Genomic DNA, 164,873 nt, shown 5'->3' on the forward strand with positions numbered 1-164,873 from the left:
CCTTTCCCTTTACGTACAGATTCCATTATCTTAAAGGCAAGTGATGCTTCCAACCCTTTATGCATTAAATACACCATAATATCATCACGACATCCAATAACCTCTGGTAATCGACATATACCATCGTTTATTAATTCTTGGGCATTCCCCAACCATACATCCGTACCGTGCGATAGTCCGGAAATAATAACTAATTCAGCGAAGGTTTTTGGTTTTGTATCTTCTAACATCTGACGAACAAACTTTGTCCCAAATTCTGGCACACCTAATGTACCTGTCTTACTATTAATTTGTTCTGGCTTAACACCTAACGATTCCGTACTTGAAAATATTTTCATGACCTCTTTGTCATCCGTTGGAATCGTTTTAGGATCTATTCCACTTAAATCCTGAAGCATACGAATGACGGTCGGATCATCGTGTCCTAGTATATCAAGCTTCAACAAATTATCGTGAATCGAATGGAAGTCAAAGTGTGTGGTTTTCCATTCACTCTTCCGATCATCTGCTGGGAATTGAATCGGTGTAAAATCATAGATTTCCATATAGTCAGGCACTACAATGATACCACCAGGATGCTGACCAGTGGTACGTTTCACCCCAGTACAGCCTTTCACTAGCCGATCAACTTCTGCATTTTTAAAGACTAGGCTCTTATCCGTTGCATAGCCTTTTACATAACCATACGCAGTCTTTTCCGCGATTGTACCAATCGTACCCGCACGATACACATAATCCTCCCCAAATAATACCTTAGTATAATTATGGGCTTGTGGTTGGTATTCACCAGAGAAGTTTAAATCAATATCGGGTACTTTATCTCCTTTAAAGCCTAGGAATGTTTCAAATGGTATATCCTGTCCATCCTTATTAAGTGATGTTCCACAATTTGGACAAGCTTTATCTGGTAAATCAAATCCACTAGCATACGAACCATCCGTAATAAATTCATTATAATGGCAATCTGGACATACATAATGAGGTGGTAAAGGATTAACCTCTGTAATTTCGGTCATCGTCGCTACAAAAGATGACCCAACAGATCCCCTTGAACCGACCAGATATCCATCATCTAGCGATTTTTTTACTAGTTTATGAGAAATTAAATAAATAACAGCGAACCCATTGCTAATGATACTATCTAACTCTTTCTCTAAACGATCTGTTACGATTTTCGGTATGTCATCACCATAAATAAACTTTGCTCGTGAATAGCATAAGTTTCTAATTTCTTCATCGGCACCTTCTATTTTCGGTGTATATAAGTCATCCTTAACCGGGGAAATCTCTTCTATTTCATCTGCAAGTGCTTGTGTATTTCCAACGACAATTTCTTCTGCCTTCTCTTTTCCTAAGAAGCTAAAACAATCCATCATCTCATTAGTTGTTCGAAACGGCGTATCAGGTAATGTAACACGATTTAAAGGATTACCCGCTTGTGATGCAATTAAAATTTGCCGATACATTTTCTCGTGATCGTCAACATAATGAACATTACCACTAGCGATTACTTTTTTATTCATTCGCTCCCCTAGCGCCACTAGCTTGTTAATGATATCCAAAATTTGCGCTTCATTTTGAACAAGTTCTTTCTCTAAAAGATGGGTATAGTTACTTGGTGGCTGTACTTCAATATAATCATAAAATTCAGCGACCTTTTCTGCTTCTTCGGCTGATGTTTGCATCATCGTTTCAAACACTTCACCTTTATCACAAGCAGTACCAACTAAGATTCCCTCACGATGCTTTTGTAAAACAGATCGTGGAATACGTGGTACCCGGTAGAAATAATCAATATGAGCATACGATACTAATTTATATAAATTCTTTAATCCTTCTTGTGTTTTGGCAATTAACGTACAGTGGAAAGGTCTTGAGCGTTGGTACGCATTCCCCTCACCCATATGATCATTCAGTTGATTATGGTTCGTAATCTCTTTGTTTAGAACAGCTTGAACCAACTTCCATAGTAAATAACCCGTAGCTTCCGCATCATAAATAGCGCGGTGATGCTGTGTTAATTCAATGTCTAAATGCTTACATAGCGTATTTAATCGGTGGTTCTTTAATTCCGGAAATAGGAAACGAGCTAACTCTAGCGTATCAATTACTGGATTAGTTACTTTCTCATAACCAATTTTATTATATCCTTGATTTAAAAATCCGATATCAAAGCTTGCATTATGGGCTACAAATACTGCGTCACCACTCCAGTTATAAAAATCTCTTAAAACGTCATTTACCTCTGGCGCATCCTTAACCATATCATCGGTAATTCCCGTCAAATCTATTGTTGTCTGAGATAGCGGGTGATGTGGATTAGCAAACGATTCAAAGCGATCAACTATTTCTCCTTGATGAATTTTTACTGCTGCAAGTTCAATTATCGTATCATATACAGCCGAAAGTCCGGTTGTCTCCACGTCAAAAACAACATAGGTTGCGTTAAATAAATCGACATCACTTTCGTTATAAGCAATCGGAACACCATCATCAACCAAATTTGCCTCTACCCCGTATAGCACTTTAACTCCGTGCTTCTTACCAGCACTATGCGCCTCGGGAAAGCCTTGTACTCCTCCATGGTCAGTAATCGCTATCGCCTTATGCCCCCATTTAGCCGCTTGTTCTACAAGTCTAGCCGGTGAAACGACCGCATCTAGTTGACTCATTGTGGTATGAGCATGAAATTCAACTCGCTTTTGGCCCTCCTCAGCGGTATCCTGGCGTGAAGCAACTTGTACTTCATGCATATCATTAGCCATCATGGCTAATTCGTTAGAGTACATATCTGTTTGAATACTTCCCCTTGCTTTAATCCACATTCCTTTTTTAAGCTGCTCGAACTTCGCTGCATCTTCGTCGTTTCTTGAGAACATTTTAATTTGTAAGGAATCCGTATAATCGGTAGCCTTAGCAATCAATAGGCTTCTTCCAGATCGTAATTTGCGGATTTCAACATCAAATACATAGCCCTGTATAGTAATCCGTTTTTCTTCCTCTTGGATTTCTTGCATCTCTACTACATCATCTTGGATTTTATACCCTATGCCAAATGGCTGATTTTCTTCCACATTTCGATCTTTATCTCGTTTTTCTTTTTCTTGTATCGTTTTTAGAATGAGTTTTTGGTCTTCAAGAGACTTTTGCTCACGAAACTTCTGAATCTCTTCCATTTCCGTTTTGACATCCACTGTTAATGGGTAATAGGAGATTCCAATTTTTTGACAGAAAGCTTTGAAATTCTCATCTAAACGTTTCTTTAAAGCAGTCGCCTCTGCCTCATTTCTAGCAGTTAACATAATCTTATTACCGTTAACTCTTGGTTTTTGATTAAAAACTAAATCTCTGTATGCTGGAGATATATCTGGTGTTAACTGTAAAAATAATTGCCAATAATCACATAGCAATTCTTCACTACAGTGATTATCTCCTGGATAGAGGGTTAATTCTATTGCGGCAAGCTGCTGGAATGCATGCTTTAGTCTTGTTAACAGCTCTTGATAGATCTTGGAAGGGAGAACCTTTTCAATTTCAATATGAAAATGCCATATTTTTTTTATCTTAAAGATTTCTAGTTTGGCTAATGAACTGTCTTGAAAATACTGTTGAACATGCTCCCCAGGCATTTCAATTTGCTGGAGCAATAATTTCATTTTCTCTTTTTTTGATATGTCCATTCTTATATTCCTCCTGCCTCTTAAGCAAATCAGGATATTATGAAACGATGGAAACCCTTGTCATTAAAATGAAGACAAGGGTCCCAGTTACGCTACCTATTCTATTTCTATACTACCTTCTTTAATCAATAGATACAACCATTTAGTAATGGTAATATTTTTTAATTTACTATACCTTTCAAGTTAACGGCAAGTGGTTAAATGTATCAACTACTTACAAGAACAATCGTTGTATATCATTCCAGGTTACAATAATCATCAGTAGCATTAGTAGCGCAAAGCCAACAAAGTGGAATATCCCTTCTTTTTCTGGTGCCATTGGCTTTCCGCGTACTAGTTCAATTCCAACGAATAACAGCCTTCCACCATCAAGTGCTGGTAACGGAACAAGGTTAACAACCCCTAAGTTAATACTTAAAATCGCTGTCAACATTAAGAAATTCATAAAACCAGTTTGTACCACTTGATCTGTTGCATCATATATACCAACTGGTCCAGACAGTACATCAATACCTAGCTGACCTGTTATTAGCATCATGAGGTTCGTTAAGATCATAGAAGTTGTTTCATAGGTTCTTTCTGCACCATACTTAAAGGAACCCCAGAACGTTTTTTCCATTGCCTGGGTAACACCAATCTGGCCAATTGGTTCTCCTTCTCCCTCTATTGGAGCTACTTCTTTCGGAACTACCATTAAGTTAAGTGTCTCACCATCACGTAATACCGTCATTTCGAGTTCTTCACTAGGATTTTCCCGTACAATGGTAGTAAATTCTTCCCAAGTGGATATCGATTGCTCATCTATTTGAATAATCTCGTCATTTGCTTGGAATCCCGCTTCTTCAGCAGGACTACCGGATTGTATTTGGCTTATTCTTGCCTCATCTACCGGAACACCTTGAACAACACCAAGTATAATAAAGATAACGATTGCTAAAAGAAAATTCATCATTGGACCAGCAAACAATTGCATTGCTCGTTGGCCAGGTGTCTTCGATGCAAATTGTCGATCATATGGCGCAATTAACGTTTCTTTTTCGTCCATTACAAATAATGCCTTACGATCTACATCGAAATGTAAAAGCTCATCTTCTTCATCAATTTCATAGCCTTGAATGATTAATTCATGGTCTAAATCCACTTTTTCTACTTCAATTACTCTGGCATTGGGGTGCTTCGATTTGTTGTTTACAATTATCTTATTTACTTTACCTTCATCATCAAATTCCAAACCGATATGATGACCTGGCTTTAATTCGATAATTTCTGGATCTTCTCCTGCAACCCGCACATACCCACCAATTGGAAGTAATCGAATTGTGTATAAGGTATCATTTTTCATAAAGGCAAATATTTTCGGTCCAAATCCAATTGCAAACTCACGTGCTAACATACCAGCACGCTTTGCAAAGATCAAATGTCCCAATTCATGGACGAATACTAAAAGCCCAAACATAAATATAAACGCAATTACTGTTGTCAAGCCTAACACCTTCCTTTATTGAAGTAGAAAAAAGTATCTAAACCTCACTTAGTTTCCAGCCATTAATTGTAGGATTAAATGGAGAACAGGAAATACAAATATAGCACTATCAAACCTATCCAATATCCCACCGTGTCCTGGCAAAATTTTCCCTGAATCTTTAATGTCGTAATGACGTTTAAATGCTGACTCAACTAAATCTCCAATTTGACCAAAAACGGAAACCAATATCGAAATAATAATTATCGCCGTTATGCTATATGGAAAGCTATAAATCAGATGAAAGATTACCCCAACTACTACCGCAAGGATAATGCCACCTACAGCTCCTTCGATTGTTTTGTTTGGGCTTATCTCTGGCCATAATTTATGCTTTCCTAACGCCCGTCCTGCAAAATATGCCCCCGTATCCGTAGACCATATTAATAAGAAGGCAAAAAAGATATAGGCTAGTCCATCACTACCATTTCTTGTTTGGAGTAAATAGAAAAACCCCATTCCAACATAAAATACAGCTAATAAGACAAAGCCGACATCATCAAACGTAAATTTGTTTTTTAGTAATACTGTATAAGCAAGTAATACAAAAACAAATACTACGATTATTTGTGCAGTGTTATTAAGGAAAGAAATGGAAAAGTCTACATCCGCTGCCGGGAATAATAGTAACCACAATAATAAAATAGCTAGTATACCCGGAGGCGAAAACCAATTTATTTTATGCATTTTAAGGAGTTCGTACAATCCTACCGTTGCTAATAAATATACGACAATCGTAAATGGCTCATTACCAATTATTAAAAGTGGTATAAATAAGATTAGTGCGATAACTCCTGTCAGAATTCGTTGCTTCATATATGATACATCACCTTAAATACCTCCAAATCGCCTAGACCTATTCTGATAGTCCATAAGTGCTTCGACAAATATTTCTTCATTAAAGTCAGGCCATAATACATCCGTAAACCAAAACTCTGTATAGGCTAATTGCCAAAGGAGGAAGTTACTAAGTCTTTGTTCTCCGCTCGTACGAATTAATAAATCCGGATCTGATAAATGATTAGTATATAAATATTGCGATAATCGTTCCTCGTCTAATTGTTCAAGGGAAAATTTTTCTTCATCAAAATCCTTCATGATTAATTTAATGGCGCTTAATATTTCATCTCTACTTCCATAATTCAATGCAAAGTTTAGTAATAATCCATCATTATTCTTCGTTTTTTCCTTCGCATACCTTACCGCTTCTTTCGTATAATCTGGTAAGGAATCAAAATCACCTATCGTCTCAATACGTACATTATTTTTCATTAGATCAGGTAAGTAAATATGTAAAAATTCCTTAGGTAATCGTAATAAGTATTCTACTTCCTGTTTTGGCCTTCTCCAATTTTCAGTTGAAAAGGCAAATAAAGTTAGAACCTTGATGTTGTATTTAACGGCCGTTTCAACCGTTTTTTTCACGACATCCATCCCTGCTTTATGACCTGCAATTCTTGGTAGGCCCTTTCGTTTTGCCCAGCGCCCGTTTCCGTCCATAATAATCGCTACATGTTCTGGTACGTTGGTTAACTCTTCAGTTTGTATAAATCTTTCTTCATTCTTCGATTTAAAAAAAGGAAGTTTCATTGGCATAGTTCCTCCGAACACTGGTGTTAATGCATTTAGAAATTCTATAATATGTATGTATCATACCTAACAGATATGACTGGACATATTATTACTATATTTTAACATAAAATCGTTCACTCTTTACTATTAAACATCATCAAATGTATAAATCTCATTATACCGTTAATGAAAAGAGAATACAAAAGTGGCTGGGACAAAAGATTTACCTTAAAGGAAAAACCGAATGATGAGCAAGGACCACGCTCCGGAAATATACTTGCGGTTGCTTCCAGCACAGGGGCGACATCTGCTCGATAAAACCATCGCAGTGTCTACTTTGCACTTTATCACAGCATAAGTGCGACATCTGCTCGAAAAAACCATCGCAGTGTCTACTTTACCGCCGGGCGGCTGCCTTAGCCTCCTCGTGCTACTTCTTTAGGGGTCTCAGGCAGTGCCCTTTCCCCGCAGGAGTCTACGTATATTTCCGGAGCTAGTATCGTGTATCTTTCGGTTTTACTTTTAATTCTCTTGGTTATGTCCCAACCTCTTGTTATACGTTGGTAAGCTATATACTTTTAGCAATTTAGACTCTTGACATAGCATAATTTATTGTACCAACTATTATTATACTAAAGTTCGCTTATATAGTAGAACGTTACAAGCTTACACTTCCATAATTTCTTGTTCTTTTTGCTTCGCTAACTGATCAATTTCAGCTATATGCTTATTGGTTTGTTCTTGAACATCGTCCTGAGAAGTTCTCAGTTCATCCTCTGTAAGTTCGCCATTTTTTTCTGCTTTTTTCAAAGCATCATTTGTATCACGGCGAATATTCCTTACTTGAACACGATATTCTTCGGCATATTTTCCAACTACTTTCACAAGATCTTTTCTACGTTCCTCTGTAAGTGGTGGAATGTTAATACGGATTACATTTCCATCGTTGGATGGGGAAAGACCTAAGTCAGCCTTTTGAATAGCTTTTTCGATATCCCCCATTGCTGTTTTATCATAAGGAGTGATAACAAGTAAGCGAGCTTCAGGAGCAGATATAGTTGCTAACTGATTAAGTGGTGTGTTAGCACCATAATATTCTACAAATACACTGTCTAGAATAGCAGGATTCGCTCTACCAGCTCTTACCGTTGCAAGATTTCTAGAAAATGCTTGTACAGCCTGCTTCATCTTATCTTGGCATTCATTCATAATTTGATCTGTCATGATTATTTCCCCCTTATTATCGTTCCGATTGTCTCACCTTGAACAACCTTTTTAATATTTCCTTCTTCTGTAATAGAGAATACAATTAGTGGAATATCATTTTCCATACATAATGTTGAAGCAGTGGAGTCCATGACCCCAAGGCCTTCATTTAACATTTCCATATACGAAATGTTCTCGTATTTTTTGGCATCTTTATTTAAGCGAGGATCATCTGAGTAAACACCGTCTACATTATTCTTAGCCATTAAGATTACTTCTGCTTCTATTTCAGCTGCTCTTAATGCTGCTGTGGTGTCTGTTGAAAAGTAAGGATTACCAGTACCAGCAGCGAAAATGACAACACGCTTTTTCTCTAGGTGGCGAATTGCTTTCCTCCGAATATAAGGTTCTGCTACCTGGCGCATTTCAATGGATGTTTGTACACGTGACGGTATATCGATTGTTTCTAGTGCATCTTGTAATGCAAGTGAATTCATCACGGTTGGAAGCATTCCCATATAATCAGCGGTTGCTCGATCCATTCCCATTTCACTACCAACTTTACCACGCCAGATGTTGCCACCACCGACAACAATAGCAACCTCTACACCAAGATTAACAACGTCTTTTACTTGTTCTGCAATAGACTGAATAATTTTAGGTTCAATGCCATATCCTTGGGTTCCACTTAACGCTTCACCACTTAATTTAAGTACAATTCTACGGTAACGAGCTGTTGTCATAATAACCTCCACTTGAAATAGATTTAAACATAGTACCATAATCTATGTGCTCATGGTGAAATAGGGAACATTAGATGTCCCCTATTGTTTTTCATCATTATTTTTTAACTTGGCTCATTACTTCTTCTGCGAAGTTTTCAGAACGTTTTTCCATTCCTTCTCCAACTTCATAACGAACAAACGTTTTAACTGAAGCACCTTTTGCTTCTACATATTTTTTAACTTTTTGATCTGGATCTTTAACGAAGCTTTGTTCAAGTAAGCAAATTTCTTCGAAGAATTTACCTAAGCGGCCTTCAACCATTTTTTCAACGATTTTTTCTGGTTTACCTTCGTTTAAAGCTTGTTGTTTTAATACTTCACGCTCATGGTTAATCACATCTTCAGATACTTCTTCGCGAGAAACATACTTAGGATTTACTGCTGCAACATGCATTGCCACGTCTTTAGCAACCGCTGAGTCAGTAGTTCCTTCTAATAGAGTTAGAACACCAATGCGTCCTCCCATATGAAGGTATTCACCAAATGCATCATTATCCGTTTTTGTTACAAGTTCAAAACGACGTAGAGAGATTTTTTCTCCGATTTTTGCAACAGCAGAGTTGATGTAAGTTTCTACTGTTTCGCCTTCGCCATTTAGCTTTTGTTGTAATGCTTCTTCAACAGTTGCTGGCTTTTGCGATAGTAAATGACTTCCTAGATCTACTAGTAGTTGCTGGAATTGTTCATTTTTTGTAACGAAGTCTGTTTCACAGTTCACTTCTAAAAGTACTGCTGTATTGCCTTCAGATGCAATGTATGTAGAACCTTCTGCTGCAATACGGTCAGCTTTTTTAGCTGCTTTAGCAATTCCTTTTTCACGTAGATAGTCAATTGCTTTCTCAATATCACCATTTGTTTCTGTTAGTGCTTTCTTACAATCCATCATTCCAGCACCTGTTTTTTCACGTAATTCTTTTACTAATTGTGCAGTTATAGCCATTGTGAATCCTCCTTATAATTGTCTCTATTAACATTATCTTTGTTATTGTTAATATGCTTTCGGTTTAGAAATTTACTTCTTTAAAAAAGGTGATAAAAGGCTTATCCTCTTATCACCTGACCTTTTCAGAAATTAAGCTTCTTCCGTTGCAACAGCTGTTTCTTCTTCTGGTTGAGCTTCTTCAGCTACTTCTAGTTCTTCACCTTGTTTTACTTCAAGGATAGCATCTGCGATTTTACCAGTTAGAAGTTTTACAGCGCGGATAGCATCATCATTTGCTGGGATCACATAATCAATTTCGTCTGGATCACAGTTCGTATCAACGATTCCGATAATTGGAATGTTTAATTTATGTGCTTCAGCAATTGCAATACGCTCTTTACGAGGGTCAATTACAAATAAAGCATCTGGAAGTTTTTTCATGTCTTTAATTCCACCAAGGAATTTAACAAGACGTTCTTTTTCTTTTAATAAACCGACAACTTCTTTTTTAGGAAGTACTTCAAACGTTCCATCTTCTTCCATTTTTTCAATTTCTACTAAACGGTTAATACGTTTACGAATTGTTTGGAAGTTTGTTAATGTACCACCTAACCAACGTTGGTTAACATAGTACATTCCAGAACGGATTGCTTCCTCTTTAACAGAATCTTGTGCTTGTTTTTTAGTACCTACGAAAAGAACAGTACCACCATTTGCAGCAAGTTCCTTCACATAGTTATAAGCTTCTTCAACCTTCTTAACTGTTTTTTGAAGATCGATGATATAAATGCCGTTACGCTCAGTGAAGATATATTTCTTCATTTTTGGGTTCCAACGGCGAGTCTGATGTCCAAAATGTACACCAGCTTCTAGTAATTGCTTCATAGAAATTACTGACATTATTTTTTCCTCCTTGGTTTTTTCCTCCGTTTGCATCATTTCTGTATAAAGACCTATTCGGCACCATTTTATACAAATCAACAAACGTGTGTGGTTATAAATAATTAGTTTGTATTTACACCAGAAATAAATATATCATACTGAATTATTGATATCAAGCTATATATTACTTTTTTCTTGAAACTTTATAATTAATTCTACTTCTGTTTTCCCACAGCCCAATTTTCGCGCTATTTCTTCGGCGTTTAACCCTTCTTTATATAGCTGTAGAATTCTGGAATGCTGGGATACTTCGACCTCATCTTTTACGGTATCGCTTCCTGGTACACTGATTGGTATTTCTTCATGTTCTTCTACTATTAAAGAAGGTTCATCCTCTACATTTATAGGGGGATCTACATTCTTGGCAGTGGGCTGGATATTGGCTAATTCCTTCTGCAAGCGTCTATTTTCTTCCTTGATTTCTTCTAGATAGTTTTCCATGAGACTTATAAATTCCGAGCTATCATTCGACTTATTCATGGATAGTTGTTTACTTAATGCATAGATAGCTACAATAGAAATAATATGTAATAAAAAGCTCACAATAAATAAAAATGATGTCATAAATTAATTAGCTCCTAATATCGAAGTTATTCCCAAGGTAAGGGTGTTTGAATGTAGGGTCTTGCTCTGTGTTATCCTCTTGATTATGTTGCTTCTTATCCCCTGGTATAGGACTACCCTTCTGGCCATCTTTTTGGAATTGGATATCATCAAACTCTTGTACTTTTTTTCGTTTTTGATTGTCTTGTTTTACTTGACTCTGGGCCAATGCTTCCTGAAAATGCTGATTTGATTTAAGCATTTGTTCTTGTAGTTTACCTGCATCTTGTGTTCTTGGAAGCGCAACCTGCATTTCAACAGATTTCCAACTCATCCTATATCACTTCCTTCACTATACAAACAAGCTATCAGTAAATGTTGGAACATTTGTTAAATAGAACGCATATAGATTTCATTTCGAAGAAGCTCAAATTCCACTTGTGCATGTTCCGTATTCATTACTCTAGTATATTTACCAAATGTAATGGTGGTATTACCATATAAATTTCCAGTGACAGTTAATTTAGCCTGATTCAAATCGGAGTTGCTAGCCATAGAACGTAGCTGTTCGTTTACTGAGTTTAACTGTGCTTGATTTTTATCATAGGATGCTTTTTGTCTTTTTAACGTCGCAACCAATTGGGGATTGGATTCAAGATTAGGAGTTTGGCTCAATTTATCACCAATTATAGATAATTTCTCCAGCGTATCTTCCAATTCCTTCTTTTCAGCCTCTAGTTTCTCTAACTTTTCTAATTCTTTATGACTTCTTCCAAGGACGAGAACTGTTTTGGTATTCATTTGATTTCCAACATGTTTCACTTGAATCGATTCCCCTGCTGATATTTGCCCACCGATAATACTACCTCGTTCACAAACTAATTCACGGCCAACCACACAATCACTATGAAGAATAGAGTTTTCAACATATAAATTTCCAGCCGTCTGAACCATTCCTTGGTTAATATAGCCAATATGAATATTCTCGCCGGCTTTCATAAATCCCTTATGGAGACCTGAAAATCCTTCTGAGATATAAACCGATCCGTTAGCTAAAATAGTAGCAGCTTCAACCATGCCATATATTTTTACGTCTCCCCCGGCATGTACCCTAAAACCTGAAGGGACATTTCCTCGAATGACAATGGTTCCAGGAAAGTCCAGGTTACCTTCTTTCATCGATAGCGTATCTGTTACTTCATATACAGGGTGAACCTGAATAAGGTTCCCATGCATACTTGCCTGACCAACTTCTTCAGCAAAGAAGGATTGACTTTCCTCCTCATATCGAACATTTTTACCGGGTTTCAGATTTATTGGTTTTCCGGGTCTGCTAGAAACTACCTTCCCATACACATCTATTCCCTCAACACCATTAGTCGGCATTGAAATTTCTACAAGCTTGTCTCCTTTTTCTACGGAAGGGATTTGCATAACATCCCGAAAGTTCCAATTATCCGTTTTCTCAATCTCAGGATGAAAATTAATCTTAAAATCTACTTTGCCATCTATTCCGTGAATCGGTTCTTTTCCTTTTGCAATCATTAACGGAAAATCATCAAGTGTAATATCGGAAAGCAATCGGTCTAAATTCGATTGTTGAATACCATATTTGATATTATATTCTGCTAGTAGTTTCATAACAGACTCAGCTGTAACTTCCAATTCTTGATTTGCTAGATACTCCTCAGTATATACGAGTTCGGCCATCATACGATCTGCTGAGATGTTTATATTGAAAAAATCACGAAGATCAATCATTACGTTATTGCTCCTTTAAATAGACATCAACCTTATAAAGCTTCTTGAAGCTTGTTTCTTAATTTAAAGATTGCCTTCTTATGAATTTGCGAGATTCTAGAAGTTGTTAAGCCAAGAACCTGTCCTATCTCGGTAAAGGTTAATCCATCTTGATAAAAAAGACTAATAATCATTTGTTCATTCTCTTTTAAACCTTTTATACCATCAGCTAAATCTTTGTATTGTTCATTCTTCACAACATGTTCATCAGGTTGAACCGATTTATTATCTGGAATGGCATAGCCGATCCCTTCTTTATGTTCGGATTTACCATCCTTTGGCTTATCCTCGATAGAAAGCATATTAGCAAAAAGCGAATCCCTTACGTACGTTTCAACTTCTTGAACAGACATATCTAGAGCATTGGCTAATTCCATTGAAGTTGGTTCTCGTTGATATAGCTGCTCAAGTTTTTGAGTAGCTTGTTCAATTTTTTTCGTTTTTTCCCGAATAGAACGTGGCAACCAATCTTCTTTTCTTAATCCATCTATAATGGCTCCTCGAATTCGAAAGGATGCATACGTATCAAATTTTAAATCCCTATCAAGATCAAACTTTTTTAATGCATCATATAATCCAAATAATGCTAAACTTTTTATATCATCTTTCATGACACTATTTGGCAAATGACTCATCGTTCTTTCTACATGGTAATGAACCAAATACATATACTGTTGGATTAGCTGATTTGCTGCATCGTCATCTTGATTATATTTCCATTTATTCCATAAATCTTGTTCTAGAGGAGAGATTTTTGTACCCAAAGGAAATGCTCCTCCCTGTCCTAGTTTTTGTCATCCGATCTTGTACGATTAAATAACGTGTTCACCTTTGGTAATCGTCCGTATTTTTAAAAGGCCCGTCTGTGGGTCAAACTCAATTGTACGACCAAAATTCCCGCCTACATCAGAGGAAATAACAGGAATTTTATGTTCTGCTAATTTATTCAAAACCGCCTCTACATTGCGTTTACCAATTCGCATCATGTCATTCCCTGTATTAATTTGGAACATCTGTGCACCACCAGCAATTTTCGCTTGTAATTGTGGCTTACGAACACCTCTACTCATTAGTTCTTCAACTAAGATATCAATAGCGGTATCTGCATATTTATATCGATTTATTGTCGCTTGTTTACCGAGATTAGAATCTGGTAGCATGACATGTGCCATGCCTGCTATTTGTTTATTTTTATTAAAAATGACTACTCCTACACAGGATCCTAATCCTGACGTTCTAATAACATCAGGCGCTGTTACAATATTTAAATCCGCTATTCCTACTTTTACGACAGACTGTTTGCTCATAATCCTTGAATTCCCAAAGCTTGAAAAATTTTGTTGAATGATTCCGGCGATGGAAGTAACAGCAACTGTCCATTTATACCTTTTTGTTCTTTCTCCGTATCATTCATTTTCGTGTTGATGATAATAGCATAATCATACACCTCGGATACCTGTAATAAGCCAACAGTCAAAATTGCACCAGCCATGTCTACACTAAAATGCGGCACAGATGGTTGCATATTAATATTAGTAAAGTCAGAAAGCGCGGATAAATAAGATCCAGCTATCATATTTCCTGCTTCTTGAAGAGCAGAGACAGCTAATTCATCTTGCTCACCTTCAGAAAATAACGTAAACTCACTATTGTTTGTCATTTCCTGTACAAGCGTCTCTGCTTCCTCCATAGAGAACAATAAATAAACCATTCCTGGTGCCTCGCCCAGTATTTGAAATAAAATACCTACGATGATTTTTTCGGCACCACCAACCATTTCCATCACTTCATCAAATGCGACAATATCAATACTTGGTACTTCCATGTCAACCTTTTTTTGTATCAGCTTTGACATGGAAGTTGCGGCATTACCTGCACCAATATTTCCAATTTCCTTTAATGCGTCTAGCTGTATATGGGAAAGCTGTTGATAATTCATATGATTTAACCTTCTACATTTTTCAACTCGTTAATTTCCTCGTTCGTTAGAACCTTTCTAAGGTCTAGCAAAATTAATAATCGGTTTTCTAGCTTAGCTACACCTTCGATATAATCTGCATTAACAGCACCAATTACTTCTGGTGCAGGTTCAATTGTTTCGGTTGAAATATCAATTACATCATTAGCTGCGTCTACAATCAATCCTACTTCCATATCTTCTAAATTAACGATGATAATACGAGTGGATTCCGTATATTCTGCCTCTTCTATTCCTAAACGAGAACGAAGATCAATGATTGGTGTCACAACACCTCTTAAGTTAATGACCCCTTTTACGAAGTGTGCCGTATTGGGCACGCGTGTAATGGTTTGGATACGCTCAATTGACCCAATTTGTTGTACAGATACTGCAAATTCTTCATCCTTTAATTGAAATACGATCACTTTCTTTTCCGTTACTGTTTCATTACTCATTTCTTTTCCCCCTCAATTTTAAATTCCTTATTTAATAATTGCGTTACTATCAATAATTAATGCCACTTCTCCATCTCCTAAAATAGTAGCTCCAGAGATGGCAAACGTATTGCTTAATAATGATCCTAGTGATTTTAAGACGATTTCTTGCTGTCCAATGAATGAGTCAACGACTAGCGCTGCGATCTTTTCACCTTTTTTCACGAACACAATCGATGTATATTCATCTGGGGCTGCTTCTTGTTCCACACCAAAGATACCTTTTAAATCTACTAACGGAACTACTTTTCCTCTAAAATCAATAACTTTCTTATGATGTGCTGATAAAATCTGTTCTTTTGAGATAATTGCCGTTTCAATAATAGAAGACAACGGAATGGCATACTTTTCTTTATTTAATTCAACTAACAATGCCGAGATAATCGTTAGGGTAAGTGGTAATTGAATCGAGAACACCGAACCGTTATTATATTCTGAGTCAATGGAAATACGTCCACCTAGTGACTCAATTGTATTTTTCACAACATCAAGTCCGACACCACGACCCGAAATATCAGAGATTTTATCGGCAGTTGAAAATCCACTTTCTAGGATTAATTCATAAATTTGTTGTTCGGATAACCCTTCTGCAGCGGATTCTGTCAAAATGCCATTGTTAATCGCTTTTTGTAAGACCTTATCCTTATTTATTCCGGCACCATCATCGGAGATTTCGATGAAAACATGATTTCCGCTATGATATGCTTTTAATTCAATCGTACCTTTCTCAGGCTTCCCTTTACGAATTCTTTCCTCCGGAGATTCTACCCCATGGTCAATAGCGTTTCTTAGCAAGTGAACAATTGGATCACCGATTTCATCTATTACCGTTCGATCTAACTCTGTATCTGCACCGATAATTTCGATATCAATTTGTTTGTTTAAGTCTCTAGCTAGTTTACGAACCATTCTAGGGAATCTACTAAATACGGTATCAATTGGTACCATACGCATTGTAAGAATAATGTTTTGTAAATCACTTGATATTCTCGCCATGCGTTCCACTGTTTCTTTCAGATCAGCATTTTGTAAATCTACTGAAATTTGTTCTAATCTTCCACGGTCAATGATAAGCTCTTCAAATAAATTCATTAGTACATCTAATTTATCAATATTAACGCGAATCGTTTTATTATTGTGGGATGCTTTTTTCGTTTCTTGCTCCTTATCTTTCTTTTCAACCTTATTTTCCGTTACAGAAGTATTTTCCTCTTCTGTTGGTGTTGGTATTACTTCACTCTCATTTGTTTCTCGATAATCGCTAACAGAAAAATCAGATATCGAAACTTCCTCTATTTCGGATACTTTTTTTATCTTTTTCACGATTTCGTCTGCATCTTGATTACTTACTAAAATGACAGAAAATGTGTCATCAAAGTTCTCCTCTTCTAAATCATTAACAGAAGGCTCAGACTTGATTACTTCCCCTAGTTGCTCAAGGACTTCAAAAACCATGAAGACTCGTGCACCTTTTAATAAACAATCCTCGCGTAATCGAACTGTGATCTCGTAATTTTGGAATCCGCGTTCTTTTGACTCATTTAAAATAGATAACTCAAACGCATCTAAGTTTGTAAAAACATTGGATATTGCCGGAGATTCAACCTCCACCTTAATCTCTTTATTCGGTTCTGAAATAGGCGTACCTTTTTCAATCATTTCTAGTTTGCTAGCAATTTCCTTTACATCTAGTGAACCAGTTCCACCACTTGCAATATCTTCTACCATCGTATTTAAGTGATCTACCGTATCAACCAATAAATCAATCATATCAGACTGTACTTGAACACGGTCATAGCGTATTGCATCAAATGCATTTTCGAGTGTATGGGTCAACGTTGCTAAGTCATTATAACCCATTGTTGCGGACATACCTTTAAGCGTATGTGCGGCTCTGAAAATCTCTTCTATGATAGCTTTCTCGTTAGGGTCCTTCTCTAATTCTAATAACTTCTTATAGAGCACTTCTATATGCTCATTGCTTTCATCGATAAAAACATCTAAATATTGTGTAGTATCCATTTTACATCCCCCCAGATCTATTGGTTAACTTGTAAATCATTTCTCCCATTTGATGTAAGTGAACTATATAATTAACAGCATTTGTTTTAATTGCTGCTTTTGGCATTCCATAAATAATTGCTGATTCCTCGGATTCAGCTAATACAATGGCATCAGGATCATGATTTTTTAATCGTTCAATCCCTAATGAACCATCACTCCCCATTCCGGTCAGCACGACTGCAATTTTATTCATACGAGCTATTTCAGCCGCAGATTCAAAAAGCACATCAACTGCTGGGCGGTGCCCTGCTCTCTCCTTTTCTTGTGTCAGTTCAATAGCATGGGAAGTGCCTACTCTTCTAATTTTCATATGGTAATCGCCTGGTGCTATATAAACTGTTCTTTCTTTTATGATTTCTCCATGTGTTGCTTCCTTTATATGTAATGCGGAGAGATTATTTAATCGTTCAGCTAATGACTTCGTAAATCCAGCTGGCATATGTTGTACGATAAGTACTGGACTAGAAAAATCATTAGGTAGGTCCATTATTAGCCGCTGCAGTGCCCGTGGACCACCGGTCGATGCACCTATTAATACTAGTGTCTTGGCATATAACTGTTTTGTAGCAACTAGTGTAGGTGTTTCTGTAGTCTCACGTTTTTTGGTTACATCAACCTGTGAGGCAGCAATTACTTTTGAAATAATTTCTTGCTTAATCGTAGCGATATCTAAGGATATCGAACCTGATGGCTTCGTGATGAAATCTACAGCACCACTCGTAATCGCTTGTAATGTACTATTTGTTGCATCCTTTGTTAAACTAGATAGCATAACTACCGGTAATGGATTGGAATCCATGATTTGTGTCAGAGCAGTGATGCCATCCATGACTGGCATTTCAACATCTAGTGTTACGACATCTGGTGTTAACTCCTGTATTTTCTTCAGTCCGTCTTCCCCATTCCTAGCTGTTGCAATTACCTGTATACGACTATCACTTTCTAGTATATCGGTAATCATTTTCCTCATAAATGCCGAGTCATCGATCACGATTACGCGAATGGGAGTCACTATCCTCACCTTCCTTTTATAGTTAATAGACCCTTTAGTCTTTCAACAAAAGTAGAAGATTCCTTTATACTGGTTTCTACTTTTCTATTTAAATAGCTATCTACTAGCTGCTTAATAGATTTAGCAATAGATGATTTGTCATTGCTAATGGAAAAAGGAGTCTGCTGAATAACAGAAGCTGTCACTGTTTTGTCCTCGGGTAATATGCCAAGTACTTTTACATCTATTTCAAGAAACTGCTCTATTAATTTCTGAAATCGAGTTACCGTTGTTTTGCCCTTCTTAAGATTATCTGAACGGTTTAGAACTACTTGTATTGGCAATGTTCTATTGTAACTTGCAATATATTTAATCATGCTATATGCATCTGTTATGGAAGTTGGTTCTGGCGTCGTAATGACAATACATTCATCTGATGCTAAAACAAAATCCATACTAGATTGAGTGGCACCCGCTCCCATATCAAATATAATATAATCAAATGATGCTAGAACATGGTTATATTGCGCTAGAAAGTAGTTCATCTTATCCTGATCCACAGAAAAAATATCAGTCAGCCCTGCTCCTCCGGCAATAAACTTTAGATTATTTGGTCCTAGTTCCATAATATCATAAATAGGTAATTGGTCCTGAAGTAAATTGACAATGGTTCTCTTTGCTTGAAGACCAAGTAGTATCTCTACATTACCCATCCCGATATCTAAATCGATTAATAGGACCTTTTTCCCCTGTTTACAAAGCTCTAAAGAGAAATTTACAGAAATATTGGTTTTGCCAACGCCACCCTTTCCACTTACAAAAGAAATTGTTTTCGCTTGTATTGGTTTATTTGATGCTTCCTCTAGTTTTCGTCTTAAGCCCTCTGCTTGATCACGAATCAAATAAATCACCTACTAATAAATCGCTAATGAATTCTCTTGTTGGATTCAAAATATTATCTGGTACCTCTTGACCATTTGTTAGATAAGCTATTCCGATTTTTTCTCCTAGAGGAATGTTGAGTAAGCTTCCATATTGTCTTGTTTCATCTATTTTTGTAAAAATTAGCCCTTCCATATTGATGTGACGGAAGTTGTAATAAATATCAGAAATATCTTTCGGTTTTGCCGTTAACGATAGTACTAAATAATGGGCGACGTTTTCTTGCTGCTTAAGGTTAGCGGACAATTCCTTCACATACTGTTCATCCCGATAGTTTCTTCCTGCAGTATCAACTAGAATTAAATCATAATTTTTTAACTTCTCCACTGCATTCTTATAATCTTCTACTGAGTAAGCCACTTCGACAGGTGTATTTAAGATTTTGGCATACGTCTTCAGTTGATCAATCGCTGCAATTCGGTATGTGTCCATGGTGATGAAAGCGACCTTCCTTTTGTCCTGTAAGATACTTTTGGCAGCTACTTTTGCTATCGTTGTCGTTTTTCCTACACCTGTTGGACCAACAAAGTGTACAATTTTCGCATTTTCAGAAATCCCCTCGAAGGAAAGACCAGCTAGTTGGTCCTCCATTTCCTTCTTAACATCATGTATAATCGTTAGAGAATCTGGTAATACTTTGTTTTCTCTATGACGTTCTACCACATTCATCACAATCGAGGTAGCTAAGTCTTCTTTTACTTCTTGATCAAGTAAATGCTGATATACTACTTGATATTCTAACGGGAATAATGAAGGATTTTGCTGACTTGATTGGTTCTCTAGCATACGACGCATGTTCTTCATTTCCGAGATAAGTTCTGTCTCAATGGAAGTCTTCAGCTTAGATGGACGAGTAGGGCGTACTCCTAATTTCTCATTTGTTCTAGACTTTGAGACGATAGGATTATGATCCAGTGCTGCAACTACTTCAATTTTCCTTTTCTTAAAGAATCCTAAAAATCCACCATCTTGGATTTCCTTCGAGCTTAAAATAACCGCATCGGCTCCTAGTTCCTTCCGAATTTGCTTCATTGCCTCAGGCATTGTTGGTGCTACATATTTTTTTACCTTCATGCTATATTCACCACTCCAACACTTTGAACTTGTACAGTAGGTTCAAGCTCGTTATAGGATAATACGACAACTTGAGGTAGAAATCGGTCTAGTAATTGCTTTAAATACATTCGAATTGCTGGCGAACACAATATAACTGGATTCTCTTCTTGAAGTGCTAAATTCTCTACCTGTTCACTAATTGCTTTTATAATAGACTGTTGTGAATCAGGGTCTAATGCTAAATAATTACCATGTTCTGTCGTTTGAATATTATCCGCCATTATTTTTTCAACCTTACCAGAGACGGTGATTACCTTTAATGAATTATCTTGATTAGCATATTGCTTAGTCAACTGTGCAGATAATGCTTGTCTGACATATTCTCCTAGTAGCTCTGGATCATTCGTTAGCTTACTAAAGTTTGCTAATGTTTCAAAAATGATAGGCAAATTTCGTATCGATACATTTTCTCTAAGTAGTTTAGCTAACACCTTTTGTATATCTCCAATCGATAACGGATCCGGTGTAGTCTCTTCTACTAGTATTGGATAACTTTCTTTTAAGTGATCGACCAATTCTTTTGTTTCTTGTCTACCCAATAATGTATGTGCTTGACGTTTTATCACTTCGGTAATATGGGTCGATACAACAGAAGGAGGGTCTACCACGGTATAGCCAGACAATTCCGCTTCATCTTTATTTTCTTCACTAATCCACTTAGCTGGTAATCCGAAAGCAGGTTCCTGTGTTTCAATACCATCAATGACATCATTATCCATATCAGGTGTCATAGCTAAATAATGATCGAGTAAAATTTCGCCCGAAGCCACTTCATTCCCTTTAATTTTCAATCGATACTCATTCGGATTCAGTTGAATATTATCTCGTATTCGTACAACTGGAATAACAATACCTAATTCAATTGCTAATTGTCTACGAATCATAATCACTCTATCTAATAGGTCCCCTCCCTGTTTCGCATCAACTAAAGGGATAAGGGCATAGCCAAATTCGAACTCAATTGGATCCATGTTAAGTAGATTAATAACATTTTCTTGCGTTTTCATCGCAGTTCCTTCAGCTTGATCTTCTTCCTCCTCATCTTTCACAACTGGTATTTTTTGCTTACGCATCATAAGGTAAGCACCTAATGCCAGAACAAGAGCTATAATCGTTGTTAAGAAAAAGTTGATTGGAGTAAGACCTAATAAGAATATAGTACCTGCAGCGATTAGTAATAACTTAGGATATTGCAATAATTGCTCTGCAACATCACTACCTAAATTATTACCGGATGCAGAACTACGAGTCACCACGATACCTGTAGCAGTAGAGATTAATAGGGCAGGTATTTGACTAACTAATCCATCCCCTACTGTTAATCGCATATACGTATCAATCGCCTCTTGAAACGTGTAACCTTTGTCCATCATTCCAATTGTAATTCCGAATAAAATATTGATGAGAACAATAATGATACCAGCAATGGCATCACCTTTTACGAACTTACTTGCACCATCCATAGAACCATGAAAATCCGCTTCATTTTCTACCTTTTTCCTTCTATCTTTTGCTTCTTGCTCTGAAATAAGTCCCGCATTTAAATCTGCGTCAATACTCATTTGTTTTCCTGGCATCGCATCCAGTGAGAATCGAGCTGCAACTTCTGATACACGTTCTGAGCCTTTCGTAATAACTAAAAAGTTAATAATGACAAGAATGACGAACACGACAAATCCAACTAGTGGACTGTTTCCAATAACAAACGTACCGAACGTATCCACAACACCACCAGCCTCAGCATTACTTAGAATGGATCGTGTTGTAGAGACATTCAGCGCTAATCTAAACAAAGTTAGTAATAGTAAAAGGGTTGGAAATACCGAAAACTGCAGTGGCTCTTGCGTGTTCATGGAAACTAATAGAACGATTAGTGCCAGAATAATATTAATTAAGATAAGTACACTGAGTAGCCATCCAGGTAGTGGGATGACTAACATGATAATGACTACTATTACAGCTATTAAAACGGAAAAATCACGGGCTTTCATGGAAGTCTCTCCTTAAGGTTTAAACTTTTTTCTCCATGCGGTATACATATGCTAATACTTCAGCAACCGCTTGATAAAATTCTTCTGGAACTACCTCACCAATCTCTACCGAGGCATAAAGTGACCTTGCTAAAGGTCTATTTTCTACAGTGATCACATTATTTGCATTGGCAATCTCACGGATTTTAAATGCAATATGATCTACACCCTTTGCTACAACATAAGGAGCACTTGCTTTTTCTTCATCATATTTAATGGCAATTGCATAATGCGTAGGGTTTGTAATTACTACATCGGCATTAGGAATTTCACTCATCATACGACGCATCGATATCTGTTTTTGTTTTTCTTTTATTTTCGATTTTATCAAAGGGTCACCTTCGATATTTTTATATTCATCCTTAATGTCTTGCTTCGACATTCGGATGTTCTTCTCAAAGTCGTATTTTTGATAAGTATAATCAAATACCGCTAAGAACAGTAAGGCTATCGTTGCTGCAATTCCCATGATTAAAGTTGTCCTTCCGAAAAAGGCAAGTGCGTTCTCCGCATTTTTAAACGCAATCATGAGCATGTCGTCCTTAAATAGCCAAATAACAAAGAATGTGATAAAGCCTATAACAACTATTTTTAAAAATGACTTCAATAATTCTACAAGTGCACGTAATGAAAAAATGCGTTTTGCACCTTGAATGGGATCAATTTTCTTTAAATCGAATTTCAATGGCTCTGTTGTAAATAAAAACCCAATTTGCATTAGATTAGACCCAACACCAGCTACCACCGCTATAATCATTACTGGTCCCACTATTTTAGCGAATTCCAACATAATTTCTTTAAACAGCTGAAAGACGTTTTTTTCGGTAAGTTCCCAATGAATAAACTCAGTAAATGTATGTTGGAAGAGGGCAAGCATATTATCCTTCATAAAACTTCCAAATACCGCCATCATGATTAAAACAAATAGTAGTAAAAAGGCTGTATTTACATCTTGACTTTTTGCTACTCTCCCTTTCTTTCTCTCATCGTTTCGTTTCTTTGGAGTTGCTTTTTCTGTTTTTTCTCCAGCAAAAAATTGGAGATCCAATCGTAATTGCATATTAAGCACCTCCAAATAACATCATTAACCCTTGAATAACTTCAAACATATAACGAAATAGATTTTTTACTAGAACGATATAGAGACTTAAGAAAACTAGAATTGCAACAAAGCTTACTAATATTTTTAATGGTAATCCCACTACAAATACATTTAGTTGGGGTACCGTTCTAGAAATAATTCCTAAGGCAACATCTACTAAGAACAGACAGCCAACAATAGGAACCGCTATTTGGAAAGCTATAAGAAACATACTATTAAATGCCCTTATGACAAACTCTGCAATACTCCCGTTTTCAAACGGAATAAATGCATCTATTGGGATAAACGAATAGCTATTAACAATCCCATCTATTAAAATATGGTGACCATCAACCGATAATAAGAATAATAATGCGATAATATAGAAATATTGTCCTGTTATCGGGCTTTGTGCACCTGTTTGTGGATCCATGACATTTGCAATAGCAAACCCCATTTGAAAATCTATTAATCCACCAGCAACTTGAACAGCTGAAATGATAATATAGCCAATTAGTCCTATTAGAACCCCAACAAGTACCTCTTTTATAATCAAAAATAAATATAATTCATCGAACATAATTCCAGATGGATCAACCGTATAAAAAATGATAAAAGCTAAAAACACACTAATACCAATTCTAAATTGTACTGGAATGGTTCGATAAGAAAATAAAGGCATTGTAACAAAGAACCCTAATACACGGACTAATATAAGTAAAAAGACTGGAAAACTATTTATATTAATTAGCTCTAACATTATTTACCCTACAAACCGATTTAAATTTTGAAATAAATCCGCCGTGAATTCTACCAAGGTGGACAGCATCCAAGGACCGAAAAATAACAATCCAACTAAAACAGCTACAATTTTAGGAATAAAAGCAAGGGTCTGTTCCTGAATTTGTGTAGTTGCTTGGAATATACTAACTAGTAAACCAACAGCAAGTGCCAATATTAATAATGGACCTGTTATGAGAAGTATCGTATAAATGCCTTTTTCTGCTAGAGATAATACAAATTCACTACTCAAATCCATAACCCCTCCTTTCCCCTATTTTAAAGACGTCAGAAACCTGACAATAAAGAGTGCGTAATTAAATACCAACCATCAACCATTACGAATAAAAGTATTTTAAATGGTAATGAAATCATTACAGGTGGTAGCATCATCATCCCCATTGACATAAGAATACTGGCAACCGCCATATCAATGATAAGAAATGGGATAAAAATCATAAAGCCCATTTGAAATGCTGTTTTCAATTCACTAATCGCAAAAGCTGGCACTAAAGCGGTTAGTGGAATATCTTGTATAGTTTCCGGCGCTTCAATTTCGGCATAACTCAAAAAGAGTGCTAAATCTTTCTGCCTTGTATGTTTAGCCATAAAGTTCTTAATGGGCTCACTAGCCCGGTCATATGCTTCATCCAGTGTAATTTCTTCATTAAATAATGGTTGTAACCCTTGTTGATAAACCTCACTAAAAGTAGGTGCCATAATAAAAAACGTTAAAAATAAAGCTAAACCAATTAACACTTGGTTCGGTGGCATTTGCTGTGTCGCCAGTGATGTTCTAACAAATGATAGAACAATAACAATTCTAGTAAAGCTGGTCATTAAGATTAAAATCCCCGGTGCTAAGGAAAATACCGTTAGCAACAGGATTAACCGTATCGATGTTGAAACATTTGTAGGGTCGGAACCAGAAAACATATCGATAAATTCATTCATGGATATCTTCCTTCTCGGTATGCTTATTCACTAATTTTTTTCTATTTTCCTTCAGTTTCTCTAACTCATTAGAGAATAAATTTTTAAAATTTGCGTTCGTATCATTCGTATTCTCATTTGTTTGCTTGTCTTTTCGTTGAAGAAGTGATAGCAAGTTTTCTGGTTTGAAATCAGATTGCTGGTTATAGCTACTTAGAATTTCTTCTTTCATTCCCTCATCTTCTATCTCTTCTAAAAGTTGAACATTCTCCCCTACACCCACAAGGTATACCTTACTTCCAACACGAATAATTTGGATTGATTTGCTAGGACCAACTGCTATTCCACCAAGATTTTCTAAAGCCTTCACCTGATTGAAAAGCTTATTACGTCTGTTTAAGAACTTTAAAACGAAATAAATTAATGCAAGAATGAGAAACAAAGCAAAAACCATTTTAACTAAATCAAAAACTAATGAACCATTATCAGAACTAATACTTTGGTTAGGACTTAAGTTAACGGGGGATTCTTCTTCTGACTCCTGTTTATTCTGATCCTGATTGTCATCATATTGATCAATAACCATATCACCATCAGCAAAAACAGTTAAAGGGGATACTATTAGGAATAGTAATAAACCAAGCAGAATCCCCGCACTACTTTTTATACCCAATTTCCTCACCGTTTCTTAATCCAATGCTTTCTGGATTGCTTCAATTACTCGATCAGCCTGGAATGGTTTCACAATAAAATCCTTTGCTCCGGCTTGGATTGCATCAATAACCATCGCTTGTTGTCCCATAGCAGAGCACATAATAATTTTGGCAGCTGGACTTTGTTCTTTAATTTTTTTCAAAGCCGTAATACCATCCATTTCCGGCATCGTAATATCCATCGTTACTAAATCTGGATTCAGTTCGTTAAAAAGCTCAACCGCTTGAACGCCATCTTGCGCTTCCCCAACTACTTCGAAACCGTTCTTTACTAAAATATCCTTTATCATCATTCGCATAAAAGCTGCGTCATCTACAATTAAAATGCGTTTACTCATGTCAAATTCCTCCTAGAATGATTATTTCAGCTTCATAAGTCGATCAGATTGACTTATGATATCCGTCACTCGAACACCAAAGTTCTCATCAATAACTACTACTTCCCCTTGAGCTATTAATTTTTCATTTACTAAAATATCTACTGGTTCCCCAGCTAATTTGTCTAATTCAATAATAGAACCTGCAGTTAAGTCAAGTATATCCTTTACCGTACGCCTAGTTCTTCCTAGCTCTACTGTTACTTTTAAAGGGATATCAAGTAACATATCTAAATTCCTAGGCTGACTTACCGTTTGGCTTTGCTGTTCAAAAGTCGAGAATTCAGCTTGTTGTACATTCGCCTGGTTTTGATTCATCGAATTACCGATTAATTGTGGCTCCGGTGGCACTTCTCTAGTAAAAGTCGCATTGTTAGCTTGTACTGGTGCTGTTTCCTGATAAATAACGGACTCCTCTATTGCCACAGCTGATTCCGATTGGCTTTCCTGACTATTATTCAATAATTCATCAACTAATTGTTTCGCGAAAGGAACTGGCATTAGCTGCATAATGTTAGAATCTATTAAGCTCCCAACTTGGAGTTGGAAAGAAACTTTTACATACACATCTGCTGTACTGTCATCTTCTGCACCTGGTAATTTTTCTTGCGATATGGACGGTGGTGAAATATCAACACGTTTAGCGAAAACAGTGGACATACTTGTTGCCGCCGCACCCATCATTTGATTCATCGCTTCTTGTACTGCGCTTAAATGAATCTCATTTAACTCTCCAAATGGGCCTAACCCATCTCCGCCAAGCATAATATCAGATATAATGGCAGCATCTTCTTTTTTAATAATTAGTACGTTCTTTCCAGTAAAACCTTCTACATAATTTACTTGAACACTTACATGTTCAAACTGAAATGCCTCTTCTACTTGAGATTTAGGAATTATCGATACCGTTGGTGTCGTAATTTCTACTTTTTGATTTAATAGGGTTGAAAGCGTAGTAGCAGAGCTTCCAAATGAAATGTTTCCAATTTCACCCAGTGTATCAATTTCTATAGATGAGAGATAATCACTCATATCGATCGAGCTTTCAGATGCATCATTTGTTTTTTCTTCGGAGTCATCATCCGCACCAACATTTAATAGAGCATCAATTTCATCCTGGGAAAGCATTCCATCATTCATTTCCTTCAACTCCTTCCTTTATTTCTTCCAACACCTGAACAGATAATTTGTTTTTGTATTTACCAGGCTGTACGTGGAATTTAGGTTCATCATTTATTTTTAGAATTAATGGTTGATCTATTGGTTGTTTTAACGCAATCACATCTTGTGAAGCTAAATCTAAAAATTGCTGGATACTCATCGTTGTCTCACCAAGAATTGCTTTCGCATCAACCGGAACCTTCTCAATATTCTTCGCCAGTTTATCACTAGCCTCTGGATCCCGTTTTTTCGTGGAGGTTTGCATCCAATATTGAACAGATAGCCTTGAGATAATAGGCTCTAAAACAATATGCGGGATACATATATTAATCATGCCACTTACTTCTCCAATAGCCGTATTTAAAGAGACAACGACTACTGTTTCATTGGGTGATACTAGCTGTAAAAACTGAGGATTAATCTCCATATCTTCTAGTTCTGGCTCTATATCAATTAAGGATGCCCATGCTTCCTTTAAACTGACTGTGGCCTTCTCAAATAACTGAGAGATTAATATCGTTTCTATTTCGGTTAGATTATCAATTTTATTGATTGAATCTCCTCTACCGCCTAGTAATCTATCTAACATCCCGTAAGCAATGTTCGGATTAACCTCCATAATAATGCGTCCATCCAATGGCGATACATTATAAAGATTTAATACCGTGACTTTAGGAATAGATCGGATAAATTCCTCATACGGAATTTGGTCAACTGATGCAACGGTAATATTCACGTAGCTCCTCAGTTGTGATGAAAATAAAGTCGTTAATAGCCTTGCGTAATTTTCATGAATTCTTCCGATACTACGAATTTGGTCTTTTGAAAATCGTAGCGCTCGCTTGAAATCATAGACACGAACCTTTTTTTCACTTTCTTCTTTTTTTAGTTCTTCTGCATCCATATCACCTGTTGTTAAAGCTGATAATAGTGCGTCGATTTCATTTTGCGAAAGAACTTCATCTGCCAAAGATACTCACCTCCATATAGGAGTATTTAGTCTACTGTAATATTTTATTGATTGTATAAACATCTTGTATGGTGCCCTCCGTCATGAGTTCATTTAGCTCCAGTTTAAGCGTATCCTCAACCTCGGAAAGGCCTGTTTTAAATTCTTCCTCATCCATTTTCGCTAATTCCTTAATCAGTATGTTTCTAACTTGGAATTCACGCTTGGAGAGCTCTTCTCTTGCATGCTTACCATCTGTTATGATTTGAAATTGAATACGAACAAAGCTACCATCACTAAGGTCAGTTGTAATTTCAGGTGTTTGATAAGAATATTCAACAATCTCATCGATACTTTGTTCTCCATCTTTATCTTTCTTGTCTAGTACATTGAGGACAATTACTGCTCCAACAACACCTACTAAAATAATAATTACTAATGAAATTAGCATCGTTTTAACAAGTTTACTCAATTGAATTTTTCACCTCACTTAGTGAATGTATAATACCAATCCGCTTATAGTAAGCTGTTATACGTTCTGTTACATCTTCTTCTGTCTCTTTTACCACTACTTTTTTTCCATTGATTAACGTAATCGTTGTATCTGGGTATGATTGAATTTGTTCAATCATAAAAGCATTCACTGTAAAAGATTCACCATTTAGTCGTTTCAGTTTTATCATAAATTGGAAGAAGATGTCTGTAGAGGGGAATCCCCCCCTAAGACATCATCCTACCTCCCTATTATCGTTTTAAATTAACGAGCTCTTGTAGGATTTCATCCGATGTTGTAATAATTCTAGTATTTGCTTGGAATCCACGCTGAGCTGTAATCATTTCCGTGAACTCTTCAGCAAGATCAACGTTAGACATTTCTAAAGCACCACTGATAATAGATGCACCGTCTGTCTCTGGAATAATTAGACCAGTATATCCAGCGTTTGTACTATTTAAAAAGAGATTGCTTCCTGCTTTTTCAAGCCCTGCAGGATTTGAGAAATTAGCAAGTACAATTTGACCTGCGACTTGGGGATTTCCATTTTCATCAACAAAGTTAACCGTTCCATCCTTCTGTACACTAAAGCTTTGTGCATTCTCCGGAAGACTAATTGGACCTGTAACATTATAATCAATTCCAGATACTTCAACTAGACTTCCTGTTACAGTTTGACCACCTATGGATTCTGGTAATTCCACTGTGATTTCACCATTGAGATCTGTGGTAACAATAACGTCTCCCCAATTTGTTGTGTACGTTTCAATTGTTTCTCCATCCTCGCCTAGCCCAACTTCAGGAGTAACATTATCAAATACATTCCCTTGAGAGTCTGAGTTCACGAGCGTTATAGAAGTTACTCCATTAATAGTAGAAATTTCAACATAGTTACCTTGCTCATCTTCTGCAGTAAGTCCTTCTCCCTCAATTCTTCCATATCCCATTAGATACATACCTTGTGGATTTACAATGTACCCATCTTGGTCAAGGTAGAAATTACCGGCTCTAGTATAATAAGTTGCAGCACCATCCTGTACAACAAACATTCCATCTCCTTCTAAAGCAAAATCTAGTGGATTATTTGTTGTTTGACGGAAACCTTGGGTATGAATATTATCGATAGAACCTAATTGCGCCCCCAAACCAACTTGTGCTGGGTTAATTCCACCTCGAGTAGCAGTTGGACCTTGTGCACCAGATGTCATCTGACTCATCATATCTTGAAAGGTTACACGACCTTTCTTAAAGCCTGATGTGTTAACATTGGCAATGTTATTCCCAATTACATCTAATTTTGTTTGAAAATTTTTCATTCCAGAAATACCAGCATACATTGAACGTAACATTTTCATACTCCCCTTTTTCGGTTTAATTGAAGCTGTATCAATCAGTCAACAGCTTTTGGCTTCCCATAAGGGTCCAGCCTAGTCGTTTATAAGAATGGTTCCATTAATATTAGTAAATATTCGATTAGAGGCTTCATCCAAATTCATTGCTGTCACTACTGTGTTGTTTTTCGCACTAACTAAGAGGGCTGTATTATTCATCACAACAAGGGAATCTGTAACTCCCTTTGCTCTTGCTTCGGTAACTTTTTCATTAATGATTTTCCATTGTGTATCATTTAAATGAATATTTCTTTCTTGCAATCTATCACTAGCATGCTTGCTGACTTTTAGCTCTTGTTGTTCTTTAAGAATCGACTTGAAAGACAGTCCTTGATCATTCGTTTTACTCTTTGCTATTGTCGGAAATTGTAACGCCTGTTGACTAGGAATTTGATGAATTCGGTGATCCATAATCTTCACTTCCTTTATTCAGACCCGACCTTATCCTTTTCATTATCTACTTGCTCATTAGTTGAGTCTTCATCGGTGTTCTGCTCTGTTTCTTTTATTCCTAAAATAAATTCTGCAAACACCTTGTCCCCGTTAGCTAATTGAAGAACTGCATAACCTTCTTCTAGACCGACTGCAACAACCTCACTAGATTGAAGTGGTAGCCATTTGTCTGCTTCTTGGTCATAATTCCGATAAGAGACTGTTTTCCCGATTAAATGACTATGCTGAACAATAGGGTTAAATTGTTGACTCTGAACTAATTGATTAATAGCAGTTGCCATATTCATGGTTTGTTCTAATGCTGAAAATTGAGCAAGTTGTGAAATAAACTCCCGGTCATCCATTGGATTCGTTGGGTCTTGATTTTGTAATTGTGCCATTAGTATTTTTAAAAAATCATCTTTTCCAAGATTATTATCTGGAGCCTCTCTTGTTGTCGATTGATTTTTTAAATATAGAGAAGGATCTATTGTTGGCATGCTATTCACCTACACTTCCATATTTCGAATCAATTCATCTAACCTTGCTTCAAAGTCATCTCCACTGTGATTACTTTCTTGCTGGTGATCCATATCATCTGATTGGTCTTGATGTTGACCTTGTAAAGATTGTTCATCTCCCTGCTTTGTTTGTGCTTGTCCTTGTCCAGCTCCTACATCCTGTCGTTCAATCACGACTTGCTGTGGGGAAAACATATGCTTCAATTGATTAATATTGGACTCGAGCATATCTTTAGCAGCCTGAGTACTTACTACAATCTTAACTGTCATTTCACCATTCATTTCAGTTAAACGAATCATCATTTCTCCAAGATTTTCAGGCCTTAGGGAAATGGAAAGTTGATTCATCCCATTTGGCATCGATAAGAATTTACTTGTTTTTAAAACCTGATGAAATTGCTCCATCAATTGTTGTTCTACTACTTGTCCACTCGCGTTTTGATTAACGAAAATGACATATTGTTCTAGCTTAGGTACATACGTATGACTTGAAAAGCTAGTGTTCTGACTTGGCATTACGTTTTCTGAGCCCTGTTGATTATGTAGTGCATTTTCTAGCCATCTCACAACATCTTTTGTCGTAACTTGTGCATCGTTTTGATATTGGAGTTTATTGGAAAACGTAGCACGGTTTTGATATGCCATAACTAATTCTTTCCATAATTGGTTTTCTTTCGTGCCAGTCAGTTCTATCGATTTCGCTTGTTTTTCAAGATTGCTTAAGTCTTTTTCTAGTGAAGTCCATTGCTTTAGCAAATCCAATAATTTTGGAGCTATCCTTTTAAACTCTTCCTCAGAAGAAGCATCTCGAACTAAGCTTTCAAACTTAGTAAATACTTCGACTAACTTTTGTTGTACAACAACCAGCGCCGACTCATCCAATTGTTCTATCTCATCGATTACTTGCTCATCCTTATTAACGGATTCTACTTCCATTGGAATTAGAATATTAGGATGATAGCCAATAAGACGAAGACGTAGCTGTTCCAAATCAAGTGGTTCCATTACGGTCCCCGTTGATACAGTAAGATCTTGTGTTGTTGTTATGTCACTTAACTCATTATCTTCTATATCCATTCCTTCTAGTAATGCTTCTAACGTTATTGTTTCTTTACCGGCCGATTTTGTCTCCAGAGATGAGTCATTCTTCATCATGTTTCCTTGTTGTTGTAATAACATAGTAAACAATGAAGATGTATTCGCCTGTTTGTCATGAGGAGTTGAATTGTCCAATACATGACGTAGTGTCTGTGATACCATGTTAATCGCATTCACATCTTTCACCCCCTTTCAAAACAAGTGCGCTTATTGATCAATAAAAAGTTTCGTAATAGCTGCAGCTGAGTCTGGATTCATATTTTCCAAAATAGCTCCACGATCTTTATTAGACATCTCACTTAATATAGTAAAAGCCGATTCCCGGTCTAGTTGTTCTAGTATGATTGCAGCTTGTTCACTTCTCATTTCTTTGAAAGAGCTCGACATTTGCTTAATAGATTTACTAGAATCCTCTTCTGTTGTCTGCTTAGCTGCATCCAAATCCCTCTGCAATTTAGTAATGGTAAGCTCTAATTGCTCTATGGAGCTTTCTAAAGTTGCTTTTTCCTGGTTCAATTGTTCAATTTCTTCATCTTTAGAAGCAATCGTTGCCTGATAGTTTTCTTCTTCCTTTTTTTCCGCAACTTTTTCATCTGTTGGAATCATGGACGATATTACAGGGATATTACTTCCTGTATTTTTCGCCCAATCTATTACGTTTACCCCAGCTAGCGATAATACAATTACTGTTAGCGTAATAGCGATAATAACAGGTATAACGATGGCAAATAGGAACCATAAGATAGGATTCATTTTTTCTTTTTCTTTAACTACTTTTTGCTCTACCATTTCTATCACCTATTTTTTGTGACTAAGATATTGTTGAATAGATATTTCATTCATAAACGATTCTTCCGCTTGTTTTAATTGTGTCAATGATTCGTTTCTGCGAAATTCAATAATCTTCTCAAATTTCTTCGTTTCTACATGGGCCTCAGATAGTAGTGCCTGCTTAGACTCCATGTTATGCCTTGCTCGCTGAACCTGAACTTGTAACGCTTGAATATTTTTTTCTAATCTAGCAATGTAAGCCAGTTGATCTTGAATGAAATCAATATGCATATTAGAGCTTAATGACTCTTCATAAACCGCCTCGGCTGCCTCTTTTTTTTGTAGTAGCTTAAATAGTTTCGTTCCTATTTCTTCGAAAGCATCAACAGACTTATGATAAGCAAGCTGGGCATCTTTCTTTTCCTTTTCGCGTATATCCAATATTTTGGATAAGACTTGCGTCCCTGCCATGATCAATTACCTCCATTAAGCACCATTCTCAAGTTTTCAATTGTTTCTTCTAACGACAATTTTTCATAGACACCTTGTTTTAAGAATGTCATGATCTTTGGATAATATAGAATCGCTCGATCGATTTCATGATCCGTGCCTCGTTTATAGGCACCAATCTGTATCAAATCTTTATTGTCTTCATACTTTGCTATTAGCGCCCGTGCCCTTTGTGCTAATTCTTGATGATCAGAGGAAACAATTTGATTCATAACCCTACTAATGGATTTTAATATGTTGATTGCAGGATACTGTCCTTGTTCTGCTAGCTTACGATCCATGACAAAGTGTCCATCTAAAATACCTCGAACTGTATCTGCAATTGGTTCATTCATATCATCACCATCTACTAGCACGGTATAAAAAGCAGTTATTGCGCCATTTTTATCAGTACCTGTTCGTTCTAATAGCTTTGGTAAAATAGAGAAAACCGATGGCGTATACCCTTTCGTTGTTGGCGGTTCTCCTGTAGCCAATCCAACTTCCCTTTGTGCCATAGCTACACGAGTTACAGAGTCCATCATAAGGTTTACGTTATAGCCTAATTCACGGAAATACTCTGCTATCGCGGTTGCAGTATATGCTCCTTTAATCCGCATTAAAGCAGGTTGATCGGATGTCGCTACAACAACAATCGATTTATGTAACCCTTCTTGACCAAGGTCTTTTTCAATAAATTCTCTTACCTCTCGCCCACGCTCCCCAATAAGTGCAATGACATTTATATCTGCTTTACTATTTCTAGCAATCATACCAAGTAGTGTACTTTTCCCTACACCACTACCAGCAAATAATCCTATTCGTTGACCTCTACCTACAGTTAGCATAGAATCAATCGCCTTCACACCAACCTGAATGGGTTCTTTTATTGTTGGTCGAGACATTGGATTTGGTGGTGCCTGTTCTGTTAAATAATTGGATAAACCTTTTGGCAGTTCTGAACCATCTAATGGTCTCCCTAATGAATCAATGACATTTCCTATTAAACTTCTGCCTATTTTTACAGTTAGTGGTTTTCCAGTAGACTCTACTAAACACCCTGGTCCAATCTCCGAAACTTCGTTGTAAGGCATAAGTATAATATTCTCATTATTAAATCCTACAACCTCCGCAAGTACTGGCTTTTTACCTTTGTTTAAACCCGGATGAATATAACATACTTCTCCTATATTCGCTGCAGGTCCCACAGATTCTATCATAATTCCTACTACTCGTTGGACCTTCCCGAAACGTTTATATACATCAGCTTCTGCAATCCTATTAAGGTAATTTTCTATATTCATGCTTTTTGCTCCAGTAGTACTTCCTGTAAAATTTCGTAAATTTTACTTAATTGTGTATGAATGCTCGCATCAATTTTCCCAAATGGATGTTCTATCATACAGCTCCCAACTTCTAATGCTTCGTTAATATAAATAGAAAGGACCGCTTTTGACTCTAATATTTTTTCTAACTCATTTTTTTGAGAAAGGATATACTCATAATTCTCTGGATGTAAATAGATGGTTACTTCACGCTGATCTTTAATCGTCGAAATAGCATCTTTTACAATCGGTAAAAACAACTCTGGTTCCTTGTCGATTTCTTGCTTGATTATCTTTTGGGCGACATGTACGGCAAGTGTTAGAATCGTTTCTTCACTTTTTTCCACGGTTGACTGATAATCCAGCTTGGAAGCTTCGATAATACCATTGGCTTGATCAATAAGGTGGTGATATTGCTCAAGGCTCTCCACCTTACCTTGTTCAAAGCCAGCTTGAAATCCTTCTTGTCTAGCTTGCTCCATTAATTCTAGTTTTTCCTGTTGCCAAGCTTCTTTTGCTGACTGAATTTCATGCTCTGTATTTGCAATTAAATCTTCTCGTTGTTTTTTTACTAATTCTAATTCATCTTGAGCCACTTTTAATTGATCTAGCTCGGATTGCAATTGCTCTTCAGAACTAATTACTATTTGTTCTGATAGCTTTTTTTGAATAGGAATAATTTGAATTGTTTTTTTGGAACTTGGTTGAGTATTAGACAATGATATCGTCTCCTCCACCGCGTGCTATAACAATCTCACCAATATCTTCTAGTCTTCTAATGATGGCAACTATACGTGTTTGCGCTTCTTCTACATCACGTAATCGAACAGGACCCATAAATTCCATTTCTTCTTTAAATGTCTCTGCCATACGTTGTGACATATTTTTAAAGACAATATCTTTCACTTCATCACTAGAAACTTTCAGTGCAAGGCGTAAATCTTCGTTTTCCACTTCTCTAATAACTCGCTGAATTGCACGGTTATCAAGGATAACAATATCTTCGAATACAAACATACGCTTCTTAATCTCATCAGCAAGTTCAGGGTCTTGAATTTCTAACGCATCCAAAATAGTTCTTTCTGTACTTCTATCTACTCCATTTAATACTTCCACCACAGACTGGATACCACCAGTTTGTGTATAATCCTCTGTAAACGAAGAAGAAATATTTCGTTCTAACACTTCTTCTACTTGACTAATTATATCTGGAGAAGTAGAATCCATTGTCGCTATACGTCGTGCAATATCTGCTTGCATTTCCTGTGGCAATGCAGATAGTATTTGTCCTGCTTGCTCCGGATCTAAATAAGATAACACTAATGCAATAGTTTGTGGGTGTTCATTTTGAATAAAATTCAATACTTGTTGTGGATCCGCTTTTCTCGCAAAATCAAATGGCCTTACTTGTAATGAAGAAGTTAATCGGTTGATTATATTGCTCGCCTCTTGCTCACCAAAGGCTTTCTCTAACACTGTTTTGGCATATCCGATACCGCCTTGTGAGATATAATCCTGTGCCAGTACTATTTGGTGAAATTGTTCAAGTACTTCCTCTTTCATGTTCGTATCAACTTTTTTCACAGATGATATTTCAAGACTTAGTCTCTCAATCTCTTCCTCTGTTAGATATTTATACACTTGGGCGGATACATCTGGTCCGAGAGAGATTAAGAGAATTGCTGCTTTTTGTTTTCCAGTTAGTGGCGATTGTTGTCTAGCCATCTTTCATACCTCCTAATCTTCTCCTATCCATCCACGTAATAGCTTCGCAAACTCTTCTGGTTTGTCTTTCGCCATTTTTTCTAATTGTTTTCTACGTTGAATTGTTTCTGTTGCTTCTTCCACTTCTAAATCTGGAACAGTATTAACAGACTCCACTGCAATTGCTTCCTCACGATTCTCCTCCGTTACTTCGTTGGACTTTCGCTTAAATAATAGAATAATTAAGATAATAATGATTATAAGCAATACTCCACCTACTACATACATCCAGACTGGAATCTTAAATCCAGGATCAATTGTTGGAGTATTCATGCCACTAAATTCTTGGAACACGATTGACGTTCTAGGATTATTGGGATTATCAGCTAGATCATCCGTTTGAAATCCTGGATCAATCGATGTTGCGATAATCGAATTTAAAATATCATTGATACTATTTCTAACTTCATCTTCTTGTGCTGCGTTTAATCTATTACCTTCATAATCTAGTCTGTCCACCGCAACTTGTATCCCTAAGTCACGGACCTTATAAGGACTTTCGATAATTTCTTTTTGAATTCGGTTGAATTCATTATTAACTGTTTCCTTAATATATTCATATTCTCCATCATCACCAGCATTAGCACCTTGATATCCTGGAATGTCTTCATCGCCAGTACCTTGAACTCCTCCAACTTGATTTGCTCCAGCACCAGAATACGTTTCACGAATCGTTTCGATACTAACTGGTAAACCTTCCATATTCTCAGGATCTGCTGGCTCCACAATCTCCTCCACTCGGTTTTCCTGTGTGAAATCAATATCTGCAGTTACAGAAACGATGACATTGTCCATTCCAACCATCGTGCCAAGCATTTGCTGTAATCTTCTTTGAATATCCCTTTCGATGTCACGCTTTACCGTTTGTTGATATGTATAGGCATCTTGGAATCCATTACTATTTTCGTTATTCATGTCGTAAAACTCGGAATATTGATTCATAATGCTGATATTTTCAGGTTGTAAATTCGGTACTGCTTTAGACACTAACTGATATAGTGCTTTGATCTGATTACCCTCAAACTGATACCCCGGTTCAGTTTCTATTATGATGGCAGCTTCTGTTGGTTGTGTCTGCTCACTAACAAAAATAGGTTCCTTAGGCATGGTAATCATTACAGTAGCATTATTGATCCCTTGAATTCTTGTAATCAAATTCGCTAACTCCGTTTGCATCGCATCTAAGTGCATCACATTAAATTCGTTATCTGTTATCCCCCATGAAGCATTTTCACTAAAGAAGGAGTAATCAATATTGCCACTATTAGGAATCCCTTGCCCCGCTAAGTCTACTAACAGACTATCGGCTTGCTCTTTTGGAACAGAAACAGTAGTACCGCCATCGGCTAATTCATACGGAACTCCTCTAGTATCTAATTCCGTTTTAATTTGCCCAACTTCTTGTAATGATAAGTTTTTATACAATGGCACGTAATCTGATTTCGTCGCAAATAATGAAATAACTGCTATTAAAGCAATCACAGCAAGCGAAGAACCAATTATTAAACTTTTTTGACCTTTTGACCGGCTTGACCAAAAAGTTGTTGCCGTTTCTTTTAATTTCATTATTTTATCGTTGTTCATGTACTCCCCCGCCAAATTCGAAAACAAATTAATAACCAAAACCTTCATAATAAGTCAAGTTATTAATTTTATATTTTTGTTAAAAGACCATTAAGTTAATCCGATATACATTAATAGAACACCTTTTATACTTGCATTCTCATTATCTCGGTGTATGCATCAATTGCCTTACGTTGAATTTCAACTGTAGCTTGCAGTGTTACACTCGCTTTTTGTGCAGTAATCATAACATCATGTAAATCATTGATTTGTCCCATAGCAAGTGCCTCTGTCTTTTTGTCAGATTCTACTTGTAATTCATTAACATTTTGAATCGAGTTCTTTAACAAGTTAGCGAAGTTCGCTTGTGCTTCACCAGGTGTCATAGATTGTTTACCATTCGCTATGTTCATTGTTGAATTATGTAATCCGTTAATCGATAAACTCATTATTATTCTCCTTATTTACCAATTTCTAAAGCTTTCATCAACATACTTTTACTAGCATTTAGTGCCGTTATATTGGCCTCATATGATCTTGTCGCACTCATTAAATCAACCATTTCTTTAAGTGGATCAACATTCGGCATTTGTACATAACCAGCTTCATTAGCATCTGGATGTGTTGGATTGTAAACTAATTTAAATGGCTCTTCATCCTCTACAATACCAGTGACTTTCACACCACTCGCAGGATTATTGGAGGTATTATTCGTTGCCTTATTTAAAAAAGTACGAAAATTACGGTCAGAAGGCTCTACCTCTACCATCTTTCTACGATATGGTTCTACCTCACCATTTTCATTTACTGTTGCTCTTGTCGTATTTGCATTTGCGATATTGGATGATATGACATCCATTCTTAAGCGTTGTGCTGTTAGTGCACTTGCACTAGCATTCATGGCGTTAAAGATAGACATGGATTACCTACCTCCCTTAATTACGGTTTGTAAACTATTAAACTTGCCGTTAATTCTGTCTACTAGACTTTGGTAATAAATTTGATTTTCTGCTAATTCAGCCATCTCTTTATCAATATCCACGTTATTTCCGTTATGGTTATAGAACGTGTTATTTCGTTGAACAATTTTATAAGACAAATGTTGTTCGTGTTCAAACGGTAAATGTTTGGGGTTTGTTCGCTTAGCTGTTAACGTATTGGAAAGTTCACCTTGAAGTACATCTTTAAAGACCACTTCCTTGGACTTATAGTTTGGAGTATCTACATTCGCAATATTGGAAGCTATTGTCTGATTTTTAATCGAAGCGTAGTTAAGTGATTGTTGTAACGTGTTAATTGTTCCACTAAACAAATCCATCATTGCAACCTCCTTATGTTTACTATTTTTTAAAGACCGACACAAATAATCGTTTCTCTACGAACATTGTAATTTATATGCGATACAAAGTCTATCAAAATTCGACAGTTTTCTGGTCTTATAAGCAAAACAGGAGTGTAATACTAGGTATATTTAACTATAAAATACGTTAATAATTATGGCACCGCTTTCCTAAATAGGGCAATTCTATTGTTGAAAAATGTAAAAATCTCACCCTAATTATACTAAAGACTTAGTACTTAATGTCTATGTGAATGTGAAATTATTGGTAAATATGTGGTGTTTAACCTTATTTTCATCGAAGGATTATTAGAAGATAAATGTATAACGACGCCAGGATAGAAGATGTATTTCCTTAATTGTCAACTGCTCAAGTTCTAAATAAAAAAAGAGCTACCTTAGTGGTCTATCCCAAAAGTTAGAGTAGAAAACTAACTTTTGGGGGTAACCACCCAGGAGCTCTTTTTAGTTATTTATCTAGAACGTAATTTTTCTAATTCAACTAGGAACTTATCATTTAGTACTTTAATATAAGTACCTTTCATACCTAATGAGCGTGATTCAATTACACCAGCACTTTCAAGCTTTCTTAATGCGTTAACAATAACAGATCTTGTAATTCCTACGCGATCAGCAATTTTACTTGCTACTAAAAGCCCTTCATTACCGTTAAGCTCTTCGAAGATATGATCAATAGCTTCTAGTTCACTATAAGAAAGTGAGCTTATTGCCATTTGTACCACTGCTTTACTTCTAGCTTCCATTTCAATTTCTTCTGTCTTCTCATGAAGAATTTCCATTCCAACAACAGTTGCACCATATTCAGCTAATAATAGGTCATCATTGTTAAATGATTCTTTTAATCTACCGATGACTAATGTTCCAAGACGTTCTCCACCACCAATAATCGGTACAATTGTCGTTAAGCCATCCTTGAATAAATCTCTGTTCTCAACTGGAAATACGGTGTACTGACTATTAATATCTAGGTTAGCAGTTGTTTCATGAATATGGAATAATCCTTCTGTATATTCTTCTGGGAATTGTCTTTCCTCAAGCATTTGTTTCATTCGCTCATTTTCAATTTCTTGATTGATGGCATATCCTAATAATTTCCCTCTTCTACTTAGGATGAACACATTCCCCTTAATTACCTCTGTTAGTGATACTGCCATGTCGTTAAAGTTTACTGATTTACCTGTTGCTTTTTGTAACATCGAGTTAATTTTTCTTGCGCGGTCTAATAGTTCCATGATAGTGATTCCTCCATTTTATTTATTATAGTATAAATTGACTTAAGTCTTTATTTTTAACAATTGTGCTCAGTTTTTTATCGACGTACTCTGGGGTTATTTCAACCGTGTCCATCGAAACGTCAGGTGCCTCAAAGGATAAATCCTCTAGTAGCTTCTCTAGTATGGTATGAAGTCTTCTAGCACCAATATTATCTGTATCTTGATTTACTTGATAGGCAATTTCTGCAATTCTATTTACAGCTTTGTCTGTAAATACTACATTTATACCTTCTGTTTTTAATAGAGCTTGATACTGTTTGAGTAAAGCATTCGAAGGTTCATTTAGTATTCGAACAAAGTCTTCTACAGAAAGCTTCTCTAATTCTACTCGAATCGGAAATCTACCTTGCAGTTCCGGAATCAAATCAGATGGTTTAGCCATGTGAAAAGCTCCAGCAGCTATAAATAGCATATGATCTGTTTTAACCGGGCCATGCTTCGTTACGACAGTAGAACCTTCGACTATCGGAAGGATGTCTCGCTGTACTCCCTCTCGTGATACATTCGGAGAGTTATCTAGTTTTCCAGCAACTTTATCAATCTCATCAATAAAAATAATGCCAGACTGTTCCGCCTTTTGTATCGCTTCTTGTGAAACTTCTTCCATATCAACAAGTTTTTGAGCTTCCTGTTGGATGAGAACTTTTCTTGCTTCCGAAACCGGAAGCTTTCGTTTTTTCTTCTTCTTTGGCATAAATTGCCCAAGCGCATCTTGCATGTTCATACCCATTTGTTCCATTCCTGAACCTTGTAATAGATCAAACATGGAAGGTGGAATTTCTTCCATTTCAATAGTAACAATATGGTCTTCTAGTTCCCCCATGGCAAGTTGATGTGCCACTCTACTGCGTTTATTCTTAATCTCTTCATCCTTATCACTCTCATCTGAATCCTCTTGAGTGCCTTGATTAGAAAATAGCATTTCAAATGGATTGGAGATAGTGGATTGTTTCTTAACTTGAGGCACTAATAATTTTACTAGTTTTTTATTTGCCTCTTCTTTTGCCTTATCCATGACTCCGTTCATCTTTTCTTCCTTTACCATTCGTAAAGACATTTCGACTAAATCTCGGACCATGGATTCAACATCTCTTCCTACATATCCAACTTCGGTAAACTTAGTTGCTTCAACTTTCACAAATGGGGCACCAACTAATTTCGCAAGACGTCTAGCAATTTCTGTCTTCCCAACCCCAGTAGGACCAATCATTAAAATGTTTTTAGGGACTATTTCTTCTTTGAGTTTTTCATCTAATAAGGTTCTGCGATATCGATTTCTTAGGGCAACTGCAACAGATTTCTTGGCACTTTGTTGTCCAATAATATAATTATCCAGTTGATTTACGATCTGTCTTGGAGTATAGTTCATCTCCATTATGCATGGCCTCCTCTTTAATCAAGTACTTCCAGCGTAATTTGATCGTTTGTAAACACACAAATCTCACCCGCGATTTTCATTGCAGATAATGCAATATCTGCTGCTGTAAGATGCTCTGCGTAGTTTACAAGTGCCCTACCAGCACTCAGTGCATAATTACCACCTGAACCAATTGCTAGAATACCATCGTCTGGTTCAATTACCTCACCAGTCCCTGAGATTAACAACATACTATCCTTATTCATGACAATCAACATTGCTTCTAACTTACGTAAAACTCTGTCACTGCGCCATTCTTGTGCTAATTCCACAGCAGCTCGAGTCAGATTACCATTAAAAGCCTGTAATTTCCCTTCAAATTTTTCAAAAAGGGTAAACGCATCTGCGACAGAACCTGCAAATCCCGCTAGTACTTGACCATTAAACAATCTACGAACCTTCTTAGCTTTATGTTTCATTACAACGGAATTTCCCAGTGTTACTTGACCATCACCACTCATTGCACATTGACCATTATGTCTCACTGCAAATATCGTGGTTGCATGAATTTCTTGTGCCAACAAAGATCACCTCTTCCGTCATCCTTACTTTTTTGCCCTTGGGTGACTATTTAAGTAAATATTACGCAAATGATCCTTCGTAACATGTGTATAAATTTGCGTAGATGATAAACTTTCATGCCCCAAGAGCTCCTGTACTGTTCGTAAATCAGCACCCTCATTTAACATATGTGTTGCAAAGGTATGTCTTAATTTATGTGGATGTACATTTATCGTAAGTGCCGCTTTTTCCATCATATTTTTCAACACTAATCGAATTCCTCTAGTTGTTATCGGATTACCTCTTGAGTTCAGGAAAACCACTTCGGAATTTGTACCTGATTTTTCGAGTAATTGTTTTCTGCCGTCATGTATGTACAATTGAAGTGCTTTTTCTGCATAGCTTCCAAAAGGAACATATCGTTCTTTCTTTCCTTTTCCTCTTACAAGCAATGTTCCAACAGAAAAGTCTATATCCTTCAATCGAAGACTTTGACACTCACTCACTCGAATCCCAGTTCCGTATAGTGCTTCTAATAATGCTTGATTTCGCTGGCCTAATGGATCATTAGCATCATTTATTTCAAATAGTTTTTCCATTTCCTCTTCATAGAGGAACCCCGGAATAGGCTTTGCAGCTTTCGGCAAACTTATTAGCATAAAAGCGTTTGAATCAATTACATTCTCTCTCTCCAAAAACTTAAAAAAAGTTCGTATACTTGATATCTTTCTTGATACAGATTTTCTTGAAAGCTTTCGATCATAAAGAGAAGTAAGAAAAACACGAACAGCACGCTGATCGATTTCTCGAAGGGACTCAAAGCCTTCGCGTTCTACAAAAGCGAAAAATTCTTCTAAGTCATGATTGTAATATTCTACAGTGTATGGCGAAGCATTTTTTTCAATTTGAAGGTACTCTGTAAATGCCTGTTTGTATTGTGCAAGATTATCCAAATACTCACCCCAAACTTGCTTAACAGCCACATAAAAATATACCACTATGTGATGAACTTTGCAATCAACTTAACAAAATTGTAACAAAATTCTGAAATAACCGCAATACTAATGAAAGCATTTATGCTAGTGCTGTCAAGTAGTTTGGCTTACCACTGGATAATTATAGCGACTTCACTATAATTAGTCAACTAATTTTTCGACATTTTCCGATACCTTCAAAAATGCAAAACAACCTATCCCTATTTTCACCAATTGTTTAAAAATTTATAATCAAAACACACATTATTATTTACCCTTTTCTAAAATGCCGAAACATTTAATACAAATTTGAACTTTTTCACTCTTCACAATTAGACATTTTACGCGAACTACAGAACGAAAGCAAAATAAAAGGCGCTCATAGGAGCGACTCTTTTATCCTTGCGTATTTTCTTGATAATCACAACTTGTGCAAACAATTTGGGTTTCCTTTTTCAACCTTTTCTCTACCAAGAGTGAATCACATTTAGGGCATGGTCTTGCTATCGGCTTATCCCAGGAAACAAAATCACATTCTGGAAAGCGATCACAACCATAGAATACACGTCGTTTCTTAGATTTACGTTCTACCACATTCCCCTTCTTACAAGTAGGACATGTTACGCCAATCTCTTTTAGTATCGGTTTTGTGTTTCGACATTCTGGGAAGTTCGAACAAGCTAAGAACTTGCCGTATCGCCCCATTTTATAAACCATCTCATGACCACAGTTTTCACATTCAATGCCAGCAGGCTCATCTTTAATTTCTATTTTTTCCATTTCCTCTTCCGCTTTTGTTAAGCGCTTCTGAAACCCATGATAGAAATCATCGATAATATTTACCCACTCCGCTTCTCCTTCTTCTATGGAGTCAAGGTCATGTTCCATTTTGGCTGTGAATTCCACATCAATAATTTCCGGGAAAAATTCCTTTAATAAATCCACAACGATAATTCCCAGTTCCGTTGGGACGAATCGTTTATTATCTAATGTCACATATCCTCGTCTTTGAATTGTATCAAGAGTAGGAGCGTAAGTTGAAGGTCTACCAATACCTAGCTCTTCCATTGTTTTAACTAATCTAGCTTCAGTATAGCGAGGTGGTGGTTGCGTGAAATGTTGGTTCGGATTGATTTCACTTGCCTCTACAATCATTCCTTCTTCCAGATTCGGTAAAAACTTATCCTCGTCTTTTTTATTATCATCTGTACCTTCCACATATACCTTCATAAAACCTTTAAATTTGACCTTCGAACCATTTGCACGAAATTCTACATTATTGTTAACTAATTGCACTGACATGGTGTCCAAGATAGCTGGTGCCATTTGACTAGCTAAAAAGCGTTCCCAAATTAGCTTGTACAGGCGTAATTGATCCCTTGATAAAACTGTCTTTAATGAGTTTGGCTCTCTCATCACAGATGTGGGACGTATTGCCTCATGGGCATCCTGGGCATTTTCACTTTTCTTTTCTTTTCTTTCAGTACCTAGATATTCACTCCCATATTTATTCTCAACGAATTCCTTTGCTTCACCTTTTGCTGTTTCAGAAATACGGGTTGAATCGGTACGCATATACGTAATGAGACCAGTAATACCACCTGCAGCCTTTCCAAGATCAATACCTTCATACAATTGCTGTGCGATCATCATCGTCTTTTTAGCTCGGAAGTTTAACTTTCTTGCTGCTTCCTGTTGTAAGGATGAAGTGGTAAAAGGTAAGGCAGGATTTCGCTTTCTTTCCTTTTTCGTAACCGTATTAATCGTAAACTGTTTATCTACTAGTTTATTTAGGACTTCTTTTACTTCTGCCTCTGATTTAAGCTCTAATTTTTTCCCATCGATTCCGTAAAAAGCTCCTTCAAATGAGTCCTTATCCTTTAAGAAGCTAGCTTCAATTGACCAATATTCTTCTGGTTTAAAGTCATTGATTTCATTTTCACGGTCAATAATCATCTTCAATGCTACGGATTGTACACGTCCAGCACTTAATCCCTTTTTAACTTTTTTCCATAGTAATGGGCTAATATTATAGCCGACCAATCGATCCAGCACTCTTCTAGCTTGCTGTGCATCTACTAAGTCCATATCAATAGAGCGAGGATTTTTAAAGGATTCCTTAATGGCATCTTTTGTTATTTCATTAAATACTACACGACATTTCGAAGTTTCATCGACATTCAAGGCATGTGCAAGATGCCAGGCAATTGCTTCTCCTTCGCGATCCGGGTCGGCTGCGAGATATATTTTTTTTGCCTTTTTAGCTGATTTTTTTAAATCTTTTAATACATCACCTTTACCACGTATCGTAATATATTTTAATTTATAACCTTCTTCTACATTGACACCCATTTGACTTTTCGGTAAGTCAATAACATGTCCCATAGAAGCTTTTACTTTGTATTTTTTGCCTAAGTATCGTTCAATTGTTTTCGCTTTCGCAGGTGATTCCACAATTACGAGATAATCTGCCATTCTCTTCCTCCTTAGCCTGAGGTAACGAAAAACCTAGTACCATTACTCCTAAATCATTCGTGTCCTAAAATTGCTATACATCTAAATGTAAGAATAGATGTAGTAAATGTCAACATTTTCAAATGAAACATAATTAAAATAAGTAAATTTACCAGTATATAATTGATTATCAAATCCTCACTAATAATAAATATATACGACATAATTGTCAAACATAGAATGAATTTCATTACGGATTAGTGCGGAAGAAAGACTTATTTCTCCAATCATTCATAATGTCTTCATAGGTAACTGCCATTGTTGCCCCTTCCTGAATTAGTTTCAGACATCCAATTGATTGAGGGATATGGGGTGAGCCTGGTACAGCAAAAACTTCCCTTCCCTGATCTAATGCCTGATCTACCGTTATCATGGTTCCACTTCTTTCTGTCGCCTCTATCACAACTGTAGCGAAGCTTAGTCCACTAATAATTCGGTTCCTTTCAGGAAAGTGGAATTTTCTTGGTGGTACTTTTGGTGGATACTCGGAGAGCGCTAAGCCATCTTTTACTAGCTGCTGAAAAAGGAATGTATTTTCACTTGGGTAGATATGCTTAAATCCACTACCTAATACTGCAATCGTTTTTCCACCTTCATGTAACGCCAGTCGATGTGCATAACTATCAATTCCTTTAGCCATCCCACTAACAATAACCCAGTTATCATTTATTAATGGACTTATAATATACTTTGTTTTGTTTTTTGCATCTAAAGAAGGATTTCTAGTTCCTATTACACTTATGGAAGGAGTTTTATAAAGTAATGAATCATCCCCGTAGCAATAAAGTGCGATTGGTGCATCTTTTATTGTTTTTAACATGGGAGGATAGGTTTCGTCCATTAACGTAATGATATGGTAGGCTTGTATATCCTGTAAAGTGTCATGAATCAATTGTGTGTTGTGTATATCCTGATATAGTATTTCAGCTTGATTTTTTCTAATGGATAGATAATGGCTTATTTCGCTTGAGGATATAAGGTAGATATGGGCTAAGGTGGGATCGATTCGCAGTAAACGTCGTAAAATTCTTCTCGACATATAACGACATCGGTGGAGATGAATTAATCGTTGCCTCGTATTTTGTAACAAATTGTCACTTCCCTTCTATATTATCTGTATAAAGGAAGAGGCCGGGACAAAGTAGATAATCACAGAAGTTCCCTCTTGTTAGTACACAATAGGCGTTTCTGATTATCCTCTGCTAGGCCCCTGCCCCTTACCTATACAAATTAATTTGTTTTACACTTTTCTGCTAATCCTTTTTCTTGTAGAACGCGAATCATTGTTTCTCCAATTACTGCAGGTGTTTCTGCAACTTCGATTCCACATTCATTCATCACTCTGATTTTTTCATCTGCTGTACCTTTACCACCAGAAATAATCGCACCAGCATGACCCATACGTTTTCCTGGAGGTGCTGTTGCTCCACCAATGAAACCAACTACTGGCTTCGTCATGTTCGCTTTTACCCATTCAGCAGCTTCTTCTTCAGCAGTACCACCGATTTCACCAATCATGACAACTGCATAAGTTTCAGGGTCTTCATTGAATTCTTTTAATACGTCAATAAAGTTTGTACCATTAACCGGGTCTCCACCAATACCGACAGCAGTTGTTTGACCATAACCTGCTTGTGATAATTGATGTACAGCTTCATATGTTAATGTTCCAGAACGGGAAACGACACCAATATGACCTTTCGTATGAATATAACCAGGCATAATACCAATTTTCGATTCATCTGCAGTAATTACCCCTGGGCAGTTTGGTCCAATTAAACGTGTTTTCTTGCCTTCCATATAACGTTTCACTTTAACCATATCAAGTACTGGAATATGTTCCGTGATACAAATAACTAGGTCTAGCTCAGCATCTACTGCTTCCATAATAGCATCCGCTGCAAATGGTGCAGGGACATAAACAACAGAAGCTGTAGCACCTGTTGCTTCAACTGCCTCTTGAACTGTATTGTATACAGGTACACCTTCTACTTCTGTTCCACCTTTTTTCGGTGTTACTCCACCAACAATCTTTGTACCATATTCAAGCATTTGTTTTGTATGGAATCTTGCAGTACCACCAGTTATACCCTGGACAATTACTTTCGTATCTTTATTTACATATACACTCATTATAGTCCGCCCTTTCCAAAATCTAGTCTATTAATATACAAGATTTTAAATCCATTAAGCTTCTTTAACTAAGGTTACTATTTTTTCTGCACCATCAGCCATCGAGTCTGCCGGAATAATGTTCAATCCTGATTCATTGAGAATCTTCTTCCCTAAATCAACATTCGTTCCTTCAAGACGAACAACTAATGGAAGATTTAATCCAACTTGTTTAGTCGCTTCCACTACACCTTCAGCAATTACATCACATTTCATGATTCCACCGAAGATATTAACGAAAATCCCTTTTACATTTTTGTCAGATAGAATAATCTTAAATGCTTCTGTAACCTTTTCTGCAGTAGCACCGCCCCCAACATCTAAGAAGTTAGCCGGTTCTCCGCCGTAATGCTTAATGATGTCCATCGTAGACATAGCTAGACCAGCACCATTAACCATACAACCAATGTTACCATCTAGTGCAACATAACTAAGGTCATATTTGGATGCTTCAATTTCTTTTTCATCTTCTTCATCTAAATCACGATATTCAAGCACATCTTTTTGACGGTATAATGCGTTATCATCAAAGTTCAATTTAGCATCAAGTGCTAACACCTCTCCATCCCCAGTAGTAACTAGTGGGTTAATTTCTGCAATGGAGCAATCTTTCTCAACAAATGCTTGGTATAGTCCAGTCATAAATTTAACTGCTTTCCCTAGCAATTCATCAGGAATATTCATATTAAATGCTAGTCTACGAGCTTGGTAAGGCATTAGCCCAACAACAGGATCTATCACTTCTTTAAAGATCTTTTCTGGAGTAGCAGCTGCCACTTCCTCAATCTCTGTACCACCTTCTTCAGATCCCATCATCACAACACGAGAAGTAGCACGGTCAAGAACAACACCGATGTAATATTCTTTCTTAATATCACATCCTTCTTCAATAAGTAAACGCTTAACTTCTTTTCCTTCTGGACCTGTTTGGTGAGTTACTAATGTTTTACCAAGAATTTCTTCAGCGTATGTACGTACTTCATCTAAATTCTTTGCAACCTTAACTCCACCAGCTTTTCCACGTCCACCAGCATGAATTTGTGCTTTTACTACAGTAACGGATGTACCTAATTTTTCAGCTGCCTCTACAGCCTCATCTACCGTATATGCAACATATCCATTAGGAACCTTTACACCAAAACTCTGTAAAACTTCTTTCCCTTGATACTCATGAATATTCATTCTTTGTCCTCCCATCAAAAGTCACTGCAGTTTTATTGTATTAAAAAACAGAAAATTGCACAAGAAAAGAGCCAACTTTTGTCGTAAAATATTTTTAATTATTTTCTTGCTCTAGCTTTTGGTCAGCCCTGTATATAAATGCAAACACTTCTGCTACTGCCTGATATAATTCCTCTGGTACTTTTTCATTAATATCTAGCTCCGACAGTAGTTCAACTAATGTCTTATCCTCCATAATGGGTATATGATTCTCATTCGCAATCTTAATAATGTTATCCGCAACTAATCCTTTTCCAGTGGCACTTACGCGTGGAGAGTGCGACTTTTCTTGCTCATAGCTTAAAGCTACAGCCTTTTTTCTTATCTGATTCATATACGAAAATCAACTCCTTGGTAGGAAGCTTGTTGTTTAGTTTGGTATGTTGGATTACTATTCTTCGCCATCTTCTCTTGATTCGTTAACGGCTTAACCGATACATTGGAAAGATAGTACTCGAGCTTCTCTAGTCCCTCCTTTAGTAACGGTTTTAGTGACTGCGTAATCCCTTCTATCGGTTGATCGTTTAATACCGTTATGGAGATTGACCGTTTTTGAATATTCATATCAATCACCGTTTGATCCAAGTTGGCTAGTTCCAAAAAGAACACAATTCGACAATAATCAGGATTAATCTCACCAGCTTCCGTTTTCTTCCCTTCAAAGTTTAGCGCAATATCACTATCTAAGCCGATTCTACCACCTGGTAATAAGAGATTAGCCTGTATCATTTTATCGGTTTCACTGTATGATTGTAGCTGTATACCATTTATCACATGTAATAGCTTAGTTCCTTGCTCCTGGATCGTACCATCACTTGATTGGATAAGCTGTAATAACATTCCTTTAAACGAATTGCTTGGATTCGTTTCATCCTTCAAAATAGCTTTTTCATATTGTATTCCCATATCCTCCAGGATCGTCTTTGTCTGTTGAACAAAAGATTCCTTTATGAAATGATGTAAAAATGAATCCAGTTTCGAATAATTTTCTTGGTTACTTAATGTTACTAAATGGTGGAGTAAAGCTCGCAATGATTGAGGGTGATTACGTAATTCCCCCTGCTTCGGTGGGAATGGAAGAGTACTTAGCTCCACTTCTCGCTTCAAGTTAACAATATTATCTTCAGAAATCGAAACATTGCTCGTTACACTTTGCTGAAGCAGGTTCTCCCATTTAGTTAATAGAGAAGAAGCTTGCTGTTGTATTACTTCCAGCTTGGATAAGCTAGTCTGTAATTCCTTTACTGTATTTGCAGTAAACAGTTGATTCAAATTTATCAATCCGTTATCAGCATTTTGTTTTACCCGATTATTCCATATGTGAAACGGAATATCTTGATCAATCATTCCGCTTGCTTTTAAAACATAGACTAATTCTGGACTGTTTAGTAAGGGAATAATTTGTTTAACCGGTATTTGGCTCGTATTTCCGTTTAATTGATTAATCTTGGAGACTAACCCGTTATTTATATTTGGCTGGGTAGCTAAATGTTGTCGTAACTCCGAGTCTAGTGATTCAAGTTGATCGGTAAAACTTCCAAACTTGCTTGCAAATAAGGCCTGAAAAACAGAATCATTTATTGGCATACGATTTACTATCATTTCTTTTAATAATGCCTGAGCCTGTTCTTTATTACTAGCAGTCTCTAATAGAACATTAGAATGTTGTAATTGTCCTTTCTCAAATGGAATCTTTTCCTGCAGAAGAACCTGTACAAATTCCTGCATTATTCTAGTAGGCTTTATTCCCAGTTGCTGTAGTAAATGGATAATAGGCATTTCTGACCTATTAGGATTAGTAGGCGATTCTGCTATTACTTTGAGTTGGGCTACTTGTCCTAATGCTTGTACTTGAAAGTGATAGTTATTTCCTATTTCTAATGGCGCCTCTAGCTGCGCAATTAACTGCATCACTCCAAGTTGAATATGGGCTTTATTATTTGGGTAAAGCTTCAAAATTCTGCCTTGAAGTATTTGACCTATGCGAAGTGTTTGAATGGGTTCCTTACGATTAGTTAACGATTTACCTAGAACTTCTTGGATGTTCACCTACATCACTCACTTTATATTCTCTTTAACTGGTGCAAATGATTTACGATGGTATGGCGATGGCCCATACTTTACTAAATTCTCCATATGTTCACGAGTTCCATATCCCATATTGGAGCGGAAATCATACATCGGAAACTCGTTATGTATTTCCTTCATCAGTCTATCACGGGTTACTTTCGCTAGCACACTAGCTGCGGCAATCGATATACTTTTTGCATCCCCCTTAATAATTGCTTCGGAGCTATAAGGTAAATCATCTAATTTAACCGCATCAATCAATACGTGATCTGGATTAGGATGCAACTGTGATAGTGCATTCTTCATCGCTAATTTAGTCGCTTCCAGAATATTAATTTGATCTATTGTTTGACTATCCATGATGGATATCCCATAGGAAATTGCTTTTTCTCGAATAACCTCATAGTATTCTTCTCGTTTAGCCTCATTCAATTGTTTTGAGTCATTGAGACCGAGTAATTTAAAACCCACGGGTAAAATAACGGCAGCGGCAACCACCGGACCTGCTAAAGGCCCCCTACCAGCTTCATCAATACCTGCTACTAATTCCTTACCAGCTTGATAGCATTTCCTTTCATATGTACACATTTCTTCATAGACCTGCTCTAGTGCTGCTTCTTTCCGTTTTCTTTTTTCATACGCTTTTATAAGTTGTTGTACACCTTTTCGTGTATCCGATTGAAGTAACATTATCTCAGCATCTGAAAGCTTGTCCTCTTGAAGCAATACTTTTATTTCATTTATCGATTGTTTCCCCATTGTAACACCTATCCTTCTTCCCTTTATATCGGCATGTACCGAAAAAAATAAAAGACATCCATCAACTTGATGTATGCCTTTATGCTTCCTCTGTTGGTCGTTCTAGTGTAATCATTCCAAGGCGACCCGTTCTTAAATCACGGATAACAATATCCGAAACCTTATCGAAATTGACATGACCACCACTTTCAAGAGCACCTCTTAGTTTACCAATTTTCATAAAAATTTCCAGCATGTCATCTTCCTTCTGCTCAATTTGATAACGCTCTTCTAATGAATTAGGGTAATATTCTTGTAAATAGTGGATAACGAAAGCCACAATATCCTGTAAAGAAAGTAATTGATCTTTTATCGTTCCAATTGCCGCTAATCGATATCCGACGGTTTGGTCTTCGAATTTAGGCCAAAGTATACCAGGCGTATCTAATAGTTCAAATTCCTTTTTCACTTTGATCCATAGCTGCTGTTTGGTTACGCCAGGTCGGTCACCTACTTTAGCAATTTTCTTATTGGCAAGTCGGTTTATTAAAGTCGATTTGCCAACATTCGGTATCCCTACTATCATCGCTCTAGCCGGCCGTGGTTTAATTCCCTTTTTCATTAATTTCTCAAGCTTTTTCTGTCCTAGTTCTTTTGCTAACTGAATAACTCGATTAATATCAGCTTTGTCATTAACATTAACTGCTAATGCTGGTATGTCACGTTCTTTAAAATAATCTATCCATTCATTCGTTACTTTCGAATCCGCTAAATCTCGTTTCATTAATAAAACCATTTTTTCTTTACTTTGTAATACTTGCTGCAGCATTGGATTTTGTGAAGAAAGTGGTGCACGGGCATCTACAAGCTCCATCACAAAATCAACGAGTTTAAGCTTTTCCTCTATTTCTCTTCTTGCTTTGGCCATATGGCCGGGAAACCATTGTATTGTCATAGCTAGTCTACTCTCCTATGAATTCAAATCTATCGAATGGCCAATAAATAACACTTGCTTTCCCAACTATTTGGTCCATTGGTATTGGACCAAGTATTCGACTATCTGTTGAGTTTGTACGGTTATCACCTAATACGAATACATATCCTTCTGGAACGGTATTATAATTACCTGTTAATTCCTCTAGCTCAAAGTCATATGTCCAGACATCCTTATCATGAAGGAAGTTTTCTTCAATAGGTTGACCATTTATATATAATATATTATCTTTATACGCTACATGCTCTCCAGGTAATGCAATAACACGTTTGATAAAATCCTTTTGGTCATTAGCATGAAATACGACAATATCAAATCGTTCTGGTTCGTTAAAGTTATACAAAAACTTATTTACAATCATTTGATCTCGATCATGTAATGTTGGCTGCATAGAAGGACCATCGACGATAATGGGTGTAAATAAAAAGGTTCTTACAAGAAAGGCTAAACCGAATGCAATCAATAGCGCTTTTAACCAATCCAGCCACTCACTTTTACCCTTTTTAGCCATAATTCAACCTCCGAAACCTACAATATTGTACTCGTTATTATCATGTAGCAGTTCTGTTTTTATTATATTATGTAAAAAGGAGCTTGAATAAAATACCAAGCTCCTTTCTAAATGCTTCTTTTGATTTCTAGTCTTATCGACGTTCTTTAATACGTGCTGCTTTTCCGCGTAGATTACGAAGATAGTAAAGTTTAGCACGACGTACGATACCGCGACGTGTAACTTCGATTTTATCAATACGAGGTGAATGTACTGGGAAAGTACGTTCTACACCTACACCATAAGAAATCTTTCTTACTGTAAATGTCTCGCTGATTCCACCGTTTTGACGTTTAATAACGACACCTTCGTATACCTGAATACGTTCACGGCTGCCTTCGACAACTTTAACGTGAACCTTCACAGTATCACCTGGGCGGAAATCAGGATGATCGTTACGAAGCTGATCTTTTGTGATTTCTTCGATTAATTTTTGCATCCTGTTCAACTCCTTCCAAACCAATGCTCTTATTTCCTATTGGTAACAGCGGAACATCGTTTATACGTACTTAATCGAACTTAAGCACAATAATTAATATATCATAATACGAGATAGACTTCAACTAGTTAATTATAAAAATAATCATGCTCCACTTACTGCCTCCAGAGTCTACTATAATAGTATATCTGGATGTTCTACTGTACGAGTAGCTTTTGGTTCATGGAAACATATTATTTACCTGTTACGAAGCGGATAGATTTTCCTTTTCCTGTATGCCTACATGAAATTTAGAGCATCGACGTCCTGTTACTTTTAGTCTTTAAATTTCTCTAGAATCTTCTTATCTTCTTCGGTTAGAGGATAATTTTCTAGTAAATCCTTTCGTCGCTCATAGGTTCTTTTCAGCGATTCAGCTTTTCGCCAGGCTTCTATTTTAGCATGGTCTCCTGAAGTAAGTACTTCTGGAACTTTCATACCTCTAAAATCAGCTGGTCTAGTATAATGTGGATGTTCGAGAAGTCCTGTCGAATAAGAATCCTGTGGTGCTGATTCTTGGTTGCCTAAGACATCTGGTAATAGTCGTACGACACTATCTACAACAACCATTGCCCCTAATTCTCCACCAGTTAAAATATAATCGCCTATCGATATCTCATCCGTAACAAGATGCTCTCGAATTCGCTCATCATACCCTTCATAATGGCCACAAATAATAACTAAATGCTCCTCTTTTGCGAATTCCTCGGCTTTTTTCTGTGTATATCGCTCACCTTGAGGACACATTAAAACAACGCGTGGTTTAGCTTCTTTATCCTTTGTGACCGCTTCTACCGCATCAAATATAGGTTGTGGAGATAATACCATACCAGCTCCGCCACCGTAAGGATAATCATCTACTTTATTATGTTTGTTTTCCGTATAATCACGGAAGTTTACGAGATTATAATGAAACTTTTCTTTTTCCTGTGCTTTTTTTAAGATAGACGTATTAAATACACTTTCAATCATTTCAGGAAATAAAGTTAGAATATCAATTTGCATTAATCAAGCAATCCTTCCATAGGTTCTATCACAATTCGTTTATGGTCTACATCAATTTCCTTTACCACTTCTTCTATATATGGAATTAAAATATCTTTTCCCTTTGGTTGCTTAACGACCCATACATCATTTGCACCTGGAGCTAGTATTTCTTTCACTTTCCCGATACTTTCTTCATCCGTAGTAAATACTTCACAGCCAATAATTTCATGATAATAATATTCATTTTCATCTAATTCAGTAAGCTGGGACTCCTTGATTTTTAAGGTTGAGCCTTTATAGTGCTCGACATCATTAATATTATTTAAGCCTTTAAAATGGATTAAATCAAAACCTTTATGAATTCGGTGTCCATCAATTTCTAATTCGCGGACAACTTTTTCATTCGTAACTAAATATAGCAAGTTCCCTACCTTAAATCGATCATCAAAATCACTTACCCGAAGGACTTTTAAATCTCCACGGATACCATGTGTATTTATTATTTTTCCAACTGTAAACATTTTTTCTTCCATATCTCTCACCTGCTGCTAGTTATCTATTCTGACGACAACGCCGTCTTTAATAATAATGGCTGTTTGTTCCATAATTTCATTCCAATGCGTGCCAACCTTCACCTCAACAAGAGCTTCAACTTCCCCTTCAACAATCTCGCTTCCAATTTCTAGCATTTCCAATTGTTCTATTTTAAACTCTACTAGCTTTATTTTTTCTTTTCTATTTTTTATCTCTTGTTGGAATCGATCTTGGAATTCCTGTTTAGACAAGCTTTTTTTATTTTGTAGTTTTCGTTGTTCGAATAACAATTGTTGACACTCTTGTTCAAGTCGCATTTTATGTTTCATAAATTTTTCTTTTAAAGCTGCTTTACTTTTATCCGTGATTACTTGTTTTATGACAACCTTTTTTATGATATTCACGTTATTTCTCGCCTCAACCTTCCCTTTTATTGGTGTCCATTTGTTTGTTATCCTCTTACCATATATACTCCTAGTATTTCCCTTCGAGTATCGGTGTAATGGAACTAATCCGTGCACCTTCAAAAAGTATTTATTATTCCTAAGGCTAAAATGATTAAAGAAGCTCGTTTCTTGTGAATGTATTAGAAAAACTGTCTTTGCTTATCCTTTAAGCAAATAATGCTTGTATCGATTAGGATACACTTTCTTCCCAATCTGCTAAAAAAGGGAAAGGTTTCCCTTTCCCTCACATGATATCTAAATAGATTCGTTTATTAGCATCTGACTTAGCTGCATAAACCACTGTACGAATCGCTTTTGCAATACGTCCATTCTTACCAATTACCTTGCCGACGTCATGCTGATTAACGGTAAGATGATAAACAACCTTGCTGTCCTCTTCTTTCTCCGTCACCTTAACATCTTCAGGGTAATCAACTAATGGTGTAACAATCGACTCTATTAGGGCTTTCATGATATCACACTACTTTACTTGTTAGTTTTTTGTTCGTGGAATTTCTTCATGATGCCTTCTTTTGAGAATAAGTTACGTACTGTATCGCTTGGCTTAGCGCCTTTTGCCATCCAGTCAAGTGCTTTTGCTTCATCTATTTTAACTTCAATTGGATCAACTACAGGATTATAAGTTCCAATTTGCTCAATAGAACGTCCGTCACGAGGAGAACGAGAATCTGCTACTACAATACGATAAAAAGGATTTCTTTTAGAACCCATACGTTTTAAACGAATTTTTACTGCCATTACTTGCACCTCCATTATTATGTTCTTCACAAGAATTGATTTTATCAAAAACTTGAAAGTCTGTAAAGTGTTTTTACATTACATCTATTATAATAGTTGAAAACTACTTATAAATCAAGGGTATTTCTAAAATTTAAAACGGATTGAAAGGAAGCTTAAATCCTTTTCCTTTCTTTCCTTTTTGCATATTCGTCATTTGTTTCATCATTTTTTTCATCTCGTCAAATTGCTTTAATAGCCTGTTTACTTGAGATACAGATGTCCCAGAGCCTTTGGCAATTCTTTTCTTACGGCTGGCATTCATTATACTTGGATCCTGACGTTCTTTCTTTGTCATGGACTTAATGATTGCCTCTACATGAACAAGTTGCTTATCATCGATTTGTACATTTTTAAGCCCCTTCATTTTATTAGCTCCAGGTATCATCGCTAATAAATCATCAAGTGGACCCATTTGCTTCACTTGGCCCATCTGCTCTAAAAAGTCATCAAATGTAAAGCTTGCATTTCTCATTTTTTCTTCTAACGCTTTTGCTTGCTTTTCATCTACAGATGCTTGTGCCTTCTCAATTAGTGTTAACACATCACCCATACCTAATATACGTGATGCCATACGTTCTGGATGAAATGGCTCTAATTGATCCAGCTTTTCACCCATACCGGCAAATTTAATTGCTTTACCTGTTACTGCTCTTATGGAAAGTGCAGCACCACCACGAGTATCACCATCTAGTTTCGTTAACACAACACCGGTAACATCTAATTGGTCGTTAAAGCTCTCTGCTACATTCACAGCGTCTTGACCAGTCATTGCGTCTACAACGAGGAAGATTTCATCTGGATTAACAGCGGCTTTAATTTCATCTAATTCACCCATTAAATCCGTATCCACATGAAGTCTACCAGCCGTGTCGATCAGCACATAATCACGGTGTTCCTCTTTAGCCTTTTCAATTGCCTTCTTAGCGATGTCAACAGGATTTGCTTCTGTCCCCATAGAGAAGACCGGCATATCAAGCTGACTGCCAAGTGTTTCCAATTGTTTAATGGCAGCAGGACGATACACATCACAGGCAACTAATAATGGCGAGCGATTATGTTTTTTTCTTAATAGGTTTGCTAGTTTTCCTGTTGTCGTTGTTTTACCAGCACCCTGTAATCCAACCATCATAATGACGGTTGGTGGACGGTCACTTACGGCAATTTTACTTTGCTCTCCTCCCATAAGCTCGGTTAATTCTTCTTTCACTACCTTAATAACCTGTTGGCCAGGTGTAAGGCTCTCCATTACCTCTTGGCCTACTGCACGTTCTTTAATACGTTTAATTAAATCCTTTACCACTTTAAAATTAACATCTGCTTCCAATAGTGCTAAGCGAATTTCACGGGTCATTTCTTTAACGTCTTGTTCAGAAACTTTCCCTTTTCCGGTAATTTTCTTTATCGTACTTTGCAGGCGCTCGGCTAATCCTTCGAATGCCATAGAAGGTGTCCCCCTAATCTAATTCTTTTAATTGTTTCATATAATGATGAAGCTTATCATCTTTTATATCCGATATATAGCTTTCCATTTGCTGGATAATTTTCATTCTTTCCTCAAACTTTTCATACAGATGTAATTTTTCTTCGTAGGACTCTAGCATTGCTTCTGTCCGCTTTATATTATCATATACTGCTTGCCTGGAAACATTTGCTTCTTCTGATATTTCCCCCAACGAATAGTCCTCAAGATAGTACATTTCCATATAGCTACGTTGCTTGGGTGTCAGTAATGCTTGGTAAAAATCTAATAAATAATTCATTCTCGTCGTTTTCTCGAGCATTTCATCACCCCTTGTTAAGTGAATTACCTTTACATTTTATCTTAACGAACAGATGAACCTTTTGCAAGTAGAAGACCAATTAATCATCGTTTGATTCATCTAACATATCAGCAAACAGCCCATATACAAATGCATTTGCATCAAACTTTTGTAGGTCTTCCGCTTTTTCTCCAAGTCCTACAAACTTAACTGGTATATGAAGTTCATGCCTAATCGCAAGAACAATACCACCTTTAGCAGTTCCATCTAGTTTTGTTAGCACAATTCCACTAACATCGGTAGCTTCTGAAAAAGTCTTTGCCTGACTTAGTGCATTTTGACCTGTTGTTGCGTCCAATACTAAAAGCACTTCATGGGGAGCTCCTGGGATTTCTCTTTCTATTACGCGTTTAACCTTCGATAATTCGTTCATCAGATTGACTTTATTTTGCAGTCTACCTGCTGTATCACATAATAACACATCAACATCTCTAGATTTAGCCGCTTTTATTGCATCGAAAATAACCGCTGCTGGGTCACTTCCGGCAGATTGCTTGATTACCTCAACACCTGCACGCTCTCCCCAGACCTCTAATTGTTCAATTGCCCCTGCTCGGAATGTATCTCCCGCCGCAAGCATGACGTTTTTTCCTTCTGCCTTCAATTTATGTGCTAATTTACCAATCGAGGTTGTTTTCCCTACTCCATTAACACCAACTACTAAAACGACAGAAAGTCCTTCTTTTTGTATATTAAATGTCTCAATTTCTTGATCATCATCGCCATAATAAATATCGACTAATTTCTCTGAGATAACTTCCTTTACTTCTTCTGTATCTTTAATATTACGACGTTGTACTTCAAATTTTAGCTCATCAATTAAATCCATAACGGTCATAACACCGACATCAGCAGTGATTAAAACTTCTTCTAATTCCTCAAAAAAATCTTCATCTACCTTACGATATCGTGCTATTAAATCATTGATTCTACCAGAGAATGACTTTCTCGTTTTCTCCATTCCTTCTTTATACTTTGTCGATACTTCTTCTTGGTTATCTTGTTTAAATTTATTTTTTAACTTTTGTAAAAAGCCCATGTATATGACACCCCTTTATGATTGAATAAGCTCTTTCGTTTCTTCTAGACGGACGGACACTAGTCGGGATACTCCAGATTCTTGCATCGTTACCCCATATAATACATCTGCCTGTTCCATCGTACCTTGTCGGTGTGTAATGACGATAAACTGTGTATTCTCGCTATATTGTTTAACATATTTAGCGAAACGGACAACATTTGCTTCATCAAGGGCAGCTTCCACTTCATCCAGAACACAAAACGGTACTGGACGGACCCTTAAGATAGCAAATAACAAGGCGATAGCGGTTAGTGCACGTTCTCCACCGGAGAGCAGTCCTAAATTTTGAAGCTTCTTACCAGGTGGTTGTGCAATAATGTCAACACCAGTATCTAATAAATTTTTCGGATCGGTAAGCTTTAACTCAGCATGACCACCACCGAAAAGTTCTTTAAATACGATGGCAAATTCGTCTTTTATTTGTCCGAAGGTTGTACTAAATAAGTGTTCCATCTCTTCGTCCATTTCTTTAATAACAGCAAATAAGGTTTGCTTTGCTTCAACTAAATCATTTCGTTGATCCGTTAGGAATGTATATCGCTCAGAAATACGATCATATTCATCGATTGCACCGATATTAACGTTACCTAAGCGCTCAAGTCTCGCTTTAATTTCACTTACATTATGCTTCGCTTCTTCGACATTCTCAACCTTCTCGAATTCTTTTTTCGCTCTTTCATATGTCATCATATACTCTGTTTGTAATAAGGATAAACGATTTTCAAGTTCCACATCAATACGATTTGCTTTTACTTCCTTTTGTTGAATTTGCTGTAAAATGCCATGATGTTTCTTGCTTTCTTCTTTTAATTCTCGTTCTTCATCCTGCATTCGCTGTGTACGAGCCATTCTATCTGAGCGCATCTCTTGAATCGATGACGTTATTGCTTCTTTTTCTTTGCTTTTCTCTATTAACTTTCCATTGATTTCCTCTTCTGTCTCATTCGATTGAGAAATACTGATAAGCTCTTCTAACTCTTCAGCAATTTTGGTAAAACGCTCTGTTTGTTCTGTTAATCGTTCTTTCAGAATATTGGTCTTCTCTTGTTGGTTTTTTACACGTTCTTCTTGTTCAGCAAGGAGAACTTGATAGTGATGATAATCTTGTTGTATCTGATCTTGATTTTCCTTCCATTCTAGTTCCTGCTTGGACAACCCATCAATTTGCGCTCGGAAGGATTGTAAGCTATCTTCAATCGTTGTAAGTTCTGAGCGCAACTCCTGATCACGGTTCTCCAATTCAGCTAAATCCCGGTCATACTGTTGTTTATCCTGATCATATACAGAAAGATTTTCTGAAAGAGATGCAAGCTTTAATTCTATTTCCTTGTGATTCGATTTTGCCTCTTGTAACACTTGTTGTTTTTCACTAAGGCTTTGTTCCCCTAGGTTTAGTTGTTGTTCTAGCTCTGCCAATAATTGCTTTTGCATCTTTACTTGTCGTTCAAAATCTTGTGCCTTAAGTTCATAATCCTGTAGCTTTTCCGTAAGCTCCTGGAGATCCTTTTCTCTAGTGAAAAGAGACGAATTTGTTTTCTTTTGTGCACCACCAGACATAGATCCACCAGGGTTTACAACATCCCCCTCAAGGGTAACAATTCGATACTTTCGCATAACCATACGGGCGATTTCGTTCGCATCTTTTAGCGTTTTTGCAATCACAACATGCCCCATTAAATGGTCTATTGCTTTTTGATAAGAGGGCTCCGTTGTTACCAATTGTCCTGCTATCCCAACAAATCCTGCATGTGTTCTAATCTGATTCAATATGTCTTGCGGTATAAATCTTGGTTGAATGGATTCTAATGGTAAAAACGTTGCTCGCCCACTATTTGTTTGCTTTAACCAAGCAATTGCCTGTCTTGCTGAAGCATCATTTTCCACAACAATATGCTGCGCTTGTCCACCAAGTACAGTTTCAATTGCGGTAATGTACGCCTTTGGAACATCCATGAGTTCAATGACAGCTCCATGAATTGCAGACAATTTCCCATCTTCTCTAGCCTTTAAAACTGCTTTAACACCTTGAAAGAAGCCTTGAAAATCCTCTTTCATATCTTCTAACATTTCTTTTTTCGATTTTAATTTTTCAATATATTGATAGCCTTGATATAGTTTTGTTTGTGATTCCTGGTACTTATCACGCTTGGTTTCAATTTCTTTCTTTATATTTCGTAATGACTCCTCTTCGTGACGATATTCGGCCTCTGAGGATTCTACCAATTGATGGAGTTTCGCTAATTGCTCCGAATAACTTTCTCTTAAATCAATTAAATCCTGGAACTTATCAGCTTGCTTATCTTTTTTGACATTAATTTGCTGTACTTGTTGTGCAATGGATTGCCTTTCATTTCTCTTTGCTGCCTGTTTATTCAGGAATTCGATATATTCCGATTTAAGCTCTTCGATTTGATCAACTAGACTATCCTTATCTGTTGTTAACCTTGTCTTTAACTCTTCAACAAGTTTTTTTGTTTTTTTCTTCTCTTCTTGAAGCGTGGCTAACTTCTCTGTTTCCTCTAATAGCTCAGACTCTAAATTGGTTATCAGTTCCTCTGCTTCACGCTTTTGCATTTCTAGCTTTTCTTTATTTTCGGCGAAATGCTTTGTACGCTCGTGGAATACTTGTTTCCTTCCCTCATATTGTTCCAGCTGCTGAGTCGTGGTCAGTAGGCGTTCTTGTAATTCATTAATCTGATTATCCATCCGCTCTACTTCTTCTCGGGCAGAAGCTAAGCTAGCTTCTTTCTTCTGAATTTGTGTTTTGAGGGCAATCTCATCCAACTTTTCAGCATCTATTACTTTTAAAAGCTCTTGCCATTCTTCATGCAATAGTTCGATTTCCGTGATTAATAACGATATTTCTTGAGTTTTTAGTAAATCCTTTTGCTTTAAGTATTCTTTTGCTGTTTCTGCTTGTCTCTGTAAAGGCTCTAGCTGACTCTCGATTTCATATATAATATCTTCGACGCGGTTTAAATTTTCTTGTGTTTCAGCAAGTTTATATTCTGCCTTCTTTTTCCGTTGTTTATATTTCAGTACACCAGCCGCTTCTTCAAAAATCGTCCGTCTTTCTTCTGCTTTAGAGCTTAAAATTTCCTCTACTTTCCCTTGACTTATAATAGAAAAAGCTTCTTTTCCTAAGCCAGAATCAAGAAATAAGTCTACGATATCCTTTAATCGACAAGATTGTTTATTAATATAAAATTCGCTTTCACCAGAACGATAGACCCGTCTTGTTACACTAACTTCTTCGTAATCAAGCGGTAGAGCTTGATCACTATTATCGAGTACTAGCGTTACTTCTGCTATATTTAACGGTTTTCTTGTGTCACTACCTTGGAAAATAATATCTTCCATTTTTGAACCACGTAGCGACTTCGCAGACTGCTCCCCTAATACCCAACGGATAGCATCTGTAATATTACTTTTACCACTTCCATTAGGGCCAACGACGGCGGTAACTCCTGGCACAAAGTCAACATTTATCCGTTCTGCAAAAGATTTAAATCCAACACTTTCTAAACGCTTCAAAAACATAAACATTCTCCTACTGGAAACGAATCTCCCCATATGTAAGCTCGATTCCATTTTCCCTTTTTCTCTTTATAACATGATATGTTAAACTATCGCTATAGTAGTTATCCGATGAACTGTGTCTAGTATACCTCAACTAATATAAGACATAACAATTGAGCATATAGGCAGTTAACACGTTAAGATTCCTTTAGCATATAGTATAATAAACCATATGGATTGGCTTTTTAATGCATTTATTTTATCATAAAGACGGAAACAAAAGAAGTGTACATAACATATCAACACATTATTATGAACCATAGAGGTGGAAAATGAATTTAGAAAACCCTACAATTGAAAATCTTACATACCTTTTAAACGAATTAGCAGATCACCTGTCCGTAGTGAATCGCTCTTTATTTGACCCTGAGGACTATGACCTTTCAAAATATGAGGATATTAAATTTATGTATGATATGGTTGTGAAGAAAGGGAATCTGTCGGCATCAGAAACGCAGGCCTTCATTGAGGAGCTTAGAAAAGTAAGACTATAAAATGGTCATAAAAAAGGGGTTGCCCTACATTGAAATGTAACCTTTATAACAGGACATTCTAAAGTAGGGCAACCTCTTTTTATACTCCAAGTTGATCTAGCGCATTTTTTGCTGCACGCTGTTCTGCTTCCTTTTTAGTACGGCCGATCCCCGAGCCAAGTACTTTATCATTAATACGCAGCTCTGCCACAAACTCTTTATTATGTGAAGGACCTTTTTCCTCTATAATTTGATATTCGATGGTTTGATTTTTGTCTTGCTGGACTATTTCCTGAAGCTTACTTTTATAATCCATCCCATGCGAAAAAGCACCAGTGTCAATTTTAGGAAATACGTGTTTTTCTAGAAAATGTAATGCTGTGTCAAATCCTTTATCTAAATATAAAGCCCCTAAAAAAGCTTCAAAAACATCTGCCAATAAAGCGGGACGGTTTCTTCCACCCGTCATCTCTTCTCCCTTACCTAAAAGGATATGATCACCAAAATTTAAACTACGTGCAAACGTTTCTAACGAAGGTTCACAAACAATAGCAGCACGTAATTTAGTCATTTCCCCTTCAGGCATTTGAGGATATTTTCGATATAAGTATTGTGAAACTCCAAGTTCTAATACTGCATCCCCCAAAAACTCTAAACGTTCATTATCAGAAGTGTTTATGTCACGATGCTCATTCACATAAGATGAATGGGTAAATGCTTGCCTGATTACATCAATATTTTGAAATTCTATTTGAAGCATCTGTTCTAACTTTTTTCGATCCATAGATACTTGCCACCTCTTGTTGATATATAGAAAAGTCTCGCATTAGCGAGACCTTAAACGTGTATTATATTAGCCCTGTAAATCCTTTATGTAATTTACAGCATCACCAACAGTGTTAATTTTTTCTGCTTCTTCATCAGCAATTTCCATATCGAATTCGTCTTCAAGCTCCATTACAAGCTCAACTACGTCTAATGAATCTGCTTCTAAATCATCTTTAAAAGATGCTTCCATTGTTACTTTTGACTCTTCTACATCAAGTTTATCAACAATAATTTCTTTTACTTTTTCAAATACGTCTGCCATTAACGTTCACCTCCCTTCAAAGTATTATACCGATTACATGACCATACCGCCATCGATATGAATGGTCTGTCCTGTAATATAGTTTGCATCATCAGATGCTAGAAAACGTACTACTTTAGCAACATCTTCTGGTTCGCCAAGTTTTGCGAGAGGAATCATACTTAGCATACCTTCCGTTTGTTCCTCTGTTAATGCATCTGTCATATCTGTTGATATAAAACCAGGAGCTACTGCATTTACTAATATATTACGGCTAGCTAGTTCCTTAGCCGTCGTTTTCGTTAGTCCAATGACACCAGCTTTAGCAGCTACATAATTTGCTTGGCCAGGATTACCACTGACACCTACAATAGATGCCACATTAATAATTCTACCAGAACGTTGCTTCATCATCTGACGTGTTACAGCCTTCGTGCAAACAAAGACACCTTTTAAATTTGTATTAATAACTTGGTCAAATTCAGACTCTTTCATTCTCATTAATAAATTGTCTTTTGTAATACCAGCATTATTTACAAGAATATCAACACTACCAAATGTTTCGAGGGTTAATTTTATCATATCTTTTACTTGTTCTTCATCTGCAACATCTGCTTGGAATTTTATTGCGTTAGCACCTAAAGCGATGACTTCCTCAACGACAGCCTGTGCCTTTGCCTCATTACCAGCATAGTTTACGACGACATTAGCACCTTTTTCCGCTAATTCTAATGCTATAGCTCTTCCGATTCCCCTTGAACCACCTGTGATGATTGCCGTTTTTCCTTGTAACATTACGCTTCACCTCGATACCATGTAATAAAATCATTTAAAGATGCTTGATCTTGAACAGTAAATATCGTAGCTTTTCGATCAATTTTCTTTACTAATCCACTAAGTACTTTTCCAGTTCCTACTTCCACAAATGCCTCAACATCGGTTTGCATCATATTTCGTATCGATTCCTCAAAGCGAACTGGTGAATATAGCTGTTTTAAAAGTAATTCCTTTATTTCATTTTGATCATTCACAGGATTTGCTGTAACATTTGCATAGACAGGAATCTCGGCATCCTTAATGTTCACTTGATTCAAGTATGTCGCAAAATCCTTATTTGCGGCTTCCATTAATCTGGAATGAAATGGACCACTGACATTTAGCGGGATTACCCGTTTAGCACCTTTTTCTTTTAGCTTGTTACTTGCTTCATCGATTCCTGCAACAGAACCAGAAATAACAATCTGTCCTGGACAATTGATGTTCGCAACGTCCACAATCTCTTCCGTAATCGAATCAACTACTTCTTGGATCGCCTCTACGGATAAACCTAACACAGCTGCCATGGTTCCTTGTCCTTTTGGAAATGCTTGTTCCATTAAGCGACCACGTGTGCTAACTAATGGCAGAGCTTCTTCCAGTGTCATTGCTTTAGCAGCTACTAAAGCACTATACTCTCCAAGACTGTGCCCTACTACCATAGATGGTTGAATTCCCTCTTGTTCTAGTAAATTCTGTAGTGCGATACTAGAAAGTAATAAAGCAGGTTGTGCATTTTCTGTTTCAGTCAAATTCTCTGATGGTCCTTCAAACATCAAAGAACGTATATCTTTTCCTAATACTTCATTAGCTTTCGTATATAAGTTTTGAACACTTTCATATGCATCATGAATTTCCTTCCCCATACCAACCGTTTGTGATCCTTGTCCTGGGAACATAAATGCTACTTTTTTCATTCTGTTTCCTCCTCATCCACTTGCATCGACTCCACTGTTTCTTTAATAGTCTCTATGACACGGTGGTCGACCATATGGCAGGTCTGCTTTATGGCACTATAGATTGCTCGGTGGTTGGAAGAACCATGCGCCTTTACAACAGGAGCTGCTAATCCAAATAATGCTGCCCCACCATACTCAGAATAATCTAGTTTATCTTTTAATCCTTTTAAGTCCTTTTTCACTAAGCCTGCCGCTAGCTTTGTTTTAAGTGAGGACATAAAGGTTTCTTTAATCATAGAAAATAGTGCAGAAGCTGTTCCTTCGATCGTCTTTAATGCAACATTTCCACTAAAGCCATCAGTAATGACAACATCTGCGACTCCGTTTAATAAGTCCCTTGCTTCCACATTACCAACAAAGTTAATCGGGGCTTTTTTCATTAATTCGAACGCTTTCTTCGTTAGCTCATTCCCTTTTCCATCTTCCGTACCGATGTTTAATAAGCCAACTCGTGGATTGTTTATCGAACGTACTTTTTCAGCGTAAACAGAACCCATAATCGCGTACTGCAGCAAATGGTTTGGCTTTGCATCCACATTTGCACCGACATCTAACATTAAGAAACCTTCTCCTTCTAATGTCGGCAGGGTCGGACTTAATGCTGGACGATCGATCCCAGGTATTCTTCCGATAACAAATAGACCTGCACTCATTAAGGCACCTGTATTACCGGCAGATATACATGCATCTGCTCGTCCCTCTTTCACTTCAGCCGCTGCCTTTACCATAGATGAATTTTTCTTCCTTCTTACCGCGCGAACAGGCTCATCATCTCCAGTAATAACTTCATCTGTATGTAAAATCTCAATTCGTTCTGAGTTCGTTAAGTACTGATTGATTTTTTCCTCATCACCAACCAATGTAATCTGTAAGTTCTTTATCTCTTGGACAGCATCCATTGCACCTAATACGATTTCTTTGGGTGCATGATCGCCACCCATAGCGTCAATTGCAATTCTCATAGGTTATTCTCCTTTTTATCGGTTGACCGATACATATGGAATTCGCCAGAAAAGACTTTTTCACTATCTACAAAACTATCAACCTGTACTAACGTTAGCCCCTTTTCATCTGTACCTTGTACAAAGGCTTTCGCGACGACTCTTTCCCCTTGTCGAACCTGTCTCTTAAAGTTAAGGACAGATTTTGCTGTTAGGGCAAGCTCATCATTCATAACTGCAACAGCCAATGAATTAGCCTGTGCAAACAAATGATGTCCTCTTGCAATATTATTTCTTGTAAAAACATGTTCTCGTCCTATATCTAAAATCGAGATTGCTCGATTATCTAACTCTAAGTCGATAATTTCCCCAATAACATCTTCTAGTGGCAAAGATTTGACGGTTTCATTCCACTGATGCTTTGCTACTGTTTTTATTCTTTCCCTTAACTCTGGAATGGATAATTCCATCCGGTCAAGACGGATAGTTTGAATACTTACATCAAATTTTTTTGCCAATTCTTCATCGGTTATAAATGGAGTCTCTTCAATTGTTTCTTTTAATTTTTCTTGTCTCTTTACTTTCGGTATCCTCATCAAAGCACCATCCACTTTTCTATATTTTAGGGTAATAATTGTTGCTATTATGACTTGGTACTAATAGTAATATATATTACATGATGAAATTATGCAAGTAAGAGTTAGTCAAGTACTGTATCAAATACGCCTTCATTATCTAGAAAATCCCTTAATTTAGCGTAGTTAGGGTCTTCCTCCAATAAGTTAAATTGGATAATTTCTGCAGCATCATTTCTCGCCGTTTCAAGTGCTCGATAATCATGAATCATATCTGCCACCTTAAAATCTGGTAATCCACTCTGCTTCGTTCCAAAGAAATCCCCTGGACCACGTAATTTTAAATCCTGCTCTGATAACTCGAAACCATTATTCGTTTCGGTCATAATCCGCATTCGCTCTTTACCTGTCTCACTTTTCGGGTCGGCAATTAGAATACAATAGCTTTGCTTATCTCCTCTACCAACTCTTCCTCGTAATTGATGTAATTGCGATAGTCCAAATCGTTCCGCGTCATAAATGACCATAATGGTCGCATTTGGCACATTAACACCTACTTCTACCACCGTGGTAGAAACGAGTACTTGAACTTCATTAGCTGCAAATTCTTTCATCACTTGATCCTTATCAGTTGGATGCAATCTCCCATGCATCAGTCCGACACGTATAGATGGTGGATAAAAATCAACTAATTGATTGTATAAATCAACAGCATCCTGAATATCTAGTTTGTCTGACTCTTCAATAAGCGGACAAATGATGTAGGCTTGTTCACCAGCTTTAATATGGTTTTCTATAAATCCTAGTACACGATCGAACGTATTTGCCTTCGTCCAATAGGTTTCTATTTCCTTTCGCCCAGCAGGCATTTCATCAATGACCGACACATCCATATCACCAAAAGCCGTAATAGCAAGTGTCCGTGGGATTGGAGTAGCAGTCATAAACAACACATCCGGATGTAATCCTTTACTAGAGAGTGCTCGTCTTTGCTCAACCCCAAATCGATGCTGTTCATCTACTACAACAAGACCTAAATCAGCAAAATGCACCTCATCCTGGATTAGTGCATGGGTACCTACTAGTATATCAACTTGGTGATTTTGTAGATCTGCTAAAATCTCTTTTCGCTTCTTCCCTTTTACAGATCCCGTAAGTAGCTCTACTCTTGCCAGCTCTCCAAACATTTCCTTTAGAGATTGGTAATGCTGTTCTGCTAATATTTCCGTCGGGACCATTAAGGCACCCTGCTTAGTTGCCGTAATAGTAGCATAGAGTCCAATAGCAGCTACAGCTGTTTTCCCTGATCCAACATCCCCTTGTAGTAATCGATTCATTCGATAGGGAGATTTCATATCCGATAAAATTTGATTTAATGATTTAGTTTGTGCATTAGTTAAAGAGAACGGGAATCCTTTAATGAAATTTGCCACTTTCGCCTCATCATAATGTTGTGCATTCCCCATGGAAGACTCTCTACGTCGTTTTCGTAATAGCTGTATTTTCAATTGAAACAATAGAAATTCTTCATACGTAAATCTTCTTCTTGCATGTTTTAAAGCGGTTCGGTTTTCGGGGAAGTGCATGGTTTTAATCGCATGGTTACGAGTCGGGATCTTATAGGCTGTTATCATATCAGGAGGTAAAATCTCTTCCACTTTGTCTCCGAAATCTTGGATAGCTTGTTGAATAGCCTTTTTCAGTCGAAAACTTGTTACATCGCCTCTAACAGAATAAATAGGTTGTATATCGGAGGATTTTTCCATGGAGCCTTTTTGATAGTTACTGACCGTTATTTGTAAACGATGGGCATCCCACTTACCGGTTAATGTAACGATATCCCCTACATTAAGTTGCTTCTTCGCGAACGCCCGGTTAAACATCACTACCTTAACGGCAATATTCTCTACTTCAACATTAAACGAAAGGCGAGATTTTTTTCTTCCAAAATAGGAAAGAGAAGGGGTGTTTAGTACCCTTCCCTCAATCGTTACTTTATCCTCATGAATTAATTCACTAAGCGGAAGAATTTCTAAAACATCATATCTTGAAGGAAAATACAGCAAAAGATCCTCCACTGTATGAATATTTAATGCCATTAAATCCTCTGCAAATTTCTCCCCTATTCCCTTTACTTCGGATACAGAATAATCTAGCATAATTTATCACTCTTTCTAAACAGACCTTCTAGAAAATCTTCTTCACATATTTCTAGAATTAAAAAATTATCTTACACAAAATGCTCATTATAGATCGATGTTCATTAACCAAAAATCTTTTCTTTTAAAAATCTACCTGTTGGTGTATCAGCTAAGCCACCCTCACCGGTTTCTCGTAAACTTACAGGCATTTGTCTTCCAATCCGGTACATCGCACCAATTACTTCATCACATGGGATACGGCTTGTCACTCCAGCTAAGGCCAAGTCAGCTGAGACAATGGCTAAAGAAGCACCACCCGCATTCCGCTTTACACATGGAACTTCAACAAGTCCAGCAACTGGATCACATACAAGTCCTAACATATTTTTTAATGTGATGGCAAATGCATCTGCCGATTGCTGTGGGGAGCCACCTGCCATTTCTACAATCGCAGCGGAAGCCATGGCACCAGCAGAACCTACTTCTGCTTGACATCCGCCTGCTGCGCCAGAAATAAATGCATTATTCGCAACAACTAATCCGAATGCCCCTGCCGTAAATAAATAGCGAATCATTTGCTCACGTGTTGGGTTCAGTTGTTCTTTAACAGCAAATAATGTCCCCGGAACACAACCTGCACTACCAGCAGTTGGCGTAGCACATATCACACCCATTGCAGCGTTCACTTCATTTGTTCCCATTGCTTTACTAACCGCATCTAGCATTAAATGTCCAGACAATGGTGTCTTCTCTCGCATATAGGTTTGAACTTTAACAGCGTCCCCACCGGTTAGACCAGTTACTGATTGAACCCCTTTTAAGCTATCTTCTATCGCTTTTTCCATCACTTGCAGGTTCTTTTCCATTTCTGCAAATACTTCTTCACGTGTTTTATTTTTAACATCCATCTCTTGACGGATCATCACTTCAGAAATTAACATATTTTCTTTCTCAGCAATTTCTACTAATTCCGCAACAGTTCGGAACATGGTACTTCTCCCCTTTAGCTAACGATTTTTGCAATTTGAATGATGTGGTCAGCCTTTTCTAATTCTAATAGAATTTCATCTTCAACATTTTGGTCAACCTCAATAACCATTAATGCTTCTTTGCCGACATCCTTACGATTAACTTCCATATGGCCAATGTTAATTTCATGCTTCGCTAATATTTTGGTTACCGATGCAATGGCTCCAAATCTATCATTATGCATAATAAGTACAGCTGGATGATTACCAGATAACCTTAATTCAAAGCCATTTAGTTCTGTAATTTCGACCTTTCCTCCACCAATGGATATCCCAACTATCTCTAATTGTTCTTCTTCATCTCCAATGACCATACGAACAGTATTAGGATGGTCTGTTTTCGCACTATCTTCAATAAACTCTATTTTAATTCCTTCGTCCTTCGCTATATTCAATGCATCTCTCATACGTATATCATCTGTCTCAAATCCCAATAATCCACCAGCTAAAGCAAAGTCAGTTCCATGCCCTTGATAGGTTTTGGCAAAAGAGCCATATAAGTATATTTTAGCCCATTTCGGTTGTTTTCCAAACAAATTACGGGCAGCCAACCCAATACGTGCAGCGCCTGCAGTATGCGAACTTGATGGCCCAACCATAACTGGACCAATAATATCAAAAACAGAATTGTATTTCATCTTGACACCGCCTTCATACTCTTATCAATTTAAACATCTATTGTAAATTATAACAAAAACTATTATAATATTCATTTGTGGATTATAGAATAACATAATTATTTTATAATCGGGTGGGAGAGGGATACGAAGAAATTAGGAATTTACATGCCTATATTTTCCAAGTATACAAAGAAAACATATCGGAATGAAATTATCGCTGGTATTATCGGTTATCTAACAACAGTGTATATTGTTGTTGTAAACGGATCTATTCTTAGTGAAGCCGGAATATCAGTAGAAGCTGGTATGATGGCTACGATTTTAGCAAGCTTTGTCGGCACCTTGATTATGGGGTTATATGGCAGATTACCACTAATTCTAATACCTGGTATGGGAATTAATGCTTTATTCGCCTATTCCATTATTCAAGGAAATGGACTAACCTTCCAAGAAGGGCTCGCTGTCGTATTAGTAGCATCCTTGCTTTTCTTAGTAACAGCATTTACCAAATTAGGACTGCTCCTAAAAGAAGCTATACCAGATTCGTTAAAACACGGTATAAGTGTTGGGTTAGGGCTATTCCTTATATTAATTGGACTTGAAAAAAGCGGTTTGATAACGAATGGTGAAAGTACCATTATATCAATCAGTGATTTTAGCTCACCAACTATTCTAGTTAGTATCCTTACATTATTTATTGCGATATTTTTATTTGTTAAAAATGTACCAGCTAACTTTCTGATTACGATGGTAATTGGTACGATATTAGCTTACTGTTTTGGCATTATAGAATCTGGTACGACGATGAATCATGTAAGTAGTAACCTAGTGTTTATGCCATCTTTTTCAGCCATAAATGAACTTTCATTTTGGCTAGCAGTATTTCCGCTAGCTATGATATTGATTTTCGAGAATATGGGACTACTGAATGGGCAGCTAGCGATGTTAAAGCGTGGAGAGATCGCGTATCAAAAAGGTTATAAAACGACTGCTATCTCATCAATAGCAAGTGCTTTCTTAGGGACATCGCCAACTGTTTCTGCAGCTGAAAATGCTGCCGTTATTGCTTCTAAAGGTAAAACAGGAATGACGGCGATAATTGCTAGCTTATTATTTCTAGCTACTATCTTCATAATACCTTGGATTACCATGATTCCCAATGTAGCAATTAGTCCTATCTTAATCATAGTAGGCTTTCTGATGGTACAAAATATTCGTCACATTCCTTTAGATAATATTTCAGAGGCTATTCCAGCATTCTTAATTATTGTCATGATTCCGTTTACGTATAGTATTGCTGACGGTATGGCATTTGGATTTATCGCCTATCCAATTGTTAAGCTTGCTTTAGGTAAACAAAAAGAATTATCTGCTGCTATTATGGTTATCTCTTTACTCTTCATTTGTGACTTCGCATTAAAAATAGCAGGTATATAAGGAAAAAGAAAACCGAACTATCTGTCAATCATAAAGATTGACAAATAAGTTCGGTTTTCCTTTTATTAAACTGTATTACTCAACAGAGAAAATATAAGAATAAATTGGTTGATTTCCATTGTGTACTTCTATCTCAACATCTTCATAATTCTCTTCTACATAACTTACTAATTCATTCACTTCATCTTCTGACACATCTTCACCAGATAAAATCGTAAGGATTTCATCGTCTTCGGTAATTAATTCTTGGAATAATTGTTTTACCGCTTCTAGACGGTCTTTATCGGTCGTTACAATTTTACCTTCAGCAATTCCCATGAAGTTACCATTTTCAATGGATATGCCATCAATTTGTGTATCTCTAACCGCATAGGTAATTTGTCCGGTTTTTACATGTGAACTAGCTTCCAGCATATTTGCTTTATTCGCATCAAGATTTTCTTCTGGATGGAATGCGAGCAATGCACTAATCCCCTGTGGAATCGTTTTAGTTGCAACTACCGCAGCATTAACTTCCGATAATTCAGCCGCTTGCTCTGCAGCCATCACGATATTTTTGTTATTTGGTAGTACAATTACATTCTTGGCATTAGCCTGATTGATTGCATCCGCAATGTCTTGTGTACTTGGATTCATCGTTTGGCCGCCTTCTATTACTACTGTTGCTCCCAGACTCTCAAACAATGCCTTTAAGCCAGAACCCATTGCAACCGTCACAATTCCGAACTCTGCTTTCTCTTTTGGTGTAGCCGGTTTAACAGGCTCACCGACAATAGCAGTATGCTGTTCACGCATATTTTCGATCTTCATATTGATTAAGCTACCATGGCGTTGACCAATCGTTAATACATTACCAGGATATTCTGTGTGAACATGCACTTTAACAATTTCCTCGTCAGAAACAACTAATAGCGAATCACCATGTTGACTTAATTCATTACGGAATTCAGACTCATCAAAAGGATTTTCCTGTAACTTGTCTTCTTCAAATTTCACCATAAACTCTGTACAATAACCAAATTCGATTTCAGAAGTATCCATAAAATCCTGTGCAGATTTATGATGTTCCGCATTTATCATATCATCCATCTCAACTACGTCATCTGGTAGTTCTTCACCTTTTAACGCTGATAAAAATCCTTCATAAACCGTTACAAGACCTTGTCCACCAGAATCAACTACACCAACCTCTTTAAGAACTGGTAATAAATCTGGTGTGCGCTTCAAGGAAGCTTTAGCTTCTTGTAGAACCTTTTCCATCATAACAATTACATCATCTTCTTGTTCACCTATTTCTACCGCTTTTTTCGCAGCATCTTTAGCTACTGTTAGAATGGTACCTTCTACTGGTTTCATTACAGCCTTATACGCTGTTTGCACACCAGAATCAAATGCAAGCGCTAAATCTTTAGTTGTTAAGGATGTCTTTTTATCCATCCCTTTTGCAAACCCTCTAAAGATCTGGGAAAGAATTACACCAGAATTCCCTCTTGCTCCCATTAACAATCCTTTAGAGAAAGCGTTTGCCACATCGGAAATACTTTCCGATTTATTTTTCCGTACTTCATTTGCACCAGAAGTCATCGATAAGTTCATATTCGTTCCAGTATCACCATCTGGTACCGGAAATACATTTAAAGCATCAATTTTCTTGGCATTATTGGTTAAATGGTGAGCTCCCGTGAGCACCATTTGTGAAAACATAATACCGTCAAGCTTTTGTACTGCCACAATAGTTCCTCCCTTAGCAGGGTAGCAAAATTAATCTTTTGCTACACGTACCCCTTGTATGTAAATATTTACGGAATCAATTTCAAGTCCTAATGTTTTACTCAAGGTGTATTTCACTTGAGATTGTACATTATGTGCAACTTCAGATATTTTAGTACCGTAACTAACAATAATATACATATCAATATGTAAGGAATTGTCTTCTTGTCTAACTACGATTCCTCGAGAATAATTTTCCTTACGAAGAATCTCTGCAATACCATCTCTGATTTGACTTTTAGATGCCATTCCAACAATACCGTAGCATTCAACAGCTGCACCACCAGCAATTGTTGCAATAACTTCATTCGTTATAGTTACATGACCATCTTTGGTATTCAATTCAATGGACATTATAATCCTCCTTAGACAACATTATCTTACCGATATTTTACTACAATTATTATGTTTTTGCACATCACGTCATTATTTCAATAGAAATTGATTTAAGGCAAAACAAGTATATAAATAGAATTTCAACACTTTTTGCCTCTTACTACAATGAACGATTACATTCATTCTGTCAAGTGAAAATTCTTTATATACGTATTGCAATCTTTTCGTAGTTATGGTAAATTGTATAAGTATTAACTTGACTTTTGTTTAGAGTAGGAGGGATTAACATGGCTAGAAAATGTGTTGTTACTGGACGTAAAACAACTAGTGGAAACCAACGCTCACACGCTATGAATTCCAACAGACGTAAATGGAAAGCTAATGTGCAAAAAGTTCGTATTATGGTAGATGGAAAACCAAAACGTGTTTATGTTTCTGCACGCGCACTTAAATCAGGTAAAGTGGAACGCGTATAATATATACCTAATTCATTTTACTGATACATTAGTTATTAGCTAAAAGCACCCAAACTAAACGGGTGCTTTTTTCTATAGTTTTATAGCTTTCTAGTCCATTTAACAGTACCCGAGGGAATTCACTTTATGTGTTGTTTATCAATGCTCGCACTGTTCTCGCTTGCATCTCACTAAGGTAAAGCACGATAGTTTAAATTCAGCTTTATTATAGTTGAACTAAATACGAGCCACAGGCTTGGCAATTCCTCCCGCATAATAAATTCCTCAAAAAAACTGCTTCTGCCAAGTATTGACAAAAGCAAAACAAAGCCTTACTTATCTTTCTTAAAAATACCAATTACAACACGTACAAATCCGCCAATTACTCTAGGGAGCTTAATCGTATAAAATTTCATAAGTTCGCCCTCCTCCATTTCCAAACACGCTTCATGAATCGCTTTTTTACCTAATCACGACTCCTTACAACTAATACTATGCCATCATCAAATGAAAAAGTACCATTATTTGAGATTAGCTTGTTTGAAATAGAAAGAGTGGATCCCATATGTATCGTTGCCTTCGATAGCGGATAATAAAATCCTTCGAGTGTAAGTCCACTGACTTCTTGTGTTAATGGAATAAACGATACAATCGGGTAATTCTCACATCTCTTAATCGTATAAGAACCCGCAAACTTCAGTTCAAGATGGTTCTTACTATCGATCACAGCTCCACCAATATTCTTTTTAACCAATTGTTGTAATAACTGGATATTGATTAATGTGTGGTCTAATCTGCCACCTGTTACACCAAAAAAGTAAATCATCGTTGGACGCAAGGAAATTGCAAGCCTTAAAGCAAGCTCCAAGTCGGTTTCATCTTTTTCCACGTTATGCTGTTCAAACCGCTTTGCTTGTATCTTTATTTGTTGGAGTTCTCCATCATTTACCGAATCGAAATCACCTATAGCATAATCTAATTCTATATTTTGTTGGATAATAGAAAGAGCCCCTCTATCGGCTCCAATCCAAATATCTATGTTATGTTGATAGTGAGATAAATTTGGAATTAGATGAGAAGGGCCATTTCCAATAATTGCTATATTTACCATTTCTTCTATCCTCTACATTTCACATGCTTTACGAATATCTAATATTGCTTTTGTCCGATCCTCTTGATTAAACACTGCACTACCTGCCACTAACACATCTGCTCCAGCATCAACACATTGTTTCGCTGTCGATACATTTACTCCACCATCAACCTCAATTTCAAACGTATAGCCATTTTCTTCACGCCATGTTGCTATTTGCTTAATCTTTTTTAACGTTGATTCAATAAACGACTGACCACCAAATCCAGGGTTCACAGTCATAATTAACACTAAGTCCACATCACCTAATACATCACGAATCATTTCTGCAGGTGTACCTGGATTAATGACAACCCCTGCCTTTACATTATTTGCTTTAATTAATTGGATTGTTCGATGTAAATGGACACTAGCCTCCTGATGAACCGTAATAATCGATGCTCCAGCCTTTACAAAAGCAGGAATATATTGATCTGGATTTTCTATCATGAGGTGAACATCTAACGGTAATTTCGTTGTTGGCTTAATAGCTTCCACAATCAATGGACCAATCGTTATATTGGGTACAAAGTGACCATCCATGACGTCAACATGAATATAGTCTGCATTCCCTTTTTCCACATCTTTTATTTCTTCCCCTAATTTTGCAAAGTCTGCTGATAATATAGATGGTGCTATTTTTACCATGTTAATACCTCGGCTTTCGTGTTTGTATTTCTTCCAAAAAACTGATGTAATGGTCATACCGATATTTTGGAAGTTCTCCGTTTTCTACTGCATCTTTTACTGCGCATTTTGGTTCTTTTGCGTGTAAACATCCCCTAAATTTACAGTATTCCTTCCTTTCACGCATTTCAGGGAAGCAATCCGACAACTCTTCTGCTTCAATCTCATCAAAATCCAACGCGCTAAATCCTGGGGTATCCGCAACTAACCCATAATTAATTTCAATTAATTCGACATGTCTAGTCGTATGTTTCCCTCGTCCGAGACTTTTGGAAATATCCGCTGTTTTTAATTGCGTGTCAGGACTTAATACATTAATTAAAGAAGATTTTCCTACTCCAGATTGTCCAGCAATTACAGTGACGTGGTCTTGTAAATAGCCTTGTATTCGCTCAGAATCCATCGTTTTCTTAGTAGAAAACAGCTCTGTCCTATACCCTATTGCTTCATAGTCTGCTTGATATTTTTGAATGACCTGTAATTGTTCTTCTGTAAGGAGGTCTATTTTCGTAATAAAGATAATGGGTTGAATACCCTTTGCCTCAATTAATACTAAGAACCGGTCCAGTAAGGTCGAACTAAATTCCGGCTCGATTGCGGAGCTGACTATAATGGCTTGGCTAATGTTCGCAATAGGAGGACGAATTAATTCATTCGTCCTTGGTTTTATTTCCGTAATATAGCCTTCTTTATCCTCACGAATATCAAAGGATACAAAGTCACCTACAAGTGGTGTAATATTCTTTTTACGGAATACTCCCCTACCTTTACATTGAAATATATCCTTAGTTGTTTGTACATAGTAGAAGCCACTCAAAGCTTTAATTATTCTGCCCTCTGGCATTTATTCACCCTCTTCATATGAAATCGTCTCATCATAAATTACTTCATTATCACGCATTACTCGATACCTCGCCTGACTTTTCTGTTCAATCATTAAGTCTATATTTATTTCGGTATCTTCCGTGATTGACATTTCTTCATTAGCAACCGTTATATCAGGATTGTTCATATCCTGTATATAAATGGTAATTACTTGTTGTATCGGTTCATTGTTTTCCTCTTCCTCCAACGTATATTCAATTGGAAGTGTCACGGAATAGGATCTTGGAGGTAATATTTCTGGACCGATAGAGAAATAGACATTTACTTTATCACCTTGATTTAATTCTGTTTTAGCTCTAGGGTCTTGTCTAATAACCTGACCTTCTGGTACGGTATCTGAGTACTCCTCATGAGGCTCCATTATTAACCCTTTTGCTTCAAGATATCCTCTCGCCTCTTCTCTAGTTAATCCAGTTAGATTATCCAGTTCGATAGGTTCTTTCCCTTTACTAACTTCAAAAATAACTGTCGTTTCTTCCGGAACTACCTCATCTCCAGGATCTGGCTGAGTTTGCTTGATAATGACACCAGCAGGTTCGTCCGAAAACACCTCATAAATTTGCGGTGGCTTATATCCTTTTTCTTCCAGTAATCGTTCGACATCTCCAATTTGTCTACCAACATAATCGCCAAACATATCTTTTGCTTTACCTTCACTAACATAAACGGTTATCGTTTGTCCTTCTTTAATCGTTCGACCTGGTCTTGGATTTGTTTTGACGACTTTTCCTTCCTCTATTTCATCATGAGGCATATCTTCCCTTTCGACAACTAAGTTAAGGGCTTCTAATTCATCTTCTACTTCACTAAATTCTTGACCGATTATATCCTCTGGTATCGTAACATCCTTCGGTTTCGTTAGTCCAGGAACGATAAACAGAAGGGTAGCCACGATTAACAAAAGCAAAAAGGATAGAATAGAAATAATAAGTATTTTTTTCTTATTGCGCTTTTTCTTTGTTTTTCCTTTTGCTGTAGAAGTGCTTTTGCCTTTTCCCTTTGACTTCTCTTTATCTTCTACCTTCTTTGTTTCAGCATTTGCCTGATGAACAATCGTATCATGATGGATATTTTCAAGTTGGTTCTCCGTAATAATTGGGATAGCTTTAGTTTCTTCTCCTATTTCTGTTGGTGGAGTGAATTTAGGTTCGTCCAACCTATCAGGAGAAAGTGCCAATTCCAAATTATCTTCCATATCATAAACGGTTTCAAATCGATGAAAAGGATCCTTCGCTGTCGCTTTAAGTACGATATTCTCGACACTTTGTGGAACCTCAGGGCTAAACCTACGAACGGATGGTGTTTCACTTTGTAAATGTTTCAGTGCAATGGAAACCGGGGATTGTCCAGAAAAAGGCAATCTACCGGTAAGCATTTCAAAAAATACGATACCTAATGAATAGATGTCTGATTTTTTCGTAGCCATTCCGCCTCTTGCCTGTTCAGGAGACAAATAGTGTACAGAACCTAATACAGAATTAGTTTGCGTTAATGATGTTGCACTTAACGCCATCGCAATACCAAAGTCTGTAACTTTAATATGACCATATGTATCAATTAAGATATTTTGCGGTTTTATGTCACGATGAACAATTCCATTCTCATGAGCGTGAGATATCGCTGCTGTGATTTGCTTCATAATTTCGATTGCTTCAGGTACATCGATCGGACCATACCGCTGAATAAATTCTTTTAATGTCATCCCATCCACATATTCCATCACCATATACAAAATTTGGTCCTCTTCACCAACATCATAAATGGTTACGACATTCGGATGTGACAGGCTCGTGGCAGACTGTGCTTCACGATCAAATCTAGCAATAAATTCTTCATCATTGGCATATTCCAATCGCAGCACTTTTATAGCTACTTTTCGATCTAATATAATGTCTTCGGCTAGGTAGACGTCTGCCATTCCGCCTCCGCCAATTTTTTCTTTTATTTGGTAACGCTCACTAAGCAAACGACCATTTAGCATGGTGGTTCACCTTCTTCCAACGATGCTTCATGCTGTATGATGATAAGAGAAACATTATCCTCCCCACCACGTTCATTTGCTAAATCAACTAATCGTTTGCCAACCTCTTCAATATCTTCAGTAGACTTTAAATAATCAGCAAGCTCTCCGTCATGTACTTTATCTGTTAAACCATCTGAGCACAATAATAGTCTGTCTCCAGCTTCCCAATTAATGGTTTGGATATCAGGTTCAACTAATTCATTCGTTCCTAAAGCTCTAAGGACAACATTTTTTCTCGGGTGGTACATCGCGTCATCCTTTGAAATTTGTCCCGATTGAACAAGTGCATTGACTAACGAGTGGTCTTCTGTAATTTGTTTAAATCTAAAATCGTTGAATAAGTAGCATCTACTATCACCAATATGAGCAACCGTAATAAATTCCCCTGTACAGACAGCAACAACAACAGTAGTGCCCATACCTTGGCATTCTTCCTTTTCTAGTGATAGTTGATATATAGACGTATTTGCATCCAGTAGAGATTGTTGTAACCATTCTTCTACTTCCTCTGGGGAATCAAAGCCTTTGATTTCTTTCCATTTCTTCTTCAAAATGGTCGTCGCCATATCACTAGCAACATCTCCTGCTTGATGGCCACCCATACCATCAGCAATAATTGCCAGATATTGTCCGTGACTGTTTGAGAATATTCCACCAGAGTCTTCATTATGTGCTCTCACTTGACCACGATCCGTCAAAAAATGTCCTTCCATTTCTACCACCCCTTTTCTTTAGCATCATTCTACTTTTGTACATAAGTATTACACACTTTTCAAATTAAGAATATCCTTTTCTAGTACTTTATACTGTCAGCATATCCATTCTAATTATTTTTTAAGATTTTTTAACCATTCTAGTTAAGAAAAAACCGTCTGTTTGATAGCTTTGTGGAAAAATCTGTAACCCATATTGTGTAATACCTGGTGAAGCGTTTAATTCAGTAGGCAAGTCCTCATAAAACCGCTCATCGATTTGGTAATTATTATTTTCTCTTAAAAAATCTTTCACTACTTCTTCATTTTCTCCAGGATCCACCGTACAAGTACTATATACTAATAGCCCGCCAGGCTTTAGCAATGGAGCAACGGTTGATAAAATATCCTTTTGAATGATAGCAAGTCTTTCAATGTCTTCTTCACTTTTATTATACTTTATATCTGGTTTGCCTCTCATAACACCTAAACCAGAGCACGGCGCATCTACTAATATACGATCGAAGGTTTCTGGTTTATATCGTTCTGCTAATTTCCGAGCATCTAGTTGTTCAGCTTTGATATTGGTCAGATTTAATACTTGTGCCTTCTCTTCTATAAGCTTTATTTTTTTCTTATGCAAGTCATGGGCATACACAACGCCATTATTCTGCATCTTTTCCGCTATATGAGTGGCCTTCCCACCAGGAGCACTACAGGCATCTAGTACGGTTTGACCTGGCATAGCCTGCATTATTTCACCAACTAGCATCGAACTTTGGTCTTGAATCGTAGCCATTCCTTCCATAAACAAGGAAGATTTTAAAACATTTCCTTTTTGTACGATAATTCCTTGTTCAGAAAACGGTGAAGTTGAAACAACATAGCCCTCATCCTCTAATTGTTTCATTGCTTCGACTCTTGAAATTTTCATTGGCTGAATCCGTATCGAAATAGGCTTATGTTGTAAATTCGCTTCACACATTTCTTTTGTCGTCTCATAGCCATAATGATCTATCCAGCGTTTGACCAACCATTCTGGATGACTTGTGGCAATACTTAAACGCTTTGTAGGATCCTCTATGGTTTCAATTTTTGGGACACCATCCCGTTGTATATTCCGAAGAACAGCATTGACTAAGGAGGCTATTCCTTTGTGGCCTCTTTGCTTGGCTATTTCAACCGCCTCATGAATAATGGCATGGTCTGGAACTTTATCTAAATACACCATTTGGTAAATAGACATCCTTAACAGCATACGAACCCATAGTGATAATTTCTTCTTTTTATCAATAAAAGAATCGATATAAAAGTCCAATGTCATTTTATATTGAATGGTTCCGTAAACAAGCTCTGTTAATAAACCCTCATCCTTTTGTGATATATGCTTAGCATTGATCTCATGACTTATTAATAGATGACTATAACCACTATCTTGTTCAATTCTCATTAATAATTCTATTGCTGTATTTCTAAGAAGATATTTTTCCATATTATTCACCCATTTTAATACCGATTTGGATTCGATCACTGGAGCCTTGTAAATAATCTTTTACAGTCATTCGTTTCTTCCCAGCTGGCTGTATTTCGGTAATTCGTATTCCTTTCTGATTTCCACACACAACAATAAAAGCTTCATCATTCTCTTTCGCCACAATCTCACCTGGCTCCCCATTCAGAACCTGCTCTACTGGTTCACCCCACCATATTTTCATGGTTTGATTAGCATAGGTCGTAAAGGCAACTGGCCATGGATGAAGACCACGTATTTGATTATAAATTTCGGTATGTGATTGATGCCAGTTAATCTTTTCTTGTTCACGTTTTATATTCGATGCAAAACTAGCCTTGGAGTCGTCTTGTTTAATTGGTTGAATTTGCCCTCTAAACAAGTTGAGCAATGTTTCCATTAATAATTGTGCACCAACGACAGAAAGCTTATCATGTAGTGAGCCTACATGGTCATCTGTTTCAATCGGAATACTTCTTTGGGTAAGGATATCGCCAGCATCTAATTTTTCAGCCATATACATAATGGTGATTCCTGTCTCCTTCTTGCCTTGCATAATAGCATAATGTATTGGTGCACCACCACGTAATTCAGGTAGTAAGGAGGCATGGACATTAATACAGCCATATTGTGGCCCTTCCAGAAGCTCATTCGGTAAAATTTGACCATATGCAGCAGTCACAATAATATCCGGATTTACTTCTAAGATTGGTTGATATTCATGGCGAATTTTCTCCGGTTGAAAAACAGGGATACCATGTGCTTCTGCTTCTACTTTTACAGGTGGAGGAGTTATAACCTTTTTTCTCCCTTTTGGTCGATCTGGTTGCGTTACGACAAGAACGACTTCATATTCCGATTGAACAAGTTCTCTTAATATAGGGACAGAAAAATCTGGTGTTCCCATAAAAACGATTCGTTTCATAACATTACCTCTTTCTACATCAGGTGATATGGTTGCATATCAATTGTAATTAATAAGTCCTCTTTGCGAGCTTCATCCGCAAATTGGTCGATTATCTTTTTTAAATACTTTCTTAAGTTAGGTTCATTTCTGTATTTTATCATGCATTGATAGCGATATCTATCTTTGATCCTAGTTATTGGTGATGCGGTCGGCCCGAGTACAACGGTTTCCTCATTTACAACTTTTAGAAGTAATTGAACAATTCGTTGTGTAATTTGTACCACCTTCACGTGATTGGGATGGGAAACAGTTACCAATGCTAGATATACATATGGAGGATAGCGAAATGTCTTTCTTATTTGCATTTCTCGTAAAAAGAATTGATTAAAATCATATTCACTTGCGAGTTGAATACTATAATGATCTGGTGTATAGGATTGTACGATTACTTGTCCAGGAAGCTCATGTCTACCAGCTCTACCACTAACCTGTGTTAATAGTTGAAATGTCTTTTCACTTGAACGAAAGTCGGGTAAATGCAGCATAGAATCTGCGGTTAACACACCTACCAACGTCACATTGGCAAAATCTAACCCTTTGGCAATCATTTGTGTGCCTAATAATATATCTGCTTCTTTATTGGCAAAGCTTTTAAGCAGTCTTTCATGCGCTCCTTTTTTTCTCGTAGTGTCCACATCCATCCGAATAACTCTAGCATGAGGCATTAACTCATGTAACGATTCCTCCACACGCTGTGTCCCGGTTCCGAAATATCGGATAGCATCACTAGTACATTCCGGGCATTGATTTGGCATTGGTTCCTCATATGAACAGTAGTGACATTTTAATTGATTTGATCGTTTATGATAGGTCAGTGCGATATCACAATGTGGACATTGCTTTACATGACCACAATCTCGGCACATCACAAAAGTAGAATACCCTCTTCGGTTCAGCAATAGAACAACTTGTTCCCCGCGATTGATTGCACTTTCCATGCTTTCTTTTAACCTAGTAGAAAACATAGTACGATTCCCATTATGCAATTCCTCTCGCATATCGACAATTTCGATATCTGGCATTTCCTGTTTGTTAGTACGTTCGCTAAGGGTAGCAAGTTGGTATACGCCCCTTTTTGCTCGGGCATAGGATTCTAATGTTGGTGTTGCACTACCTAGTACTACCGGACAATGATGATATTGTCCACGTTTTATGGCAACATCTCTTGCATGGTAGCGTGGTTGATCCTCTTGTTTATATGTCGTTTCATGCTCTTCATCGATAATAATAATTCCTAGATTTTCAAACGGTGCAAATATTGCTGACCTAGCACCTACTACGACCTTAACCTTTTTAGATTGGATTTTACGCCATTCATCATATTTTTCCCCGTTAGACAACGCACTGTGCATAACAGCGACTTTTTCCCCAAAGCGTCCTTTGAACCGACTAACCATTTGTGGGGTAAGGGAAATTTCCGGAACTAATACAATAGCTTCTTTACCCTGTTCTAAAACTTCTTGAATTGCTTGTAAGTAAATTTCTGTTTTTCCACTACCGGTCACCCCATGAACTAAAAATACATCATGTTCTTTTTGCTGTATTTTTCTATTGATAGGTTCTAGTGCTTTCTCCTGTTGTTCTGTTAACGTAAGTGGATACGTTTTTTGAAAGGAGGCCTCCTCATAAGGATTACGGTATACCTCTTTTTTATACTCTCTTAATAACTGTTTTTCGAGTAACGCCCTTATTACGGTTCGGTTTGTATTCGTTAATTTAAAGAGCTTACTTTGTTCTATTGGTTCAGGAAATTCTATAAAATACGAAAGAACTTGCTTTTGCTTTTTGGCATTATGTGATAGATCCATGAACGCCTCTTCTAATAAATAAGTCTCTTTATTCGGTTCAATATAGGTCACTTGCCTTTTCGTAACCTTTGACTTTACGACATAATTAATGGAAATCGTTGTATCCTGAATGGCTCGCTGTAATTTTGAGTATGGAATGCTAGAATGCTCAAATTCTTCAAAACCTATCACATCTCTGCCAGCAAAGAGGTCCTCCATTTCCGGAATGAGAGGTTCTTCTGTGTTTCGTATTAATTCTTTCTTATATTGTGCTTTTAAAACTTGTGGAAGCATGGCTTGATAAGCTGTAATATATAATGTTAACGTATCTTCCGCAACCCATTTTCCTAATTCTAGTAATTCTTTAGTAAGAACCGGCTGGATATCTAATACGTCAAGAATTGGTTTAAGCTTATTAAATTCGGATTCTTCCTTTATTGCTACAACAAATCCGGTTATCTTTCTAGGACCAAAAGGAACAATAACGCGCATTCCTTCTTTGATAATATCTTGAAACCGTTCAGGAACAAGGTAATCAAATGTCTGATTGATTGTTTTTGCCTGGACATCCACTATAACCTTCGCAATACTCACGCCTTCTCATCCTTCATATCACGTAATATATATTGCAATATTTGGATTGCTACTTCTTTCTTTGATGCTTTTGGAATTTTGTATTCCTCTAAGTTTTTATTTAAATACGTCACGATATTTGTATCACTACCAAACCCTGCTCCCTGTTGTGATACATTATTCAACACGATGGCATCTAAATTCTTTCGTTTCAACTTATCCTGTCCATATTCTTGTAACTTTTGTGTTTCGGCAGCAAAGCCTACCAGATATTGATTTGTCTTCATTTCTCCAAGTGCTTTTAAAATATCTTTCGTTCGCTCTAATTCTATATGTAGATTACCGTCTTGCTTTTTCATTTTTTCCTCATAAGTAACTTTGGGACGGTAATCCGCGACAGCGGCTGCTTTAATTACAATATCTTGCTCTCGAAAATTATCCATCATTGCTTGATACATATCTTCAGCAGTGGTGACATGAACCAATTTAATGGATCCTACTCCTGATTCTAATTGGATATGAACTGGTCCAGACACTAAGGTTACATCAGCTCCTAATTCATAGGCTGCTTCTGCTAATTTATACCCCATTTTCCCTGTAGATCGATTAGAAAAGAATCTAACTGGGTCTACCTTTTCCCTTGTTGGTCCAGCAGATATTAATACTTTTTTGCCAGCTAATAACCTAGTATCTTGTTGATGGGCTTTAATTACTTCAATGATTGTTTCTGGCTCCTCTAGTCTGCCTTTTCCAATCCAGCCACACGCAAGGTACCCTGCACCTGGCTCAATAAAATGATAACCATACTCTGTTAAGGTTTGCATATTTTTGATTACTGCAGGATGCTCGTACATATGGACATTCATTGCTGGTGCAATATAGACTTCCGCTTTGGTAGCAAGTATGGTAGTGGATAACATATCGTCCGCTATACCATTTGCTATCTTGCCAATTACATTTGCTGTGGCAGGTGCTAGGACGATAATATCAGCCCAATCTGCCAGTTCAATATGAGCAATTTTTTTAGGATCTTTTTCATCAAATGTATCCGTATATACTGGATTACGTGATAAAGCTTGGAACGTAAGTGGCGATACGAACTTAGTTGCCGATTCTGTCATCATCACTTTAACATTAGCACCTTGTTGTGTTAATTTACTCGTTAAGGCACATGCCTTATAAGCCGCAATCCCACCTGAGACGCCTAGCAATATATTTTTATTTCGCATAGTAACATACACCTTTCCAGTCATGAATAAATCTTCTAGTCTAGTTATACCATAATTTCGACATAAAAAATAATCCCTCGCATTTTACATGCAAGGGATTATCCGTTTTATTGTTCATCTTCTAATTTTAGTTCCTCTGCAGCAATCTCTTCTAGTGCCATACCAACAAATTTATGTGATTTTGGACTTTCAATTCGCAGGTTTTTTAATTCACGTAGCTGTCTAGCTCTTTTCGCAGATAATGTCACAAGGGAATATTTTGATTTTACCTTTTCTTGTAATTCATCAATAGACGGTTCTAACATCATGATAGTTCATCCTCCAATAACTTTTTATATTGTGCGGCAATGCGTTCTCTCTTACAATGTTCACTTTGAATAATGGATTGGATTTTATCGACTGCCTTGTCAACATCGTCATTCACCACAACATAATCATAGGCATCCATCATTTCAATTTCATTGCGCGCTTCCTTTAATCGATTAAGGATTACATCCTCTTCTTCTGTACCACGATTAGTTATTCTATTTTTTAATTCCTCTAAACTAGGAGGGAATAAGAAGATAAATACGCCTTCTGGGAAGTTCTGCTTTACTTGCATGGCACCTTGAACTTCAATTTCTAGAAACACATCATGCCCTTTATCCAATGTTTCCAATACATAGTCCTTAGGTGTACCATAATAATTATTGACAAATTTAGCATACTCTAACAGTTTTCCTTGTTCAATAAGTTTTTCAAACTCTTCATTTGTCTTATAAAAATAATCTACACCATCTACTTCACCAGGACGTTTTTCTCTAGTAGTCATAGATATCGAATAGCGTAATTCGGTTTTACGCTTAAAAACTTCTTTTCTAACAGTCCCTTTTCCTACACCAGATGGTCCTGAAAGAATAAATAAAATGCCTTTCTCTTCAATCAAGTTTTTTCCTCCTAATTACCCGTGTTTATTCATCAGCGATTTCTTCATGACTTAGTACTCGTTGGCCAACCGTTTCTGGTTGTACAGCAGAAAGCACTACATGATCACTGTCGGTAATAATAACCGCCCTTGTTCTTCTCCCATATGTAGCATCTACTAATTTATTGTTATCCCGTGCAACGGTGATAATTCTTTTTATTGGTGCTGATTCAGGTGATACAATCGATATTACTCTATTCGCTGAAACAACATTTCCAAAACCAATATTTATTAATTGTAAACCCAACTTGCCTTCCCCCTTAATCATTCTAAACTATTATATAGGCTTTTTTAGGAAAATAAAAGTGTCAGAAAAAGTTTTACTCCATGTTTTGAACTTGTTCTTTAATCTTTTCAATTTCGCTCTTTAAGCCTACGGTCCATTCTCCGATCTTGTGGTCATTTGATTTCGACCCAATCGTATTGGCCTCTCGATTCATTTCCTGTACGATGAAGTCGAGTTTTCTTCCTATTGGTTCATCGCTTTGACATAACTCTTTCATTTGGTCTAAATGACTATGTAGTCGTGTCAGCTCTTCGGTAATATCTCCCTTTTCTGCTAATAAGGCTATTTCCTGATGGATACGACCATCTTCTATTGAAATTTGGTTATTAACATATTCAGAAATACGTTTTTTTATACGTAAACGATATTCCTCGACAACCGCTTCTCTTCGTCCTTCTAACAATAGTACCATATCTCGAATAGTGGATACACGTTTCATAATATCATCGACTAAGTGCTTCCCTTCTTCTACACGCATTTCTACAACTTGCTGACAGGCCTGTTCTACATGAGTTAATAATTGTTCCTGAAGTTGACTTGGCTTTTCTTCATTTTCCTGAACTGTCATTAAGTCTGGGAGAACAGTCAACATAGAGAGGGGAATGTCACCAGGAAGCGAATAGCGATCCTTAGCGATTTGTAGTTGTTGCATATAGTGATCCATTAAATCCCAATCCGTAAGAATGGACTTATTAACAAAACCCTTTCCATCCATGTCGATATGTATTTCAATTCGGCCTCGATTAAAGTAAGAATTTATAATCCGTTTAATTTTATCTTCCAGGAATAAAAATGTTCTCGGATACTTTGGTACAATATCCAAAAATCGATGGTTTACCGATCTTATTTCTACTGTAATGGATGTATTCTCTAAATTGAATGTGCTTGTTCCATAACCAGTCATACTTTTCACCAAAAACATCACCTACTTCAATTAACTTATCATTAATTATAGCATATCTTGTTGTCATCCTACGATTATTGGACTTTGAATAGTGAATACAATTTGTGATGGAAGCAACTAATTCGAGGTTGAAATAGAACGGTAAAGTTACAGTACAAGCCAAATTATAAGCATTCTCTTTGCTCAAGAAATACAAAAAGAGGCCGGGGACAAAACGAAAACAAAGGTAATAAAAAACGAACCATCACCACATAGCCCCGGAAATATACGGAGACTCCTGTGTGAGGAAAGGCATCGGTGAGACCCTGGGGAGCTTTAGCTCTGAGGAGGCTCACCAGCCGCCCACGGAAGTAGTATATTTCCGGGGCGGATTTGATGCGCTAACTTTCATGTTCAGTTTATCCTCTGTTCGAATTCGTTTTGTCTAAAGCCTCTAAATATTAGACACTTTCCTTCTAGCTAAATTACTTCCTAGTAAAACCAAATAGGACAGTTGGTATTGCACCTAGACCTAAGATTAGCAACCAGTCACGAGATCCTAATGATACGGTATGGAATATCGGCTGTAATGGTGCCCAGTAGATAACGACTAATAATAGAAGGACTGAAGATAACACAGCTAGTACTAAATAGATATTCCCAAAAGGGTTTCGGTCAAAGACAGAAACTTCACTACGGCAGTCAAACACGTGAATTAACTGGGCCATAACTAGTGTTGTGAAAGCAACTGTTTGAGCATATACAAGGTTTTCAGGATTATTCTGGTACGTAACCATAAACGCAATTAGCGTAACGATACCAATTAAGATACCTCTTGTTATAATTTTATAACCTAAGCCCCTAGCAAAGACTCCTTCATTCGGACTTCTTGGCGTACGTTTCATCACATCATCTTCAGGCTTGTCTAAGCCAAGTGCCATCGCAGGTAATCCATCTGTTACAAGATTAACCCAAAGGATTTGTACTGGCACTAATGGTAGTGGCATACCTAATAACATAGCAAAGAGCATAACTAATATTTCTCCGACATTTGATGCCAATAAATAACGAATAAATTTTCGAATGTTCTCGTATATATTACGTCCCTCTTGAATAGCTGCTTTTATCGTAGCAAAGTTATCATCCATTAGAACGAGGGAAGAAGCTTCCTTCGTTACATCTGTACCACTAATTCCCATACTAATCCCAATATCACTAGCCTTAATGGCAGGTGCATCATTAACCCCATCCCCTGTCATCGCAACGATATGCCCTCGAGATTGAAACGCCTTTACAATTTTTAACTTATGCTCTGGGGTTACACGGGCGAATACATATACATCTTCAATTATATCTTCTAGTTCTTCCGTAGACATTTGATTTAGCTGACTGCCCTCTAATACCATTCCATCTTCCGGTAAAAGCTTAAGCTCTTTTGCAATTGCACGAGCTGTTTTTACATGATCCCCTGTAATCATAACCGTTTTAATACCAGCTTGGCGACATTCTTCTATTGCTGCTTTAACCTCTTTGCGAGGAGGATCTATCATGCCATACAAACCAATAAATGTTAAGTCTTTTTCAAGAAAAGCCGTTTCCAGTGACATTTCCTTAGATAAAGGCCTTATACTTATCGCAATGGTTCGTAATGCCTTGTTGGCCATTCCATCTATAGCACGTTCTATCTTGTCCTTATCCTGTTGCTTTAAAATTCTTCGATTGTCCTTGTCTAATACATAATTACAGCGTGGTAATAAAACATCTGGTGCACCCTTCGTAATTAGAAACCGCTGCCCATTATCATCATCAACCACTATACTCATTCGCTTGCGATCTGAATCAAAGGGGATTTCTTTCACAATATGAAAATTATCTCTACTTAAATGATTTAGACCAATTTTTCTAGCTGCAACTAATAATGCACCATCTGTTGGATCTCCATCAACCATGTATTTACCCTTTTTTACTTGTAGCTCCGCATTATTACATAACTGGCCGTATAGGAGCATCTTCTCTAAATTCGGATACTCATCCGTTAATTTCTTATTACCGAGTAAGAAGCTTCCTTCAATATCATACCCATCACCAGTAACGGTAATAGATTCGCCATTTACGTACATCTCCTTAACAGTCATTTGATTCTCTGTCATCGTTCCGGTTTTATCAGAACAAATAACCGAAGCACAGCCTAATGTTTCTACCGCGGATAATTTACGTACAATGGCTTTCTTGCGAATCATGCGTTGAACACCTAATGAAAGCGCAACGGTAACAATAGCAGGTAACCCTTCCGGAATTGCTGCAACCGCAAGCGATACCCCTGCAAGAAACATATTATAAACTGGATGACCTTGTATTACCCCAAGACCAACAACTAAGATAGTTAGTAATATAGCAACAACAATTAATATCTTTCCTAATTCTGCAAGCTTTCTCTCTAATGGGGTTGGAATTTTTTTCGTATTAGACATAAGAGAAGCAATTTGTCCCATTACCGTGTTCATACCAGTTCCTACAACTATTCCTATACCTGACCCACGGGTAACTAAGGTACCCATAAAACCCATATTTACTTGGTCTCCGGCATCAAGACCATCCCTAGTAATAGCAGTAGCATGTTTCATAACTGGTAAAGATTCTCCAGTTAATGCGGACTCCTCCGTTTCTAAGCTATTCGATTGCACGATGCGAATATCTGCCGGGATACGATCACCACTAGTCACTTTAACGACATCACCAACCACAAGCTCTCGTGATAAAACCCTTTCCCATTTTTGATCACGATAGACATGCGCTAATGGTGCAGACAATTCTTTAAGCTTTTCCAGTGACTTTTCTGCTTTTTGTTCTTGAAAAAATCCAATAACTCCATTGACTAATACAATGACCATAATCGCAATCGCATCAACAAATTCGCCTAACATACCTGCAATCAAAGTAGCAGCAAGTAAGATGAGTACCATAAAATCCTGAAATTGCTTTAAAAAAATTATCCACCTCGATTGCTTTTTGGCCGATTCCAAAACATTATAACCATACTGCTTATGCCGTTGATCCACTTGTTTTGAACTAAGCCCTCTATTGGTGGTTACTTGAAGCTTTTGTTCTACTTGTTCTACATCTAACTGATACCACTTTTTCATGACGCATTCCTCCACGCTTAACCTCTTTAGCATTTCAAAACGATAAATCTTATAGTGATATCTATGCAGACTTGTCCTATTTAATGCTATAATTTGGATTGTGAGGTGAGTCAAATGCCATTTGACGGAATAGTAACAAGAGCTGTGACAAAAGAATTGTCCGACACACTTGTCCCCGGAAAAATAACAAAAATATATCAACCTACGGATACGGAAATTATTATGACCATTCGTAGCCAAGGAAAAAATCATGTTTTATTATTATCGATTCATCCTACCTATTCACGAGTCCATCTTACAAAGGACTCTTTTCATAACCCTGCTGATGCACCAATGTTCTGTATGGTACTTAGAAAACACTTGTCTGGTGCTATCTTAGAAGCTATTGAACAGGATGGAATGGAAAGAATCGTAACATTCTCTATTAAAACGAGGAATGAAATCGGCGATATATCTTATAAAAAGCTGGTTATCGAATTAATGGGCAAACATAGTAATCTAATGCTTGTAGACAATGAAAAAGGACATATCATCGATAGCCTGAAGCATATTACAATAGCACAGAACCGACATCGAACCGTTCTACCTGGCTCTGTATATGTCCTACCACCACAGCAGGATAAGTTAAATCCATTAGAAGTAGATGGAGAGACATTTATTAGAAAACTTGACTTTAATGCTGGGAAACTAGATTCTCAAATCGTCCGATTATTTGTTGGATTTTCTCCATTTATAGCCAAGGAATTACTGAATCGTGTAAGCCTCGGTACTAATGAAAAATTCATGGAAGAATTTCTTAAACTTCAAGAGCAAATAGCTGATAACCGATATCAACCAGTGATTTACCGGGGAAGTAAAGAAGAATTCCACGTAATTGAAATGAACGATTTTCAAGGTGACAAAGAATATTTTTCAACAACGAACCAAATGCTTGATACATTTTATTCTGGAAAAGCAGAACGAGATCGAGTCAAACAACAAGCAAAAGACTTATATCGTTTCATTCAAAACGAACGGGATAAAAATGAACGGAAGCTAAAGAAACATGCTCGTACACTTAAAAAAGCAGAAAGTGCCGATAAATACCAAAAACTTGGGGAATTACTCACAGCGAATATGCATGTGGTAAAACAGGGAGATACTTCTGTAACCGTAATCGATTACTATGACCCGGAACAAGCCGAGGTTACAATTGATTTAAATCCGAACAAAACCCCAAGTGAGAATGCGCAAGGTTTCTTTAAAACCTATCAAAAATTGAAAACCTCTAAAGTGAAGGTAGAAGAGGAAATGGTCAAAACGAAGGAAGAAATCTCATACTTCGACCAGCTCTTGCAACAAATAGATGTTGCTGGAGTTGAGGATATAGAAGAAATCCGTGAAGAGCTTCGTGAAGAAGGCTATTTGAAAAAACAAAAAATCGGAAAGCGTAAGAATAAGCAATCGACACCTAAACCAGAAGAATATATCGCTTCCGATGGTACGACCATATTAGTTGGTAAAAATAATAAACAAAATGAATATTTAACAATGAAGCTTGCCCATAGGGATGAGATTTGGCTACACACGAAGGATATCCCAGGGTCCCATGTTGTGATTAGAGCAAAAGAACCAAGTGACGAAACCATAACAGAAGCAGCACAATTAGCGGCCTACTATAGCAAGTCGCAAAATTCTTCGTCTGTTCCGGTTGACTTTACAAAGGTTAGACATGTTAAAAAGCCAAACGGTTCTAAACCTGGCTTTGTTATTTATGATAATCAACGAACCATCTATGTTACACCAGATAAATCCGTAGTGGATAAATTAAAAAAATAATCTATCTTTTAGCATGTTAGCTAAAAAGAATGGATGAGAATATGTCAGAATTCTAGCAACCTGGTCGACCTGTTTCCTGATGGAGTCATTGAACCAGAAGTAGCTTCATACCGTTTCGTTCACTAAAATAACATAAAGGGAAAATGCGATGATTTATTCACATTTTCCCTTTACCTATTTATTGAAAGAACCTTCTATTAAAAATAATGATTATTCCTTAAGAAAAGCTTACAAGAATGTTTCTCTAGTTAGCATGTTAATAAATGCATTGACTTGCGGTAATTCTAGTATTCCTTCTTGATAAGACACCCAAGTATATCTCGTTACCGGCTCTCCATCCAGTTCTAACGCTACATTAGGGAACTCATCCATTAAGGAATCCGATACGCTTTTAGGAAGAACAGCCATACCAATCCCTTGTTTCATAAATTGCTTACATGTTTCTATTTGATCTACGGTCATAGTGCGTACAGGTTTAATTTGATGCTGATGATGATAAAGCCAATTATCCACTAATTCGTGCATACTATCATCACTTTTAAATGAAATCAACGGGCGTTCTTTTAAGGAATCCTTTGGAAATGGTTCTGTATCAAATATGTAAAGTGGATCATCGAACAAACGTATACTTGTGGATTCCTTCAGCTTTTCTCCACGTGTGATACATACATGATAATCCTTATGATTTCTTCGGATATCTTCACTAATCCCGGTTACGAGGTTAATGGTTACATTGGGATACAGATTGGTATATTCACCTAATATCTTTGGAAGGAACCGTTGACTGATGACAGATGAACAGGCAATGGATAAAGTACCATGTACTTCATTACTAGATTTCGACAGCCTATTCTTTAATAACTGCTCTTGTTTGATCACTTGTTTGGCATGATCTAAAATAATTTCCCCACTCGGTGTTAGCACAAGGCTTTTCGGTGTCCGAATGAAAATCATTTCCCCAAAATAATCCTCAATATACTTTAATCTCTGGGTAACAGCAGGCTGTGAGATAAGGATTGATTTTGCAGTACCCCTGATTGTTCCTATTTCATTTAGTTTTAAGAGTAATTCATAATCCTCAATTTTCATCGATAACAACCTCGAATTAGATAATTAATAGTTATGTAGTTTCATTATATAATAATTATCTAATAATGACACTGCTTTTACGATTCTAAAGCATTACGCCAATCCAACAAAATAGATTTTTCTTGATTGGTGAGTTTGCCATCTTCTACTAAAGCCTGAAGTAATGCATCATAATTTGTTAGACTTTGATAGGAGATATTCGCTTTTTCAAAATTATCATAGGATGATGATAATCCATATGAAAAAATTGACATCACTTCTAGAACTTCAGCACCAGCTTTACGAAGGGCTTCAACTGCTTCTAGAGAAGATCCACCAGTTGATATTAAATCTTCTATGACTACTACGTTCTTTCCTTGAACACTTCCCCCTTCAATTTGATTTCCTTTCCCATGGGCTTTCGGCTTAGAACGAACATAGACCATTGGAAGATTCAACCGGTCTGCTAGCCATGCAGCATGTGGGATACCAGCTGTGGCACAGCCGGCAATCACATCCAGCTTTATTGCCATTTGACTTACTCTTTCTTCAAATGCAGCTGCTATTTTTGTACGAACTTCAGGATAGGACATCGTAATCCGATTATCACAATAGATTGGTGATTGGATTCCAGAAGTCCACGTAAAATAATCAGTTGGATTAATCTGTACGGCTTTAATTTGTAACAATTCTCTAGCTAATTCACTACTTAATTGCATAACGCTTCCTCCCATTCCCTAACCGCTTGTTCATAGTTTTCTCTTGGATGATCAGACTTGGTTATACTTCTTCCTATCACTATATAATCTGCACCATGTTGACAAGCGAAACCTGGTGTTGCAATACGTTTTTGATCATCTGCTGTGGTATGACTAAGGCGTATTCCTGGTGTAACTGTAAGAAATTCTTCTCCGCAAGCTTTTTTAATGGCGCTTGCTTCATGTACGGAACATACGACACCATCAGCACCATTGGTATGCGCTAATTTTGAAAAGTGAACAGCTGCTTCTGTTACGTTATCCGTTAGCTTCAAATCCTGATGTAGCATTTGTTCGTCCATCGATGTTAAGATGGTGACCGCAATCAGCTTGGTATCATAGGTTGGATTACCATTTGTTAACCCTTCTTTAGCTCTTTGAATCATTTCACTTCCACCTAAGGCATGAATATTCACGATATCTACCTCTAATTTCGATAGGACATGCATTGCCTTCATTACGGTTGTAGGGATATCATGCAGCTTTAAATCCAAGAAGATACGATGATTATTCTTCTTTAATTTCTCAATGACTTTTAATCCTTCATTATAAAATAATTCCATCCCTACCTTCACAGGGACACCTTTTAAATCATTTCTTTCCAAGAAGGTGCTCGTCTCTTGCCAGTTCGGGAAGTCTAATGCTACATATATCGAATTTGTCATGCTATTATCCCCTTTCCAACTGCTTCTTGCACCGAAGAAAACCCATAGCTTTCTAATACAATCGGTAGACTATCAATAATTTCCGAGCAAATATATGGATTTTGAAAATTAGCTGTTCCGATAGCGACTGCACTAGCACCAGCTAATAGAAATTCAAGCACATCTTCCGCAGTTTGTATCCCGCCCATACCTATGATCGGAATATCCACCTGTTGGCTTACTTCGTAAATCATTCTTATCGCTATTGGTTTGATTGCAGGGCCTGATAATCCGCCAGTTTTATTAGCAATAAGTGGCCTTCTAGTTGGTAGATGTATTTGCATCCCTGTAATGGTATTGATCATTGATAAGCCATCTGCGCCAGCGGATTCAACAGACTTTGCCATCGCTACAATATCCGTCACATTAGGAGATAACTTCACATAGACTGGTAGATTGCTAGCTTTTTTCACAGCTTCTGTCACACGAGCGGCCATAATCGGATCGGTACCAAATTGAATTCCACCTTCTTTAACATTGGGACAAGATATATTTAATTCGAGTGCATGTACCTGATTGGTATTATTAAAAGTACTAGCTACTCTCACATACTCCTCTAATGAACTTCCTGCAATATTTGCGATAATACAAGTGTCAAATTCAGCTAAAAACGGTACCTCTGTTTCGATAATTTTAGTGACTCCTGGATTTTGCAAACCAATAGCATTTAGCATCCCACCCGTTGTTTCAGCAACCCTCGGTGTTGGATTACCAAATCGTGCATTTTCAGTTGCGGCTTTCATTGTTACCGCTCCGAGTTTACTTAAATCATAGAATTGACTAAATTCACGTCCAAATCCGAAACACCCTGATGCTGGGATAATTGGATTTTTCAATGCAAGACCTGGTAACTCTATTGCTAGATTTGTCATATTTGGACCTCCTCTGAGGCAAAAACTGGACCATCCTTACATATCTTCTTATAGCTATTGCCATCTTTTGTTGGTAAAACACAAGCAAAGCATGCTCCTATCCCACAGCCCATTCTCTCTTCTAAAGAAATATAGCCTTTCTTTCCTTCTAGCTTTGCGGTTAACGCTTTTAGCATTGGAAGCGGGCCACAGCTATAGTAGGAATCATATGTGCTAACCTTGCTTAACACATCGGTCACTACTCCTTTATGACCATAGGAACCATCATCGGTAACAATATACAATTCTCCTAGGTTTGAAAACTCCTGTTCATAGAATACTTGCTCCTTTTGCTGAAATCCTAGAATAGAAATAATCGTAGCGCCTTTTTCCTTCAATGTTTTACCTAAATAGTACAAAGGTGGTACACCAATACCTCCTCCTACTAATAAAATAGTAGAAGGTGTATCTGTATCAATTGGAAACCCATTCCCTAATGGTCCTAGTGTATCTACTAAATCCCCCGGTTCATAGGCAGCTAAGCGCTTCGTACCATCTCCATTTATTTTAAATAAAATAGTGATTGTTCCTGTATCCTGGTCACAGTTTGCAATAGAGATTGGTCTTCTCAACGTATGATTTTCAACTTGAATATGCAAGAACTGCCCAGGTATTGCATATTTACTAATAGATTCATTGTGAAAAACCATTTTTATCGTATCGAGCGCGATAACTGTTTTGGATAAGATCTGCATTTTTTCCCTTTTTATCATAAAAGAACTACCTCTTTTGTTTGAACTGGATTTGCACTAAATGTTGTTGAATCGATTACATTTAGAATGGCATTTGCTGTATCTAGATTAGTTAAACAAGGAATACCTCTTTCAACGGCTACTCTTCTAATCATAAAACCATCTGACCTTGGCTGTTTTCCAGATGTTAATGTATTCATGACAAATTGTACTTTACCTTCCTCAATAATGGATAATACATTAGGTTTATCTGCCCCTAATTTTGCCACTTCGATAACTGGAAGATTTGCGCCATTTAAGAAGGATGCTGTCCCCTCTGTTGCATATAATTGGAAGCCAAGTTGATGGAAGCGTTCTGCAATTTGTAGCATTTCAACTTTATCCTTGTCTGCTACGGTAATTAATACGGCCCCTTCACTAGGAACGGATATTCCAGCTGCAAGTAATCCTTTATATAGAGCTTTTTCCATTGTTTTATCATAACCGATAGCCTCTCCAGTCGATTTCATTTCGGGCCCTAATATAGTATCAACACTACGCAATTTTTCGAATGAAAAAACTGGTATTTTAACAGATACTAATTTGTTTTCTGGAAGGATACCGGATGTATAACCTAAATCCACTAGCTTTTCACCAAGAATACACCTGGTAGCAAGGTTTGCCATTGTTACGCCCGTTATCTTACTAAGGAATGGTATCGTCCTACTTGCTCTTGGATTTACTTCTAAAACATAAACATCTTCATCACAAATAATAAACTGGATGTTGACTAAGCCTTTCACTTGCAGCGCCTGTGATATTTTCCAGGTTGCTTCAAAGCATTTTTCCTTTACCTTTTCTGATAATCGTTGTGGAGGATATACAGCTATCGAATCTCCAGAATGAACACCGGAGCGTTCTATATGCTCCATTATTCCTGGTACGATAGTTGTCTCACCATCACTAATGGCATCTACCTCTACTTCAATTCCCGTAATATACTTATCTACTAGAATCGGATGGCGATCTGTGATATGGCCAGTTTTTTGCAAATAAGCTTCTAGTTCGTCTTGGCTATAGACAATCTCCATACGACTGCCGCCGATAACGTATGAAGGACGAACTAATACTGGATAGCCGATGGAATCTGCAACATCAATTGCTTGCTCTATTCGTTTAACTGCTTTCCCCTCTGCTCTTAACAATCCTAGCTCTTCTAATAATATTTCAAATTTATCTCTGTCTTCCGCTTTATCGATTGCCTCTAGTGCTGTACCTAAGATTGGAACACCTCTTCTAGCAAGACCTTCTGCTAAATTAATTGCCGTTTGGCCTCCGAACTGGACAATAACTCCTTCAGGTTTCTCTAGATTAATAACATGCATAACATCCTCTAAAGTAAGAGGCTCGAAGTATAATTTATCGGATATACTAAAATCGGTAGAGACTGTTTCAGGATTATTATTCATGATAATAGCTTCATAACCCATCTCTTTAATGGAAAGTACGGAATGCACGGTAGCATAATCAAATTCTACCCCTTGACCAATTCGGATTGGCCCTGATCCTAACACTAACACTTTTCGATTAGCTGTTGGTATCGACTCATTTTCTTCCTCATAGGAACTATAAAAATAAGGTGTTTTAGAATCAAATTCTGCAGCACACGTATCCACCATTTTAAATACAGGGACAATATTTTCTTGGATACGAAACTGATAAAGCTCATCAACAGTACTATTCCAAAGTCTAGCAATTTGATTATCGGAAAATCCTTTTTGTTTTGCTTGATAAAGTATTTCTTTAGAAAATACATTACTACTAATAACGGCTTCAAAGTTTACTAATTCTTGTAGCTTAGTTAAGAAAAATGGGTCAATCTTCGTCAAGTTAAATACTGTATCGAGTGATACTCCTCTACGGAATGCTTCCGCAATAACAAATATTCTTTCATCATCTGCTACTTTTAGTCGATATAAAATATCATCCTCATCCAGAAAGGCTAAACTAGTTAACCCTAACTCTTCTGTCCCAATATCCATGGAACGAATTCCTTTTAACAGTGATTCTTCGAAGTTCCTTCCGATAGCCATAATTTCTCCAGTTGCCTTCATCTGCGTACCTAATTTACGATCTCCTGTAACAAACTTATCAAATGGGAATCGAGGTAATTTCGTCACGACATAGTCTAATGCAGGTTCAAATAATGCATAAGTTGTTCCCGTGATAGGATTCATTATTTCATCTAGTGTCAGTCCAACCGCAATTTTAGCTGCCATTTTCGCTATCGGATAACCTGTTGCTTTCGATGCTAGTGCAGACGAACGGCTCACCCGTGGATTAACTTCAATGACATAATAAGCAAAACTAGTTGGATCTAAGGCTAGCTGAACATTACATCCTCCTTCAATTTCGAGTGCACGGATAATCTTAAGGGAAGCATTTCGTAGTAACTGATATTCCCTGTCACTTAATGTTTGCGAAGGAGCAACGACAATAGAATCACCTGTATGAATACCAACTGGGTCAATATTTTCCATATTACATACGACAATCGCTTGGTCATTTTTATCTCGCATTACCTCATACTCAATCTCTTTAAAGCCCGCGATATTTCTTTCGATTAAGCACTGATTCACTGGTGATAACGCTAGTCCATTACGGGTAATTTCTCGCAAATCATCCTCGTCATAGCACATCCCTCCACCAGTACCACCTAATGTATATGCTGGTCGAACAATTAATGGAAAACCAATTGTCTCCGCAAATTCAACGGCCTCCTCTACTGTATTAACAATACGACTTTCTGGTACAGGCTCATTGATTTCTTGCATCAAGTCACGGAACTTTTCACGATCTTCTGCTTTTTGGATTGCATCTAACGATGTACCTAATAGGGCAACATTATATTGCTTAAGGATTCCAGTTTTATCTAAAGCTACTGCTAAGTTTAAGCCTGTTTGCCCACCTAGTGTCGGTAATAATGCATCCGGTTGCTCCTTACGAATAATTTTAGTTAAAAATTCAACCGTTAATGGCTCCATATATACTCGGTCTGCTACCGTTTGATCTGTCATAATGGTAGCTGGATTAGAGTTTGCTAATATAACTGTGTAGCCCTCTTCTCTAAGCGCTTGACAGGCTTGAGTCCCCGAATAATCAAATTCTGCTGCTTGACCAATTACGATTGGGCCTGATCCAATAACAAGTATTTTCTGAATGTCTGTTCGTTTAGGCATAGACTTTCTCCTCCTGCTGTTTCGTTATCGTTTGATCAATTAAGCGTAAAAAATCATCAAATAAATAGTTGGAATCTTCCGGTCCAGGTGAACTTTCTGGATGGTACTGCACGGAAAATGCTGGGAATACTTTATGCCTGATTCCTTCAACAGAATGATCATTTAATGCTATTTGTGTTAGTTCTAAATCCGTATTAGCTAATGAAGCTGTATTTACCGCATAACCATGATTTTGCGAGGTAAGAAATGTTTTTCCATGAATTATATCCTTTACTGGATGATTTCCACCACGGTGACCAAACTTCATTTTTTCTGTTTTTGCACCACAAGCAAGTGCTAATAATTGATGGCCTAAACATATTCCAAATATCGGGATTGCACCAATAACACGTTGAATTGTTTCAATAGCTTCCGGTACATCCTGTGGATCACCAGGACCATTTGTAAGCATAATTCCATCTGGTTTTAACCGTAAAATATTATCAGCTGAATAGTTATAAGGAACGACGGTTACATGACAATCACGTTTCGTTAATTCTCGTAAGATACCATGCTTCATTCCAAAATCAAGTAATACAATCCGACGACCTCTTCCGGGAACAATATATGGTTTAGAAGTAGAGGTTTGTTTCACTTGATCATGTCTTACCGGGATTTGCTGTAACCTTCTAATAATCTCATCATCTGGTACTTCTTCATTAGCAATGTAACCTCGCATTGTTCCAGCCCTCCGAATACATTTTGTTAACTTTCGAGTATCAATTCCTGCTAATCCTGGAATATTATGTGCTTTTAGAAAGCTATCGATTGTTTCATCACACCGAAAATTAGAAGGATACTCACTGTATTCTTTAACGATTAAACCATTTATAAAAGGGGCAACTGTTTCAAAGTCATCTCTGTTTATCCCATAGTTCCCAATAAGCGGATAGGTTAAGGTGACAATTTGCTCACAGTATGATGGATCAGAAATAATCTCCTGATACCCTGTCATACTTGTATTAAATACTACTTCTCCACTTATCTCACGATCACTACCAAAACCTGCCCCAATAAATACTGTTCCATTTTCTAGTACTAGTTTACGCTTTAACATAGCTTTCCTCCTCATAGACGATGTTCCCTTCATAGATCGTAACAACTGGTATACCCGTTACGTTCCAATTATGAAATGGTGTATTTTTCCCTTTTGAATAGAAGGTATGTTTATCAATCCTTGTCTCCCTAGATAATTCAATTAATGTTACATCTGCTATATCATTTTCTCTTAATCTTCCATAAGGTAAATGGAACACCTGTGCAGGTTTTATCGTTAACCAGTCTATAAGTTGATTTAAGGTTATTTTTCCTCGTTTAACTAGATTCGTATAGAGGAGTGGAAAGGCTGTTTCTAACCCTACAATTCCAAATGGTGCATGAAGCATTCCTTGGGCTTTTTCATCTGCACTATGTGGCGCATGATCTGTCGCAATAAAGTCAATCGTTCCATCTAATAGACCTTCCAGCAATGCTTCTTGATCTGCTTTACTTCTTAATGGTGGATTCATTTTCCAATTACCATCATCTTGGGTAATGGAGTCTTCATTTAAAATTAAGTGATGTGGTGTCACTTCTGCTGTGACATGAATTCCTGCTTTTTTTGCATCTCGGATCACACGAACAGATTCCTTCGTGCTCACATGGCAAACATGATAATGACAACCTGTAGCTTCTGCTAACAGGACATCCCGAGCGATCTGGACGGACTCACTTATTGAAGGAATACCTGGTAAATCAAGACGCTCACTTACATCGCCATGATGAACGACACCACCATACACGATAGAGTTATCTTCACAATGGGCAACAATTGCTTTCCCTGCTGCTTTTGCTCTTTTCATTGCCGAGTACATCGCGTGAGCTGTTTGGATGCCTACACCATCATCAGTAAATGCAAATACATTATGTTTGGCTAACTCCTCTAAATCAGTTAGCTCCTCTCCTTTTAACCCTTTCGTAATCGGTGCATAAGGTATGACCCTAATGAGAGCATCTTGATCTATTTTCTCTAGTAAACTAGTAATGGATGCTACATCGTCCGGTACTGGATTCGTATTTGGCATGGCGCATACCGTTGTAAAACCACCTCTGGCAGCAGCCTTTGTCCCTGTTTTAATCGTTTCCTTATGTTCTCCTCCTGGTTCTCGTAAATGAATGTGTACGTCGATAAATCCAGGTGTTACAAGCTTACCCTCACAGTTAATCAAACGATCTACATCTTCTTTTTCAATCGATTCACCAATTTGCTTTATTTTACCTTCCTCAATTAGAACATCACAGCTTTCTAGTACTCCATTCTCCATCAATCGTTTAGCATTCTTTAGCAAGATTCTCATTTATAATCCCCCATTTTTGTAATACATGTGTTAAAATTGCCATTCTCATAAAGACCCCATTATTCATTTGCTTAAATATTCTAGAGCGGCTACATTCCACAAGGTCACTATCCATCTCTACGCCTCGGTTAACAGGAGCAGGATGAAGAATAATTGCTTTACTTAACATCCTTTGCTCCCGTTCTTTTGTTAATCCAAATTGTTCTAAATACTGTTTAGTATCATGCTTTTCAACATGTCTTTCATGTTGAATCCTTAACATCATCACAACATCACAAAATTCAACTGCTTCATCTATTGTGATATATGGGAAAGGTAGTGATTCATCTTCGTAGCCTGGTGCAGCACTTAAATAGACATTGGCACCTAATCGTTGAAGTGTATGCGCGTTTGAGTTTGCTACCCTGCTATGTTTAATATCGCCTACTATCACGATGTTCAGATTTTCGAACGTATTAAATTCTTGGTAGATTGTCAGAAGGTCAAGCATTCCTTGGGTAGGATGCTCACGTGTTCCAGCTCCGGCATTTATGATCGGGATGGTAATGTGTTCTAATTCTTCTATCCATTGATCTGCTTCATGTCTAATAACTAGTGCATTTGCTCCAATCGATTCAAAAGTCTTCACGGTATCATAAAGTGTTTCCCCTTTTGCTAAGCTAGAGGCTTCTGCATGAAAGTCTAACACTTCTAAACCGAGCCTTCTTTCTGCTACAGTAAAGCTCATTTTTGTTCTAGTGCTTGGCTCGAAAAATAAATTCGCTACAAAAAGTTGCTTGGAAATTTGCATTTTTTTCATTTGATACATTTGTGCATCCTCTAGTAACTGAAAAATCTCTTGCTTACTTAACTGGTCGATGGATATAAAGTGCTCCACTTACAGCCCTCCCATTCGTCTAAGGATTTTACCTAATAAAAAAACCTCTTTGCATTTTGGTCGCAAAGAGGTAGACGTGCAGAATTCTATCGCACGTAATCAAAGCAACCTTGTAAACCTCTCTGGATTTAATTAAAGGTCCTTTCATTATTTATTTTTCATAAATAGATACTAAATCTGTTTGGTCCGTTTCATTAAGTCGGACTACTATAATCTCCTTCTCTGATGTTGGTATATTTTTCCCTACATAATCTGCACGTATTGGTAGCTCACGATGCCCTCTATCCACTAAGACTGCCAGCTGTATTTGTGACGGTCTGCCAATATCCATTACAGCATCCATGGCTGCTCTAACCGTTCTCCCAGTATATAAGACGTCATCGATTAAGATAACCTTTTTATTCGTAATATTATCTGGCAAATCGGTTTTGCGTATTTCTGGTTCATTTGAATCTATAGCCTTTGCTAGGTCGTCACGATATAATGTTATATCTAGTTCCCCAATTGGCAAGGTTAACCCTTCAATTCTTTTAATCTTTTCTTGTATTCTTTTTGCCAGTGGTACACCTCTCGTTTTAATCCCAACGATAACAAGGTCTTCTCCACCTTTATTTTTTTCAAGGATTTCATGGGCAATTCGGGTAAGTGCTCGGTTTATTGCCTGCTCGTCTAGTATTTCGGTTTTTTTAATCATATGTGTTGCGCCCTCCTAAATAAAAACCCCCTTTTTTCCATAAGGAAAAAAGGGGGAGTGATTACAAGTATCCCGTAAAAGTCGTTCCCTTTTTAGCCTCTCTGGACTGAAAATTTAAAGGTTCCTATTCATTTGTTTCATTATTTCAGAATTAACTCTTTCTGTCAACTACATTAATTCTAAATTAGTTAGTAATTCTTTAAAATAGGCAGGTGGCTCTACTTCAAATTCTAGCCATTCCCCTGTAGTAGGATGTGTAAACCCTATTAGTCTTGCATGTAATGCTTGACCATTTGTATCCAAAGTTTTTCTAGGTCCATATTTTGGATCACCTACAAGCGGAAATCCAATATACCGCATATGAACACGAATTTGATGTGTTCTACCTGTTTCTAATTGACATTCAATATGTGTAAATTCATTAAAACGGTTTAGCACTTGAAAATGAGTGACTGCGGGCTTCCCATTTTCTACCACGCCCATTTTTTGACGATCTTTCGGATCCCTTCCTATTGGCGCATCAACCATTCCTGTATCATGATTAATGATACCGTGAACAACCGCTTCATATTTTCGTTTCACATCTTTATTCGATAATTGTTCAGATAAACTAGTGTGAGCTTTGTCATTTTTAGCAACGAGCAATAAGCCACTAGTATCTTTATCAATACGATGAACAATTCCCGGACGCTCTACCCCATTAATTCCAGATAGATCCTTACAATGATATAGCAAACCATTCACCAATGTGCCAGATTGATGCCCTGCCGATGGATGGACGACCATTCCTTTTGGTTTATTAACCACTAATACATCCCTATCTTCATAAACAATCTCTAAAGGAATGTTCTCAGCTTCAATATCTAATGACTCCACCTCAGGAATTCTCCAAGTAATAACATCCCCTACTTGACACTTATAATTAGCCTTCACTACCTCATCGTTCACCATAACAAGCTCTTTCGTAATCCATCCTTGAACCCGTGAACGAGATTCATCAGGGTTTATATCGGCTAATAATTTATCGATTCGCATTTTATTTTGAGTTTCTGTAACAACATGTTGTAATGTCATTTATTTGTTCCTTTCTGCTTTTTCTCATCCAATATTGTAGCAATTATCACGAATATAACACCGACTGTCAGTGCAGAATCCGCAATATTGAAAATCGGGAAATCATATCCAAAAATTACAAAGTCGAAAAAGTCTACCACTTCTTGATGGAATAAACGATCAATAAAATTACCAATAGCACCACCTAAAATTAAGCCTAAAGCGATACCAAACAATTTACTATCTTTTCCAAATTTATGTAGATAGTAAATGATTCCGATGATTACAATTATCGTTATAATATAAAAGAACCACATTTTACCTTCTAATATTCCCCAAGCTGCACCACTATTTCGATGCGAGGTTAACGAAAAGAATCCATCTATAATTGATATTTGCTCATATAATTCCATATTTTTTACTACTAAGTACTTGGTAAATTGGTCTACTGCTATGACGAATACTGCTAAAATATAGTACCGATACATTCAGGTTACCCCTCCATATTGACTACTTCACTCTATTATTTGTATATAAATCCTTAGTTAATCTTATACTGTATCCAGTAAAAATTCAATGATTTATCCATCATCACTCTGTTTAACTATCGCAAACTATACGGATGAAAGAAACCCGAACTAATTCATTGATATCAAGCGAATTAGTTCGGGTTATTCTAGATTGATTACGCTATGTGCTTCATGTTATTTTGTGCCAGTCACATGTTCTTCCATTCAAACACTTAAGCGGAATAGTGTTCTTCTACAACATCGGCACAGCGGGAGCAAAGTGTCCGATGTTTTTCATTTTGTCCTACTGTATCTGAAGCAACCCAGCAGCGTTCACATTTTTCAGCCGGATGTTTTTCAACAAGCACATCGACATAACGGTATTCAGCCGCTGCCTCTGACTGTTCCTTAACAACAGCCTCTGAAACGATTAGAAGCTGATGAACATCATTAATTGAATTTAATACTGCCTTTGTTTCTTCATCTCTTGGAACAACCGTAATCTTAGCCTCTAAAGACTTACCAATTACTTTTTCATTACGTGCCTCTTCAAGTGCTTTTAGTACATCATCACGGATGGCCATGAAATGATTCCACTTGTTCTCCAGACCATGAAATCCTTCGATTTCTCTTGGTTCTGGAATATCTGTCAATTGAGGGCTCTCTTCTCTAACCCCCGGAATATATTCCCATACCTCATCAGCAGTATGTGGAATGATCGGTGTTAACAATTGTACCAAGGTGGTTAAGATTTCATAATACCCCGTTTGAATACTACGACGACGATGATTATCTGCCGCTTCAATATAAAGAATATCCTTAGCAAAATCTAAATAGAAGGAGCTTAGATCATCCGCAACGAAGTTATGGATACGATGGAAAATAGGAGAAAACTCATATTTCTCATAGCTTTCCCGTACTTCTTTTACTAACTGTTGCAAACGATGTAGCATGTAACGATCTACTTCTTCCATTTCTGCTTCCGGTACACGATCTGTTTCTGGATTATAGTCAGCTAAATTCGCTAACATAAATCGGAACGTGTTTCGAATTTTACGGTAAGCCTCAGAAGTTTGTTTTAGAATGTCATCTGAAATACGGACATCTGCTTGATAATCAACCGATGCCACCCATAGACGTAAAATATCTGCACCTAGCTGCTTTAATACTTTACTTGGCATGATAACATTTCCAAGTGATTTACTCATCTTACGACCATTACCGTCTAACACAAAGCCATGGCTAATAACGTTTTTATATGGTGCTTTACCTGTAACAGCTACTGCCGTTGATAAAGAAGAGTTAAACCAACCACGATATTGGTCACTACCTTCTAAATAAACATCAGCTGGTCTTGTATGATCTTCTCTATTTAATAGTACTCCTGCATGTGAAGAGCCAGAGTCAAACCAAACGTCCATAATATCGGTTTCTTTCGTAAATTCACCGTTTGGACTATGCTCAGAAGTAAATCCTTCTGGTAATAAATCTTTCGCTTCTCTTTCAAACCAAATATTAGAACCATGCTCTGCAAATAATTTCGATACATGTTCAATTGTTTCATCTGTAATAATCGCTGTTCCATCCTCACCATAAAACACCGGAATTGGAACTCCCCAAGCACGTTGACGAGAAATACACCAGTCCTCACGGTCACGAACCATATTGTATAGTCTTGTCTCTCCCCATGCTGGATACCAATTAACTTGTTTGATTTCCTCTAAGATATCTTCACGGAAATCTTTGATTGAAGCAAACCACTGTGCCGTTGCACGGAAAATGGTTGGTTTTTTAGTTCTCCAGTCATGTGGGTAGGAGTGCGTAATAAAGGAAAGTTTTAATAAAGCACCAACTTCATCTAACTTTTCAGTAATTACTTTATTTGCATCGTCATAGAACATACCTTCAAATCCAGGTGCTTCACTAGTAAACACCCCTTTATAATCCACTGGACAGAAAGCCTCTATGCCATATGCCTTCGAAACATAAAAGTCATCTTCCCCATGGCCAGGAGCTGTATGAACACAACCTGTACCAGCATCAGTCGTAACATGCTCACCAAGCATGACAAGAGATTCACGGGAGTAGAATGGATGTTTTGCTGTTACACGCTCTAATTCTCTTCCTTTAAAGCTTTTCACTACTTGTGGATTTTCCCACTCTAGTTCTGTTTTTAGAGATTCAAGTAGTGCTTCTGCCACAACAAATTTGTCATTATGAACTTTAACTAACACATAGTTGATATCGGGATGGACACTGATACCTAGATTAGCTGGAATTGTCCATGGAGTTGTTGTCCAGATGACAATTTTATCTCCAGAATCCAGAACTCCTTTTCCATCTTCTACATCAAACGCAACATAAATAGAAGCAGAGCGTTTATCATAATACTCAATCTCAGCCTCAGCAAGCGCTGATTCAGATGAAGGAGACCAATATACTGGTTTTAGTCCTTTATAGATATATCCTTTTTTAGCCATTTCACCGAATACTTTAATTTGTGCCGCTTCATAATCTTTCGTTAATGTTATATATGGATTATCCCAATCACCACGTACGCCGAGCTCTTTAAATTGTGAACGTTGACTATCGACTTGGGTTAATGCATATTCTGCACATAGCTGTCTGAATTCTGCTACAGATAGCTCTTTACGTTTCACTTTTTTATTCTTCGTTAATGCCGTTTCAATCGGCAGACCATGTGTATCCCATCCTGGAATATAAGGTGCATGGTAACCTGACATGGACTTATACCGTGTAATGAAATCTTTTAAGATTTTATTTAATGCATGACCAATATGAATATCACCGTTCGCATATGGTGGACCATCGTGCAGGATAAATGTTGGTCTACCTTTTGTTCTTTCCACTGATTTTTCGTATAGGTTCATTTCCTCCCATTTTTCACGACGTAATGGTTCTTTGTTTGGTAGATTCCCACGCATTGGAAATTCTGTTTTTGGCATCAGTAATGTTTCTTTATAGTCCACTGATTAGACCTCCTTATGTTTTAACTGTACATGATAAATATGTTTGGGCTATTTTTGGGTTTGTTGTATAGTTTCGCAGCTAGAACAGACATAAACTCCCTTAAATCAACCTAACTTTCCGAAAAAATACATCATTAAAATAAAAAAGCCTCTCTAATCCCAGAAAGGGACGAGAAGACTCGCGGTACCACCCTTATAAATTTAAAATGAAACCATTTTAAATTCACTCGATATTCGTAACGTGAACAAGACGTCCAATTTTACTTAATTTATTTCAAATTGGATACTCAAGAGTGATTTTCTAAAAACGTGCTGTACTAGGCTTTCACCAGACCCTAGCTCGCTTTAACAAGCAACTAGTTTTTATACTGTCTCTATCATCGTATTTGCTATTATTTTAACCTATTCGTGTAAGCATTATATGTAAATTTTAATAAAACGTCAAGGTTTAAGATTCATTATTAGCTAATTCCAAATCTTTACCAACCGCTTCCTCAAATAAATCTTCCCAATCATCTGATCCAATCATATCTAATTGAGCTTCCACAAGCATTCTTAAACGAGTGCGGAAAACTTTAGCTTGTTTCTTTAACTCTTCAACTTCCATTGAGATTTTGCGAGACTTACTTAGCGCATCGTTAATAATACGGTCAGCATTTTTCTCTGCCTCTTTAATGATTAGTTTCGACTCCTTTGAAGCATTCCCTTTTAATTCTTCAGCCGTTTCTTGAGCAATTAGGATTGATTTATTTAGTGTTTCTTCTATATTGGTGAAATGGCTTAGCTTTTCATTCATTTGTTCAATCTTTTCTTTTAATTCTTTTCTTTCTCTAATTACCATTTCATAATCCTTAATAACTTGATCTAAAAATTCATTTACTTCATCTTCATCATATCCACGAAAACTTCTCGTAAATTCTTTATTATGAATATCTAATGGTGTTAATGGCATAACGGCTACCTCCCTATGATTTTATAAAAATATTAGTCCATTTTCAGTATACCAGTATATTTCGACAAAAAATATGTATTTCCTGCAATTTATGCTTACATTTCTAGAAAAAAGTCAAAAAAGCAACTATTCGATATCATTATATATCAAATAGTCACTCTTTACTATACCTGTAATAATGCAGTTGTAACTTTTATTTTTTCCTTTTTGGTTTGCCCATTGACACCAACGAGCTTGCTTCTACCTTTTCCTCTGAGCGAAATCATATCGCCTTCTCTTAAAATGAATTTACTATCTTCTACCGTACGATAATTAACTTTAACTAATCCTTTATCAATAAGAGTCTGTGCCTCTTTACGGGATAGAGAATAAATCTCTTTTAAGATCGTATCTAATCTTAAGGAAGAAACTATTTTCTCTGAATGGGACCAAATAGGTTCTTGCTCAATTAAATCCGAAAGAGATGTTTCTTCGAAAGTAATTGTAGATTTCCTAATCATCGTCAAATTCATCTGGACATAAGCGGAAATATCTTTATCTAAAGCAAGCTGAACCTTGCCTTTACCAGCCAAAATATCTCCTACTTTTTTTCGTTTCATTCCTAATGATAAAAAGGCACCTAACACATCTCGATGAGTGAGCGAGACGAATTTTTCATGGTAGGTAGCCTGTAATAACGATATATTAAAGGAATCCTCGTTAATCTCTTCATAAAGAGGAGCAATAATCGCTCGTTTTCGCTCAGAATATGTTCCTCCACCAAAAAATAACAATTTCAACTCATCATTTGAGGTTCCAATTAACATTTCAATAATTTGTTGTTCCCTCGGGTCTAAAAAATCTGTCAATCGAGGTAAATAAGAGCGCTCCACTTGTTCCATCCATGATAAAACTTGATCAATGAAGCTATGCTCTTCTTTACGAAAATGTTGATATATATCCATCTACCAATAATCACCCAATTACCAATCGTACTAACATATCATAAACAGCCCATAGCCCGAATCCTGCTAACTGTAACACGATAATCGCCACAATAGGTGAAATATCGATCATTCCTAGTGGTGGGATAAACTTACGGAAAGGTTCTAAATATGGTTCATACAATTTCGAGAGTATTTCCCCAAATGATGATTCTCTTGCTCCGGGAAACCATGACATGAAAATATAAATAATTAATCCGAAACTATAAACACGCAATACATTAGACAAAATCAAAAATAACGTATATAACGACATAATCTACTTTACCATCCTTTATTGAATTCTTCTTCGAATGCTTCTGTGATAGAGCCAGAGACATCAACATTATCTGGTGCACAGAGGAATGTTTGTGAACCTAAACGTTGAATAACCCCGTTAACGGCATACACTGTCCCACTTAAGAAATCTATAATTCTCTTTGCCTCATAATGTTCAACCCGTTGTAAATTAATGACAACAGTTCGTTTATTGACAATATTATCTGCAATTTGCTGTGCTTCATCAAACGTTCTTGGTTCACAGAGTACTACTTTGGATGAACTCGTTTTAACACTTTGTAAGTTAATTACATTATTACTAGTAGCTGGAATTACGTTATTAGAGGAAGATGTAGCTACTTCTTCTTCCACGTATTCATATTCATCGTCCATAGCAAATAATGTCTTTAACTTGTTCTTAATACTCAAATTATCCACCTCACTTATTAGCCCCAACTAGCTTAGAACCGATTCGAATATGGGTTGCACCTTCCTCAATTGCAATACCATAATCATTACTCATTCCCATAGATAAATACTCACATGGAGCAAAAGGATAGTTTTTTTCTTTAATCATATCTCGTAAATTTCTAAGTTTACCAAATACTTGATGTAGTAGCTCCTTATCTTCCGTATGTGGAGCCATGGTCATTAACCCAACAATACGTATTTTAGTGTATTCAGAAATTTTCTCAACAAATCCCATTACATCATCCGGATGTAGCCCGTGCTTGGATTCCTCACCACTTACATTAACCTGGATAAAACAATTAACAGTAGATGAGGCACGCTTTTCAATTTCTTTTGCTAATGACAGTCTATCCAAAGAATGAAGATAATCTACCTTATTTATTACATCTTTTACTTTCCTTGTTTGTAGACTACCAATAAAATGCCATGTAGCATTGTCTTGTATTTGATCATACTTTTCTAAAAATCCTTCTTGACGATTTTCTCCAAGATCAGCTATTCCTGCTTCGATTGCTTCCATCGTTCTTTCTATTGTAACATATTTCGTTACAGCAATAATGGTAATCTCATTCGGATCTCGATTTACCTTATTACTAGCTTCATTGATTTTTGTTTTAATTTCTGCTAAGTTTTGTGCAACATCCATGATGACATATACTCCTCCTTACCACTAACCAGTAAAACCAATATATCCTAACATTCGACCGGTTTTTCCTTTATCCCGTCGATGTGAAAAAAACAAATTTTCATCCCGATACGTACAGTAAGATGTTACATCTATATTACTACGAAACACGCCAGCTTGTACAAGAATTTCGACATTTAATTGTTTTAAATCTAACAAATAGCGTTCATGACCTGTCTCGGTCAACACCACGTCATGAAACTTCTGTGGTATACGATCTTTCACATAGTTATCTACCTCGTAATTTTCAGTAGATATAGAAGGACCAATCGCTACACGTATATCTTTAGGAGCCGAACCGAGTTGGATAAATTTCATGATCGTTTTCTCAGCAATTCTAGCAACCGTTCCTTTCCAGCCTGCGTGGGCAATACCTACGTATTTCTTTACCGGATCAAAAAAGAATAGAGGTACACAATCGGCAAAAAAGGCTGTACATAGTATTCCTTTTTGATTACTAATCAATCCGTCTATTCCTGTTAAGGACGATTCTACAGTAGTTGCTCCTCTACCAGCATCCTCTGAATCAACAATATGTACTTCAGAATGATGGACCTGCTCTCCACTTACCCAGTTATCTAGTGGAATATGTAGGGATGTGGCTAGTCTTTTTCGATTTACAATTACGTCTTCCACATCATCAAAAACATGCAATCCCATATTGTTTGTATGAAATGGTTGCTTACTAACACCACCATGACGAGTTGTAAATCCGACGGTTAAGCTTGGTTCCATTTCCTTCCATTTATTTATATGAAGCAATGAATTTCCATCATATTGGAATATGTCTTGCAACGTAATTCCCCCTGCTAGAATAAATTATTCAAGATATAATTTAGCCCCGTCAACATCTTTTACTAAAATCACGTCAGAACCAATTGTGACGATTTGCTCCCAATATATCATTAATTCATCAGGTTTTCCAAAGAAACCTCCCTTTTTTTCGCGGTTATAAATAACCAAAGCAATTATTCTTCCACGATCAGGATCAATCTCTAGATCGGAAATATGTCCTAATCTTCTTCCGTCATTAATAACGATTAGTTCTTTTGCTTGCAAATCAGATAATGTAATCACCCGTTTCACCTACCCTTACTAGTGATATATATGCACTAGTCCAAGAGTTCATTCAGGGCTTAGCCAATGAAAAATTATTTACTCCGGCTAAGATTATATTACATGAAATAGAGGCTGGGGCAAAACTATTTCTAACATAGGATAAACCGAACATGAAAGTTAGCGCATCAAACCAGCCCCAGAAATATTCTACGCTTTTCCGCGGGCTGCTGATGAGCCTCCCACAGGAGTCTCCGTATATTTCCGGGGCTAATGTGGTGATTGTTCGTTTTTTATTACCTTTGTTTTCGTTTTGTCCTAGCCTCTTATATCACTATTCAAACATTTGTTTATTCATTTGACTAATTGCAGCTTTTTCCAATCTGGACACTTGTGCTTGGGAGATTCCGATTTCGTCGGCAACCTCCATTTGTGTTTTCCCTTGGAAGAAGCGTTTATTAAGTATCATTTTTTCTCGTTCATTTAGTTGATGCATTCCTTCCTTCAAGGAAAGCTTGTCTACCCAGGTATCATCCCTATCTTTATCATCACTAATTTGATCGACTACATATATCGGGTCGCCACCATCATTGTAAATTGGTTCAAATAGAGATACTGGATCTTGTATGGCATCCATTGCAAATACGACATCCGAATGTGGCACCCCCATTTCTTCAGCTATTTCAGCTGGAGTAGGTTCTTTTGACGTTTTATTAATTAATTTCTCACGTACCTGAAGTGCTTTATACGCAATATCTCGTAAAGAACGAGATACACGTATTGGATTATTGTCACGTAAATACCTACGAATTTCACCAATAATCATCGGTACGGCATAAGTAGAAAATCTCACATTATGACTTAAATCGAAATTATCAATTGATTTCATTAGTCCGATACAACCAACTTGAAACAGGTCATCTACATATTCACCACGATTATTAAATCGTTGGATTACGCTTAACACTAAGCGGAGATTCCCATTAACTAATTCTTCTCTTGCGTAGATATCTCCCTCTTGCATTTTAATAAAAAGTGCTCGCATTTCTTCGTTTGTTAAAACAGGTAGCTTAGATGTGTCTACACCGCATATTACTACTTTATGTCTAGTCATTCTGTACCCTCCCAGTTGGAGATGCTGTTCATGGACAGTATCTCCTAGGAAGGAAAAATTTATGCAGTGTGAATCATTGATTTAAAATATATCAACCCCATTAATTCTTGCTATATCAAGCTACACCATCTTATTAAATTCTTTTTTTAACCTACGAATAATCTTCTTCTCTAATCGAGAAATATAGGATTGAGAAATACCTAACATATCCGCTACATCTTTTTGTGTTTTTTCTTCCTCACCTACAAGACCAAATCTCAATTCCATTATTTGTTTTTCTCTAGCATTTAACTGTGATAAAGCATTTTGCAATAGATGCTTATCAACTTTTGTTTCTAAATTTTTCGTAATAACATCTTCCTCCGTGCCTAACACATCAGATAATAGCAGCTCATTCCCATCCCAATCTATATTCAATGGCTCATCAAAGGAAATTTCGGATTTAAGCTTATTGTTTCTTCTTAAATACATGAGAATCTCGTTCTCAATACAACGAGAAGCATATGTTGCAAGCTTTATCTTTTTTTCTGGATTAAACGTGTTAACTGCTTTAATTAGTCCAATGGTGCCTATACTAATTAAGTCCTCTATATTAATCCCCGTATTCTCAAATTTCCTTGCAATGTATACGACTAAACGAAGATTTCGTTCGATGAGTACAGATCTTGCTGAAGAATCTCCTTTGGTTAGTAACACTAATAATTCGCTTTCTTCTTCCTTAGATAACGGTGGAGGCAATGCTTCACTACCACCTATGTAATAAATTTCTTTTGGTTTAAAACCTAATTTAACTAATAACTTATACCACCAAACCCGAAATTTTAATTTTAATTTTTCCATTTGTATCGCTCCTTTTTTATGCTGAATGAATAGTTGCTAATTTTATTAGTTGCGGGTGTAATAAACAATGATAGCTTTTGTCATCTGTTAAATCAGAAAATTGGATGCCGATTAATAGTTTACTAGCAACAATTTGTTGTTCTCCATAGTAAATAGCTAGATTGTCAGGCTTTAATGCAAAGAGAAAATTACTTCTACCTTCCACACCGTGAAAAGGAACAACTTGCATATAACTAGCCCAGTTCACAGGGATATCTTCCATATTAAAATTCTCGTAGGCCTGCCTTAATTTGATCCAATCGTCGTGTTGAAACCATTGTTTTAAAAAAGACTCATCACAAATGACCACAGGCCTTTTCGTTAATGGATCGACTAATTGATTACCACTATCAATAAATCCAGTAGTTGTAAAGCTTTTATTATTAATCGTTAAGCAAACTTCATAGAGTTGATCATATCGAATCTTTTCTACCACGTGCTTGTCCATACGATTCTTTGTAAACCAAAGAGCAATCGGAAATCCAATAGCAACAAATAGCCAACTAACCGGATCACCATATCCATTACTAAATGATAAAAATCCTGAAGCCGAAAGAGCAATCGGGTTTTGTAATACATAATGTGCCGCGAACAGTCCTCCACCGATTGTGAACGTTACAAAATAAAACAATAAAAGCTGCTTCATCATTTGTTTTACAGATACAAAACGGAATGTAACTGCGATGATGAGAATAGAATAAAGTATCTTACCAAATACCGTAGAGATATATGCATTAGGAAAATAGAGTGTTATTGGTACAATGAAAGACGCAACAATGGCTCCTAAGACTAATCTCCCTTTAGGGGTATACACTCTGCTTAATGCTTGCGTTAACATCAAAAGCATTAAATCTAAAAGGAAATTCAACACCCAAACTGCGTCAAGGTAAATAGTCATACTATTCTTCCTTTCTAAGGCATGAAGAGAGTAGGTTGGTTATAACATTGAAGAGATTCACTCCTTACATTTGGTCTGAATCGGTTACGGAAAAAGCGTATATAATGGATTCATTGGTAAAATAACGTATTAGAAAAAACTCGCATTCTCATAATCACTAGCAATGCGTTAGATTTCTTTTACTAGTTGGGAAAATTATTCTTGCTTTCCTATCTGCTAAAAAGAAGTATAAACTAGTTATCAAGCGAAGTCTGTCAGTTCTTGTATGCAAAAATAAGCTAATTTCAACTAGTTATGTCGAGGGTCTTAGTCAATAATTCGTAATTTTAACATTCGGGGATATTTATGAGCGGAAACTTATGATGAATCGACGAGGTTAGTGGAATTACGGTGCAGCTTGTCATTGTATAGTAGCTACTTAGAGGGCAGACATATCGTTTCTATTGAAATACTAATGTCTAAATATCGACTCAACAAAAAAATCTCGTACCACCTATTCCGTGATACGAGATTTTTGATTATTGTCGTTTCAATTAAACTTCCCTTATAGAAAGTCTCTCTATTAAGAAATTCTTAGCGATTACGATTTCTATTACGTAAAAACGTTGGAATGTCTAACACATCTTCTTCTTGACGAGGACGTGCTTGTTGTGGTTGTTCTTTAGTTACTTCTTCATTCACTCTCGTTGCTGCATGCTGTGTTTGATTTACAGCAGGACGTTGTCTCGTTGGTTGTTCAGGTTTTTTGTTTTCATCAAATCCAGTCGCAATAACGGTAACAATAATCTCATCTTTAAGATCTTCATTTATTACGGATCCAAAGATAACGTTAACCTCTTCATCTGCAGCATTGGTTACGAGGTCCGCAGCTTCTTGTACTTCGTATAAACTTAAATTAGTACCACCAGTAATATTCATCAGGATACCATGTGCACCATCAATAGAAGTTTCTAATAATGGTGAAGAAATAGCTTTTTTAGCTGCTTCTGTCGCACGATTCTCACCAGTTGCAACACCAATACCCATTAATGCAGATCCTTTATTAAACATAATTGTTTTAACGTCAGCAAAGTCCACGTTAATAAGACCTGGTTTAGCAATTAAATCGGAAATACCTTGTACACCTTGACGAAGAACATTATCCGCTTCTCTAAATGCTTCTAACATCGGTGTGTTTTTATCCACAATTTCTAGTAATCGATCATTTGGAATAACAATTAATGTATCCACATTATTCTTTAATGCATCGATTCCAGAAACAGCTTGGTTCGATCTTCTTCGTCCTTCAAATGAAAATGGGCGAGTTACTACACCTACTGTTAAGGCACCTAAATCTTTAGCAATTTGTGCAATAACTGGCGCAGCACCAGTACCAGTTCCTCCACCCATACCAGCAGTTACAAAAATCATATCTGCACCTTGTAATACTTCTTCTAATTGTTCTTTGCTTTCTTCAGCAGCTTTTTTACCTACTTCCGGATTGGCACCTGCCCCAAGTCCTCTCGTAAGTTTGCCACCAATTTGTAATTTCGTTTCCGCTTTGGATAAATTTAATGCTTGTGCATCTGTATTAACAGCTATAAATTCAACACCTTCAACACCATGGTCAATCATTCGGTTTACAGCGTTATTTCCGCCTCCACCGACACCGATAACTTTAATCGTTGCTAATTGGTCAATACTTGTATCAAACTCTAACATTTTTCGTTCCTCCTAATATGCAAATTACAAGATTTCTAGAAGCTAATTTTAATGTGGGAACGCTGATTAATCGAAGAAATACTTAAATAAATTAGCAATTCCAGACTCTTTTTTATTGTTCTCTTTCGTTTTCGTTGTGGTAGTTTGAGTAGGTTGTTTTTTTGTCCGTTTCGGTTTTGGTTCTTCCATTGATACAGTAATTCCTGGGAATAATTCCTTCCCTTGAATCTTTGCATTATGATACGCAAACTGTAAAATCCCAACCCCTGCTGTAAATTGTGATTCACGAACTCCGATATAATCCGGGATTGCAATCCGAACATTTGCCTGAAAAACGTCTCCAGCCAGTTCTAGTGCCCCAGGCATTTTCATTGTACCGCCAGTTAGAACATAGCCACCTGGTAACTCATGATAACCCATTCTACGGATTTCTCGCTCTGCATACGCATAAATCTCTTCAAGTCTAGCTTCAATCATGTCAGCAATTTGAAGTTGATTAAAGGTCTGCTTCGCATTACTTCCAATAATCGATGCTTCAAACACTTCATCTTCTTGAGCATCATTATAAAAGGCATGACCATGATTTAGTTTAATGTCTTCAGCTTCTTCAGTCGTTGTTCTAAGACCTATAGACAAATCCTTTGTGATATTATCACCACCAAGTGGCACTACACTAGTGGAAGCAATATGGTCATTTTCAAATACAGAAACTGTTGTGCAGCCACCGCCGACATCGATCAATGCGACACCTAAGTTCTTTTCATCCCTAGAAAGTGCTACTTTACCTGCTGCAAGAGGTTGCAAGCAAATGTCTGCCACTTTTAAGTTGGCACGTTCCACACATTTTAGAATGTTATGTAATACGGTTTTTGAGCATGTAATAATGGTACCTTCCATTTCCAAGCGAACCCCAATCATCCCTCTTGGATCCGTAATTTCATCAAGTCCATCTACAATAAATTGCTTCGGAATGACGTCGATGATTTCCCGTTCAGGTGGAATAGAAATAACTTGAGCACCATCAATTACACGTTTAACATCCTCATTGGTAATTTCACGATTTTCACTTTGAACAGCCACTACACCATGACATGGTTGTAATTGTATGTGATTTCCAGTGATTCCAACTACTACACTTTCCACTTGCATTCCTACCATTCGTTCTGCTTGCTCTACTGCATTACGAATAGAATGAACTGTCTGATCGATATCTACAATAGCACCTTTTTTCATTCCGTTTGATTTTGCTGTACCAACACCAATAATGTTCAATGAATCATTTAAAACTTCACCAATAATTACTTTAATATTTGTTGTACCTATATCAAGACTGACCAGTATATCATTGTTGTTCAACAAAGGCACCTCCTATTTCAGAAGCATCAAAAAACGAAGTCTATTTCTTAATGCGATGTTTGTATCCATTTATTTGTGTTAACTATACTATAATCTATTATTTTAAAGGATTTTCTCTAAAAAAGAAATAAATATTGGATATTTCTCTTGAAAATCTATTGATTTTTAAGAAAATCTACCATCCATATCATAGAATCTTCCACAACTATGCTATTCGTCACCATCTGTTGAAATAATTTCTTCCTCCGTTATTTCTTGGTTAAATGGCTCAAAATAGGCACCTACACCGATATGGATAATTCCTTCGCTGCCTGGTTCAAGCTGAGATGCAATGGATGGATATACCTTCATCTTTTCTGAGAAATTTCGTATGGAGGACTGGACCATGAACCCATCAGTCATATAAAGTGTGATGTCGTTCTTATTCTTATCTGTAGGTGTCCAATGTATTTCAGAAATGATGTTTAAAATATTATTAGGTAGGTTACTCAATTCCTTCGACATTTCCACTAGCACATCTTCTTGTGAGAAGCTTAGTAGTAATGGGGCATCTCCTGATAAACGTTTTATTTTACTTTCTTCTAGAACGGTTCCATTCCCTAGAACTGGATAGAATTCATTTTCCTTTTTTATGTAACCAACTCGTTCATGTTCTATTAAATGAATTTCAACCGTCCAAGGTAGTTTCGTTTCTACTTCCGCATTCTTAATTAAGGGGTCGTTTTCAAGAGTTTGAATGATTTCCTCTTTATTTATTGTCCATATATTTGTACCCTTCGCGATACCACTTTGCTCAATCACCTCATCTTCTGGATAAAAAGAATTGCCAGTTACAATTATTGATTTCACATGGCTTAATGGTGACTGAAGATAGACAATGATAGCTATTAAGAAGAAAAAAATAGATAAGTAAAATATAAGGCGCCGGTTGGCCTTTTTTTTACGTGCTTGCTTCAACTTAGGTATACGATCCTCTATTGAAACAATCTTTTCTTTTTCCATTCCTATTCTTTCCTTTTTGTAAAATTAACACATGAAAACGGCATGCTAGATGCCGTTTTGTTGAGTTAATTAAATTATAACACAACCTGTCCTAAAACATATAGTCCGCAATCAAATAGTTTGACAATAAAATTTTTCTATATAGAAGAATGCTATACTTTAGCACTACGACTTATATTTAATAATATCCCTACTGAACATAAGGTTAGCGTTAAGGATGAACCGCCATAGCTTAAGAATGGTAACGTTATCCCAGTAACTGGAATTAGTCCGATCACAACACTAATATTGATCATAACTTGAACAATTAACATCGACACAATACCTAAAGCTAGGAATCTACCAAATCCATCTGGTGCTTCTATCGCTATTCTTATCCCTCGCCAAAATAATAATCCAAATAGCAATAAAAGGATTGTACCGCCAATAAACCCAAGCTCCTCACCTAAAATAGCAAATATGAAATCAGTCTGTGGTTCTGGTAAATAAAAGTACTTCTGTAAGCTATTCCCCAATCCTACTCCCATTAAACCACCTGGACCAATAGCATAAAGTGATTGTATAATTTGAAAGCCATCCCCTAATGGATCCTCCCAAGGATTGAGAAAAGCAGTGATTCTGCTTATCCGATATGGTGCCGACAGAATGAGTAACGCAAAACCAGCTAAACCTAGCAAGCCTAAGCCAACAAAATGCCAAATTCTCGCACCTGCAACAAAAATCATGATCATACAAGTTAATACTAAAACCATACCTGTACCTAAGTCTGGCTGTAACATAATTAATCCAAAAGCAGTGAAAACAAGTATTAAAGCTGGAAAAAATCCCTTTCTAAATGAGGTTATATACTTCTGATTCACCGATAAATATACAGATAAAAATATAATCAAACCCAATTTCATAAATTCCGATGGTTGAATACTAAAAGCCCCAACACCTATCCAGCTTTGGGCACCCCCACGAACTAGTCCTACTCCAGGAATTAATACAAGTAATAAAAGCGAAAAACATACGATTAATATGACCTTGGAATACTTCGCCCAATTACTATACGGAATATACATAAAAAACAACATTCCTACTACTCCAACACCCGCGAACAGCAACTGCCTTTTAACAAAATAGAATAAATCATCATATTTATATTCAGCCCATATATACGAGGAACTGTACACCATTACGATTCCTATTATTAACAACAATATAATGACACTAAATAAGAAATAGTCTGGCTTGTCCTTAACTGACATCTCATTCTTAAACAAAAAAAACACCCCTTACATACATTATGAGTTAGGGGCATTTCCAATAAAAATAATCATATTAAGTTTTATTGTACGTATCACTTAAACCGCCCCTACTTCATTGTATGCACGGCTTGTATAAACATGTCTCCTCTTTCTTCAAAAGTCTTGTATTGGTCCCAGCTTGCACAGGCTGGTGATAAAAGGATGACATCACCAGGCTCTGATATTTCATAAGCCTTTTGTGTTGCATCTTGTACGTCTATTGCGCGAGTTATGGTAGAAATACCAGCCTTCTGTGCAACTTCCTGTAATTTCTCCGCTGTTTGACCAAAAACAACCATAGCCTTTACATTCTCAAGATACGGAATTAACTCATCAAAATCATTTCCTCGATCCAGTCCACCTGCTAACAGGATTGTTGGCTGGCTAAAGGCATTTAATGCTTTCTGGGTCGCAAGAATATTAGTTGCTTTAGAATCGTTATAGAATAAACGATCATTAATCTTTTCTACAAATTGGAACCGGTGCTTCACTCCTACAAATGATGAGAGAACACGATATATCCCTTGATTACTTGCTCCACTCAATTTAGCTGCGCAAACCGCTGCTAGTATATTCGCTAAATTATGCTCGCCAACTAATACGATATCCTTTAAAGCGATTACTCTATCTCCATTAAAGTATATATAGTCTTGCTCTACCCAGGCCCCCTCTTCTAATTTTTTCGAAACAGAAAAAGGTACCTTGATTGATTTAGCATCCTTAACAACGTCCACAACATTAGGCTCATCTGCATTATAAATTAGATAATCATCTTCTACTTGGTTGTAAAATATATTTGCTTTTGCCTGTTTATAGTTATCAATCGTTTTATGATAATCAAGATGTGCTTCAAAAATATTAAGTAAGACAGCTATTTTAGGTCTAAAGGATTGAATACCCATTAACTGAAATGAAGAAAGCTCCAACACCATCTTTTCATTCGGTTGGAGTTCTCTTGCTATATCGGTTGCAACGATACCTATATTACCTGCTAGCTTTGCTGGAACCTTACTCTGCTTCAGCATTTCGTATATTAAGGTCGTTGTGGTAGTTTTACCATTAGATCCTGTTATACCAATTATAGGGCCATTAGCTAATATACCAGCTAATTCAATTTCAGTAACAATTGGTATTCCCTCATTACTGGCAGCTTGTAAGATCATATTTTCATATGGTATACCAGGGTTCTTTACAACAAGGTCAATATTGTCAAGGACAGACATCGGGTGAGAGCCTACAATTACTTCAGCTCCCAATTCCTGTAAGTATCGAACACCTTCATCGTTTTCATTTGCTTTTAAATCATTAACACGAACCCTTATACCATTTTCAAGTAAAACTTTAGCTGCGGCAGTACCGCTTTTGGCAAGCCCTAAAACTAGAACATGGGAATAAGGAAAATCAACTAATTTATTCAACCTAACCACACCTCAATGTAAATACCTAGAGCAGCAAAAACAAGCCCCATAAACCAAAACGTGGTCACGACTCTCCACTCAGACCAACCAACTAGTTCATAATGATGATGTAGAGGGCTCATTTTAAATACTCGTTTGCCGGTAGTTTTAAATGACACTACTTGAATCATAACGGATAAAGTTTCTAAAACGAAAACTCCACCGATAATTACTAATAAAATTTCTAACTTGGTTAATATCGCTACTGCTGCTATAGCACCGCCTAGTGCAAGTGAGCCGGTATCCCCCATAAATACTTTAGCCGGGTGAGCATTAAATACTAAAAAGCCTAATAACGCACCTACCACAGCTAAAGAGAAGATGGCTACTTCATTTTGCGGCGTGCCATACCAGGCAAGAATACCAAAAGCACCAAACGCAATTGCGGCTGTTCCAGATAATAAACCGTCTAGTCCATCTGTTAAATTTACACCGTTTGAAGCACCTACTAACATAAATACAATTAAAAATGCGTATCCAATCCCTAGATCCCACTGAATATCAGTACCTGGTATTTGAATATATGTTGGGAACCCTTGATTCCTTAGAATAATATAAAATATAATTGCAATAATAATTTGACCTAACATTTTTTGTTTAGAGGTTAAGCCTAAATTCCTCTTTAATGCAACCTTAATAAAATCATCTAAAAATCCTAATAAACCATATCCCAATAAAACAAATAATAATAATCCTAGTTCATAACCGAACCCACCATACTTACTTGCCATAACAATGGATGTAATGACGATACTCAGTACAATCATAATCCCCCCCATTGTAGGGGTACCAGTTTTTTTCATGTGAGACTTCGGTCCCTCTTCCCGTATGCTTTGTCCAAACTTTAAACGCCTTAAAAAGGGAATTAAAATTGGGGACAAAAGGACGGTAATCAGAAAAGCTATAGCTATTGTTATTACTAGTCCAAGAATATTCACGAATTTTCCTCCTTTATTACCAACCGTCCAACCATTTAACTTTATTAAATTTATTTAACTTCTTCAATTAACGATTCAAGTTTCATTCCCCTAGATGCCTTAAATAAAATTAACGTATCTTGATTCAAGTGCTGCGCTAACTCTGGTAGTACCTCTTCTTTTTGAGAAAAATGCTTCACTATCATTTTTGGGTATTTCCTTTTAACTGCAAGACCAATTATGGCTGAATCTTCTCCTACGGTGTAAATGTACGAAATCGATTCATTTACTACATCTGCAACCGTTTCATGTAAGCTCTTAGAGTCTGCACCCAACTCATAAATATCGCCAAGTACTAATACTTTATTACGAAAGCCATTCATCTTCTGTACCACTTGAATAGCTGCCATCATGGAAGTTGGAGAGGCATTATAAGCATCATTAATAATAGCAACTCCGTTTTTACCTGTCAGCATTTCCAATCGCATTCCTGTAAGTGTCAGAGACTCTAGTGCATGTTGAATTTTATCCTTATCAATTCCAATTAATTCACCTAATGCAATCCCAAAGCCTGCATTCTTAGCATTGTGTGAGCCTAATAGAGATACAGTATACGTTATTCCATCTGAACCTGTAAAGGAAGTCTTTTCACGTAATAGCTCAATATTAGAAATGATAAAGTCATTATGTTCACTAAAACCAACTTTCACCACATTTTCATTCTGATGAACATGGGATAGTAGTGCTTCATCTCCATCTATAATTAGTTTACCGTGTTTTTTTAGTCCACTTACTATCTCTAATTTAGCCTTGGCAATCCCTTCTCTCGAACCGAGGTACTCAATATGGGATTCGCCAATATTCGTAATAATTGCGTAATCCGGTTTTGCTATATTCGATAGTAATTCAATCTCTCCAAAGCTACTCATCCCCATTTCTAATACGAGCATCTCGGTATCTCGTTGCATGGACAATATTGTAAATGGTAGACCGAATTCATTATTAAAATTTCCATCTGTAAAATGCGTTTTATATTTTTCTTTCGCAATGGCAGCGACAATGTCTTTCGTTGTCGTCTTCCCATTAGAGCCTGTAATTCCTACAACTATAGGATTCACTTCATCCCGATAACAACTAGCTAAATGTTGTAAAGCCTTCGTTGTATCGTCTACATAAAAAATCAAGAAATCTTCTGGCAATCCATCTGGAAGCGGTTTGCTTTTATCCCATAGGCTTGCTATCGCACCATTCTCCAATGCTTGCATGATAAATTCATGCCCATCAAATTTATCCCCAACTATGGGGATAAATAATGCATCCTCTGATACGATTCTACTATCTGTAAAAAAGGTTTTAATTTGTTTATCTCCATCCATCTTTCCTTTAACATTTGGAAAGACATCGGATAGCCAATTACATGTAAATAACATAATTCAATTCTCCTTAAGTAACAATGCTTCTTTGGCCACTTCACGATCATCAAAGTGATACTTTACAAGGCCAATTTGCTGATAGGTTTCATGCCCTTTTCCTGCAATTAATATAATATCATCTTTAGCCGCTTGATGAATAGCTTGATGAATAGCTTTACGACGGTCAACGATCATTTGATACTGACCATCTTCAGGGGTTAATCCATTAACCATATCCTCTAATATCATTTCAGGTTCTTCTGTACGAGGGTTATCGGAAGTAAATATCGCTTCATCAGCGTATCGCAATGCTATCTTAGCCATTATCGGTCGCTTTGTCCTGTCTCGATCACCACCACAGCCGACAACCACATAAACCTTACCCTTAGCTAATTCTTGGATTGTCGTTAACACATTTTCCAACGAATCGGGAGTATGTGCGTAATCCACTATCACAGAAAAGGATTGGGAATGTGGTATTAATTCAAATCGACCATTCACACCAGGAATGGTTTCCAGTGCACTTTTGATAACCTCCAAAGGAATTCCATTCGATAGAGCAGCAGCAGTTGCAGCCAACATATTAGAAACATTAAATTTACCAATTAGTTTACTATTAATCATAGTATCCCCATCCGGGGTACATAATAAAAAGGTAGTTCCTGTTGATGTTAATGTAATCGATTTGGCCATAACCATGGCATCACGATCAATTCCATAGGTGATAACAGACTGGGCAGTAGAACGAATTAATTTCTTATAGGCTGGGTCATCCTGATTAATTATGGCAAATTTCTTAGCGTTACAATCATAGCTATTCCCCAATTGGGCAAATAGAAGACTTTTAGCCCTTAAGTAGTCATCCATGGAATCATGATAATCTAAATGATCCTGGGTTAAATTGGTAAAGATAGCCGTGTTATAATCACATCCATAAACCCTACCTTGATCTAACGCATGGGAGGATACTTCCATGATTACTTGTTCTACCTCTTGGTCAATCATTTCCCTAATTGTTCGTTGTAAAAATAAAGCATCGGGGGTTGTGTTATCTACAGGATACACGTCCTCCCCAATTTTCATTTGTATGGTTCCTATTACACCAGTTTTCTTTCCACATTGCTTAAAAATGTTTTCTAGTATATAGGTAACAGTTGTTTTGCCATTCGTACCTGTTACCCCAATTAGCGATAACTTACTAGTAGGATATTGATAAAAGCATGAAGCTGCCATTGCCAAAAATCGCACTGTATCTTCCACCACGATTACTGGAACCGTGGCTTCGACATTCCGCTCGGCTACAACAATAATAGCACCCTTCTCAATAGCTTCTTCGATATAATCATGACCATCTACGGTAAAGCCATTAATACAAACAAACATATCTCCGTTAGTAATCTCTCTTGAATCCATTTTTATAGCGTTAATTTCTAGGTCGTAAAGTGCAGAGAATTGATTAGCGAATGGATGAAAAGAAAGAATTTCCTTTAATCGCATAAAGAATCTTCCTTTCTCCAATAATATTCTCTAAGTTGATGTGAATTAAGAGGGTTAATACCCTCTATATGACATTCACACCCAATATATTATAACAAAAGAATAAGCTATCCTGAATCTTTTTCTTTCCAAATCATTGATTTTACATTAATGTCTACTTCACTATTATTCTTCTTCCTCTTCATGTGTTACTTTTTCATCAGATAGATAGATTCTAACGGTTGAGCCTGGTTCTACTTTTGTACCAGCAGCAGGTTCTTGATCAATAATGTAGTCTCCGGTACCACTTGCTTCAATGGAAAGGTCTGACAAAATTTGCAATAATTCATTTCTCTTAGTCCCGATTAATTCCGGAACCTCAACATTAGGCTGTTCAGGCCATAGATATTCTTTTTCTAGTCCATCTTCTCGTGGCTTAACCCCCATTACGCGTAGACTATCCCCAATTATATTCCCTACAATAGGCGCAGCAACAGTACCACCAAATTGTTGAACACCTTTAGGATTATCCACCGCAACATAGACAACAATTTCCGGATCATCTGCCGGTGCAAAACCAATGAACGAAACGATATGATTATTTTCTAAATAGCCACCATTGGGGCCGACTTTTTGTGCGGTACCTGTCTTTCCACCTACTCGATATCCATCGACATATGCAGGTCTACCGGTTCCCTTTGCTACAACACTTTCTAAAGCAAGTCGTATTTCTTTAGAAGTCTCTTTTGAAATCACCCGATTTTTCAATTTTGGTTCTGTTTCAGAAACTATTTCATTTGATTGAGGGTCTACCCATTGTTTCGCAATAAACGGTTCATATAAATAACCACCATTTATTGCAGCAGATACAGCCATTACTTGTTGGATAGGCGTAACCGATACGCCTTGACCAAATGCGGTTGTGGCAAGTTCTACCGGTCCAACATTTTCAGGCTTAAATAAAATCCCAGATCCCTCACCTTGCAAATCGATTCCCGTTTTTGTTCCAAAACCAAATTTCTTAATATAAGAGAATAACTTTTCCTTACCTAACTCTTGACCTAAATGAACAAAACCAGGGTTACAAGAATTTTGGACGACCTCTAAAAACGTCTGATCTCCATGCCCTCCTGCCTTCCAACAACGAAGCCTTGCACCCCCAACTTCAATGTAGCCAGGATCAAAAAAACGATCTTCATGAAGGTCTACAGCTTTCTCTTCTAGTGCTGCAGCTAATGTAATAATTTTAAACGTAGAGCCGGGCTCATATGTACTCCATATTGGTAAGTTACGATTATACACAGAAGGATCTACGTCCTGATAATTCTCTGGATTAAAATTCGGTCTAGCTGTCATTGCTAGTACACCACCAGTCTTTGGATCAACCGCAATAGCTAATGCTCCATCAGGGTTATACTTCGCAACCGCCAAATCAAGCTCGCGTTCCACTATCGTCTGTATTTTTGAATCGATGGTAGTAACTAAATCATATCCATCCTGTGGGGCTTTGTACACATCAGCTAACTGATCAAGCCTTCTTCCTTTAGCATCTGAGTAAAAGGATAAACTCCCCTGCTTTCCTTTTAACATTTCATCATAATATAGTTCTAGCCCCATAAGACCTTGGTTATCGATTCCTGCAAAACCAAGAACATGTGATAAATCATCCCCAAAAGGATAATGTCTAGAAGAATCCTTTGCTAAATATACGCCATCCATATTTAATGTGCGAATTGCCCGTTCTTGCTCTTCAGATATCTTTCTACCCTCCGGATGAAGATTTACTGAGCTAGCAGACCTTGTTACGTATTCATATGCCTTTTCCTTAGACATGTCCAAAATTTGTGCCAGCTTATTAGCTGTATCCTCGGGGTCATTAATTTGTCTTGGGACAACAACGATAGATGGTGCTGTTACATTTTCTGCTAGGATAGTGCCATTGACATCTAGGATTCTCCCTCTTTCTGGTTGAAACTTGACATTCCTACTCCAAGACTCGTCCGCTTTTTCCACTAGTTCCTCACCTAAAACAAACTGTACATAGCCTAAGCGAAAATCAATTATCCCCAAAATCATGATACCAATAAGAAAAACAGCGACTAATCGTTTTCTAACTGTAACAGTTGATACACGTTTCATAGTCCATCTCCTTCACATAGATAGGCTTGTATCAACTATATGTCGTTAAAATTTGATTAGAACACTGTTTTTTATCTAATTTTTGTAAAATTAGCCACTTACTTATTCAAAACTGTCAGCAGATTCTTCCTCTTCAGCTTCCTCTGCTTCAGAACTTTCGTCACCTTTTACTTCCATTTCTTTTAGTTCTTTAGGTGTTTTAAGTTCCACACCAAGGTAAGCACCTTTACTTAAATCACTGCCTGTTTCAATACTTTGGGTGATAACAAAACCATTCCCTAAAGGTTCTGTTTCTAAATCCATCATCTCACTAAGCTTCAATACATCTCTAAGGGACCAACCAACAATATCAGGCATGGTAGGGTGATCTGTTAATATCAATAGACGTTCATTTGGTAATACTTTTGTTCCTTCTTCTACACTCATCCCCACTACCTTATTTCCTGATCCGATGACAGTATAATTCACTCCGATTTTAGTTAAAGTTTCCTTCACTGAAGATACGGATTTTCCTACTACATTCGGAATCTCAGAAGCTATAACATTAGTAGTGGATTCCCCTCTATCAGGATCAATATTTAAATAATGCAAAGCGTTTTCCATTACATTATTAAAAATAAAGGATACAGGAGCAGAACCAGGTTCAATACCAGATTCAAATTCTAATGTTGGCTGCTTAACAGAAACATACATCATCAATTCAGGATCATCAGCCGGAGCCATTCCTAGGAATGAAAAGACATAGTTTTCATTCCCTGTTAGGTAACCTGGTTGATCAGGGTTAGGAATTTGTGCAGTACCAGTCTTACCACCTACCGAATAGTCATCTAAATGAAAACGACTCCCTGTAGCATGTTCAGATTGAACAGCAGAAACAAGTAATTCTCTAACTTGTTGAGCTGTTTCTTTTGATATTGGCTCGCCAACTACTGTCGTTTCATGATTTTCTATTATAGTCCCAGTATCTGGGTCTACTATTTTATCAATAACATACGGCTGTACCATTTTACCATCATTAGCAATTGCTGTTGCTGCTTTCATAATTTGAATTGGCGTTGCTGTACTTCCTTGCCCAAATGACGTTGTAATTTTTTCTAATGGCCAATTATACAGAATCTGCCCAGTAACTTCTCCTGGTAAGTCAATTCCTGAAGGCTTATCAAAATCAAAGGCTTTTAAGTATTCTAAGAAGGTTTCTGGCCCCATAATTTCCCAAACTAATTTACTTGCAGCAACGTTTGAAGATCTAGCAAAACCTTCATCATACGAGATTACTCCCCAACCTTTACCACCATTAAAATCCTTTACAGGTGTGATATTGTTACTGATTTGATATTGGCCAGATTTATAACTGTCACTACCCTTATACACCCCTGATTCTATTGCAGCAGCCCATGTAAACATTTTAATAGTAGAACCTGGTTCGAATGGCGTTGATATCGCATCATTATACCAATTCTTCACATTTGCTGGATTATTCGGGTTATAACTTGGTCGATTACTCATTGCAATAATTTCACCAGTTTTGGGATTCATTACGATTGCTGTCATCCGTTCTGGGGAATATTTTTCATCCACCTGAGATAAAACATCCTCAAGTAAAGTTTGGATTTTTTGATCGATCGTTAAATATACATCATCCCCATTGTCGGGCAATTGGATAATTTCATTTGGTTTTAGTAATTTTTTATTATAGATATCTCGTTGATAGGATATAAAGCCGTTCTTGCCTTTTAATAATTCATTCATTTCACGCTCGATCCCGGCAACTCCCTCAATTTCTGCCTCTGCTTCCTCATCATCTTCCGGGTTCGTTTCTCGGGCAAACCCTATTATATGAGAAGCAAACATACCATTTGGATAGTATCGAATGTTTTCACGAACAAAATTAATCCCTGGTAATTTCAAAGCATCTATTTCTTCTTTTGTTTGAATGGAGATACCCTTACCAATCGTTCCAAACTCTATTTGTTTGACTTTTTCATTGCTTAACCCATTGTTTAAACGTTCCAACAAATAGTCTCTATCTGCATTTAACAAAGGAGCCAACTTATCTGCTGTTTCAACTGGATCAACAACATGCTGTGGCTCCTCTAGATTTTCTGAATATGCTTCATCTACAATGGCATACATTCGAAAGGTAGGCATATCATATGCCAACATCATGCCATTTTTGTCATAAATCTTGCCGCGTTCGGCATCTAATGTGTAGGCGGTTGTTCTAACTTTTTTTGCCCATTCATCAAGTGAAACACCGTCCACTTCACCTGAAGCTTGAATATATAAAAAACGTCCTGTAACAATTAAAAATGCCATGATGAAGATCACCATTAACACTCCAGCCATAGCATGGGTTGTACGGTTTTTATTCATTAGGAATCACCTTCTATTGGTCGAAAGCATTGGCTTGTTTAATTTCAGCAGCTTGAATAGTGAATCCATGTTCTTTTGCGAACTGGGTAATTCGCTCAGGTCTACTTAAATCTTTTATTTCGAAGAGTAAATTTTCATTTACTACTTGTTGATTAGCGATAGTTTGTTCTAAGTTTTGAATATCGCGATTAAGTGTATCCATTGACGAGGAGTAGGAAACAACAAATCCCCCTGCAATTAAGAGACAAGCTGCTACAAATGAGTATAGCATTTTTTCACCTTTCGTTATCCAGCTTTTCTTCCGAATAACGACTTTTTTCTCCACTTGCGGCTGATAGGAAGTATATGATTGTTCCCAACTTCTTGCATGATTTGCTGCCATTATTTATTCCACCCTTCCCCATATTCAAAATCACTTGACCATTTACCTACTTTTTCTACAATACGTAACTTGGCTGATCTTGATCTACGATTTTCTTCTAATTCATTATCATCTGCAACAATTGGTTTCCGATTGATAAGTTTAAATGGCGCTTCATATTCTTTCGGTATCACCGGTAAATTTTTCGGTGTTTGTTTATGAGTACTCCATTTTTTAAAAGCTTGTTTACAAATACGATCTTCTAAAGAATGAAAGGTAATAACTGCAATTCTTCCTTCTACATCAACCATTCGTGCCGCTTGATGAAGGGCATCGTGAAATGCTTGCAATTCATCATTGACAGCGATTCGAATAGCTTGGAAGATGCGTTTTGCAGGGTGTCCTCCCTTTCTTCGTGCTGGAGCAGGTATAGCATCTTTTATAAGATCCACTAGCTGAAAGGTCGTTTCAATCGTATTAGTTTTACGATATTCTTCAATTTTTCGAGCGATTTGCTTCGAAAACTTCTCTTCACCATACTTAAAAAAGATGGAAACTAATTCATTATATGACCAGTGGTTAACAATTTCAAAGGCTGATAATTCTTGGTCTTGATTCATTCTCATATCGAGCTTTGCATCATGCTGGTAACCAAAGCCTCGCTCCCCACGGTCTAACTGAGGAGATGAAACCCCAAGATCAAATAGTATACCATCAACATGATCTATGTTATGGTTTCGTAATTCATCTTCTAAATTACGGAAATTATTGTGAATGAATAATATTCTGTCCTGGTATTGCTTCAGACGTTCTTTAGCTGCTTGTAATGCATCACTATCTTGATCAAAAGCAATAAGCAGTCCATTTTCATTAAGCTGTGAGGCGATTCTTTCAGAATGTCCTCCACCTCCTAATGTACAGTCCACATAAATACCATCTGACTTAATATTTAATCCTTTTATTGATTCTTCTTTTAAAACTGTGTAATGATCAAACATGTGTACACCTCGTTAGCGAATTTACCATTAGATATCAAAGTCCATTAGATTTTCAGCAATTTCTGCAAAGGATTCTTCAGACTCATTAAAATAGTCTTCCCAATTTTCACTAGCCCAAAATTCTATTCGATTTGATACCCCAATTACCACACACTCTTTATCTAAACCAGCGTAATTCCGAAGAGGTTGTGGAATATTTATTCTTCCCTGCTTGTCTACTTCGCATTCGACCGCACCTGAGAAGAAAAATCGCGTAAAGGCTCTAGCATCTTTTTTAGTGAGTGGGAGTTTTTTTAATTTTTCCTCAATAAGACTCCATTCAGACATGGGATAGGCGAACAGACATTTATCTAATCCACGAGTAACCACAAAACGTTCGCCAAGCTCATCACGGAACTTGGAAGGGACAATGATTCGACCCTTTGTATCAAAGTTATGTTGGAATTCACCCATGAACATGTAGTCGCCCCCACTTTCATACACTTATATTACCACATCCCCCCACTTTCCACCACTCGTTTTTCTAAAAAAGTGATCAAAATGACTAAATTAGGTATTTATAACTAAAAAAATACTGCCTCCCCTATTATTAGAAACCACCTAGAAGCTTATACAACAAGCATTCTCAGGCATTTCTAGATGATAGGAAAGACAGTATGTTAAAGAGGTGGGAGGAAGTGGAGGATTAAATATACACAACGTAATGTTCTTCTTCAAAAGAACAATCCTCGGCACTTATCTCCTGAAAGAAATGTAAACCATATGCATTGATGAAAGGGAGTGGATTCCAGACTCTTTCTTGTAATCCACCAGGATATAACATATTTTCAAGTAGTGTGAATTCGTTTAATTCTATATGATATTGTTCTTCGAGGGCCCGAACCATTCTTTTCTCTAAAAATGCTACATCACGAATCAAATATTCTAAGTTCTTTTCAGCTAGATCACGTATATCTGCACGTACCTGACGAGCAATCGCCCGGAGTGGTTCATGAGCTTCGGTTATCTTCTTCTTCAATTCCTCTACCGTTTCTTCAATCGGAGGATTAACCTTCTCTTTAAACCAAGCTTTTCTGATTTCACTTATTCCACCATTCAGTGCTAATTCAGCGGATATATGGTACTTGTTTAATGTTTTCTCTGTTTTTCGATCCATATAGGTAAACGATAGCCTTGGTACAACCGGTGGCATCTTCATTTCCATTGCATGAAAAGCAGGCTTTAACACAGCCCAATAACTAATCTCACCAGGTCCACCAATAAATGCTAAAGTTGGTAAAAGCAAGTCCTGCATTAGTGGGCGGGTTACAACATTGTTACTTAATTTCTCTGGTGTTTTTTTAGCTATTTCCATTAATTCATCTGTTGTAAAAATAACCTCTAATTGTTTACCTACCCAATTCCCTTCCTGATTTTTCGTTAGAAGGATGCGCTCTTCATCTTTGTGATAAAATAAATTTCCATTTTCTGGTGATACATCTAACGCCACAGAATAATCATTCGATGCTAGCTTCGAATAGGCATGACACACACCATTACTAATTTCCTGTTGCCTACTAATCATTTCTACAAAGTAATCCGATTCGATCCTTCTAATTTTTTCATTTCCTGAATCCATCAGAACGATACCATCTTCTTCAAATAATAAGAAAATTAACCTAGCAAAAAAATCAACATATGTAGTAGATTGATGTAGACAACCTTCTATCATGGAATAGATATCTTTCGTATGCTCTGTTTCGGCTAACTGTTCAAAAATGGACTCTAACCAATCTAATATAATCGGCTCCTCTACTTCAATTCTCGAAACAGATCGCTTATCCAGTAATCGTTGACCAACTTTAAATTTCTTCATCTTATTTTTTACCTGTAAATAAATATGATTAATTTCTTCAAAATCGTGATCCTCACCAGCTATCCAAAACACCGGGATAACTGGAATACCCAATTCTTTCTCTTGCTGTCTAGCTAATTGAATAATGGAGATAACCTTGTTAACGGAATATAAAGGTCCAGTTAATATCCCCGCCTGTTGACCACCTACAACCACAACACTTTGTTCATCCTTCAGACGCTCAATATTTCGAAACGTCTTCTCAGGTGCCCCAAAGCTTTGATTTAAATGATATAGTACCTCAACTAATTCTTCCCGCTTATATGTACGTTGGCTTAATTCTTGAAGTCTGCTTTCATAATCATTCATTCCATAATCAAAGAATTCCATAATAGATTTATGTTGATTGCGATAATCACGCATTAATTTAGTTTGTTTCTGAATCTGTACTGGTTCAATTCGCATTCATTACGAACTCCTTTAGAGTTTTTTGTCTATACCGTATTGTACAAGAAAGCTAGTATTATTTCATGTTTCCTGTTTCAAATTTATATTTTAGCGAATATATACCTCATTTCATATTAGAATGTTTCGAATGACACCATATAATACCAGCACTAAATACAACACAAAAAATAGTAAGAAGGATAGCCGCCATAAGAATTTAAACGCCTTACGGTAATCAATCTCCGTATCTTTCTTCCACTGAATAATAATTAATATGGTTAGCATACAAAGTAGAACACCAATACAATATCCAATATAAAAACCGCCAAATAATTCAGTAAGGATTACATTTACTGCTGCTATGTATAAAATGGTAGTCCAATTAATCGCCCGGTGAAATGCTTTTATGGGATTTTGATACAGGTATTTAAATAGGAAATACAATAATATCGTTACTATAATTGGTATGGTTATGATAAATGCTATTATCATGAATACAATATCTAACATGACTTTATGAATCCCCTTTTACAACATATCGATTGAATCATTTCTTAATTGTAACAAAATAATAATTATTTGTGACGAACAATGGTAATTATTTCATCGTTTTAACCGTTTTCATTATGTAGAAAGATGTATTATAATAGATACAAAATATATATTTTTCTGACAACAAAGGGGCTGAAGTACATGGGTGAAGTAAAAGTAGAAAACCTATTGATCAATTATAAGACATTAGAAGAATTTACACGCTTCAAAGAATACGGACACCAAGAGCTATCCATGTTAGAGGATTTACAATCTAACATCGTGGAGAATAATAGTCAATCACCATTCTATGGAATTTATTTCGGTGATACATTAATAGCAAGAATGAGCTTATATCGAGTCGATAAAAAATATGATAAGTACTTTAATCCAGCTCAAGATTATTTAGAGCTATGGAAATTAGAAGTTTTACCACATTACCGTGGCAAGGGCTATGGAAAGAAACTAGTAGAATACGCAAAAGGGTACAACTTACCTATAAAAACTAACCCACGCATCAATTCCCATGGTTTCTGGGAGAAGATGGGTTTTCAAAAGGCTAACTATGAAATGGAGCGAGATTTGGGGCAAAATCCATTACTATGGTTACCTGAGAGGGTATTGGAACGAGTTGTTCAATAAAATGTAAACTCTTTCATTGTAAATAGAAGAGGCTCATCAATGGAGATAAGCCTCTTTTTCATGTAGGTTTATATATAATGGCGTAAGCGATATTATTATTTGTCTTTAATCCATTTCCATAGATTACCCATTTCCTCCCAAGCATTTTCATATCGCTGCAATTGTGTTTTTAGTTTTTTATTTTCTTCTTCTAGTTTCTTTAGAAGTTTTTCCTGCTCTTTTTTAGCGATATCCTGATGTTCAGCGAAGTTAGACTTCATTTTTTCAAGTAGCATAATGGCTGACTCTATCGTATCTTTTTCTTGGTCTAGCTTTAAGCCATCTTCCGTCCAAAAGACTTTTCTTCCACCGAGCTTTCTTTCTTCTTTCGCACGTTGTATTTCTTCCTGATATTGTTTACGGATGGTTGCGTTCCATCTGAATCCACACGCAGCAGACGTTCTAGACAACTGCTTCGCCACTTCCTTAAATGCCTCAAGCTGCGTTTTCCCTTCACGAATATAGCGAAGCACTGTATCAGCTAATATAACATCTTCATCTTCAGTCCAGGCATCTTGCCTTGTCGCATTCATAACATCACTCCTTATCTCTTTGCTATCAATGTATGCACAAAATAGGGGTGATAGAATACTCTTTATCATAAATTTCTAAATTATTCTTAGGTGCTAGCTTCGGTGCAAAAATGCAGATACAGCGTCTTTATGCTCTTTTGACTCCCATAAAGAAGCACAGTGAGAAACTTCCTTCTCCATTCTCTCCTTCAACCCTAGTACACCTATTTCCTCTAGATATTGCTCCTTTAAAATTCTCATTTGTGCCGGGGATTTCGATAAATATGGTTTTAATAGACTGTCCCAATCCTTCCATTCATCATGATTGACCACTCTATGAATCCATCCTTTTTGGACTAAATCTTCTATGTTGTAAACCGTACCTTCCATTATCCACTGGTTGGCAAAACTAGTATGTACTCTTTTAGCCAACAAGACACCACCACCCCAACCAGGGATGATTCCTAACTTTGTTTGGATAAACCCAAACATTGTTCCAGTTTTGCCAATCCGTATGTCACAGGCAGATGCTAATTCACAGCCGCCTCCTCGAGCTCCACCATTTAAAAGCGCAATGGTTGGCACCTTAAATACTGTCAAACGATATAATACTTCCATCATATTTAATAGACTCTTCTTTGCTTCTTCCGTTGTTAATTCTCCATGTAAATCATTTAAGTCACCACCAGCACAGAAGATGTGTTCACCTGCACCCGTTACGACTAAAAACTTAATTGGATCTTTCTCCGCTTTTTCGATACAGCTCATGAAACGTTTCGCCATTGCAATCGAAATAGCATTTCGTTTCTTCGCACGGTTAATGGTTATGATTCCATATCCCTTATCTGCCATGTATTGGTATTGTACAAGTTCATCCATATCGCTTTTTCCCTTCCTTGTAAAACTTGTTATCTTTGATGATAAAAAAACAGACCACATACGATGTGATCTGTTTTCTAATATCCTGTATTAGCTGTTAACAACTTCTTTTCCATTATAGTGCCCACAAGCTTTACATACACGGTGTGGTCTTGTTAATTCTCCACAATTTGAACATTCTACCATGCCAGGCACGTGTAATTTGAAATGAGTACGACGTTGTCTTTTTACTTTTTTAGAAGTTCTTCTTTTAGGTACCGCCATGACTTACACCTCCTTCAAATACGAAAGCAAAAACAATCAATTAACTTCTTATTTTTCTTTCTCGGTATCTTTGAATAATGACTCCAGTTTTTTAAAACGTGGATCAATTTTCACTTCTTTTGTTTTTTCGGAAAGTACTGCCCAATCATTTCCTTTTTGAAGTACATCCGCTGAATCTACTTCATCGGAGAATACACGAAAAGGAACCTCCAATAAAATATTTTCCTTTATATACGGCATTAAGTCAAGCACTTCTCCATGAATCGGATGAATTTCTGCATCATCTTCCTCATTAGAATAAGGTGATGTTGAAAAAATCTCTTCTGCTTCTATTTTGAATGGATAAGAAACATCAACTAATGTACGAGCACAAGGTAAAATCATTTCACCAGTTATCGTGAACTTAAAGAAAAATTGATCACCCTGTCTATTACACACGCCGTTTACCTGAACAAAGCCAATCTTTCGAATATCGTTGTTCATCGTTTCTAACTCCGAGACATCTACTTCACCAGAAAAATGGAAAGGCTTATTGAAAGCATCTTTCTTCAATTGTGCTAATGTAAATTTCATCTATTTCACCTCAAGGCAACAAGAGTAATTTTAAAAGGAAAATCCACTTTTGTCAATATATTTTCTTTACAGTATAAAAAAATATTCGTATTTGTAGCATTCCCGCAGATGATTTTCTATAATCAACCATAACAGGAAAATATTAATTGTAAAGTTTTGGGGTGCTGAATATGAAAGCATGCGGGTTAATTGTTGAATATAACCCATTTCATAACGGACATTACTATCATCTAGAACAGGCAAAGGCAAAAACAAATGCAGACTGTATGGTAGCTGTTATGAGTGGGTCATTCCTGCAAAGAGGTGATCCTGCCATTATCGATAAATTCCACCGGGCAAAGGCTGCTCTTATGGCCGGAATAGATATCGTTGTGGAACTACCATATGTATACGCTGTACAGAGCAGCGACCTATTTGCAAAAGGTTCCGTGTTAACCTTACAAGCGTTAGGGGTAGATAGTATATGCTTTGGGAGCGAGTCAGGCAATATCGACACATTCATCAAAGGATATGATGATTATAAAGATAACCAAGTAACCTATCAACGTGAACTAAAACATGGATTACATGCTGGTATGTCTTTTCCTGAAGCTAGTAAAAGAGCATACGAATCAATTGGATTAACCCAAGGCGGAATAGACTTATCGAAACCAAACAACATCTTAGGTTTTAGCTATGTAAAAACCATCCTTGAGCATAAACTACCGATTCAACCATTGACAATCAAACGAAAAAACAGTGGTTATCATGATACAGAGATAACAAGCTCCATTGCAAGTGCAACCAGCATAAGGAAACAATTGTTTAACCAACAGACACCATTATCAGAATTAAAACACACCATGCCTCCATCGACCATCAACGAGCTAGAAAATTACTTAGGTATGGCAACAACCTTACATAATTGGGAGCCTTATTTCCCGTTCCTTCAATATAGAGTATTGACCATGTCATTGGAGGAACTAGCCTTAATACATGGTATGGAAGAAGGCCTTGAACATCGAATTAAACAAACCGCTAAACATGTTACTTCATTTTATGACTGGATAGCCGCAATTAAAACGAAGCGTTATACATGGACAAGAATACAGCGAATCTTTGTTCATCTTTTAACAAATACGACAAAGTCTGAAATCGATGAGCTAACCGCTCCTAACTCTATTAGCTATATTAGACTAATCGGCATGACGAAAAAAGGACAAGCATATTTAAATCAACAAAAAAAACAAATGAATATGCCTATTTATCCAAAATTATCACGGAATCCCCATCCGATGCTTCACATTGAGGAACGAGCAACCAATGCTTATTATAGTATCCTACCTGTTCAAAGCAGATATACCTTATGGAAGCAAGAACTACGAGGACCTGTAATCATTCCATCATAGACCTCTAGTACGAAAAAGACAGTCCCAAATCAGTTAGGGGCTGTCTTTTTCGTACAATGTTTATTTTAATTCTTCCTTCAAGTACCTAAGGGCATCATCAAAGGTATCAACTGGAACAATCACCATATCGGTACCAATCTCCTCGGCTTTCTTCTTAGCCACTTCATAATTAGAGTCGCCTCCACGTCCACCTTCATTTGGAGCGAAGAATACATCGACTCCCTCGCGATCAGCAGCTACTACCTTCTTGTCTATTCCTCCGATTCTACCGACATTTCCTTCATAATCGATTTCTCCAGTTCCCGCAATCTGATGACCCTTAGTCAGATCTTCTTCCGTTAATTGGTTATAAATTTCAAGTGAAAACATTAACCCTGCACTTGGTCCACCAATATTACCACTAGAAAATGTAAGAGGAGGGTCAACTTGAACATCACGATCGGTAACTAAAGTGATACCAATCCCAACTTGCTTCGTCTCTTCATCAATTACACCTAATGTGATATCCTTAGTTATCTCTTCATCATCACGAATTAAATGAACCGTAATTTGATCTCCAACCTTCTTCTGCTCTATATAGGATATTAAATCATTGGACTCTTTTATTTCTAAATCATCAATCCCAATGATTCTATCACCCATTTGCAAAATACCATCTGCTGCCAATCCAGGAACAACACTTACTACATATACACCATTAAATTCTATCGTTATATCCTTTCCAGCTGCAGTATAAGCAACTACAGTGGAAGCTTCTTGAGAGCTCTCCATCATTTGTAATTGTGCTTGAAAATATTCTTCATCCGATATTCCCTCAGGACGAACATCATTAATATCTAATATTTGATGATGCGGTAGGACTTTAGCTAAAGCGTATTGTATAGGAGTAGCTTGCCCCCCTCTTACTGTTACTAAATGAAAGTCTCCCTCACTCTCATTAGCATTCTCTACTTGAACGATAGGTTTTAATGCATCAGCTCCACCAGGTTTTTGAATATAGTACGGTAATTTATATGTAGAAAGAAAAAATGCAACCATTACAGCTAAAAGTAGCGAAACTATCTGTCTTTTTGAAAACTTCATCTTTAGACCCCTTTCAAAACCACTTAGGCCTTTATAATACCTTAACTCTTTGAAAATCTTTTTTATCGAAAAAAGTGTATGGCATATTCAGGCAATGTACAAGCGTATATTGATATAGATATATGAAACTAACCCATTTACGTTTCATTTTAAACTAGTTTTATTTTACTACTATCAAAATAATAAGTACAGTTTAGCAAATTACTAGGAGGCAGTCTTTTGAAGCAATTAGTTAAAACATTTCTGTTTGCCGCTACAACTATTTTCTTTGCATTTACGTTAATTAAATATCCTAATGACGCTCTTGAGGCAAGTATTCGTGGACTTGATATGTGGTGGGAAGTAGTTTTTCCTTCCCTACTGCCTTTTTTTATTACAGCTGAATTATTATTAAGTTTCGGTGTTGTAAAGTTTCTGGGAGTAGTATTTGAACCAATTATGCGCCCATTGTTCAATGTTCCTGGTGTTGGCAGTTTTGCCTGGATAATGGGCATGGTTAGTGGTTACCCAACCGGTGCAAAACTATCTGTCCGACTGAAAGAGCAAAAGCAAATATCACAGTTAGAAGCAGAACGTCTTGTTGCGTTCACTAACTCGTCTAGTCCATTATTTATTTTTGGAGCGATATCGATTGGTTTCTTTCATGATGCTAAATTAGGGGTACTATTAGCAGTTTGTCATTATCTAGGGAATGCCATAACTGGCATCTGTATGCGATTTTATGGGAGATCGAAAGAGACGTATCAAAAAAAGGAAAGCCGTAAAATTTCTCTGAAACGAGCATTTTATGCAATGCATGAAACGAGAATAAAGGACAAGCGACCAGTAGGAGAGATTATGGGGGATGCTGTCATTAATTCCATTAAGACACTTGTTATGGTCGGAGGATTTATCATCTTGTTTTCAGTGTTAAATAAAATGCTATTCTTGATAGGAGTAACGCCATTTATTGCCATCTTCTTTCAATCTGTGCTACAGTTCTTTTTCATACCGGTAGAATTAGCTCTACCATTTATAACAGGGCTTTTTGAGATTACACTTGGGGCTAATATGATTTCAAAAGAAAATGTTGATCCCTTTTTGGCTAGCGTTATTGTAGTAAGCTTTATATTAGGTTTTAACGGCTTCTCAGTACAAGCTCAGGTTGCAAGTATTATTTCAAAGAGTAATATTAGGTTTTATCCGTATTTTTTCGCACGTATTTTACATGGCTTTATAGCTAGTATTCTTGCCATCTTACTTTATAAACCTTTATATTTAAATAGAATCGAATCAAGTGTAAAAGAAATGCCTGTACTCAATCCTAGCATAGATAGTCAATGGGTACGTATATTAGATCTTCTCAAGGAAATTGGACCATTAATTACCATTGCTGCTTTTGGCTTAGCTTTCCTTATTATGTACCGTCGTTTTAGATATTCAAAATTATGAATGGAAATGTTAGCAAGCGTTCCTTACTAAACTATTTCAAGATTATTTTCGTATTTTCACAAAGAATGTTACCCCAAAGAATACGAAGGACTAGCGATTGTAAAAGATTAGAGGAAAGCATTGATGTACTATGCTTACCTCCTGTAGTAGTTTCCGTTATGTTATATTTCTTCTATTACATCTAGACATCGCTAGTCCTGACTTTCTTATCGCTTATATTTACTTTTAAGTGCTTCTGCTACAACTACTGGTACAAGGTCGGTCACGTCAGCTTTATATTTAGCAACCTCTTTTACAATACTGGAGCTTAAGAATGAATATTGATTATTGGTCATCATAAATAGTGTTTCTATTCTTGAATCTAACTTTCGATTCATGGATGTAATTTGCATTTCATATTCAAAGTCACTTACAGCCCGCAAACCTCTAAGTATGACTTGTGCGTTCTTCTCCTCGGCATATTCTATTAATAGGCCATCACTTGCGTCCACCTTTACATTAGGCATATGCTTCGTCGATTCTCTAATTAATTCCATTCTTTCTTCCACTGTAAACAACGGAGATTTGGATCGATTATTAAAGACAGCAACAATTACTTCATCAAAAATTTTAGAACCTCTTTCAATAATATCTAAATGCCCTAATGTAATGGGATCAAAACTCCCTGGACAAATTGCTAATTTTGTCATGCCAGCACCCCTCTAAGCTAATTTTTTTGATAGATGGTAACTCCAATTGTTCCGCCATAGTGAGTTTGTTTTTTAACCGTTAGACTGGAGTATGTATCTGGTAAATGATCATGAATATCATGTTCACAGTAAATAATACCATCACTATTTAATAACTGCTCTGCTTCAATTATTTCTAATAACTTTTCGTAACTTATTTTCGTATAAGGAGGATCAAGAAATATCAAATCAAACTTCAGCCCTCTTTTTGCAGATGCTGATAAGGCACGGAATGCATCTGCACGAAATACTTCTACTTGATCATCAAGCTTTAACATGGAGACATTCTCTTTAATAGTCTGAATGGCTTTCGGATGACTATCGACGAAAATACAGGAGTCCATTCCACGACTTAACGCCTCAATACCTAACGAACCACTCCCAGCAAATAAATCTAATGCCACTCCACCTTGAAAAAATGGGCCTAGCATTTGAAATACCGCTTCTTTTACCTTATCAGTTGTAGGTCTAGTATTTTTACCTGGAACTGCCTTCAATTGTCTTCCTTTATGTATTCCTGCTATTACTCGCATCACATTCACCTCTGTTACTCACTCGTTACAATCCTACCACAAAGGAAAACGATAATAAAACAGAAAAAAACTATTACAAAAAATAAGATTAACATGTATATATTTTTTACCATTGAACATAATAGCTTAATGGAACAGCTAATGCGTAGCTTGGTTGTTTCAAAACACGGAGAAGACTTACACTTCCCCATAAGTTCTCCTCCGGTTTCTCCTCTCCCTTTGCCTTTTTGTTTTCTGGCAAGAAAACAAAGGGACCTGCAGGATTTTATTTCTGCAGGTTTTTTTATTTTTATTCTTATTCTCAACCCCCTACCGTACGGAAACGAAAAACCTTCGCGAGGTTAATCACGAAGGTTTTATATTCCCATTTTATAATCGTATTGTTTTGCTTTATCTGGTTTAGCGTTTTCATATTCTGTACGAATAAATGGCTTATATGATCGATCTACCCTTGATACAAAAGGGTATTTTAATAATTTCTTCTCAATTTCTTCTAGATTAGATTGATCCACATACATTACTGCATACTTTAGCTTTTTAGATGTATAAAGAACATTTCCCAATCGCTTGATTTGTTTCATATTTTTGGCATGTTGATACCAAACAATAATCCCCTGTCTATTTGTTCTCATGAAAAATCCTCACAATTTCAGGTAGTTTTGAAATAGTTTATCAGAATATAGCTTTTATTTCAACAATATAACGATTAAGAAGCCTTACATCCACAGCCTCCACCACTTCCGCAACCACATCCACTGTCCGTAAGTGCGGCCCCATCTCTTGGAACCTTTATTTGTTCACTAACACTGAATGCAATATACTGACTAATCTCATCTAATAAACTTTGAAAATTTCTCTCAGCAATTTTATATGCTGCAACTTTATCATTTAAGTCCATCGCACGTTTTTTAGTGCGGACAAGTTTCATAATTTCAGAGTAATCTGGATGATATCTACCAAACCTCTGGACGTCTTCATATTGATCCTTAACAGCAGTAAACTCTTTAATAAGCTGTTGGGCTTCGGAATCATTTTCTAAAGCATGTTTAGCTTCCGCATATGCTTCATAAACCTCAGAGTCCAAAACCATCCTCCCTAGCATTTCAGAGCGGTCTAAAATATCGACATATTCTAAGGTAGCTATCATAATCATTCACCTCCACCAATAGTTTATCACTTTTATGGTGAAAATGTAAAAACAATTAATCTTTCATCATTTCCGCAAATTGTAATAGCATACCCACCATTTGAACATTTTGGTTAACCTTTTCCAGCTTTTGCGAGAAGGTTTTACCATAAAATCGTTTCGCCTCATTTTCTATTTCAGCTATCTTATTCGGATCTCTCGATAGAAATCGATACCATTCTGGGTTGTACCGAATAAAATGAACTAAATCAGGTCTAGTTAGTAAATAATCATGTAATGTTTTATTCATCGTAATCACTAATCCCTAAACCAACCAAAAGGATTATGTTCCTGTGGTTTTGGTCCTTTTTTAGAGCCTTGATATTGGTCAATTAACTCTTGAATGGTAGCAATCGTTCCACTTAATTGGGATACCTGCTTTTGTACTTTATCGATATCCATCTTCTCAGCATATTTTAATAGCTGACTAAATAGTTCGGCCTTACTCTCAGCTCCATTCTTATCACTTTTATCATTATCGGATGTTTCCTCTCTAAACTTATTCCAGTATTCATCCTCTTCACCTAATAGAATCCATTTTTCATAGTATTCTTGCCAGGACCTTCCTGTTCTTCTTATTTCCTTCCTCAGCTTTGGATGTTGATTGATAAATTCTCGAAAGCGTTGGACAGTTGGATGTAAATTATTCGTACTCAAATCATCTCACCCCTTTAGCTATACACATAGGCAACAATCGACATACTATAATTTATGCTTTAACCATTGTTCTGTGCATTTCACCTAAAACAAGGAAGTAAAACAAAAAACTAACTGTTCCTCTTACATGCAACTTCTTCCCCATTCCAGCAAGGGATATAAAAAACCCGAACTCCCCCGCATTATCATGAAAGAATTGCGAAATATAGTTCAGGTCATTAATGATATTCTTTTTTATTTGCTACTACTAGTTAAACGGTTTTGTTAAGAAGTTTTGTGTATAATATAGCCTATATACACCTACACCTAAATGGGTGTATTCATCATTTAACAGAGCGTCCCGGTGACCTTCACTATTTAACCAACCTTCAACCGCCGCAGGGGCATCAACATATTGAGCAGCAATATTTTCACCAGCCGCAGTGTAATAGATATCCTTTCCTTCTAATCGCTCTTTTAAGCCATTCCCATTTTGACTATAATGGGAGAAGTAATTATTTTCTGCCATATCCTTACTATGTAAGAAGGCAACCTCGCTAACCATATCCTCCCATTCTAACGTATTCTTTTTAAAGTTTTGCCGGATCACATTCGTAATATCAAAAATTTGTTGTTCCATTCCACGCTCCACTTCTTCCCATTTAGCATCTGTCAGGTTAGGGGGATCGGGTATTTTCCCTCTATAGCGTAATCCATATGGTCGCTGTGTAAGAAGTACGTCACCAGTCATAATACGGACAGAAGAAAGCTGATTAGAAAAGGTATCAAAATAAACTTGTAAAAAGAGATCATCTGATAGCTTTACTAAAGGACGCATTTGAACATCTTCGTCGTCTAACAAAAATGTATAAGAAGCTATTCCTTTACTATACGTCACTTCATTTTTAAAATCTAACTCTTGATGAACACTTTCATAACTGTCACCAATTGCTAATGGTGAAATGGAAATATCACCGCCAGTAGCATAAATCGTATGAATTTCCTCCCCTATGACACCGAATTGAATATATTGTGTTTCGTTATTTGTATACACCCACCAAGTATATCCATATGAACTTGGGTCCTTGCGCTTCGGTTCCCCTAAACCTTGAATTAACTCGTCCGTACTCCTTCCAATCCAATGAAATAGTTCCCCCTCATATTTCCCTTTGGCAATTATATTATTGGGAACCGACTTCTCCTTTACATTCTCCTTCTTCACGATTAATGTATGATTAAGACTATCAATTGCTTCACGTGATTCTATTTGATTCTTTTCTAAAATAAAAAATGTAATAATGACTATCATAATAAAGCCTACAACGCCTTTTATCCATCGCATTTCGTCTAGCTCCCTCTACTAAATAGTATAGTAAACTATATGTTTTACTATATTAAAACATGCTATAAAATTATTAAATACTATATACGTAATTATTTCATTTGTATTTTAAGACAGAAATATACGAACATTGTATTAGTAAAATCGTTACAATTATATGACAGTTCTAATTTCTCGAGGATGAAAAACCCCATTTTCATTGCAACTTCATTGAAATAATACTATTATTAAGGTAGTGAGCAAAAATGTGAGGTGTAGAAAATGAAATTAGAAAACGTAGGAATTGAAGATACTATAATGGAAATAAAACCATTAGATAGGATCATGGGAAATAATGCCTTTATCCGTGCTGGACAGTGGGATTATGAACGAGTTACATATGATTATAAAATCGGTTCCAATGAGAAAAACATTACATATTACATCCGTATTCAAGGTTACGCAATTGAAGGTGATGTTGACCGTGGCGATGCCGTCATTAAGTTATTAAGTCCATTACTTGGTAAGCATTATTATCCACATGGCGTGGAATATGGTGAAGAAGAAAACTTTCCAGAAAATCTGGTAGAACGAGCAACCAAAATTTTGCAAAAAGTTAGTGAAGATCTTAAAGAACTTAACGTTGAGTAATGAACAAAATGGCCAACTACTCTCACGGTGCGAGTAGTTGGTTTTTTATCTCCCTATTTCACGAGTTATTTCTATCCAGATGGATGATTTCATGCTATATTTTTTATAGGTATATTAAAGAATTTTCCAACACCCGAAAGGAGATACCCTTTTGTTTCGAAAAATCATCTTATTCATCATCATATTGTTATTATTAGTGGTTGGATATTTCGTATTGTCTATCTCTATTCCTTTAATTATTGCACTAATAACAGCACTTTCATTAAACCCTGTAGTGAATTTCATTCAAAACCGAACGAGAATTAACAGGAAATTTTCGGTACTAATTGTATTTCTATTGTTTCTTGTGGTAGTTGGATTTGCAGGAGGCTTTATTGTCACAAAAGCTGTAGGTCAAGCAATTAACTTTGTAGAAGACGTCCCATCCCATATCAATAAGATTAACCAAGTATATGGAGAATGGCAAAATCGAATAACTGAATATGGTAATGATTTGCCTTCTGAGTTTGTTGAATCTGTAACAGATAGTTTTGATACATATGTTACACAGCTAAACACAACACTTAGAGAAAAGGTAACCATCAATAAAATTGCTAGTATCTTCGCTCAGGTTCCGCAATATATTGTAAGTATTCTAGTATATCTGATAGCCTTGTTCCTCTTTATGCTAGAACTACCAATATTAAAAGATAAAACATTTAATTTATTTACAAAAGAAACTGCTGAAAAAGTTTCCTTTATGAACAATCGAATTAAAAATGTTATTGTTGGCTTCTTTAAAGCTCAATTTTTAGTTAGTTTAATTATCTTTGCGGTTTCGCTAATTGGATTATTTATTATCGCTCCAGAAGTTGCTTTGATAATGGCGCTTATCATATGGCTAGTTGATTTAGTTCCGATTATTGGTTCAATCATTATTCTTGGACCATGGGCTATCATTATGTTTATGGCTGGAGATATACAAATGGGAGTAGAACTGTCCATTCTTGCTATCATTCTGCTTGCCATAAGGAGAACGGTTGAACCTAAAGTGATGGGAAAACATATGGGATTGTCACCACTCGCAACACTAATTTCGATGTTCCTAGGATTAAAGATATTTGGTATATTAGGATTTATCATTGGGCCATTAATCCTAATCATTTACATTTCAGCTAGGGAAGCTGGAATCCTGAAGCTTAACATTAAATTTTAAATCATAAAAAATAACGCATTTGCTTGAAAAAAGCAAATGCGTTATTTTTATACCATCTAATTAAAAAGTTTATTAAGTGCCAAATATTGCCTTTAATAAGCTTGTTGTATGTCCACCATGATAAAGAACATATAATAAGAAGTATACGACAATACCAGTACTCGCAGATCCGAACCAGATAATGGAAGTAATCGGACCAATTTTTCTGTGCTTTCCGATTTTACGCTTGAATGCTAAGTATAGCGTTACAAGCCCAAAAACCGCACCTGTTGTAGCTAATGTTATATGGAAAACTAAAAATATCGTATAGTAAATTTTTAATTCATCTGGACCACCGAAACTCGTGTTTCCAATAAAAACAGTTCGAGACATATAAATAATAAAGAACAATAACGCACTGATTGCTGCTGCAATCATCGTCTTCTTATGTGCTTTTGGGCGATTCGTCGCAATTAAACGCCATCCAATTGCAACTAACACCGCACTTAAAAAAATAAAGAAAGTACTAATTGTAGGTAAAATTTCCATAGTCTTATTCCTCTCCAAATTTATTAAAGAGTGGAATACTTCTCCCCTTCCATCATTTATTCTGTTGTATGTGCAACCGTATTTGGTAATGGGTCTACCTTTAAGGTTTCCGGGCTAAACCAAGCATAAAATACTTTAGCTAAAATGACACCATAAATGATTTCTTGCATTATTTTCATAATAATACCACCAAGCTGCTGATCTTCTAACGTGGACATTGATGTGAACATTTCTGGCCCAGTGATTTGAGAAGTAGAAGTTAGTCCACTTAGAACGTCTCCTGGCACACATAGTGCCATAGCTTGGATCCAAGCGCCACTCGAACTATAAGCTGCATATAACGGTACATCTGCAAAAATAATCAATATACAGGCAGGTGTTATCAATACACTATTACCAAATATATAGAAAATCTTCCCTAACGGATGTTTAATTTGCCATTCTTTAATCGGTGACATAATTGGGAACCATACTAAAAATCCAAATAATAAAAGCAAAATATGGAATGAAGTATGTATAACCGGTGAAGATTTCGTCATATCAAAAATTGCTGGCAAATGGTAAATAGAAAATAACGTATTGAACAATAAAATTGAAATTAACGGAAACGTAAGTACTTTCATCACAGATTTAATAACTGGTTTAACAAGCACACCCTTCCAAATCCAAGCCGGGATCCCCTTTATCATAAGAATTGGAAATACAATTAAATAAATTGCCATTTGCATCATATGAGCTGTAAGGGTAATATGACTTAACAAGTCAATTGGAGACCCTTTAACAATATAAAGTAATACTAGTCCAATATAGAAAAAAACCTTTTGTTTCGTTGTTGGTTCTTCAACAGAACCAAACTTATGGCGAAGCGGCCCAGTGATTAAGTAATATGTAATTCCTAAAGCCAAAACAAATAAAAAGAAATATGGACTCCATAAAGCACGAAATCCAAAAAGTTGTAAATTAACCAACATATCATTCACTCCATAGTTTTCCTATTATCTAAGTTCCATTATAACCTATTATTATACGGTAAACACGGATAAACTGTGACAACTTTTTAAAGACTATTAGATGTAGTTGAAGAATTAGGAGTGTCTGCCGTGAATTCTTCGTTTCTTATCCCAAAAAATAAGGACCAGGGAAAACAATTCCCTGATCCTTATTTAGATTACCACCATATTACTAAGCTAAGTGCAGCTACGGTTAATACTGCCGCCCACACTCCACCATAAATCATGATAGCAACCATATCATGTCCTTTATCCTTCATATGCATAAAGTAGTAAAATTGGAATGCTACTTGTACTACAGCAAGGATTAGTAATAATGGAATCGCCAGCATCTTACTCATTATACCTGAACCTACAATGACAAAAGCAATAATAGTAAAAATGATCATTGTAGCAAAGGTAATCAGCTGCTTTTTCATTTCCTCTTTATTTTGTTGTTTATGATATTCATTGGTTTTGGTGTTATTTGTCATCCGTTACCCCACCTTCCCCATTAGGTATACCACTGTAAAGATGAATACCCATACAACGTCAATAAAGTGCCAATATAAACTAAATGTATTGAATTTTGGTGCATTGTAAAGATTTAATCCACGCTTTGCATTTCGAATCATAAGAGCTGCTAACCAACATAGACCAAAAAGTACGTGACCACCGTGGAAGCCTACTAAAGTATAGAATGCAGATCCAAAAGCAGAAGAACGAAATGTAAATTCATACTCATGAATGTAGTGATAGAACTCGTAAATCTCACATGCAAGGAATGCTAGACCAAGTAAGCCGGTAATTCCAAGCCAAAGCTGCATTTTAGCGAAATTATTATTCTTCATATGATACATGGCATACACACTAGTTAAGGAACTAGTTAATAATAGCATGGTCATAAGGAATACTAATTCAAGTCCAAAAATATCCTCAGAACTTGGTCCACCAGCAGTCGAATTCTTTAATGCAAGGTATGTTCCGAAAAGGCTGGCAAATAATACTGTTTCTCCGCCAAGGAAAAACCATAATCCTAAAAACTTATTCTTCCCTTCAAGTGTTGCTTTTTCAGGATGATGTGGCATTGTTTCTGGATTTAAGGTATGATCATTAGCCATATTATTCAGCCTCCTTTTCGAGATCTTCTTTATGGATATGATATCCAAGGTCATCTTTCAGCGAGCGAAGTAGCATACATAATAATGCTAGCCCCATGCCACCGAATAGTAATACATAGGCAAAAGTAGATTGATTATGGTAAATAAACCCGAATCCTGCAATAAAGAAACCTAATGACATAATAAACGGTAGAATAGATCCGTTTGGCATATGGATATCCCCTACAGGTTCAGCAGGTGTCATTTTACCATTACCTTCCATCTTCTCAATCCATAATGCATCAAGTCCACGAACTAGTGGAAGTTGTTTAAAGTTATAATGTGGTGGCGGTGAAGCAACTGCCCACTCTAATGTACGACCATCCCAAGGATCTTGCGGTGCAGGCTTTTCTTTAAACCAAGAATAAAATGCATTGAATAGGAATACTAGTACACCGAATGTCATAAAGAAGGCACCGACTGTACTAATAGCGTTACCCACATTTAACCCTTGATCATCTAAGAATACCCAGTAACGACGAGGCATACCCATTAATCCAAGGAAATGCTGGATAAAGAATGTTAAATGGAATCCAATAAAGAATGTCCAGAATGCAAGCTTACCTAATTTTTCATTAAGAATTCGTTTAAACATTAATGGCCACCAGTAATGTAGTGCTGCAAGAATTCCAAATACTACCCCACCAACAATTACATAGTGGAAGTGGGCTACAACGAAGTAAGAATCATGGTATTGATAATCCGCTACAGAAGTAGCTACCATAACCCCTGTCATTCCACCTAGTGTAAAGGAAGGAATAAATCCTAATGACCAGAGCATTGCACTATTAATGGTAATATTTCCACCCCAAAGGGTTAATAACCAGTTGAAAATCTTAATACCAGTTGGAACAGCAATTGCCATCGTAGCAATAGCGAAAATGGAGTTCGCAACTGGACCCATTCCTACTGTAAACATATGGTGAGCCCATACCATAAAGCCTAAGAACGCAATAAGGATTGTCGCAAATACCATTGCGGTATATCCAAATAGACGCTTTTTAGAGAATGTCGCAAAAATTTCACTAAAAATACCGAACGCTGGCAAGATTAGAATATAAACTTCTGGGTGACCAAAGATCCAGAATAGATGTTGCCAAATGATGCTGTTACCACCAAGTGCTACATCAAAGAATGCTGAATCAAACATACGGTCAAACATGAGTAAGAATAAACCAACTGTTAAAGCTGGAAATGCAAATAATATTAATACACTGATTACGAATGTTGTCCATGTGAATAATGGCATACGCATGTATGTCATACCAGGTGCACGCATATTAACAATCGTTACGAGGAAGTTAATTCCCCCCATTAACGTACCAGCACCCGATATCTGTAGACCTAGAATATAATAATCTACACCATGTCCTGGTGAGGACGTTGATAGTGGTGTATATGCTGTCCAACCAGCATCTGGTGCACCAGTTAACCAGCTGACATTTAGCATAATTCCACCAAACAAGAATAACCAAAAACCTAATGAATTAAGAAATGGAAACGCAACATCACGAGCACCAATTTGTAACGGCATGACGGCGTTCATTAATCCTAACAATATTGGCATGGCCGCAAAGAAAATCATCGTTGTTCCATGCATTGTAATCATTTCATTATATAAACCAGCAGATATAAAATCGTTGTCTGGTTTCATTAGTTGAATACGAATAATTAAAGCTTCTAATCCACCGAGTAGGAAAAAGAAACCCCCACCATAAAGATATAGTTTACCTATTTTTTTATGGTCAACAGTCGTTAAATAATCCCATAATACGGCAGCGAAGCTTGTTTTCTGAGCAGTTGCTGAACTCACAAAATAAACCTCCCTTTTCAATCATACAAACCTTAAATCAAAAGTTAGTTACCCGCACTCTCCGGCGTAATTTCTGAAGGACGTAACTGTAATAGATACTCTGCAATTAATGCAGCATCCTCTTCACTAACTGATGGGTACATACCAGTCATTTTATTTCCTGGTTTCATTGTTTCTGGATTTACAATCCATTTAATGATATTTTCTTTTGTCATATCTGCTGTACCTGCTAGTTTTGTACGGTCTCCAAAATTGGTTAAGTTAGGACCGACTTCTACAGGTGAAGATCCAATTGCGTGACATGCAATACAGTTGTTCTCTTCAAATAATGCTCTACCATCTACTGCTTCTTGTGTTTCAGGTTCTGCTTCTGGATCAAAGTTTTGCATATCAGCGACCCATTGGTCAAACTCTTCTTGACTAACTACGACAACCTTAAAGTCCATAAGTGAGTGCGAAGGTCCACAAAGCTCCGCACATTTACCCCAATACACACCTTCTTCATAAGCATGAAGATAAAATGTATTTTCATTTTCTGGGTTAACATCAAGCTTACCAGATAGTGCAGGAACCCATAATGAATGGATAACATCGGAAGATAACATATTAAAGTATACTTTTTCACCTACAGGAATATATACATCCTGACTTGTTTGAATGTCTAGTCCATCATAATCAAAATGCCACCAATATTGGTTACCGGTAACGTTAACATTTAATGAATCACTAGCATCCGCATCATCAGCTAAATCAAACGTATAGATTACTGTTGGCACCGCAATTACGATTAAAAGTAAAATCGGAATAACAGTCCAGATTGTTTCTAATGTTTGGTTACCTTCAACTTGCTTTGGAATAACATCTTCTTGACCTTTTTTCTTACGGAATTTAATGAGCGCTACTGTGAATATAACCATTACAATTACAAGAACAACAGTCATGATAACAGTAGGTAGAATAATTAGATCTAGAGATTTTTCCGCGCCGTAGCCTTTAGGGTTTAACGCTGTCAGGTTCTCCCTACCACAGGCTGATAGAAATAATGCTACTAAACCCAATAGGGATAATACTTTGAATCTTCCCATCCAACCTTTCATGTATTAATACCTCTCTTTCAAAATTTCCTTCCTTATATATAGAAAATAGTAAGGATGATAATTAGTAATGGGAAACCTTAATTATATATGTACCTATTCCCCATTCGTTATCGATACATTCCTTTTTAATACAAAATGAAGAAGACAGTATTTAATATTCCTAACAAAGCTAAAATTATTGTATCTAAAAGGAAAGTAACTAAGGCAAGTACCAATTCATTCTTTTTCAGTAAATCCATCAAAATTTACTATCACTTTTTACTCCCGTATGTACAATAGCATCGCCCTTTTTTGAGGAAGTTGTCTCATTTGAACGCATCCTGTATATCCCCCCTTTAACCCCCAAAATAAAAGGGACATATAAAAGAAGCATACTCATCCTAGCATTGTTCATATTTCCATAAAGTATGCTATCTATTAATGCTCATTGTATCACGGTTCCATCTTACAATCCATTTGCCTCTAGGACCATACTGTCACAATTCGCACGAACTTCTGACAATTATGTGAATTTTATGTTGTAAACAAATAAAAGGCTAAAACGCCTTCAAAAATCCAGCCACCTATGTAATTGCTTTCGTCAGAAGTTCTACTACTAAATTTACAGTATATCCCCTATATTATTTCTAGCAGACAATGAAAAACTTTGCAAGGGTTTTTTCTTAATTCCATCTGTTCGATATTTAAATCCATCTATTGTTTAACAATTCTGTGTCAATTGTCATTATATTGCATAAAAGATTTGCTTTATACGCGAAAAAAAGATTATCATGGAGAGTGGTATAATAATAATGTCGTAATACATAACAACAATGAAAAAGTGAGGATATTGATAGTATGATAAAATTATTAAAATGGCTCTCGGTTCTAGCGGTCATCGGGATGACGTTTGTTCTTATCGGAGGGGCACTAGTGACTAAAACCGAGTCAGGTGATGGGTGTGGTGATAGTTGGCCACTATGTAAAGGAGAATTGGTTCCATCTGAAATCGATATGGAATTAATTATTGAATTGAGTCATCGTTTAGTATCTGGTTCTGTTGGTATTATCGTTCTTATCCTAGCTTATCTGTCTTGGAAGCATATCGGAAATATTAGGGAAGTGAAATTTCTATCTATTTCCTCTGTTTTCTTTTTAGTTTTGCAAGGATTGATTGGTGCTGCCGCTGTAATGTGGGGACAATCTGACTTCGTTTTAGCAGCACATTTTGGCATATCACTTATTTCCTTTGCAACCATTTTCTTATTAATGTTACTTATTTTTGAAATTGATAAGAAATTTGATGCTGATTCACTTTACATAAAAAAGAAGCACCGTGTTGAAATCTATGCTTTAACCATATTTACCTTACTCGTTGTTTATACAGGGGCTCTCGTAAGACATGTAAACGCAAACTTAGTTTGTGGCGATTGGCCGTTGTGTAAAAATACAGCACCATTTGATTTCTCAAACTTTACATTTGAACAATGGGTTCAAATGGGACATCGGATGTTTGCTGGATTATTATTTATTTGGACATTAAGTCTATTTATTCGGATCCTAAAAGATTATCCAAAAAGTAATATTATGAAGTGGGGTTGGACAGCAACCTTTACATTAATACTTCTACAAGTTACATTTGGTGCTCTCATTATCTTTACCTTATTGAATTTAGGTGTCGCGTTAATGCATGCGTTAGTTATTACATGTTATTTCGGAATGCTAAGCTATTTCTGTCTCTTATCAACAAGAAGTGCTGCAATGGCTCGAAAAAACGCTATTCCAGACGAGGCTCTTTCTAACATAAAATAATAAAGAAACAGCCTATATATCATTCAACATAAACGAAGCAAAACCCCCGTATCCTTCTATTAAGATACGGGGGTTTTAAGTAAGTTAACAATATTAACCCTATTACATCAGCAATTTACTTGAAACGCTCATGAATCCTATTCCAATTCAATTAATAAATCATTCACTTCAATTGTATCACCATTCTGTACATGGATAGCTTTTACTACACCGGTAAACGGAGCTTGAACCGTTGTTTCCATCTTCATCGCTTCCGTAATAACTAGCTCATCGCCTTTTTCTACCTCTTGCCCTTTTTCACACACTACTTTAAGCACTGTCCCAGGCATCGTAGCTCCGATGTGTTTATTATTTGTTTTATCTGCCTTCGGTCTTAACGTAACATTCGTTTGGACACTCATATCTCGGATATTAACTTGACGAGCCTGACCATTCAATTCGAAATAAACTACTCTTGTACCATCTTCTCTTGGTTCAGAAATAGAGACTAATTTCACAATCAGTGTTTTTCCTTGCTCGATTTCTACTTCAACTACTTCCCCAATCTTCATTCCATAGAAGAATGTTGGCGAATCTAATACAGATACGTCCCCATATGATTCATAGAATTGGTGATAATCCATAAATACTTTCGGATATAAAGCATATGAAATCATATCAAAACTTGTTACTTGACGGTCTAACGTATTAAATAAGGTTTCCTTCAAATGATCAAAATTAACTGGATCTAATAATTGTCCAGGTCTTTCGGTAATCGGCTTTTTCCCTTTTAAAATGATTCGCTGTAATTCTTTTGGAAAACCTTGATATGGCTGACCAATATAACCACTAGCAAATTCTACCACTGAGTCTGGAAAATCAATGGTTTCTCCCTTTTCGTACACATCATCTTCACTTAAATTGTTTTGTACCATGAAGAGCGCCATATCCCCTACTACTTTTGAGGAAGGGGTTACTTTTACGACATCACCAAACATATCATTCACACGACGATACATCGATTTCACTTCATCCCACCGGTCACCTAAGCCGACAGCTTTTGCTTGCTGTCGTAAATTAGAATATTGCCCACCAGGCATTTCATGTTGATATATCTCTGTATGTGGAGCATTCATGCCACTCTCAAACTCTTGGTAATACTGACGTACACCTTCCCAATAGTGGCCGAGCTTCTCATAATTTTCAATATCCACTTTTGGCTGACGTTCTTTCCCTTCTAATGCATGGTATAATGTTTGCGCACTTGGTTGTGAGGTTAGCCCTGCCATCGGTCCATTAGCAACATCAACAGCGTCTACTCCAGCATCAATCGCTCTAGCATACATATAAACTCCATTTCCACTTGTGTCATGGGTATGAAGATGGATTGGAATATCAACTGTTTCTTTTAGCTCTGTTACTAAACGATAAGCAGCCTCCGGTTTAAGTAATCCAGCCATATCTTTAATTCCTAAAATATGCGCACCTGATTGTTCAAGCTCTTTAGCTAATTTCTTATAATAAGCTAAATCATATTTCGTACGGTTTGGATCCAGAATGTCCCCTGTATAACACATAGCAACCTCGGCAATCTTATCATTATCCCGAACTGCTTGGATAGCAGGTCTCATACCATCTACCCAGTTTAAACTATCAAAAATACGGAAAACATCTATTCCGCCATTCGCACTTTTTTCAACAAATTCCTGAATTAAGTTATCTGGATAATTTTTATATCCTACTGCATTACTTGCGCGTAGAAGCATTTGGAGTAATACGTTTGGCATTTTTTCTCGCAGCTTCAACAATCTTTCCCAAGGGTCTTCCTTAAGGAAGCGATAGGCAACATCAAAAGTTGCTCCTCCCCACATCTCCACAGAGAATAGGTTAGGCAGAAGTTTAGAAGTCGGCTCAGCAATTTTAACCAGATCCTTCGTACGTACTCGAGTCGCTAGTAACGATTGATGAGCGTCTCTAAATGTCGTATCGGTTAATTGTACTTCCTTCTGCTCTTTTAACCACTTTGCAAGCCCTTCTGGTCCTTTTTCATCAAGAATTTGCTTTGTTCCATGTGCATAATCAAGATGTTCTACATTTGGAACGATTGGTGTATCAAAGTTCGGTTTTTCTTTTTGAGTAATGCCTTCAAATCCATTAACCGTTGTTTCTCCGATAAAGGTTAACATTTTTGTTCCACGGTCTTTTCGCTTAGGGAAAACAAATAACTCCGGCGTTTTATCTATAAAAGTCGTATTGTATTCACCAGTCATAAATTGATTGTGTAACATGACATTTTCTAAAAATGGAATATTCGTCTTGATACCTCGAATACGAAACTCTTTAAGATTACGCACCATTTTTAAGACAGCTTGTTCGAAAGTTAATGCCCAAGTAGACACCTTTACAAGCAATGAATCATAATGAGGGGTAATTTCTGCACCTTGGAAACCATTTCCAGCATCTAAACGAACACCAAATCCACCACCAGTCCGATACGCCATGATTTTCCCTGTATCTGGCATAAAATTATTTAATGGATCTTCTGTCGTTACACGGGATTGAATAGCATAGCCCTGAGTTGTAATCGATTCTTGTTCAGGAATTCCGATTGATGGTTCATGGATATGTTGACCATCCGCAATTTTGATTTGGGTTTGTACGATATCAACCCCAGTAATTAATTCTGTAATCGTATGCTCTACTTGAACGCGTGGATTTACCTCAATAAAATAAAAGTTATTATCCTTCACTAAAAATTCAACCGTACCGGCGTTTACGTAGTTGACATTCTTCATTAGTTGAACAGCTGCAGAACAGATTTTCTCCCGTAATTCATCTGTTAAGGATATACTTGGCGCAACCTCTACTACCTTTTGGTGTCTACGTTGAATGGAGCAATCGCGTTCATAGAGGTGAACAATATTACCAAATTCATCCCCGATAATTTGAACTTCTATATGCTTCGGTTGTTCTATTAATTTCTCAACATATACTTCTTCACTACCAAAAGCTGCTTTTGCTTCCGATTTAGCTCTTTCATAGCTTTCGCGAACATTATTGGCACTTCGTACAATCCGCATACCGCGTCCACCACCACCTAGAGCTGCTTTAATGATGATAGGATAGCCATGCTCCTGACCAAAAGCTTCTACTTCCTCTAGTGACGTAACAGGACCATCACTACCTGGAATTACTGGTAGACCAGCTTTTTGTGCTTGTGTTCTTGCTCTTACTTTATCCCCAAACATATGTAAGTGTTCACTTTTAGGACCTATAAAGATTATACCTTCCTGCTCACAGCGTTTAGCAAACTCTATATTTTCCGATAGGAAACCATAACCAGGATGAATTGCATCTACCCCAACACGTTTAGCAATAGCAATAATTCCTTCAATATCCAAATAAGCATCAATCGGTTTTTTGCCTTCCCCTACCAAATAAGACTCATCTGCCTTATAGCGATGATAGGAGCCCAAATCTTCTTTTGAATAAATAGCAACTGTTGGAATGTTTAACTCTGTGCATGCCCTAAACACACGAATTGCGATTTCCCCACGATTTGCAACGAGTACTTTTTTAATTTTATTTAACTTGACCATCTTGTTCCTCCTTTAATAAATGGATTATTTGGAATATCTTGTTTCATTGCAGGAACTGGTTCACGTTCCTGTTTTTTCACATTCATTGCTATATTATTTAATACTCCCATGGATACTAATAATATGAGTAATGAAGATCCACCGTAGCTAACAAATGGTAAGGTTACACCCGTTATCGGTAAAATACCACTTGCTGATCCTAAGTTGATAAATGTTTGTATGCCTACCATAGAAGAAATACCGAGCGCTAGTAACGCTCCAAAACTATCTTTACATTTACGTGAAATAAATATCCCCCGTAATACAATGATAGCTAGAGCACCGATAACAATAATGACACCTAGAAAGCCCAACTCTTCAGCAATTACTGCCATAATGAAGTCCGTATGTGGACCAAATAAGTACCCTAGTTTTTGTACCCCTTGTCCAAGACCTTCTCCTGTTACCCCTCCAACACCAATGGCTACATACGATTGAATTAATTGATAACCATCAAGATGTGGTGACTCAAATGGTGCATAGGCCCCTGTAAAACGGCTAATCCTTTCTTCAGTTACCATATTAGGAACGGCGATTGCTAATAATAATAACCCAATTGCAACTAATATAAATAGATGTTTAAAACGAATACCTGAACTAAAAATGACGGTACACGCTATTAAAAAGATAATGGCAGCTGTTCCAATATCAGGCTGAGCTACAATTAATGCTAGAATAAATCCTGTTAAAATTAAAGGTGGTAATACCCCTCGGTTGAAATTATTGATATATGCCTGTTTCTTTGAATATACGGAAGCCAGATACATGATAATACCAAGCTTAGCAAATTCAGAAGGTTGTAAGTTAATCGGGCCGATATTTATCCAGGATTTTGCGTTACCCGCAGAATATCCAAAAAATCTTACCGCTAACAACAGTAGAATGACCCCTAAAACGATTAATTTAATTATCTTTTGATACTTTTTATAGGGAAAAAAGGTCGCAAATAGAAATCCAAATAATCCTATTGCAAACCATTGTAATTGCCTCAGTAAATAATGATTGCTCTCATAACCCTCCACTATAGCTAGCACCATGCTCGCACTATAAATCATCACAACACCAAATCCACTTAATATTAATGGTGTTATAAGAAGTGTAAAATCAAATTCTTTTAATTTTGTTAACATCGTTTCTCTCTCCAATTATGATAACTGATTATAATTAGTATCCGTGCAAGTCTATTGGTAATTATTCAATTTTCAATGAATTAGCTCTATTCGTCAAGTAGTAAATGTTTTTTCATGTTGAAAGCCCACTTACTTAAACAAAAAAACCTTGCCATTTCATATGCAGGCAAAGTTTTTACCAAAAAATCTTTCCAAACACACATACGTGTTACACAGATTTTTGGGCCGCTTCATGAAGAATGTTTAAACGCCTCTCCAAATTCTCAAGAAGTGCTTTTCCTTCATCTTCATTAATTAAATTTAATCGAACAGCAAAATCTATCTCCCGTGAGAGACCATACATTTGCGTGTCTAAAACCTCTTCATATAATGGACATTGCGGCATCGTTAAATTATCAATTTGTACTTCAATAAGCCGCAATATTTTATCAGCATCAGCCTTTAGAAGGGCATAGGCTTTTTCACGATGATCTATCGTTACCTCTGGCATCAATATATCCCCTCCACCAACAAACCTTATCAGGATAATAAGCTTGTTTTCTTCTTTGTACATATACATTTACTCTAATATTATATTATCCTTTACTACTATAAAATGCAATCTTTTCCTTCATTGAAATACTAGGAAAAATTGACGTTAGAATATAATGCTTAGCGATTTCATTTATTGACGTTGTCTGCTATTCTTAATAGGTACAGATATTATCGGAAAGGTGGAAAAACATGATTGTCCCTATTATTGGTAATGTTACCTACCAAATTACAATGGATCCTACCGTATGGATATTTGATGATCGCAAAATTATTTTAGAAGAAGCATTCTCCAATCATGAAGAAAAAGATGAACGAAATGACGTTCAAGAAGCACAAGAGAGATGGGAAAGAGCAGTAAGATTCCAATCGAAACCTCCTGTTAATAGAAGTTTAGCTAAGCACGAACGGGAGAATATATTAAAATATTCCTACGTAATGCCAATTGACGACTTTTTAAATCACGCTGAAATTAAAGCGGATGCAAAAGAAGCAGTACTTGTTACAAAGCGTGAAGAAATAGTCATTTCGATTGCTGATTTATACAACAGTTACTTACTGTTTGCATTGGATGGAAAACCGTTAACTGAAGATGGCCCTGTGCATTTATTATTCAAAGACGGATCTAATAAGGACAATCCAATTAAAGGTGTTACTAAAATTAAGATAAGCTAATGTAGAATGAAAAGGATCCTAAAAGTCAGCAAGACCGCTGTTTCTTTTAGGGTCCTTTTTTTCTATTGTATAATTTGGCATCTAATACTCCAAAATAACGGTATAGTTATTCCCTGTATCCACAATTTTTAGGAGGAGTTTTAGATGTATATTCGTTTAAGCTTAATAGCATTATGTTTGCTTTTTCTTTTAGGATGCGGACAGAATGATGAGGACCGGGCTTTACCTAGTGAAAAAGAAGACCCAAATGACAGAATAATTAACGTAAAGAATTCTGCACCTCGGGAAGATCGTGATTTTTCAAATGAGCAAATTGCAGATCACTTAGCCCATGTGGCAAGCGATGTCCCCGAAGTTGATGATGCTGTAGCTATCGTTGTTGGACCTTATGCTGTTGTTGGGATAGATGTTGATAAAGAATTAGATATGTCAAGAGTTGGTACCATTAAATATTCAGTAATTGAAGCACTTCAGCATGATCCATATGGTCGTACAGCTGTCGTCGTAGCAGATGCCGATATTACAGAAAGAATCCGCCGAATGAATGACAAAATTGCTCAAGGCTATCCTATACAAGGCATTCTAGATGAAGTAGCTGCTATAGTTGGTAGATATATGCCTGATTTCCCGTCTCCAGAGCATCGACCAGAAGAACCGAATCAAAACCAACAAATCATAAATGATGATGAAGAAAGAAAAAAAATGGATGATATAATGGATGAACAGTCTAAACATCACAAAGAAAAGCGTGAAGAATAAGAAGGGGCTGGGACAAAACCCCAGTAAATAATTAAAAACGTAGCGCTAACCATTTAAAATGGTAAGTGCTACGTCTTTTTTAATATTCTTACTCTTTTTAGTAAACAAAAAGGACACCCTCTGATAAAATTAAAGTAACCACACAATAACCTATCAGGAGGTAT

The 164,873-nt window shown here is 36.8% G+C and carries 163 protein-coding genes and 1 other annotated feature (1 of these 164 cut by a window edge); of the genes, 12 read left to right on the plus strand and 151 right to left on the minus strand.

The genetic code is table 11. The features are described 5' to 3' along the window. The 66 genes from AAIB49_RS00595 to smc form a co-directional block, all read right to left on the minus strand. A protein-coding gene (locus tag AAIB49_RS00595) for a PolC-type DNA polymerase III (protein WP_343456915.1) crosses the window boundary here: on the minus strand, positions 1-3,680 show its 5' portion. It extends 610 nt beyond the left edge of the window; 3,680 of the gene's 4,290 nt are visible here — the first part of the coding sequence; it begins with the start codon at positions 3,678-3,680; the stop codon falls past the left edge of the window. Between the two features lie 214 nt (positions 3,681-3,894). After that, positions 3,895-5,163 (minus strand): RIP metalloprotease RseP, encoded by a 1,269-nt coding sequence (gene rseP, locus AAIB49_RS00600; RefSeq protein WP_339215260.1) that lies wholly within the window; start codon positions 5,161-5,163, stop codon positions 3,895-3,897. A gap of 48 nt (positions 5,164-5,211) precedes the next feature. After that, positions 5,212-6,018, minus strand: coding sequence for a phosphatidate cytidylyltransferase (locus AAIB49_RS00605; protein WP_339215262.1), 807 nt, complete (start codon positions 6,016-6,018; stop codon positions 5,212-5,214). Between the two features lie 15 nt (positions 6,019-6,033). Continuing rightward, positions 6,034-6,798, minus strand: a complete 765-nt coding sequence (locus AAIB49_RS00610) for an isoprenyl transferase (protein ID WP_339215263.1) — start codon at positions 6,796-6,798, stop codon at positions 6,034-6,036. Positions 6,799-7,440: 642 nt separating this feature from the next. Beyond that, the gene (gene frr, locus AAIB49_RS00615) at positions 7,441-7,998 is read right to left on the minus strand and encodes a ribosome recycling factor (protein ID WP_339215267.1); all 558 of its coding nucleotides are present in this window, start codon (positions 7,996-7,998) and stop codon (positions 7,441-7,443) included. A 2-nt stretch (positions 7,999-8,000) separates the two neighbouring features. After that, positions 8,001-8,723, minus strand: coding sequence for a UMP kinase (pyrH, locus tag AAIB49_RS00620; protein ID WP_343456916.1), 723 nt, complete (start codon positions 8,721-8,723; stop codon positions 8,001-8,003). Positions 8,724-8,820: 97 nt separating this feature from the next. After that, the gene (gene tsf / locus AAIB49_RS00625) at positions 8,821-9,705 is read right to left on the minus strand and encodes a translation elongation factor Ts (protein ID WP_339215271.1); all 885 of its coding nucleotides are present in this window, start codon (positions 9,703-9,705) and stop codon (positions 8,821-8,823) included. 132 nt (positions 9,706-9,837) lie between these two features. Beyond that, positions 9,838-10,587 carry a 30S ribosomal protein S2 gene (gene rpsB / locus AAIB49_RS00630; protein WP_211741479.1) on the minus strand — a complete coding sequence of 250 codons (750 nt, stop codon included), beginning with the start codon at positions 10,585-10,587 and terminating at the stop codon, positions 9,838-9,840. A 159-nt stretch (positions 10,588-10,746) separates the two neighbouring features. Next, positions 10,747-11,193 carry a helix-turn-helix domain-containing protein gene (locus AAIB49_RS00635; protein WP_339215274.1) on the minus strand — a complete coding sequence of 149 codons (447 nt, stop codon included), beginning with the start codon at positions 11,191-11,193 and terminating at the stop codon, positions 10,747-10,749. Between the two features lie 7 nt (positions 11,194-11,200). Beyond that, positions 11,201-11,506 (minus strand): hypothetical protein, encoded by a 306-nt coding sequence (locus AAIB49_RS00640; RefSeq protein ID WP_343456917.1) that lies wholly within the window; start codon positions 11,504-11,506, stop codon positions 11,201-11,203. Between the two features lie 56 nt (positions 11,507-11,562). Beyond that, positions 11,563-12,933: a DUF342 domain-containing protein gene (locus AAIB49_RS00645; protein WP_339215278.1), complete on the minus strand. Its 1,371-nt coding sequence runs from the start codon at positions 12,931-12,933 to the stop codon at positions 11,563-11,565. A 32-nt stretch (positions 12,934-12,965) separates the two neighbouring features. Beyond that, the gene (locus AAIB49_RS00650) at positions 12,966-13,736 is read right to left on the minus strand and encodes a FliA/WhiG family RNA polymerase sigma factor (protein ID WP_339215280.1); all 771 of its coding nucleotides are present in this window, start codon (positions 13,734-13,736) and stop codon (positions 12,966-12,968) included. A 48-nt stretch (positions 13,737-13,784) separates the two neighbouring features. Then, complete coding sequence (locus tag AAIB49_RS00655; RefSeq protein WP_343456918.1) at positions 13,785-14,279, minus strand: chemotaxis protein CheD; 495 nt, start codon at positions 14,277-14,279, stop codon at positions 13,785-13,787. Next, positions 14,276-14,911, minus strand: coding sequence for a chemotaxis protein CheC (locus AAIB49_RS00660; protein WP_339215284.1), 636 nt, complete (start codon positions 14,909-14,911; stop codon positions 14,276-14,278). Before AAIB49_RS00660 ends, AAIB49_RS00655 begins: the two co-directional genes overlap by 4 nt. 5 nt (positions 14,912-14,916) lie before the next feature. Then, positions 14,917-15,387, minus strand: a complete 471-nt coding sequence (locus AAIB49_RS00665) for a chemotaxis protein CheW (RefSeq protein ID WP_339215286.1) — start codon at positions 15,385-15,387, stop codon at positions 14,917-14,919. Between the two features lie 27 nt (positions 15,388-15,414). Further along, positions 15,415-17,448, minus strand: coding sequence for a chemotaxis protein CheW (locus AAIB49_RS00670; RefSeq protein ID WP_339215288.1), 2,034 nt, complete (start codon positions 17,446-17,448; stop codon positions 15,415-15,417). A 1-nt stretch (position 17,449) separates the two neighbouring features. Further along, on the minus strand, positions 17,450-18,502 hold the full coding sequence (locus tag AAIB49_RS00675) for a protein-glutamate methylesterase/protein-glutamine glutaminase (protein WP_343456920.1): 1,053 nt from the start codon (positions 18,500-18,502) through the stop codon (positions 17,450-17,452). Positions 18,503-18,507: 5 nt separating this feature from the next. After that, on the minus strand, positions 18,508-19,383 hold the full coding sequence (locus tag AAIB49_RS00680; RefSeq protein ID WP_343456921.1) for a MinD/ParA family protein: 876 nt from the start codon (positions 19,381-19,383) through the stop codon (positions 18,508-18,510). Beyond that, positions 19,373-20,497 carry a flagellar biosynthesis GTPase FlhF gene (flhF, locus tag AAIB49_RS00685; RefSeq protein WP_343456922.1) on the minus strand — a complete coding sequence of 375 codons (1,125 nt, stop codon included), beginning with the start codon at positions 20,495-20,497 and terminating at the stop codon, positions 19,373-19,375. Before flhF ends, AAIB49_RS00680 begins: the two co-directional genes overlap by 11 nt. Then, complete coding sequence (flhA, locus tag AAIB49_RS00690; RefSeq protein ID WP_343456923.1) at positions 20,494-22,530, minus strand: flagellar biosynthesis protein FlhA; 2,037 nt, start codon at positions 22,528-22,530, stop codon at positions 20,494-20,496. The genes flhF and flhA overlap by 4 nt, the downstream gene beginning before the upstream one ends. A gap of 19 nt (positions 22,531-22,549) precedes the next feature. Continuing rightward, entirely contained in the window at positions 22,550-23,629 is a 1,080-nt protein-coding gene (gene flhB / locus AAIB49_RS00695) for a flagellar biosynthesis protein FlhB (protein WP_339215298.1), read from the minus strand. 1 nt (position 23,630) lies between these two features. After that, the gene (gene fliR / locus AAIB49_RS00700) at positions 23,631-24,410 is read right to left on the minus strand and encodes a flagellar biosynthetic protein FliR (RefSeq protein ID WP_343456924.1); all 780 of its coding nucleotides are present in this window, start codon (positions 24,408-24,410) and stop codon (positions 23,631-23,633) included. A 3-nt stretch (positions 24,411-24,413) separates the two neighbouring features. After that, entirely contained in the window at positions 24,414-24,683 is a 270-nt protein-coding gene (gene fliQ / locus AAIB49_RS00705) for a flagellar biosynthesis protein FliQ (protein ID WP_339215302.1), read from the minus strand. A gap of 35 nt (positions 24,684-24,718) precedes the next feature. Then, on the minus strand, positions 24,719-25,384 hold the full coding sequence (gene fliP / locus AAIB49_RS00710) for a flagellar type III secretion system pore protein FliP (RefSeq protein ID WP_186868684.1): 666 nt from the start codon (positions 25,382-25,384) through the stop codon (positions 24,719-24,721). Beyond that, on the minus strand, positions 25,377-26,045 hold the full coding sequence (locus tag AAIB49_RS00715; protein ID WP_339215304.1) for a flagellar biosynthetic protein FliO: 669 nt from the start codon (positions 26,043-26,045) through the stop codon (positions 25,377-25,379). Before AAIB49_RS00715 ends, fliP begins: the two co-directional genes overlap by 8 nt. Before the next feature lie 6 nt (positions 26,046-26,051). Next, positions 26,052-26,414, minus strand: coding sequence for a response regulator (locus AAIB49_RS00720; protein WP_339215306.1), 363 nt, complete (start codon positions 26,412-26,414; stop codon positions 26,052-26,054). A 21-nt stretch (positions 26,415-26,435) separates the two neighbouring features. Then, positions 26,436-27,593 carry a flagellar motor switch phosphatase FliY gene (fliY, locus tag AAIB49_RS00725; RefSeq protein WP_343456925.1) on the minus strand — a complete coding sequence of 386 codons (1,158 nt, stop codon included), beginning with the start codon at positions 27,591-27,593 and terminating at the stop codon, positions 26,436-26,438. Then, positions 27,586-28,584 (minus strand): flagellar motor switch protein FliM, encoded by a 999-nt coding sequence (fliM, locus tag AAIB49_RS00730; RefSeq protein ID WP_339215309.1) that lies wholly within the window; start codon positions 28,582-28,584, stop codon positions 27,586-27,588. Before fliM ends, fliY begins: the two co-directional genes overlap by 8 nt. Positions 28,585-28,615: 31 nt before the next feature. After that, positions 28,616-29,035, minus strand: coding sequence for a flagellar basal body-associated protein FliL (fliL, locus tag AAIB49_RS00735; protein WP_339215310.1), 420 nt, complete (start codon positions 29,033-29,035; stop codon positions 28,616-28,618). Continuing rightward, the gene (locus AAIB49_RS00740; RefSeq protein WP_186868679.1) at positions 29,028-29,246 is read right to left on the minus strand and encodes a flagellar FlbD family protein; all 219 of its coding nucleotides are present in this window, start codon (positions 29,244-29,246) and stop codon (positions 29,028-29,030) included. The genes fliL and AAIB49_RS00740 overlap by 8 nt, the downstream gene beginning before the upstream one ends. A 61-nt stretch (positions 29,247-29,307) precedes the next feature. Next, entirely contained in the window at positions 29,308-30,405 is a 1,098-nt protein-coding gene (locus AAIB49_RS00745) for a flagellar hook-basal body complex protein (protein WP_343456928.1), read from the minus strand. 78 nt (positions 30,406-30,483) lie between these two features. Continuing rightward, positions 30,484-30,858, minus strand: coding sequence for a TIGR02530 family flagellar biosynthesis protein (locus AAIB49_RS00750; protein ID WP_343456929.1), 375 nt, complete (start codon positions 30,856-30,858; stop codon positions 30,484-30,486). A 14-nt stretch (positions 30,859-30,872) separates the two neighbouring features. Continuing rightward, positions 30,873-31,379: a flagellar hook assembly protein FlgD gene (gene flgD, locus AAIB49_RS00755; RefSeq protein WP_343456930.1), complete on the minus strand. Its 507-nt coding sequence runs from the start codon at positions 31,377-31,379 to the stop codon at positions 30,873-30,875. Positions 31,380-31,388: 9 nt separating this feature from the next. Continuing rightward, positions 31,389-32,675 carry a flagellar hook-length control protein FliK gene (locus AAIB49_RS00760; protein WP_343456932.1) on the minus strand — a complete coding sequence of 429 codons (1,287 nt, stop codon included), beginning with the start codon at positions 32,673-32,675 and terminating at the stop codon, positions 31,389-31,391. A gap of 30 nt (positions 32,676-32,705) precedes the next feature. Further along, complete coding sequence (locus AAIB49_RS00765; RefSeq protein WP_343456933.1) at positions 32,706-33,287, minus strand: MotE family protein; 582 nt, start codon at positions 33,285-33,287, stop codon at positions 32,706-32,708. 9 nt (positions 33,288-33,296) lie between these two features. Further along, on the minus strand, positions 33,297-33,740 hold the full coding sequence (gene fliJ / locus AAIB49_RS00770; protein WP_339215321.1) for a flagellar export protein FliJ: 444 nt from the start codon (positions 33,738-33,740) through the stop codon (positions 33,297-33,299). Positions 33,741-33,742: 2 nt separating this feature from the next. Then, positions 33,743-35,062: a flagellar protein export ATPase FliI gene (fliI, locus tag AAIB49_RS00775; protein WP_339215323.1), complete on the minus strand. Its 1,320-nt coding sequence runs from the start codon at positions 35,060-35,062 to the stop codon at positions 33,743-33,745. Continuing rightward, on the minus strand, positions 35,059-35,802 hold the full coding sequence (gene fliH, locus AAIB49_RS00780) for a flagellar assembly protein FliH (RefSeq protein WP_343456934.1): 744 nt from the start codon (positions 35,800-35,802) through the stop codon (positions 35,059-35,061). The genes fliI and fliH overlap by 4 nt, the downstream gene beginning before the upstream one ends. Then, a complete protein-coding gene (fliG, locus tag AAIB49_RS00785) occupies positions 35,795-36,808 on the minus strand; it encodes a flagellar motor switch protein FliG (protein WP_339215326.1) in 1,014 nt (337 codons plus the stop codon). The genes fliH and fliG overlap by 8 nt, the downstream gene beginning before the upstream one ends. A 12-nt stretch (positions 36,809-36,820) precedes the next feature. After that, positions 36,821-38,431 carry a flagellar basal-body MS-ring/collar protein FliF gene (gene fliF / locus AAIB49_RS00790; RefSeq protein ID WP_339215328.1) on the minus strand — a complete coding sequence of 537 codons (1,611 nt, stop codon included), beginning with the start codon at positions 38,429-38,431 and terminating at the stop codon, positions 36,821-36,823. Positions 38,432-38,556: 125 nt separating this feature from the next. After that, on the minus strand, positions 38,557-38,823 hold the full coding sequence (gene fliE, locus AAIB49_RS00795) for a flagellar hook-basal body complex protein FliE (protein WP_481857826.1): 267 nt from the start codon (positions 38,821-38,823) through the stop codon (positions 38,557-38,559). Positions 38,824-38,870: 47 nt separating this feature from the next. Further along, on the minus strand, positions 38,871-39,329 hold the full coding sequence (gene flgC / locus AAIB49_RS00800; RefSeq protein WP_343456935.1) for a flagellar basal body rod protein FlgC: 459 nt from the start codon (positions 39,327-39,329) through the stop codon (positions 38,871-38,873). Between the two features lie 3 nt (positions 39,330-39,332). Further along, on the minus strand, positions 39,333-39,728 hold the full coding sequence (gene flgB / locus AAIB49_RS00805) for a flagellar basal body rod protein FlgB (protein WP_343456936.1): 396 nt from the start codon (positions 39,726-39,728) through the stop codon (positions 39,333-39,335). Positions 39,729-40,222: 494 nt separating this feature from the next. Continuing rightward, positions 40,223-41,002 (minus strand): GTP-sensing pleiotropic transcriptional regulator CodY, encoded by a 780-nt coding sequence (codY, locus tag AAIB49_RS00810; protein ID WP_339215335.1) that lies wholly within the window; start codon positions 41,000-41,002, stop codon positions 40,223-40,225. Positions 41,003-41,027: 25 nt separating this feature from the next. Continuing rightward, positions 41,028-42,419 carry an HslU--HslV peptidase ATPase subunit gene (hslU, locus tag AAIB49_RS00815; RefSeq protein ID WP_343456937.1) on the minus strand — a complete coding sequence of 464 codons (1,392 nt, stop codon included), beginning with the start codon at positions 42,417-42,419 and terminating at the stop codon, positions 41,028-41,030. Positions 42,420-42,436: 17 nt separating this feature from the next. Next, entirely contained in the window at positions 42,437-42,982 is a 546-nt protein-coding gene (gene hslV, locus AAIB49_RS00820) for an ATP-dependent protease subunit HslV (RefSeq protein ID WP_343456938.1), read from the minus strand. 24 nt (positions 42,983-43,006) lie between these two features. Next, entirely contained in the window at positions 43,007-43,915 is a 909-nt protein-coding gene (xerC, locus tag AAIB49_RS00825; protein WP_339215341.1) for a tyrosine recombinase XerC, read from the minus strand. 417 nt (positions 43,916-44,332) lie between these two features. After that, entirely contained in the window at positions 44,333-46,411 is a 2,079-nt protein-coding gene (gene topA / locus AAIB49_RS00830) for a type I DNA topoisomerase (RefSeq protein ID WP_343456939.1), read from the minus strand. A 229-nt stretch (positions 46,412-46,640) separates the two neighbouring features. Then, on the minus strand, positions 46,641-47,540 hold the full coding sequence (dprA, locus tag AAIB49_RS00835; protein ID WP_339215345.1) for a DNA-processing protein DprA: 900 nt from the start codon (positions 47,538-47,540) through the stop codon (positions 46,641-46,643). Positions 47,541-47,680: 140 nt separating this feature from the next. Next, complete coding sequence (gene sucD / locus AAIB49_RS00840; protein ID WP_339215346.1) at positions 47,681-48,583, minus strand: succinate--CoA ligase subunit alpha; 903 nt, start codon at positions 48,581-48,583, stop codon at positions 47,681-47,683. Positions 48,584-48,637: 54 nt separating this feature from the next. Further along, the gene (gene sucC / locus AAIB49_RS00845; RefSeq protein ID WP_339215348.1) at positions 48,638-49,804 is read right to left on the minus strand and encodes an ADP-forming succinate--CoA ligase subunit beta; all 1,167 of its coding nucleotides are present in this window, start codon (positions 49,802-49,804) and stop codon (positions 48,638-48,640) included. Between the two features lie 94 nt (positions 49,805-49,898). Beyond that, positions 49,899-50,177, minus strand: a complete 279-nt coding sequence (locus AAIB49_RS00850; RefSeq protein ID WP_339215349.1) for an EscU/YscU/HrcU family type III secretion system export apparatus switch protein — start codon at positions 50,175-50,177, stop codon at positions 49,899-49,901. Further along, complete coding sequence (locus AAIB49_RS00855) at positions 50,174-51,892, minus strand: hypothetical protein (protein ID WP_339215350.1); 1,719 nt, start codon at positions 51,890-51,892, stop codon at positions 50,174-50,176. Before AAIB49_RS00855 ends, AAIB49_RS00850 begins: the two co-directional genes overlap by 4 nt. A gap of 9 nt (positions 51,893-51,901) precedes the next feature. Beyond that, positions 51,902-52,672 carry a ribonuclease HII gene (locus AAIB49_RS00860; protein WP_339215351.1) on the minus strand — a complete coding sequence of 257 codons (771 nt, stop codon included), beginning with the start codon at positions 52,670-52,672 and terminating at the stop codon, positions 51,902-51,904. 79 nt (positions 52,673-52,751) lie between these two features. Next, on the minus strand, positions 52,752-53,606 hold the full coding sequence (gene ylqF, locus AAIB49_RS00865; protein WP_343456940.1) for a ribosome biogenesis GTPase YlqF: 855 nt from the start codon (positions 53,604-53,606) through the stop codon (positions 52,752-52,754). A 7-nt stretch (positions 53,607-53,613) separates the two neighbouring features. Beyond that, the gene (lepB, locus tag AAIB49_RS00870; protein WP_339215354.1) at positions 53,614-54,156 is read right to left on the minus strand and encodes a signal peptidase I; all 543 of its coding nucleotides are present in this window, start codon (positions 54,154-54,156) and stop codon (positions 53,614-53,616) included. A 133-nt stretch (positions 54,157-54,289) separates the two neighbouring features. Further along, the gene (rplS, locus tag AAIB49_RS00875; RefSeq protein ID WP_339217987.1) at positions 54,290-54,634 is read right to left on the minus strand and encodes a 50S ribosomal protein L19; all 345 of its coding nucleotides are present in this window, start codon (positions 54,632-54,634) and stop codon (positions 54,290-54,292) included. 315 nt (positions 54,635-54,949) lie between these two features. Further along, entirely contained in the window at positions 54,950-55,678 is a 729-nt protein-coding gene (gene trmD, locus AAIB49_RS00880; protein WP_339215355.1) for a tRNA (guanosine(37)-N1)-methyltransferase TrmD, read from the minus strand. Further along, positions 55,678-56,193, minus strand: a complete 516-nt coding sequence (gene rimM, locus AAIB49_RS00885) for a ribosome maturation factor RimM (RefSeq protein WP_339215357.1) — start codon at positions 56,191-56,193, stop codon at positions 55,678-55,680. Before rimM ends, trmD begins: the two co-directional genes overlap by 1 nt. A gap of 15 nt (positions 56,194-56,208) precedes the next feature. Then, a complete protein-coding gene (locus AAIB49_RS00890; RefSeq protein ID WP_186868651.1) occupies positions 56,209-56,598 on the minus strand; it encodes a YlqD family protein in 390 nt (129 codons plus the stop codon). Between the two features lie 286 nt (positions 56,599-56,884). Next, positions 56,885-57,112 carry a KH domain-containing protein gene (locus tag AAIB49_RS00895; protein ID WP_339215359.1) on the minus strand — a complete coding sequence of 76 codons (228 nt, stop codon included), beginning with the start codon at positions 57,110-57,112 and terminating at the stop codon, positions 56,885-56,887. 14 nt (positions 57,113-57,126) lie between these two features. Continuing rightward, positions 57,127-57,399: a 30S ribosomal protein S16 gene (gene rpsP / locus AAIB49_RS00900; RefSeq protein WP_186868649.1), complete on the minus strand. Its 273-nt coding sequence runs from the start codon at positions 57,397-57,399 to the stop codon at positions 57,127-57,129. A 133-nt stretch (positions 57,400-57,532) separates the two neighbouring features. Continuing rightward, positions 57,533-58,882 carry a signal recognition particle protein gene (gene ffh, locus AAIB49_RS00905; protein WP_339215361.1) on the minus strand — a complete coding sequence of 450 codons (1,350 nt, stop codon included), beginning with the start codon at positions 58,880-58,882 and terminating at the stop codon, positions 57,533-57,535. Between the two features lie 13 nt (positions 58,883-58,895). Continuing rightward, entirely contained in the window at positions 58,896-59,222 is a 327-nt protein-coding gene (locus AAIB49_RS00910) for a putative DNA-binding protein (protein WP_339215363.1), read from the minus strand. A 79-nt stretch (positions 59,223-59,301) separates the two neighbouring features. Further along, positions 59,302-60,300 carry a signal recognition particle-docking protein FtsY gene (ftsY, locus tag AAIB49_RS00915; protein ID WP_339215365.1) on the minus strand — a complete coding sequence of 333 codons (999 nt, stop codon included), beginning with the start codon at positions 60,298-60,300 and terminating at the stop codon, positions 59,302-59,304. Positions 60,301-60,315: 15 nt separating this feature from the next. After that, positions 60,316-63,882: a chromosome segregation protein SMC gene (gene smc / locus AAIB49_RS00920; protein WP_339215367.1), complete on the minus strand. Its 3,567-nt coding sequence runs from the start codon at positions 63,880-63,882 to the stop codon at positions 60,316-60,318. A gap of 311 nt (positions 63,883-64,193) precedes the next feature. Here smc and AAIB49_RS00925 point away from each other — a divergent pair, with 311 nt between their 5' ends. Continuing rightward, positions 64,194-64,415 (plus strand): DUF1128 domain-containing protein, encoded by a 222-nt coding sequence (locus AAIB49_RS00925; RefSeq protein ID WP_339215369.1) that lies wholly within the window; start codon positions 64,194-64,196, stop codon positions 64,413-64,415. Positions 64,416-64,494: 79 nt separating this feature from the next. Here AAIB49_RS00925 and rnc read toward each other — a convergent pair whose 3' ends face one another. The 9 genes from rnc to sdaAB all read right to left on the minus strand — a co-directional run bounded on the left by rnc (position 64,495) and on the right by sdaAB (position 72,561). Then, complete coding sequence (gene rnc / locus AAIB49_RS00930; protein WP_186868643.1) at positions 64,495-65,178, minus strand: ribonuclease III; 684 nt, start codon at positions 65,176-65,178, stop codon at positions 64,495-64,497. Positions 65,179-65,247: 69 nt separating this feature from the next. Next, the gene (gene acpP, locus AAIB49_RS00935; RefSeq protein WP_186868642.1) at positions 65,248-65,484 is read right to left on the minus strand and encodes an acyl carrier protein; all 237 of its coding nucleotides are present in this window, start codon (positions 65,482-65,484) and stop codon (positions 65,248-65,250) included. A gap of 33 nt (positions 65,485-65,517) precedes the next feature. Beyond that, positions 65,518-66,258 carry a 3-oxoacyl-[acyl-carrier-protein] reductase gene (fabG, locus tag AAIB49_RS00940; protein WP_339215372.1) on the minus strand — a complete coding sequence of 247 codons (741 nt, stop codon included), beginning with the start codon at positions 66,256-66,258 and terminating at the stop codon, positions 65,518-65,520. Then, entirely contained in the window at positions 66,258-67,196 is a 939-nt protein-coding gene (gene fabD / locus AAIB49_RS00945; protein ID WP_339215373.1) for an ACP S-malonyltransferase, read from the minus strand. The genes fabG and fabD overlap by 1 nt, the downstream gene beginning before the upstream one ends. Then, on the minus strand, positions 67,193-68,200 hold the full coding sequence (gene plsX / locus AAIB49_RS00950; protein WP_339215375.1) for a phosphate acyltransferase PlsX: 1,008 nt from the start codon (positions 68,198-68,200) through the stop codon (positions 67,193-67,195). Before plsX ends, fabD begins: the two co-directional genes overlap by 4 nt. After that, positions 68,197-68,775, minus strand: a complete 579-nt coding sequence (gene fapR / locus AAIB49_RS00955; protein WP_339215376.1) for a transcription factor FapR — start codon at positions 68,773-68,775, stop codon at positions 68,197-68,199. The genes plsX and fapR overlap by 4 nt, the downstream gene beginning before the upstream one ends. Before the next feature lie 104 nt (positions 68,776-68,879). Continuing rightward, positions 68,880-70,913, minus strand: coding sequence for an ATP-dependent DNA helicase RecG (gene recG, locus AAIB49_RS00960; RefSeq protein WP_343456943.1), 2,034 nt, complete (start codon positions 70,911-70,913; stop codon positions 68,880-68,882). Positions 70,914-71,017: 104 nt separating this feature from the next. Beyond that, complete coding sequence (sdaAA, locus tag AAIB49_RS00965; RefSeq protein WP_339215379.1) at positions 71,018-71,884, minus strand: L-serine ammonia-lyase, iron-sulfur-dependent, subunit alpha; 867 nt, start codon at positions 71,882-71,884, stop codon at positions 71,018-71,020. Between the two features lie 14 nt (positions 71,885-71,898). Continuing rightward, a complete protein-coding gene (gene sdaAB, locus AAIB49_RS00970; protein WP_211741500.1) occupies positions 71,899-72,561 on the minus strand; it encodes an L-serine ammonia-lyase, iron-sulfur-dependent subunit beta in 663 nt (220 codons plus the stop codon). A 147-nt stretch (positions 72,562-72,708) separates the two neighbouring features. On the opposite strand from sdaAB, the gene AAIB49_RS00975 reads away from it, so the two are divergent. Further along, positions 72,709-73,980, plus strand: coding sequence for an NCS2 family permease (locus AAIB49_RS00975; protein WP_343456944.1), 1,272 nt, complete (start codon positions 72,709-72,711; stop codon positions 73,978-73,980). A gap of 75 nt (positions 73,981-74,055) precedes the next feature. On the opposite strand, the gene AAIB49_RS00980 is transcribed toward AAIB49_RS00975, so the two are convergent. Next, positions 74,056-75,711, minus strand: coding sequence for a DAK2 domain-containing protein (locus tag AAIB49_RS00980; RefSeq protein ID WP_339215382.1), 1,656 nt, complete (start codon positions 75,709-75,711; stop codon positions 74,056-74,058). 30 nt (positions 75,712-75,741) lie between these two features. Next, entirely contained in the window at positions 75,742-76,104 is a 363-nt protein-coding gene (locus AAIB49_RS00985) for an Asp23/Gls24 family envelope stress response protein (RefSeq protein WP_186868632.1), read from the minus strand. A 269-nt stretch (positions 76,105-76,373) separates the two neighbouring features. Here AAIB49_RS00985 and rpmB point away from each other — a divergent pair, with 269 nt between their 5' ends. Further along, positions 76,374-76,562, plus strand: coding sequence for a 50S ribosomal protein L28 (rpmB, locus tag AAIB49_RS00990; RefSeq protein WP_186868631.1), 189 nt, complete (start codon positions 76,374-76,376; stop codon positions 76,560-76,562). A 311-nt stretch (positions 76,563-76,873) separates the two neighbouring features. On the opposite strand, the gene spoVM is transcribed toward rpmB, so the two are convergent. From spoVM to AAIB49_RS01065, 15 genes are all read right to left on the minus strand, one after another. Then, the gene (spoVM, locus tag AAIB49_RS00995; RefSeq protein ID WP_339215383.1) at positions 76,874-76,975 is read right to left on the minus strand and encodes a stage V sporulation protein SpoVM; all 102 of its coding nucleotides are present in this window, start codon (positions 76,973-76,975) and stop codon (positions 76,874-76,876) included. Positions 76,976-77,007: 32 nt separating this feature from the next. Next, a complete protein-coding gene (locus tag AAIB49_RS01000) occupies positions 77,008-77,652 on the minus strand; it encodes a thiamine diphosphokinase (protein ID WP_211741503.1) in 645 nt (214 codons plus the stop codon). A 12-nt stretch (positions 77,653-77,664) separates the two neighbouring features. Beyond that, positions 77,665-78,321 (minus strand): ribulose-phosphate 3-epimerase, encoded by a 657-nt coding sequence (rpe, locus tag AAIB49_RS01005; protein WP_211741504.1) that lies wholly within the window; start codon positions 78,319-78,321, stop codon positions 77,665-77,667. A gap of 1 nt (position 78,322) precedes the next feature. Beyond that, positions 78,323-79,204, minus strand: a complete 882-nt coding sequence (rsgA, locus tag AAIB49_RS01010; RefSeq protein ID WP_339215384.1) for a ribosome small subunit-dependent GTPase A — start codon at positions 79,202-79,204, stop codon at positions 78,323-78,325. Then, positions 79,205-81,226, minus strand: coding sequence for a Stk1 family PASTA domain-containing Ser/Thr kinase (pknB, locus tag AAIB49_RS01015; RefSeq protein ID WP_211741506.1), 2,022 nt, complete (start codon positions 81,224-81,226; stop codon positions 79,205-79,207). It abuts the gene before it with no gap. Then, positions 81,220-81,981: a Stp1/IreP family PP2C-type Ser/Thr phosphatase gene (locus tag AAIB49_RS01020; protein ID WP_343456945.1), complete on the minus strand. Its 762-nt coding sequence runs from the start codon at positions 81,979-81,981 to the stop codon at positions 81,220-81,222. The genes pknB and AAIB49_RS01020 overlap by 7 nt, the downstream gene beginning before the upstream one ends. A 121-nt stretch (positions 81,982-82,102) precedes the next feature. Then, positions 82,103-83,452 (minus strand): 16S rRNA (cytosine(967)-C(5))-methyltransferase RsmB, encoded by a 1,350-nt coding sequence (gene rsmB, locus AAIB49_RS01025; protein ID WP_343456946.1) that lies wholly within the window; start codon positions 83,450-83,452, stop codon positions 82,103-82,105. Between the two features lies 1 nt (position 83,453). Beyond that, positions 83,454-84,395, minus strand: coding sequence for a methionyl-tRNA formyltransferase (gene fmt, locus AAIB49_RS01030; protein ID WP_343456947.1), 942 nt, complete (start codon positions 84,393-84,395; stop codon positions 83,454-83,456). 14 nt (positions 84,396-84,409) lie between these two features. Beyond that, positions 84,410-86,818, minus strand: coding sequence for a primosomal protein N' (gene priA, locus AAIB49_RS01035; RefSeq protein ID WP_343456948.1), 2,409 nt, complete (start codon positions 86,816-86,818; stop codon positions 84,410-84,412). Then, positions 86,815-88,026, minus strand: a complete 1,212-nt coding sequence (gene coaBC / locus AAIB49_RS01040) for a bifunctional phosphopantothenoylcysteine decarboxylase/phosphopantothenate--cysteine ligase CoaBC (RefSeq protein ID WP_343456949.1) — start codon at positions 88,024-88,026, stop codon at positions 86,815-86,817. Before coaBC ends, priA begins: the two co-directional genes overlap by 4 nt. Positions 88,027-88,133: 107 nt before the next feature. Then, positions 88,134-88,334, minus strand: coding sequence for a DNA-directed RNA polymerase subunit omega (rpoZ, locus tag AAIB49_RS01045; RefSeq protein WP_186868621.1), 201 nt, complete (start codon positions 88,332-88,334; stop codon positions 88,134-88,136). Then, positions 88,331-88,951, minus strand: coding sequence for a guanylate kinase (gmk, locus tag AAIB49_RS01050; RefSeq protein WP_211741512.1), 621 nt, complete (start codon positions 88,949-88,951; stop codon positions 88,331-88,333). The genes rpoZ and gmk overlap by 4 nt, the downstream gene beginning before the upstream one ends. Before the next feature lie 25 nt (positions 88,952-88,976). Continuing rightward, positions 88,977-89,237, minus strand: a complete 261-nt coding sequence (remA, locus tag AAIB49_RS01055; protein ID WP_186868619.1) for an extracellular matrix/biofilm regulator RemA — start codon at positions 89,235-89,237, stop codon at positions 88,977-88,979. Positions 89,238-89,310: 73 nt separating this feature from the next. Beyond that, the gene (locus AAIB49_RS01060; protein WP_343456951.1) at positions 89,311-90,198 is read right to left on the minus strand and encodes a YicC/YloC family endoribonuclease; all 888 of its coding nucleotides are present in this window, start codon (positions 90,196-90,198) and stop codon (positions 89,311-89,313) included. 446 nt (positions 90,199-90,644) lie between these two features. Continuing rightward, positions 90,645-93,302, minus strand: a complete 2,658-nt coding sequence (locus AAIB49_RS01065; protein WP_343456952.1) for a calcium-translocating P-type ATPase, SERCA-type — start codon at positions 93,300-93,302, stop codon at positions 90,645-90,647. A gap of 114 nt (positions 93,303-93,416) precedes the next feature. Between AAIB49_RS01065 and AAIB49_RS01070 the strand changes: the two genes are divergently transcribed. Beyond that, positions 93,417-95,120: an Rqc2 family fibronectin-binding protein gene (locus AAIB49_RS01070; RefSeq protein ID WP_339215395.1), complete on the plus strand. Its 1,704-nt coding sequence runs from the start codon at positions 93,417-93,419 to the stop codon at positions 95,118-95,120. Positions 95,121-95,348: 228 nt separating this feature from the next. On the opposite strand, the gene AAIB49_RS01075 is transcribed toward AAIB49_RS01070, so the two are convergent. The 38 genes from AAIB49_RS01075 to AAIB49_RS01260 all read right to left on the minus strand — a co-directional run bounded on the left by AAIB49_RS01075 (position 95,349) and on the right by AAIB49_RS01260 (position 137,537). Continuing rightward, entirely contained in the window at positions 95,349-96,209 is an 861-nt protein-coding gene (locus AAIB49_RS01075; protein ID WP_186868615.1) for a LysR family transcriptional regulator, read from the minus strand. Positions 96,210-96,286: 77 nt separating this feature from the next. Further along, positions 96,287-96,907 carry an orotate phosphoribosyltransferase gene (gene pyrE, locus AAIB49_RS01080; protein WP_339215397.1) on the minus strand — a complete coding sequence of 207 codons (621 nt, stop codon included), beginning with the start codon at positions 96,905-96,907 and terminating at the stop codon, positions 96,287-96,289. After that, positions 96,898-97,611, minus strand: a complete 714-nt coding sequence (gene pyrF, locus AAIB49_RS01085) for an orotidine-5'-phosphate decarboxylase (protein ID WP_339215398.1) — start codon at positions 97,609-97,611, stop codon at positions 96,898-96,900. The genes pyrE and pyrF overlap by 10 nt, the downstream gene beginning before the upstream one ends. Then, positions 97,608-98,522: a dihydroorotate dehydrogenase gene (locus tag AAIB49_RS01090; RefSeq protein ID WP_186868612.1), complete on the minus strand. Its 915-nt coding sequence runs from the start codon at positions 98,520-98,522 to the stop codon at positions 97,608-97,610. The genes pyrF and AAIB49_RS01090 overlap by 4 nt, the downstream gene beginning before the upstream one ends. Beyond that, a complete protein-coding gene (locus tag AAIB49_RS01095) occupies positions 98,519-99,274 on the minus strand; it encodes a dihydroorotate dehydrogenase electron transfer subunit (RefSeq protein WP_343456953.1) in 756 nt (251 codons plus the stop codon). Before AAIB49_RS01095 ends, AAIB49_RS01090 begins: the two co-directional genes overlap by 4 nt. Next, positions 99,271-102,471, minus strand: a complete 3,201-nt coding sequence (gene carB / locus AAIB49_RS01100) for a carbamoyl-phosphate synthase large subunit (RefSeq protein ID WP_339215399.1) — start codon at positions 102,469-102,471, stop codon at positions 99,271-99,273. Before carB ends, AAIB49_RS01095 begins: the two co-directional genes overlap by 4 nt. Continuing rightward, on the minus strand, positions 102,464-103,567 hold the full coding sequence (gene carA, locus AAIB49_RS01105; protein WP_186868609.1) for a glutamine-hydrolyzing carbamoyl-phosphate synthase small subunit: 1,104 nt from the start codon (positions 103,565-103,567) through the stop codon (positions 102,464-102,466). The genes carB and carA overlap by 8 nt, the downstream gene beginning before the upstream one ends. After that, positions 103,554-104,846 carry a dihydroorotase gene (locus tag AAIB49_RS01110; RefSeq protein WP_343456954.1) on the minus strand — a complete coding sequence of 431 codons (1,293 nt, stop codon included), beginning with the start codon at positions 104,844-104,846 and terminating at the stop codon, positions 103,554-103,556. Before AAIB49_RS01110 ends, carA begins: the two co-directional genes overlap by 14 nt. Next, positions 104,821-105,723: an aspartate carbamoyltransferase catalytic subunit gene (locus AAIB49_RS01115; RefSeq protein WP_343456955.1), complete on the minus strand. Its 903-nt coding sequence runs from the start codon at positions 105,721-105,723 to the stop codon at positions 104,821-104,823. The genes AAIB49_RS01110 and AAIB49_RS01115 overlap by 26 nt, the downstream gene beginning before the upstream one ends. 151 nt (positions 105,724-105,874) lie before the next feature. Then, a complete protein-coding gene (gene pyrR, locus AAIB49_RS01120) occupies positions 105,875-106,414 on the minus strand; it encodes a bifunctional pyr operon transcriptional regulator/uracil phosphoribosyltransferase PyrR (RefSeq protein ID WP_339217989.1) in 540 nt (179 codons plus the stop codon). A gap of 171 nt (positions 106,415-106,585) precedes the next feature. Then, positions 106,586-107,491, minus strand: a complete 906-nt coding sequence (locus tag AAIB49_RS01125) for an RluA family pseudouridine synthase (RefSeq protein WP_339215405.1) — start codon at positions 107,489-107,491, stop codon at positions 106,586-106,588. Next, the gene (lspA, locus tag AAIB49_RS01130; protein ID WP_339215407.1) at positions 107,488-107,958 is read right to left on the minus strand and encodes a signal peptidase II; all 471 of its coding nucleotides are present in this window, start codon (positions 107,956-107,958) and stop codon (positions 107,488-107,490) included. The genes AAIB49_RS01125 and lspA overlap by 4 nt, the downstream gene beginning before the upstream one ends. A gap of 254 nt (positions 107,959-108,212) precedes the next feature. Next, positions 108,213-110,969, minus strand: a complete 2,757-nt coding sequence (gene ileS, locus AAIB49_RS01135) for an isoleucine--tRNA ligase (RefSeq protein ID WP_339215408.1) — start codon at positions 110,967-110,969, stop codon at positions 108,213-108,215. 162 nt (positions 110,970-111,131) lie between these two features. Beyond that, positions 111,132-111,359, minus strand: a binding site (T-box leader). 58 nt (positions 111,360-111,417) lie between these two features. After that, the gene (locus AAIB49_RS01140) at positions 111,418-111,921 is read right to left on the minus strand and encodes a DivIVA domain-containing protein (protein ID WP_186868602.1); all 504 of its coding nucleotides are present in this window, start codon (positions 111,919-111,921) and stop codon (positions 111,418-111,420) included. Positions 111,922-112,085: 164 nt separating this feature from the next. Further along, on the minus strand, positions 112,086-112,865 hold the full coding sequence (locus tag AAIB49_RS01145; RefSeq protein WP_339215410.1) for a YlmH family RNA-binding protein: 780 nt from the start codon (positions 112,863-112,865) through the stop codon (positions 112,086-112,088). A 10-nt stretch (positions 112,866-112,875) separates the two neighbouring features. Then, on the minus strand, positions 112,876-113,160 hold the full coding sequence (locus tag AAIB49_RS01150; RefSeq protein ID WP_339215412.1) for a YggT family protein: 285 nt from the start codon (positions 113,158-113,160) through the stop codon (positions 112,876-112,878). Positions 113,161-113,168: 8 nt separating this feature from the next. Further along, complete coding sequence (locus AAIB49_RS01155) at positions 113,169-113,591, minus strand: cell division protein SepF (protein WP_339215414.1); 423 nt, start codon at positions 113,589-113,591, stop codon at positions 113,169-113,171. Between the two features lie 10 nt (positions 113,592-113,601). Then, positions 113,602-114,279 carry a YggS family pyridoxal phosphate-dependent enzyme gene (locus tag AAIB49_RS01160; protein ID WP_339215415.1) on the minus strand — a complete coding sequence of 226 codons (678 nt, stop codon included), beginning with the start codon at positions 114,277-114,279 and terminating at the stop codon, positions 113,602-113,604. A 24-nt stretch (positions 114,280-114,303) separates the two neighbouring features. After that, positions 114,304-115,113 carry a peptidoglycan editing factor PgeF gene (gene pgeF / locus AAIB49_RS01165; RefSeq protein WP_343456957.1) on the minus strand — a complete coding sequence of 270 codons (810 nt, stop codon included), beginning with the start codon at positions 115,111-115,113 and terminating at the stop codon, positions 114,304-114,306. 24 nt (positions 115,114-115,137) lie between these two features. Then, positions 115,138-115,395: a YlmC/YmxH family sporulation protein gene (locus tag AAIB49_RS01170; RefSeq protein WP_339217773.1), complete on the minus strand. Its 258-nt coding sequence runs from the start codon at positions 115,393-115,395 to the stop codon at positions 115,138-115,140. A 313-nt stretch (positions 115,396-115,708) separates the two neighbouring features. Beyond that, on the minus strand, positions 115,709-116,488 hold the full coding sequence (gene sigG, locus AAIB49_RS01175; RefSeq protein WP_186868596.1) for an RNA polymerase sporulation sigma factor SigG: 780 nt from the start codon (positions 116,486-116,488) through the stop codon (positions 115,709-115,711). 120 nt (positions 116,489-116,608) lie between these two features. After that, complete coding sequence (gene sigE / locus AAIB49_RS01180; RefSeq protein WP_339215419.1) at positions 116,609-117,328, minus strand: RNA polymerase sporulation sigma factor SigE; 720 nt, start codon at positions 117,326-117,328, stop codon at positions 116,609-116,611. Between the two features lie 16 nt (positions 117,329-117,344). Continuing rightward, positions 117,345-118,265: a sigma-E processing peptidase SpoIIGA gene (spoIIGA, locus tag AAIB49_RS01185; RefSeq protein ID WP_343456958.1), complete on the minus strand. Its 921-nt coding sequence runs from the start codon at positions 118,263-118,265 to the stop codon at positions 117,345-117,347. Between the two features lie 573 nt (positions 118,266-118,838). Continuing rightward, positions 118,839-119,966: a cell division protein FtsZ gene (ftsZ, locus tag AAIB49_RS01190; RefSeq protein ID WP_339215423.1), complete on the minus strand. Its 1,128-nt coding sequence runs from the start codon at positions 119,964-119,966 to the stop codon at positions 118,839-118,841. Between the two features lie 66 nt (positions 119,967-120,032). Then, complete coding sequence (ftsA, locus tag AAIB49_RS01195; RefSeq protein ID WP_339215424.1) at positions 120,033-121,322, minus strand: cell division protein FtsA; 1,290 nt, start codon at positions 121,320-121,322, stop codon at positions 120,033-120,035. 210 nt (positions 121,323-121,532) lie between these two features. Next, a complete protein-coding gene (locus tag AAIB49_RS01200; protein ID WP_339215426.1) occupies positions 121,533-122,324 on the minus strand; it encodes a cell division protein FtsQ/DivIB in 792 nt (263 codons plus the stop codon). A gap of 152 nt (positions 122,325-122,476) precedes the next feature. Next, positions 122,477-123,574, minus strand: coding sequence for a stage V sporulation protein E (gene spoVE, locus AAIB49_RS01205; protein ID WP_339217775.1), 1,098 nt, complete (start codon positions 123,572-123,574; stop codon positions 122,477-122,479). Between the two features lie 107 nt (positions 123,575-123,681). Continuing rightward, positions 123,682-125,031: a UDP-N-acetylmuramoyl-L-alanine--D-glutamate ligase gene (gene murD, locus AAIB49_RS01210; protein WP_343456959.1), complete on the minus strand. Its 1,350-nt coding sequence runs from the start codon at positions 125,029-125,031 to the stop codon at positions 123,682-123,684. Next, positions 125,028-126,008 (minus strand): phospho-N-acetylmuramoyl-pentapeptide-transferase, encoded by a 981-nt coding sequence (gene mraY, locus AAIB49_RS01215; protein WP_425516478.1) that lies wholly within the window; start codon positions 126,006-126,008, stop codon positions 125,028-125,030. The genes murD and mraY overlap by 4 nt, the downstream gene beginning before the upstream one ends. Positions 126,009-126,058: 50 nt before the next feature. After that, positions 126,059-127,417 (minus strand): UDP-N-acetylmuramoyl-tripeptide--D-alanyl-D-alanine ligase, encoded by a 1,359-nt coding sequence (locus tag AAIB49_RS01220; RefSeq protein ID WP_343456960.1) that lies wholly within the window; start codon positions 127,415-127,417, stop codon positions 126,059-126,061. Between the two features lie 3 nt (positions 127,418-127,420). Continuing rightward, positions 127,421-128,896 carry a UDP-N-acetylmuramoyl-L-alanyl-D-glutamate--2,6-diaminopimelate ligase gene (locus AAIB49_RS01225; protein WP_343456961.1) on the minus strand — a complete coding sequence of 492 codons (1,476 nt, stop codon included), beginning with the start codon at positions 128,894-128,896 and terminating at the stop codon, positions 127,421-127,423. Between the two features lie 165 nt (positions 128,897-129,061). Beyond that, positions 129,062-131,014, minus strand: coding sequence for a stage V sporulation protein D (locus tag AAIB49_RS01230; RefSeq protein ID WP_343456962.1), 1,953 nt, complete (start codon positions 131,012-131,014; stop codon positions 129,062-129,064). 102 nt (positions 131,015-131,116) lie between these two features. Continuing rightward, positions 131,117-133,387: a penicillin-binding protein gene (locus AAIB49_RS01235; protein WP_343456963.1), complete on the minus strand. Its 2,271-nt coding sequence runs from the start codon at positions 133,385-133,387 to the stop codon at positions 131,117-131,119. A 13-nt stretch (positions 133,388-133,400) separates the two neighbouring features. Beyond that, on the minus strand, positions 133,401-133,769 hold the full coding sequence (gene ftsL / locus AAIB49_RS01240; protein WP_343456964.1) for a cell division protein FtsL: 369 nt from the start codon (positions 133,767-133,769) through the stop codon (positions 133,401-133,403). Beyond that, a complete protein-coding gene (rsmH, locus tag AAIB49_RS01245) occupies positions 133,769-134,746 on the minus strand; it encodes a 16S rRNA (cytosine(1402)-N(4))-methyltransferase RsmH (RefSeq protein WP_343456965.1) in 978 nt (325 codons plus the stop codon). Before rsmH ends, ftsL begins: the two co-directional genes overlap by 1 nt. Positions 134,747-134,773: 27 nt before the next feature. Then, the gene (mraZ, locus tag AAIB49_RS01250) at positions 134,774-135,205 is read right to left on the minus strand and encodes a division/cell wall cluster transcriptional repressor MraZ (RefSeq protein ID WP_186868583.1); all 432 of its coding nucleotides are present in this window, start codon (positions 135,203-135,205) and stop codon (positions 134,774-134,776) included. 226 nt (positions 135,206-135,431) lie between these two features. Next, positions 135,432-137,045, minus strand: a complete 1,614-nt coding sequence (bshC, locus tag AAIB49_RS01255) for a bacillithiol biosynthesis cysteine-adding enzyme BshC (RefSeq protein ID WP_343456966.1) — start codon at positions 137,043-137,045, stop codon at positions 135,432-135,434. Positions 137,046-137,156: 111 nt separating this feature from the next. Then, entirely contained in the window at positions 137,157-137,537 is a 381-nt protein-coding gene (locus AAIB49_RS01260) for a DUF3397 family protein (protein ID WP_343456967.1), read from the minus strand. A gap of 183 nt (positions 137,538-137,720) precedes the next feature. On the opposite strand from AAIB49_RS01260, the gene AAIB49_RS01265 reads away from it, so the two are divergent. Next, the gene (locus AAIB49_RS01265) at positions 137,721-138,200 is read left to right on the plus strand and encodes an N-acetyltransferase (RefSeq protein ID WP_343456968.1); all 480 of its coding nucleotides are present in this window, start codon (positions 137,721-137,723) and stop codon (positions 138,198-138,200) included. A 95-nt stretch (positions 138,201-138,295) separates the two neighbouring features. On the opposite strand, the gene AAIB49_RS01270 is transcribed toward AAIB49_RS01265, so the two are convergent. The 4 genes from AAIB49_RS01270 to AAIB49_RS01285 all read right to left on the minus strand — a co-directional run bounded on the left by AAIB49_RS01270 (position 138,296) and on the right by AAIB49_RS01285 (position 140,467). Beyond that, positions 138,296-138,772 (minus strand): RsfA family transcriptional regulator, encoded by a 477-nt coding sequence (locus AAIB49_RS01270; RefSeq protein WP_339215438.1) that lies wholly within the window; start codon positions 138,770-138,772, stop codon positions 138,296-138,298. Positions 138,773-138,865: 93 nt separating this feature from the next. Continuing rightward, the gene (locus tag AAIB49_RS01275) at positions 138,866-139,630 is read right to left on the minus strand and encodes an enoyl-CoA hydratase/isomerase family protein (protein ID WP_343456969.1); all 765 of its coding nucleotides are present in this window, start codon (positions 139,628-139,630) and stop codon (positions 138,866-138,868) included. 90 nt (positions 139,631-139,720) lie between these two features. Then, complete coding sequence (gene rpmF, locus AAIB49_RS01280) at positions 139,721-139,894, minus strand: 50S ribosomal protein L32 (protein ID WP_339215440.1); 174 nt, start codon at positions 139,892-139,894, stop codon at positions 139,721-139,723. Positions 139,895-139,942: 48 nt separating this feature from the next. Further along, positions 139,943-140,467 carry a YceD family protein gene (locus tag AAIB49_RS01285; RefSeq protein ID WP_339215442.1) on the minus strand — a complete coding sequence of 175 codons (525 nt, stop codon included), beginning with the start codon at positions 140,465-140,467 and terminating at the stop codon, positions 139,943-139,945. Between the two features lie 170 nt (positions 140,468-140,637). On the opposite strand from AAIB49_RS01285, the gene AAIB49_RS01290 reads away from it, so the two are divergent. Beyond that, positions 140,638-141,855, plus strand: a complete 1,218-nt coding sequence (locus tag AAIB49_RS01290) for a nucleotidyltransferase (protein WP_343456970.1) — start codon at positions 140,638-140,640, stop codon at positions 141,853-141,855. Between the two features lie 60 nt (positions 141,856-141,915). Here AAIB49_RS01290 and AAIB49_RS01295 read toward each other — a convergent pair whose 3' ends face one another. Next, the gene (locus AAIB49_RS01295) at positions 141,916-142,938 is read right to left on the minus strand and encodes a SepM family pheromone-processing serine protease (RefSeq protein ID WP_339215444.1); all 1,023 of its coding nucleotides are present in this window, start codon (positions 142,936-142,938) and stop codon (positions 141,916-141,918) included. A 219-nt stretch (positions 142,939-143,157) separates the two neighbouring features. On the opposite strand from AAIB49_RS01295, the gene ylbJ reads away from it, so the two are divergent. Next, positions 143,158-144,369, plus strand: a complete 1,212-nt coding sequence (gene ylbJ, locus AAIB49_RS01300; RefSeq protein ID WP_339215445.1) for a sporulation integral membrane protein YlbJ — start codon at positions 143,158-143,160, stop codon at positions 144,367-144,369. Positions 144,370-144,575: 206 nt separating this feature from the next. On the opposite strand, the gene coaD is transcribed toward ylbJ, so the two are convergent. The 7 genes from coaD to AAIB49_RS01335 form a co-directional block, all read right to left on the minus strand. After that, positions 144,576-145,058, minus strand: a complete 483-nt coding sequence (gene coaD / locus AAIB49_RS01305; protein WP_186868573.1) for a pantetheine-phosphate adenylyltransferase — start codon at positions 145,056-145,058, stop codon at positions 144,576-144,578. Between the two features lie 17 nt (positions 145,059-145,075). Beyond that, a complete protein-coding gene (gene rsmD / locus AAIB49_RS01310) occupies positions 145,076-145,630 on the minus strand; it encodes a 16S rRNA (guanine(966)-N(2))-methyltransferase RsmD (RefSeq protein ID WP_339217777.1) in 555 nt (184 codons plus the stop codon). 356 nt (positions 145,631-145,986) lie between these two features. Further along, on the minus strand, positions 145,987-146,262 hold the full coding sequence (locus tag AAIB49_RS01315) for a YlbG family protein (RefSeq protein ID WP_186868571.1): 276 nt from the start codon (positions 146,260-146,262) through the stop codon (positions 145,987-145,989). A gap of 74 nt (positions 146,263-146,336) precedes the next feature. Further along, positions 146,337-146,777, minus strand: a complete 441-nt coding sequence (locus AAIB49_RS01320; protein ID WP_339215449.1) for a YlbF/YmcA family competence regulator — start codon at positions 146,775-146,777, stop codon at positions 146,337-146,339. 55 nt (positions 146,778-146,832) lie between these two features. Further along, positions 146,833-147,066, minus strand: coding sequence for a YlbE-like family protein (locus AAIB49_RS01325; RefSeq protein ID WP_339215450.1), 234 nt, complete (start codon positions 147,064-147,066; stop codon positions 146,833-146,835). A gap of 8 nt (positions 147,067-147,074) precedes the next feature. Then, the gene (gene ylbD / locus AAIB49_RS01330) at positions 147,075-147,473 is read right to left on the minus strand and encodes a YlbD family protein (protein ID WP_339215451.1); all 399 of its coding nucleotides are present in this window, start codon (positions 147,471-147,473) and stop codon (positions 147,075-147,077) included. Between the two features lie 247 nt (positions 147,474-147,720). Continuing rightward, positions 147,721-148,794, minus strand: a complete 1,074-nt coding sequence (locus AAIB49_RS01335) for a CAP domain-containing protein (RefSeq protein ID WP_343456973.1) — start codon at positions 148,792-148,794, stop codon at positions 147,721-147,723. A 261-nt stretch (positions 148,795-149,055) separates the two neighbouring features. Between AAIB49_RS01335 and AAIB49_RS01340 the strand changes: the two genes are divergently transcribed. Both AAIB49_RS01340 and ytvI read left to right on the plus strand, forming a co-directional pair. Continuing rightward, a complete protein-coding gene (locus AAIB49_RS01340; protein WP_339215454.1) occupies positions 149,056-149,424 on the plus strand; it encodes a YugN family protein in 369 nt (122 codons plus the stop codon). Positions 149,425-149,575: 151 nt separating this feature from the next. Then, positions 149,576-150,619 (plus strand): sporulation integral membrane protein YtvI, encoded by a 1,044-nt coding sequence (gene ytvI / locus AAIB49_RS01345; protein ID WP_186868565.1) that lies wholly within the window; start codon positions 149,576-149,578, stop codon positions 150,617-150,619. A 72-nt stretch (positions 150,620-150,691) separates the two neighbouring features. Here ytvI and AAIB49_RS01350 read toward each other — a convergent pair whose 3' ends face one another. From AAIB49_RS01350 to coxB, 6 genes are all read right to left on the minus strand, one after another. Next, entirely contained in the window at positions 150,692-151,147 is a 456-nt protein-coding gene (locus AAIB49_RS01350; protein WP_186868564.1) for a DUF420 domain-containing protein, read from the minus strand. Between the two features lie 56 nt (positions 151,148-151,203). After that, positions 151,204-152,118, minus strand: a complete 915-nt coding sequence (gene ctaG, locus AAIB49_RS01355) for a cytochrome c oxidase assembly factor CtaG (protein ID WP_339215459.1) — start codon at positions 152,116-152,118, stop codon at positions 151,204-151,206. A gap of 197 nt (positions 152,119-152,315) precedes the next feature. After that, on the minus strand, positions 152,316-152,630 hold the full coding sequence (gene ctaF, locus AAIB49_RS01360; protein ID WP_343456974.1) for a cytochrome c oxidase subunit IVB: 315 nt from the start codon (positions 152,628-152,630) through the stop codon (positions 152,316-152,318). 3 nt (positions 152,631-152,633) lie between these two features. Further along, entirely contained in the window at positions 152,634-153,257 is a 624-nt protein-coding gene (locus AAIB49_RS01365; protein WP_339215462.1) for a cytochrome (ubi)quinol oxidase subunit III, read from the minus strand. A gap of 1 nt (position 153,258) precedes the next feature. Beyond that, positions 153,259-155,109 (minus strand): cytochrome c oxidase subunit I, encoded by a 1,851-nt coding sequence (gene ctaD, locus AAIB49_RS01370; protein WP_343456975.1) that lies wholly within the window; start codon positions 155,107-155,109, stop codon positions 153,259-153,261. Positions 155,110-155,153: 44 nt separating this feature from the next. Next, positions 155,154-156,206 carry a cytochrome c oxidase subunit II gene (gene coxB, locus AAIB49_RS01375; protein ID WP_339215465.1) on the minus strand — a complete coding sequence of 351 codons (1,053 nt, stop codon included), beginning with the start codon at positions 156,204-156,206 and terminating at the stop codon, positions 155,154-155,156. Between the two features lie 837 nt (positions 156,207-157,043). Between coxB and AAIB49_RS01380 the strand changes: the two genes are divergently transcribed. Beyond that, on the plus strand, positions 157,044-157,997 hold the full coding sequence (locus tag AAIB49_RS01380; protein ID WP_339215467.1) for a COX15/CtaA family protein: 954 nt from the start codon (positions 157,044-157,046) through the stop codon (positions 157,995-157,997). A gap of 137 nt (positions 157,998-158,134) precedes the next feature. Here AAIB49_RS01380 and pyc read toward each other — a convergent pair whose 3' ends face one another. From pyc to AAIB49_RS01395, 3 genes are all read right to left on the minus strand, one after another. Next, complete coding sequence (gene pyc / locus AAIB49_RS01385; RefSeq protein ID WP_343456976.1) at positions 158,135-161,575, minus strand: pyruvate carboxylase; 3,441 nt, start codon at positions 161,573-161,575, stop codon at positions 158,135-158,137. Continuing rightward, positions 161,563-162,744, minus strand: a complete 1,182-nt coding sequence (gene ftsW, locus AAIB49_RS01390; protein ID WP_343456977.1) for a putative lipid II flippase FtsW — start codon at positions 162,742-162,744, stop codon at positions 161,563-161,565. The genes pyc and ftsW overlap by 13 nt, the downstream gene beginning before the upstream one ends. Before the next feature lie 208 nt (positions 162,745-162,952). After that, complete coding sequence (locus tag AAIB49_RS01395) at positions 162,953-163,234, minus strand: Fpa/YlaN family protein (RefSeq protein ID WP_186868555.1); 282 nt, start codon at positions 163,232-163,234, stop codon at positions 162,953-162,955. Positions 163,235-163,467: 233 nt separating this feature from the next. Between AAIB49_RS01395 and AAIB49_RS01400 the strand changes: the two genes are divergently transcribed. Together AAIB49_RS01400 and AAIB49_RS01405 are read left to right on the plus strand one after the other, a co-directional pair. After that, positions 163,468-163,950, plus strand: coding sequence for a hypothetical protein (locus tag AAIB49_RS01400; protein ID WP_343456978.1), 483 nt, complete (start codon positions 163,468-163,470; stop codon positions 163,948-163,950). A gap of 144 nt (positions 163,951-164,094) precedes the next feature. Further along, positions 164,095-164,709, plus strand: a complete 615-nt coding sequence (locus tag AAIB49_RS01405) for a YhcN/YlaJ family sporulation lipoprotein (protein WP_339215474.1) — start codon at positions 164,095-164,097, stop codon at positions 164,707-164,709. The last annotated feature ends 164 nt before the right edge of the window (positions 164,710-164,873 follow it).

The organism is Ornithinibacillus proteolyticus, from assembly GCF_039581225.1.
Taxonomy (GTDB): Bacteria; Bacillota; Bacilli; order Bacillales; family Amphibacillaceae; genus Ornithinibacillus; species Ornithinibacillus massiliensis.

What these genes read in the sequence shown, in the direction of transcription:
- AAIB49_RS00605 (WP_339215262.1), bottom strand. Translation starts at nt 6,018, where the DNA reads ATGAAGCAACGAATTCTGACAGGAGTTATCGCACTAATCTTATTTATA.
- AAIB49_RS00610 (WP_339215263.1), bottom strand. Translation starts at nt 6,798, where the DNA reads ATGCCAATGAAACTTCCTTTTTTTAAATCGAAGAATGAAGAAAGATTT.
- frr (WP_339215267.1), bottom strand. Translation starts at nt 7,998, where the DNA reads ATGACAGATCAAATTATGAATGAATGCCAAGATAAGATGAAGCAGGCT.
- pyrH (WP_343456916.1), bottom strand. Translation starts at nt 8,723, where the DNA reads ATGACAACAGCTCGTTACCGTAGAATTGTACTTAAATTAAGTGGTGAA.
- tsf (WP_339215271.1), bottom strand. Translation starts at nt 9,705, where the DNA reads ATGGCTATAACTGCACAATTAGTAAAAGAATTACGTGAAAAAACAGGT.
- rpsB (WP_211741479.1), bottom strand. Translation starts at nt 10,587, where the DNA reads ATGTCAGTAATTTCTATGAAGCAATTACTAGAAGCTGGTGTACATTTT.
- AAIB49_RS00635 (WP_339215274.1), bottom strand. Translation starts at nt 11,193, where the DNA reads ATGACATCATTTTTATTTATTGTGAGCTTTTTATTACATATTATTTCT.
- AAIB49_RS00640 (WP_343456917.1), bottom strand. Translation starts at nt 11,506, where the DNA reads ATGAGTTGGAAATCTGTTGAAATGCAGGTTGCGCTTCCAAGAACACAA.
- AAIB49_RS00645 (WP_339215278.1), bottom strand. Translation starts at nt 12,933, where the DNA reads ATGATTGATCTTCGTGATTTTTTCAATATAAACATCTCAGCAGATCGT.
- AAIB49_RS00655 (WP_343456918.1), bottom strand. Translation starts at nt 14,279, where the DNA reads ATGAGCAAACAGTCTGTCGTAAAAGTAGGAATAGCGGATTTAAATATT.
- AAIB49_RS00660 (WP_339215284.1), bottom strand. Translation starts at nt 14,911, where the DNA reads ATGAATTATCAACAGCTTTCCCATATACAGCTAGACGCATTAAAGGAA.
- AAIB49_RS00665 (WP_339215286.1), bottom strand. Translation starts at nt 15,387, where the DNA reads ATGAGTAATGAAACAGTAACGGAAAAGAAAGTGATCGTATTTCAATTA.
- AAIB49_RS00670 (WP_339215288.1), bottom strand. Translation starts at nt 17,448, where the DNA reads ATGGATACTACACAATATTTAGATGTTTTTATCGATGAAAGCAATGAG.
- flhF (WP_343456922.1), bottom strand. Translation starts at nt 20,497, where the DNA reads ATGAAGGTAAAAAAATATGTAGCACCAACAATGCCTGAGGCAATGAAG.
- flhA (WP_343456923.1), bottom strand. Translation starts at nt 22,530, where the DNA reads ATGAAAGCCCGTGATTTTTCCGTTTTAATAGCTGTAATAGTAGTCATT.
- flhB (WP_339215298.1), bottom strand. Translation starts at nt 23,629, where the DNA reads ATGCAATTACGATTGGATCTCCAATTTTTTGCTGGAGAAAAAACAGAA.
- fliR (WP_343456924.1), bottom strand. Translation starts at nt 24,410, where the DNA reads ATGTTAGAGCTAATTAATATAAATAGTTTTCCAGTCTTTTTACTTATA.
- fliP (WP_186868684.1), bottom strand. Translation starts at nt 25,384, where the DNA reads ATGAATGAATTTATCGATATGTTTTCTGGTTCCGACCCTACAAATGTT.
- AAIB49_RS00720 (WP_339215306.1), bottom strand. Translation starts at nt 26,414, where the DNA reads ATGAGTAAACGCATTTTAATTGTAGATGACGCAGCTTTTATGCGAATG.
- fliY (WP_343456925.1), bottom strand. Translation starts at nt 27,593, where the DNA reads ATGAATGATGGAATGCTTTCCCAGGATGAAATTGATGCTCTATTAAAT.
- AAIB49_RS00740 (WP_186868679.1), bottom strand. Translation starts at nt 29,246, where the DNA reads ATGATAAAACTGAAACGACTAAATGGTGAATCTTTTACAGTGAATGCT.
- AAIB49_RS00745 (WP_343456928.1), bottom strand. Translation starts at nt 30,405, where the DNA reads ATGTTACGTTCAATGTATGCTGGTATTTCTGGAATGAAAAATTTTCAA.
- AAIB49_RS00750 (WP_343456929.1), bottom strand. Translation starts at nt 30,858, where the DNA reads ATGGATCACCGAATTCATCAAATTCCTAGTCAACAGGCGTTACAATTT.
- flgD (WP_343456930.1), bottom strand. Translation starts at nt 31,379, where the DNA reads ATGCCAACAATAGATCCTTCTCTATATTTAAAAAATCAATCGACAACA.
- AAIB49_RS00765 (WP_343456933.1), bottom strand. Translation starts at nt 33,287, where the DNA reads ATGGTAGAGCAAAAAGTAGTTAAAGAAAAAGAAAAAATGAATCCTATC.
- fliJ (WP_339215321.1), bottom strand. Translation starts at nt 33,740, where the DNA reads ATGGCAGGGACGCAAGTCTTATCCAAAATATTGGATATACGCGAAAAG.
- fliI (WP_339215323.1), bottom strand. Translation starts at nt 35,062, where the DNA reads ATGAATATAGAAAATTACCTTAATAGGATTGCAGAAGCTGATGTATAT.
- fliG (WP_339215326.1), bottom strand. Translation starts at nt 36,808, where the DNA reads ATGGCTAGACAACAATCGCCACTAACTGGAAAACAAAAAGCAGCAATT.
- fliF (WP_339215328.1), bottom strand. Translation starts at nt 38,431, where the DNA reads ATGAACAACGATAAAATAATGAAATTAAAAGAAACGGCAACAACTTTT.
- fliE (WP_481857826.1), bottom strand. Translation starts at nt 38,823, where the DNA reads ATGAACATAGCGAATGGTAAACAATCTATGACACCTGGTGAAGCACAA.
- flgC (WP_343456935.1), bottom strand. Translation starts at nt 39,329, where the DNA reads ATGTCTATCTTTAACGCCATGAATGCTAGTGCAAGTGCACTAACAGCA.
- flgB (WP_343456936.1), bottom strand. Translation starts at nt 39,728, where the DNA reads ATGGATTTGTTTAGTGGAACAATTAACACGTTACAACAATCACTTAAC.
- codY (WP_339215335.1), bottom strand. Translation starts at nt 41,002, where the DNA reads ATGGAACTATTAGACCGCGCAAGAAAAATTAACTCGATGTTACAAAAA.
- hslU (WP_343456937.1), bottom strand. Translation starts at nt 42,419, where the DNA reads ATGGAGATGAACTATACTCCAAGACAGATCGTAAATCAACTGGATAAT.
- topA (WP_343456939.1), bottom strand. Translation starts at nt 46,411, where the DNA reads ATGGCAGATTATCTCGTAATTGTGGAATCACCTGCGAAAGCGAAAACA.
- sucD (WP_339215346.1), bottom strand. Translation starts at nt 48,583, where the DNA reads ATGAGTGTATATGTAAATAAAGATACGAAAGTAATTGTCCAGGGTATA.
- sucC (WP_339215348.1), bottom strand. Translation starts at nt 49,804, where the DNA reads ATGAATATTCATGAGTATCAAGGGAAAGAAGTTTTACAGAGTTTTGGT.
- AAIB49_RS00850 (WP_339215349.1), bottom strand. Translation starts at nt 50,177, where the DNA reads ATGAATCAGATAAGAAAAAAGGCTGTAGCTTTAAGCTATGAGCAAGAA.
- AAIB49_RS00860 (WP_339215351.1), bottom strand. Translation starts at nt 52,672, where the DNA reads ATGGGGAAACAATCGATAAATGAAATAAAAGTATTGCTTCAAGAGGAC.
- ylqF (WP_343456940.1), bottom strand. Translation starts at nt 53,606, where the DNA reads ATGACAATACAATGGTTTCCCGGCCATATGGCCAAAGCAAGAAGAGAA.
- lepB (WP_339215354.1), bottom strand. Translation starts at nt 54,156, where the DNA reads ATGGCTAAAAAGGGTAAAAGTGAGTGGCTGGATTGGTTAAAAGCGCTA.
- rplS (WP_339217987.1), bottom strand. Translation starts at nt 54,634, where the DNA reads ATGCAAAAATTAATCGAAGAAATCACAAAAGATCAGCTTCGTAACGAT.
- trmD (WP_339215355.1), bottom strand. Translation starts at nt 55,678, where the DNA reads ATGCAAATTGATATTCTAACTTTATTTCCTGAAATGATTGAAAGTGTA.
- rimM (WP_339215357.1), bottom strand. Translation starts at nt 56,193, where the DNA reads ATGGAAGAAAAAATGTTTACAGTTGGAAAAATAATAAATACACATGGT.
- AAIB49_RS00895 (WP_339215359.1), bottom strand. Translation starts at nt 57,112, where the DNA reads ATGAAAGCCCTAATAGAGTCGATTGTTACACCATTAGTTGATTACCCT.
- rpsP (WP_186868649.1), bottom strand. Translation starts at nt 57,399, where the DNA reads ATGGCAGTAAAAATTCGTTTAAAACGTATGGGTTCTAAAAGAAATCCT.
- ffh (WP_339215361.1), bottom strand. Translation starts at nt 58,882, where the DNA reads ATGGCATTCGAAGGATTAGCCGAGCGCCTGCAAAGTACGATAAAGAAA.
- AAIB49_RS00910 (WP_339215363.1), bottom strand. Translation starts at nt 59,222, where the DNA reads ATGCTCGAGAAAACGACGAGAATGAATTATTTATTAGATTTTTACCAA.
- ftsY (WP_339215365.1), bottom strand. Translation starts at nt 60,300, where the DNA reads ATGGGCTTTTTACAAAAGTTAAAAAATAAATTTAAACAAGATAACCAA.
- smc (WP_339215367.1), bottom strand. Translation starts at nt 63,882, where the DNA reads ATGTTTTTGAAGCGTTTAGAAAGTGTTGGATTTAAATCTTTTGCAGAA.
- AAIB49_RS00925 (WP_339215369.1), top strand. Translation starts at nt 64,194, where the DNA reads ATGAATTTAGAAAACCCTACAATTGAAAATCTTACATACCTTTTAAAC.
- rnc (WP_186868643.1), bottom strand. Translation starts at nt 65,178, where the DNA reads ATGGATCGAAAAAAGTTAGAACAGATGCTTCAAATAGAATTTCAAAAT.
- acpP (WP_186868642.1), bottom strand. Translation starts at nt 65,484, where the DNA reads ATGGCAGACGTATTTGAAAAAGTAAAAGAAATTATTGTTGATAAACTT.
- fabG (WP_339215372.1), bottom strand. Translation starts at nt 66,258, where the DNA reads ATGTTACAAGGAAAAACGGCAATCATCACAGGTGGTTCAAGGGGAATC.
- fabD (WP_339215373.1), bottom strand. Translation starts at nt 67,196, where the DNA reads ATGAAAAAAGTAGCATTTATGTTCCCAGGACAAGGATCACAAACGGTT.
- plsX (WP_339215375.1), bottom strand. Translation starts at nt 68,200, where the DNA reads ATGAGAATTGCAATTGACGCTATGGGTGGCGATCATGCACCCAAAGAA.
- fapR (WP_339215376.1), bottom strand. Translation starts at nt 68,775, where the DNA reads ATGAGGATACCGAAAGTAAAGAGACAAGAAAAATTAAAAGAAACAATT.
- recG (WP_343456943.1), bottom strand. Translation starts at nt 70,913, where the DNA reads ATGCTAGATTATTCTGTATCCGAAGTAAAGGGAATAGGGGAGAAATTT.
- sdaAA (WP_339215379.1), bottom strand. Translation starts at nt 71,884, where the DNA reads ATGTTCCGAACTGTTGCGGAATTAGTAGAAATTGCTGAGAAAGAAAAT.
- sdaAB (WP_211741500.1), bottom strand. Translation starts at nt 72,561, where the DNA reads ATGAAATACAATTCTGTTTTTGATATTATTGGTCCAGTTATGGTTGGG.
- AAIB49_RS00975 (WP_343456944.1), top strand. Translation starts at nt 72,709, where the DNA reads ATGCCTATATTTTCCAAGTATACAAAGAAAACATATCGGAATGAAATT.
- AAIB49_RS00985 (WP_186868632.1), bottom strand. Translation starts at nt 76,104, where the DNA reads ATGTCCATTGAATTGAATACCAAAGATGGTCATGTAACTATAACGAAT.
- rpmB (WP_186868631.1), top strand. Translation starts at nt 76,374, where the DNA reads ATGGCTAGAAAATGTGTTGTTACTGGACGTAAAACAACTAGTGGAAAC.
- spoVM (WP_339215383.1), bottom strand. Translation starts at nt 76,975, where the DNA reads ATGGAGGAGGGCGAACTTATGAAATTTTATACGATTAAGCTCCCTAGA.
- AAIB49_RS01000 (WP_211741503.1), bottom strand. Translation starts at nt 77,652, where the DNA reads ATGGTAAATATAGCAATTATTGGAAATGGCCCTTCTCATCTAATTCCA.
- rpe (WP_211741504.1), bottom strand. Translation starts at nt 78,321, where the DNA reads ATGGTAAAAATAGCACCATCTATATTATCAGCAGACTTTGCAAAATTA.
- rsgA (WP_339215384.1), bottom strand. Translation starts at nt 79,204, where the DNA reads ATGCCAGAGGGCAGAATAATTAAAGCTTTGAGTGGCTTCTACTATGTA.
- pknB (WP_211741506.1), bottom strand. Translation starts at nt 81,226, where the DNA reads ATGCTAAATGGTCGTTTGCTTAGTGAGCGTTACCAAATAAAAGAAAAA.
- AAIB49_RS01020 (WP_343456945.1), bottom strand. Translation starts at nt 81,981, where the DNA reads ATGGAAGGACATTTTTTGACGGATCGTGGTCAAGTGAGAGCACATAAT.
- rsmB (WP_343456946.1), bottom strand. Translation starts at nt 83,452, where the DNA reads ATGGAAAAATATCTTCTTAGAAATACAGCAATAGAATTATTAATGAGA.
- fmt (WP_343456947.1), bottom strand. Translation starts at nt 84,395, where the DNA reads ATGAAACGAATCGTTTTTATGGGAACACCAGATTTTTCTGTCCCTATA.
- coaBC (WP_343456949.1), bottom strand. Translation starts at nt 88,026, where the DNA reads ATGCGAAATAAAAATATATTGCTAGGCGTCTCAGGTGGGATTGCGGCT.
- rpoZ (WP_186868621.1), bottom strand. Translation starts at nt 88,334, where the DNA reads ATGATGTTAGAACCGTCTATTGATGAATTACAAGAAAAGGTAAAATCA.
- AAIB49_RS01060 (WP_343456951.1), bottom strand. Translation starts at nt 90,198, where the DNA reads ATGTTTTTGGTGAAAAGTATGACTGGTTATGGAACAAGCACATTCAAT.
- AAIB49_RS01065 (WP_343456952.1), bottom strand. Translation starts at nt 93,302, where the DNA reads ATGAAAAAGTGGTATCAGTTAGATGTAGAACAAGTAGAACAAAAGCTT.
- AAIB49_RS01070 (WP_339215395.1), top strand. Translation starts at nt 93,417, where the DNA reads ATGCCATTTGACGGAATAGTAACAAGAGCTGTGACAAAAGAATTGTCC.
- AAIB49_RS01075 (WP_186868615.1), bottom strand. Translation starts at nt 96,209, where the DNA reads ATGAAAATTGAGGATTATGAATTACTCTTAAAACTAAATGAAATAGGA.
- pyrE (WP_339215397.1), bottom strand. Translation starts at nt 96,907, where the DNA reads ATGCAATTAAGTAGTGAATTAGCTAGAGAATTGTTACAAATTAAAGCC.
- pyrF (WP_339215398.1), bottom strand. Translation starts at nt 97,611, where the DNA reads ATGACAAATTCGATATATGTAGCATTAGACTTCCCGAACTGGCAAGAG.
- AAIB49_RS01090 (WP_186868612.1), bottom strand. Translation starts at nt 98,522, where the DNA reads ATGACAAATCTAGCAATAGAGTTACCAGGTCTTGCATTGAAAAATCCA.
- AAIB49_RS01095 (WP_343456953.1), bottom strand. Translation starts at nt 99,274, where the DNA reads ATGATAAAAAGGGAAAAAATGCAGATCTTATCCAAAACAGTTATCGCG.
- carB (WP_339215399.1), bottom strand. Translation starts at nt 102,471, where the DNA reads ATGCCTAAACGAACAGACATTCAGAAAATACTTGTTATTGGATCAGGC.
- carA (WP_186868609.1), bottom strand. Translation starts at nt 103,567, where the DNA reads ATGTTAAAGCGTAAACTAGTACTAGAAAATGGAACAGTATTTATTGGG.
- AAIB49_RS01110 (WP_343456954.1), bottom strand. Translation starts at nt 104,846, where the DNA reads ATGAGAATCTTGCTAAAGAATGCTAAACGATTGATGGAGAATGGAGTA.
- AAIB49_RS01125 (WP_339215405.1), bottom strand. Translation starts at nt 107,491, where the DNA reads ATGACATTACAACATGTTGTTACAGAAACTCAAAATAAAATGCGAATC.
- lspA (WP_339215407.1), bottom strand. Translation starts at nt 107,958, where the DNA reads ATGTATCGGTACTATATTTTAGCAGTATTCGTCATAGCAGTAGACCAA.
- AAIB49_RS01140 (WP_186868602.1), bottom strand. Translation starts at nt 111,921, where the DNA reads ATGCCATTAACACCATTAGATATTCATAATAAAGAATTTACGAGAAGT.
- AAIB49_RS01145 (WP_339215410.1), bottom strand. Translation starts at nt 112,865, where the DNA reads ATGGATATATATCAACATTTTCGTAAAGAAGAGCATAGCTTCATTGAT.
- AAIB49_RS01150 (WP_339215412.1), bottom strand. Translation starts at nt 113,160, where the DNA reads ATGTCGTTATATACGTTATTTTTGATTTTGTCTAATGTATTGCGTGTT.
- AAIB49_RS01160 (WP_339215415.1), bottom strand. Translation starts at nt 114,279, where the DNA reads ATGGATGTTGCACAAAACTTAGCAGAAATTAAAACAAAAATCAATGAA.
- sigG (WP_186868596.1), bottom strand. Translation starts at nt 116,488, where the DNA reads ATGACTAGACATAAAGTAGTAATATGCGGTGTAGACACATCTAAGCTA.
- sigE (WP_339215419.1), bottom strand. Translation starts at nt 117,328, where the DNA reads ATGGAAAAATTAAAATTAAAATTTCGGGTTTGGTGGTATAAGTTATTA.
- spoIIGA (WP_343456958.1), bottom strand. Translation starts at nt 118,265, where the DNA reads ATGACTATTTACCTTGACGCAGTTTGGGTGTTGAATTTCCTTTTAGAT.
- ftsZ (WP_339215423.1), bottom strand. Translation starts at nt 119,966, where the DNA reads ATGTTAGAGTTTGATACAAGTATTGACCAATTAGCAACGATTAAAGTT.
- AAIB49_RS01200 (WP_339215426.1), bottom strand. Translation starts at nt 122,324, where the DNA reads ATGGAAAAAGAAAAGATTGTTTCAATAGAGGATCGTATACCTAAGTTG.
- spoVE (WP_339217775.1), bottom strand. Translation starts at nt 123,574, where the DNA reads ATGTCAGTTAAGGACAAGCCAGACTATTTCTTATTTAGTGTCATTATA.
- AAIB49_RS01220 (WP_343456960.1), bottom strand. Translation starts at nt 127,417, where the DNA reads ATGTTATTTACATGTAATTGGCTATCCGATGTCTTTCCAAATGTTAAA.
- AAIB49_RS01225 (WP_343456961.1), bottom strand. Translation starts at nt 128,896, where the DNA reads ATGCGATTAAAGGAAATTCTTTCTTTTCATCCATTCGCTAATCAATTC.
- AAIB49_RS01230 (WP_343456962.1), bottom strand. Translation starts at nt 131,014, where the DNA reads ATGAAACGTGTATCAACTGTTACAGTTAGAAAACGATTAGTCGCTGTT.
- AAIB49_RS01235 (WP_343456963.1), bottom strand. Translation starts at nt 133,387, where the DNA reads ATGAATAAAAACCGTACAACCCATGCTATGGCTGGAGTGTTAATGGTG.
- ftsL (WP_343456964.1), bottom strand. Translation starts at nt 133,769, where the DNA reads ATGGCAGCAAATCATGCAAGAAGTTGGGAACAATCATATACTTCCTAT.
- rsmH (WP_343456965.1), bottom strand. Translation starts at nt 134,746, where the DNA reads ATGTTTGATCATTACACAGTTTTAAAAGAAGAATCAATAAAAGGATTA.
- mraZ (WP_186868583.1), bottom strand. Translation starts at nt 135,205, where the DNA reads ATGTTCATGGGTGAATTCCAACATAACTTTGATACAAAGGGTCGAATC.
- bshC (WP_343456966.1), bottom strand. Translation starts at nt 137,045, where the DNA reads ATGCGAATTGAACCAGTACAGATTCAGAAACAAACTAAATTAATGCGT.
- AAIB49_RS01260 (WP_343456967.1), bottom strand. Translation starts at nt 137,537, where the DNA reads ATGTTAGATATTGTATTCATGATAATAGCATTTATCATAACCATACCA.
- AAIB49_RS01265 (WP_343456968.1), top strand. Translation starts at nt 137,721, where the DNA reads ATGGGTGAAGTAAAAGTAGAAAACCTATTGATCAATTATAAGACATTA.
- AAIB49_RS01270 (WP_339215438.1), bottom strand. Translation starts at nt 138,772, where the DNA reads ATGAATGCGACAAGGCAAGATGCCTGGACTGAAGATGAAGATGTTATA.
- AAIB49_RS01275 (WP_343456969.1), bottom strand. Translation starts at nt 139,630, where the DNA reads ATGGATGAACTTGTACAATACCAATACATGGCAGATAAGGGATATGGA.
- rpmF (WP_339215440.1), bottom strand. Translation starts at nt 139,894, where the DNA reads ATGGCGGTACCTAAAAGAAGAACTTCTAAAAAAGTAAAAAGACAACGT.
- AAIB49_RS01285 (WP_339215442.1), bottom strand. Translation starts at nt 140,467, where the DNA reads ATGAAATTTACATTAGCACAATTGAAGAAAGATGCTTTCAATAAGCCT.
- AAIB49_RS01290 (WP_343456970.1), top strand. Translation starts at nt 140,638, where the DNA reads ATGAAAGCATGCGGGTTAATTGTTGAATATAACCCATTTCATAACGGA.
- AAIB49_RS01295 (WP_339215444.1), bottom strand. Translation starts at nt 142,938, where the DNA reads ATGAAGTTTTCAAAAAGACAGATAGTTTCGCTACTTTTAGCTGTAATG.
- coaD (WP_186868573.1), bottom strand. Translation starts at nt 145,058, where the DNA reads ATGACAAAATTAGCAATTTGTCCAGGGAGTTTTGATCCCATTACATTA.
- rsmD (WP_339217777.1), bottom strand. Translation starts at nt 145,630, where the DNA reads ATGCGAGTAATAGCAGGAATACATAAAGGAAGACAATTGAAGGCAGTT.
- AAIB49_RS01315 (WP_186868571.1), bottom strand. Translation starts at nt 146,262, where the DNA reads ATGAGAACAAATAGACAGGGGATTATTGTTTGGTATCAACATGCCAAA.
- AAIB49_RS01320 (WP_339215449.1), bottom strand. Translation starts at nt 146,777, where the DNA reads ATGATAGCTACCTTAGAATATGTCGATATTTTAGACCGCTCTGAAATG.
- AAIB49_RS01325 (WP_339215450.1), bottom strand. Translation starts at nt 147,066, where the DNA reads ATGAATAAAACATTACATGATTATTTACTAACTAGACCTGATTTAGTT.
- AAIB49_RS01335 (WP_343456973.1), bottom strand. Translation starts at nt 148,794, where the DNA reads ATGCGATGGATAAAAGGCGTTGTAGGCTTTATTATGATAGTCATTATT.
- AAIB49_RS01340 (WP_339215454.1), top strand. Translation starts at nt 149,056, where the DNA reads ATGAAATTAGAAAACGTAGGAATTGAAGATACTATAATGGAAATAAAA.
- AAIB49_RS01350 (WP_186868564.1), bottom strand. Translation starts at nt 151,147, where the DNA reads ATGGAAATTTTACCTACAATTAGTACTTTCTTTATTTTTTTAAGTGCG.
- ctaG (WP_339215459.1), bottom strand. Translation starts at nt 152,118, where the DNA reads ATGTTGGTTAATTTACAACTTTTTGGATTTCGTGCTTTATGGAGTCCA.
- ctaF (WP_343456974.1), bottom strand. Translation starts at nt 152,630, where the DNA reads ATGACAAATAACACCAAAACCAATGAATATCATAAACAACAAAATAAA.
- AAIB49_RS01365 (WP_339215462.1), bottom strand. Translation starts at nt 153,257, where the DNA reads ATGGCTAATGATCATACCTTAAATCCAGAAACAATGCCACATCATCCT.
- coxB (WP_339215465.1), bottom strand. Translation starts at nt 156,206, where the DNA reads ATGAAAGGTTGGATGGGAAGATTCAAAGTATTATCCCTATTGGGTTTA.
- AAIB49_RS01380 (WP_339215467.1), top strand. Translation starts at nt 157,044, where the DNA reads ATGATAAAATTATTAAAATGGCTCTCGGTTCTAGCGGTCATCGGGATG.
- pyc (WP_343456976.1), bottom strand. Translation starts at nt 161,575, where the DNA reads ATGGTCAAGTTAAATAAAATTAAAAAAGTACTCGTTGCAAATCGTGGG.
- ftsW (WP_343456977.1), bottom strand. Translation starts at nt 162,744, where the DNA reads ATGTTAACAAAATTAAAAGAATTTGATTTTACACTTCTTATAACACCA.
- AAIB49_RS01395 (WP_186868555.1), bottom strand. Translation starts at nt 163,234, where the DNA reads ATGCCAGAGGTAACGATAGATCATCGTGAAAAAGCCTATGCCCTTCTA.
- AAIB49_RS01400 (WP_343456978.1), top strand. Translation starts at nt 163,468, where the DNA reads ATGATTGTCCCTATTATTGGTAATGTTACCTACCAAATTACAATGGAT.
- AAIB49_RS01405 (WP_339215474.1), top strand. Translation starts at nt 164,095, where the DNA reads ATGTATATTCGTTTAAGCTTAATAGCATTATGTTTGCTTTTTCTTTTA.